This is a genomic window from Ruegeria lacuscaerulensis, assembly GCF_013034685.1.
Classification (GTDB): domain Bacteria; phylum Pseudomonadota; class Alphaproteobacteria; order Rhodobacterales; family Rhodobacteraceae; genus Ruegeria; species Ruegeria lacuscaerulensis_B.
In genome coordinates this window covers 1-188,005 of the sequence record NZ_WQGO01000007.1, presented here as the reverse complement: position 1 = coordinate 188,005, position 188,005 = coordinate 1, and the positions used below count along the sequence as shown (strand labels likewise).

Below are 188,005 nucleotides of genomic sequence, written 5' to 3'. Positions count from 1 at the left end.
GAGAATTGAATCAGCAGCTTGCCTCTCAATCAAGGAAGAGTTTTTCAACGACATCAGCTCGAAGCGGTCCTTCGCTGCACCAAAATCGAACGTCTGATAATTAGCGCCAATTTTCGAACTTCTCATTCTGAGCACAAAAGGAAAGAGGCTGAACTCTCAGCCTCTTTCAACATTTACCTATAGGGTCTTGCCCGGCGGGCCTCCTTTTTCGCGTTTACATACAAATTTGTGAACTTTACAAACAATCCGCCTAGGTTCGCTTAAACCCGACTGGACCCGATAGTTATTAATAACAAATGGTTAAACGACCCTAATCGAACGGCAGGTGCCTATAACCTGCCCTCCGAAGGCAGAGGCCAGAGGTTCGAATCCTCTCAGGTGCGCCATTTTCCTTTGAATTTTCCTGTTCGCGCTCTGGGTCGATTGAATCTGGATAGGGGACGCGCGCACAAAAAAACCGCCGGGTCTTGGGGGCCGGCGGTCGAGAATACGGGTTGGTTTTGTATGTTGGTGCTTACCCGCCCCAACTACGGATATCGCCGCAATCCATGTGCACGAAATTCGAGCGATAGTATTTGCCCACCCCGCCCGCACGGCAGGATATGGCGGCCTTGGCCATCTGCGAGACTGACCGGGACGACAAGCGCAGGTCAGCGGCCTGACCCTTCATATGAAGTGAGTTCTTGGCCACGCGGCGCGACCGGGACCGAAGCATCGCGTTGGTCTGAGGTGAGCGGTAGCCAGACAGCAGCGTGTAGGGTTCGTCAACGTCCAGCAGATTATGTGAGGCAGCCATGATGTCGATGGTGCGCAGGTCCATGTCCTTGACTTGGTCCGTCCGCCAGTCACGCATGAAGTGGTTCACTTCTTTGACAGCGTCCTTGATGTATTTTCCATCGACCCAATATATCATATCGATACGCTCGCCGGTGCGCCCGGAATACATCCGGATACGGCGAATGTCGCCGCCGCCGCGGAGGAAACCTGCTGCGTTGGAATATGTTGGTGCTGCAACCACTGCCGTTGCCGCAAATGCGCCCAATAGGGCCCGCCGGGTCATACCCGAGGAACTGCTCGTCGTCATTTTATGTTCGTCCCGTACTGTTCCTGCCTGCACACGATGTTACGTGCGCGTTCTTAATTTTTTCCCATCCCAAGTACGGGTTTTATGGCACAGACGCAAAATCCAGCCAAGAAGTCTTTCATATTCATCTTTTCAAGCGGGAATTTTCGGCAGTTTTTTGCGCAGATGACACAAATGCGTATAATTTTCAGGCGCCAAGGGTGAGCGGGACTGTGGTCGATGCAAACGCGCATCAGGCGGGTAAAGAAGCATCGATGTGATGTATTTGTGAATGGACAAGCTCGTCGACCGGCCAGCATATTTGTTCGGCGTGGATACAGGCGCGCGTAGAGTGTTGAAGAATAAAGGTTATCCCATGCGAGCATTTTTTCGTGCATCCAGTGTTCTCGCTCTTGCTGCTTGCTTGGCGGCAACGACCGGCGTGGCCAACACTCCCGACAAACCTGCCACTGCCTTTCAGATGGCCGTGGCCGAATCTGCGCCGTCCGGGTCGGAGATTGCTGATTTTTACCGCGCGAACGGGTTTACACCGATTTGGGTGGGTGAGACGCCAGAACATGCGACGCGTCGTGCGAGCCTGATTCAGGCGTTGGCCACTGCCCATATGCACGGCCTGCCCGATGCCTATAACGTCGAGGCGCTGTTGACCAAGATGCAAGAGGCCCGTTCGGTCCGGGATCTGGGCGCTGTCGAAATGGCGCTGAGCCGGGCCTTTATCGCATATGCAAATGACCTTTATTCCGGAGCGCTCCGGCCTGCGGATATCGATGAGGGGTTGGTGCGCAAGGTACAGCGCCGCTCGACCGTGGATCATTTGCAAGGGGTCGTGTCCGAGAACGCGGCCTATTTTGATCAACTTGCGCCGCAGACCGCCCAGTATCGGGCATTGATGAAGCAGAAAGTGTCCTTGAAAGCTTTGATCGATCAGGGCGGATGGGGTGCGACTGTGCCTCAGGACAAGCTGGAACTTGGTGATACCGGTCCCAATGTGATCAAGCTGCGCAACCGGTTGGTTGCCATGGGTTATCTGAAACCCACCGCCAGCCCGCGCTTTGATGACGCGATGCTTGCCGCTGTGAAGGACTTTCAAACTGCGCACGGATTAGCCTCGGACGGGGTCGCGGGGCAGGGGACGATTACTGAACTGAACCGCTCAGCCTCAGACAGGCTGCGGGCGGTTTACGTGGCGCTGGAGCGGGAACGCTGGTTGCCGCGCGAGCGGGGCGAGCGGCATATTCTGGTCAATCAGGCTGATTTCTCGGCCAAGATCGTTGATGATGGCTTGGTGACGTTTGAAACGCGTGCGGTCATTGGAAAGAACGTTCACGATCGCCGCAGCCCGGAATTCTCGGATGAGATGGAGCATATGGTCATCAACCCTAGTTGGTATGTACCACGCTCGATCATCACAAAAGAATACCTGCCGCAGCTGCAATCGAACCCGAATGCGGTGAACCATATACATATCACTGACCGCAGTGGGCGGCAGATTGACCGGGGCGCAGTGGACTTTACCCAATTCACCGCGCGCAACTTCCCGTTTGCGATGCGTCAGCCGCCCAGCAAAAGCAATGCGTTGGGGTTGGTGAAGTTCATGTTCCCCAACCAGTACAATATCTATCTGCATGATACGCCCCAGAAATCTCTGTTCGCGCGCGAGTCGCGGGCGTTTTCGCATGGCTGTATCCGGCTGGCGCAACCCTTTGAGTTCGCCTTTGCGTTGCTGGCCAAGCAGGAGGAAGACCCAAGGGCGTTTTTCCAGCGGGTTCTGGCAACCGGCAAGGAAACCACGGTGCCTCTGAAACAGCACGTCCCGGTGCATTTGATCTATCGCACAGCCTATATCGGCCCCAAAGGCGAGGTTCAGTATCGCCGTGACGTCTACAGCCGAGATCAAAAAATCTGGGACGCTTTGCAGAAAGCGGGGGTGGTCCTGCCGGACGTTCAGGGGTAATCACCGGATTAGGCCTTAATCCGGGGAACCCGACATGCACTATACCATTCAGCAGATTGCCGATGCCCTTGGCGCGGAATGTCAGGGCGATGTCAGCCTGATCATCGCGCGCGCAGCGGAACCGGCGGATGCAGGTCCTGATGATCTGGCGATGGCAATGTCCCCCAAATATGCCGAGGCTTTGGGCAACGGCGCGGCCCGCGCGGCCGTGTTGTGGGAAGGTGCGGATTGGCAGGCCATGGGGTTGCAGGCCGCGATCTTTGTTCCGCGTCCACGGATGGCAATGGCGGGGATCACCACGATGCTGGACCGGGGGCAGGGGATTGCGCCCGGCATTCACCCGTCAGCCGTTGTCGACCCAACGGCAGAGATCAGCGAAGACGTCTCGATCGGCCCATTGGCGGTGATCGGCGCTCGGGCGAAAATCGGCGCGAGGTCGGTTATCGGGGCGCATTGTGTGGTCGGGATGGATGCAGTTCTGGGTCAGAACGCCGTGCTGCGCGAAATGGTTAGCATCGGTGCCCGCGCACAGATCGGAGACCGCTTTATTGCTCAACCCGGCGCGCGTATCGGCGGCGACGGATTCAGCTTTGTCACGCCCGAGGTGTCGGACGTCGAAAACGTGCGCAAGACCATGGGCGACAAGGGCGACGCACGGGCCCAAAGCTGGTTGCGCATCCACTCACTTGGCGCGGTCGAGATCGGTGATGATGTCGAAGTTGGCGCTAACTGCACTGTCGACAATGGTACGATCCGCAATACCCGGATCGGCGACGGCTCGAAATTGGATAATCTGGTCCATGTGGGCCACAACACACGCGTGGGGCGTGATTGCTTGCTGTGCGGACAAACCGGTGTGTCAGGCTCGGTCGAGATTGGAAACAACGTTGTTTTGGGCGGTCAGACCGGTGTGGTCGACAATATTTTTATTGGCGATGGCGTGATCTCGGGTGGCGGCACAAAGATTCTGTCCAATGTGCCGGCAGGCCGTGTCATCATGGGCTATCCGGGTATCAAAATGGAATCCCATACGGACATTTACAAAGCCCAACGCCGCCTGCCGCGCATGGCCCGTGACGTAGAGGCGTTGAAAAAGGCTGTTTTCAAACAGTCGTCGAGTGATTAAATCACCCTCAACGGGATAATCAGAGGATCGACATGAGCATCACCGATCGCGTCATCGCCATCATCGCCGAACAGGCCGTGCTGGACCCTTCGGATGTGACGCCCGAAAGTACGCTCGAAGATCTGGGGATCGACAGCCTTGGGTTGGTCGAAAGCATCTTCGCCATCGAGGAAGAGTTCGACATCTCGGTCCCGTTCAATGCCAACGAACCGACAGCCAGCGATTTTGACATCTCAAATGTTGCCGCGATCATCGCCGGTATCGAAAAGCTCGTGTCGGAAAAGGTCTGACGCAGGATCATGAAACGCGTTGTAATTACCGGTGCGGGCACGATCAACTCTTTGGGCCACTCCGTTCCGGCGACGCTTGAAGCGATGCGCGAAGGGCGCTGCGGAATCTCTGAACTTGATTTTCGAGATGTCGAGCGCCTTGCCATCAAGATCGGCGGTCAGGTGCGCGGGTTCGAGGCCGAGGGCCGCTTCAACCGCCAACAGATGACGCTGTATGACCGGTTTACGCAGTTCACCCTGACGGCGGCAAAGGAAGCAATCGAACAGTCTGGGATCGAATTTCATGGCGACCTAGCGGCGCGCTCAGGCGTTGTTTTGGGAACAGCCGGTGGCGGCGTGTCGACCTGGGATGACAATTACCGCTCAGTCTATGAGGGCGGCAAGAACCGGGTTCACCCCTTTGTCGTGCCCAAGCTGATGAACAACGCGGCCGCCAGCCACGTATCTATGGAACATAACCTCAAAGGGCCCAGCTTTACGGTCTCGACCGCCTGTGCCTCGTCAAATCACGCGATGGCGCTGGCGTTCCAGATGGTGCGCAGCGGCGCGGCCCCGGCGATGCTGACGGGTGGAGCGGAATCCATGCTGTGCTTTGGCGGCGTCAAGGCGTGGGAAGGGCTGCGGGTCATGTCCAAAGACGCCTGCCGTCCGTTCAGCGCAAACCGCAACGGTATGGTTCAGGGCGAAGGCGCAGGTGTTTTTGTCTTTGAAGAATACGAACACGCCCGCGCGCGTGGGGCCGAGATCCTGTGTGAAGTGGTGGGGTTTGCCATGACTTCGGACGCCGCAGATATCGTGATGCCCAGCAAACAAGGCGCGGCTCGGGCAATTTCGGGCGCTTTGGCGGATGGTGGGATCAATGCCGATCAGGTGGGCTATATCAACGCGCACGGAACCGGCACGGCGGCCAATGACAAGACCGAATGCGCGGCTGTGGCGGATGTCTTTGGTCCGCATGCGGATGATCTGATGATATCGTCCACCAAATCCATGCATGGACACCTGATCGGCGGTACCGGCGCGGTAGAACTGTTGGCCTGCATTATGGCACTGCGTGACGGCGTGATTGCGCCTACGATCGGCTATGAGGAACCTGACCCGGAATGCGCTTTGGATGTGGTTCCGAACGAAGCCCGCAAAGCCAAGGTAGAAGTCGCGCTGAGCAATGCGTTCGCCTTTGGTGGCCTGAATGCTGTTCTTGCTCTAAGGCAAGTCTAAAAGGAACGCGCTGTCTTTTGACAGCGCGCTCCGGCGGTTCGGTTAGTTTTGCGCTGGCTCAAGCGTATCAAAACCAGCGGTGAATCCGGCCAGCGACACTTCCATTTCCAACAACTGAGTCGGTGCCAACAAAGACACCAACGACAGCGTTGCCGTTGTTCCTGCTTTCATTGCGTCAATGTCACCTTGAGTGAACCCAAGCTGTGCGAGGCATCCGACCGGGTTGCAATGGTGATAGTTGTACCGCTTGCCAGGTGCGCCGTCGATGGACAGAGCAAGCTGTGCCTGCAACAGGATTTCAAGCGGAACTACAACCGTTGCTCGGGCGGCAGCGGGAGAGCCCTCGGGCAGATTCTGAATAGTGATGTCGGCAATGGGTTGCCCCTGGTCACCGGCCAGAATTTGGCGGAGGAAACAGGGATCTTCACCTGCTTCAGTCTTCACACACGAGATCATCCAATCACCGTGCTCTTCTTTGATGTAGCGGCTACCTACGCGTGGTCCTTCCTCGCCAAGATCCAAATCCGCACCAGCCTGAGTCTGCGGAGCAGTTGTAGTGTCGGCTTGATTTTCCTGCGCCGCGACCGCCCCGGCCCAAAGCATGGCGGCAACAACATTGAGAGTGAGAAGTTTCTTGATCATGAACGCCTCGGTTCTGTGGATACGCTTTTTGCACGGTCTAACATTGTTCCGGCAGGGTGTCAGGCACTATGCCAAGAAAATGCGTTGATGTGATCGGATTTTTGCCTGTCCACAGATGAAAACTATCGTTGGAGCAACAAAAAAAGGGAGCCGGTGGAGCGGCTCCCTTTTCTATAATTTTCTCCCCGTCGGACTGGCCGACTTAGTTATGGGCAGACGTTACGAAAGGGAATCGCGGCGGTCAACTGCTAACCTGAAAAATTGATCACTTCGGCGGTTTTCGTGAAAAAAGCCGCGCCCAAAGGCGCGGCCAGTCGACAGGGAGGAAGTCTGCCGCCTCCTTCCGGTTTGGTTACAGGCGGCGAATAGACTATCGCAGTTATTTGTTAAATTTGTATGCTGCCCTCAGACCGGTGGAAATTGGGGCAAATTTCATATGCAAAACAATATCTTTTTGGGCGGAGCCGGGGATGGCTACAGCGAACCGGAAAACCTGACGCTGAAATACGCCAACCGCCACGGGCTGATCGCAGGTGCGACCGGGACCGGAAAAACAGTGACTCTGCAAATTCTGGCAGAGGGTTTCTCGCAGGCCGGGGTGCCCGTATTTTTGTCGGATGTTAAGGGCGATCTTTCGGGGTTGGCCAAGGCGGGCAGCGCAGCGCACAAACTTCATCAGGCGTTTCAGGATCGCGCCCAGACAATCGGGTTTTCGGACTATAGCTATGGCGCTTGTCCGGTCACGTTCTGGGATTTGTTCGGAGAGCAGGGTCATCCCGTCCGCACCACTGTAACCGAGATGGGTCCGCTGCTGTTATCGCGCTTGATGGACCTCAGCGAGGCGCAGGAAGGTATCCTGAACATTGCCTTCCGTGTGGCTGATGACGAAGGGATGCCACTGCTTGACCTCAAGGACCTGCAATCGCTGCTGGTTTGGGTGGGAGAGAACCGAGGCCAGCTTTCATTACGGTTTGGCAATGTCTCGACATCTTCGATTGGTGCGATCCAACGGCGGCTGCTGGTGCTAGAAAATCAGGGCGGCGCGAACCTGTTTGGTGAACCCGCACTGGAACTGGCTGATCTTATGCACACCGACGCGCAAGGGCAGGGAGTCGTGAACATCCTCGCCTCGGACAAGCTGATGGGGTCGCCCCGGCTTTATGCGACGTTCCTGCTGTGGCTGCTCAGCGAATTGTTCGAAGAACTGCCCGAGGTGGGCGACCCCGACAAGCCTAAACTGGTATTCTTTTTCGACGAAGCGCATCTTCTGTTCGAAGATGCACCCAAGGTTTTGGTGGACAAGGTGGAACAAGTCGCACGCCTGATCCGGTCCAAGGGCGTGGGGGTGTATTTCATTTCCCAGAACCCCGCCGACATACCCGAAGATATTCTGGGCCAATTGGGCAACCGGGTTCAACATGCGCTGCGGGCCTTCACCGCGCGCGACCGCAAGAACTTGCGTCTGGCGGCGGAGACCTACCGAGAGAACCCCGCTTTCGATACCGAAGCCGCGATCCGCGAGGTCGGCGTAGGCGAGGCGGTCACTTCGATGCTGGAGAAAAAGGGCGTACCTGGCGTGGTCGAGCGGACTTTGATTCGTCCGCCGGGGTCTCAGTTGGGGCCAATCACGAAGGCTGAGCGTCAAGCCATTGTTGCCGCTTCGTCGATGGAGGCGAAGTACCGAGAGCTGAAGGACAGAAAATCGGCCTTTGAAATCCTTCAGACCCGCGCAGATGCGGCCGCTCAGGCGGCAGAAAAGGCCGAGGAAGAAATCGAAACCCAATCCGTGGCCGAGCGGGAATTCGCAACGGCACGCAGATATTCCGGCAGCCGGGTTGGGCGGTCATCCTCACGCGTGATGCGCAAGAAGGACAGCTTTGCCTCCGCCATGAGCGAGGCGGTCATCAAAGAACTCAAAGGAACAACAGGCCGCCGCATCGTGCGCGGCATTCTGGGCGGGTTGTTCAAAAGCAGGTAGGGCCGGGGACAGTCGCGGACCGCTCCGGCGACGGGCTTATCCCTTAAGGCGGCGCTGGCCTTCTTGCTTGCAATAGGCGTCCGCCTCGGGGACCGTCATTTTGGTGGCCGGGAAATCAATCGCGCGGTCCCAAATGACGCGATCAGGGCGGTACAGTTGGCACGTAACTTCACCCTTCGGAGTTTGGACTTTGACCGGTGTGGTTTCAAAATCTTCCGGGCTTGGAACGCAAGCTGCCAATCCGGCGATCAGAGGAAGCAGCAGCAGTGATTTGGTCAGCGTCGAAGTCATGTGAACTCTTTTATACTCAACAGGGTGGTCGCATCATTCTACGGATTTTCTAAATTCCCGTAAACGCGTGGGATTTCGGCCAATGCCAAACTGGTTGTACCCCGTCTAGACGGACAGTGCGCTTAGATCAAGAAACCGCGCCTGAAAAGAGGCACGGTTTCGTCGCTTTTGAGATAACTGTTACTTTTCTGGTATCAATCCGCGTGGGCTGAACCTGAGGACGATCAACAGTATCAAACCCATGGTGAACAGGCGCATATGGGCAGCGCTGTCGATCAGATGCGCCTTCAATGCGCTGCCTTCGGGCATGGTTGAAGTAATCAGGTTCATCAGCCAAAGGCCCATCGGCTCGACCTGGACCCACAGGAACCAGATCAGGAACGCGCCCAGAACCGCGCCGAAATTGTTGCCTGAGCCGCCGACGATCACCATCACCCAGACGAGGAAGGTAAAGCGCAGCGGATTGTAGGTGCCCGGCGTCAGCTGCCCGTCCAGTGTGGTCATCATCGCGCCCGCAATACCGCAGATCGCGGAACCCAAAACGAAGATCTGCAAATGGCGGCGGGTGACGTCCTTGCCCATCGCCTCGGCCGCAACTTCATTGTCGCGAATGGCGCGCATCATCCGTCCCCATGGGCTTTTCAATGCCATCTGTGCCATCCAAAGCAGGACCAGCAGCACTATGGTGAACAGCAGCGAATAGCCCAGCTTGACCGAAAGCGTCGAGGCCGTGACGGGATCAAGACCCAGCCATTCGGCGCGGGCGATGAATCCGGGATCTGCTTGCAACTCGACCTCATAGCCGACCACAGGCGCAGGGCGCGGGATGCCGTAGACATTCTTGACGCCGCGGGCCAGCCAGTCTTCGTTTTTCATGATGGCGATGATGATTTCGGCAATACCCAGCGTCGCAATCGCCAGATAATCCGAACGCAGACCCAGCGCGGTTTTCCCGATCAGCCACGCCGCACCAGCAGCCAGCAGACCTCCGGCGGGCCAAGCAAGCAGAACGGGCAGGTTCAGGCCTCCGATATTACCCGCGACCGCAGGGTCAATGGCCTCTATCGCGGCGACGTTGGGGTCGAAAATGGCTCGGTAGACAAAGAATCCGACGATCAGAATGCCGATGATCGCCAAGGTTTGCACCCGCCCTTTGGGCATCTTCTGCGCGGTGATCACAGCGGCTACAACCGTCGCGGCGCCCAGAAGCAGCGCGAGGATGACGCCAAAGCCCCCGCCGGTCCACGCGCCCGGCGTCGGCGGCGTCGAGACCAGTACAACCGCCAGCCCGCCTAGCGCGACAAAGCCCATGACGCCGACGTTGAAAAGGCCCGCAAAGCCCCATTGCAGGTTCACCCCGATGGACATGATGGCCGAGATCAGCCCCATGTTCAGGATCAGGATCGCCGCGTTCCAGCTTTGCGTGAACCCGGTCAGCAGGATTAGGCTGCCGACGGCAACGAAAAGCAGCGTATTCTTGACAGTCTCGGTCATACCGCTTTCCCCTTGAACAGGCCCGTGGGTTTAAACAGAAGCACAATCAGCAGGATCACGAAGCTGACGGCGAATTTGTAATCAGTGGACAGAAATTGGACCAGGCCAGAGGGCTCAAGGTTTTCAGGGGCCAGATAGGTCAGTACCTTTTTCCACGCGTAGGTGATGGTCACCTCGGAAAAGGCGATGATGAAGCCACCCGCAATGGCCCCCAGCGGATTGCCAAGCCCGCCCACGATGGCCGAGGCAAAGATCGGCAGCAGAAGCTGGAAATAGACGAAGGGCTTGAAGCTTTTGTCGAGGCCATAGAGCACGCCCGCCGTGGTCGCCAGCGCGGCAACGATGATCCATGTGATCATCACCACGCGTTCCGGGTTGATGCCGGACAGTAGGGCCAGATCCTCGTTATCAGAGTAGGCCCGCATCGACTTGCCGGTGCGCGTTTTGTTCAGGAACCAGAACAGCAGCGCAACGGCGACAACGGCCACAATTACGGTGATGCCCTGAGAGGTCTTGATCGCCAACCCCTCACGCAAGCCGGTCATCGCTTTGAAGTCGCGCGCCGAGACGATGAAACGCTCTCCGTCCGAGAAGCGCTGGTCATCCGGGCCGATGATGAACCGTACGATCCCGTTCATAATGAACATCACACCCATCGACACGATCACCAGAATGACCGGCTTGGCCTTTTGTTCGCGGTAGAACCTGTAAACCAGTCTGTCCGTGACCAGCACCAGAACGATACAGCCCAGAATAGCAAAGGGCAGGGCCAGCAGAGCGGTGGGCAGCGGCCCGAAACTGACCCCTGCGGCTTGCAGACCCCACGTGACCAGAACGGCGATCATCGCGCCAAAGGCCATCGTGTCGCCATGGGCAAAGTTCGAGAACCGCAGGATGCCATAGATCAGTGTCACCCCCAGAGCACCCAGCGCCAACTGGCTGCCATAGGCGATTGCGGGAACAAGAACGAAGTTGGAGAGCGCCACAAGGGCGTTGAGGAAGTCCATTAGTTTATCACCGTGCAGGCGCCATCATGGCTATAGCAAGTGTAACGCGTTGGAAGATCATCCATGCGCCACATGGCACCGCCTCCTGAAGACATTGAATCGAAAACGAGCAGCTCCCCTATTTCGCCAAATTCTGCTTCTTGTTCGTGAGAATTTAGAGCGTCGAACAATTTATACTGATCCTCAGATTTGTAGTGTCTGACGATCATCCAGATATCGTATTTTTTGCAGTCCTGATTGTCTCTGGTACACTCAGGTCCGAACTTACAGGAAAACAGAGAAGATAGGTTTTGAGCCTGATCGGCAAAAGCGACTGTGTTTGCCGTAAACAGAATTGCTATCGGAGCAACCGGGTTGAACTTCAGAAACATCCTCACCCCCCCAAGAAACTCTTACGCACTTCTGGATCGGCCAGTAATTCCTTGCCCGTGCCGGTATAGGCATTCCGCCCTTGAACCAGCACGTATCCCTTGTCCGCGATCTCCAGTGCCTGACGGGCGTTCTGTTCGACCATCAGGATTGGCAATCCGGTGCGGGAAACCTCGATGATCCGGTCGAACAGCTCATCCATCACGATGGGCGAGACACCGGCGGTCGGCTCGTCCAGCATCAGCACCTTGGGCTGGGTCATCAGCGCGCGGCCCACGGCGACCTGTTGGCGTTGACCGCCCGATAGCTCTCCGGCCGCCTGATTGCGCTTGTCGCGCAGGATGGGGAAGAGGTCATAGACCTGCTCCATCGTTCCCGAAATATCGTCGCGTCGGATGAAGGCGCCCATCTCAAGGTTCTCTTCTACCGTCATTGACGTGAAGATGTTCGAGGTTTGAGGCACAAAGCCCATACCGCGCATCACGCGATCCTGCGGGGTGAGCGCGGTGATATCTTCTCCGTCCAGTCGCACCGCACCCGACCGCACGTCCAACATCCCGAACACGGCCTTCATTGCGGTCGACTTACCAGCACCATTCGGGCCGACGATCACCGCGATTTCACCCTTGTCGACGGCTATGGTGCAATCGTGCAGGATGTCGGGGCCCTTGCCGTAACCGCCTGTCATAGTGTCGCCGATCAGGAAGGGGCCGCCCTCGACTTTATGCGTTTCACCGCTTTTGCGACGGGCGGGGGTCATGGTGCCCATGCCCTTTGGGTTGGTGATCGAGGCGTCCTTGTTGCCCTTGTCGTCGTGATAAGGGTTATCACTCATGCCAGCGGTCATGTTTGGGCCTCCAGCTTGTCTTTGTTCTTGAGGCCGGTGCCCAGATAAGCTTCGATCACCTGCTCATTGGCCTTGATCTGCTCCAGAGTGCCTTCGGCCAGCACCTTGCCCTCGGCCATACAGATGACCGGATCACAGATCTTGCCGATGAAATCCATGTCATGCTCGATGACCACGAAAGTATAGCCGCGTTCCTTGTTCAGGCGCAGGATGGTGTCAGCGATGGTCATCAGCAAAGTGCGGTTCACACCCGCGCCAACCTCGTCCAGAAACACGATTTTGGCGTCGACCATCATGGTGCGGCCCAGTTCCAGCAGTTTCTTCTGCCCGCCCGAGACCTGACCGGCCTTGTGATCAGCCAGATGTTCGATGGTCAGGAACTCCAGTACTTCATCGGCCTTGGCCTTCAGTGCACGTTCTTCATCGGCAATCCGTTTGCGCCCGAACCACGTGTTCCAAAGCGATTCACCCGATTGCGCGCCGGGCACCATCATCAGGTTTTCGCGGCAGGACATCGAAGAGAACTCATGCGCGATCTGGAAAGTGCGCAGCAGACCCTTGTGAAACAGCTCATGCGGGGGCAGGCCGGTGATGTCTTCACCATCCATGAACACCTTGCCGCTGGTCGGCGGCAACACGCCCGCGATCACATTGAACAGAGTGGTTTTTCCGGCCCCGTTCGGTCCGATCAGACCGGTGATCGAGCCCTTTTGGATTTCCAGCGATGCCCCGTCCACCGCATGAAACCCGCCGAAATGCTTGTGCACGTCTTCGACGACGATCATCTTTTCCCCTAGCCGCCGTTTTCCGGCGTTATTGCCACATCCCTGTACGAATGGTGCGGGCTTTTGTCATTGAAACAGCCCGGACACAAGGCCCGGGCTGCTTGTTTTTATGACTGTTAACCTTGGATCAACGGAAGTTGACGGTTTTGTTCTCGCCGTCGGTCACTTCGATCTCGCGGTACGAACCCGCGCTTTCGCCGGGGCCGATCAGCTCAACGCCGGACGCGCCGACATAGTCGATGTCCTGACCTGCGGCCAGCAGTTCCAGACCCTTGGCCAGCTCACCTGGGTAGATCTTTTCACCCGGTGCGTTGGCGACGTCCATGATCTTGCTGCCGTAATCGGCGGGGCTGGTCGAGCCTGCGGCCTGCATGGCCAGCATGAACAGCGCAGCTGCGTCATAGGCTTCCGGCGAATAAGGCGACGAACCGTCGAAACCGGCGGCTTCAGCCATCGCAAAGTACTTCTCGGCGCCCTCGCCACCCGAACCGGCGATCTGACCGAACGAGCCGTTCAGGTCGGGGCCAACATTGTTGGGAAGCGAGTCACCGATCATGCCGCCGGGCAGACCGAACGTGTCAAACGCACCGCTGTCCAGTGCCGACTGGATGATACCCAGACCACCTTGGTCGAGATAACCCGCGACAACCAGAATGTCGCCACCGGCCGAGGCCAGCGCGCCCACTTCGGCCGAGTAGTCGGCCTTGCCGTCTTCGTGTGCGGCAACGATGGTCACTTCGCCACCTGACGCCTCAAACGAGGACTGGATCGCGTCTGCCAAACCCTTACCGTAATCGTTGTTGGTGTAGGTCAGTGCAATCGAGCTGATGCCACGGTCATTCAGGATGTCCGCCATCACCTGACCTTCACGCGCATCCGACGGCGCGGTGCGGAAGAACAGGCCGTTGTCTTCCATGGTCGACAGGCCGGGCGAAGTCGCCGATGGCGAAATCATCACCATGCCGTTTGGAATAGCGACGTTCTGCAGGATCGCGCCGGTCACACCCGAGCAGTCGCCGCCAATGATGCCAGCAACGCCATCTGCGATCATACGCTCTCCGTTCGAGGTCGCCAGGCCATTGTCGATACAACCAGTATCGGCGCGGGACGCGCTGACTTTGGTGCCGTCCAGCAGCTTGCCGGATTCGGTGACTTCGGCCATTGCCAGTTCCGCACCTGAACCCATCGCCGGGGCCAGTGATTCAATCGGGCCGGTGAAGCCGAACAGGACGCCCAGCGTGATATCTTCGGCCAGAGCCGGACCAGCCAGCAGAGCGGATGCCGCAGTTGCAGTAAGCAGCTTTTTCATATGGTTACTCCCTATTGTGAACGTATTCGTTCTGGTCACGACCCTAGGCAAGCTGCTCGGAAAAGAAAAGTCCTAACGCAAACGTGTTTTTGCGCAAAGGAAAGCTATTTGGTCTCATAGGGCTGACGCAGTGATTTTGAAGGGAAAAATGATGGTCCGAGCATTTGCGCTTCTTCTTTTGACGCTGCTAAGCGTCCCGCTGCGTGCTGAGGTCTTAAGCACCCCTTCGGGCTCAGTGCAGGTTGAGCCGATGGTTCAGGGGCTGGATACGCCGTGGGCCGTCGGAATTATGCCTGACGGATCGTTTCTTGTGACAGAACGGGATGGAGAGTTGCTGCATGTCTCGGATGGCAAGGCAAAGAAGGTGCGCGGTGTCCCAAAGGTTGCGGCAAACGGACAGGGTGGGTTGCTGGATGTGACAATCGCCCGTGATTTCACGCAAAGCCGGGAGATTTTTCTGACCTTCTCAAAGCCTCAACGGGGTGGGGCCGGTACCGCCCTAGCCGTGGCGCGGCTGTCTGAAAGCGGGGATCGGCTGACCAATCTGCGGGTCCTCTTCGAAGCCGTTCCCGGAGGGTCCGGTGGTCGGCATTTCGGTTCGCGTGTGGTCGAGGCCAACGACGGCACTTTATTTGTCACTATTGGGGATCGCGGCGACCGTCCCCAAGCGCAGGAAACGTCCAACCCTATAGGTTCAGTGATCCGCGTGAACCGTGACGGAACAGTTCCTGCGAATAACCCGTTTGTAGGGAAGCCGGATGTTCGGCCCGAAATCTGGTCCTATGGCCATCGCAACCCACAGGGGGCCGGTTTAGACGCCCAGGGCCGCTTGTGGACCGCAGAACACGGCGCGCGCGGCGGGGATGAGGTGAACCTGATCCAACCCGGACGGAATTACGGCTGGCCGATCATTTCGTACGGTCGTCACTATTCGGGTAAGAAGATTGGCGAGGGCACATTCAAAGATGGGCTTGAACAACCGAAATTCTATTGGGACCCGTCCATCGCACCCTCGGGTCTGTTGGTTTATTCCGGCAAGCTATGGCCGCAATGGGCCGGCGATATACTCGTTGGCTCCCTGAAGTTTGACTTTATTGCCCGTCTCGCAGGATCGCCCCTGACCGAGGTCGAAAAGATCGAGGGTTCAGCGACCGAACGAGTCCGCGATATTGTGGAAGCGCCGGACGGGGCGATCTGGTTTATCTCTGTCGGGCAGGGCGCGGTTTACCGGATGACACCGGGTTAAACAGACAGTTTCCCGCCTTGAGCGCCTCGCTCGCGATATGGCGTGGTGTTGTAATGGGCGCGGTAGCATTTCGAGAAATGCGACGGGCTGGCAAAGCCACAGGCCAGCGCCACGTTGATCACGCTCATATCGGTCTGCATCAGCAGGTTTCGCGCCTTGTGCAGCCGCAGCTCCATGTAATACCGCTTGGGTGAGCGGCTCAGGTAGCGCCGGAACAGCCGTTCCAGCTGGCGCGTGGACATGCCGACATCCTTGGCCAGAATCGAGGGCGAGATCGGCTCTTCGATGTTTTTTTCCATCATCAGGATGACCTGGCTGAGCTTTGGATGCCGAACCCCGATCCGGGTGGGGGTCGACAGGCGCTGCGTGTCCTGATCGGTGCGGATCGACGAATAGATCATCTGATCCGCTACTGCATTCGCCAGATCTTCACCATAGTCATCCGCGATGATCTTCAACATAAGGTCGATGGACGAAGTCCCGCCCGCCGTCGTCATCCGGTTACCGTCGATCTGAAACACGGATTTCGTCAGTTCGACCTCATCGAATTCCTCGATGAAGCTGTCCGAATTCTCCCAGTGGATTGTCGCGCGTTTGCCATCCATCAAACCAGCCTTGGCCAGAGTGAAGGCTGCTGTACACAACCCGCCAATTTTCAATCCCCGCCGCGCCTCGCGTCGTACCCAATTCAGCACCTTCTTGGTGGTGGCGTTCTGAACATCTACGCCGCCGCAAATCAGGATCACGGCATCGCGCTGAAGTTCAACGAGATCGGAATCAAGTTTGAAGTTGGCCCCAGCCGAACATGTAACGGTGTCACCGCCTTCACCGGCAAAGGTCCAGGTGTACAGCTCTTTATCGGCCATACGATTGGCGATGCGCAGGCTGTCCAGTGCCGACGCAAAAGACAGCAAAGAGAACTTGTCCAAAAGGACAAACACGAAATTCTTAGGGTTGGCCGCAGTGTCTTGCACCGTGACAACTTGGCGTTGCTCTTGCATGGCGAGGTGTCCTTGATTCGCCGCCAGGGGACGATAGGTCCGGCGGCACGTATTAAAACCACCATGATCAAAGCTTGTTTACGACGTCAAGGGGGCGCAATTGGGATATGGTCACTCTGTCACGCATTTTGTATAGAGACGACCTGAATACTTCAGCGGAGATCAAAGCTATGACCGAGTGGCAAAAAACGAACTGGCGCAACAAGCCCCGAGTTCAGATGCCAGATTATACCGACGCGGCCGCGCTGGCCAAGGTCGAGGCCCAGCTTGCCCAGTATCCCCCGCTGGTTTTTGCGGGCGAGGCACGGCGGTTGAAACAGCACCTGGCTGCGGCTGGACGGGGTGAGGCGTTCCTGCTTCAAGGCGGCGACTGTGCTGAAAGCTTTGAACAATTCAGCGCGGATGCGATCCGTGACACGTTCAAGGTAATGCTGCAGATGGCGATGGTTCTGACTTACGGTGCCAAGGTGCCGGTGGTCAAAGTTGGCCGTATGGCTGGTCAGTTCGCCAAACCGCGCAGTGCCCCGACCGAAGTGGTGGATGGTGTGGAACTGCCCAGCTACCGTGGTGATATCATCAACGAGTTGGCCTTCACTCCCGAGGCCCGCATTCCGAATCCGTCCAAGATGCTGCAAGCCTACACGCAGGCGGCGGCCACGCTGAACCTGCTGCGTGCGTTCTCGACCGGTGGTTTTGCGGATATGACCCGCGTGCATTCCTGGACGTTGGGCTTCACGGATGAGCAGGACGTTCAAAAATATTCCGAGATCGCCGACCGCATTCAGGACACGATCGACTTTATGGATGCTGCCGGAATCACCGCCGACACCACGCACGAGTTCTCGACCGTCGAATTCTACACCAGCCACGAAGGGCTGCTGCTGGAATACGAAGAGGCGCTGACCCGTCTGGATTCGACCTCTGGCAACTGGCTGGCTGGCTCGGGTCACATGATCTGGATCGGCGACCGTACCCGTCAGCCCGACGGCGCGCATGTTGAATTCTGCCGGGGCGTACAGAACCCGATCGGTCTGAAATGCGGTCCGACCACGACTGCCGAAGACCTCAAGGTTCTGATGTCCAAGCTGAACCCCGAAAACGAAGAGGGTCGCCTGACCCTAATTGCGCGGTTTGGTGCAGGCAAAGCGGGTGAGCATCTGCCGCGCTTGGTGAAGGCCGTCAAGGAAGAGGGTGCCAATGTGACCTGGGTCTGCGACCCGATGCACGGCAACACGATCAAGTCGGCCACGGGTTACAAGACCCGCCCATTCGATTCGGTCCTGCGCGAAGTCCGCGACTTCTTTGGCGTCCATCAGGCCGAGGGCACCGTCCCCGGCGGTGTGCATTTCGAGATGACCGGTCTGGACGTCACCGAATGCACTGGCGGCGTGCGCGCAGTGACGGAAGAGGACCTCTCGGACCGCTACCACACCGCTTGCGACCCGCGATTGAACGCGTCGCAATCGCTGGAACTGGCGTTCCTTGTGGCCGAAGAACTGACGAACCTGCGCCGTAACCGCACCAAACGCGCGGTTGGCTAAGGCGGCGCGCTTCTTTACGCGAACCCAAAAGGGGCCAAGTTGTTTGGGCTGAGCTTCCTTTGGGCACGTTTGCGCCGTCGGCATTCTCGTAAGGCGTCACAGAGTTTCTACTGCCTGACGCCTTACTTGCAGTATCTCGACCCGATCGAGAATCCAAGAACCCGTATGCGCGCCGATGGCCGGTTCGAGCGCGAGGTTGGGCGAGACAAAAAAACCGGCAAGACGATCTGGTTGCCGGTTTTAAAATAACATCGGGTTCCGAACTCAGTCGTCGCGCGACACGACCAGTCGCAGATGCGATCCCGGACGTTTGAAATCTGTCTGATCCTCGGCAAAACCAACCTCAGACGGCCGTGCCGGTTTTTGAGGGGCCTGAACATCTGAGACGGGGCGCAGTTTCTGATCCGAGACGTCAAAGCGCCGTGGGGTTGCACCGATCACACCGTCGCTGACCATCACGCCCAGAATGCGGCTGACATCACCCAGATCGCTTTTCAAAGGCAGCAGGATCATCCGTGCCTGCATTCGGGTGCGACCCAGTGCGCCGGACGAGATCAACCCAAGCTCCGCAATCGCGGGCTTGGCAAAGACTTCTTCCAATACGTCGGTGATTTGAGTCCGCGCACCGGGTTCGAAAAACGCTGTCAGAGGCATTCCGCGTACCTCCATACCTGCCAGGTTGTTCAGATGGCTGCCCGCAAGGCGAAACCTTGCCAGACCGGGTGCGATGCGTTCCAGGATGAAGGTGTATTCCAGAATATTCTCGAGTCCGCGCGGATCAATCTGCGACCGCATGGGCACACCGTCGCCCGTCAGCAACGCTGTCCAATATGCCTCAGCCTGCCGGATGGGGGACAGGCTGCGCCCACTGTCAAAACGATCCATTGCGACGATCTTTCCAAAGTTTGACCCGGAACTGTTCCCGAAAAACGTCTTCATTTTCATCACCCTAGCGTCAATCGACCGTCATTTTCATAAAATGCCACATATCGGGGACATCACCGGCTGACCACCCCCGACAGCGACCAGATTGACACGGGTCAATACAATTTTGGAGGAATTCTTTAATGAATGGTTAACCGGGTGCTGGATGCGACAAACTCAGCAAACTCTTGCCCTGCGCTGGTGGTTGGCTTTAGGTGCTGACGGAACAGGGCCACGGGCTAAAAGGAAAGGTCGGCTATGATCAGATCCATGACTGGGTTTGCCTCGGGCAAAGGCACTTTGGGGCCACATAGCTGGACGTGGGAGCTGCGCAGCGTCAACGGCAAGGGGTTGGACATGCGCATTCGCGTCCCCGATTGGCTGACCGGGCTGGAGGCGGCACTGCGGGGGCAGATGTCCAAGGCGCTGAGCCGGGGGAATGTCACCTTGTCGCTGCGCTTGAACCGGGACGAATCCGCGCCTGAGATCGTGTTGAACGAAACGGCCATGGCCGCAGCCCTGGCGGCGGTGAAGCGCACCCAGCAGATGGCGGAGGAAGCTAGCGTAGCACTTGCAACGCCAAGCGCTGCCGATTTGGTGGCGCTAAAAGGCATGCTGGATGCAGGGGCCGATGTGGATGATCCGACCGCTCTGGTAAAGCAACTCAGCACCGAATTTGCGACCGTTCTGGCCGAGTTCATCGCCATGCGCGAGGCCGAGGGGCAAGCGCTGGCCAAGGTTCTAGACAGCCAGCTGGATCAGGTGGCAGCTTTCACCGATCAGGCCGCCGCGCTGGCCGAACAGCGCAAGGACAAGATGGCCGATGCCTTACGCGAAAATCTGGCCCGCGTGCTGGAAAACGCACAAAGCGCAGATCCGGACCGGGTCGCGCAAGAACTGGCGCTGATCGCGGTCAAAGCGGATGTGACCGAGGAAATCGACCGCCTCAGAACCCATGTCACGGCCGCGCGTGACTTGCTGGCACAGGATGTGGCCGTGGGGCGCAAGCTGGATTTTCTGATGCAGGAATTCAATCGCGAGACAAATACCTTATGCTCCAAGGCGCAAAGCGCCGAACTGACCTCGGTAGGGCTTGAGTTGAAAGCCGTAATTGATCAGATGCGAGAGCAAGTGCAGAACGTGGAATAACGACAGGAACACCCTTATGGCGGATCGACGCGGCCTACTCATCATTTTGTCTTCACCTTCGGGGGCGGGCAAATCAACTTTGGCCCGGCGGCTGATGCAGTGGGACAGCGACCTTGAATTCTCGGTCTCGGCCACAACGCGCGCCCCACGTCCGGGTGAGGAACATGGCCGTGAATACTACTTCCTCAGCGAGGATGCGTTCAAACAGCAGGTCGCCGACGGTCAGATGCTGGAGCACGCGCATGTATTCGGGAATTTCTATGGCTCACCCGCGGGGCCGGTGCGCGAGTCGATCAACAGCGGCAAAGACGTGCTGTTTGATGTGGACTGGCAGGGCGAGGTGCAGATTCGCAACTCAGATCTAGGCAAGCACGCTTTGTCGATTTTCATCCTGCCGCCCTCGATCCCCGAACTGCGTCGTCGGCTGGAAAGCCGGGGTCAGGACGCCGCCGACGTGATCGCCAAGCGGATGCTGAAAAGCTGGGATGAGATCAGCCACTGGGGCTATTACGACTACGTTCTGGTGAATGACGATCTGGACGCGACCGAGGAAAAGCTAAAGACCATCGTCAGCGCCGAACGCATGCGGCGTATTCAGCAACCGGTGCTGCAAAACCACGTTCGCACTCTGCAAAACGAATTTGAGGAGTTGTCATGACGGTCTACGCCCTCGGCCCGCACACGCCGCAAATCCACGAGGACACATGGGTCGCGCCCGATGCGAACCTGATTGGGAAGGTGGTGCTGGAGCAGGGGGCCTCGGTCTGGTTTGGCTGCACCATACGCGCCGATCATGAAGAGATCCGGGTAGGCGAAGGCAGCAACGTGCAGGAAAACTGCGTGATGCATATTGATGCGGGCTATCCGCTGACGATCGGCAAGAACTGCACCATTGGGCATAAGGTCATGCTGCATGGATGCACGATCGGGGAAAATACTCTAATCGGGATGGGCGCAATTGTCCTGAACGGTGCGAAGATCGGCAAGAATTGCCTGATCGGGGCAGGGGCCTTGATCACAGAAGGTAAAGAAATCCCGGATAATTCGCTGGTGATGGGTGCACCGGGCAAGGTGGTGCGAGAATTGGATGCGGCTGCGGCGCAAAAGATCACGTTCAGCGCGCTGCATTATCAGGAAAACATGCGCAAGTTTCGTGAAACTTTGACACCCGTGCCCTAGAACGCCCTCGAATATCACCGAGTACCAACGATGTCAGACGATCTGCTTGCCGAAATTGTGTCGGCCATTCCCCTACCTGCCCTGATGGTCGATCAGACCGAGCGGATCATAGCGGCCAATACAGATGCACGGACGTTGCTTGGGCAAAATATAGTCACCCGTCATTTTGCCACCATCCTGCGCCAGCCGCAGGTGATTGAGGCTATGGAGCAGAGCCTGCGCGACAAGGGGCGGGCGAAGACGCGTCACCTAGCAAATGACGGCGCTCAGGACACCACGTTCGAGGTCGAGTGCCGCTATATGAACGGTGTCGGCGCTGTCTCAGGCGGGGCTGTTCTGGCTGTTTTTCAGGATGTGACCCATCTTGAACAGGCCAGTCAGATGCGGCGCGATTTTGTCGCCAATGTCAGTCACGAACTGCGCACGCCGCTGACCGCGTTGATGGGCTTTATAGAAACCCTGCGCGGCCCCGCCCGCGAAGATGCTGCCGCGCGCGCGCGCTTTCTTCAGATCATGACGGATGAGGCCAACCGCATGAACCGGCTGGTAGGGGATTTGCTGTCGCTGAACCGGGTCGAAAGCGAAGAACGGGTGCGGCCACGAGAGGAGCTGGACCTGTCGGGCTTGCTCCAATCCACGATAAATTCACTGCGGCCACTGGCCGAGGATGCGGAAGTAGAACTTCGCCTTACCGATGATCCCCAGGGACCGGTGTCCTTGATCGGTGACAGCGATCAGTTGCGGCAGGTTTTTACCAACCTGATCGAGAACGGAATCAAATACGGCGGTAGCGGCGGCTTGGTTGAAGTACGAATTCAGTCTTTCGAACGGGACACCGCCATGCGCGGCCCGGCTGTGCGGGTTCAGATTTCGGATAAGGGGCCGGGTATCGACCCGACTCACCTGCCGCGTTTGACCGAGCGATTCTACCGGGCGGACAATCACAGGTCCCGGCAATTGGGTGGAACCGGTTTGGGGCTGGCGATCGTAAAACATATCGTCAATCGGCATCGCGGGCGCTTGCGGGTGGAAAGCGAGTTGGGCAAAGGGTCTGTTTTCACAGTGATTTTGCCGCAGCAAAAACCGGAAGAGGCTCAGGTTTGACGCCCGACATACCGGGATTGTCACAAAGTCATAGCTGAATCTGCCGGTTTGTCATGAAACCGTTACAAACCTGTCACAAAAGGCTTACGCACGGCTCTTAGGGGTGCCGGCAAGATCATCATGGGGGTGATCAAAAACAACCATTCTCAAGGAGACTGAGATGTCCTTTGTAAAACTGTCGGCTTCTGCTCTGGCGATTGCTGCCGTTTCGGCCACTACCGCTGCTGCACGTGATCAGGTTCAGGTTGCCGGTTCCTCGACCGTTCTGCCTTACGCTTCGATCGTTGCCGAAGCCTTCGGTGAAAACTTCGACTTCCCGACCCCTGTTGTTGAATCGGGCGGTTCCTCGGCTGGCCTGAAGCGTTTCTGCGAAGGTGTTGGCGAAAACACCATCGACGTTGCCAATGCTTCGCGCGCCATCCGTGAAAAAGAAGTAAAAGCCTGTGCCGAAAACGGCGTGACCGACATCATCGAAGTTCAGATCGGTTATGATGGCATCGTTTTCGCCTCCGACATCAACGGCAACTCGTTCGAGTTCACGCCGGAAGATTGGTACAAAGCCCTGTCCGCACAGATCGTTGTTGACGGTCAGCTGGTCGATAACCCGAACAAAACCTGGGCCGACGTGAACCCTGCTTTCCCGGCGCAGCCGATCGCAGCTTTCATCCCGGGCACCAAGCACGGCACCCGTGAAGTGTTTGAAGACAAGGTGATCCTGGCCGGTTGTGAGCACCTGGGCGACTTTGACGTTTACAAAGCAGCCAACGGCGACGACAAGAAAGCCGCCGAGAAAGCCTGTATCGCCCTGCGTACGGACGGCGTTTCGGTCGACATCGACGGCGACTACACCGAAACTCTGGCGCGTATCGACAGCAACAAAGACGGCATCGGCGTCTTTGGTCTGGCCTTCTACGAAAACAACACCGACAAGCTGCAAGTTGCAACCATGTCCGGCATTGTTCCGACCACCGAGTCGATCGCAACCGGCGAATACCCGGTCTCGCGTCCGCTGTTCTTCTACGTGAAGAAAGCGCATATTGGCGTGATCCCCGGCCTGAAAGAATATGCTGAGTTCTTCGTCGCCGACGAGATCGCAGGCCCCGATGGTCCGTTGGCTGAATACGGCCTGGTTTCGGATCCCGAGCTGGTCAAAGTTCAGGAAGCTGTTGCGAACGAAACAGTTCTGGGCGGCGGCTCCTAATCACCCTTGCTTATGGAACCGGGGCGGTTTATGCGCGCCCCGGTTCTTTTTGACTCTTCTCCAGCCATTCCGACGGAGTTCCCATGGCACTATCCTGGCTGTTGCTCATCTTGCTTGCATTCGCAGTGATCGGATATTTCGCAGGGCGGTCCCGTGCCCTTGCAAGCGCAGGAGGAGACGCGCGGGATCTGCACTCTCTGCCGTCCTATTATGGCTACAATGTTGCGCTGACGGCGCTTGTGCCGGCGCTTGGCATTCTGGTCGTCTGGTTGCTGGCGCAGCCGATGATCGTAAACAGCACAGTCGCCGGCATGATCCCCGACCACGCGATCCCTGAAGGCGCTGACCGCGGCCTGATCATGAGCGAGGTTCGGCGCGTTTCGAACGGGTTGGCCGGGGCCGTTGCGACCGGCGCGCTGAGCGAAGCGCAGGCTGGGAATGCCGATGCCGATATTGCCGAGCTGACCCAGACGTTGAAAGACTCAGGTCAGGTCCTGACTCAGGAGATTACCAAACCTATTCTGGTCGCGGCCCAGAAATACCGCAGCATGACGTCGACCGGAACGATAGCCATGCAGGTGATCGTTGTGATCGTCGCGCTGTTTGGTGCAGCCTTTGCCTATATCCGAACGCACAAGGAATTCCGCGCCCGCAACGTAGTGGAACAAGGCGTTCTGGCGCTGTTGCTGCTGGCGGCCTCGATTGCGATCCTGACAACGGTGGGCATCGTTTTGTCCATGTTCTTCGAGACGCTGAACTTCTTCCAACTGCACTCGTGGAAAGACTTCTTCTTCGGCAGCACATGGGCCCCGAACTTCCGTGGCGGCTCGGAACTGTCGATCCTGCCGCTTCTGTGGGGCACGCTCTATATCTCGGTGATCGCGTTGTTGGTGGCGGTGCCGATTGGCCTATTCGCCGCGATTTACCTGTCGGAATATGCCTCAGGCGCGACCCGCTCCATTGCCAAGCCATTGCTAGAGATCCTCGCCGGTATCCCGACCATCGTTTATGGTCTTTTTGCCTTGCTGACGGTTGGTCCTGCGCTGGTATCGATGTTCGGCGAAGGCGGGGCGCTGGGAGTGGGCTGGATGGCCAGCTCGAACGCGGTGCTAACGGCGGGTTTGGTTATGGGCATCATGCTGATCCCGTTCGTGTCGTCGCTGTCCGATGACATCATCAACGCGGTGCCGCAGTCGATGCGCGATGGCTCTCTGGGGCTGGGCGCTACGCATTCCGAGACTGTCCGTCAGGTGGTGCTGCCGGCCGCGCTGCCGGGGATCGTCGGAGCGATCTTGCTGGCCGCCAGCCGCGCCATCGGTGAGACGATGATCGTGGTGATGGCTGCCGGTGCAATCGCCAAATTCTCGGGCAACCCGTTCGAGGCAATGACCACGATCACCACTCGGATCGTCAGCCAGTTGACCGGCGATACCGACTTTGCCAGCCCTGAAACGTTGGTTGCGTTCGCGCTGGGTCTGACCCTGTTCATCATTACGCTGGGGCTGAACATCTTCGCCCTCTACATCGTACGCAAATACCGGGAGCAGTACGAATGACCGATATTTCCCAAACGCCCGCTGCTGCTCCGGCTGCGAAACCCAAAAAGGGGTCCTTGTTCGAGCAAGACGCACGGACCAAAAAGCGCAATGCAGCCGAATCCCGGTTTAAGATGTATGGGATTGCTGCCATCGGTATCGGCCTGCTGATGCTGATCGTGCTGGTCACAAACATAGTGACCGCAGGCACCGGCGCGTTCCAGCAGACGTTCCTTGAACTGAATGTTGAGCTGAAAGAAGACAAGCTGGACAAGAAGGGCAACCGCAATATCGAGGATATCAAGAAGGTCTCGACCTTTGGCTACGCGCCGCTGATCGCCTCGGCGATTGAGACGGAAGTGCAAGAGCTGGGTATCCAGACCGATCTTTCGCCCAAGGAGATGGGCAAAATCCTGTCCAAAGCCGCACAGGCCGAGCTGAGGAACTATGTGATCGCCAACCCCGATGAGATCGGCAAGACGGTCAGCTTCCGCTTTTTGGTCAACAGCCGTGTCGATGGCTATATGAAGGGTCGCGTGACCCGCGAATCCATCGCCAATGACAAAAGCATCACGGTTGCCCAGCTGGATTTCGTAGATCAACTACGGGACGCGGGTGTTCTGTACAAGGCATTCAACCCCGATTTCATCTTCGGCTCGGACGCGTCCGACCAACGGCCCGAGGCTGCGGGGATCGGTGTTTCGATGCTGGGCTCGCTGTTCATGATGTTCGTGGTGCTGGCTTTGGCGCTGCCGATTGGTGTGGCCGCCTCGATCTATCTTGAGGAGTTTGCGCCGCAGAACCGGCTGACCGATATCATCGAGGTGAATATCTCGAACCTGGCCGCCGTGCCGTCGATCGTGTTCGGTATTCTGGGTTTGGCCGTGTTCATCAACTACATGCATCTGCCGACCTCGGCACCGCTGGTGGGTGGTCTGGTTCTGACGCTGATGACTCTGCCGACGATCATCATCTCGACGCGTGCGTCGTTGAAGGCGGTTCCGCCGTCGATCCGCGATGCCGCACTTGGGGTAGGGGCCTCGAAAATGCAGGCGGTGTTCCACCATGTCTTGCCGCTGGCCGCGCCCGGTATTCTGACCGGCACCATCATCGGTCTGGCGCAGGCGCTGGGGGAAACCGCGCCGCTGCTGCTGATCGGGATGGTGGGCTTTATCGCCTCGAACCCGCCCGACGGGCTGGTGGCGGGCTTCCTGTCACCGAACTCGGCCATGCCGGCGCAGATCTACGAATGGTCCAAACGCGCTGACCCGGCCTTTTACGAACGCGCATGGGGAGGGATCATCATCCTGTTGATCTTCCTTGTGACAATGAACACCATCGCGGTCATCCTGCGCCGCCGCTTTGAACGCCGCTGGTAAGGGGCTTATTATGAACGATATGACACGAGTGGAGAGAGCCGTGGACTCCAAAGCCATCAAGATCGCCGCGAATAATGTGCAGGTCTACTACGGTGAGACGCACGCTATCAAAGACGTCAACGTCGAGATTGAAGACAAGACCGTGACCGCCTTTATCGGCCCGTCGGGCTGCGGCAAGTCTACCTTCCTGCGCTGCTTGAACCGGATGAATGACACGATCGACATCTGCCGGGTTCAGGGCGATATTCTGCTGGATGGCGAGGACATCTACGACAAACGCGTCGACCCGGTGCAGCTGCGCGCCAAGGTGGGCATGGTGTTCCAGAAGCCGAACCCGTTCCCTAAGTCGATCTATGACAACGTAGCCTACGGCCCTCGCATCCACGGCCTTGCCAAGAACAAGGCGGAACTGGATGAGATCGTTGAGAAATCCCTGCGTCGCGGTGCGATCTGGGATGAGGTTAAGGATCGTCTTGACGCCCCCGGCACCGGCCTGTCGGGCGGTCAGCAGCAGCGCCTGTGCATCGCCCGCGCCGTAGCGACCGAGCCCGAGGTTCTGCTGATGGACGAGCCTTGCTCGGCCCTGGACCCGATTGCAACTGCGCAGGTCGAAGAACTGATTGACGAGTTGCGCTCGCGTTATTCGGTGGTGATTGTGACCCACTCGATGCAGCAGGCCGCGCGAGTCAGCCAGAAAACCGCATTCTTCCATCTGGGCAACCTCGTCGAGTTCGGCGAGACGGGTCAGATCTTCACCAACCCCGAAGATCCCCGCACCGAAAGCTATATCACCGGCCGGATCGGCTGAGGACAGGTATCTGATCATGACCGAACAACATATTGCATCCGCCTTCGACCGCGATCTAGAAGCCATTCAGGCCCACATCATGAAGATGGGCGGGCTGGTCGAAGCCGCCATCATGGGTGCGGCCCGGTCGCTGGAAACGCGCGACGAGGAACTGGCGCAACAGGTCCGCGCAGGCGACAAGGCCATCGACGCGCTTGAGGAACTGATCGACGAGGAAACCGCCCGCCTGATCGCGCTGCGTGCGCCAACAGCCAGCGATCTGCGTCTGGTTTTGTCGGTTCTTAAAGTCTCTGGCAACCTTGAACGCATTGGCGATTATTCCAAGAACATCGCCAAACGTACCACGGTTCTGGTTAATGCGGGTGAAATCAACGGTAGCGCCGCAGCCTTGCGTCGCATGGCGCGTGAAGTCGAGCATATGCTGCGCGACGCGCTGGACGCGTACATCCAGCGTGACGCAGAATTGGCGACCGACGTGATCAACCGCGATGAAGAAGTGGACCAGATGTATAATGGTCTGTTCCGCGAATTTCTGACTTTCATGGCAGAAGATCCGCGCAACATCTCGTCCTGTATGCATCTGCATTTCATCGCCAAGAATATCGAGCGTATGGGCGATCACGTCACCGCAATCGCCGAGCAGGTCGTGTATCTGGTGACCGGCGAACGCCCCGCCGAAGCGCGGCCAAAGGCCGATGTAACCTCGCAATCCGTCTGAGGAGATTTCTGAGATGTCTGCCGATCAACCCACAGTGCTGGTGGTCGAGGATGAACTGGCCCAGCGTGAAGTGCTGGCTTATAATCTTGAAGCGGAAGGGTTCCGCGTATCCAAGGCGGCTAGTGGCGACGAAGCCATGTTACTGGTGGACGAAGACAGCCCGGACATCATTGTCTTGGATTGGATGATGCCCAACCTGAGCGGGATCGAAGTCTGCCGCCGCCTCAAATCACGCCCTGACACACGCTCGATTCCGATCATCATGCTATCGGCCCGCACTGAAGAGGTCGATAAGGTGCGCGGTCTGGAAACCGGTGCTGATGACTATGTAGTCAAACCCTATTCGGTGGTTGAACTAATGGCACGGGTGCGGACGCAACTGCGCCGCGTGCGCCCGGCGACGGTTGGTATCCGATTGGAATTCGACGATATCATTCTGGACTCTGAAACTCACAAGGTCAGCCGAGGCAGCAAGCCTTTGAAACTGGGCCCGACTGAATTTCGGCTGCTGAGCACGTTTATGGAGAAACCGGGCCGTGTCTGGAGCCGTGAGCAATTGCTCGATCGGGTTTGGGGTCGCGATATCTATGTCGACACCCGAACGGTGGACGTCCATATCGGTCGCTTGCGTAAAGCTTTGACGCAACATGGCGGCGACGACCCAGTTCGAACCGTTCGCGGCGCGGGATACGCGTTGGGGTAGGGCGCGCGCTACCCTATGAGTTTTACTCATGAGGAAATGCAAAACTCTTTCTGTCCTTTGGCGCATCACCGGGTTAGGTTGCGCCGAAGCTGACAGAGCGGAGAAGCCCCATGAACGCCCCAGATACCAAACCGACCTTGCGTGCCAAAGATGCGCCGGACCTTGGGCGATTTGCGTGGGAGGACCCATTTCGCCTGTCTGATCAGTTGACTGAAGACGAACGGATGATCGCCGACAGCGCGCGGGCCTATGCGCAGGAGAAACTGCAAACGCGGGTTCTGGAAGCGTTTCAGAACGAGGAAACCGATCCCGGGATTTTCCGCGAGATGGGCGAAATGGGCCTGCTGGGCACCACGATTCCCGAAGAATATGGGGGTATCGAGGCAGGGTATGTCGCCTACGGTCTTGTCGCGCGCGAGGTTGAGCGTGTGGATTCCGGCTATCGCTCGATGATGTCGGTGCAAAGTTCATTGGTGATGTACCCGATCTATGCCTATGGCAGTGAAGAACAGCGCCGCAAATACCTGCCGAAACTGGCCAGTGGTGAATGGATCGGTTGCTTTGGCCTGACAGAGCCCGATGCGGGCTCTGACCCGGCGGGTATGAAAACTCGAGCGGAAAAGATCGACGGCGGCTACCGTTTGACCGGTAGCAAGATGTGGATTTCAAACTCTCCGATCGCTGATGTTTTTGTCGTTTGGGCCAAGTCCGACGCGCATGACGGGAAGATCCGGGGCTTTGTGCTTGAAAAAGGCCTGAAGGGCCTGAGCGCGCCGAAGATCCAGAACAAGATGAGCCTGCGCGCCTCGATTACCGGCGAAATCGTGCTGGACGGCGTTGAGGTTGACGAGGGCGCTTTGCTGCCGCACGTACAGGGGTTGAAAGGACCGTTTGGCTGCCTCAATCGCGCCCGATATGGTATCAGTTGGGGCGCCATGGGGGCCGCGGAATGCTGCTGGCATGCGGCACGTCAATACGGTCTGGATCGCAAGCAATTCGACAAACCCTTGGCGCAGACGCAACTGTTCCAACGCAAACTGGCGGACATGCAGACCGAAATCGCGCTTGGTTTGCAAGCCAGCCTGCGTGTTGGTCGTTTGATGGATGACGCTGCTGCCGCGCCCGAGATGATCTCGATCGTTAAACGCAACAATTGCGGAAAGGCGTTGGACATCGCGCGGATGGCACGGGACATGCATGGGGGCAACGGTATCTCGCTGGAATTCCAGGTGATCCGCCATATGGTCAATCTGGAAACCGTGAACACCTACGAGGGGACGCATGACGTGCATGCGTTGATCCTGGGGCGTGCGCAAACGGGCCTGCAAGCCTTCTATTGAATTTCGCGTAATTGGTATTATGGTAAAATAATGCCTGCGCGTGATTTGAACTTTGCACAGTTCCTCAAAGCCTTACGATGCACTCCTGATAACCACTTCAGGAGCGCAAAATGCAATTGAACGGAAAAACCATCGTCATAACCGGCGCCGCTGGTGGTATTGGTAAAGGTCTCGCCGAACGGTTTGCGCAGCTTGGTGCAACGGTCATCTGCTCGGATGTTGACCTGGACGCAGCGGAACGCGTTGCGCGTTCTATCGGTGGTCACTCTCTGCACTGCGATGTGTCCAGCGAAGATCATGTGAAGGCTTTGATCGATACCGTTGAAGATCAGATCGCGCCAATTGATCTGTTTTGCGCGAATGCCGGGATTTTGACGCTTGGCGGTTTTGATACACCCGATGCGGATTGGGATCGGACGTGGAAGATCAATGTCATGTCCCATGTCTGGGCCGCGCGACATCTGGTTCCAAAGATGCTGGCACGCGGCGGCGGTTATTTTTTGATGACCGCATCGGCTGCCGGGCTGTTGAATCAACCCGGTGCTGCGCCGTATGGCGTCACAAAACACGCAGCCGTTGGTTTTGCCGAGTGGCTGGCGCTGACATATGGGCGCAAGGGTTTGAAAGTTTCGGTTCTGTGCCCACAGGCGGTGCGTTCAGACATGACCAAGGGACATGAAGTGTCTGTCGCGTCGATCGACGGTATGTTGGAGCCGTCCGAGGTCGCGGAAGCCTGTGTTCAAGCCATTGAAGCAGAGCAGTTTCTGATCCTGCCGCATCCGCAGGTTCTGGACTATATGCGCCATAAAGCGACGGACTATGACCGGTGGCTGGGCGGAATGCAGAAGTTAAATCAAATGTTTATCGAGGATAGTTGATCGGTCTACCGCGCCCGTCGCATCAACCCTTCCTGTGCGACAGATGCCACCAATGTGCCGTCCTGAGTATAGATTGAGCCACGATTGAAACTGCGGCCGCGGCCGCCCCAAGGCGAATCCATTGAATACAGATGCCACTTGTCGAAATGCACTGGCGCGTGGAACCACAGGGCGTGATCCAGGCTGGCTCCGTTTACCTCACCGGTGAACCAGCTCAGTCCGTGGGGCCTTAGTCCCGAGCTGAGCAGGTACATATCCGAGGCATAGGTCAGCAGCAATTGCTGGGTGATCTGGTCCCTGCCCTGTGCGGCGTTCATTCGAAACCAAATGGCGTTTCGATCGTCGGACTTGTCAGGCGCGAACAGGTCCAGATGGTGGACTTCGCGTACATCGATCGGACGGTCGCGCATCAGCTCGGATCGCAGACGTTCGGGAACACGATCCAGATATTGTCGTCTGACCTCGGACCGCGCGGGCAATCCCTCGGGGCCGGAGATGTCGGGCATTGGATGCTGGTGGTCCCAGCCGTCATCTGCAATATGGAAGGACGCCGACATGTTGAGGATTTGTTTCCCGTGTTGGATCGCAATGACTCGGCGGGTGGTGAAAGAACCTCCATCTCGGGCCCGATCCACTTGATAAATAACGGGAATAGACGGATCACCGGGGCGAATGAAATAGGCGTGCAAAGAATGGCACAGACGGTCTTCCACAGTTCGGTATGCAGCAGACAGGGCTTGGGCGACGACTTGTCCGCCAAATATCCGCGTGGGCGTTTCACCGCCGGATCCTGTGCCACGAAACAGATCAACCTCAAGCCGTTCCAGAGATAGCAAATCCAGCAGAATGCGCTCGGCTTCGGTCATGTGGGGCTCTCCGATTGATCTGCGCCATGACGTAACAGGCTGCTGAAGGTCATTCAATCATTGCCCCGAGGACAAGCGCCTTGAGTTCCGACCGCGACGGATAGGAACTGGAGGGTGAGAGTTGGGTAAAGAAGACGGCTGTCACGTCATTGCTGCGGTCGACCCAGAAAAAGGTCGAGGCCATGCCGCCCCAACTGAAATCGCCCAAAGAGCCCGGAGTGGCCGTTCGACCCGGATCAATCACCACCGAACCGCCAAGACCAAAGCCGGTACCTTCCATCGGTTGTTCCGCAAAACTACTTGGACCCATCGAGGCAATGTCGCCCGCTAAGTGATTGCGCATCATGAATTCTACCGTTCTGCTGCTGAGCAGACGGTGTCCATTCCCCTGCCCTTTATTTCGCAATATCTGGACGAATTTAGCATAGTCGTCGATTGTGCCGACCAAACCGCCGCCCCCAGAGCACATGGTGGTGTCGAGAAAGGCGGAATCTTCGTAGCTATCTGTCAAACGCAGGCTGTCACCACCGGTCTCAGCCGAATTCAGATCCATCGCATTGCCAGCTAAGGGCGTGTAGAGTGATGCAAAACGGTCCCCGGCATCTTTGGGAACAGTAAATCCGGTCTCAGACATACCCAGCGGGTCAAAAATCTCTTCCTGAAAGAACTGATCCAGCGTTTTGCCAGACACGATTTCCACGACCCGGCCGATCACGTCGATGCCCACCGAATATTCCCAACGACTGCCGGGGTGGAATGCCAGCGGCAGGTCAGCGAGCGAAGTCACTCGGTTCGCTAAAGGACCCTCACGCGGGCCAAAGACGATGGATTGATCTTCCATCGCACTCGGCAGCAACCCAGGGTTAAACGGATAGCTCAAGCCACTGGTATGGGTCAGCAATTGATGCAAGGTCGGGGTTGTTGAGGGTTCGGTTTGGTCAATCCGACTTGCGCCCGGCACAAGGGCATGCATATTCGAAAACTCTGGAATAAAGTCAGATACCTGCGCGTCGAGGTGAAAGTTTCCGCGCTCGGCAAGCATCATCAATGCCACAGACGTCACTGGCTTGGTCATTGAATAAATTCGGGCAATCGTGTCGCGCTGGAAAGGCAAGCTCTGCTCCACATTCCGAAGCCCGCAGGCGTGGAAGAACGCCTCTTGACCCTGATGGTGGATCAGGACGGAACTTCCTGCATACTTCCGCTCATCCACATAGCGTTGCATCCACATCGGAATGCGCCCGAGGCGGGAAGGGTCGAGCGTGGTCTGACTGCACATGTAGACGTCCTGACATTGCCTATCAATTCCCCGGATTTTGCCGGGCGTGGTCACCTAACGCAATGGGGATGCAGCTATTTCCATATGGCTGTTACACTCAACGGGTTAAAGAATCGACGAGTCGGGATGGAAGGATCAAAATCATGTCACAAACTCTGGATTTTATATATGATTTTTGCAGCCCGAACGCATTTCTGGCTCATAAGGTGATGCCAAAGCTGGTGGCGGATCATGGGGTGCAGATCAACTATGTGCCAGTTCTTCTGTCGACAATTTTCAAAGCGACCAACAACCAAAGCCCGTTTCAGGCATTCTCGGAAAACCGTCAGAAAACTGCTTATCTGACCCATGATCTCCATCGCTATGCCCGTCGGCGCGGCGTAAGTTTTCATATGAGCCCCCATTTTCCGATCAATACCAAATTCGCCATGCGCGGAGCGGTCTTTGCCTCTGGAAAACAATGGGAAGCCAAATACATAGACGCGATCTTTGATGCTATCTGGGTGCATGGTCAAAAAGCAGATGAGATTACGGTGCTGATGGATATTCTGCAAGACAACGAACTGCCTGTCCGAAAACTGCGCGAAGCGATGACAGAGCCGGACGTTAAGCAGCAACTAAAGGATCAGTCCAAAAATGCGGCCAAGCGCGGTGTTTTTGGTGTTCCCACATTTTTTGCAAGCTCCGAGATGTTTTTTGGCAAAAACAGCTTGCCCAATCTGGAACTTGAATTGTCACGTAGTGTGTGAGTTTGCGCCCTCAAGCGCTTTCAAGCCATACTGGGCAAACATCGGAACATAACCACCTAATTTTCTAGCTCTTTCCGGGTCCGAGGCATTACCGTCCAAGGCGCGTTTGTAGACACCTTGCAGGATACCGGCCATGCGGAAAAAATTGAAAGCAATGTAGAATCCGAAGTTGTCGATGCCGGGCAGTCCGCGGCGCTTGCAATAGGCTGCAATGAACTCGGCATCCGATGGAAGACCGAGGCTTGATCTGTCTACACCTGCCAGCCCCCGCCCCTCTTTTCCCGGTGGCATTTGCCACTGCATGATCACCGCCGCCAGATCGGCATAGGGGTGGCCGATCGTAGAAAGTTCCCAGTCCAGAACGCCAATACAACGGGTGCCGTTCTTTTCGAATAGCATGTTGTCGATGCGATAGTCCCCATGAACCAGCGTTCTCTGGCCGTCATCAGCAGGCATTGACGCGTCGAGTAAAGAAATCAGTTGGTCCATCTGAGCAATGGTTTTGGTCTCGGACGCGCGGTATTGCTTGGTCCAGCGTGAGATCTGCCGTTCGAAATAATTTCCCGGCGGTCCAAAGTCGGAGAGGCCCACGGCCTGGATATCGACCATGTGGAGCTCGGCCAATACGCGGTTCATCTCGTCAAAAACACCGGCGCGCGTTTCCGTGGTTTCGCTTGTCATAGTCGGCTCAAGGAAGTTACGGCCGTCCAGGCGCTCCATTACGTAAAAGGCCGATCCAATGACGGTGTCGTCCTCGCACAAAAGGAACATTTCGGGCACCGGCACTCGACTGTTCGACAGGGCTTTTTGAACCCGAAATTCCCGGTCCACGGCATGAGCGGATTTTAGGAGTATGCCAGGAGGTTTACGCCGCAAAACATAGACTTGCGTCGGTGTCTTCAATTCAAATGTTGGGTTGGACTGACCGACGGCGAATTTAGTGGCCTCCAACGGGCCTCGATAGCCGTCGAGATGCGCGCTGAGATAGGCATCAACGGCCTTCAGGTCCAATTGCGTGTCCGTGGACATATCAGTCTCCTTACCGCTCACAGGGCCTCTGCGAAGATATTTCCCGCGGTCACCACATTAATCCCACCCGAAACCGGGATGACGGCTCCGGTGACATAGCTGCCGCCGCGACCGCACAGAAACAGCATGCAGCCCGCAATATCCTCATCCGCGCCGACCCGACCCAGCGGAACCGACTTTCCGACTTTGTCGCGGGTGGTTTCATCGGCAGTGGCAAAGGCGGTCATACGCGACACAAACGGCCCCGGTGCCAAGGCGTTGACTGTGATGTGGTAGGGCGAGAATTCCTTGGCCATGATCTTGGTCAGGTGCAAAACCGCTGCTTTAGAGGCTGAATAGCTGTAGGCGCCGTCGCCCATCGGTACCTCACCCATGACCGATCCCACATTGACAACACGGGCCGGATCATCGGCCGAACCTGATTTCATAAGCGTTGGCAACAGTTTCTGGGTCAATTCGAATATACCTGTTACATTCACCGACATGACCTTATCCCAGGCCTCATAAGGGAACTGCCCCATTGGCGCACCCCAAGACACGCCTGCGTTATTCATAAGGATATCAAGCTTGTCCGTGCGGTTGTGAACCTCGTCCACCAGCGCGTCCACGCCCTCTTTGCTACCAACGTCACCGGCAAACCCCTCTGCGCTCCCCGGCGCGTCTAGCGCATTGAGTTCGGCAGCTACGGCCTCGCACGCGTCCTGCTTGCGCGAGGCGATGAGAACCCTTGCGCCGGCCCGCACCAGGGCTTCGGCGGCCATGCGGCCAATTCCCGTGGCGCCGCCAGTTACCAGGGCTGTTTTTCCCTCTACCGAGAATAGGGATTCGGGTGTCATCGGGTGCTCCTCGTGTTTGTTCATTTGGCGCTGGCATGGTGTCTGCATACCCGGGCCGCTGCACCGTCATATCCTTGACAACGTATCGGGCTGCGCCAAACTTCCTCCTGTAGGAATAACAGGGATAAAGGGGTCAACATGCAAGCTTTACTCAGCGTCGCTCCGGGTGGACCAGAAACTTTGGAACTGACCACCCTGCCCGATCCGCAGCCGGGCAAGGGCGAGTTGTTGGTGCGCATCAAAGCCGCCGGGGTGAATTTTCCTGATACGCTGATGATCCGGGACCTCTACCAGATCAAACCGCCGCGCCCTTATGCTCCGGGTGGCGAGATTGCGGGTCAGGTGCTGGCGGTAGGTGAAGGTGTCGCTGGGTTCGAAGTCGGCGACCGTGTGTTGGCGCTGACCGGTCATGGCGGCTTCGCAACACATCTGACGATTCAGGCTTCGACTGCGGTGAAGTTCCCGGATTCCATGCCCTTTGAGGATGCCGCGTGTTTCATCTTTACTTACGGCACCTCTTATCATGCTCTGAAGGATCGCGCGGCGCTGAAGGCTGGCGAAACCCTGTTGATTCTGGGGGCTGCGGGTGGAGTAGGAACCGCTGCCATCGAATTGGGCAAGGCAATGGGCGCGCGTGTCATCGCCGCCGTGTCATCGGAAGAAAAAGCCGCGTTCTGTCGACAAGTTGGGGCGGATGATACAATCGTTTACGCGACCGAAATGGATCGGGACACGCAAAAGGCTTTTTCATCCGATATCAAGGCGTTGGCTGGGCCAGTTGGTGTCGATGTTGTCTATGACGCGGTCGGCGGAGACTATGCGGAACCCGCATTGCGTGCGATGGCGTGGGGTGGTCGTTTTCTGGTGGTGGGATTCCCGGCTGGGATTCCCAAAATTCCGCTGAACCTGCCACTGTTGAAAGGCTGTCAGATTGTCGGAGTGTTTTGGGGCGCTTCGGTCTTCAGAGACCCTGCAGGACACGCGGAGAATGTGCAGGAACTGTTCCAGTTCTACGACGCTGCCAGGATCAAGCCGCAAATCAGCACGACGTTTCCACTGGAAAAAGCCGCTGAGGCTTTGTCCTTACTATCCGGGCGCGGTGCCTTGGGTAAAATTGTCGTGACGATGCTCTGACAACCCTACAATAAGAGCGGGCCGGTGTTGCGTTGCAGCACTGCGTTCGGGCAACCAGGAAAGTGACGCAGCGCTGGCGGTGGACAAGGGGACCCATTGGCGTTTAAGAACCAAAAAAACGGGAACAGTGAAAAAAATGCGTAAAGCTCTGATTTTAAACGGCCCGAACCTGAATCTGCTGGGCACGCGTCAGCCAGAGGTATATGGTAAAACAACCCTGAAAATGGTTGAGGAAATGTGCGTAACGCACGGAGAAACAATCGGTTTCGAAGTCGCGCATATGCAGTCGAACCATGAAGGTGCCTTGCTGGACGCGATCCACGCAGCCAAAGGGACGCAGGACGGCATCATCCTGAACGCCGGTGCCTATACCCATACGTCTATTGCGCTGATGGACGCTATCGCCTCGGTCGAGCTTCCCACCATCGAGGTGCATCTGTCAAACATCCATGCACGCGAGAGCTTTCGCCATACCTCGTATATCTCGAAAGTCGTCGTCGGCCAGATTTGTGGCTTTGGTGCGCAAAGCTACATCCTGGCGTTGGACGCGCTGGCTGGGTTCCTTGACCGTGAGGGCGCTTAATGAGGCTGAGTGAGTATCTTTATTTCCTGAGCTACACCAAAACGCTTGAGGAATTGTGGGATGCCCACTGCCGCCAAATGGCTGAATACGGCTTCGACCGGCTGTTGTACGGGTATACGCGCTACAAGACCCCGACCTCGTTGGGCGACCCGGAAGATTTTGTCATTCTCACCAACCATACCAAACCCTATCTGGATGGGTTCCTGCGCAGTGGGCTGTATTTTCATGCGCCGATGCTGAAATGGGCGCTGGAAAATGAAGGTGCGGCCAGTTGGCAGATGACGCAGGATATGATGATGTCCGGCGCTTTGACTGCGCAGGAGTTGGAAGTGCTTGAGTTCAACCGCTCGAAGGGTGTTGTTGCCGGGTATACGGTTAGCTTTACGTCAGTGTCGGCGCGGTCGAAAGGTGCGATTTCTCTATCTGCCTGTGGCGCACGGTCTCAGCAAGATGTGGATGCAATCTGGGCAGAGCACGGCGAAGATATTTTGCTGATGAACAATATGGCACATCTCAAGATCCTGACCCTGCCTTACAACGCTCCAAACAGAGCTCTGACAAAGCGCCAAAGAGAGGCGCTGGAGTGGGTCGGAGATGGAAAAACCACGCAGGATATCGCGCTGCTGATGGGCCTGACAGCAGCCACTGTTGAGAAACATTTGCGTCTGGCGCGTGAGTCGCTGGCGGTCGAAACCACAGCCCAGGCGGTTCTGAAGGCATCTTTTCAAAATCAGATGTTCGTGATGGAGGCCTAAGCCCCAATTTTTTGACGCTCACCTGCGTCAATTTACCTAGGGTAAGGAAAACATTACTTTTCGATTCTGACCCGTAGTTGCAAAATGAGAGCGTTCCGTGAGTGGTGGCTTTAGCCTGGGAACATTTGGTCGGATCTTTGTGATTTCAGGGCTCTCCGGCCGCTCTGACACAGGGGCGTCTATTCGTCCACGTACCTATGTCGGAAATCCGGGGGGCCTCGACCATCCCCATCATGCGGGGCCCCCCAACCCTATCCTTCAATGCCAGGCGCTTCGGCGTCTTTTTTTGTGCGCGCAAGAAAAAACCGGCCACGCCTTGCGCGACCGGTTCTTAAAGTGTCCCGGACCCCAAGAGGTCCGGAAAATCGCTTAACCCTGGGCTGCTTTTGCAACTTCGGCGGCGAAGTCTTCTTTTTCCACCACGATGCCTTCGCCAACTTCCAGACGGATAAAGCCGGTGATGGTTGCGCCTGCTTCTTTGGCGGCTGCTTCAACGGTCAGGTCAGGGTTCACAACGAACGACTGGTTCAACAGAGTCGATTCAGCCACGAATTTCTTCATACGGCCTTCGATCATCTTCTCGATCACCTGCTCCGGTTTGCCGGATTCGCGGGCGATGTCCATCTGAACCTGCTTTTCCTTCTCGACGACCGCCGGGTCCATGTCGGCCTCGGACAGAGCTGCCGGGTTCACAGCTGCGATGTGCATCGCAACCTGCTTGCCGATCGCTTCGTCACCACCGGTCAGAGCAACCAGAACGCCGATTTTGCCCATGCCGTTGGTGGCTGCGTTGTGGACGTAGGACACAACGGTGTCGCCCGACAGTTTCGCCATACGGCGTACCGACATGTTCTCACCAATGGTGGCGATCTTGTCGGTCAGAGTGTCGGCAACGGATTTGCCACCCAAGTCAGCCGCCAGCAGAGCGTCAACGTCTGCAACACCTTCGGCTGCAAACGCGATCTTGCCGACCATTTCCTGGAACTCAGCGTTCTTCGCAACGAAGTCGGTTTCCGAGTTCACTTCGACAGCAACACCGTTGCCACCGTTGACGTGAACAGCAACCAGACCTTCTGCTGCGGTACGGCCCGATTTCTTGGCCGCTTTCGCCAGGCCTTTGGTGCGCAGCCAGTCAACGGCCTCGTCCATGTTGCCGCCGGTTTCGGTCAGGGCTTTTTTCGCGTCCATCATGCCTGCGCCTGTGCTGTCGCGCAGTTCTTTAACCATTGCTGCTGTGATTGCCATCTTTTGGCTCTCCTCAATTCAAACGGAATTGGGGCAGGTCATACCCTGCCCCATGTGTCAATTACGTGACGGGCAGCTTACGCTTCAGCCGGAGCTTCAGCGGCTTCTTCTGCAACGACTTCTTCAACCGGTGCTTCTTCGAATGCACCCAGGTCTACGCCAGCAGCACCCATCTGAGCGGTCATGCCGTCCAGAGCGGCGCGAGCGGCCAGGTCACAATACAGACCGATGGCGCGGGCTGCGTCGTCGTTGCCGGGGATGATGTAGTCAACACCGTCGGGCGAGCAGTTGGTGTCGACAACAGCCACAACCGGGATACCCAGCTTGTTGGCTTCGGCGATGGCCAGTGCTTCTTTTTTGACGTCGATGACGAACAGCAAGTCAGGAACGCCGCCCATCTCGCGGATACCGCCCAGCGAAGCCTGCAGCTTCTGTTGGTCACGCTCCATGCCCAGACGCTCTTTCTTGGTCAGGCCTTCTGCGCCGGCTTCCATTGCTTCGTCGATCTGGTTCAGACGGTTGATCGACTGGGAAACGGTTTTCCAGTTGGTCAGCGTACCGCCCAGCCAGCGGTGGTTCATGTAGTACTGAGCCGACTTTTCAGCCGCTTCGGCGATCGGGCCAGCGGCCTGACGCTTGGTACCAACGAACAGAACGCGGCCACCTTTTGCAACGGTGTCACGAACAGCCTGCAGAGCCTGATCCAGCATCGGAACGGTCTGGGTCAGGTCCATGATGTGGATGCCATTGCGCGAGCCGTAGATGAACGGGCCCATGCGGGGATTCCAACGCTGTGTCTGGTGACCAAAGTGAACGCCAGCTTCCAGCAGCTGACGCATGGTGAACTCGGGAAGAGCCATGCTATTTTCCTTTTCCGGTTTACGCCTTGGCGGGGGTGAAAGAAGCGGATGCTCCAACCGGCGGGCCTGATGAGGATGTCTCCCTGCAAAAGACCCAAACCCCGCCTGCGGGTTTGAATGGCGCGCGTATACGGCAGGTTTTGGTGCAACGCAAGAGGCTTTCGCCCCTATTTTTCAAGCCGCGCCAAGCTATGGGCATGACGCACGGCTTCTTCGCAATGAGCAGCCAACGCTTTACGGTTTTCAAAGTCGCTGACCTTGGCGGGTATGTGGTAGATCAACTCGACCCAGCCTTGCCGACGGGCGCCCAGCGTTTTCAGCAAATGCGGACCGAAATCCATATCTCCCCACCACCCATAGAACCTGTTGGGTTGCCCAGCAGGAGCGTGATAGATCACCGAGACCGGCTGCACATACATGAATTCGCGCAGTTCATCGGTAAAGAATGCAGCAAAGAGTGTTGTTTTAAAGGGCAAAACCCTGATTCCATCGGTTGAGGTGCCTTCCGGAAAAAACACCAACTTATGACCTGCGGACAAGCGTTCCTGAAACAACAAGGTTTGCTCGCGCGCCTTTTTACGGTTGCGTTCGATGAAGACCGTACCCGTGGCCCGGGCAAGCCAGCCGATACCGGGCCATTTCGCCACTTCGGCTTTCGAGACGAAATAGACCCTTTTGCGGGCGTTTAGCGCGAAAATATCCAACCACGAGGAGTGATTGGCCACCACTGCTCCACGTTGGGTCATTAACTCTCCGGAACTGCGGAATCCCATTCCTAGAATGCGAAAAGCGTTGCGACAGACAAACTGTGTGATGAAGGGCGTGATTGGGCGGCGGACGCCGTAAATCGGTCTCTCGATCAGGCGGAGGGTCAGCAGGACGATCAGCCCGCCGAAGACTAATACCGCCAGAGGCAGACCTCGCAAAACGACCAGAATCCAGCCGACCAGGCCCAGTTCAATGGGATCAGGCGCGTCTTCGCTGTGCCAGGATGCGTCGCTCAAGGGTTACGCTCCGCTATAGATGCGCCGTTGGCGCTCGTTCATGCGCGCTGTGTCTAGGATCAGGCACACGTCCGTTGTGTTGAAGGCATGGTCGATGAAAGCGCCCTCGCCCACAAACCCGCCCAGCCGAAGATAGGCCTTGATCAGCGCCGGAACCTGCACCATAGCTGCGCGGCGGTCCAGCGCATCCACGCCCACCAAATCCATCGACTGAAACACATCGGGTTGCGCCCGGACCCTCAGGTCTGGCGGCGCGAGGTGGTTGTGATGCAACATAGACAAAGGCTGCACTAGCGCCTGAACATCGGTGCCGTGAAAGCTGGCGACGCCGAATAGAACTTCAATCTGGCGCGCGTTCACATAGGCGGCCAGACCGTTCCACAGATGATACATTGCCGTGCCGCCGCGATAGTCAGGGTGGAGGCAGGATCGCCCCAATTCCAACAGCTTGCGACCGCTGTCTTTCAGAACGCTCACATCATATTCGTCTTCGGAATAAAACTGCCCCAGATCTGCTGCACGTTCACCCGGTAACAGCCTGTAAACGCCGACAGTTTCGCCGGTCTGATCGTCGATGGCCAGCATATGGTCAAAATACGGGTCGAACCGGTCCTGCTCTAGCCCTGCGTCGTGGTCCACCATCTCTCCGCCACCGCCCAGTTCGCGCACGAAAACGTCATAGCGCAGCCGCTGCGCGGCACGCAGTTCGGCCTCGGTCTCGGCGAGTTTGACGGTGAAGGATGGGCCTGTACCCGACATCAGAAAGTCCCTGTGGTTTCAGGGCTGATACCGCAGGTGTCGGGGGAATGGCAACATCGCCTGAACCGGTTGGATGTTAACCTTTCCTAAACCAGTTTCACGGATCAAAGACGGGCATCAGGGCGATGCGCGATCCGTCAATCACCACTTTCCCCTGCTCGCGGAAGTTCACGGTGATTTTGCCGCCGATATTGGACTGCACCTGTCCAATGCCCCAATCGGGGAAATCGGGGTGGCGGACAAACATGCCCGGTGCAAGAATGGCATTGAGTTCTGACATGACTGGGCTCCGGGTCCGGCGGCAGATACAGCAGGAGGTACGCATGAGCGCAACAGACGTCAACCTGGCCGAGCTGATCGGCTCGCGGATCTGTCATGATCTGATCAGCCCGATCGGCGCGATCACCAACGGGTTGGAGCTGCTGGAAATGGTTGGCGGCACCCAAGGCCCGGAGATGGAGCTGATCTCGGGCAGTGTCGGCAGCGCAGGCGCGCGTATCCGCTTTTTCCGGGTGGCGTTTGGATCGGCCAGCGATCAACCTCTGGGCCGCGCCGAAGTCAGTGCCTTGCTGAAAGATGTCGAAGCCGCAGGTCGCGTTCGTGTGAGCTGGAACCTGACCGAGGCGGTGCCGCGCAATCAGGTCAAACTGGCGTTTCTGGCGCTGATGTGCTGCGAAAGCGCGATGCCCTTTGGGGGTGCGGTGACGATCCGCAACGATGTTGATCAATGGACCGTGACAGGCGTGGCAGACAAGCTGAACATAGAAAACGATCTGTGGAATAACCTGCCCAAAGGCCGGTTTGCCGATAAGGTCACCCCCGCCAAGGTGCAATTCGCCCTTCTGCCGGAAACGGCGCATGCGATGCGGCGGCGGATTACGGCGGAAACCACCGCAACCCGCGTCGAGATCATGTTTTAGGCGCGGACCGTCCCGTTGCCCCGCACAAGGTATTGAAAACTGGTCAGTTGGGCGGCCCCAACCGGCCCACGGGCATGCATTTTGCCCGTGGCAATCCCGATCTCGGCCCCCATTCCAAACTCGCCGCCATCGGCGAACTGGGTTGAGGCGTTGTGCATCAGGATCGCGCTGTCCAGCCGTTCAAAGAACCGGGCCGCAGCTTGCGCGTCCTCGGTCATGATACAGTCGGTGTGGTTCGAGCCGAATTGACGGATATGCGCGATGGCCTCATCGATATCTGCTACGGGCTTAGCGGCGATGATACTGTCGAGGAATTCTTTACCCCAATCCTCATCCGTCGCTTTCAACACACCGTCGAGAGCCAAGGAGCCCTCGGCGTGAACCTCAACTCCGGCGGCCAGCAGCGCGGTGATGACATCCCGCCCCAGCGTTTCAGCAATGTCCTGATGGATCAGCAGGCACTCGGCGGCACCGCATATCCCCGTCCGCCGGGTCTTGGCGTTCAGCACGACCTCAAGGGTTTTCGCGGGGTCTGCCGCCTTGTCGATATAGATATGAACAATGCCTTCGAGATGAGCAAAGACAGGAACGCGGGCTTCGCGCTGAACCAATCCGACCAGCCCCTTGCCACCACGAGGCACGATCACGTCTACAAAGTCCGTCATGGTGAGCAATTCCTGAACGGCTGCTCGGTCGCGCGTCGGCACCAGTTGGATTGAGTCTTCAGGCAGGTTAGCGGCCTTTAGACCCTCGACCAAACAAGCATGGATCGCGCCAGACGAATGGAAGCTTTCCGAGCCCCCTCGCAGGATCACCGCATTGCCCGATTTCAAGCACAGCGCACCCGCATCCGCTGTCACATTCGGGCGGCTTTCATAGATCACTCCGATAACCCCCAGCGGCGTGCGCACGCGCTGGATATGCAGCCCCGAGGGCATGTCCCATTCGGTCAGAATCTCGCCCACCGGGTCGGTCTGATCGGCCACCGTGCGCAGCCCATCGACCATCCCCTGAATTCGGGATTCGTCCAGCATCAGGCGGTCCATCATCGCCGGGCTAAGGCCCTTGTCGCGCCCAAATTCCAGGTCCTTCTTGTTGGCTTCGATAATCTCAGCGCGGCGAGCCCAGACGGCCTCGGCCGCGGCGATCAGAGCGGCGTGTTTGCGTTCTGCACTGGCAAAGGCCAACTCAGCAGCAGCAGCCTTGGCGCGCGCGCCCAAATCGGCCATCAGGGCGGGAATGCTGTCGAAATCCTTCATCTTGGGTGCCTTTCCTGTTGTCCTATAGCGCCAGATCGTCCCGGTGGATCAACACGGCGCGACCAGGATAGCCCAGCGTTGCCTCGATCTCGGATGATTTACGCCCTTTTATCGCGTCTGCTTCCTGCGCGGTATAACGGCTGAGACCCTGCGCCAAACGCCGCGCCTGCGGGTCGATGATGGCCACTGGATCGCCGCGCTGAAAATCGCCGGTCACTTCGACAATACCAGCAGGCAGCAGGCTTTTGCCATTTCCAAGCGCACGCGCCGCGCCGGCATCCACCACAATCTCGCCACGTGGCTTCATCGCCGAGATCCAGCGTTTGCGCGCCGCGTGCGGATCGACGGTGGCCGTGAACCACGTGCAGTTCGCACCATTCTCAAGCGTATTCAACGGGTTCAAGGGCGATCCTTCGGTAATCGCCATATCGCAACCCGCTGCCGTCGCCATCTTGGCCGCCAGCAATTTAGTCTTCATCCCACCCTTGGAAAGGCCCGAACCAGCGTCACCGGCCATCGCCTCGATCTCGGGCGTGATGTCCTTAATCACATCATAGCGCGTGGCCGAGGCGTCCTCGGTCGGGTTCCCGGTATAGAACCCGTCCACATCCGACAGCAGGATCAGTTGATCGGCGCCGACTGTAACAGCGATTTGGGCCGCGAGGCGGTCATTGTCGCCATATCGGATCTCATCTGTGGCGACTGTATCGTTTTCGTTGACAATCGGGACAACACCCAGTCCCAACAGGGTCTCAAGCGTCGCGCGCGAGTTCAGATAGCGGCGGCGATCAGAACTGTCCTCTAGCGTGACAAGAACTTGCGCCGTGGTGATATTGTGCGGCGCAAGAGCCTCCTCATAAGCGCGGGCCAGCCGGATTTGACCGACGGCGGCAGCGGCCTGAGATTGTTCCAGCGGTAAGGTAGCCATCGGCAGGCCTAGAACCCCACGCCCCAGAGCAATCGACCCAGAGGACACCAGAATAACATCCGTCCCCTGCCCCTTTAGCCATGCCACGTCCTGCGCCAGCGAATGCAGCCAGTCGGACCGCAACAACCCAGTATCCCGATCCACTAGCAAGGCAGATCCGATCTTCACCACCAGACGTTTGGCCGAGGTCAGGGTTGCCAAGGCGCGGCCTCCTCGGCGGGTTTGTGGCGGAGGCGATTGTCGTCAATTTCCGAGCGCAGGGCGCGCAGAACCTCGGTCACGCCCAAATGTGCGACGCCAGACATAGTCATGACGGGTCCGCCTACGGCCTCTTCCAACTCGGCCTTAGCCAATTCGCGTTCCTCATCATCCATTGCGTCGACCTTGTTCAGCACGGTGATCCGGGGTTTCTCGGCCAACTCACCGCCGTAAGCCTCAAGCTCGTGAATGATGGTGCGGTAATCCTCGGCCACGGTTTCCGAGGTGCCATCGACCAGATGCAGCAAAACCGCGCAGCGTTCCACATGGCCCAGAAAGCGGTCGCCGATACCGCGCCCTTCATGGGCGCCTTCGATCAGGCCGGGGATGTCGGCCACAACGAATTCGACGCTATCCACGCCCACAACACCCAGATTGGGGTGCAGCGTGGTAAACGGATAATCGGCAATCTTGGGCCGTGCGTTCGAGGTGGCTGCCAGAAAGGTTGACTTGCCCGCATTGGGCATCCCCAGCAGCCCCACATCGGCGATCAGTTTCAGCCGCAGCCAGATGGTGCGGTCGATCCCCGCCTGACCCGGATTGGCCCGGCGCGGGGCCTGGTTGGTGGCCGATTTAAAGTGCAGGTTGCCGAAGCCGCCATTGCCGCCCTTGGCCAGCAGCACGCGCTGCCCGACCTCGGTCAGGTCGCAGATGACGGTTTCTTCGTCCTCGTCCAGAATCTCGGTCCCAACAGGTACGCGGAGGACAATGTCATCGCCATCCTTACCGGTGCGCTGCTGCCCGCGGCCGGGCTGGCCGTTTTTGGCAAAGAAATGTTGCTGATAACGGAAGTCGATCAGCGTGTTCAGACTGTCTACAACCTCAACCCAGACGGAGCCGCCCTTGCCGCCATCGCCGCCATCCGGACCGCCATATTCGATGTATTTTTCGCGCCGAAAGCTGACGCAGCCGCCACCTCCGGCCCCGGACCGGATGTAGACCTTTGCAAGATCGAGAAATTTCATAGCTGTCCCCTACTGCAAAGGCCCCATCGGCCACAAGTCAGAGTTTCTTTGTATATGTCCAGGTGGACACGTTCGCGTCACGCGCCACCGAGTATGTTTCGGCGTCGCCCAGATATTCGAACCCGCAATGGGTCAAGACCCGCGCCGAGGCCGGGTTGTCCTGAAACACGCTGGCGAACATCGTGGCGTTTTCCAGCGGGTTCGCAGCAACCAGTGTTTCCACCGCCATCGAGGCGATCCCGGTATTCCAATAGACCGGCGCAACCCAATAGCCCACCTCGGACTGGTTGCGATCCAGCCGTGTCAGCGAGATCAAACCGATCAGTTCCGGCCCGCCGTCCTTGGTGGCATCCATCGCCCAGACGTCTTCGTCCCTGTCCTCGGACATGGCGCGGTTAACAAATGCCTCGATCGAGCCAGGCGGCAATGGATGCGGAATAGACGACGTCATCCGCGCCACGCGCTCATCACCTGCATAATGTTCAATGAGACCCATATCCGACCGGCGCAACGGGCGCAGGTCGAACCGCTCGGTTTCAATCACCGGCTGGTTTATTATTGTCTCAAGCTTCATGAGTGCGGTCCTCCTCCGAACAACACGTAAATTGCGGACGCAATAGTAAAACCAATTACAGTCCACATCAGATATTTGCGGCCCAGACGATCTTCAACCGCGTGGGCAATCCGTCCCTGAAACAGGGGCGGTATTGTGCTTGCTGCGTGTGTCATCGGGCTCATAGGTCAAAACTGTGTTAAAAACGAGAAAAGGGACCGGCATTTTCTGCCGGTCCCCCATTTATTTCTAAACCTTTAGGGTTTCGGCTTACTCTGCGGCCTCCGCCACTGGCAGGACCGAAATAAAGGTGCGGTTCTTGAGTCCCTTGTGGAACTTCACGGCGCCATCAACAGTTGCAAAAATGGTGTGATCTTTGCCCATGCCCACGCCTTCGCCCGGCCAGAACTTGGTGCCGCGCTGACGTACGATGATGTTGCCTGCGATGGCCGCCTGGCCACCATAGAGTTTCACGCCAAGGCGGCGACCCGCTGAGTCGCGACCGTTACGGGAGGAACCGCCAGCTTTTTTATGTGCCATTCTCTCTCTCCTTAGCCTTGAGCCAGCTCTTTGGCTTGCTCAACCCATTCGGGCTTCACTTTGATGGTGTCGATAGCAGCAATCTGCTCGTCCGACAAGGCGGCCAGAGCGGCAAAGCTCTCGATACCTGCGTCGTTCAGCTTTTTGGCAGCGGCGGGGCCGACACCGTTCAGCTTGGTCAGATCGTCAGCAGCAGCCGCAGCGGCGGCGGGTGCTTCTGCCTTGGCTTCAGCTTTCTTGGCAGGCTTTGCAGCAGGTGCCGCTACGCCAGCCGGTGCAGAACCGGTAGCTGCTTTGATGCCCGACTTGTCAGCGCCCGACGACAGGATGTCGGTGATTTTGACCAGGGTCAGTTTCTGACGGTGGCCAACAGTACGCTTCGAGCTGTGCTTACGACGGCGCTTGACGAATTTGATGACCTTGTCACCTTTGATCTGTTCGATCACTTCGGCCTGTACGCCTGCGCCTTCAACGAAAGGTGCGCCAACAACCGGAGCGTCACCGCCCAGCATCAGAACATCGTTGAATTGAACTTTTTCACCTGCGTCGGCAGCCAGCTTTTCAACGCGGAGGATATCACCCGCCTGAACCTTGTACTGCTTGCCGCCAGTCTTGAGGACCGCAAACATGCGTCTTTCCTTTGTCTAACCGCGTTCTGTGGTCCCCTGCTGGGTGTTGCTGGCGTTCGCCACCTCGAACAGCGCGCCCTTTTCGGGCTGTGTGACGACCCGTGGGATCAGCCCCTTGGGTCAATAATAACGATACCCGGCGCGGAAGAACCGGCCGGGATGCGCGCTTATCCATAGAATGCGAGGGAAAGTCAACATCAAAAGCAACTCAAAGATCCGAGCCGCGCAGTACCTGTGAAACGGCAAGACCCAACCGGTAATAGATCTTGTCATAGGTGCGGTCGAAACTGTCGAAAAAGGCCTCGTTCACAGCGCGGCCGGTCTGGGTCCGTGAAAAGGCGATGTTCTCGCGCAGTTGCGCCTCGTCCAGCGGTTGATAAGCCATCAGAAGGAAAGAATACAGCCACGTACGCGTTTCTTGCGTGATGGCGTCTTTTTCAGCGAGAAGCTGGGCCAGAACCTCGCCATCATCGCCGCCAATTTCGGAATTCAAGCCTCGGAAAAAGTTATAATCTGCGCTCACGGCGCTTTTAACATTCTTCTCGATCAACTCGTTGACCTCGATATACTCATCCACAAGTTGGAAGAATGTGCTGTCCTGATCCTGTGCGGAATACGCGTCTTGCGCCATCTCTTCTATGGTTTCGTCCTGAAAAGCCTGACGGGCAGAGTTTTCAAGCAGCACAACGGTCTGTCCCAGATCGCTTTCGAAAAACAGCACGGCGCGTTCCATTTGGCTGTCTGACAGCGTTTCCACAAAGGCAGTGGAAAACTGGTCGCGCATCCAGTCGGGGTCGTAGATCATGTCGACCTGTGTTGCGAAATAGGCTCCGCCTGCCCCGTCCAGCATCGTTGTGTTTATCTCTTGCGCCTGCATCTGCCCTTCGTGGCGCAGCAGTTCGATCACCTCGTCCATGTGCAGGGCCGTCATCAAACGGTCAATCTGCTCGGCGACCGCTGGGGTCACACTCAGGGCAAGTGAAAGGACGGCCGCCAGCAGTCGCATCAGATGTCCTGTGCTGGGTGAAGATCGGCCATCCGCGCGGCCAGAACCTCGAATTTCATCGCCATGATTTCATATTGGATGGCATTGAGCAGCTCATAGACCTCTTGCATCAAGGGTTGTTCTAATGCGTCAGCATAGGCGGTCACGTCGGCATCCGAGAAATCCTGATACGTGTAGGCCGCGCCAGCCAGTGCCGAAAGCTGAATGGCTTGCCGCATGGCGCCTTCGTTCTGTTTCATCAACTCACGCAGATCGCCCGCATCCATTTGCAGGTCGATCACACCGGACGCGCTTGCGGCCAGCAGAAACCGGATCTGGATTTCCTGCAGCGCCCGCAGCGCGGTGCCGCTGGAATCGATCGCATTGTTCATGCGCTTCAACTCTTCGACCCGCTGTGACCCTTGCTGAATCAGGTCGGCGACAATCTTCTGGCCCTCCAACTGCTTGGCATCTTCGTCTTCGTGGATATGAGCGGCGTTTTCCGCCACGACCAGCCGCTGCCCCAGATCCGAGGCATAGAATTCGACCGCGTGTGTCAGCGCCTCATTGCTGAGCGTTTGTTCCAGAATAGCCACTGCGGTTTCATGCATATCATCAGTGTCGAACACCTCTTCGGTCAGACGCGCCCAGTCCGACCCGAACCCTTCGGGATCAATCCCCAACATCTGCGGAGCCGAGGCCGAGGCCAGCGCGATACTTTGCAGCGCGACGTCAAAGCCTGTGGTGGTCAGAAACGCTTCGATCCGGTCGCGATCCGCTGTGGCCGCATGGGACGGCAACGCGGCCAGCGCGAATAGAAGCAGTGAAACGGGCAATGCGAAGAAGCGAGCGATATGTGTCATGGACATAGACCCTAGGTGATTTACGCCATCAGGCAATGGAAAATCCCAGAAGAGTGAATTTGGGGAATTTTCTGCTTGCACCCCTGCGCGTTCCTCACTAAATCCCCCCCTCACAGACCCCCGCGGAGAGGTGCCGGAGTGGTCGAACGGGGCGGTCTCGAAAACCGTTGTGGGTGCAAGCCCACCCAGGGTTCGAATCCCTGTCTCTCCGCCACTTTCCCTAGTGACGCCCAATTCCGAGACACCCGCCGGACGGCGTGTTCTTGCCTGCTGGTTGGGCCGTATCGGCACAAGGTAGCCCAATTCGCTTGGGTGACGCTTGGCGCACGTATTTCCCCTTGGGCAATGCATATATTCAAATCATCTTAAGTTTATAAAACTAAAGGAGATTCGTAAGATGCAGAAACTAATTCCAGCCATCCTTGTGGCAGCGATCGTGGCGGGCGGTTATTATTACCTCAATACGTCAGAGGCGCCCGAACCGGCAACGGCGACGGCCCCGGATGAGACACCATCTCAGACCATTGGGGAAACAACCAGCCAGCTTGTTGATCAGGCTGGTCAGGAAGTCGCCGCTCTGGCCAATCAGGGGCAGGACTTGATGAACCAATGGATCGAAGAAGGAATGCTGACCGTTCAGAATTTCGACTACGATACCCTTATGGCCTCGGTTCAGGACAGCGATCTGGCGCAGGACATCAAAACACAGGCCACAGCTATCTTGGAGGAGATCAAGGCCTCGCCCGAAACGCTTGCCGCGAAAATTCAGGAACTGCGAGAGTTGTTGAACGCAAATTGAGTTCTGCAATTGCCTGCGCCGTTGCGCGACGTAAGCTTTGCCCTGCGTTGACCCTTGCCGGATCACGTGATTGGCTGGCCTGAGGGTTACAATGCCAACAGACGTTTTTGTATCAAACCATACACGGGATGCTTCAAGCTGTTGTTTTCAGGGGATTGAAATGAACACACCGCCATCAACCATGTTTGCCGTTGTTCAGACACAGGACGGGTATTCGGGAACGGCCACCGGCCCAGTATTGGAAGACGCCGCAGAATGGTTGAGTGAAGCGGAGTTGCCGGTGCCCGCTCCGGGCCCCGGTCAGGTGTTGATCAGGCTGCGCGCGGCCTCGGTAAATCCGTCGGATATTCACTTTATCAAAGGCGAATACGGCCAGCCCCGCGTTAAGGGAGCTGCCGCAGGGTTTGAGGGATGCGGCGATGTGGTTGCGACAGGTGCCGGGGCCGAAGTCCTGAACGGTCAGCGTGTGGCCTTCGTTGCGGCGGGCGCCGGGGCGTGGGCTGAATATGTGGTGACACAGGCGATGATGTGCATCCCCCTGAGGCCCGAGATTTCGGATGAGGACGGCTCGGCCCAGATCGTGAACCCGATGACGGCCATGGCGATGGTGGATATCGCGCGAAATGCCGGCGAGGCTTTCATAGTCTCTGCCGCGACAAGCCAGTTGGGCAAGCTGATGTGCCGTCTGGGTCGCGATCTGGGCCTGAAACCCATTGCCATCGTGCGCCGGGCGGACGCGGTAGACAGTCTGAAGGATCTTGGCGCGCATGAGGTTCTGGTGACGTCTAACCCGGACATGCCGAAAAAACTAACCGACTTGTGTCACGCGCTGAAACCGCGCGTTTTCCTGGATGCGGTGGCCGACCAGATATCCGAGCAGGTGTTTTGTGCAATGCCAAATGGCGCGCGCTGGGTGTGCTATGGCAAGCTCAGCCCCGATCTGCCCAAACTGACCCAGATGGGCCAGATGATTTTCATGGGTAAGCAGATCGAAGGCTTCTGGCTAACCAAGTGGATGACCACCACCCCGCCCGCCGATCAGATGCGGGTTGTGGCCGAGGTTCAGGCGCGTTTCGCCGATGGTCGGTGGAAAACGGATGTTGCAGACCGCCTATCGCTCAGAAACGTGGTGTCAGATCTGGCCCATGCGCTAAAAAAGAGTGACGGAAAGGTGATTATCACCCCATAGTAGAACAAAGCCCTTTGGCCATCGTGGCCGAGGGGGACGAAGAATGCCGGGCGAACCGGTATTGGGAGGTGAAGTTGGATAACGCGCAGCTGCTGATTAGCGGGCTGGCGAATGGCTGTGTCTACGGCCTGATCGCACTTGGTTTTGTTCTGATCTACAAAGCGACCGAGGCGGTGAATTTCGCGCAGGGCGATTTCATGATGCTGGGCGCGTTCGTCACCATCGGCCTGACCAATACCGAATATATGGGGCTGCCATTCTGGTTGGCGCTACCAATCTCATTGGGGATCATGGGAGCGTTGGGTTATCTGCTTGATCGGTTGATCATCCGACGGCTGTTCGGAGAAAGTCAGACGGCTGTGGTAATCCTGACCATCGCCTTGGGCTTTGTGATCCGGTTTGTGGCCGGGTTGATCTGGGGGCACGAGCCGCAGACGCTTCAGAACCCGCTGGCTGGGAAAGAGGTGCGGTTCGGCGGGCTGGTGCTGGGGATGGAGGATGTGGCCGTCATCATCGTCACCATCCTGCTGACATGGGCGCTGTATGTTTTCTTCAGCCGGACCAAGTTAGGGCTGGCAATGCAAGGCGCCTCTCAAAACCAGTTGGCCGCTTACTACATGGGCGTTCCGGTCAAGCGGGTGCAAGGGTTCATCTGGGGTCTTGCGGGCGTGGTCGCCGGGATCGCAGGTATCCTGTTTGCCGCCAAGGGATCGGTCGATCCGACCACGGGTCTGCTGGGGATCAAGGCGTTTGCCGCCGCCGTGATCGGCGGGTTCGGCAGCCTCCCCGGCGCACTGGCCGGAGGGTTGATCGTCGGTGTCATCGAACCCTTTGCCAGTCGCTATATCGCAGCAGGCTACAGCCAGATTGCGCCGTATGCGCTGTTGCTGGCTGTGCTGATCTTCCGCCCCAACGGGCTGTTTAGTCAGGTTCGGGTCAAGAAGGTTTAGGCAGATGCGGATTGTATTCAAAACCGACTACATGCAGGATATCCGACCATGGAAAGATGGCCATCAATTGGTCCTTTATCTGATCCTACTGGCGGTGGTGGCTGCGGCCCCGTGGTGGTTGGACGATTTCTATCTGGGTGAACTGACAAACGTCCTGATCTGGGCCATCGCAGGTCTGGGCCTGATGGTTCTGACAGGCTACACGGGGCAAGTCAGTCTGGGTCACGCGGCTTTCCTGGCCTTTGGGTGCTATGCTAACGTCATCCTGCTTGAGGCGGGCGTGCCCTTCCTGATCGCCTTTCCGCTGGCTGGTATCCTGACCGGTATTGCGGGCGTGACTGTCGCGATCCCTGCCCTGCGGTTGCATGGCATTTATCTGGCAATCTTTACCATGGCCCTGTCCATCCTGATGGATGATGTCATCGTCTTGGCCGAGCCGATCACTGGCGGCGTTGGTGGCAAGTTCATCGGAGGCGTCGACATCTTTGGCCTGACGATCGACCGCTGGGGCACTCCGGTACATTTCTTCTGGCTGGTGCTGGTGGTCGCCGTTCTGGTGACGCTGGGCTTTATTAACTTGCTGCGCGCGCCTTTGGGACGCAGTTTCATCGCCGTGCGCGATTCCGAGGTTTCGGCGCAGGCGATGGGTGTCGATATCGCGCGCACCAAGATGATATCTTTCGCTTTGTCCTGTGCCGTCACCGGATGGGCGGGTGCGCTGATGGGCATGTTCTCGGGCGCGTTCAACAACGAGACGTTCAGTGTCGTGATCTCGATCCAGTTGCTGATGATGATCGTGATCGGCGGGCTCGGGTCGATCCACGGTGCGTTTCTGGGCGCGATCATCGTGGGGTTCCTGCCGCAATTCTTGTCGATTTCAAAGGAATATGTGGGTGCCCTGTTCGGCGGCAACACCGTTGCCATTCCGGGGCTGGAGTTTGGCATTTTCGGCATGATCCTAATTGCCTTCATCCTGTTTGAACCGATGGGCATGTATGGCCGCTGGCTGAAAATACGCACGTGGTTCGAGCTGTTCCCGTTCTACCGCAAGGACATGTTCAAGCGTCAGAAATCCTACCTCAAGACGGAGCGCCTGAGATGAGCTTGCTCGCGTTCCAGAACGTCACCCTGAAATTCGGCGGCCTGACGGCGGTGAATGACCTGTCCTTTTCGGTCGAAGAAGGCGAGGTCTTTGCCATTGTCGGCCCCAATGGCGCGGGTAAGTCGACGGTATTCAACCTGATCTCACGCTTCTACGACCCGATTGCGGGCTCTATTCGGTTTGACGGACATGATTTGCTACAGGTCAAACCCTCTGGCGTGGCAGCCTATGGCGTGGCGCGGACGTTCCAGAATATCGAACTGTTCGAACATGCCACCGTGTTGCAGAACCTGCTGGTCGGACGGCACCGCCATCGAAAAACAAACCTGATATCAGAGGTTCTGTTCCTGCCCTCGGCCCGGCGGCAAGAGCTGGAAAACCGCGAAAAGGTCGAAGAGATCATAGATTTCCTCGACCTGCAGGCCTACCGCGACAAGATGATCTCTGGCCTGCCTTACGGCGTCCGCAAAGTGGTCGAGGTTGCCCGTGCACTGGCCACGGAACCTAAACTGTTGTTGCTGGACGAACCTGCATCCGGCCTGTCGGTCGAGGAGACGTCGGATCTGCGCTGGTGGATCGACGATATCCGCAGGCAGATGGGGATTACGGTGCTGATGGTCGAACATGACATGGGGCTGGTCTCGGGCGTGTCTGACCGCGTGTTGGCGATGGCTGATGGTGCGATGCTGGCGCTGGGAACACCGGCCGAGGTGCAATCACACCCGGCTGTGGTCGAGGCCTATCTGGGGAAGGCCTCATGAGCGCGCCGATCCTGACCATCCGCAATGTCGAAAGCTTCTACGGCCCGATCATGGCCATTCGCGGCGTGTCGCTGGATGTGCATCCGGGGCAGATCGTCTCGATCCTGGGCGCGAACGGCGCCGGCAAGACGACGCTGATGAAAACCGTGTCCGGCGTGATGGACCCCGAAAAGGGCAAGATCACCTTTGATGGTGAAGAAATCCAAGGGTCCGAGCCGCATAAGGTCGTACAAAAAGGCATCGTCCATGTCCCGGAGGGGCGCGAGGTGTTTCCTCTGCTGACGGTCGATGAAAACCTCAGCCTTGGGGCCTATACCGCAACGGACAAGGGGCAGATCGATCACGACCGCGAGCTGGTGTTCTCCTACTTCCCGATCCTGAAAGAGCGTCGCACCCAAGAGGCCGGAACCCTTTCGGGCGGACAGCAGCAAATGCTGGCCATCGGGCGCGGGCTGATGGCGAACCCCAAGATCATGCTGTTGGACGAACCCTCGCTGGGTCTGTCACCGCTGCTGGTGCAGGAGATTTTCGGCATCCTCAAACGCCTGAATGACGAACAGAACATGACCATGATGCTGGTCGAACAGAACGCCAATGCCGCGCTGGAACTGGCCCATCATGGCTATGTGATGGAAGTCGGCCGTATCGTCATGGACGGGACGGCAGATGTGTTGATGCAATCCGAGGACATCCAGAATTTTTATCTGGGCGTGCAGGAAGACGGCGCGCGGGAAAACCGCCGCTGGAAACGCAAGAAAACCTGGAGGTAAGCGGCATGAATATCAGCACCCTGCCCCCTCAGACCAAGATCAACGGCATCCAGTTCAACGCAACCCCCGGCCAACGCCCCGTGCTGGTGGATGAATGCATGACGATCTGCGGGTTGTTTCAGAAACGCTGCGCCGATTTGGGCGACCGCACTGCACATCGGGAAAAGGATTTCGGCATATGGAAGTCCTATTCCTGGGCCGATTACTGGCAACATGCCAAGTGGATCGGGCTGGCCTTACGGAAGCTGGGGCTGCAACGGGGCGAGGTTGTCTCAATCCTGTCCGAGGACCGCAAGGAATGGGCGTGGTTCGATATGGGCATCCAATGTGTGGGCGGCATTGCTTCGGGCATCTACACCACCGATTCTGCCAAACAATTGAAATACCTTGTGAATGACAGCGACAGCCGCTTTCTTGTGGTCGAGAACGAAGAACAGTTGGACAAGTTCTTCGAGGTCGAAACCGAGCTTCCCGGTCTGCTGAACGTCATCATCCTCGAGGATGAGGGCCTGCATGATCTGAGCCACGACCGCTGCTTGATGATTGGCGATCTGTATGACATCGGACGACGGGCTGAAGCCGAAGAGCCTGACCAGTTCGAAGCCGAGATCGCCCTGGCCTCGCCGCAGGACACGGCTCTGTTGGTCTACACCTCGGGCACCACTGGGGCGCCTAAGGGCGCGATGCTGAGTCACGAGAACATCCTGGCCGCGATTGAATGCGGTGCGCACGCCCTGCCCTCGCTGGAAACGGATGAGCAGCTTTGCTTTCTGCCGCTGTGCCATATCCTCGAGCGTGATGTATCGGTTTACCTGCCGCTTGCGTCGAAATGCGTGGTGAATTTCGCCGAAAGCCCCGAAACCGTGTTTGCGAACCTGCAAGAGGTCTCGCCCAGCACCTTTACCGCTGTCCCGCGGGTGTGGGAGAAGATCTATTCTCAGGTTCAGATTCTGGCGCAGGACGCCACCCCCGCAGGGCGCGCTGCCTTTGGGATGGCCGTGAAAGCGGGTATGGCGCGGGCCGAGTATATCCTGGCCGGAAAGCCGGTGCCCGCCGCTGTGAGCGCGCAGTTCTGGCTGTGGGACCGGTTGGTTCTGCGCAATCTGCGGCGGATGCTGGGGCTAGACCGGATGCGGCGCGGCGGCACCGGAGCGGCGCCCATCTCGGCAGACCTTCTGAAATGGTACTGGTCCATCGGGGTGCCCATTGTCGAAGGGTTCGGGATGACCGAAACCTCGGGTCTGGCGACGCTGAACACGACCGAGCACAACAAAATCGGCACCATTGGCCGCGCGGTGCCGGGCAATGATGTGCGTATTGCAGTTGACGGAGAAATTCAGATCAAGGGTTTGAATGTTTTTCAGGGCTATTGGCGCAACAACGCCAAAACCGCCGAGACCTTCACCGCGGATGGCTGGCTTCGCACAGGCGATATGGGGCAGATCGACGGAGACGGCTATGTGACAATAACCGGGCGACTGAAAGACATCATTATCACGGCCGGCGGCAAGAACATCACCCCGGCCGAGATCGAAAGCCGCCTGAAATTCAGCCCCTATATCTCGGACGCTGTCATAATCGGCGACCAACGCAAGTTTCTGACGGCGCTGATAATGATCGACCAGGAGAACGTCGAGAAGTTTGCGCAGGACCGCAAAGTTCCGTTTTCGAACTTCGCGTCACTCTGTGCCGCGCCTGAGGTACGCGATCAGATCGGGGCAGAAGTCGACGCGGTAAACAAGGAATTTGCGCGGGTCGAACAGATCAAGGATTTCCGCCTGATTAACGTGTTGCTGACCGCCGATGACGAAGAGCTGACGGCCACTATGAAGCTGAAACGCAGCTTTGTGGAAAAGAAACACGCAGATCTCATTGAAGATATGTACAATTAGATAAGGGTTTACCCAAAGGGAGGAGAAACATGAGGAACGTGATCAAACGGCTGGCCACCGCCACCGCTTTGACGGCTGCGGCAACTGTTGCAGGTGCTGAGACACAAGGTGTGAGCGATGATGAGATCGTCATCGGCTCGGTCAACGATCTGAGCGGTATTTTCGCTGCCGTCGGAGTTCCGGCCACCAAGGGCGCAAATGTAGTGTTTGACCGCGTGAATGCCGAAGGCGGCGTGCACGGGCGCAAAATCCGTTTCGTGGTTGAGGATAACGGCTATCAGATGCCGCGCGCGATGCAGGGCTATAACAAGCTGCTGAACCGCGACAAGGTGTTTGCCATGCTGCAGTCACTGGGCACGCCGATGAACGTGGCCGGATTCAAACTGCTGGACCCGAAAGGTATTCCCAACGTTGCGCCTCTGACAGCCGCACGGCAAATGCTGCAAGAGCCGATGAAGAATAAGTTTACCTCGTTCTCGACTTATTTTGATCAGGCCCGGATAGGGGTGAAATATCTGAACGGCGAATTCGGATCACAATCCGTGTGCACCATGTACCTGCCCACCGATTTCGGCGAAGAAATTCTGGAAGGCAGCAAAGCAGGGGCGGAAGAGGCTGGTATCGCATTTGTCGCTGAAACCACGCACAAACCGGATGAGACGGATTTCGTCGGCTCTCTAAGCAAGCTCAAGGAGGAAGGCTGCGATATCGTCACAATGGCTTTGGGAGTGCGGCAGGCCATCACCGTGGTTGGCACGGCCAAAAAGATGGGGTTAGCGGATATGAAATTCCTTGGTACTTCGGCCAGTTTCCTGACCGTGGTTGCGCAAGTACCCGGTGGCGTAACCGATGGGTTCTATGCAGCGGCCTCCTGGCTGGACCTCTGGGCTCGCGCGGAAGAGCCTGCCCCGGCCGCATTCATCGCCGAATACAAGGAGGCCACGGGCGAAGACCCTGTCGGTTTCTCGATGCTAGGCTATTCGGCCGCCGAGATGATGGTCAAAGCGCTAGAGGCCGCAGGCCCTGACCTGACCCATGACAGCTTTATCGCGGCGATGGAGACCCTGAACTACAAGGATGATCTGGTCGGAAACCAGATCACCTATGGTCCAGACGACCATCAAGGCGCGGATACTGTCTTTGTCAGCGTTGTCGAAGATGGGGCCTGGAAACTGGTCTACGAAGAATAAACCAAAGAAAAAGGGCTCGCCGAGGCGAGCCCTTTCCAATTCGGAGTCCGTCTCGATTAACGCTTCGAGAACTGGAACGAACGACGCGCTTTGCGCTTCCCGTATTTCTTACGTTCCACAACGCGGCTGTCGCGGGTCAGGAAGCCAGCGGCTTTCAGCGCGCCACGCAGAGAGGGATCATAGAGCTGCAGCGCTTTCGAGATGCCGTGCTTGACCGCACCGGCCTGACCGGTCAGGCCACCGCCTTTGACGGTTGCAACAACGTCGAACTCACCTTCTACACCGGCAACCTGGAACGGCTGGCGCAGGATCAGCTGCAGAACGGGACGAGCGAAATACTTGTCCTGGTCCTTGCCGTTCACGGTGACTTTGCCGGAACCCGGCTTGATCCAAACGCGTGCAACAGCGTCTTTACGCTTGCCGGTGGCGTAGGAACGGCCCAGCTCGTCGCGCACGGGTTCACGCACGATGACTTCTTCGGCCACGGTTTCAACGCCTGCGACGGCGCTCAGCTCTTCGAGAGTATTGATCTGATCAGCCATCGGTCATTAGCTCCGGGTGTTTTTCTTGTTCATGGACTTAACGTCCAGAACTTCGGGCGCTTGCGCCTCATGGGGATGATCGCCACCGGCGTAAACGCGCAGGTTGGTCATCTGCTTGCGCGCCAGACGGTTGCCCGGCAGCATGCGCTTGACGGCCTGAACGACAACGCGCTCAGGATGTGCACCTTCCAGGATCTGCTGTTTGGTGCGCGACTTGATGCCGCCCGGGTGGCCAGTGTGCCAGTAGAAGTTCTCTTCGCGCTTCTTGCCGGTCATCTGGATTTTGTCAGCGTTGATCACAATAACATTGTCGCCCATGTCCATGTTCGGGGTGAACGACGCTTTGTGCTTGCCACGCAGGCGCATGGCGACGATCGAAGCAAGACGACCCAGAACAACGCCCTCGGCGTCGATCAGGATCCATTTCTTGTCGATGTCTGCAGGTGTTGCAGAAAAGGTTTTCATGGCAGGATAGTCCTGTTTGATGTGAAAGACCGCCCCCGTGTGGAGCGGCCCGAATTCGATGGAGCGTATTTAGAGGGGAGCGTTGCGCAGGTCAACTGCAGTAATCTCTTTTAAATGTTGTAAAAACAGTAACTTATAAAATAGGTATTATTTTACCCCAATTTAAACGCTGATTTGCTCGGGCGGGTTGTCCAACAGATTGCGCAGGCGCTGCATTGCATCTTCGAACCGTTCAAGCGAGACATGTCCATTCATCGCAATGCGCACTGCATTCGGCGCGCGTCCATCGCGCAAAGCGAACTCATCGGCGGATCGCAGTTGGATTCCTTCCCGCTCAGCCGCCCGGCTAAATGCAGCAGCACGCCAGCCCGAGGGCAAGTTAAGCCAGACAAACGGCACATCAGGCGCCCAGTTCAGGTCAAACCCACCCAAAGAATTTACAGCCACGCGCACATATTCCCCCATCTTCTCGCGTACATCGCGGGCAATTCGCCGGGTGCGCGGGTCGGACAGCATGAGCCGGGTCAGTTCCGCCAGCGGTTGCGCCAATCCGAAATACCCGTATTCCGCCGACCTCCGCAGATCGACACTGCGCTCACGCGGGGCAATCGCAAAGCCCACCCGCAGCGCAGGCGTCAAAGTTTTGGAAATGGACGACACGTGCCATCCACGCTCGGGGGCCAGGGCGCGGTAGCTGGGCTCGCGTGCGTCGCCCATTCGGTAGCAATCATCCTCGATGATTTGCAGGTCAAAGCGACGGGCGACCTCGACAACTTCTTTGCGTCGCTCCAGGGGGGTATGCGCGCCAGTCGGGTTCTGAACTTCCGGAGAAACGCAGACAGCCTGCGCAGGGTTTTGACGTAGGACGTGCTCCATCGCGTCGGGGTCAATGCCCCATTTGTCCATCTTCACACCGACCACCTCGGCCCGCATCAGCTCTCCGGCGCGGCGGAACCCGGCATAGGACAGGTCCTCGACCAGGACCAAAGGTTTGGGACAACGCAGAATGGTTTGAAACACAAGGCACAATCCGTTCTGCCCGCCATGTGTCAGTACAATATCGTTTTGCGACAACGGCCCCAATGGAAGATCGGATAGCCAGTCAACTACGGCCTGGCGCATCGGTATATACGCGTCGCGGGTAGGATAATTCAGAAACAGCCCCGGATCGGATTGCGACACCTTTTGCAAGCACTCCCGGATCAGAGCCACCTGCCCTACATCCGCCAGTCGCGGGCTAAACAGGCTGACGCTGGCATTGTACTTGTCGTCGCGCAGATGCAACTGCCGCGCCCAGACATCATCCAGAATCGGCGATTTCGGCGGGGCCACGAATGTACCACGCCCCACCTCGGCTTGTAACAATCCCTCATCCGTCAGAATCGTATACGCACGCGCAACGGTGCCCGGCGTAATTTGTAACCGATACGCCAGTTCTCGTACCGGAGGCAGCTTAGTTCCGACCTCCAATAATTTGTTATCAATAGCTTTTCGAATTGTATCGGCCACAAGCGTATACTTGGGCCCCTTGGATTTCGGCAGAGACTCCGGCCAAATTGTATCCATTACAATTCTTCCTTTGATTTTGATACAATGTCGAATGTATCAATCATATATACCGAACATATTTCGTTTGTGTCAATACAATTTGAAAGGATACCCAAGATGACACGCGCAATGCACACCCCCGCCCTTTTGCTGCTGAACGACAGCCCTCGGCTGCCGCTGATCGCATCGCTGGCCGTGCGGTTTGCGGCGACTGTCACAAAGTGGGAGCGACAGCGCCGCAGCAGAGTCAATTTGTCGAAACTGGATGATCGGTTGCTGCGTGATGTCGGGTTGACCCGAGATCAGGCCAACCGCGAAATCGAACGCCCGTTCTGGCACGGGTAAGATATCCCCAGTCCCTTTATTGGGACCTCTTCCTTGGCCGGGCTCGTCCCGGCCATTTTTTATCCGAATGCCGCGGCGGCAGACCCCTCGGGCGGCAGCGAATAGGTCATCGTGGCACGTGCAACGGGTTTGTCAGAGCCTTCCGAATACATCAGCACATCGCCTACGGCTAAAGCCTTTCCCAGCTTCAACAGGGTGCAGCGTGCGATCATGTCCTGGTCTCCATCGGGTTTGCGCATGAAGTCCATCGAACAACCCGTTGTAACGGCCAGAGATTGACGACCTTTGCGCGCCAGAATGATTGCATAGACACAGACATCGGCCAGACCGAACATGGACGGCCCTGAAACCGTACCACCCGGCCGCAAGTGCCGGTCTTCGACCACCAACCGCATGGTGATCGTGTCCTCGGTCAGGTCCTCAACCACGAAGTCCCGATGCACCTGCGGAAAGACCTGTTTCATATAGGCAGTCAATTCTTCCCGGTCTAAGGCCAATGACATGCTTCCCCTCCTCGATTTGCCGACCTAGAGTTGGCCTCACATCAGATCGGAGGGCAAGATGGGAATTCTGGAACGCAGCGACACCGGAGCGGTCGCAAGGTTGACGATGAATGCGCCGGAACGCCTGAATGCTCTCAGCGACGAAATGCTTGCGGCGCTGCAAACCGAGTTTGATGCCCTGCGCGACGACCGGACTATCCGCGCGGTGGTCTTGTCGGGCTCGGGCAAAGCCTTTTGCGCGGGCCACGATCTGAAGCAGATGACAGCGGGGCGTCAAAGCGAAGATGGCGGTAAGGCCTATTTCCAGGACTTGTTCAGCAGATGCGCACAGATGATGCTGACAATTCAGTCCTTACCTCAACCTGTCATCGCTCAGGTTCATGGCATCGCGACGGCCGCTGGATGCCAGCTGGTTGCCACTTGCGATCTGGCCGTGGCGGCAGAGACGACGCGGTTCGGCGTCAATGGCGTGAATATCGGCCTGTTTTGTTCGACACCCATGGTTGCGCTCAGCCGCAATATTCCCCGAAAACAAGCGTTTGAAATGCTGACCACAGGTGATTTCATAACGGCAGAACGTGCGGCAGAACTGGGGCTAATCAACCGGGCCGTGCCGGAAATGCTGCTGGAGCATGAGGCACAAGCCCTTGCGGAACAACTGGCGGAAAAGTTGGGATCGGCAGTGAAAATCGGTAAGGAAGCGTTCTATCAGCAGCTCGATATGCCCATTGAACAAGCCTACGCACATACCGGCGAAGTGATGGCGCAGAACATGATGCACCGGGATACCGAGGAAGGAATCTCTGCATTTATCGAAAAAAGAACGCCAAATTGGGAACAATAACGCAATTGTTTCTTGGGAATTCTGCCCGATTCCGCATTTTGGGACTTTTCAAAACGGCGACACTGTGGCAATGCTGAGACAAGGCTATGGCCTGAAAACCGATTTTGGGTCGCCGTAGGCGGAAGGTCCCTCCAGCTGGTCTCTCTCACCGGCGTTGACATTCCCGCAGCGGCGACCCCAAAATTTCCCTTCTTCAGACAATCTGACCCAACAGGTGTTTGCGTTGGCGCGCGCTCTGCCCTATGTGGCTGCGCATGACACAGAAACTGCATATCGTGGGCGGCGGCATGGCCGGGTCCGAGGCTGCCTGGCAGGCGGCGGAAATGGGCGTGGATGTTGTGATCCACGAAATGCGGCCCAAAGTGGGCACCTTTGCGCACCAGACCGGTAACCTGGCCGAGATGGTTTGCTCGAACTCCTTCCGTTCGGATGACGATGAACAGAACGCCGTTGGCTTGCTGCATTGGGAGATGCGCGCCGCGAACGGGTTGATTATGACAACCGCTGATGCCCATCGGCTGCCGGCAGGCGGCGCCCTGGCGGTGGATCGTGATCCCTTTGCCGAATCCGTGACAACCAAGCTACGGGCCCATCCACGAGTCGAGGTGTCCGAGGAGGAAGTAACCACCCTGCCCGATGACGGCCTATGGATTTTTGCAACCGGGCCACTGACTTCGGCTGCGCTGGGTGAGGCGATCCGGGCGGAAACCGGCACCGACTCGCTCGCCTTTTTCGATGCAATTGCACCCATCGTCTATGCCGACAGCATCGACATGAGCCAGGCCTGGATGCAGTCGCGCTATGACAAGGGCGAGACCGAGGAAGAGCGCACCGCTTATTTGAACTGCCCGATGGACCGCGACCAGTACGAGGCATTCATTGATGCCTTGTTGGCTGCTGACAAGACCGAGTTCCACGAAGGCGAAACCGCCGGGTATTTCGATGGCTGCCTCCCGATCGAGGTGATGTCGGAACGCGGTCGTGAAACCCTGCGCCATGGTCCGATGAAACCCGTTGGCCTCACCAATCCGCACCAGCCCGATGTGAAGCCTCATGCCGTTGTGCAACTGCGCCGCGACAATGCATTGGGCACGCTATTCAATATCGTGGGCTTTCAGACCAAGATGAAATACGGCGCGCAAACGGATGTTTTCCGTATGATTCCGGGGCTGGAGAAAGCAAGTTTCGCGCGGCTGGGCGGGATTCACCGCAATACGTTCATTAACTCTCCAACCCTTCTGGACGCACAGATGCGGTTGAAGTCCAGACCCAACATTCGTTTTGCCGGGCAAATCACCGGGGTCGAGGGCTATGTCGAAAGCGCCGCTATGGGCCTGCTGGCCGGGCGGCTGGCTGCGGCGCAGATTCTGGGGAAAGAGTTGCCAAATGTGCCGCAAGACAGCGCCATGGGCGCACTGATCCATCACATCACAGGCGGTGCTGAGGCCAAGACCTTTCAGCCGATGAATGTGAATTTCGGCCTGTTCCGCCCGGTCGATGGGCTGAAAGGTGGCAGACGTGGCCGCAAGGACCGCTACAAGGCCTATACAGATCGGGCCAAGGCGGCGTGGTCAGACTGGCTGGCGCATTGCTGACTGGACGCAACGCGCTCTACCGGCCTAACATGGGGGCATGAGCGACGAATACATGAAAGACGTCTACGGGCTGGACACTCCCGAGGCGACCCGCGACCACTATCAGAAATGGGCATCCTCATACGATAGCGAGGTCGCATCGCACGGCTATATTACCCCAACCCGTGTGGCCGAGGCGCTGTGGTCGAAACTCCCCGAACCTCAGACGCCGATCCTTGACTATGGCTGCGGCACCGGGCTGTCTGGTCAGGCGTTGCGGACCGCCGGGTTCGAGGTTATCGACGGCATAGATCCCACACCCAGAATGCTGGAAGAGGCCGAATCCAAAGGCGTTTACCGGCAGTTGTCCTCATTCGAGATTTCCAATCCCAATCCGGTGAACGCAGGGGCCTATAAGGCGATTGCAGCCATCGGTGTTATCAGCGTCGGAGCGGCACCTCCTGAGACTTTCGACATGCTGATGAAGGCGCTGCCCAAGGGTGGATTGTTGGCGTTTTCATTTAATGATCACACGCTTAAGGATTACAGCTACACCTGTCGATTGAACGATTGGCTTGATATCGGGGCCGCCCGGCTGCTTTTTCGGGAATACGGTCCGCACCTGCCGGGTATGGACCTGAAATCTGACGTCTACATTGTTGAAAAAGCGTGATTTTCACCACTCGGTTTGCGCCATCCCCAACCGGCCCTCTTCATCTTGGTCACGCTTATTCGGCTTTGCTGGCCAGCGACTTGGCGCGGCAGCACGAAGGTCAGTTCTTGCTGAGGATCGAAGACATTGACCGCACCCGCGCTCGTTTACATTGGGAAGAGCAGATTTACGACGACCTCTCATGGTTGGGTTTGACATGGCCCGAACCCGTCCTTCGGCAGTCGACGCGGATGGAGGTATATGAGATCGCGTTGCAGCAATTGTGGTCACGCGGCCTTCTGTATCCCTGCACCTGCAACCGGCGCGATATTGCCGCGGCGGCCAGCGCACCACAAGAAGGCGCGTCTTTGCTGGGACCAGACGGTATCGTTTATCCCGGTACGTGCCGCGAGAAAGCAGATCGCTCAGGTCCGGTGCCACGCGATACTCCGCTGCGTCTGGACATGCAGAAAGCCGCCCAAACTGTTAAGGTCACAAATGAATTTCAGTTCTTTGAAACCGGTTGCGGACCATGTGGAAGCACGGGCTGTGTCTTCTTCTCGGATCGGGAACTGACCGACACAATCGGAGATGTCGTGCTGTCCCGGCGAGATATGGGCACGTCGTACCACCTGTCGGTAGTGCTGGACGATGCCGCTCAGAATGTGACGCATGTGGTCCGTGGGCAGGATTTGTTCGACGCCACCCGCATTCATGTGGTTCTGCAGGCGCTTCTGGATCTTCCCCAGCCCATCTACCACCACCACAAACTGATCCGCGATGATGCTGGCAAGAGATTGGCCAAACGCGACGATGCGCGCGCCATCTCGAAATACCGCGACGAGGGCGTTTCGCCCGCCGATATCCGCGCTATGATCGGGTTAGACCATCGGTGACATCAGTTCTGTTTCGTCACCGTCGCGCACAGCGGTGTAGAAACAGCTACGCCGGTTCGTATGGCAGGCCGGTCCTGTTTGCCGAACAATTACCAACAGGCAATCTCGGTCGCAATCCACGCGGAAGTCGACCAACTCTTGTACGTGGCCCGAGCTTTCGCCCTTTGTCCAAAAGGATTGTCGGGACCGGGACCAATACGTCACCCGACCGGTCTGCAACGTTTTGCGGATGGCATCTGCGTTCATCCACGCCATCATCAGCACTTCGTTGCTGTCTGCGTCCTGCGCGATGGCCGGGATCAGCCCAGCCTCGTTGAACGTCAGGGTCAATGGGTCAAAAGTCGCAGGGGTCGTCATCGTAAAAACCTTTTGCATCCGGGTGGATGCTTACTATGTATGGGGAACACGAACCGAGGGAAAGCCATGTCCGGCGACAATGATCTGATCAAGCTGTATTCCGGCCGTATTCTGGCGCTGGCGGCGGATATTCCGCATCTGGACCGCCTGAGCGATCCCGACGCGACGGTGAAGAAACGCTCGCCCTTGTGTGGGTCGACGGTGACTGTGGATGTCAAGCTGACGGACGGTCGGATTTCAGAGTTTGGGCAGGATGTGAAAGCCTGTGCTTTGGGTCAGGCCTCGGCCGCTGTTGTTGGCGGAGCGGTGATCGGTGCCACCCGTGCTCAGGTCGAAGCCGCGCGGGATCAACTGGCGGCCATGCTTAAGAAGGACGGCCCTGCCCCCGATGCACCATTTGACGGGCTTGAGGTGCTGATGCCTGCGCGTGACTACAAAAACCGGCACGCGTCGATCCTGTTGGCTTTGGATGCGACCGCCGAAGCAATGGAACAGGCCGAGCAAGCCAACTGCGCCTGAACATGGCGTTTTTCGCGCATCCGGTCTAACCTTTTGGAAATGCAGGGGGCGCGGTGAACAATCTGCTTGAACATTTTGTAACGCTGTGGGTCGTCATTGATCCCATCGGCACCATTCCGGTCTTCATAGCGGTGACAGCTGGACTGGGCGCTGCAGCACGACGAAAAATGGCGCTGTTAGCCTCGGTGATCAGTGCCGGAGTTTTGTTGTTCTTCCTCGTCTTCGGTCAATTGTTGATCGAGGCGTTGGATATCGGTCTCAATTCCTTTCAGGTCGCAGGTGGGATCATCCTGTTTCTTTTTGCGCTGACTATGATCTTTGGCGAAAGCAAACAGGATGTGGAACAACGCGCCGCTGAAGATGACGAGAAAGATACGTCGCACCAGCACAATCCGGCGATCTTCCCACTGGCGGTGCCGTCTCTGGCCTCGCCCGGCGCCATGCTGGCCATCGTGATTCTGACCGACAACAACCGATATAGCATTGCGGATCAGGGGATTACGGCCCTGGTTATGATCTCGGTCATCGCCATTGCGTTTGTATTGATGCTGCTGGCTGAGCCGATCATTCGCCTAATTGGCCACTCGGGCGCTGCGATTATCAGCCGGGTCATGGGGATGATCTTGGCTTCGGTCGCTGTGAACTCGGTCTTGTCGGCAGTGCTCGAGATTATTCGCACTGGACAGCTCTAAGAAAAAAACCGCCGCACCTTCCGGGCGGAAAGGGCGGCGGCAGGTTGTGCGTGTCTCATGTGGGGTCCGGTATACCGCACGGGGCCGAGGCATGGCCCCTTCAAGGGAATTGGGACAGGCAGGTCACCCTTGACTGAGATGGGGATGACAGCGCGGCGTTGTCGGCATGAGATCGCAGGCAGAAAGGGTCAGAACGTTCCGGGCACGTGCAGGGCAACCATCAGGATAACCACCAAAGACACAGCACCGGCAGCATCTTGCAGCAAAGTGGCGTGCGAGCGGCTGATAGCGGTTTTGATCTGGGTCAGCATGAGGTCACCTCCGGTCAGAGCTTTAATCCTTTGTTGACCTTTTGTTCTCATATTTTACCGAGTCGGTAAAGAACTTTTTAAGAACATTTGTGAACTTGCGCGAACTTTCCGACTAACCCACTGAAATTAAACGGATCGCCTGATCCTGCCGCATCATCCACAAAAGAACACGAACTGCCCGGCCCCGATCCGAGGTCAGCTTGGGGTCTTTGGCCAGCAGCGCGCGCGCATCCGTCTGGGCCGTTGCCATCAACCCGGCTTGTCGCTCGATATCCGCAATTCTGAATTTTGGCAGGCCTGATTGGGCGGTCCCGATCAAATCGCCCGCACCGCGCATCTCAAGATCGGTTTCCGAGATGCGAAATCCATCTTCGGTTTCGCGTAGAATCTCCAGCCGTTTCCGACCGCCGTCCGTTAGCGGAGGTTGATACATCAGCAGACAAGTCGAATCCGCTTCACCCCGCCCGACCCGACCGCGCAGCTGATGCAACTGCGCCAGCCCAAAAATCTCGGCGCGTTCGATCACCATGATCGACGCGTTAGGTACGTTTACACCAACCTCGATCACCGTGGTCGCGACCAAAACCTTTGTCTGACCTTCCTGAAAGGCTTTCATCGCGGCGTCCTTGTCGGCTGGGGGCATCTGGCCATGGACCAGCCCCACGACTCCTTCCCCCAGAACCGCGCGCAACCGTTTGAACCGTTCTTCCGCGGCGGTCAGATCCGACACTTCGGATTCGTCGACCAGCGGGCAAACCCAATAGCACTGCCGTCCCTCGTCGATGGCCCGCTGCAGATGGGCGATGACCTCTTGCATCCGTTCCGTGCTGATCACCGCCGTTTTCACAGGCTTTCGCCCCGGTGGTTTTTCGTCCAGAACCGAAACGTCCATGTCTCCATACTGCGCCAGCGCGAGACTGCGTGGGATCGGTGTCGCCGTCATCACCAACACATCCGCGCCCTGCCCCTTTTCCGACAACTCCATCCGTTGCCGCACACCGAACCGGTGTTGTTCATCCACGATGGCAAGGCGCAAATCGCGGAAGGCGACATCAGATTGGAACACCGCATGAGTGCCGACGAGGATATGGATATTGCCCTGTTGCAGCGCTTCAAGCTTTGCGCGCCGCTCTGCGCCTTTGTCGCGCCCGGTCAGGATCTCCAGCACGATCCCCGCGCTTTCCGCCAAGGGGCGCAACCCTTCCAGATGCTGGCGCGCCAGAATCTCGGTTGGGGCCATCATGACCCCCTGCCCGCCCGCCTCGACCGAGACCAACAGTGCCATGAAAGCCACCAGCGTTTTACCAGCGCCGACATCGCCCTGAAGCAAGCGGTTCATCCGCGCGTCCGAGGCCATATCCTCGGTGATCTGATCAATCGCCCGCATCTGCGCGCCGGTGGGTTTGTAGGGCAAATCTGCCAGAACCCTGGATTGCAACCGCCCGGTCGCCACACTGACAATCCCCCGCGCCTTGCGTTCCCGTTGACGCGCGAGGGCCAAAGTCACCTGATGCGCAAAGAACTCATCATAAGCCAATCGCGCCCGCGCCGGGGCATGAGGTGACACGTCATCCGCCCCCAAAGGGTTGTGCGCCGCAGTAACCGCATCGAACCAGTTAGGCCACTGCTCTCTGCCGATCTGTGACGGATCTATCCACTCTGCCAGTTTCGGTGCCCGCGCAAGCGCACTGCGCGCGGCCTTATAGGCCGTTTTCTGGGTCACGCCCTGCGTCAGATGATAGACAGGTTCGAATTCCGGGATATCCCCCGCGCTTTCGACCGGCAGCATGTGGTCGGGGTGTACCATCTGCGCCATTCCGTCGAACAGCTCCAACTTTCCCGAAACCACGCGACGAGCGCCCTGCGGCAATACCTTTTTCAGGTAGTCCCCGCGGGCATGGAAAAACACCAGTTGAAATTCTGTCTGCGCATCTTCGACATGAACGCGATAGGCTCCGCCCTTGTTTCGTGCGGGCCGATGCGCGCCGACCGTAACCTCTACCGTCAGGGTCGAGGGTAAATCTGCCCCTTGGATCGTGTCCCGCCGTCGCCGGTCGATCACAGCGTAAGGCAGACCGAACAAGACATCACGCGGCGCTTCGGTTCCGCTTTGGGTCAAAAGCTGCGCCGTCTTGGGACCAACCCCATCAAGCGTTTCCAACCCGGCAAACAGGGGAAACAGGATTTCTGGTCGTCCGGTCATGCCGAGCCTATCAGCCGCAGCCAGCCATCCTCATCCAACGTTTCGATGCCAAGCTCGGCGGCCTTTATGGCCTTCGACCCCGCGCCGGGCCCCGCCACCAGCAGGTCGGTCTTTTTGCTGACCGAACCTGACACCTTCGCCCCTAGCGCCTCGGCACGTGCTTTCGCCTCGGCCCGCGTCATTTTTTCAAGCGTGCCGGTGAAAACCACGGTCTTTCCGGCCACCGGACTGCCATCGGTGTCGGGCCGTTTGGCTGGTTGAACCTCAAGCTGCGCGACCAGAGCGTCAATGCTCGCCCGCTCGGCCTCTTGTGCGAAGGCGGACACAAGCGCGCGCGCCATCACCTCGCCGACGCCGTCAATGCTCAGCAATTCATCCCATTCCGGCCCTTCGAACCCGGAGGCGGCCGTCACCGCCCGCTCAAATTCAGACCATTCTCCGTAATGGGTCGCCACCAGGTTCGAGGCCGCCTCGCCCATGTGGCGAATCCCAAGGGCAAACAGCAGCCGCCCAAACGGGATAAGGCGTTTTTCGTCAATCGCAGCCCAAAGGTTGCCCGCGCTTTGCGAACCCCATCCCTTGCGATTGGCCAGCTTATTCAGATTTGCCGCGTCGCGCGTTTGCAGTGTGAAAATATCGACGGGCGTTTTGACGGGCAGATCAGGGTCGTCATAGAACATCTCGATCTGCTTAGCCCCCAAGCCTTCAATGTCGAAGGCCTTACGTGAGACGAAATGTTTCAGTTTTTCAATGGCCTGTGCGGGGCAAATGATGCCGCCCGTGCACCGCCGAACGGCATCGCCTTCCTCGCGGATTGCCTGGCTTTGGCATTCCGGACAGGTTTTCGGAAAGATGAATTCGACCGCATCGTCAGGGCGTTTTGAGATATCAACATCTGCAATTTTTGGGATCACATCCCCTGCGCGATAGACCTGCACCCAGTCGCCGACGCGAATATCTTTGCCGTCCCGGATGGTCCCGCCTTTGGCGTCGCGCCCGGCAATGTAGTCTTCATTGTGCAGGGTTGCGTTCGAGACGACCACACCGCCGACCGTCACCGGATGTAGCCGAGCCACAGGACTGAGCGCTCCGGTACGACCGACCTGGATGTCGATGGCCTCCAACCGGGTCCAGGCCAGTTCAGCGGGGAATTTATGAGCGATCGCCCAACGTGGCGTGGTCGACCGGAACCCCAATCGCGCTTGCAACGCAAGATCATTGACCTTGTAGACGACACCATCAATGTCATAGCCAAGCGTTGCCCTCTGCGCTTCGATCCCACGATAGTGGTCCAGCATATGATGCGTCGTCTCACACAGGGCCGTCAGGGGGTTGGTCGAAAAGCCGTACTGCTTAAGCCGTTCAATGGCGCCCATTTGCGTCTCGGCCAAGGGCGCGGACAACTCTCCCCAGGCGTAAGCGAAAAAGCGCAATGGTCGTGCCCGAGTAATCGCCGAATCCAGTTGCCGTAGCGATCCTGCAGCCGCGTTTCGTGGGTTGGCGAATGTCTTCTCGCCTGCCTCCGCTTGCCGCGCGTTCAACTGATCGAAATCCGCGTGCGACATGTAAACCTCGCCCCGCACTTCGAGCACCGCCGGAGCATTCTCCAATCGGTGCGGAATGTCCGAGATGGTGCGTGCATTGGCGGTGACGTTTTCGCCAACCTCGCCATCTCCACGCGTTGCGGCTTGCACCAAGTGGCCGTCTTCATACCGCAAGGACAGGGACAGGCCGTCAATCTTGGGTTCAGCCGTAAACGCTAGCGTAGCATCGTCGCCAAGGCCCAGATATTTTCGGATTGAACGGGTGAAGTCGCCGACATCTTCATCATCGAACGCATTGCCCAGCGACATCATGCGTACGGCGTGGGTCACTTTTGAAAACCCATCACCCGGCTTGGCGCCGACCTGGTCGGATGGGCTGTCTGCGCGTTTCAGATGGGGAAAGCGCTGTTCGATCTCGGTATTGCGACGTTTGAGATCATCATATTCCGCGTCCGAAATCTCGGGCGCGTCCTGCGTGTGATACTGCGTATTGGCCCGCGCCAGCAGTTCGGCCAACCGCGCAAGTTCTGCGCGCGCGCTGTCTTCTGTCAGCTCTGAAACCGGAAGTGAATCGCCCATAGCCCCGCCCTGTCACGTCTTCTTGGACCTCAGTGATAGGGCGAGGCCATGGTCAGGTCCAGATGTGCTGTTCAGTGAGTGAGGGAGCCGCCCCGGACCAAAGCGGCAGATCTGTTTTAGGCCCCGACGGCCATGCGACGTTCATCGACGCTGTTGCTTTGCGGGTCGCGCAGCACATAGCCCCGGCCCCAGACGGTTTCGATGTAGTTGTCACCACCCGTTGCATTGCTGAGTTTCTTACGCAGTTTGCAGATGAATACGTCGATAATCTTCAGCTCGGGCTCATCCATTCCACCATAGAGATGGTTCAGGAACATCTCTTTGGTCAGCGTTGTGCCTTTTCGCAGGCTCAGAAGTTCGAGCATCTGGTATTCCTTGCCGGTCAGATGCACGGTCTTTCCTTCGACCTCGACGGTCTTGGCATCAAGGTTCACAGCGACCTGACCGGTGTGAATGACCGATTGCGAATGCCCCTTGGAGCGTCGGATGATTGCGTGAATGCGGGCCACCAGCTCTTCGCGGTGGAAAGGCTTGGTCATATAGTCATCTGCGCCAAACCCGAAGCCCTTGATCTTGCTTTCGGTATCATCTGCACCTGACAGGATTAGAATCGGCGTTTCAACCCGCGCAACGCGCAGTTGGCGCAAAACCTCATGGCCGTTCATGTCCGGCAGGTTCAGGTCCAGCAGGATCAGATCGTAGTCATAGAGTTTTGCCAGATCGATCCCTTCCTCACCCAGATCCGTCGCATAGACGTTCAGGTTGGCGTGCGTCAGCATCAGCTCGATGCTTTTCGACGTGGTGGGGTCATCCTCGACAAGAAGTATACGCATTTACTGCTCCAATTCGGTTCAATTTACCAATTCAAACTGAGCCTGATCAAAAATGGTTAATCTGACGTTACCGTTGAATCATTTATTTACGTTCTACTTTAGGTTGTCGATATTTTTTTATTGAAGTTGCCTTCAGAGCGTCCGTTCCATGCTCTGCCACGGCTGAAACCCACGAGTTGAACTCCTCATCGCTTAGCCCATAGCGTTTCTTGGCATCCGACAGGGTGATCAAACCATATATTACCCCGCGCACCACAATTGCCTTGCGGGACGCCACCCACCGTGTCGTGTCGTCCGGTGGCAGGTCTGCACGCGATAAAACCGTTCCATCCGGCAGGGTTACGGACCGTGGCCCTTCAACTTTGTGCAAATACATCTTTCGAACCTTTTCTGCTGCGACAAAGCTGACACCAGCCTACTTAATGTGCGGTGAAACCGCCTCTTGAGAGTGTGTAGAATTTTCCTATATTCTGCCGGTCTTTCTTAACCCGCACTGGAATCGTCATGGCCCTCGATACCGAGACCCCGCTGAACTCGCTTGGCTTTGCCAAACCGCCCTCGGAAACGCGGGTGGTTGTCGCTATGTCAGGTGGCGTGGACAGTTCCGTTGTGGCAGCGCATCTGGCCGATCAGGGCTATGACGTGGTCGGCGTGACCTTGCAGCTCTATGACCATGGCGCGGCCTTGGCCAAGAAAGGCGCCTGCTGTGCGGGTATCGACATCCACGATGCGCGGCGTGTGGCGGAAGAACGTGGCTTTCCCCACTATGTCCTGGACTATGAGAACATCTTCAAGGACGCAGTGATTGACGAATTCGCCGACAGTTACTTGGCCGGTGCCACCCCGGTGCCCTGCATCCGTTGCAATGAGCGGGTGAAGTTCAAGGACCTGCTGGAAACCGCCAAGGACCTTGAAGCCGACTGCATGGCCACCGGTCACTATATTCAGCGCAAGATGGGCCCCAACGGTCCCGAGTTGCACAGCGCCGAGGATGCGAACCGCGATCAGTCCTATTTCCTGTTCTCCACCACGCCTGAACAGTTGAACTACCTGCGCTTTCCTCTGGGCCACCTGCCCTCGAAGGATGCGACGCGCGAGATGGCAGCACAGTATGGCTTGGCTGTGGCCGACAAGCCGGACAGTCAGGACATCTGCTTTGTGCCTAACGGCAACTATGCCAGCGTTATCGAGAAACTGCGCCCCGGCGCAGCTGAACCGGGTGAGATCGTGCATGCCGATGGCCGTGTATTGGCGCAGCATGACGGAGTGATCCACTACACAATCGGTCAACGCCGCGGCCTGGGCATCGGCGGGCTGACCGAGCCGCTTTATGTGGTCAAGTTGGATGTGGACAAGAAACAGGTCGTCGTCGGCCCCAAAGACATGTTGGCCACCCGCACGATCCCGGTGCGCGAAATTAACTGGTTGGGTGATGAACCATTTACGTCTCGTGATGAATGGCATCTGAAGGTCAAAGTCCGCTCGACCCGCCCCCCGCGCGAGGCAATCATTCGTCCCCTGTCCGACACCACCGCCGAGGTTGAACTGCTGACGCCCGAGGAAGGCGTCTCACCCGGTCAGGCCTGCGTGTTCTATGCATCTAAGGGCAGCCGCATCTTTGGCGGCGGCTGGATCTGGCGCGGCTACTAGGCCGAAACGGGCGTGACCTCGGTCTCGATCTCGACTTGCAGCGCATCGTTGAAGCGGTTGAACGCGCCGGTCAGGGCAATGCGCCATGTCAGCTCCACGATCTGAGAATCGTTGAACCATGCGCGCAGGTCCGAGACTTCGGCATCGCGCATCCGGCCTGACCGCGTCGTGACCGCCTCGGCATAGCGAACGACCGCTTTGTCGCAATCGTCCAGTTCGGGGTGATTTTCGACATCCGGCAGACGCGCCGCGCCTTCAGGGCTTAGCCCGGTCACGGTCAGTTGTGGTGTATGATGCGATACGCAATAGTCGCAGGCGTTCAATTTGGACACCGTAACCATCGCCAGTTCCAATGCACGGCGCGGCAGGTTTTCTTGCGCCTTGAATGCCGTCAGCATCTCAGCCACATGTTCCAACACCGTAGGGCTATGGGCAGCAATGCGCGCCCAATTGTCGAATGGCCCATACGCCCCAAGCTGGGCCCGAGACGCGCGCGCGGCCTCGGTCATGTCGTCGTCGACGAGGGGCGGAATTCGGGACATCAAATTTCTCCTTCACCGGAAATGGCTGGTCTTGGCGGTGGGCCATAAAGACCTGATGAGACCGATTTGGTCAACGCATCACAACAGATCGGTGGGCGAGTTGAACAGGATATAGAGCCCGACGCACACCATGACATAGGGCGCGATCCGGTCCAGGCGCGCCACTTGCGGCCCGAGGCTTTTAGCCCGAGGCGCCCCCCAAGCCGCCACCGCGACCAATAGGAACGCGGCCACTGCAGCACCCAGCAGGGCGGCCAGTCGGAAAGAAGGTGTGGAATCCGCCAGTAGCGGGGTCATGACGGCAAAGCTGTCGACCGACAGGCTGAGAAACAGGGTTACAACCGAACTGACAGCACCTTTCGCGCTTATGTCCTCGCCCGCGTCCCCGCGATATTGCTGCCAGATGCCGCGCAAGCCGAACACCAAGGGGATGACGCCCAGGTATCCAATCCACTCGGGGATGCCGCTTTGATCCAACCCGATTGCCACGATCATTGCGAGGGACAAGACCATGGCCTTTGCAACCGCAAATCCTGCGATGGCGCGGCGTTGCTCGATAATCAGGATCAGGCCCAGCAGCACCGCCAGATTGTCCAGATTGGTCGAGATCATGGCCAATCCGGCCGAGGCCGCAAAAAGAACGTGGTCGAGCATCAGCCTGCCATCCGCTCCAGCACGGCGCGGGCAGCGCGCAGGCCCGGCGCTTCGCCACCCCGGCCCAGTCGCTGCATTGTCTCGGCCATCGCCTGCTGTTGAAGATCGGGCGTTGCCGCCACTTGCCCCAACGCCTCGGCGATCTTATCCGGCTGGCAATCATCCAGCAGGCATTCGGGCACGGTGCGGGTCTCGGACACCAGATTGACCAGTGTGACGGTATCGAGTTTGACCATCCGCTCGGCCATCTTTTGCGTCAGCCAGCTCAGACGATAGGCGATGACCATCGGCGTCGCCTGCGCTGCCAGTTCCAATGACACGGTTCCAGAGGCAGCCAGAGCCAGATCGGCGGCTGCAAAACCCGCGCGTTTTTGTGCGGTTGCCTCATCAGCGGGCAAGTTGCGGGGATCCACAACAACTGGATGACCGGGCCAGTTTTCCAGATGCGCCTGAACCGTCTCGACCATATGAGCTACGGCAGGTACCACTATGCGCGTATCGGGGTGATCGCGCAGATAAAGGTCAAGTGCCTGGCCAAAGACCGGGGCCAAGCGATCAACCTCGCCCCGGCGCGAACCAGGCAAGGCCAAGAGGATCGGCGCATCCCCCAGATCATAAGCGTTGCGGAACGCGGCAATATCGTCCTCGGTTGCTATGGGTTCACTTGCGACGGGATGGCCGACGAAATCACATTCCATCCCCGCGCGTTCCATATAGGGCGGCTCGAACGGCAATAGCGCCAGAACGTGGTCGATGACCTTGGCCATCTTGTCCGCCCGCCCCGGTCGCCAAGCCCAGACGCTGGGGGCCACGTAATGCACCGTACGAATGTTGCTTTGCGCTTTTACCAGCTTGGCGACGCGAAGCGAGAAATCGGGGCTGTCGATGGTGATCAGAACATCAGGTTGCATGTCCAGAACTGCCTGAGCAGTCTCGGCTATGCGACGTTTGAGATGAAAGAACTTAGGCAGGACCTCGACCAGCCCCATCACCGAAAGCTCGGACATGGGAAAGCGGCTGTTTAATCCTTGCGCCTGCATCAGAGGGCCGCCGACCCCGTCGAACTGCACATAGGGTTGAAGACTGCGCAGCCCTTCCATCAGTGCGCCACCCAAGCGGTCGCCTGACGGTTCACCGGCGACCACGAAAACGCGCATCAGTTCGTCCGCTCGCGCACGTAAAGAAACAGTCCCAGCCGGTCACATTCGGCGATGACTTGCGGCCGTTGCAGCACCATCACCCCACCCTTTTCAATGACGATACCAGACAGCCCGGCGGCCACTGCATCCGCGACGGTATCCGGGCCAATCGCAGGCAAATCGGCACGTCGATCCTGATCGGGTTTGGGGGCCTTGAACAGGACGCCTCCGCCCGCATCGGGCCGTTGTGTCAGCGATTTCAGCATCCAGGCGGTCCCGAAAATCCCCTCGACCGCCAGCGCTTGCCCCTTCGAGACGACGCAAGCTTGCCCGATATCCGCAGCACCCATGGCGCGAACGATCCCAGCTGCTCGATTGGCGTCAGACAGGTCCGCGTCCGATGGCTGAGCCTCGGTCAGCGGTCCAAGAGCTGGCAAAAGGGCTGGCACGATTTCATGGGCGGCACGGACCTGTAGGCCCGCATCTTCAAAAATCCCGATCACCGCTCGCAAGGCCCCATCGTCGCCGGACATGATGGCCTGTTGCAAGATGGGCACCAAAGGCATGGTCGCGGCATCAATCCGGCTTGGATCAATTGCAGGGCGCCGCACCGCGCCTGCCATGCAAATCTGCGTTACGCCGCGTGCTTTCAAATCCGCGATGAATGTCCCCAACTGCTCAAGCGGGAAGGTCATATCCACGTCCAGAGTGTCGGGCGCGAACCCTTCCATCGCGCAGATCACCGGGCGGTTAGCCAGTTGGTCGACCACCTCGGTTGGCAAAGCGCCGGTTCCCGCAATCACGGCCAGCATGGGCTTACTTCCTCGGTGTCAGGAAAGAGCGGTCGGTCTGCCCGGTTACGAAGTCCACGATCCGCTGGACATATTCGCTTTCATTCTTGGCTCCGACGCGATGGGCGCGCTCCATGAATGTACCGTCGCCGGTCGAAAGTTCCTTGAACGCCGCCCGCAGGGCCGAGATGTCTTCGCGCGACACACCTTTGCGTTTCAAGCCGACCAGATTCAGCCCGTCCAGTTCTCCGCGCGGAGCCTGAACAAGGCCATAAGGGATCACATCATTGGGGACCATGGTCAAAGCACCGATGATTGCGCCACGACCGACACGCACCCATTGGTGCAGACCCGAGATACCGCCAACGATCACGTCATCCTCGATGATGCAATGCCCAGCGGCACCCGCATGGTTTACCATGATCACACGATTACCGATCTGAACGTCATGAGCCACATGGACGCCTGCCATCAGCAGACAGTCATCGCCGATCCGGGTCACGCCACCACCGCCTTCGGTGCCGGTGTTTACCGTTACATGCTCGCGAATGCGGTTGCGTTTGCCGATCTCCAGCCGCGTGTTTTCGCCACCGAATTTCAGGTCCTGTGGGATTTCACCGATGACCGAGAAATTGAAAACGACGGTTTCATCGCCGATCACCGTATCGCCGGTGACCACAACATGCGACTTCAACTCGACCCGGTCGCCCAGCTTGACCTGAGAACCGACATAGCAAAACGGTCCGATGACACAGCCTTCACCGACTTGCGCACCGTCTTCGATGATCGCGCTTGGGTGAATGCCGCTCATGTCGTTTTTTCCATGTCCCAGTCCACATAGGCAGAGAATTCGGCCTCGGCCGCAACTTCGCCATCAACGGTCGCGCGGCCGGCGAATTTGAAGATCTTGCCGCCCTTCTTACCGCGCACGGTTTCCACATGCATTTCCAGCACATCACCGGGTACGACCTTGCGGCGGAATTTGCACTTGTCGATATTCATGAAGTAGATCAACAGCTCGCTGTCGATCACGTCCATGCCGACACCAAGCATCACACCTGCGGTTTGCGCCATCGCTTCGACGATGGTGACACCGGGCATGATTGGGGTGCCGGGAAAGTGGCCCTGAAAATGGGGCTCGTTCATGGTGACATTCTTGATGCCTACGGCGGATTGATAGCCCGAGATATCGACAACCTTGTCAACCAGCAAGAACGGATAGCGGTGCGGCAAAATCCGTTGGATCAGCTGAATATCTGCGCTTTTTGTTTCCGAGGTCATCTTTTGCTCGTCCCGTTCTGGATTTCTCTTGGACGCGTGGTTAGCAACACAGCGCCGCAAGGGCAAGCGAACCTATTCTTCGCCATTTTTTTCAAGGGCGCTACCATCGCCAATGGCCGCGTTGATCCGTCCAATCGCGATCTCGGTCACATCCGTCCTGTCCGAGCTTAGAAAGACGCTGGAGCGTTCAATAATCACGGTCGCGCCAGAGTCGCGCAACAGTTCGATGAGAACCGGCTGGATCATTTCAAAAAACAACTGTTGCGCCTCATCGCTGCGGCGCGCCAAGGCATCCAACTTGGCCCGTTGGCCTTCTCTGTGGGACTGAACCTTGCTGTCGAATGCCTCGGCCAAGGGACGGAACTCATCTGCTGGCATTTCAGCCCGCTTTTCGGTCAATTCTTTTTCTTCGCGGCTTAACTCTGCCACGATGCGCTCGTTTTCATCTGCCAGCAAAGTTCCTTCAGCCTCAATCTCGCGCAATATGCGCTGACCGAAGGCGGAATCCGAATACAAACGGTCGCTAGAAATCGTTAGCACGGTCGTTTCCGGCACACCCAGTTGCTGTGCCTCAAGCGGTAGCGCTAAGGCATGGATGAAAATGAAATACAGGGCCCAGATAGGGCCCTGTAGATACGACTTGCAGAAGCTCAGCATGAACGGATCAGAACCGTGCCTGAATGGTCAGGTCAAAGTTCTGTTCCTGGTCAAAATCTTCTTTCACGATCGCTTTGGAGAAGTTGAAGCGCAGCGGGCCAAAGGGTGTCGTCCAAAGCACGGATACACCAACAACGTGCCGGACCGACCCGTCCTCGCCCACGATATCCGCGCCCGCTGTGTTCACATCGTCCAGATTGTAGAGGTTGCCGACATCATAGAACACACCGCCCCGCAGGCCCAGTTCTTCAGGCAGGCCCAAAGGAAAGTCCGATTCGAACCGAGCGACCCAGTAATAGTTGCCACCAATGGCGTCATCCTGACCATTCGACAGGTCACGCGGACCCAGACCGGCAGGTTCAAAACCGCGGAATGTGCTGGGGCCAAGAACAAAACGGTCAACTGTGCGGCTGAAATCATCACCCGTCCAGTGCAATGCGCCCAGTTCGAAAGAGGCACGCAGAACCACCTCTTCGCTCAGGACGCGGGTTTGGGCGATCGCGCGGGCCGTCGTCTGGAAGAACTCATTGTCACCCCCCAGACCTGCGGCATCAACGCCAACCTCAAACAGCACACCGGCATTGGGATTCAGGCCACCGCGACGGCTGTCATACACATACGAGACACCAAGAGCGCTTGTTGTCCGTTTGCCCTGCGCAATCTCAGACGCGACGACAACACCGTTAACTTCGTCGTCCTGCTGAGTCATCTCACTGCGATCCCACTCATAACGCAGACGCAGAGAAGACAGTTCGCCAATGGCGTAGCTCAGCTGAGGGCGGAAGAACAGGCTGTCGGTGTCAAAGCTGGCAAAGCTCGAGTTTGTGGTCGCCAGGCCCAGACCCACATCGAATTGCAGTCGGCGTCCCAGAAGGAAGGGTTCGGTGAAATTCAACGAATACTGTTCAGAATCCTGCGCCGTCGACAGGTTCAGCCCTAGGGTTTGTCCGCGACCCAGAAAGTTCGTCTCGGTCAGGCCAACCGCGATACCGAAACCATCCGAGGCGGAGAAGCTACCGCCGAGGCTCAACGAGCCAGTAGGCTGTTCCTCGACATCCACATCGACGATGACTTGACTGGGGGTTGAGCCTTCGCGCGGTTCGACTTCAGCGTTGGCAAAGAAACCCAGAGCCCGAATTCGCTCAGCGGCCTGACGGATCTCGCGTGGATTGAACGGATCACCCTCGACTGTATCGAATTGGCGGCGAATGACACGGTCAAGCGTGGTTGTGTTGCCCTCGATATCGATCCGTTCAACAAAGATGCGCGGACCACGGGTCAGGACAAACTCGACGTCCAGGGTCAATTCGCGCGCATTGCGCGTCACCCGTGGCTCAACCCGCAGGAAATCGACGCCTTGTTTAAGGCCCAACCGCTCTTGCCGGGCGATCGAATTTTCCACCAAAGACGGGGTGTAGGTCACCCCAGGTTTGATTTTGAGCGCCGCTTGGTACTCCGCCGCGTTCACCCCTGGGATTTCACTGACTGTTGTGATGTTCCCGAACGAGAATTTCTGCCCCTCGGTAATGTTCATAACCAGGAAAAAGGCGTCGCGCTCCTGAGTGAATTCAACATTAGTGCTGTTGACGCGGAAATCGACATAGCCACGGGATAGGTAGAAATCCCGAATGACCTGTTTGTCGAACTCAATCCGGTCCGCGATGAACGTATCGCTGCGAATGAAAGTCCGAAGGATGTTTGCCTGCTTGGACTCCAGCACGCGGCGCAAGCGACGGTCGGTGAAGGCGCGGTTACCCACAAAGCTGACGCGCTCCACCTCGATCGTGGTGCCTTCGGACACTTCAAACACAAGGTCGACGCGGTTGTCACTGCGTCGGATAATGCGCGGAATAACCGTCGCTGACACCCGGCCCTGCGCCGAGTAGACTTGTGCGATCAAATCTGCATCGGCTTCGGCAGCCTGAGGGGTAAAGACACGTCGGGGTTCTGACGAAATCGCCTCGAGCAAGACATCATCTTTGACCCGGCGATTCCCTTCAACGCTGATCTGGTTGATCGTCGGATATTCCTGAACCTCGATCACCAATGTATTGCCGCGCGGCGTCAGTTCGACTGTTTCAAAAACACCACTGTCAAGCAAACGCTGAAACGCGTCATTCAGTTCACCCGCGGTGACAGTCTGCCCCGGTTCGATCCCTGTTCGGGTGATAATCGTGGACGTTTCGATCCGTCGGTTACCCTCAACCTCGAAGGAGTTGATGATGAAACTTTGCGCCTTTGCCGATTGTGGCAGGGCAACTAAACCCACCAGAACAATAAAGGAAAAAACGGATAGCGCCCGCCACAAAATCTTGTTTGCCAGCGTCTGCCCTCCGCAGGATGTGCCTGCGCCTCGCCGATCAGTCATATTTTTCTCTACCCAAAATTATAGGACTTAGAAGCTGAGTAACGGGATTAATTATTCTTGTCAAAAGCCCAAAACAGAAAGCGGCCCAATGGGCCGCCAAACACTTTTCAATTTCGGTGCTTACAGAATCACATGCTGATCAAATAGGCCCAGCCTGCCATCGCAATTGCCGTCGCCGCAAAGAACAGGATCGAGTCCCAGTTCAGCATGAACAGGAAGCTGAAGCTTCGATAGGATTTTTTCAGCGCCTTTGCCATTGTAGCCTCTGACTCAGTTTGGATTTGGTCACAAACCTACAGATTGAATGCGGCGGAAATACGGCTTTTCTGGGCGGCTAAGGCCACATTCAACAGAAGAGATCGTTTGTTACAGAAAATACCATAAGACCAAGTATCAACGAGACCCCGATCCCCATCAATATCCGCAACGCGCCGTCGCTGGGCGGCTTGCCTGTCACGGCTTCATAAGCGTAAAACACCAAATGCCCACCATCCAGTGCAGGGATCGGGAACAGGTTCAGCAACCCGACTGCTGTGGACAAGACGGCAATAAAGAAGATGAAACTTTGCGCGCCCTGACTGGCCATAGCGCCTGACGTTTCCGCAATTCCGATGGGGCCCGAGATGTTGCACGTGCTAATTGCACCCGTCACCATGTGCCACATGCCCGACAGGGACGCGTCGATTATACGCAGGGTCTGACGCGTGCCCCCTGTAACAGAGGCCCACAGGCCGGCCGGTTCAGTCGCCGGTTCCAGCATCATGCCGCCCACAATGCCGATCCGCCAATGTGTGACGTACCCGCCATCAGGCTGCGGCTCATCCGTCCGACGCGGGGCTAGTGCAAAATCCAGCTCGGCCCCTTCACGCCACACGTTCAGCAACAGGACTTTTCCATTCGAGCCTTCGACATGCTCTTTAAGTTGTTCAAACGCAAAGATCGGATCGCCATCGACTGCAGTGATTACGTCACCCGGCTTCAGATCGATGTCATAGGCTGCGCTGCGTGGGGCAAGTTGTTGGATCAGAGGCGGGAACAACCAAGGGCCGGTTACGTCCTGCGTCTGGCCGTCCCGCAGGACAGTATAGTCCAAAACGGGCTGCACGGGTAGCGCATCGGTGAACTGCGTCCAGGCGTCCTGTTCGTCGAATTCGGGCACCTGAATACCGGCGATCGACAAGATCTCATCGCCTTCCCGCAATTGCTGTTCGGTGCCCGGTAGCGGGTGCAGGCTGCCGACGGTTAAAGGTTGCTTGGTCACGCCTTGCGATAGGAAAATTGTGCCAAAAACGATGATCGACATGACGAAATTGAACACCGGTCCAGCCGCAACTGTTGCCGAGCGTGCCCACAAAGGCGCGCCATGCATGGTGCGGCGTAGTTCTTCGGGGCTTTTCTGGGTGATTTCGTCCATCGCCGCCTCATCCTTGCCGGATGCCGCATTAGAATCGCCCAGAAACCGCACGTAGCCGCCAAAAGGCAGCGCAGCGATTTGCCACCGCGTTCCGCGCTTGTCCACGCGGCTCAGCAGCACGGGTCCGAACCCAATCGAGAAAACCTCGGCATGGATGCCTGACCAGCGGCCGACGATGTAGTGTCCATACTCATGCACCGCGACGATCACCGACAAGGCGATGACAAAAGCCACAATCGTATACAGCAAGTTTCCAAACTGAGGGATCAGCGAGAGTATGTCCAAAATTCTATCCTGCTCTTTGGCCTATGGCTTCATCGACCCACTTACGTGCCAGATGGTCCGTTTGCAGCACGTTATCAAGGGTCAAAGGGGCATCAATAAGGCTGCTTTGGGCATCAAATCGGTCCAAAACAGCGGCAACGCAATCGGCCATCGACAAAAATCCGATCCTACGCGCGATGAAGTGATCAAGCGCGCGTTCCTTGGCGGCGTTGAATACGGCACCAGACAAGCCGCCACGTTGCATCACGTGCCGGGCCAGTTTCAGCGCAGGATAGCGTGCATTGTCGGGCTCGCTGAACCGCAACTGACCAAGCTTGGCCAGATTGAGCCGTTCGACCGGCAAGTCCTGCCGCGCGGGCCAATGCAGCGCGTATCCGATGGCGTGGCGCATGTCGGGCGCACCCATATGTGCCATCAACGCCCCGTCGTTGAACCCGACTAGCGCGTGGACGATGGACTCGGGGTGAACCAGAACCTCAACCTGCTCAGGTGAAACCCCGAAATATTCCTTGGTTTCAATTACCTCCAACGCCTTGTTGAACATCGAGGCGCTGTCGATAGTAATTCGTTGACCCATGTTCCAGTTCGGATGGTTGGACGCCTGCTCGACCGTTGCGTTGGCCAGATCACCTAACGGCCAATCGCGGAATGCCCCACCACTGGCTGTGATGATGATCCGCTCGACGGCGCTCATATCCTCTCCGGCCAGGGCCTGAAACACAGCGGAGTGCTCGCTGTCAACCGGCAAAAGGGTAGCATTGTGTTTCCGCGCCGTATCAAGGACCAGGGGACCAGCGCAGACCAAAGTCTCTTTATTTGCCAGGGCAAGCGTCGCGCCCTGCTTCAAAGCTTCTAGCCCCGGTGGAAGTCCGGCAGCCCCAACTATGGCCGACATCACCCAATCCGCTGGCCGCGCGGCCGCTTCGGTCAGGGCCATAGAGCCAGCCGCTGCCTGTACGTCGGAACCCGCCAAAGCAGCCCGCAGATCCTCCAGCCGGTCCTGATGGGCGGTTACAGCCACACTGGCGCGCAGGCGTTTGGCATCCTCCGCCAGTTTGTGGATATTCGCCCCACCCGTCAGTGCCACCACGTCATACGCATCAGGGTTCCGGTCGATCAGGTCGATCGTGTTCTGCCCAATCGACCCGGTGGCGCCAAAAATCGAAACCCTGCGCATCACATCGGTCCCGGTGCGTATAGCAGCCCAGCAATCAGAACGAACAAAGCCGCACCCATCATCCCGTCAAACCGGTCCAGAAAGCCGCCATGGCCCGGGATCAGGTTCGAGCTGTCCTTGACGCCAAACTTCCGTTTTGTCGCGCTTTCCACTATGTCGCCGGCTTGACTGGCCATCGAGGCTGCGACGGACACCAACACGAACAAAAATCCGAACCCAGCGAAAGCCGCAAAAACCCCGCCGACGATCGCGGCCGCGACCCACCCTCCGGCGGTGCCCGACCATGTTTTCTTTGGGCTGACGCGCGGCCAGAATTTCGGCCCACCCAGCGCCTTGCCCACGAAATATCCCGCAACATCCGTCGCCACAACTACCGAGATCAGCCAGACCATCCAGCCAAACCCCATGTTTTCACGTATCGAGATAAACCCAAGCCCCGCCGCTGCAATCCACACTGCAAACAGCAGATAGGTACCCTTGGCCCGGCTTACCTGCCCCGCCCCAACCAGTGCCGGAGCCAGCAGGAAGGGCAATTTATAAAGCGGCGGAAGATGATAGCTGAGGACAACAGCAACCCCGGTCAAAACTGCAAGCTGGATAGCGACCCCAGTCCGGTCCGGGTCGATCATCCGAACCAACTCCCAGGTCATCAGGCCGCAGGCGATAGCGATGAAGGCTTCGAACCACAGCCCGCCCAGCCAAACCTCAACCGAGCCGACGGCCACAAGCACCGCAGCCGACAGAACCCGCGCTGTCAGATCAGACCATCGGCTGTCGCTCATGCTGGGACAGCCCCAAACCGACGTTCGCGAGACCCGAAATTCCGGCACAAGTGCGCCAGTTCATCGGCAGTGAAATCCGGCCAGAGCGTGTCAATGAATTCATATTCCGAATAGGCCGATTGCCACAAAAGAAAGTTCGAGATCCGCGCTTCACCGCTGGTGCGGATGACCAGATCAGGATCGGGAAGAACGTGCGTATCCAGATACTTGGGCAGCGTTTCTTCATCCACATCCTCAGGTCGCAACCGACCTTCGGCCACGTCACGCGCCAGCCGCTTGGTGGCACGCGCAACCTCGTCCCGACCGCCATAGTTGATAGCAATGGTCAGATGCACCAGATCGTTATCCTTGGTGGCATTTTCCAGCGTGTCCATCAGGTCGATCAGCTTAGCGTCCAGACGCACCCGATCGCCAATGAACCGAACCCGAACCCCGTTTTTTGTCAGGTTCGCTGTTTCCTTAATGATGTAGCGCCGGAACAAGCTCATCAGCCCGGCCACTTCGGCCTGTGTCCGCTTCCAGTTCTCGGTCGAGAAGGCAAAGACAGTCAGATACTTGATGCCAAGCCCCGGGCAGGCCTCGACCACATCCCGCACGCGCCGCGCACCGGCCTGATGGCCAAACAGGCGCGGCCGTCCACGCGCCTGAGCCCAGCGACCGTTGCCATCCATGATGATCGCAACATGCCGAGGCCCATCCTGAGGCGCCGTCTGTGGGGTGTCAGGCATATCCGGTCTCAGACCTGCATGATCTCGGCCTGCTTGGTCTCAAGCGCGGCATCCACGGTTTTGATCATCTGATCGGTCAGGTCCTGAACTTCGCTTTCCCAGAACTTCTGATCGTCCTCGGACATCCCGTCTGCCTTGGCCTTTTTGATCTGGTCCATCCCATCCCGACGCACGTTACGAATCGAGACGCGCGCATGTTCAGCATACTGACCGGCAACCTTGCCCAGCTCGCGGCGACGTTCTTCGTTCAGCTCCGGGATCGGCAGCATGATGATCGTCCCGTTTAGTTGCGGATTGATCCCCAACCCGCTTTCGCGAATGGCTTTTTCGACCTTGCCGACCAGACCTTTGTCCCAGACATTGACCGTCACCATACGCGGCTCGGGTACATTGACCGTGCCAACCTGATTGATGGGCGTCATGGAACCATAGGCATCAACCATCACCGGCTCCAGCATCGAGGCCGAAGCCCGCCCGGTCCGCAACGATGCGAATTCGGTTCTGAGGTTGGACATCGCGCCTTCCATGCGGCGCTTCAGATCATCGGTATCCAGTTCGAAATCGTCAGCCATTCTGCTCACTCCCCGTCTTCAGGTGCTGTTGGGATGGCTCATAAGCCATCACAATTGGGATGTATAGCGATGATGATCTGGAATTGCGCCAATGACCAGAGCTGTTTGCGGCATTTTCACGGTCGTTCAAGGGCGCAGGAACCGGTCCGGGCAGCGCCGGACCGGTGCGGTGTTCTGACATGGGTTCAGGCGTTTACGTCCACAACCACCCGGCCTTTGACCTGCCCCTTTAGGATATCAGCGCCCAATTGTGGCAGATCACTCAGTGTGGCCGGGTGAACCATGGCCTCCAACTTGTCCATGGGCAGATCGGTCCCAACGCGTTTCCACGCCCGAACGCGGTTCTCGTAGGGCTGCATCACGCTATCGATCCCCAACAGGTTTACACCACGCAGCAGGAACGGAATGACGGTTGCCGGAAGTCCGGCGCCACCTGCCAAACCAACAGCCGAGATCGACGCACCGTATTTCATCTGCCCCAGAACACGGGCCAGCATGTCACCACCAACGGCATCGATACAGCCTGCCCATGTCTCGCTTTCCAGCGGACGCTTGGTCGTCTCGTTCAACTCATCACGAGGAACAATGGTCGTAGCCCCCAAAGACTTGAGGTAATCGCCCGCTTCGGCCCGGCCCGTCACTGCTGCGACCTCGTAGCCCAAGTTTGCCAGAATCGCTGTCGCAACCGAACCAACACCGCCCGCAGCACCGGTTACAAGCACCGGCCCGTTGCCAGGCTTGAGGCCGTGATCCTCAAGCGCCATGACGGCCAGCATGGCGGTAAACCCAGCGGTTCCTACAGCCATCGCCTGACGCGTGTCCAACCCATCGGGCAGCGGTACCAGCCAGTCGGCTCTTGCGTTGGCCTTCTGACTATAACCACCCCAATGGGCCTCACCCACACGCCAGCCAGTTAGCACAACCTTGTCGCCGGGCTTGTAACGATCATCCGCGGACGCCTCGACCGTACCAGCATAATCAATGCCCGGCACATGCGGGTAGCTGCGCACCAGACCGCCACCTTTGGGCGACATGCAAAGACCATCTTTGTAATTGACCGTCGAATACTCGACCGCAACTGTAACCTCACCCGTAGGCAGGTCATCGGTTGACAGCTGTTTGACCACGGGGCTGGCCAGACCGCTCTCGTCGTCTCTCTCCATCACCAACGCATTAAACATCTGAACGTTCCTTTCATCTCATGGTGCCAGGCCCCGTCCTTCACCTGGCAAAAAATATCCCGGGGGAGTCGCGCAGCGACGGGGGCAGAGCCCCAACCACGCCTAAGTCCAAAAATGCGCCTGTACGATTGCGCTACGCATCCCATCAGGTGTTTCAACCTCTACCTGAGTGCCGGCTTCCCAATGGCTCAACCGCAACATCCCGATGGAAACATTGGTGCCAAAATCCGGAGACCAAGCAGCAGACGTCACCTGCCCCACCCGTCTCCCATCAACATAGACTGGCCAAGGCCGATCGCAGGGCGGTACCGCCGCGCCGTCAATCGCAATCGGCCGGATTTGCTGAACCGGCCCTTCCTTGGCCACGCGCAACAGCGCATCCCGACCGATACATCCAATTGCTGTGTGCGTATTACAGAACTTGCCCAACCCACATTCATGCGGCGTGTTGTCGTCGGTCATATCGTTGCCATAAGACAGCAAACCACCTTCGATCCTCTCGATCAGGTTCGGGCATCCCGCCCGCACATTCAAATCCTCCCCCGCCGCAAACAGCGCGTTCCACAGCGGCATGCCGATATCCGAGCCCTCGACATAGATCTCAAACCCGCCCTGTTTGGAATAGCCCGAGCGTGCAACGGCCAAGTCGCGGCCTTCGAACGCGAACATGTCGAACTTGAAAAACCGGATATCGCGCACGCGGTCGCCGAATACACGCGACATCAGCTCATCGGCTTTGGGACCCTGCACTGCCAGAGGGGACACGTCCGGTTCATCCACCAGAACATCCAACCGATAGCCATTGGCGATACCCTTTACCCACAACAATAGGTCGCTATCGGCAATCGAAATCCACCAGCGGTCCTCGGAAAGCTTCACGGCCACCGGGTCGTTCAGCATCCCGCCGGTTTCGTCCACGATGGGCACATAGAAACACTGACCTGGCAACATGCCGCGCAGGTCACGTGGGGTCAGCATCTGCATCAAACGCGCTGCATCCGGGCCGCGCAACTCGACCTGACGTTCGCACGACACATCCCATACCTGCACATGTTCCTTGAGGTGTCGGTAGTCGGCCTCTACCGACTCGAAAACGGTGGGTAGCAACATCCGGTTATAGACTGTGTAGGCCTTGACCCCCGCCGCCTCGACGCCCTCAGAGAAAGGGGTCCGGCGCAACCGACGTGAAAACGAAACCTGAGCCATTCATCCCTCCTGCGGTAAGAAGACCAGATCGCTGACCGGCGCTGCCGATCCGGTCTCGGTCAACATTTTATGAATTTGACCCCGGTGGTGTGTCTGATGGTTGAAGAAATGCATTACACATTGCGCGTAGGGCTTCGTGACATCGGCTTGTTTTGCCGCTGAAAACCATGTGAAGGGCCCTGACAACGCCTCATCCTTCAGGCTGGCGACCCAACCTTCTATCCGGGCATCAACAACGTCACGCAACACCACCCACTCATCGTCATCAGCACAGATCGCTGTGCTTTCCGGAATGCCACCGTCGGGTCCTTCGCCTCCGTCGAAACGTGACATCCATATCCAGTCACCCCAAAGCAGATGATTGGCCGTCCCAAGAATCGACCCAAAAAACGCTCCGCGCTCACGGTTCAATTCCTCGGTGGTGAGTGCGCTAAAGAACTCTTTCAACTGACAGTTCTGCCAGCGATTATAGCGCGCCATCTCCTGCGCATAAGCCGCGGTGATCATCACTTGGGTCCATGCCAGTCGATTGGGCAAATCTCGGCCGATTTACCACCAAAATCCCACACCCGGCCATAGTCCCGCACCTTGGATTTGGTGCCACGCGCCACAATGATGTCCGGCCCCATCCAGTATTTCGAGTTCGAGACCATCACTGGGTGATCCGGATCCTTGCCCGCCATCATTTCAATTTCGCCCTGAATTTTTCGGCCGATCACGATACGCCGCTTGGTGCCGTCGCGTTCGATGACGACCGGAGCGCGCTCTGCCCCGATGATCTCACTGACCAGCATGGTGAACAGCCCGGTGGTGCCGCCCGCCTGCCCGCTGAAGATTTGCAGCAAACCGTTATAGGCTTTCCCGCTGGCGCGTTCATCCACATAAGCCGCGACCTTCCACTGGCCCTCACCCATACGGCCCGGGATATCCACCAGAAGGCCTACATTCAGTCCCGACAGGTCCTCGCCCTCGAAATGACCTTCGTCGATGATGACGCCCATCCATGCATGACAGTGCCCCTCAGTCGGAGGATGCGCGCCCAGCGAGACCACACAGGGACAGAACACGTCACAGGAACAATTCAGGATCAGTTCACCTTTGATGGCCCAGTTGGTTGGGCTCATCTCGCGCCGTTTGGGGTTGGGCATACGGCTGTCGATTCGTTGACTGATCGGCAAGCGGTCCGAATCTGTTTTTCTGTTTTTAGCCATCAGCTTATCCTCCGTAAGCAAAGGGATAGATGAGCAGCAGAGCGCCGCCCGCGATCAAAGCAAACCCCAGCGGACGCGTGATCGCGTGCCCGATCTGAGGCAGTTTTTCGAGAACCATGAAGAAAGTCGCAATACCCATCCACAACAAGCTCATGACGCCACCAACAAAACCAAGCGCCATGAACCCCCAGCAACAGCCGACGCAGAATGCGCCAAGTCCAAGCCCCATCCGCAGTCCGCCAGTAAATCCGGTTTTCCAATGGCCCAGAAAATAACTCATTGGCGCATGGCAGACGCCGTGGCAGACCTCTTTAGCTCGGGTGAATTGAAATGCGCCCACTGCGATCATCAAAGCGCCGGATAAGAACGTCGATTTGGGGATGCCCAGCATGTCAACCACGCCACCGAACAACAGCGCCAGTTGGACAGCCGTGATAAGTGCAGCAAACCCGACCCAAACAGCGAAGTAACCGGACAGCACGCCCAGCCACCCTGCCCGCGTGCCATTGGCGCTGCGGATCAGGTCGTCATAGCTGCGCAGGGTCGGAACCAATGTCGGCAGCATCATCGCAGCCATCATGATTGCCCACATCCAGAACAAGGGGCCGAACTCGGCCATCGGCATATACATGTCCATCCGCGGATCCATCGCGGCCATGGCCTGTCCCATCGGACCCGGACGGCCGATCCAGTCCAGGTCCATTGCGCGGCTCATGGTGAACATCATCCACCACGCCCACAGGATCAGAGCGTAAAACCCCAGCCAAAACCCGTTACGGAGAACTGCGCGACTCACTTGTCCCTCCCGACTCAGTCCTTGCAATTCAAATGTCAGACTTTTAAATGTCAGACAAATAAAAACGTACCAATAGGTGCCGGAATATGAAAATCGATCCTCAGAAGCCTGCCGACCTGTCCGCGCAGATTGCGCAGGCGATCCGCGATGCCATCGTTTCGGGTCAGTTGATCGTTGATGAGCGTTTGCCGTCCGAGGCAGAGTTGGCCGACCAATTTCAGGTGTCGCGCCCGACGGTGCGCGAGGCCTTGAAGCGGCTAGCTGCGCAGTCTCTGATCCGCACGCAACGGGGCGCGACCGGCGGTGCTTTTGTCAATCGGTTAAGCTTTGAGGACGCCTATTCCCAGCAAATCACTACGTCGACACTGTTGTTGTCCATGAACACGGTCAGTTTCGACACCGCCTGCGAGGCGCGCTACGCCTTGGAACGCGCCTGCGCCCGGTTGTCGGCCCAACGGCGCACGGCCGATCAACTGGCCACCATGCGGGCCGAGATCTTTCGTCAAGCGCAGCCGGGCCTGACCGATGAAGCTTTCTGCGCGTCAGATGTGGCCTTCCACCGTGCCCTGGTCGACGGCGCAGGAAACCCTGTGTTGTCCTACCAGTTGGCGGGTGCGGTCGAAGCGATGCAGCCACTGATGAACATGATCACCTTCACCGCCCGGTCCCGCGAGGAAATCATTTCGCTGCACAGCCAGATTGCCGACGGCCTGGAAAACGGCGATGCAGACGTGGTTGAAGAGAGCCTCGTAAAGCTTGAAAAATACACACGAAAACTGGCCCATGATGTCGCGGAACAGCGACGCAAACCAGCTTAGAGAGGATCTGATGGTATCCGTCCTGAATATCATTGCGGCCGTGCTGACCATCGGCTTTGGATTGTTCGGCTTTCTGGCTCCGGCCTATACCGCCAACGCGCTGGATCTGGCCCCGACCAACAGCACCATGGGGCTGAGCGAGATGCGCGCCTCGGTTGGCGGATTGTTTGTTGTGACGGGAATAGCGGTCATATGGCTTAATGCGCCAATGGCCTATGCGATGCTGGGCGTGGTCTATGCGGGCGCAGCACTTGGTCGGTTCTTGTCGGTCATTCTGGACAATCCGCCTTTGGTCAAGGCCCTGACTTTTGGCGGAATCGAAGCGGTACTTGCGCTGTGGTTGATAGTGGCGAACTTGAATAAAGCACCGTAAGCAACTGTAATTATGTAATACACGCTCTAAAACTGAACAATTGCATCCCCGACGTCCCTCACCTATATAAGATGTGTCCCTCGGGACTATGGACATAAACGCGCTCGTAATAAGCGGATCGGACCCGGGGGCGGTACCCGGCGGCTCCACCAATCATCCTTCGTTTGAGGATTTCGGGGCCGAAATAGGATCGACGAACGTCTAAAGGGGTTAGCTTTGTCTCGGCTGTCTGCCACCGTTATCGGCGAAACTAGTACAATTGCAAACGACAATCGTGCTCCGGTTGCAGTTGCTGCGTAAGCAGTAACAAGACCGAAACTTAAGTCCTTGCGCCTAGCCGCGTAAGGCGGGGTTCGCAGGTACCTGGCAACAGAAACCTGCATTTCTCCACCTCATTTTATCTGCAGTGTTCAGAGTTTGTTCACTCCTTTTGCTCATCTTTGTTCCAGCAAGACAGGAGAGCTGAGATGTCACATGCAGAGATCCTACGTGAGTGGTATTCCGAAGTTTGGGAAAACGGCAACACCGATGCGATTGATCGGTATTTTACGCCTGACACAGCAGCCGAGGGATTAATCCCCGAGATGCAGGTCGGTGCCGACGACTTTCGTGATTTAGTCATGGCTTTTCGCCATATCTTGGGAGAAATCTCAATTGATGTACGTAAGACCATCGAGAACGGCGATTGGGTGTCCAGTATTTTGCACGTTCAAACCTCTCGGGCTGACAATGGTGCCCCGGTTGAGGTGACGGGTCAGGTCGTCGCGCGCTTTCGCGGCGACAAAATGGTTGAGGCATATAACCAATTCGACTTCATCTCGCTTTTCGAGCAATTAGGACAGTTCCCAAAGGATACATTGCCTGTTTGCATGACCGGGCAGCGGTTGGATTGGGTATAGTTTTGCAGGGCGCTTGACCCGTTTGTCTGATGCGCGTTAGCAACAGGCAGAGGGTCAGGTCGCGAACACCCGTGATGGGGCAACCCCAAGCTTCGCGTGGTCGTACCTGAGGCAAGTGACATGCCGTGCCCTATTCAACCTATTCTGAATGTATTCCAAAGACAAAAACGCAATATTCCCGCCGTAACTCTTCGTTGCTTGGACCAAACTTCGCGCACTGAAAGTGGAATTGCTCGCAGCAGCTGTCGTTTGACGTCAGCGCAATACCTAGCCGTTTTCATGGACAGAACCAGATGACGCCCCCTTCGGTCCCCGAGTTGATCCGTGTTTTTGGACGTATTGGCCTGCTATCTTTTGGCGGACCCGCGGCGCAAATCTCATTGATGCACGAAGAACTGGTCGAAAAACGCCCTTGGTTGGATGAACACACCTACCTGCAGGCGCTGTCACTATGCATGTTGCTTCCCGGCCCCGAGGCAATGCAGTTGGCCACCTATGCCGGCTGGCGTTTGCGCGGCGTGCCCGGCGGTTTGATTGCCGGCACCCTATTTGTACTGCCGGGTGCCATAGTGATTGGCGCTTTGGTTTGGCTTTATGCTCGGTTTGGTGACCTTCCTTTCGTCCAAGCGGGCTTTCTAGGAGTGAAGGCAACAGTCATCGTCATTGTCATTCAAGCATTGCGCAATCTGTCACGCCGCGCGTTGACCAGTGGCGAAAGCAAACTTATCGCCCTGTTCGGTTTTCTGACCATCTTCGCACTGCAACTGCCCTTTCCTGTCATTATTCTGAGTGCCGCGGTTTGGGGGTATCTACGGCTTGATGGGGGCCAGTCTTCCGTATCGGGCATTTCCTCGCCCCAAACTAACCCTGTGCGCACCTGTCTGATTTGGATCACTCTGTGGCTGACACCTTTGTTTCTCCTCAGCATTGCGGGCGCTAAACTGTTAAGCGATCTGGGTTGGTTTTTCGCCCGTTTGGCAGTAGTCACATTTGGTGGCGCATATGCCGTTCTTGCGTATATGACGCAAACCGTCGTCCAAAGATACGAGTGGATCACAACCAACCAGATGATCGACGCATTGGGTTTGGCTGAAACGACCCCGGGCCCGCTTATCCTTGTTACCCAATTCGTCGCCATGCTGACCGGACAAACAACGGCAGGATTGCCGTTGGCGTTGGCCGCGGGAATCGTTGCACTTTGGGCTACATTCGTGCCGTGTTTCCTGTGGATATTCCTGACCGCACCATACTTGGACCAGCTGGCCGCCAGACCCGGCCTTTCAGCCGCATTGCATGGCACAACGGCGGCAGTTGTGGGTGTGATTCTCAACCTTTCTCTTTGGTTTGCCTTGCATGTTTTTTTCACGGACGTGACAGAGATAGCGTGGGGGCTTGTTCGTTTGCCCTGGCCCGCTTCAAATACGCTCAATATCTCCGCCCTGATATTAACTGTGTTCGCTGGAGTGTTGATATTTCGATTCAAATTCGGCATGGGAAAGACATTGGCCCTGATGGCCATAGCCGGTGTCGGAACGTATTTTCTTTGAACAATCCCGCGACTCTCGGTCTTTCGTTTCCAATGGAATCCCTTATGCTGAAGGGCACCATATTTGAGGATGACACATGTCGCAGGACATTGATTACGGGAACCTGATGCACACCGCCATGCGCGGGCTGATCAAAACGGTTCTGACCAGCGTTTCTGAAAACGGTCTTCCCGGAGCGCATCATTTCTTTATTACTTTCGACACGCGCCAGAACGGCGTTGAAATGGCCGATTGGCTGCGCGAGCGATATCCAGAAGAGATGACGATCGTCATGCAGCACTGGTTCGAAAATCTCGAAGTCGGAGACTCGGGTTTTGCAATTACGCTGAACTTCGGTGATGCTCCGGAACCGCTGTATATTCCGTATGTTGCGATCAAAACTTTCGTCGATCCTTCTGTCGAATTCGGACTGCGTTTTGAAAGCGCCGAAGATGAGGACGATGAGGTACCGATAGCAGAGGCGCCGATTGAAATCGAGGCCGAGCAGGACGAGCATCATGACGCTGATGTCGTGTCGCTAGACAGTTTCCGGAAGTAACCCTGTCGGGATTATTGTTTTTTCAGGAAGGTCTCGACCGAGCGAGACTTGATCCCGTTGCGAAACCGGGAAAAGGATAGATCAAGCCCACCCTCCGCCAGGGTGCGGTCGAACTGCTGCAGCTCGTATCCACCGTTTTCATCAATAAACAACGAAAACACGGTCAGGGTGTCGCCCATGATGCGGCCCCAGACGAATGGCTCGCCTTGCATCGGGTCCAACGGCACTTCGTGCCCGAAAACGTTTCGGCGCATCGCGGCCGAGAAAACATCAGATCGCTCAGAGGGGTTGAAGTCGATCGAGAAGGCCTGCTCTTTCACGCGCCCGTCATGCTTGTAGGTCGTCGTTTTCCAACTGACATTGAATCCGTTTTTGTTCTCTTGGATCGAAACGCTCATGTCCCTTGGGGTTTCGGTGCCATCCTGATCAACCATATTGGCCGAACCTACATAGTCACCGACAAAGGGCGTGATCTCAGCAGCATGCGATGGCAATGCGACGACCGAAAAAAACGCCACCCAACCTGCAATAAGGCCAATAAGTCTAAAGGAATGAACCGGAACTTGTAGGAGCACGTGAGCCTCCAAAATGATGATGTACTATTCTAGCTCACCTACCGGCGCGTACAATGGTCCGTTTGAAGTTTAACAGAAGAAAATGACACCCGGCACGATCTATACCTTTGCCCACCTTAAGTTTATGGTGCGCGCAACTGGCCGATTGCATGATGCAAAAGTTGTGCGTAAACGGCATGCAACGGCATACAAGACGGAGTGACCGATGTCCCAGACCCGCACCGAATCCGACAGCTTTGGCCCGTTGGAGGTTCCCTCAGACAAGTATTGGGGCGCGCAGACGCAACGCTCGATCATGAATTTTCCCATCGGCTGGGAAAAACAGCCCGTCGCCATCGTGCGCGCGCTAGGGGTGATCAAGAAAGCCTGCGCCATGCAGAACAAGGCAACCGGCAAACTGGACGCAACGATTGCGGATGCGGTAATTCAGGCGGCTGGCGAGGTGTTTGAAGGGAAGTTCGACGACAACTTCCCGCTAGTAGTGTGGCAAACCGGCTCCGGCACCCAATCGAACATGAACTCGAACGAGGTGATTGCAAACCGCGCCATCGAGATTCTCGGCGGCGTAATCGGATCGAAGGACCCGGTGCATCCCAATGATCACTGCAATATGGGGCAATCGTCAAACGACACCTTCCCAACCGCCATGCATATCGCAACCGCGATGAGCGTTCGGGATGTCCTCTTGCCCGGCCTGGAAAAGCTGGCCAGTGGACTGGAACAGAAAGCGGATGAGTTCAAAGATATCATCAAGATCGGCCGTACCCATACGCAAGACGCGACCCCGCTGACGCTTGGCCAGGAATTTGGCGGCTATGCCCATCAAATCCGACAGGGAATCGCACGTGTAAACGCTGCAATGCCCGGCATTTATGAGTTGGCCCAAGGCGGTACAGCTGTAGGTACCGGTTTGAACACGCAGCACGGATGGGGCGAGGCTGTGGCAGCCAATATGGCAGAAATCACTGGCCTGCCCTTTGTCACCGCGCCAAACAAGTTCGAGGCGCTGGCCGCACATGATGCCATGGTATTCCTGTCTGGCGCCTTGGCGACAATTGCCGGTAGCTGCTACAAGATCGCCAATGATATCAGGCTTTTGGGGTCCGGTCCTCGTTCAGGCCTTGGTGAACTGATCCTGCCCGAGAATGAGCCCGGCTCGTCCATCATGCCCGGTAAAGTGAACCCGACTCAGGCCGAAGCACTGACCCAGGTGGCAGCCCATGTGATGGGCAATGACGCCGCGATAAAATTCGCAGGTAGTCAGGGTCATTTTGAACTGAACGTCTACAACCCGATGATGTCCTACAACCTGCTGCAATCCATCCAGTTGCTGGGCGATGCTGCGGACAGCTTTACGGAACGGATGCTACTAGGCATCCAAGCCAACGAACCACGCATCGACAAGCTGATGAAGGAATCGCTGATGCTGGTGACAGCGCTGGCCCCCACCATTGGCTATGACAACGCCACTAAGGTTGCCAAAACCGCGCACAAGAATAGCACGACTTTGAAAGAAGAGGCCATCGCGCTGGGTTTCGTGGACGAGGCGACCTTTGACGCGGTTGTCCGCCCCGAACAGATGATTGGTCCAAAGGACTGATGGGCAAACCGGTCAATCTGAACCGGTACCGCAAGGAAAAAGCGCGGGCCAACAAAAAGGCCCGCGCTGACCAGAACGCCGTCGCTTTCGGGCGCAGTAAAGCTCAGAAAGAGGCGGACCGGCTGGATCGAGAAAAACAGACACGCGATCTGGACAATCACGAGTTAGATGAATGAGCGGGCGCCCTGTCAAACGCTCTGTGACCCTCAAAGGGCACCGAACTTCGGTCTCGCTTGAGGATGAATTTTGGTCCGCATTTCGGGATATTGCAAAGCAAAAACAGATGCCTATCAATGCGTTGGCTGCGCAGATTGATGTGGAGCGTGACCCTGATATCGGGTTAGCGTCGGCAATTCGGGTCTATGTACTGAACTGGTACCGCAACCGTCCGTGAGCGATTGCTTTTTGGCCTGAGGCGCAGTAGCGTCAATGGAACAAAAAGGGTACAAACATGTTGAAGACCGTACAAGGCCCGGACGGCCAACCCAGATGCGCCTGGTGTCAGGCCGCACCTGAGTTCTTTGCGTATCACGATGCTGAATGGGGATATCCAGTCGCGGATGATCAACGGTTATTCGAAAAGCTCTGCCTCGAAAGTTTTCAATCCGGCTTAAGCTGGCGCACAATCCTGTCCAAACGCGAAAATTTCCGTAAAGCGTTTAAACATTTCAATATCAAAGAGGTGGCGCAATTTGATGACGCGGATGTGGAACGGTTGTTGCAGGATGCAGGTATCATCCGGCATCGCGGCAAGATCGAGGCCGTGATCAACAACGCCCAACGGGCGCAGGAATTGATTGCGGCCGAGGGGTCGCTGGCAGCCTATGTGTGGCGGTATGAGACGACAATGCCCCCGGTTCCGCAAACGGCCTCAACCTCGGCCGAGTCCATTGCGATGTCGAAGGATTTGAAGAAACGGGGCTGGAAATTCGTGGGCCCCACCACGGTTTTTGCTTTCATGCAGGCGATGGGGCTTGTGAATGATCACGCGGAAGGGTGCGTGATGCGTGAAAAAGCGGCGCGTTTGCGCCGCGAATTCACAAAACCGGTTTAGGTCAGATCAGACCGAAGCCTGGAAGATTTTGTCGATATTGCCACCCAGCGCCGCGTTGAACTCGGCATCTGATTGCTGTTTCGACAAACCCTCGGTCAGCGCCCGCGAGAAAGATGCGATCATCTTGCCGTTCTCGGACAGCAGCGCACAGGCCTGATCAGTCGAATACCCACCCGAAAGCGCCACAACGCGCAGAACACGCGGGTGATCGGCCACAGCATCGTAAAGATTGGCGGTGCTGGGGATGGTCAGCTTCAGCATTACATCCTGCCCGTCCTCCAACAGGTTGAGATTCTTCAAGATTTCCGCTTTCAGGATGTCCTCAGCCTCGGCCTTGGTGGAAGAGTTGATGTTTACCTCAGGCTCGACAATCGGCACCATACCAGCTGCAACAACCTCGCGTGCGACGTCGAACTGCTGCGCGACCACAGCGGCGATGCCCTCTGCATTCGCCTCATGGATGACAGAACGTTCCTTGGTGCCGAAAACACCGTCGGCCTTGGCCAACGTATCCGCCAAGCCAGGGATCGGCTTCATCATCTGTACGCCGTTCGCTTCATCCTCTAGCCCCTTGTCGATCTTGAGGAACGGCACGATCCCTTTTTGCGACCACAGGTAATCGGCAACTTTCCTGCCGTCGATCTCTTCGCCCAGGGTACGTTCGAACAGGATGGCGCCGATCACTTTATCCTTGGTGAAGTCATCGGCCAGAATGATACGCGCGCGCATCTTCTGGATTTCGCCGAACATCTCAGCATCCGAGCTGTAATCCGATGCCTCAACACCATAAAGCGCCAGCGCCTTGGGGGTCGAACCACCGCTTTGATCCAGAGCGGCGATAAACCCCGCCCCATTGGCCATTTGCGCGCGCTGTTCTGATTTGGACATAAGGTTTTCCCGTTCGAAATGATTCCGCTGTTTTCAACCGCATACAGCAACGTGATTGGTGATGGTAGTTTGTTAGCGCTCAACCACACGCAACCGAATGCCATCTTTTGAGCGAACGGTCAGATGAGCCACGGGAACCGGTGTTTGGCCTTCGACCAGTTCGAAGCGATAGCGGCGCAGCAGCGTAGACAGGATCAAAGGCCCTTCGACCATCGCGAACCCTGCCCCGCTACAGACCCGTGCGCCTGCCGAAAACGGAACAAACGCGGTGCGCTGGCAGGTTTTGCCATTCTCAGTGTGCCATCTGCCGGGGTCGAACCCGTCGGGATTGTCCCACAGGCGTTCATGACGATGCAGGTGCCAGGGGCTGATAACCATTTGAGCACCGGGTTGTATCTGCCGGTTCCGAAAGACTTCGGGGCATGTGGCCTGCCGCACCATCATCGGGACCGGCGGGTATAGGCGCAGGGTTTCGCGGAACACATCGCGGCTGATCTTCAAGCCAGCAACGGCGGTCATGCCGGGGGTGTCCAACGCTGCGGCCTCTTCAGCCACCTTGTCCTGCCAGTCCGGATACAGTGCCAGTAGGTACAGGGCCCACGCTAATGCGGATGCGCTGGTCTCGTGGCCAGCCAGAAAGAAGATGGCCACCTGATCCACCATCTCGTCTGTGTCGAAACACTTGCCAGTCTGGGGGTCCGGGGTCGTCATGATCTTGGTCGCCAGATCGTTTGGCGCCATACCTTGGGCGATCAGCGCCGCGCGCGCTGAAACAAGATGTTCAATCAGCTCTCTGATTTCTCGGGCATTTTGTTTTGTTTGGCGTGAATGGAACCGAGGCATCCAGCTAGGCAGCGGTAGGAACGCGGCTAGGTTCAACAAGGGCTGTCTGCGTTGATAGGCGCGGAATTTAGTGAACACCTGCGCGGCAACTTCATGCTCGATGGGCACTGAAAACAGGGTCCGAAAGATCACATCCGCCGCCGCGTGGCTGGTGAATTTCTCACATTCGAGGATATGGTTCAGGTTTTGCTGCAACCGATCGCTGGCGGCTTTCGCGGCATCCTGCATCGCCGGAAAGGTATCTTTCAGGCGGCCGCCTTTAAAGGCAGGGTCAATGATCCGCCGCTGGCGCTTCCACGTATCGCCATTGGTCAGAAACACCGAATTGCCCAGCAAAGGGCGCAGACCTTCGGCGATGCGGTTGGACTTGGGGAAGTCGTCGGGCCTGTTTTTCAATACGGTTTCAACAAGTTCCGGCTGGTTGATCATGTAGGAGCGAAAGAAAACAGTCCGAAACTCAGCCATCCATGCCCGGTAGAGCCGTTGTGGCTGGGCCGACAAAAGATCCTGCCGAAACAGTTTGAGGTACCGCCAAAGCGAGACCTTGTCTGGCCGCGGGGTCGGCTTGGGCGGTTTCATCCAACCACCGAACGGTATTTCGACACAGGCGTATCAATGCGCGATTTGGAAGGTGCGCGATCCCCGAAACGTGCACCCAAGGTCAAAGGTCCAGCGGTCACACGGAAATAATCATAGGCGCCCACCCGGTCGAAAGCGCAAAGATACTGAAAATGCAGCCGAAAGAACCGCCAGCGCAACTTCCCCCACCGCTCTGGTGAAAGTGTCTGCGTAAAGGCGGCCGATAGCACCAAAGGCCACTTTTTCGTCTCGGTTCCAACGCCTGTCACAGCCACGGGATCACAAAGCGCAAAGGCGCATCCGTCGCCTGGGGCCGAGACATCGACCCACGTCACCCCCTCTTGCTGCGAGAGGAATTGCAGATCAGCGCGTAGGTCGGTCGCGTCCGGCAGAAAAGAGACCATAGGAACCACTTGACCAAGCGACAGAAAAGACAGTGTTGGACCGTCTCTGTAAGGGAGTGCAGACCGGATAAGCTCGGCCAGGACGGCGACACCAAGATGCGCGCCCGAACTGTGACCTACGACCAGAACTTCATCCACATCGTCCTTCAGCGCGGCGTCGACCAACGACGCGAATTCAGAAAGGCGTTGCTGCAACGCATTTGGTGTTCGCCCCCGTAGTGCAGCGGAATAGGCGTAGTCATGCATCAGGTAATAGGCGAACAGGTGGTTGTCGATTTTGCGGAACCATCGCAGCACGGCATAGCCCAATGCGGTGGCAAGAATGCAGGTCACCCAGCCCAGTATCGACGACAGAAGCGCCCATATTCCCAACGCGGCGCCGACAGCGACACCCAATTGGATCAGCAACATCGCAACCGGATAAATTGCTGCGATTACAGGACCTTTGCGGAGCTTCATCAACCGCCACAAAGCCCCAGTCGAGATATAGACCCACGCAGTTCTGATCAGTTGCCCATAGGTTGCCGCTATCGAGTTCGACATGCTGTCGCGCACGATATCCGACCACACGAGCACCTGAAACTCGGCCTCTACCGCCGTCCCGTCCTGCACGGATCGCACGTGCCAACCATAAGGCCCATCGCCAGTTCTGGGCGATAGTGTGATTTCATACCCTGATATGGCCGCCTGAGCCGCGCTTTCGGTCCGGTAAAGCTCTCGGTACCGGCGGGGATGAATGGGGTCATAGCCGGGAATATAGAACACCCGACGTCGTTTGACCTGCCTGTGATTGTCGTGACTGCGCATGCCCTTACCTTCTGCGGCGCAGGTTAGCGCAGCGTTACCGGCAAGGTAAGAGGGGTCCGGTTATTAACCGAAATTTGCCAACGCAGGGAAGGTTTCCAGCAGCCACCAGCTGAACTGAGTGAACAGGCCGGTGATCAGCATGATACCTACGAACAGCAGCAGGCCACCCATGACTTTCTCGATCGTCGCCATGTGCGGTTTGATCTTGTTCATTACAGTCATCGAGCGGTTCAGGAACATCGCTGCCAGCAGGAACGGAATACCCAGCCCGGCCGCATAAACGCCCAGCAACAAAGTTCCCCGAGCGACCGAGGCCTCGGACGCGGCCAGAGACAGAATCGCCCCCAGTTGCGGCCCGATGCAGGGCGTCCAGCCGAAGGCGAATGCAAGGCCCAGAATATAGGCTCCAAACACGGAACCACCCGAGTCGCCCGTTTCAATCCGCGCTTCCCGGTCCAGAAAAGGAATGCGGAACACGTTCAGAAAGTGCAGGCCGAATACGATAACAACCGCGCCCGACAGCTTTGCGAACAGCACTTGATTTTGCAGCACAAAGGCCCCGAAGGCCGAAGCGGTAAAGCCCAGCAACAGGAAGACAGTCGACAGGCCAAGCACAAAGAACAGCGCCGTCAGAGTTGCCTTGCGTCTAGCGGCCGCCTGATCCTGCATTTCGTTGATCGACACGCCGCTCATATACGCCAGATAGGGCGGAACGATGGGCAAAACGCAAGGCGACAGAAAGCTGATCAGCCCGCCCAGCATCGCGATGAACATGGCAGGCAGCAGGCCCGCGTCTATGATATCAATTCCGAACATGTTTCAGCACATATGGTATGAAGCCGTGAACGTCACGGGGCCATTCGGTCACATCCTCGTGGTTGCACGCTGGACACCCAGCCAAGTTGGAAATATCTCAGGCCTATGTCAAACCCATCTGATACACTTGATGCGTTGGGGCTGCTATGCCCCCTACCCGTCCTCAAGGCACGTAAGCGCCTGAAATCTATGCCGGAAGGCGCATTATTGCGTGTCTTGGCCGACGATCCGGCAGCCGTTGTCGACGTTCCCCATTTTTGCGCGGAAAGCGGTCATCGCCTCGTTTCACAGGAGGAGGCAGACGGGCATCAGATCTATATCATCCAGAAAATAGGCTAGAATTGTTTCAATACTGAACAAAAAAGGCGGGCCATTGGCCCGCCCTTTGGTCACTGTCCCAATGACCACCACCCACGCCTTTTCGGCTTAGCGGGCTTTTCAGGTTCGTCCGACACAACCTCAAGAACCGGTTCTTCGACCAAAGGCTCTTGCGGAGCCTCAGCGATGGGTTCCGCTGCAGGTTCTTCCGTGGCTTCAGCGACGGGTTCCGCTGCAGGTTCTTCCCTGGCTTCGGCAACGGGTTCAGCGGTTGGCTCGGCGCTAAGCTCTTCAACAGGTTCTGCTGCAGCCCCTTCTTCGGAAACTTCTTCGGCTTCGGGTTCTGCCACAGGTCCATCCGCTGCGACTGCAGGCTCCGCTTCTTGGGAATCCTCTGACGCCTCGGCCGCAGGTTCTTCGGCAGCTTCGACACGCGGTTCTTCAACCGCTGCCGCTTCAAGGGGTTCCGAAGGTGTCTCGGCCTCATCAGACGCCTCGGCGCTGACTTCATCTTCAACCGGTGCTTCTTCTTTCTTTTTGCGGCGCGGTGCACGACGGCGCTTTGGTTTGACCTCTGCTTCCTCGTCGCTTTTCTCGGCTGCATCCGCTTCGGCAGGCGCATCTTCCGCAGAGGGTTCGTCCTGGCTTTCAGCCTCGTCCGCCGTCCCTTCGGCCTGATCGCCATTCCCATTGCCTTTCTTGCGACGCCGACGACGACGTTTGCGTTTGGGTTTGACCTCTTCGTCGGTCACAGGCGTTTCTTCCTCGACCTTTTCCTCTTCATCTGCATCCACGAGATCCATTAGGGACGCGTCCACCGACACAACAGGCGCGGAGGCTTCGGGCACAATTCGGCTGGCAGTCTTGAACTTCTCCATCGAGAAATCGGGGCTGACCAGATGAATATCGCCTTCGATCCGAACCGACAGGCCATAGCGTGCCTCGATCTGCGCGATATGCTCGCGCTTCTGGTTCATCAGGAAGTTCGCAATGCTGACAGGGCAGCGTACCAACACCTCGCGTGAGCGGCGGCGGGTACCCTCTTCTTCGATCTGGCGCAGAATGGTCAGCGCCATATTATCATCCGAGCGGATCAGCCCTGTGCCATGGCACGATGGACAAGGCTGTGTCGTCGCCTCAAGCATGCCGGGGCGCAGACGTTGACGGCTCATCTCGAGCAGGCCAAAGCCGGAAATCCGACCCACCTGAATGCGGGCACGGTCGGTTTTCAACTTGTCCTTCAGGCGCTTTTCGACAGCCGAGTTGTTCTTACGCTCGTCCATATCGATAAAGTCGATGACGATCAGACCAGCCAGATCGCGCAGGCGCAGCTGGCGCGCGACTTCCTCAGCCGCCTCAAGGTTGGTCTTGAGCGCGGTTTCCTCGATCGAGCCTTCCTTGGTCGCCCGCCCCGAGTTCACGTCGATCGCCACAAGCGCTTCAGTCACGCCGATCACGATATAGCCGCCGGATTTCAGCTGTACGGTCGGGTTGAACATCCCAGCCAGATAGCTTTCCACCTGATAACGCGCAAACAGAGGCAACGAATCCTCATACCGCTTCACGTTCTTGGCGTGTGACGGCATGATCATTTTCATGAAGTCCTTGGCGATGCGATAGCCGCCCTCGCCTTCGACCAGAACCTCGTCGATCTCGCGATTGTAAAGGTCGCGGATCGACCGTTTGATCAGGTCGCCTTCCTCATAGATCTTAGCTGGCGCGATGGATTTCAGCGTCAGTTCGCGGATCTGTTCCCACATGCGCTGCAGGTATTCGTAGTCGCGCTTGATCTCGGACTTGGTACGCTTGGCGCCAGCGGTCCGAATGATCAGACCTGCGCCCGTGGGAACGTCAATCTCGGCAGCGATTTCCTTCAGCTTCTTACGATCCGGAGCGTTGGTGATCTTGCGACTGATCCCACCGCCACGCGCGGTATTCGGCATCAACACGCAATAACGCCCTGCAAGCGAGAGATAGGTGGTCAGTGCGGCACCTTTATTGCCCCGCTCTTCCTTGACGACCTGCACCAGCAGAACCTGGCGGACCTTGATGACCTCTTGAATCTTGTACCGACGCGGGCGCGGTTTGCGCGGAGGACGAATGTCTTCGCTGTCATCCTCATCCGCCACTGATTCAATCGTGTCATCCTTGGCCGTCGCGTCTGCACGCGCCTCGCCCTCGTCCTCAGGTTTTCCTTCTGCCTCTTCGGTCTCCGCAGCTTCTTCTGCCACCGCGTCATCCGCAATAGCAGCATCAGGCTCAGATTCCTCTGCGAGCTCTGGCTCCACCGATACATCCGGCTGGTCATCTTCCGATGCAACCTCAGTATCCGCTTCTTCAGTCTCAGCCGGAGTATCCTCGGAAGCCGCATCCTCTTCGGGTTCCTCAACCGGCGTTTCCGTAACGCGATCGACCGGAGACGAACCTTCGGGAACGGCCATATCGGCGTTCTCATCCCCGTCATCCAGGTCAATGGTTTCCATGCCCGACGGTTCCGACGACACCTCCAGCGTTTCCACTGCATCATCGGTTTTCACATCCGCTGCCTTGCTCCGCGACCGCGACCGGCGCTTCTTGGGCTTCGCTTCCTCAGCCTCGTCGCGCGCTTTCATCGCCTCGGCATAGGCGCGCTCTTCCTCCATCAGCGCCTCGCGGTCGGCGACGGGGATCTGGTAATAGTCCGGATGAATCTCGGAAAACGCAAGGAACCCATGCCGGTTCCCGCCATAGTCCACAAAAGCCGCCTGCAGCGACGGCTCGACCCGTGTTACTTTTGCAAGATAGATGTTACCAGCGAGCTGGCGTTTGTTTTCAGATTCAAAATCGAATTCCTCGACCTTGTTTCCATCGACCACCACAACCCGAGTTTCCTCGGCGTGGGTGGCATCGATAAGCATTTTCTTAGCCATTTGTCCTTGGTGCACCGCGCCAAACGCGTTGTCCTGACCCGTCCAGGCGGACAGGCACTTTTGGGGAGGTGTCTTGTACGGGCGATTTCGGAAGGCGCGCGGCAGGGTCTGGCGCTGTGGCCCCCTGCCCGTATAGTCAATCGTTGCGCGCGCGTCATCGCGGTTCTTCTCCGACAGACGCGCCTTGACGCTGTCTGCCCATTATATTCCTTTCACCCGCATCCACGGGTTCAGGCGTTCAACTGCCCCGGTTCGGGGCACAATCGGTCTGCGCGGCCTGTGTGGGATCAGGTCACCACCTGCGGCGTTGCAGCGAAACTCAAAGATTCGGGACTTTTGGGCACCAAAAACGGCCCGGCCCGTTCAAGCACAATAAAAGCAGTCCTGTGGAAAAGACAATGGGCAAACTGCACAACGCCGCATTCTGACCCGCCGCCATACTTCTTCTGTTCAAAAATACCTCGGGGGTGAATTGAGCCAAAGGCTCAAGAGGGGGCTGGCCCCCTCCTCCATTTTACAAATAATCTGATCGCTGCAGGCCGTACTTGGCCATTTTCTCATTCAACGTCCGACGCGGCAGACACAGCTCATCCATCACCGAAGCGATCGAGCCTTTGTGTCGGCGCATGGTATTGTCGATTAGCATCCGCTCGAACGCCTCAACATATTCTTTCAGCGGCTTGCCCTCTGTGGTCATAACCGGTTGCATCTCTTCATGATCCGACATCAACAACGATGCGATCGTTCCAGACCCGCGCCGTGATTGCAGAACCGCACGTTCCGCAATGTTAATAAGCTGCCGCACATTACCCGGCCACGGTGCCTGCAACAGCTGCGCGGCCTCCTGCGCACTGACCTGCGGTGCATCACAGCCATATTCCTCGGCAAATTGCTCGCTAAGGCGTGTGAATAGCGTCAGGATATCTTCGCCGCGCTGGCGCAGCGGCGGCATGGTGATGCGCAGCGCAGCCAGCCGATAGAACAAGTCCGGCCGCAGAACATCTTCCGAGGTCTTTCCCGCCTCCTGCAAATTCGAAATTGCGATAATGCGCGTTTCGGCAGGTGTGCCCTGATCATTCATCACGCTCAGCAATCGCGCCTGCAACGTGTCGCTCAACGCTTCGACATCTTCCAAGACCAACGTGCCGCCACGCGCCTCTTCAATGGCAGGCAATTGCGCATCCTCGGGCATCATAGGCCCGAACAACCGTTTGGACAGCGCCTCTTCCTCCAAGGCTGCGCATGAGATCAGCACGAATTTCTTGCCTGCCCGACTGCCCACGGCGTGCAGAGCGTGCGCCACCAAAGTCTTGCCAGTTCCGGTTTCACCGTCGATCAGAACATGCCCATCGGCCTGTCCCAGATCCAGAATATCTTCGCGTAGGCGCTCCATGACCGGACTGGCCCCGATCAGTTTGCTCATGATCTGGGTGCCATCGGACAACTCACGCCGCAAAGCCCGGTTGTCGAGCGTCAGACGACGGGCGTTGCTGGCGCGTTTGGCCAGTTCGGACATCCGGTCGGGGTTGAAGGGCTTTTCCAGAAAGTCGAACGCGCCCACGCGCATCGCCTCAACCGCCATAGGCACGTCCCCATGCCCGGTGATCATGATCACCGGCAGTGTACTGTCCGCGCCCATGAGTTTCTTCAGCAACTGAATGCCGTCCATACCGGGCATCTTGATGTCCGAGATCACGATGCCGGGGTAGTCCGGCCCTAATACCTTGAGCGCATCCTCGGCGCTGGCAAAGGTTTCGGTGTCATATCCCGACAGTGCCAGCCATTGACTGATCGACTGGCGCATATCCTGTTCGTCGTCCACAATGGCGATCTTCATGGCTTGTGCCATTTTCTTACCCCGTTATTCCGCGGCCTCTAGGCCATCGCTTCCAAGTATTGGCAACTGCATCTCGAACACCGCGCCCCCGTTGGGACTGTTGCGGGCGGTCAGCCGTCCTCCATGGTCGTTCACGATCCCAGAGGAGATGGCAAGCCCCAGCCCAACCCCGTCGCCCGGCTGCTTGGTGGTATAGAACGGCTCGAACAGGTTCTCGATATCTTCGATACCATGCCCATTGTCGCGCACCGTCAACACCGCCATATCGCCTGCTGCCAAAATGATTTCAACGTCGGGCTCAGATACTGACTTGGTGGCGTCCAGCGCGTTGCGCAAGAGGTTTACCATAACCTGCTCGATCCGCATCCGGTCGCCCATGGCCAATACCGGTTCTTCGGGCAGAATCTGAGTGATCTTAACATGGCGTTGCCGCAACTGTGGTTCCATCATTGACAAGGCCGAGGCCAGCGCTTCGCCAAGATTTACAGGGGAAAACGCGTCCGCCCCCTTTCTTGCGTAAGACTTGAGCTGGCGGGTGATCGCCCCCATCCGCTCAATCAGCCCGTCTATGCGACCAAAGCTGGCCAATGCCTCTTCGGGACGGTTGCGGCGCAGCAAAAGGCGTGCCCCGGCCAGATAGGTTTTCATTGCAGCCAGAGGTTGATTAAGCTCATGACTGACGGCTGCCGACATCTCACCCAACGCCGCAAGTTTCGAGCTTTGTGCCAGCGTCTGCTCAGCCACTTCCAGCGTCTTTTCTACCCGTTCACGTTCAGCAATTTCCCGCTGCAAGCGGGCGTTCAATGCGCGAAGCTCTGCCGACTCGCGCTGAAACAGCGTCATGCGGAACGTGGCTCGGCGGCTGAGCGCATAGAAGGCCAGCGCCAGAAGAATCGCAAAGCCCATAATCTCCAACGCGATGACGCTGTTCACTTTTTCCCGGATCGAGGAATAGGTCGTGAATGATGTCATCTTCCATCCACGAAATGGAATGCGGGTTTCCATGCGCATCACGGCCTCACCCTGCACATAGGCGTCGGCAGGCAGGGCTGTCCAATCTGCGGTGGCACGTATGGCGCGTTCGATGGCAGAATCCGGCGATTGGCGTTGAATGGCGGTGTTTTCGTCCAGCCCTCGCCATTTGGGTTCTGTGGAAAGGATCACGGTCCCGGTGCTGTCCGCCACCATAACGGCATCCGAGATTCCGGCCCAAGCGCGTTCGAACTTTTGCAGATCGACCTCGACCACGATGACACCGAGGACTTCGGCATTCGCCTCAATCCGGCGCGAATAGACAAAGCTGTATCCACCGGACTCTGTCTGTATCACTGTGAAGATCGTCGCGTTGGAGCGAACCGCATCAATGAAATAAGGCGAGTTTCTGTGCCCTTCGCCAAGACGGTTCCTGTCCGTCGCCGCCCGTGTCAGACCATCACCGTCCAATAGCATCAGTGAGGCTGCACCGATTTCCTCGACAAATGAAATCAAGCGTTGGCTGGAGAGCGTATAGTCACTAGACTGCAAGGCCGAGATCAGGCTGGGATCGCGTGCCAAAAGCTGCGGAACAATAGCATTGCGGCGTAGTTCGCTCAGTAAATTTCCGGAGTACAAAGCCAGCCGCAGTTCAGCGCGGTTGCGTGTGGATTCAGTAAAGCGGTCGGTCAGCAACCGGTTCGTGACCCAAATCGTCGCCACGGTTGCCAGAAGAAGAACCGTGACCGCAACGCGCAAACGCCACCCCAAAGGGGCGCCTTGAAACGGGGTCTTGAAAGAAGACCAGCCTGAACGATTGTCGGAACTCATGCCCCGGAAACTACGCGGGCTGAATCGGTTCCTCAAGTCACGCCGGAGCAAGAACGCCTGATAATGCGCGGAACAATGCCGTTCCGTCTGTGCCGCCATGGCCCTGATCCGCCGCCCGTTCAGGGTGCGGCATCATCCCGAGAACCCTGCGGTTTTCCGACAAGATGCCTGCGATGTCCCCGACCGAGCCATTCGGATTCTCGGTATAGGTGAATGCGATGCGATCTTGATCACGAAGCGTGGACAATGTTGCGTCGTCAGCAAAATAGTTTCCATCATGATGGGCAATCGGCACGCCGATCTCGTCACCTGCGTTGTAGCCCTGCGTAAAGGCGCTGTCGCTGGTTTGAACTTTCAGGCCGACGGTCTTGCAGATGTACTTCAGGCCCGCGTTGCGCAGCAGCGCCCCCGGCAGGATCCCGGTTTCGGTCAGGATCTGGAAGCCGTTGCAAATGCCGACGGCATAGCCGCCACGCTCGGTATGATCGATTACCGCCTTGCAGATGGGCGACTGCGCGGCAATCGCACCGCAGCGCAGGTAATCGCCGTACGAGAACCCGCCGGGCACGCCCACAATGTCCACGCCCTCGGGCAGAGCGGCATCCTTGTGCCAGACCATGTCGACCTGAAAACCGGCCTGTTCAAAGGCCACGGCCAGGTCCCGGTCACAGTTGGAGCCGGGGAATACGATGACTGCTGCGCGCATGGCGGGGCCTCCTAATGCGTGAAATCGGTGACAACCGCGACGCCGGGCGGCGTCGGGTGGTCAAAGGCGGCAAGTTCTTGGCTTACCTGGGACAGAGAAATATGCCGCGTCACCAGCGGGCTCAGATCAACACTGCCCCCTGCAATCAACGACAAAAGTGAGGGGTAGCGCCAGCTGGGCATACCGCGGGTTCCGAATACGGCAAGTTGACCGGAATAAAGCGCATCCATCGGCAAGGTCATGTTGCTGTGCGGTCCGGCAGGCATTCCAATCTGAACCATGCGACCCAGCTTGCGCAGAGATTTCATGGCGGCGACTGTCGTGGTTTCGATCCCCAGCGCCTCGATCGCGACTTGAGCACCACCGCCGGTGATCTCCTTGATAGACTCGGGCGCATTGCTGGTCGCCGCGTTGACCACCGCATCTGCACCCAGAGTTTTGGCGTAGTTCAACTTGTCGTCGGCGATATCCACAACGATCACGCGCGCACCCAGCGCCTTGCCCAGCAACAGGGTCGATATCCCTACTCCACCGCCGCCGAAAACCGCTAGCCATTCACCGCCTTGCAACTGCGCACGCCCCACCAGGGCCTGCCAGGCCGTCGTGACACGACAGCCCAAGGCAGCAGCAATTTCAGGAGCCATTGTGTCAGGCAACACCGAAAGATTGGCATCTGCATGCGCCACCGAGACATATTCAGCAAATGCGCCATCGCAGGTAAAGCCAGGCACCACCTGATCGGCGCAGATTGTCTGATGGCCTTGCGCGCAATCCGGGCAATGGCCGCAAGCCAGAATGAAGGGCGCGATCACCCGATCCCCTGCCTTCCAACGGCTGACACGCGCGCCAACCGCAACCACCTCGCCACAGAATTCGTGTCCGGGAATCATGGGAAGGACAACATCGGGGTCCGCACCGGACCATGCATGCCAGTCGGAACGGCACACGCCGCAGGCCAGCACGCGCAGAACCACACCGTCCTCTCCCGGTTCCGGATCGGAAACCGAGGCCAGCTCGAGCGGCTGGCGATAGGTGATTAGACGCGCCGCCCGCATCCGCTTAGACCAGTTCGATCTCGTAGCGTTCGATGACTGTGTTTGCCAACAGTTTTTCGCACATCTGGGTCACGTCGGCTTCGGTCGCGCCGTCGGCCAGCTCAAGGTCGATCACCTTGCCCTGACGCACGCCTTCGACCTGATCAAAGCCCATGGCACCCAATGCGTGGCGCACGGCCTCGCCCTGCGGGTCGAGAACCCCATTCTTGAGCATCACATGCACACGTGCTTTCATTCCTGCAACTCCAGCTAAGGGCCAAAAGTCGCGGCCCGTTCCGTTGCGCGGGGGATAGCGCGCCTTTTGCCATTCGACAACCCTTGTCCGCACGCAGTTTGCCGCAGGAACCGGCGCAAAAGCAAAAACGCCGCGCAAGGGCACGGCGTTTCCAGTATTCCACGCAAGCGAGGCAGATCAGTTGATCAGCGTAGGCTTGGTCACATTGCTTTTGGGCAGAACGCCCAGACGGCGCGCGACCTCGGAATAGGCATCCGTCAGGCTGCCCAGATCGCGACGGAATACGTCCTTGTCCAGCTTCTGACCGCTTTCGATGTCCCACAGACGGCAACTGTCGGGGCTGATCTCATCGGCGATAATCAGGCGCTGGAAATCGCCTTCGTACACGCGCCCGATTTCGATCTTGAAATCGACCAGACGAATACCCACCGCCAGCATCATGCCGCTGAGGAAATCATTCACCCGCAGCGCAAGGCTGAGAATATCATCCATGTCCTGCTGGCTGGCCCAGCCAAAGGCGGCGATATGTTCCTCGGTCACCAGTGGATCACCCAGGGCGTCATCCTTGTAGCAATACTCGACGATCGGACGCGGCAATTGCGTGCCTTCGGCAATGCCCAGACGTTTGGACATCGACCCGGCAGCATAGTTGCGCACGATCACTTCCAACGGCACAATCTCGCAGCTACGCACCAGTTGTTCACGCATGTTCAGGCGGCGGATGAAGTGCGTCGGAACGCCAATCTGATTCAGACCGGTCATGAAAAACTCGCTCAGGCGGTTGTTCAGAACGCCCTTGCCGTCGATCACGTCTTTCTTTTCCGCGTTAAAGGCAGTGGCATCATCCTTGAAGTACTGGACGATCGTACCCGGCTCGGGGCCTTCATACAGAATTTTTGCCTTGCCTTCGTAGATTTTCTTGCGACGCGCCATAAGCGACCCTTCCAGACTGACGAGCGGGAATATTCCCGCTTCTTGGCGCTCTCATAGTCCAACCCCCCTTTCCCCGCAAGCGCAGTAAACCGAGAGGCTTTGACGCAGCGCAAATCCCTTGCGTCCGGGCGCGGCTATCGTCATATCATCAATCAAGAAGATATAACCGAAGAGGTCCCCAACCCATGACCACGTTTGACGAACGCGAAAACGCATTTGAAGCCAAATTCGCCCATGATGAGGAAATGCAGTTCAAGGCGCAGGCGCGTTGCAACAAGCTGCTGGGCCTGTGGGCCGCGGAAAAGCTGGGCAAGTCCGGTGCCGACGCTGAGGAATACGCCAAAACTGTTGTGATCGCCGATTTCGAGGAGGCCGGACACGAAGATGTCGTGCGCAAGGTCTCTGGCGATCTGGGCTCGCTGTCGTCGGATGACGAAATTCGTGCCAAGATGGCCGAGCTGCTGCCCCAAGCCAAGGCGCAGGTTCTCAGCGAAACCGACTGAGGGAATTCGCCCCGCCTCATGATCTTCATGAGATTTATGAATTTGCTTTGAAGTCCCGGTCATGAGACATGGGACTTCTTAGTTTTATCGGCTTCGCCGACTTTTTGGGATAGCCCAATGACAAACGCACTGACGAAACTTCTGGAAACCAAAGATGCGATTCTGGCCGATGGGGCCACCGGAACAAACCTGTTCAACATGGGCTTGCAATCCGGTGACGCGCCTGAGCTGTGGAATTTAGACGCGCCTGACAAGATCAAGGCTTTGTATCAGGGCTCGGTCGATGCGGGCAGCGATCTGTTCCTGACCAACACCTTTGGCGGTACATCCGCCCGTTTGAAACTCCACGACGCGCAGAACCGCGTGGCTGAGTTGAACCGCATCGGGGCCGAGCTGGGCCGTGAGGTGGCCGACAAGGCCGGCCGCACCGTGATCGTCGCGGGCTCGGTCGGGCCGACCGGTGAGATTATGGAGCCCGTGGGCAGCCTTTCTCATGAAGGTGCCGTCGAGATGTTCCACGAGCAGGCCGAAGCGTTGAAAGCAGGCGGTGCCGATGTGCTGTGGCTTGAAACCATCAGCGCACCTGAGGAATTCCGCGCTGCCGCCGAAGCCTTTGCGCTGGCCGACATGCCCTGGTGCGGGACTATGAGCTTCGACACCGCAGGGCGCACCATGATGGGTGTGACTTCGGCCGACCTGGCGCAACTGGTTGAAACGCTACCGAACACGCCCGTGGCCTTTGGCGCTAATTGCGGCACCGGAGCATCGGACATTTTGCGTACAGTTCTGGGCTTTGCGGCACAGGGCACTGAACGTCCTGTGATCTCGAAAGGCAATGCGGGTATCCCCAAATATGTGAACGGCCATATCCACTATGACGGCACGCCCGAGTTGATGGGCCAGTATGCGGCCATGGCCCGCGATGCAGGCGCAACAATCATCGGTGGCTGCTGCGGCACGATGCCCGATCACCTGCGCAAGATGCGCGAAGCGCTGGACAGCGCGCCGCGTGGTGTGCGCCCTACTCTGGATCAGATCACGGATGCGCTGGGGCCGTTCTCATCGGCCTCGGACGGCACGGGTGAGGATGCCGTGCCCGAGCGACGGACACGCCGCCGCCGCCGCGCCTGACGATCAGCGCCCCTCGAATTTCGGGGGGCGTTTTTCCATGAAGGCCACGACACCTTCGGCAAAATCACGCGAACGTCCGCATTCGCCCTGCAAATGGGCCTCGATCGTCAGTTGTTCGTCCAGCGTTTTTTCGTAAGTACCACGGATCGCTTTCTTGATCGCGCTGAACCCTGCGGTCGGACCATTTGCCAGATAAGTCGCCCGTTTGCGCCAATGTGCGTCGAATTCCGTGTCTGGGACGGCCTCCCAAATCATGCCCCACTCATCTGCTTGCCGGGCGCTGATCTTGTCCGCGAAAAGTGCGGCGCCCATCGCCTTGGCAAACCCCATCTGGCGCGGCGTGAACCAAGTGCCGCCCGCATCCGGCAACAGCCCGATCCGCGCGAAGGCTTGCAGGAAATAGGCGCTTTCCGTGGCAATCACTACATCGGCACATAGCGCCATATTGCACCCTGCCCCCGCCGCTGGACCGTTCACCGCGGCGATGGTCGGCACGGGGCAGTTGTAGATCGTTTCCAGCATCGGTTCGTATTCATCGCGCAAGGTTCGCTCAAGGTCGATCTTGCCGGTGCTGGACGCATCCCCCAGATCCTGCCCGGAACAAAAGGCAGCGCCCGCGCCAGTCAGCACCACCGCACGCGCATCAGTCGCTGCCTGTTTCATCGCATGAGCGATCTCGGCCCGCATCTGCGCTGTCATCGCGTTCATCTTGTCGGGCCGGTTCAATGTCAGCACCGCCAGATTGTCCGAGATGTCCAGCAACACGGTTTCGTAATTCATCAGGATCCCCCCAAACAACAGTCTTGGGCAAACCCTGACGCAATTACATCACAAGGGAAAGACCGACCAAGGGTTAGTCCTTGAGAATTTGTTCCAATCGCTTCTTTTCCGCCTCGCTGAGCGTATCCGAGCCCGCGGCCTGAACGTCCGAACGTTTTCTCAGGAAATTCCACCCCATCGCAGCGGCGATCAATAGCATGATCGGACCGGCCAGCCACAACATCAGGTTCGACCCCGTAACTGTTGGCTTCAGCAAGACATACTCGCCGTAACGATCTACAATGAACCGGATCGCCTCGTCATCCGTGTCCCCGGCAACCAGACGCTCGCGCAACAATAGGCGCAGGTCACGGGCCAGATCAGCGTTGCTTTCGTCGATACTTTCGTTGCGGCAAACAAGGCACCGCAGCCCGGTGCTCAGATCGCGGGCGCGTTGTTCAAGAACCGGATCGTCCAGCACTTCATCAGGCTGCACCGCAAACAGGGGTGAGGCGATTAGGGCGAAGATCAGGAAAAGGCGCTTCATTCCGCAGGTACTCCGCCACTTGGGGCCTTGCGCGCGCCCGCTGCGACCCGGAACCGCCGGTCCGACAGGCTGAGGAAACCACCCAGCGCCATCAGGATACACCCGCCCCAAATCCAGTTGGCCAGCGGTTTGATATAGGTCCGCATGACCCAGCCGCCATCGGCCTGCTGATCGCCGATCACAACATAAAGATCGCCTAAAAAGCGATAGTCGATCGCGGCCTCTGTTGTGGGCATGCGCGCAACTGGATAGTCGCGCTTTTCGGGATGCAGGCTGCCCATCGGACGACCATTCTTTTCGACCCGAACATCAGCAGTTGTCGAGAAATAGTTGGGACCTTCAACCCGTCTGACATCTTCCAGTGTCAGCGTAAATTGCCCAACCTCGAAAGGTTGGCCAGGTTGTGCGACGCGGATATCCTCGACTTCCCAAGCGGTCAAACCCGCAATGGCAAAGATAGTGACGCCAAGCCCAGTATGAGCGACTGCTTTGCCCCAATCCGCACCAGGCAGTCGGAACAGACGTTGGATGCTGCCTTTACGGCCCGTGCGACTCCACAGGTCCACCGCGGCCCCGAAGGTGATCCATGCGCCAAGAAACAGCCCAACCGGGCCCATGGCGCTGCGGTCGGTCTGCATCGCCCAAACCAGAATGGCCAATGCAACAGCCAGCACAAACGCATAGCGTAGCGAATATGCCGCTTTGCCGATCTTACCCCGCTTCCACGGCAGGATCGCCCCAATGGGCAGCACAAGGCCCAAAGCAATCATGAAGGGCGTGAAGGCGGCATTGAAGAACGGAGGCCCAACGGACAGTTTCCGATCAAACGCCATCTCGGCCACCATGGGCCACATGGTTCCGAAAAAGACCACGAAACAGCTAACGGCCAGCAAGATATTGTTCAGCACCAGCGCGCTTTCTCGGCTGACCATTCCAAAGACACCCTTGGCCTCCATCGCCTGCGCGCGTGCGGCAAACAACGTCAGCGCGCCGCCAATGAAGATCACAAGAATGAACAGGATGAACACGCCGCGTTCCGGGTCGTTTGCGAAGGCATGGACCGAGGTCAGCAACCCCGAGCGCACGATGAACGTGCCGATCAGCGAGAACCCAAATGCGATGATCGCTAGCAGGATGGTCCAGCTTTTCAGCGCTTCGCGTTTCTCGACCACAATGGCCGAGTGCAGCAACGCCGCCGCCAAAAGCCATGGCATGAACGAGGCATTCTCAACCGGGTCCCAGAACCAGAAGCCGCCCCAGCCAAGCTCGTAATAAGCCCACCACGAACCCAGCGCGATGCCAATGGTCAGAAATACCCAGGCGGCCAGTGTCCAAGGCCGCACCCACCGACCCCAGGCTGCGTCCACGCGGCCCTCGATCAGGGCGGCGACGGCAAAGCTGAAGGCCATGCTCAGACCCACATAGCCCAGATACAGGAAAGGCGGATGGAAGGCCAAACCGGGGTCTTGCAGCAGAGGATTCAAGTCCCGCCCATCAAACGGAGCGACGATCAGGCGATCAAACGGGTTCGATGTGAACAGGATAAAGGCATAGAACGCGACACCAATCGCCGCCTGCACTGCCAAGACGCGTGCTTTCAGCGTTGGCGGCAGCCCCGCGCCGAAAATCGCTGCCATACCGCCGAATATCGCCACGATAAAGACCCACAGCAACATGGACCCTTCGTGATTTCCCCATGTGCCGCTGATCTTATAAAGCATCGGCTTTGCGGAATGGCTGTTCTCTACCACGATACGCAGCGAGAAGTCCGAAGTTGTAAAGGCCCAGACCAATGCACAGAAAGAGAACCCGACCAAAATGAACTGAGCGATGGCCGCCGTCTCGCCGAATGTCATCCACCCGGTCCACCTTTTGGCCGCGCCGATCAAGGGAACGATTGTCTGCACAATCGCAACGAGGAACGCGAGGATAAGCGCGTAGTGACCGAGTTCTGTAATCATGGCCCCGGATATAATCCTGTTGCGCCGCAAGCACCAATAACTTTCGCTTAAACAGCACGCACATAGTGTCGCGGGTCAGGCTGTTTTCGCGCGGCGCCACTCTTCAAGTGCCGGGTTCTGGTCCGGGGTCAAGATCGTCTCGGACAGTTCTGCGTCAGGGCCAGGATCCGCCCGACCCATGCTGGTGTGACGTAGCGCATTCAGGGTCTCGATGTTTTCGGCAACCTGGGGTGCGCGCAGGACTGTGGCTGAGATTTCCCGCTGCAAATCCTGTGCCTTGGCCTGATGTCGCGCACCGAAATAAAACGACACGATGACCCCCAAAAGCCACCAAAGCGGCTCGGGCACCAAGGCGATTCCCTGCATTCGGGCGGCAAACCACAGCGGGTCGATCATGGCAGCCACAAACAACCCCATCGTTCCCAGCGCCAGCGCGGGGCGCGGCAGGCGGTTTAACCCGTCGATGAACCGGTCATAGGCGCCTTTCTGCGGCATCTGAAACTCGGCCCCAAACTGCGCAAGCGTTTGGCTTTGAACCGTCGCATCCCGGACAGCGCGGTTTTCGGCATTCTCGCGGAATACCTCAGCGGTTTCACGCACCACGTTGCGCCCTCCTCCGAACAGAAACGTCAAGACATCCGAGATCAATCCCATTGCGCAACCCTTTGCTGAAATTCGCGTTCGTTCAGGTGATAGCGGGCCGAAATGAACTCTTCCGCCCGGCGTATCCACCCGCCCTTCCTTCCGGCCCGCGTTCGCGCGTATTTTCGGGACGCAGGGCGGCGGTCGGCCAGTCGAAAGTAATAGTTCCGGCGCGCAATCCCGTATGCATCAGCCAAGGCTGTTGGGCTCCTTTCGGCCGCCTTGTGGCTGGCCTGCGCGGTTTGCGGCCCGATGGCCCCATCAACCACCACCGCAAACCCCATATCGCGCAGCAAGTGTTGCAGGAGTTTCACGGCCTGCGCGCCGGCATTCACATACATGTCGAAAACTGGGGCCTGAAGACCCTCGGGCAGCAAGGCCAGACGGGGGCGGTCGAAATAATGCGTGACGAAAATCTCGACGGCTCGCGATAGGCTGAGCAGCCTGACATCCTCTGACGTCACCTGACCGTCCGCGTTCAGATCCAGCCCCAGACGCCGCATCGTATGGATTGTGACGCCGTATTTGGTCGCGCCGCCGGGGTCGTCCGGGTCGTCCACGAACCCACCTTCGCGCGCCACGATCTGCTTTGCGATATCCCGAACCGTTTGCATGGCATCCTCCGCATCTGATTGCCGAGAACGCTGGCAGAGAACGGTTAATTCAGAACAATGACAAAGGGCGCTGCAAGGTTCATCCTCGCAACGCCCGTTTACTCAAATCTGAGCGGAGTTCAGCTATCGCTGCCTTCTTTGTAGACTCCTTGTTCCTTGAGCGCATCCACCACCTCTTTTGGCATGTATGTCTCATCGTGCTTCGCAAGGATTTCAGTGGCTTCAAACACGCCATTCACGTAGCTGCCTGTGCCAACCATACCCTGATTTTCGGTAAACAAATCAGGCAGGACACCGGTAAAGGCCACCGGTACACTTTCACCGCCATCTGTGACGACAAAGGTCACAGTCTCACCCTGCCCCCGCACGATTGAGCCTTCTTCGACCAACCCGCCGATGCGAAAAACCTCCGTCGGTTTGGGTGGCTCGGCGATTACTTCGCTGGGGGACCGGAAAAAGTTGATTCCATCCTGCAAAGCCCACCCAATCAACGCCGTCGATGACACCAGGGCCACCACAGCCAGCAGAATGATTTGTACGCGACGACGTTTCTTGAGTGACTTCATGATATCCTCACGGGAACAGAGGGGCCATCATCAGGCCAGAGGTTTCAGTTTCACCTAACATCAGGTTCGCATTCTGCAAGGCTTGGCCACTGCTACCTTTTGTCAGGTTATCCAACGCGCCGATCACAATGGCGCGACGTTCGATCCGGTCGCCCACCACGCCGATATGGCAAAAGTTCGAGCCCCGCACATGATGGGTCGACGGGGTCTCACCGAAGGGCAGCATCTGAATGAAAGGTTCGTGTTCGTAGGTTTTGGCCAGCGTTTCATACACGCTTTCTGGATCGCCTTTCACGTAAGTGGTCGCCAGGATGCCCCGGTTAGCCGGAACCAGATGCGGCGTGAACTGCACATGGACCGGACGTCCTGCCAGGGCCGAGAACTCCTGATCGAACTCACCCAGATGCCGGTGCGTGCCACCCACGGCATAGGCGTTGTACCCTTCGCTGAGTTCGGCATGCAGCAGATTTTCCTTGAGCGACCGCCCCGCGCCGGACACCGCGCATTTGAGGTCCAGAATGATGTCATCCAGATCAATCACCCCGGCCGAGATCAGCGGGCGCAGCACATATTGCCCTGTAGCCGCGTTGCAGCCGGTACCCGCCACCAGACGCGCATCGCGGATATCATCGCGATAAAACTCGGTCAGGCCATAGACGGCTTCGTCCTGCTGCGCCAAAGCGGCATGCGGGTTGCCGTACCATTTCTCATATTCTCCTGGGTCGCGCAGACGGAAATCGGCGGACAGGTCAATAATTTTCAGATCTTTGGGCAGATCGCGGATGACCTCTTGGCTGGTTTTGTGCGGCAAGGCGCAGAAACACAGGTCGATCTGCGAAAAGTCGATTTCAGCTATCTTACACAAGTCCGGCAGATCCATATGGCGCAGATGCGGAAAGACCTGCGCCATGGACTGGCCCGCCTTACGCTCGGCGGCCAGCGCGGTGATCTCCATATTCGGATGCTCGGCGATCAGGCGCACGAGTTCGGCACCGGTGTAACCGGAAGCGCCCAGAATTGCGATTTTATGGGTCATGTCAGACCTCTTCTATTCATATGTCACATATCACGACCGCCGATGCGACGGCCTTGGTTTACGGATTCGTCCGCTTGGCGTCCTTGACCTAAGTCAGACAGCCTCGAATGAGATTTGTCGTCGCAGGAACTGCGTTGCCCGGTCACTGACGAATGCGGGTTTACCGGTGGTCAGAAACCCAGCCTCGCCCTTGCCCAGCATATTTGGATGTCGTTCCAGATAATCTGCAAGGCTTTCGGCCACCAGATCACCTTGGCTAAACACCTGCACATCCGGACCAAGAGCCGCCTGAAAGGTCTCGGCCATAAGCGGGTAGTGGGTGCAGCCCAAAATCGCGGCCTGCGGATCAGGCATCTTGCGTTTGAGCGCATCGACATGGCTGCGTACCAGGGCTTCGGCCAGGATCATGTCGCCGTCCTCGATGGCGTCGACCACGCCGCCACAGGCCTGCGCCTCGACATCCACGCCAATGGCGCGAAAGGCCAGTTCGCGCTGAAATGCACGGCTAGAGACAGTCGCGGGCGTCGCAAACAGCGCCACATGTTTTACGGCAACCTCACGCGGAGGGCTGTTGTCGCCCCATTGCCGTTCGGTCAATGCCTCGATCAGCGGTACAAAGACACCCAGCACGCGCTTGCCCTCGGGCACGCCTTCTTCCTGCATCCGGCGCAGCGCAGCGGCGCTGGCGGTGTTGCAGGCCAGAATCACCAGATCACAGCCGCGGTTCCACAACGCGTTCACCGCCCCGCGGGTCAGGTCATAGATGTTTTCCGCATCCCGCACGCCATAAGGCGCGTGCGCACTATCTGCGTAGTATAGGAAATCCACCTCCGGCAGACGTTTCTGCGCGGCGTCCAGAACGGTCAGCCCGCCCAAACCAGAATCAAAAATACCTACTGCCATTTGCCCCTTCAGGCGCGATGCCGTTCCTCAAACTCATAGCCGTAGTCATAAGACTTCAACGGCTTCGGGGACAGCTCATACGTGGCTTTGCGCAGGAAATCCATCATCTTGCGTGTGTCACTGGCCAGAGGGTCCAGAACGTCGCGGCTGATCGGCTCCCCGATCGCCACTTTGACCGGAGTGTCGACGCGTTTTTTGAACTCTTTGATCAGCAAACCCATGCGCAAAGTGCTGTGCAGATGGCTGGCGATCTGAAACAGACGCGAGGTGTGGCCGTCAAAGAAGACCGGCACCACTGTTGCGTTCGATTTAGCGACCATACGTGCGGTAAAGCCGCGCCAGCCCGGATCCATCGGGTATGAGAACGGCTTAACCCCGGTGCTGACCGTACCGCCGGGGAAAATCCCAATCGCGCCACCGTCACCCAGATAGTTCAGGGCCGTTTTGCGAGTTTGCAAGTTCAGCTTCATCGCTTCTTTGGTATCGTCAAACGACACAGGCAAAACGACCCGGTTCAAGTCCTCGGCCTTGCGGAACACGCTGTTGGCCAGAATGCGGAAATCGCCGCGCGTTTGCGACAGAATATGTCCCATCATCATCCCATCAAGAATGCCATAGGGGTGGTTGGCAATCAGGATCAGTGGGCCGGTATTGGGGATATTCGCGAGCGATCCGCCCACCACATCCAGAGAAAGGCCATAACGGTCCACCATGACCGTCCAAAAATCGCGGCCCTGCGCGACCTCTTGCTCATAGCCGTCCGCGCGTTTGATCAGGCGCATCCGACCCGTCGTGTTTTCCATCAACTTGATGACCATGCGACCGCCTTTGGTTTCGGCGGAATAAGCATAAGAAATGTCACGAGCGACATGGCGGGGCGAAGGCATTGCGGTCTCCGAGGTTCTGTGGCCTGCAACTTAGGTGCAGCCCACAGGTTTGCCTAGAGATCGTGACAGGGATGTGACGATCTATTCCGCTGCTGCGCGCAAATCGGGCCCACCGCTGCGAATGACAGACAACAGTTCCTCGCGCCTTTTGGCGGCCTTGGCTTCGCTTTCCTTCAAGACCGGACCAAAGCCACGAATGTCCAGCGGCAGACGCGCCAGTGCGATCACCGCGTCCCGTGTCTGAGTGTTGATCAGCGGAGTGATCTCTTTGAGATCACGCTCATATTGTTTGATCAGGGCGCGCTCCATCCGACGTTCGGAGCTGTAGCTAAAAATGTCCAGAGGCGTCGCTCGCAAGACTTTCAACTTGGACAAGAGCTTGAGCGGACCCAGCATCCATTCGCCATAGGTTCGTTTTTTCGGGCGACCATTCGGCCCCTTGCTGCCAAGAATGGGCGGGGCCAGATGCAGGGTCATTTGAAAATCGCCATCAAACTCGGCTGTGGCTTTTTCGCGACTGGTCAGCAGCAGACGCGCGACCTCGTATTCATCCTTGTAGGACAGAAGTTTGTGATAGCCCCGCGCCACGGCCTCGCGGATATCGGTATCCTCGAAGGCATCGACCATTTTGCGATACTTTTTGGCCAGACGCGCGCTTTGGTAATCGGTCAGGTGGTTAGCACGGAAATCAATGATCTGATCCAGCGTTTTGGGCAGTTCAGCGACGTTCGGTTTCAGGATATCGGCGACCTGCTGCGGGTGCAGAACCGCCCAGCGGCCGATATCAAAGGCGCGCTTATTGCGTTCCACTGCAGTGCCATTCAATTCGATAGCCTGTTCTATGGCCGAATGGCTGACCGGGAGTAATCCACGCTGCCACGCGGCCCCAAAGATCATCATGTTGGAATAGATCGAATCCCCCATCACGGCGCGCGCCAATGCGGTCGCGTCGAACAGGGAGACATCCTCTTTCAGCCGCGCTTCCAGTGCCAGTTCCAAACGTTCGCCAGGGATACGGAAGGCGGTGTCACGCGTAAAATCACCTGTCACCGTTTCATGGTTGTTGACCACGGCACCGGTCTGGCCTGCACGGGTCAGGCCCAGGGTCTTTGCCCCTGCGGACACGACAAGATCGCCACCAATCAGCGCATGTGCCTCGCCGGTGGCCACGCGGATGGCGCTGATATCTTCGGGGCGATTGGCCAGACGACAGTGGATATGCACCGCACCGCCTTTTTGCGCCAGGCCAGCCATTTCCATCACGCCCGCACCTTTGCCGTCGATCTGCGCCGCCTGCGCCAATACCGCGCCCAGCGTCACCACGCCGGTCCCGCCAATTCCGGTAATCACCACGTTGTGCGTGCCATTGATCTCTGGCAGATCGGGCATTGGCAAATCCGGCAAGTCGATTTCGGTGGTGGCCTCCTTACGGATCTTCGCACCTTCCAACGTGATGAAAGACGGGCAGAACCCGTTCACACAGGAAAAATCCTTGTTGCAACTGGACTGATCAATCGCGCGCTTCCGACCCAGCTCGGTCTCTTTCGGAACGATCGAGACGCAGTTGGATTGAACCCCACAATCGCCGCAGCCTTCACAGATGTCAGTGTTGATGAAGACACGTTTATCCGGGTCCGGGAACGTGCCGCGCTTGCGACGGCGGCGTTTTTCCGCAGCGCAGGTCTGCACGTAAACAATGACCGAGACGCCCTCGATCTCGCGGAATTTTTCCTGAACCTGCATCAGTTCGGCGCGTTCGAACGTATCTACCCCCGATGGCAGCGCCTTGAAATTCACATCTTCCTTTTCGTCATAGACCAAAGCCACGTGCTGTACGCCCATCGCCTTGACCTCGGCCACGATGCGTTCGGCGGTCAAATCGCCCTCATTGCCCTGTCCACCTGTCATGGCAACGGCATCATTGAACAGGATCTTGAAGGTAATGTTCGTCCCCGCCGAAAGCGCCGCCCGGATGGCCTGCACGCCCGAGTGGTTATAGGTCCCGTCGCCGAGGTTCTGAAAGACGTGCGGTGTGGTCGAGAATGGAGCCTCGCCAATCCAGTTCGCGCCTTCACCCCCCATCTGGGTAAAGCCCGAGGTATTTCGGTCCATCCATTGAACCATGTAGTGACACCCTATGCCTGCATAAGCACGGCTGCCGTCGGGCACCTTGGTCGAGCTGTTATGCGGACATCCCGAGCAGAAATAGGGCAAACGCGTCGCGATCTCTTCGGCGTTGTCGGCACGGCGCGACTCGGCCAGTTTGGTAAGCCCCGCACGCACACCGTCGGTTTCACGTCCCTCTTCGATCAGGATATCGCCTAGCTTTTCCGCGATCATAATCGGATCAAGGGCACCGCGGGTCGGGAACAGCTCTTCCCGATGTAGGGTCCCTGCACCGCCTTTGTACCAGCCATACACGCGCCGCCCGCGCCGGTCGTCGAAGATGGCTTCCTTGACCTGAACCTCGATCAGTTTGCGCTTTTCTTCGACGATGACGATCAGGTCCAGCCCTTCGGCCCAATCATGAAAACCCGCCATATCCAGCGGGAAGGTCTGGCCCACTTTGTAGGTTGTGATCCCCAGCCGTTCGGCCTCAGCCTCGTCGATATTGAGCAGCGACAGAGCATGGACCAGATCCAGCCAGTTCTTGCCCGCCGCGACGAAACCGATCTTGGCACCGGGTTTGCCCCAGACGCGCTTGTCCATCTTGTTGGCGTGCGAGAACGTCTCGGCCGCGAAACGTTTGACATCGATGATCCGGGCCTCTTGCAGGTGCGGTGTGTCGCCAAGACGGATGTTCAACCCGCCATCAGGCATGTTAAATTGCGGCGTGACGACTTTGATCCGATCCGGGCTGCCATCGACGACCGAGGTCACTTCGATCGTGTCCTTCATCGTCTTCAACCCGACCCACACGCCCGCAAACCGGCTGAGCGCATATCCGTAGATGCCGTAATCGAGGATTTCCTGAACACCCGCCGGGCTGACAATAGGCATATACATGTCCACCAACGCCCACTCAGACTGGTGCAAAACGGTGGAGCTTTCGCCGGTGTGATCGTCGCCCATCGCAACAAGGACACCGCCATGTTCCGCCGTTCCCGCCATGTTGGCGTGGCGCATCACGTCGCCCGAACGGTCAACGCCGGGGCCTTTGCCGTACCACAAGCCGAACACGCCATCGAACTTGCCGTCGCCCCGCAGACCCGCCTGCTGACTGCCCCAGAGCGCGGTGGCAGCAAGATCTTCATTCAGGCCGAATTGGAAGGTGACATCGCTTTCAGCAAGATGCTTTTGCGCCCGCATCATCTGCTGATCGACCGCACCCAACGGAGAGCCCCGATACCCTGTGACCAAACCTGCAGTATTCAAACCTGCCTGTCGGTCACGTTCCTTCTGCAACAGCATCAACCGTACAAGCGCCTGCGTGCCGTTCAAAAGGACGGGGTTCTTCTCAATATCAAACCGGTCGTTCAGCGATATCTGTGGCTGGCTCATCAGACGTCTCCCCTCGTCAGATCAGTGTGCGTATTTCCCTCGCATTTTAGGTCACAATTTCTGACCTGTATAGGGTTTACCCTCTGTAATCCTGCCAAAATCACAGTTTGAATGTAGAACTTGTTACCTATTTCATATAGGGCTTCCAAAAGATAACGAAAGTTGCGGCGATGGATTGGGACAAGCTTAGGATATTTCACGCGGTGGCCGATGCAGGCAGCCTGACTCATGCGGGCGACAAGCTGAATTTGTCGCAATCCGCCGTCAGCCGCCAAATTCGGGCGCTGGAGGAATCGCTTGATTCGACCCTTTTCCACCGCCACGCACGCGGACTGATCCTGACCGAACAGGGCGAGTTGCTGTTCGACGCCACCTCGGCCATGTCCAAACGTCTGGATGCCGCCGCCGCGCGTATCCGTGACAGTGAAGAAGAAGTGTTCGGCGTTCTGCGCGTCACCACAACGTTCGGCTTTGGCACGCTCTGGCTCGCACCGCGCCTACCGAAGCTTTACGAACAATACCCGGACCTTAACATTGACTTGATGCTAGAGGAGCGGGTTCTGGACTTGCCCATGCGTGAAGCAGACGTCGCCATACGCATGAAAGAGCCCAGCCAGGCTGATCTAGTACGCAAACGCCTGATGACCGTTCAGATGCAACTTTACGCCACGCAAGAATATCTAGAGGAAAACGGCGCCCCTGAGGAGTTGGAGGAAATCGCGAACCATCGGCTGATCAGCCAGACGCCATCTGCGCCACAAGTTGGGGCAAGTGCTGCCATGGTACGGCACCTGATGACCTATAACCCCAGGTCCCTGTTGTCAGTGAACAACTATTTCGGCGTGCTGCAAGGCGTGCTTCACAACCTTGGCATCGGCGTCTTGCCGGACTACGTAACCCAGGATTTTCCGCATCTGGTACCCCTGCTCACCGATATCGAAACTGCAGATGTCCCCGTTTATCTGGCCTACCCCGAAGAACTGCGCCATTCCAAGCGTGTCGCCGCTTTCCGCGACTTCGTGCAGGACGAAATCATCGCGCAGCGCAAACAGTTGAAGCAGATGGGAAAACTCTAGCTATGCACCAAGGTCATAGCGGACATGACCTTTGATCAGTCTGAAACATCTTGATCGTTCATAAAGTGATCCCTAAATGAGCACATGAAGGCGATGATGCTGCAACGCTCATCATCTTCATACCTCCCTGTTGGACTATGGCCGAGCTTAGTGCTCGGCCTTTTTTTTGGCTTCCACCCTTGTCGCCCCCGCAAAACTACTGGGAAAAATTCCTCCAACCGCATATGATCCCGAAAAAGCTAAATAATTCGTGTTCGAGGGCTCATTCATGCTTCACCCACTTCGCCTGGCGCTGGCGATGGTCGCCGCGCTTTCTCTGGCGGTTCCCGTTTTTGCGCAGGATACCAGCGCGTCATCGGTCACAATTCCCGAGGATCTGACACCTGAACAGGTCGACGATCTTGTTGCGCGTATGTCTGACGATCAGGTGCGCGCGATTCTTCTGGAGCGGCTGGATGCCGTGGCCGAACAAAAAGCCGCTGAAAAAGCCAATGTCGAAGACCCACTGACCGAAATCAACGAAATCTGGGCCGAGATGGTTTCGTCCTGGACTCATGTTCTTACAACACTTCCCAGGATTGTAACGGCGCAGATCACAGCGTTCGGCAATTTCGCTGATACGTTCGGCACGACCGGGGTTTTCACTCTTTTAGGGCTCGTCCTGTCCGTCCTTCTGGTTGGGTATGTCGCCGAAAAACTGTTTATTTTCCTGACCCGTCATTGGCACGAAGCGACAGAGGTCGCGGACGAGGCCGATCTATGGGGCGCTGCCCGATACCTGTTTCGACGGTTTTGTAGGGAAATCGCGGGGCTAATCGTATTTTATGTGGTCGTCCGTGCATTCGGTCGCGGCGTGTTGACGCCCGAGCAGATCATCTATGCCGGACCCTTTGTGTTCTACCTGATCTGGGTGCCCCGTCTTGGGGCCGCTGTCTCGCGCTTTGTTCTGGCTCCGCAAAAACCGCAGTTCCGGCTCGTCAACATTGATGATCACTGGGCAAAATACCTACATCGCAATCTGATTGGCCTGCTCATCTTGATCGGCTTTACCCTGTTCATCCTGCGCTTCAATGGCTTGAATGACATAACATCAGACGATACGCGCATCGGATTCTGGCTGAACGCCGCGATCCACATCTATATCGGCCTGATCGCTTGGACTGCGCGCGAGGGCCTATCCCAGATGATGTTGGGTACAGACCCCGATCACACCAAATTCGACGAAGAAGTTTCGCACTATTACCCCTATTTCGCAATTGGGGTCTCGGTAGCGATCTGGTTGCTGGTCGAATTCCTTGTGGCGCAGCGTGACCCCGCTGTCATGCGTGTTCTGGTCAACGGGGCGCATTTCACCACTATGTTCTGGCTGCTGATCGCGCCCGCACTTGATACATTGATTCGGGGCTTGGTACGGCATCTTCAACCGCCGATGTCGGGTGAAGGACCGCTAGCCGAACGGGCGCATCGCTCGGCCAAGCGCAGCTATATTCGCATCGGTCGCGTTATTGCGGGCCTTTTCGTCGTCTTCATGATCGCGAACGCCTGGCATCTGGACCTGCGCGATGTGGCCTCGGCCGGCGTCAGTGCCGAAGTGGGCGGCGCCGTGATCGAGTTCCTGCTGATCATCGCCATTGGCTATATCTTGAACGAGGTCGTTTCTCTTTGGATCAACCGTCGCTTGGCTAAGGAACAGACCGCAGCCGAGGCGCTGGACGAAGAAGCCGGTGGCGAAGGCGGCGGCGCGGGTGGTTCGCGTCTTGCGACTGTCCTGCCGCTGCTGCGCATCACAGCGCAGATCACCATCGCGGTAATCTTCGGCCTGCTTGCCCTTGGGGCGCTGGGCATCAACATCACGCCCTTGCTGGCTGGTGCCGGTGTTCTGGGTCTGGCCATCGGCTTTGGCGCACAGAAACTGGTGGCTGACATCGTCGGCGGCATCTTCTTCCTGATCGACGATGCCTTCCGCGTGGGTGAATATGTCGATGTGGGCGGCACCATGGGTACTGTCGAAAAGATCTCGATCCGCTCCATGCAGTTGCGCCACCACCGCGGACCCGTTCACACGATCCCTTATGGTGAGATACAAAAGCTGACCAATTTCAGCCGCGACTGGGTCATCATGAAGCTGAAATTTACCGTGCCGTTTGATACTGATCCCAACAAGGTCAAGAAAATCTTCAAGAAGATCGGGGCCGAGATGATGCAGGACGAGACCCACAAGGATGGCTTCCTGCAACCGTTCAAATCTCAAGGTGTATTCGACTTCGACGATGTCGGCATGATTATCCGGGGCAAGTTCATGGCCAAACCGGGCAAACAGTTCACGCTCCGCAAAGAGATTTTCAATCGCGTGAAGGCGGAATTCAATGCCAACGGCATCGATTTTGCGCGCCGGGAAGTTCGGGTTGCCATTCCGGGATTGGAAGAGAACGAGAACCTCTCGGAAGAGCAAAAAGCAGCCGTCGGTGCCGCCGCCGCCGATGCAGTCAACAAGGGAGAAGCCCCGGCCTGAGCCCACGCTTTTTGAACCAATACGCGGGCCCTGCACCTTTGCAGGGCCCGTTTTTCTTCATCCAGACCACCCTGCGGTGACTTGACCCTTCCCACGGGCGCGCCCTTGCCCTAAAAGGCGCGCAATCTCGGCCCCTTTGGACACAGGACATAAGATGCAAGAGCCCGCCATCACCCCGGATCTGATTGCCGCACACGGGCTTAAGCCCGACGAATATGACATGATCCTCGAAATCATCGGGCGCGAGCCGACCTTTACCGAGCTGGGTATTTTCTCGGCCATGTGGAACGAGCATTGTTCCTACAAGTCCTCCAAGAAATGGCTGCGCACCCTGCCCACCTCTGGCCCGCAAGTGATTTGCGGACCCGGTGAGAACGCGGGCGTGGTCGATATTGGCGACGGTCAGGCCGTGGTGTTCAAAATGGAAAGCCACAACCATCCCTCGTATATCGAACCCTACCAAGGCGCTGCGACCGGCGTGGGCGGCATCCTGCGCGACGTCTTTACCATGGGGGCGCGTCCCATTGCGTCGATGAATGCGCTGTCCTTTGGCGAACCCGGCCACCACAAAACCCGCCAGCTTGTGAATGGTGTGGTCGAAGGCATCGGCGGGTACGGCAACTGCTTCGGTGTGCCCTGCGTGGGTGGCGAGGTGCGGTTCCACCCGGCCTATAACGGCAACTGCCTTGTGAACGCCTTTGCCGCTGGTCTGGCGGATAGCGACAAGATATTCTACTCGGCCGCCTCGGGCGTCGGCATGCCTGTCGTCTATCTTGGCGCCAAAACCGGCCGTGATGGCGTTGGCGGTGCGACCATGGCCTCGGCCGAGTTCGATGACACCATCGAAGAAAAGCGCCCCACCGTTCAGGTTGGCGACCCCTTCACTGAAAAGCGCCTGATGGAGGCAACGCTGGAACTGATGCAGACCGGCGCCGTGATCTCGATCCAGGATATGGGTGCAGCTGGCCTGACCTGTTCCGCAGTTGAAATGGGCGACAAGGGTGGCCTTGGCGTACGTCTAGATCTCGAGAACGTCCCCCAGCGCGAAGAAAACATGACCGCCTATGAGATGATGCTGTCGGAATCTCAGGAACGGATGCTGATGGTCCTCAAGCCCGAGCTTGAGGCTGAGGCCCGCGCCGTGTTCGAGAAATGGGATCTGGACTTTGCCATTGTTGGCGAAACAATCGCTGAAGACCGTTTCCTGATCGTTCACAATGGCGAGGTCAAAGCTGATCTGGTTCTGTCGAAACTGTCTTCGACCGCGCCCGAGTACGACCGCCCTTGGGTCGAAACACCCGCAGCCGAGGAATTGGCCGAGGTCCCTCAGATTGATCCAATCGATGGTCTGCGTGCCCTGCTCTCTTCGCCCAATTACGCAGGCAAGCAATGGGTGTACGAGCAATATGACACGATGGTCATGGCCGACACCGCCCGCACGCCGGGTCTGGGCGCGGGTATGGTCCGCGTGCATGGCACCGAAAAGGCTCTGGCATTCACCAGCGACGTGACCCCGCGTTACGTGCGCGCCAACCCGATTGAGGGCGGCAAGCAGGCGGTGGCCGAAGCCTATCGCAACCTGACCGCCGTGGGGGCAACCCCGCTGGCAACCACCGATAACCTGAATTTCGGCAACCCCGAAAAGCCCGAGATCATGGGACAGTTTGTCGGCGCGATCAAAGGTATTGGCGAGGCTGTCGCCGCTCTGGATATGCCGATCGTATCGGGCAACGTCTCGCTGTACAACGAGACCGACGGTCAGGCGATCCTGCCCACCCCGACCATCGGCGCGGTTGGTCTACTGGCCCATACCGACGACATCATCGGCGACGAGGTCCGCGAAGGCCATGTCGCTCTTGTCATCGGCGAAACCAACGGCCATCTGGGGCAATCCGCCCTGCTAGCCGAGGTGTTCAACCGCGAAGATGGCGACGCGCCCCATGTCGATCTGGAGGCCGAAAAGCGCAACGGCGAATTCATCCGCGCCAACCGCGAGATGATCAAAGCCTGTACCGATCTGGGCGACGGCGGCCTTGCGCTGGCGGCGTTCGAACTGGCCGAGGCGGCTGGCGTCGGTGTGCATCTGGACGACGCCCCAACCGAGTTCCTGTTCGGTGAGGATCAGGCGCGCTATCTGATCGCCTGCAACTTTGATCAGGCCGAGGCTCTGATGATCGCCGCCGGTCAGGCCGGAGTGCCGCTGGAGTCGGTCGGCCGCTTTACCGGTGAGACGGTGAAGATCGGAGGCTCTGAGGCTGCGCTGGATGAACTGACCGCCACCTTCCGCAGCAGCTTTGCCGAAGCTGTCGCCTAATATAGCCTAAGTAAACGATACCGAAACCCGCGCTTGAACCGGCGCGGGTTTTGTCATCTCAGGACCACTTGCGCGCCCCGCTTTGGCGCTCTACATCTTGGGAAAGACCTTCAGGAGTAACCTACATGCCGATGAGCGCCCACGAAATCGAACACCTGCTGCGCGAAGCCTTTCCCGATGCGGAAATTCAAGTCGGCGGCAGTGATGGCGTGCATATGTCCGCCATGGTCGTGGACGAGAGCTTTCGCGGCAAAAACCGGGTTCAACAACAGCGCGCGGTCTATGCGGCCTTGAAAGGCAAGATGGACGGCCCAGATGGAGAGTTGCACGCGCTGGCGTTGACGACGAAAGTGCCGGAGTAAAATGGATCTTGGATTTGGCGTTATAGTTGGCATTGCAGCCGTCATAATCTTGACGACTCTGTTGGCGCGAAGCAGATCCAAAAATGACGCTCAATCAAAAAGAGGAACTCTTCCCGGATTAGGATACCGCACGATTTTCACCATCTATGATTCCGGCGGGTCCGGAGGTGGACATTCCACCCAATATCGTGTCCCGAAAGATCCTCAAGACTATGCCAAAGCGATGATGCCGAAGAGCAAAGGAAACGCGAAATGACTGACGTGAAAACCCAGATTGACGAAACCGTCAAAGCCAACGATGTGGTGCTGTATATGAAAGGCACCAAGGAAATGCCGCAATGCGGATTCTCGTCCCGCGTGGCTGGTGTGCTGAACTATATGGGCGTCGACTATGCCGACGTGAACGTTCTAGCTGATGAAGAGGTCCGTCAGGGCATCAAGGATTATTCCGACTGGCCGACCGTGCCGCAGCTTTACGTCAAAGGTGAATTCGTCGGCGGTTGCGACATCATCACCGAGATGACCCTGTCCGGCGAACTGGACACGCTGTTTGACGACAATGGCGTCGGCTACAACAAAGATGCCGCCGACAAGATCCGCGAAGCTAACGCCTGATTAGCGGCTACTACAATCGCTTAGAACAACCTGCTCGCTGGCGGCATCCCCTGCCGCCAGATAGCTGACAGTTGCGTCCCAGCCTTTCGAGCGCAGGACATAGCTGCCGCCCGGTCCGCTTGAGCGGTATTGGATACCCGACCCGCTGATGGTCTGTTCCAATGCAATCAACCGGTTATCCACCAACATTGCCGCAGCACTAGCCCCGTCCGTGGCGTTGAAAAAGATCACCTCCAGCGGCGTGCCGTTCTCGCATGTGAAGGTCACAGGCAGGACGTCTATCTGGGCCGACGCGACGCTGCCCCACATGCCCAGCATGGAAGCTAGCGCAGTAGCAGGGAAAAATTTCATCCCGCTTTCTCTTCCACCACCGACGCCAATGCCTCGGCCCGTGCGGCCAGTTCCGCCAGCGTATCCGTGACCGAGGGCGGCACGACCGCCACTTCGACACGCTCTGGTTCAGGCTGCGGGGCGTTGCGCAGGGTCTGCACCTCGGCCTCGACCTCAGCCAGCTTGCCTTCCAGCATCTTGATACGATCATCCGTAGCGGCGGCCTTATCGGCCAGCATCAGCCCAGCCATCAGCAACATCCGCGATTCCGGCATCCGGCCAATCTGATCCGACAGCACTTGAGCCTCGTCGTCCAACATCTTGGCAGCGGCCTGCAAGAACACCTCTTCCCCCTGCTGGCACGAGACTTCAAAGCCACGACCGCCGATTTGAATGGTCACTTCGGGCATTATTCCACCTCGCCTTCCGCCAGTTTCGCGCGCGACAACAACGGCTCTAGCCGGGCCAGAACTGCGTGGGCTTCGGCTGCGTCTGTGGCTTGTGCGGCGCGGGTCGCCTCAAGCTCGGCCACCGTGGCGCGGTTCAACAATTCGGCATCCGGCATTCCGTTTTGCGAAGCAGACCGCAGCTCATCTACCGTTTCGCGCAGCTGTTCATTTGCCTTGCGCATCCGTTGCAGGTCATCATCCAGACGCGACATCGCGGCCCCGTGGCTACTGCGTTCGGCGCGCAGCATCTCCAACTCGGCCGAAAGTTCAGCAACCCGCTCGCTATCAGCTAATTCGGACCGCAGACGCGCGTTTTCTTCTTCCAGAGCCAGAGCCCCGTTGATCGCGGCCTTCAGCTCTTCGTTTTCGGATTTCAGCGCGTCCAGTTCATCCTGATTTTCCAAAGCCGCCTTGGCTTCGGCCAACTCGGCCCGCGCCGCTTCGACAGAAGCCAGTTTCGCGGTCGCCTCTGCTAATTGCTGACGCAATTGAGGCGCCTCAGGGTCTTCGACCGGGGCTGCACGCAAGTTTTCCATGTCGGCGCGCATCGCGTCGACCTCTTGCTCGTGGCGCTGTTTCAGCGATTTCAAACGCTCTTCAAGCTGCGCGTTGGCAACTTTTTCGTCATCCAATGCAGCTTTCAGTACATCGTCTTGTCCGGAGGGATCTGCTGGTTTGGTGCCCAAGGCATCGACGCCGGCCCCAATCCGTTCCATCGCGGCGACAATGCGACGTTGTAGTTCTTCGATCTGGCTCATACCTGTGCCACCTGTTTACCAAGGTTCCTTGAAATGTGATTTGTGCGAATCAACATTGTCTTCGTCTTGGCCTAGTCTAACCGAATGGCGCGGAAAATACCCACTGTTTGCTTTCAATCACTTGGACCGCATTCTTGAACCACTGCGACCGCGTAACCCCCGGTTCTGCTTGCACTTTGAGGGCTGAGTGGTATTCAGCGCGCAATCTGCCCGTAATCCAAAGGAATAACGCCCGTGGACCTGACTGCGCTGCGCAATGCAAACCCCGAACATTGGGACAAAGCTGCGGCCATCCGCACCCTGACCCTGGACGCCGTCGCCGCCGCCAATTCCGGCCATTCTGGCATGCCGATGGGCATGGCCGATGTTGCGACCGTGCTGTTCGAAAAGCACCTGAAATTTGACGCCTCGGCCCCGAACTGGCCCGACCGCGACCGGTTCATCCTGTCGGCCGGCCATGGCTCGATGCTGATCTATTCGCTGCTGTATCTGACCGGCCACGCTGACGTCACGCTGGACGAGATCAAGAACTTCCGCCAGTTGGGCGCAAAAACCGCAGGCCATCCGGAAAACTTTCTGGTCGATGGGATTGAGACCACCACCGGCCCGCTGGGTCAGGGCATCTCGAATGCCGTCGGCTTTGCCATGGCCGAGGAAATCCAGCGCGCGCATTACGGCAAGAAGGTTGTTGATCACTACACCTATGTGATCGCGGGCGACGGCTGCCTGATGGAAGGCGTCAGCCAAGAGGCGATCACCCTCGCCGGACGTCATGAGCTGAGCAAGCTGATCGTCTTCTGGGACAATAACAACATCACCATCGACGGCACTGTTGATATCGCTGACCGCACCGATCAGGTTCGCCGTTTTGCGGCTTCGGGCTGGCATGTGATCGAGATCGACGGCCATGACCCGCAAGCCATCGACACAGCCATCGTGCAAGCGAAAAAGTCGAACAAACCGACCATGATCGCGTGCGAAAGCCACATTGCTCTGGGTCACGCGGCTCAGGATACATCAAAAGGCCATGGCGCGCTGACCGATCAGGATCAACTAAAAGCCGCCAAAGAAGGCTATGGCTGGCCGCATGGCGCGTTTGAAATCCCTGCCGACGTGAAATCGGCTTGGGAAGCCATCGGTGCCCGTGGTGCCGCCGAGCGCACCGCATGGGAGGCCCGCTTTGCCGAGCTGTCCGAGCGTAAGCAGGCCGAGTTCAACCGCGCCTATGCGTTTGAAGCGCCCAAGAAACTGGCCGGCGCGATCCGCGCGTTCAAGAAACAAGCCTCGGAAGACCAACCGAAACTGGCCACCCGCGCCTCGTCGGAAAAAGTTCTGAACGTCGTTAACCCGATCATGACCGAAACCGTTGGCGGTTCGGCTGACCTGACAGGGTCGAACAACACCAAATCTGCGGATATGGGCGTGTTCCTGCCGGAAAACCGCAAGGGCCGTTATATCCACTACGGTATCCGCGAACACGGGATGGCCGCTGCGATGAACGGCATGGCGCTGCATGGTGGCATCCGCCCTTATGGCGGCACGTTCATGGCCTTCACAGACTATGCGCGTCCGTCGATGCGCCTGGCCGCGTTGATGAAAATCCCGTCTGTCTTCGTGATGACCCACGATTCTATCGGTCTGGGCGAAGACGGCCCGACCCACCAGCCGGTCGAACATCTGGCCATCAGCCGTGCGACGCCCAACACCTATGTGTTCCGCCCCGCCGACACGGTTGAAACAGCAGAAGCCTGGGAACTGGCGCTGACCTTCAAGGAAAGCCCCTCGGTCCTGTCGCTGACCCGTCAGGGCGTGCCGACCGTGCGCAAGGATCACAAAACCAAGAACCTGACCGCACAAGGCGCTTATGTTCTGGCCGAGGCCGACGGCAAACGTCAGGCCATCCTGATTGCCACCGGCTCGGAAGTGTCACTGGCGATGGAAGCCAAAGCGATGCTTGAGGCCGAAGGCATCGGCACCCGCGTCGTCTCCATGCCCTGTATGGAGCTGTTCGCCGAGCAGGACGAAGCCTATCGCAAGCGCGTGCTGCCCGCTGGTGCCGTCCGCGTCGGCATCGAGGCCGCCGTCCGCGCCGGTGGCTGGGATCGCTGGCTGCTGGGCGAGCGTGGCCGTGAAGCCAAGGCTGGGTTCATCGGCATGTCGGGTTTTGGTGCGTCGGCCCCCGCGGGTGAGCTGTATAAGCATTTCGGCATCACTGCCGAGGCCACCGTTGCAAAGGTCAAGGACCTGCTGGGCTAACCCGCAACGCATATCAAATCAAAAAAAAGGCGACCACAGTGGTCGCCTTTTTTCATACCTGTTTCCTGTCACAGGTTGGTGAGTCATTGTGACCCCGCCTGCCCTATCCTCACGACTGAAACGCATTACCTGCGGCAAAACCAACCAGTCACAGGGAAGACCAAATATGAAACTCCACGCCGTCCTCTGCGCCGTTGTCATAGCCACCGCCGCCCCAGCCTTTGCGGCTGAATTTGCCAGCAAGGAAGAGATCCAGAAAACCATGGCGGGCCACACCTATGCCGGAGGTATGCTGTCGGGCGCGTTTACCGAATATTACGCCGCTGATGGCACCATCAAGGGCGAGGGCTACACGGGCAAGTGGGAAGCAACGGATAGTGGCATGTGTTTTCAATACGGCACAGACCCCAAGAATTGCTGGGAATTGAAAATTGACGGGGTCGCCGTGACCTTGTTCAAAGACGGCAAGATCGACGGGTCCGGAGTTGTGGTCAAAGGCAATACCAACGGTTTCTGACACGATGCCGCGCCGCTCATTATGGCGGCGCGGATTGGCCAGATCAGTGCGATTTGAGCAGCTTTGTCGCCACCGGGATTAACGCCAGCCCCCAGGCTAATCCGAACACACCGTCCATAGTTGCCTTGGCGATCCACTCAGCCGCGCCTTCATATTGCGCTGAAACCATATGGCCCACCGCATAGGCCCAGTCGTGAATGTGGTGGCCCAGCCAGCCAAAGCCCAAAACCTCGAGCCCGTGGATGATGATCGACCCGCCGACCCACAGCATTGCGGCGGTCCCAACGATTGAAAGCAGCTTCATCACAATCGGCATGGCTTTGACCAAGCCTCGCCCGGTTCCGCGCCCAATCGGCGTTGGTGCGTTCTGCGCCAGACACAGGCCCACATCGTCCATTTTCACGATCAACGCGACCGAGCCATAGACCGCAACCGTCACGCCGATCCCGACAACAGCCAGCGTCGCCGCCTGCATCCAGATGTTCGGCGCCTCAATGGCGGCCAGCGCGATGGTCATGATCTCGGCCGACAAGATGAAATCGGTCTTTATTGCACCTTTGACTTTCTGCTCTTCCAGATGGCCTGGATCTCGGATTTTCATATCCTCGTCGATGGCATGGCTACCATGGGGGAAAAGGACATGGAAAATCTTCTCGGCCCCCTCGAAACATAGATAAGACCCGCCCAGCATCAGCAAAGGCGTGATCAGCCAAGGCGCGAAATTAGCCAGCAACAGCGCAACGGGCAGCAGCAGCACGATCTTGTTGAAAACCGACCCGCGCGCGATGCGCCAGATGATCGGCAACTCGCGCGCCGGGGCGAAACCTTGCACGTATTTTGGCGTCACGGCTGCATCGTCGATGATCACACCCGCCGTTTTGGCCCCCGCCTTGCCAGCCGCTGCAACAACATCATCAACCGACGATGCCGCAACTTTTGCAATTCCGGCAACATCGTCCAGCAATGCCAAAAGACCGCTCATGCCTAGTTCCTTCCTGTAACCAGCCGCAGGTGGACCCTACCTGATCTTTCAGCTAGCGCAAGCGTTAGCGATACCGGCCAAGGTTTGCGCTAACACGTTAAAAATATGTCACTTTTACTCTTTTGAGAACGCGTTAGGGCCGCTATATCGCCTGCAACGCAAGCGCATTTTGGAGACGTCAGATGACCATCAAGGTCGGCATCAATGGTTTTGGCCGTATTGGCCGCTGCACCCTGTCGCATATCGCGGCATCGGCCCGCAACGACATCGAAGTGATCAAAGTCAACGCAACCGGCCCGCTGGAAACCACGGCGCATCTGCTGAAATATGACAGCGTCCACGGGCGCTTCCCCCGCGACGTCTCGATCGAGGGCAACACCATGGATCTGGGCCGCGGCCCCATGGAGATGTTCTCGACATACGACATGAGCGAGCTGGACTGGGAAGGCTGCGACGTCGTTCTGGAGTGCACCGGCAAGTTCAATGACGGCCTGAAAGCCAAGACGCATCTTGAGCGTGGCGCGCAAAAGGTTCTGCTGTCTGCTCCGGGCAAGAATGTCGATAAAACCATCGTCTATGGCGTGAACCACAACAGCCTGGCTGCTGATGACAAAATGGTCTCAAACGGTTCCTGCACCACAAACTGCCTTGCTCCGCTTGCCAAGGTTCTGGACGAAGGCATCGGGATTGAGCATGGCATCATGACCACGATCCACGCCTATACCGGCGACCAGCCCACGCTGGACCGCCGCCACAGCGACCTGTACCGCGCTCGCGCTGCCGCTATGTCGATGATCCCAACCTCGACAGGTGCTGCCAAGGCGCTGGGTGAGGTTCTGCCGAACCTCAAAGGTCGTCTGGATGGCTCCGCAATCCGGGTTCCGACTCCGAATGTCTCGGCCGTGGACCTGACCTTCCGCGCCGGCCGCGAGGTGACCGTAGACGAGGTCAACGCTATCGTGCGTGAAGCTTCGCAGGGTCATATGCAGCGCGTTCTGGGCTATGAGCCCGCGCCGCTGGTTTCGACCGATTTCAACCACACCGAAGAAAGCTCGATCTTCGCACCGGATCAAACCCGCGTGGTCGGTGACCGCATGGTGCGCGTGTTGGCATGGTATGACAATGAATGGGCCTTCTCGGTCCGCATGGCGGATGTCGCAGTTGCGATGGGCCGTCTTAACTAAGACGCCATTGAATTCTTGAACATATTTGCCCGCTCAGGTTATCTGGGCGGGCATTTTCGTTCGGGGCCTCGATGACCAATCAAATAGCTATCTGGCTGGGTCTTTTGATTCTGGGGGCCGCCTGCCTAGACTATGCCCTGTTCGGGCCCGAGCATTTCGTGTTCCTTGGCAAGAAACTTTTTACCTTCCTGGATTGGGTCGCCGTCTGGCGCTGACAGAGGTTTTGCTTGACTTTTTCTTCGTTCTGGCTTTGTTAGCGCTAACTCGAACGCAAGCCGAAAGACGGACGGAGCAGACCATGACACTCAAACTGGCAATCAACGGATTTGGACGCATCGGACGCAACGTATTGCGCGCTGTTATGGAGACTGGCCGAACCGATGTTGAAATCGTCGCCATCAACGACCTGGCCATGCCCGAGATGAACGCGCATCTGTTCGAGTTTGACAGTGTCCATGGCAGGTACTCCAAGCCAGTAACGCTGTCTGAAGCCGGAATGGATGTTGGCGCCGGTCCCATACGTTTGACCAGCGAGCGTGACCCGGAAAACCTGAACTGGTCCGATGTGGACGTCGTACTGGAATGCACCGGCGTGTTCCGCACGCGCGAGGCTGCTGCCCGTCATCTGGAAAATGGGTCTAAGAAGGTTCTGATCTCGGCCCCTGCCCGTGGGGATGGTGGCGTGAAAACGATCGTATTCGGCGTCAACGATCACGAGTTGACCGCTCAGGATACCATTGTGTCGAACGCGTCTTGCACCACGAACTGCCTATCACCCGTTGCTGCCGCCCTTGATGCGGGCCTTGGCATTGTTCATGGCAACATGACGACGGTGCATGCCTATACGGCCAGCCAACCGGTGCACGATTCCGCTGGCAAAGACCCCTACCTGTCCCGCGCCGCGGCTCTGTCGATGATTCCGACAACAACCGGAGCGGCCTCTGCCGTGGGTCTTGTACTGCCGCAACTGCAAGGCAAACTGACCGGACAGGCCATTCGAGTGCCGACGCCCAACGTGTCGGTTGTCGATCTGGTCGTCGAAGTCTCACGCTCTACTACCGAGGAAGAGGTCAACGCCCTGTTCGTAGAAGCGGCAGCCAAGATCCCCGGCGTACTTGCGGCGGAACAGCGCCCACTGATCTCGGTCGATTTTAACCACGATTCCCACAGCTCGACCGTGTCCCTGCCCGAGACGAAGGTAACCGACGGCACTCTGGTCCGGGTGCTGGCCTGGTATGATAACGAATGGGGCTTCTCGAACCGGATGCTGGATACAGCAGCGGCTATGGGCGCGTTAACCTAAACGCTCTTTCAACGCCGCATCGACACGGGGCGTGACGAATTTCGACACGTCCCCATCCAGACGGGCAATCTCTTTAACCAGTTTCGAGGCGATCGCCTGATGGCGGGCCTCGGCCATCAGAAAGACCGTCTCAATCGAATTGTCCAGTGCGCGGTTCATCCCGACCATCTGGAATTCATACTCGAAATCCGCCACGGCCCGAAGGCCGCGCACGATGATCTGAGCCCCAACATCGCGGGCACAATCAATCAGCAGGTTTTCAAAGGGATGCGCAACGATTTCCGTGCCGGTCTGCTCGGTCAGATGCGCGCATTCGGCCTCGATCATGGCAACGCGTTCTTCCAAAGTGAACAAAGGTCCCTTGTCGCGGTTGATCGCAACCCCAATCACCAGCTTGTCCACAAGTGCGGATGCGCGACGAATGATATCGATATGACCCAAGGTGATCGGATCAAAAGTTCCGGGATATAATCCAACCCTCATCGCCGCCTCCTGCGCAACAAAATTTCTGCGCAAGCAAACACAACTCTGCCGCAGGTGCAATAGGTTGGCGTGGATATCGGGGCGATTAGTGCCCCATTATCATGGTTTCCAGCGCCTCTTTCTCCATTGCCAGTTCGGACAATTGCGCTTTGACCACATCCCCAAGTGTAACGATGCCGATCAATTTGCCATCTTCGACAATAGGCATGTGACGGAACCGTCCTTCGGTCATGCGGCTCAGGACGTCTTGGACCGAATCCTGACGCGTCGCCGTTACCAGATCGCTGGTCATGTAGGCGCTGACCGGTTTGCTGAGGCATCCGCTGCCGCTGGCCGCAAGTTCACGGACGATATCGCGTTCCGACAGAATGCCTGCTGCGGATTTCCCGCCATCCTCGGACACCACAACCGTACCGATCCGCTTTTCTGCCAGAATTTTCGACGCATCGGACACGGTCACGTCCGGGGCAACCGTCATGACCCCTTCGGTGGCCTTGGATTTCAGAATGGCCTGAACAAGCATAGGCGAAACCTCCGAAATAACTTGCTGTTTTCCAAAGCGTTGCCGGAATGTTTGAATGTGTCAAGATGAAGCTGCCGCTTCCAGCCGCGCCACTTCGTCACGAATTCCAGCGGTCAGCGCAGTTGCAAACCGGTTCAGGCGCTCGTTTCGCTGATCCCCTTGATGTCGGACCAGATGAAAACTCCGGGTCAGACTGACATGATCCGTCAGGATTTTCCGCAGATTTGGATGGAATGGCAGCGTGAAATCGTGGGCCACACAAACCCCAGAGCCCAAGGCAACCTGGCGCAACTGGACCGATACGGAATTCGATGCAAGTGCGACACGGTCAACCCCAAGATCGACCAGGTAATCGAGTTCGCGGTCGAAGATCATGTCCGGGATATAACCGATCATTCGATGCCCTTTCAGTGCTTCGGGCGTAGGGATCGCGGGCCGCGCGGAAAGGTATTTGTCACTGGCTACCAGATGCAATCGGTAGTCGGTGATCTTCTGAACCAGCACCCGGCCTGCCGTCGGCGCGCTGACGGTTACAGCCATATCCGCCTCGCGTCGGGACAGGTTGATGACGCGGGGCAAGGCGAGGATCTGGATATCCAGATCGGGATTGGCATCGCAGATTTGCGCGCAAACCTGTGGCAACAGGTAGTTTGCGCAACCATCCGGGGCCCCGATCCTGATCTGACCACTTAGCGTTTTGGACGAACCGGCCATGGCCCCGGCAGCAGCGCGCATCGCCTCTTCCGCTTTCAGCCCGTGATCCAGCAGGCGTTCTCCGGCTGAAGTCAGAACATAGCCCTGCTGGGATTTGGTGAACAAAGGCGCGTTCAGCGAAGCCTCGAGCCGAGCAATCCGTCTGCCCACTGTCGCTGGATCGATCTTAAGTTGCCGACCTGCGGCAGACAGGCTTTCTTCGCGCGCAACCGCCAGAAACACCCGCATATCATCCCAATTCGGTGTCACCGCAAACTCTTTGCATTTTTGCAAAACATATTTGAGACATTGCCTCTGTTCACGCGATTTTTGCAAGCCTATTGTGCGCGCAAAGATAACGGAGGAATTCGCAATGTCCGAACTGTCCCATTTCATCAACGGCGAGAACGTGCCCGGCACGTCTGGTCGCTTTGACGACGTCTTCAACCCGGCTACGGGTGAAGTTCAGTACAAATGCCCGATGGCCAGCGCGGCCGAGACCACGGCTGCCATAGAAAGCGCCGCCGCTGCGCAACCCGCGTGGGGAGCCACTAACCCGCAGAAACGCGCGCGGGTGATGATGGCCATGGTTGGCCTGATGAACCGCGATATGGACAAGCTGGCCGAGGCGCTCAGCCGCGAGCACGGTAAGACCATCCCTGACGCCAAAGGCGACCTTCAGCGTGGTTTGGAAGTGATCGAATATTGCATCGGCGCACCACAGATGCTGAAGGGCGAATACACCGACAGCGCAGGCCCCGGCATCGACATGTATTCCATGCGCCAACCGCTGGGCGTTGTGGCCTCGATCATGCCGTTCAATTTCCCCGCCATGATGCCGCTGTGGCACGTGGGCCCGGCGCTGGCCTGCGGCAATGCCGTGGTTCTGAAACCGTCCGAACGTGACCCCTCGGTCCCGCTAATGCTGGCGGAACTGTTTGTCGAGGCTGGTCTGCCCAAGGGCGTGTTCCAAGTAGTCAATGGCGATAAAGAGGCCGTGGATACCCTGCTGGACAGCGAGATCATTCAGGGCGTCTCTTTCGTGGGTTCGACCCCGATTGCGCAGTACATCTATTCCCGCGCCACGGCGAATGGCAAACGTGCACAGTGCTTTGGCGGCGCCAAGAACCACATGATCGTCATGCCCGACGCGGATTTGGATCAGGCCGCCGACGCACTGGTCGGTGCCGGGTTTGGCGCGGCTGGCGAACGCTGCATGGCAGTTTCGGTCGCCGTTCCTGTGGGTGAGGAAACCGCCGATGCGCTGATCGAAAAGCTGGTGCCGCGCATCGAAAAGCTGAAGGTCGGCCCCTATACAGCAGGCGATGACGTGGACATGGGCCCCGTCGTCACCGGAGCCGCGAAAGAGCGTATCCTTGGCCTGATCAACTCGGGCATCGAACAAGGCGCAGAACTGGTCGTCGACAACCGCGACTTCAGCCTACAGGGCTATGAGGACGGCTTCTTTGTCGGCCCACACCTGTTCGACCGCGTGACCCCGGATATGGACATCTACAAGCAAGAGATCTTTGGTCCGGTCCTGTCGACTGTCCGCGCGGGATCTTATGAAGAAGCGCTGAAACTGGCGATGGACCATGAATATGGCAACGGCACCGCGATCTTCACCCGTGACGGCGACACCGCGCGTGACTTTGCCAGCCGTGTGAACATCGGTATGGTGGGCGTTAACGTTCCGATCCCGGTTCCGCTGGCCTATCACACCTTTGGCGGTTGGAAGAAATCCATGTTTGGCGATCTGAACCAGCACGGCCCGGACAGTTTCAAATTCTACACCCGGACAAAAACGGTCACGGCGCGCTGGCCATCGGGCATCAAAGAAGGCGGCGAATTTAACTTCAAAGCCATGGACTAAATGCCACGTAGTTTTTGAATCGGCCCCTTCGGGGGCCGGTTTTTTTCGGCAACGGTCTGCCGAATTCAGGCCGAAGCGCCGATTTCACGATAAATTCAGGCCAAGATGTCTGGAAATGTGCATCGATCGCCAATATTTTATCGACAAAATACAGACCGAGCAGTTCCTGAACCGGAGGCCAAATTGTCCAATTCCCGCTTGACCCGTCGCTCTGCCTTGTTGGGGGCAGCGTCCCTGTTGGCCACCCCTGCCCTTGTGCGCGCCCAAAGCTCTGACGCATTCCCGCAGAACGAAGACGCGATCAGCACGCAGCTTCCGGTGCGCCGTAACGTTTCGTCCTTCTCGCAGCAGAACTGGCAGGACCATTTTGATGAGCTGGGTGTTGGTGCTCTGTTGGCCGACATCACCAGCCGCGCGGTGCATTATTGGGGCCCGGACGGGACCTACAAACTGTATCCCAGCTCAGTCCCCATGAGTGAAGAGCTGACAAAGCGCGGCTATACCGAGGTTGTACGCAAACGCGAAAACCCAAGCTGGACACCGACCGCGTCGATGCGCGAGCGTGATCCTGATCTGCCGATCCGCATGGAAGGCGGTGAACCGGGCAATCCGCTGGGCACGCGGGCTATGTATCTTGGCTGGCCTGCCTATCTGGTGCATGGCACCCATGATACCCGCAAGATTGGACGTCAAAGTTCGTCCGGCTGTATCGGGCTCTACAATCAGCATGTCGAGGAGCTCTATCCCCTCGTCCAGGTTGGAACCCAAGTTCGACTGGTTTAAAACACAAAACCCCGGCCGCAAGGACCGGGGTTTTTTTCATGACTTTGAAGAGCGTTATTCCGGCAGAATGACTGCGTCGACAACGTGGATCACACCGTTGCTGGTTTCAATGTCCGCCTGAATGACTTCGGCGTCGTTGACTTTAACCCCGCGCTTGGCGTTGACGCTCAATCGATCACCTTGGACCGTCAGAACCTTTGCACGCTTACCAGCAATGTCACCGGACATAACCTTGGCTGGGACCACGTGATAGGTCAGAATTTCGACCAGTTGATCCTTATTCTCGGGCAGCAGAAGCGTTTCTACTGTGCCTTCGGGCAAGGCGGCAAATGCCTCATCTGTGGGGGCGAATACAGTGAACGGGCCGTCACCTTTCAACGTGTCGACCAGACCGGCAGCCTGAACAGCGGCAACAAGCGTTTCGAACGACCCGGCCGAAACGGCGGTGTCCACGATGTCGGCGGCTTGCGCCTTGACCGGCAGTGTCAGGGCAAGTGCGGCTGCGGCACCCATCAGTGTTTGGCGGAACATGGCTGTATCTCCTCTCCAGCGTGTTATGGAAAGGGGTACGGGGCCTCAGCCGCAGCGGATCACTTTGAGTTCAATTTTCTTTGATCTGCACCCAGATACTTTGCGCACGACCATCGCCCAGGAACGGCAAAGCCTCGACCGCATCAGGACGATCCTGTTGCAGGTAATACCCCGGCCAAAGCATTGAAAACGCGCCAGATTGCAGCAAAGCGTGCAGCATGTACTGCTCGCCCCAACCGGGGCAGTCATAGAAGAATCGCTTGGGATACTCGTAGGGCAAAAAAACATCGTGCACATGGATCACGACACCGGGTTTCAGTGCAGGAATGATGCGACAGAACAGGTGTGCGACGTCATTGCTTATGCGTACGACGTGGCTGGAATCGATGAACAGGATGTCGCCCGCCTCTAACTGATCGAACAGCGCGGGGTCGACCTCTTCCAGCCGTTTCTGTTCGAAATGATCCACCACATGGGCGATGTCTGCACGCGGGTAGGGGTCAATCGCGGTGATCTGCGTCTTGAGCCCGCCGTCGATGAGCGCTTGCCGGGTCACGCGCGTTGAGTTGCCGCAGCCGACCTCAATCACCCTTCGAGGTTTGAACCGACGGATCATCAGGTACAAGGCATCGGCATCGGGGCTATCATAATAGCCATTGCCAATCCGATAGCCGGTTTGACTGCGCGCCGGGTCCTTCAACGCGGCCAGCGCATCAGCATGTTCGGCATATTCGGCCGCCAGCGGCGCGATATCGAACTCCTCCATCCCCGGCGACAAGGCATAGGCGGGTCGAGTCAAGCCTCCTGCCCTCTCAAACGCTTCAAGGCGAGCGCGTTCGTCATTTTCGGGGGCTTTGTCGATCAGTTTAACCCCAAGTTCCTCAAGGGCGTCGTTGATTTTTCGGAATTTCCTGGGTTTCACGCGAACGCTCCGGGTTTGGACTGTTGACTGAAGGGTTCTTATCGCCGGCGCCGGGGGCTTCGCAAGCCAAACACTTGGCAAGACGATCATTTCCGTATTCACTGTTTGGAATAACCGACGAGGGCGACCATGCAGCAAGAATACACGCTGGGTATCGAGGAAGAGTATCTTCTGGTCAACCGCGACACATGCGAACTTGCCGAAGCGCCCGAGGCGTTGATGGAGGCTTGCCAGACCGACTTCCAAGGCCAGGTCAGCCCCGAATTCCTGCAATGTCAGATCGAAGTCGGCACCCGCCCCCATGCCACTATCGCCGCCGCACGAGAGGACCTGAAACGCCTACGGTCCTGCGTGGCCAAACGCGCGGCAGACTACAACCTCGCACCAATTGCGGTGTCGTGCCATCCGTTTGCCGACTGGAAGAAGCAGCACCACACGCGCAAAGAACGCTATGACGCGCTGCAACATGCCTTGGGCGGCGTGGCGCGGCGAATGCTGATCTGTGGGATGCATGTCCATATCGGGGTTCAAGACCCTGCCCTGCGTGCTGATCTGATGCCGCAACTGGCCTATTTCCTACCTCATCTGCTGGCCTTGTCCACCTCATCCCCCTATTGGAACGGCGAGGATACGGGGCTGTCCTCGTACCGTTTGACAGTCTTTGACAACCTGCCCCGCACCGGGTTGCCCCCAGCCTTGGCCAGTTGGGACGAATATGAGCGCACAACGGGTATTCTGGTTGAACTGGGCGTGATCGAGGACACGTCAAAAATCTGGTGGGACCTGCGACCGTCGCACCGCTTCCCTACGCTTGAGACGCGGATCATGGACGTGCAGCCGCGGCTGGAACATGCGCTGTCCCTGGCGGCGATGGTACAGTCCCTGACCCGAATGCTGTGCCGCCTGAAAGCCCGAAACCTGCGCTGGCGGAACTATGACCAATTCCTGATCGGCGAAAACCGCTGGCGCGCGCAGCGCTATGGAGTTGGTGAGGGCATGATCGACTTTGGCGACCGATCCATCAAACCTATGCCCGAATTGATGGGTGAACTGATGGGCATGCTGGCCGAAGATACCGAAGCGCTGGGCACCATGACCGAACTGGCGCGCCTGCAACAAATCGCGCAGAACGGAACCTCGGCCACGCGGCAGCGACGCGTGTATGCCGAGGCCGCAGCCCGTGGCGAGGACCCCGGAAAAGCGGTCGTCAAACACCTGATCGAGGAATTTCACCACGACCTTTGACCCCTGCACCGGATAAAGACTGGGAATTGCTGGCCGTGAAAAATTTCTGTAAGGATTAAGAAATAAACACTCGTTCAATTCATCCGTCGGCGTGGGAGGGAAGCCATGGATTTCGCTTTGACCGAAGAGCAGACTGCGATCTTCGACATGGCCTATGAGTTCGGGCAGGAGAACATAGCCCCCTATGCTCGACAGTGGGAGGCTGAAGGGACCATCCCCAAAGACCTGTGGCCACGTGTCGGAGAGCTTGGATTCGGCGGCCTCTACGTCTCTGAAGACAGTGGAGGTGCGGGCCTGTCGCGTCTGGATGCCACAATGGTGTTCGAGGCGTTGTCGATGGCCTGCCCGTCCGTCGCGGCGTTTCTTTCGATTCACAACATGTGCGCGAAGATGTTGGACAGTTTCGCCGGGGATGCGCTTAAAGCACGTATCATGCCCGATGTTCTCAGCCTGAATACCGTTCTCAGCTATTGCCTGACCGAACCGGGCTCGGGCTCGGATGCTGCTGCGCTGAAAACCCGCGCGGACCGCAGCAATGAAGGATACCTGCTGAACGGGACCAAGGCGTTCATCTCAGGAGGTGGTTATTCCGACGCCTATGTATGCATGGTGCGCACGGGACAGGACGGTCCCAAGGGGATTTCAACGGTCTATGTCGAGGACGGCGCCCCCGGCCTGTCCTTCGGCGCTTTGGAGCAGAAAATGGGATGGAAAAGCCAACCCACGGCGCAGGTGCAGTTCGATGATTGCAAAATCCCGGCCGAAAACCTTGTTGGTGTCGAAGGCGACGGGTTCAAATACGCGATGAAGGGCCTAGATGGCGGACGGCTTAACATCGCCTCATGCTCGTTAGGGGCCGCGCAAGCGGGGCTGAATATGACGTTGCAATATATGTCCGAACGGCAGGCGTTCGGTCAGTCCATCGACCAGTTTCAGGCGCTGCAATTCCGTCTGGCCGATATGGAGATCGATTTGCAGGCCGCGCGCACATTCCTGCGCCAAGCCGCGTGGAAATTGGATCAGGGCGCGCCCGATGCGACCAAGTTCTGCGCCATGGCCAAGAAATTCGTGACCGAGACCGGATCGAAAGTGGTGGATCAGTGCCTGCAACTGCATGGCGGATATGGCTACCTTGCAGACTACGGGATCGAGAAGCTGGTCCGCGACCTGCGCGTGCATCAGATCCTTGAAGGCACGAATGAAATCATGCGCGTGATCGTGTCGCGCCAGATGCTGGCCAATCGTTGAGGGCGCCATGGCTGATATCGACATTCGAACAGCGGGCCGCGCCGGACGGATCACTCTGACCAGGCCCAAGGCCCTGAACGCGCTCAGCTATGACATGTGCATGGCCATCGACGCGGCGCTCCGCATCTGGCGCGAGGATGATGCGGTGGATCTGATCATCTTTGACGCCGAGGGCGACAAAGCCTTTTGCGCCGGGGGCGACATTGCCGAGCTTTACGAGACCGGCACCAAGGGCGATTTCGCATATGGTCAGACGTTCTGGCGGGATGAATACCGCCTGAATGCGCTGATCTTCGAATACCCCAAACCGGTCGTCAGTTTCCTGCAAGGATTTACCATGGGCGGCGGCGTTGGGATCGGATGTCACGGCAGTCATCGCGTCGTGGGCGAAAGCAGCCAGATCGCCCTGCCCGAATGCGGCATCGGTCTGGTGCCGGATGTGGGCAGTTCGCTGATGCTTGCGCTGGCCCCCGGTCGGGTGGGCGAATATCTGGGCATAACCGGCCACCGTATGGGCCCCGCCGACGCGATTTTCTCCGGATTCGCCGATCACTACATCCCGACAGCGCAATGGGCTGACCTGATCGACATGCTCGAAGCCTCTGGCGACGCAAGCCTGCTGGCCGCCCATGCCCAAGACGCCCCTGACGGCAAACTCGCCGCACAACAGGACCAGATCAACATGCTTTTTGATGGTGAAGGGTTGCAGGACATCCTCAACACCCTGACCGCGTCAGACACGGATTTTGCGGCGAGCGCATTGAAAATGGTGAACCGAGGTTCGCCCCTTTCCATGGCCTGCTGTATCGAAATGCTGCACCGGCTGCGCGGGCCTAACCTGACCATTCGGAAAGCGCTGGAACATGAATTCCGCTTTACCTACCGCGCAAGCGAGCACGGAGATTTTCTGGAAGGTATCCGTGCACAGATTATCGACAAGGACCGCACACCCCGCTGGAAGCACCAAGACCGGACTGTACCCATTGTCGAAGTGTCGCGGATGCTACAACCGCTGGGCAACAATACGCTGACATTCGAGGAGGATTGAGGAATGAAGATCGGGTTTATCGGCCTTGGGAATATGGGCAATCCGATGGCTGCCAATTTGTCCAAGGCCGGGCACGAGGTTGCAGGCTTTGACATGGTAGACGTAGACGTTCCAGGCGTAGTTATGGCCGCTTCGGGGGCTGAAGCCGCCGTCGGTGCCGAGATCGTCATCACCATGCTGCCCAACGGCCAGATACTGCGTGCTGTCGCTGACCAGATCTTGCCCGCAATGGATTCGGGCGCGGTCTGGGTGGATTGCTCGACCGTAGATGTGGACAGTGCCCGCGCAGTCGCAGACCAAGCCGCTCAAGTTGGCGTCTTGGCCGTGGATGCACCCGTGTCCGGAGGGATTGGCGGTGCCGCCGCCGGAACCCTGACTTTTATGGCAGGTGGCATTGAGGAGGCCTTCGCCAAGGCCGCCCCACTGTTCGACATCATGGGGCAAAAGGCCGTGCATTGCGGTGGCTCTGGTGCCGGTCAGGCCGCCAAGATCTGCAACAACATGATCCTCGGCGTCACTATGATCGCCACCTGCGAGGCGTTTGCGCTGGCTGACAAGCTGGGTCTGGACCGGCAAAAGATGTTCGACGTGGTCAGCACGTCCTCGGGCTATAGCTGGACGATGAACGCTTATTGCCCCGCGCCCGGTGTAGGACCTGCCAGCCCGGCGGACAACGATTACCAACCGGGCTTTGCGGCGGAACTGATGCTCAAGGACCTGCGTCTCAGCCAGCAAGCGGCCGAAAGCTCGGATGCCGATACTCCAATGGGACAGGCGGCCACTGCGCTTTATGAGCAGTTTGTCGAGGCCGAGAACGGGCTGGGCAAGGACTTTTCTGCCATGCTGCCCCGGTTCGAAAAACGCGGACGCGGATGATATTATCCCGTGGGCGGGTATCTGCCCGCGGGGTTGACCGCCGACCTTCGGACCGCCATCTATCGAGTCAGAGCAGTTTTGTGTCGGAGATCACGATGTCACGCGTTTTGGCAGTTTTGTTAACAGTTTCCACTCTGGTGGCCGCTCCTGCGGCGGTGATGGCTGGCAATGGTAAAGGCAACCGCAAGACTACGGACAACGTTTTTCGCATCCCTTCGCAACCTGTGATTCAGGTCAAGAACAAGGGTGGCCATTGCCCACCGGGTCTGGCCAAGAAAAACGTACCTTGCGTTCCGCCTGGCCAGGCCAAAAAACTGTATCGCAACGGCGAGTTCATCAATAGCGACTACCGCTGGATCAATGACCCTTACCGTTATGGTCTAGATCGCGGTTCGTATATCCGAGCTGGCGATTACGTTTACCGGGTCGACCCCGAAACGCGCAAAGTGCTGAACTTGATCGGCGCGGTCGTCGACATTTTGAACTAGGTCACACAACCTCAACGATAGCACCCAATTTTTGACGCAATTCTGCGTCATCACGATTCTCGTTATTGCGAGGATTGAATATGTATAGTGACGGTGCGATTTTTGAGTTCCGCGGCCCGTGGAACGTACCCATTCAATTGAACCAGAGCCTGATTTTACTGGTTCTGATCATCGTCGGATTCAGCTTCGACCCCGGGACCCTGCCCTATGCGCTTGGATTCGTAAGTATTTTGCTGGGCTCGATCCTGCTGCACGAACTCGGGCACGCTTGGGGTTGTTTGATCCAGGGCGTCCCCGTCAACCGCGTCGTCCTTTATTGCGGTGGCGGATTTTGCGAACATCGCCGCTCGACCTCGTCATACGAGGATGAGTTGATCGTGGCTATGGGGCCAATAGTGAACCTGACCCTTTGGGCGGTGTGTTCACTGGTCGAGCCCTTCGTTTCCTCTCCCGCGCTGGGGTGGGTTTTGGTCGTGACCGCACAATTGAACCTGTGGCTGGCGATTTTCAACATGCTGCCATTGATGCCGCTGGATGGTGGACGGCTGTTCCACGCAATGCTGAACCGCATGGTGAAACCCGTAACAGCGACCCGCATTGCCGGATTTGTCGGACTGATTGGCGTCGCCATGTGGCTGCCGATGATGGTGTTTGCCTATGTGAATTTCGGCTTTATGTTTCTTTTCTTCCCACCATTACTGCGCCACTGGCATATGCTGCGATACGCGCAGTATTGACGCTATTCCGCCGCGACCTGTTCAGAGTTCAGCATCTGATTCAGGTATCGCCCAGTATGGCTGCGCTCGACGGCGGCCACATCTTCAGGCGTGCCGGTGGCGACGATCTCACCACCGCCATCGCCACCTTCGGGGCCGATGTCGATGATATGGTCAGCGGTTTTTACCACATCCAGATTGTGCTCGATCACAACGACCGTATTGCCCTGATCGACCAATTCATGGAGCACTTCCAACAACTTGCGCACGTCTTCGAAATGCAGACCCGTCGTTGGTTCATCCAGAATATACAGCGTCCGCCCAGTCGAGCGTTTGGACAATTCCTTAGACAATTTCACCCGCTGCGCCTCGCCCCCGGACAAGGTCGTGGCCTGCTGCCCAACCTTGATATAGCCCAGCCCAACACGCGCCAGCGCATCCATCTTATCGCGGATTGAAGGCACGGCCTTAAAGAACTCCTGCGCGTCTTCTACAGTCATATCAAGGACATCGGCGATGGACTTGCCCTTGAATTTGATCTCCAATGTTTCGCGATTGTAGCGCGCACCCTTGCAGGTTTCGCAGGTGACATAGACGTCAGGCAGAAAGTGCATCTCGATCTTGATGACGCCGTCACCCTGACACGCCTCGCACCGGCCGCCCTTGACATTAAAGCTAAACCGCCCCGGCTTGTACCCTCGCGCCTTGGCTTCCGGCAGACCGGCAAACCAGTCGCGGATCGGAGTGAAAGCTCCGGTGTAAGTTGCTGGATTCGAACGCGGAGTCCTCCCAATTGGGCGTTGGTCAATGTCGATCACCTTGTCCAGATGCTCCAGACCCTTGATCGTCTCACAGGGCGCAGGCGTCTGCCGCGCGCCGTTCAATCGCATCGAGGCGGTTTTGAACAGTGTCTCAATCGTCAAAGTCGACTTGCCGCCACCCGATACACCGGTCACACAAACGAACTTACCCAGCGGAAATTCTGCCGTGACGTTTTTCAGGTTATTCCCGGTGGCTTTGACGACCTTCAGCTTTTTCTTGTTCCCTTTGCGCCGGTCAGTCGGCACAGCAATCTCGCGCGTGCCCGACAGGTATTGCCCGGTCATCGAGGCCGCATCCGCCGCGATATGCTCTGGCGTTCCATGGCTGACCACCTGCCCGCCATGCACACCGGCACCGGGGCCAATATCGAACACGTAATCAGCCTCGCGGATCGCTTCTTCGTCATGTTCGACCACGATCACCGTATTGCCCTGATCGCGCAGATTCTTGAGCGTCCCCAGCAGCCGGTCATTATCCCGCTGATGCAACCCGATCGAAGGCTCGTCCAACACATATAACACGCCCGTCAGGCCCGACCCAATCTGGCTGGCCAACCGGATACGCTGGCTTTCGCCACCGGACAACGTGCCACTAGAACGAGACAGCGTAAGATATTCCAAACCCACATTATTCAGGAATCCGAGGCGCTCGCGAATCTCTTTCAGAATCGCCCGAGCAATCTCATTCTTCTGTACGCTCAGATGGTTCGGGGCGTCCTCAACCCAGGCCAAGGCCTCACGGATCGACATCTGAACCACCTGCCCCACATGCAAACCCGCGATCTTGACGGCCAAAGCTTCGGGTCGCAGACGGTAGCCTTCGCAGGCCCCGCAAGGACGGTTGTTCTGATAACGCTCGAATTCTTCCCGAATCCAGGCACTGTCAGTTTCGCGATAGCGGCGTTCCATATTCGGAATAACGCCCTCAAAGCTGCGTGTCACCTGATAGACTCGCCCGCCCTCATCATAGCGGAACTGGATTTCCTCATCACCAGAGCCGCGCAGGAATACCTGTTGCACCTTGGCGGGAAGGTCTTTCCACGGGGTGTTCTTGTCGAACTCAAAATGCCGCGCAATGGCTTCGATGGTTTGCAAAAAATATGGCGACTTACCCTTGCGCCACGGGGCCAAGGCACCGTCATACAGCTTGAGCGTCTGGTCCGGCACCACGAGGCGTTCGTCAAAGAACAGCTCGACCCCTAACCCGTCGCAATCCGGGCACGCCCCAAATGGCGCGTTGAAAGAAAACAGGCGCGGTTCGATCTCGGGGATGGTGAAGCCGCTGACTGGGCAGGCAAAATTCTCGCTGAAGGTGATACGTTCCGGGTCGCCCTCCTTCGGGGCGGTTTCCAGAATCGCAATGCCATCCGCCAGATCCAAAGCGGTGCGCAGGCTGTCGGCCAGCCGAGTCTCCATCCCTTCACGCACAACAAGGCGGTCTACGACCACGTCGATGTCATGGCGGAATTTCTTGTCCAAAGTGGGCGGGGTATCGAGCTCATAGAACTCGCCATCCACTTTGACACGCTGAAAACCTTGTTTGCGCAGTTCAAGGAACTCTTTCTTATATTCCCCCTTCCGGTCGCGCACGATGGGGGCCAGCAAGTAGCCGCGCGTGCCCTCCTCCATCGTCATGATCCGGTCGACCATGTCCTGCACCTGTTGCGCCTCAATCGGCTGGCCGGTGGCGGGGCTAAAGGGCGTACCTGCGCGGGCAAACAAAAGGCGTAGATAGTCGTAGATCTCGGTCACGGTCCCCACGGTCGAGCGCGGGTTTTTCGACGTCGTCTTCTGTTCAATCGAGATTGCCGGGGAAAGCCCGCTGATGTGATCCACATCGGGCTTTTCCATCATGTCCAGAAATTGCCGCGCATAGGCCGACAGGCTTTCGACATAGCGGCGCTGCCCCTCGGCATAGATCGTATCGAAAGCCAGCGAAGACTTGCCCGAACCCGACAATCCGGTGATCACCACCAGCTGATCGCGCGGAATATCCACGTCGATGCTTTTGAGGTTATGTTCGCGCGCGCCGCGCACCTCGATATTCTTCAGCTCAGCCATTCTTGGCCCCCTACACGCAAGTGACCTAGAAATAGGCGAGCAGCACTGAGTCTCCAACAGAAAAATTAGAACAAAGTGTGAACTTACAGATTATTGCCGATCACTCCTGACAAAACATGTGCGTCGGCGCGCAATGTGCTGAATGTTCAAAGTTCTGACTGAGATTTGAGAAATAAATGGCGCGGTTGACGGGGCTCGAACCCGCGACCCCCGGCGTGACAGGCCGGTACTCTAACCAACTGAGCTACAACCGCGCATCTATTTTCACGGCCTTTAACCTGGACCAAGGAGTGCAGCGATGGCGCGGTTGACGGGGCTCGAACCCGCGACCCCCGGCGTGACAGGCCGGTACTCTAACCAACTGAGCTACAACCGCCCGCTGCACGTTCGTTGCTGAACGTTGGGGTGTATTATGGCTCCGCTCGGGCAGCGTCAAGCGGCGTTTTGAAGTTTTTTCCGAATTCGGAAATTTTACCTTCGCCGAAGATCTCGGATCAACGTCTCATCACCGGTCTTGACAGTAGATCAGCCAACAACGCGAGTGGATCAAGCAGCAGGTGTTTTCGCCACAACCAAAAACTGTGTCAGCTTCGCCACATCGCACCTAATTCAACTGTGCCAGATACACTTTCCACTCTAGCCCGATTAAGTCCGCAATTGCTCAGAGGGTCTCAAGAAGACCCTATTGCACAACGAAAAGAAAACGGAGCATAAACGTGAAAAAATTTTTTATTAGCAGTGCTTTGTCAGCAGCAACCCTGACTGGTGCAGCACAAGCTGTCGAATTTTCCGGCGGATATTTGAATCTGGATTATTCTACGTTCACAGACACCGACTTCGGTGACGCCTACAACCTGAACGGTTCTGGAGAATTGGCATTTAACCGCGCATTCAGCACACAGCTAGATCTTGGCGTCCAGCGATTTCAGGACCTAAGCGAGACCGCAACGAACTGGACCTTGCACGGCAACTGGCACACCGCCAACAACGCGTCTTTCGGCCTGTTTTACGGCCAGGAAGACCTGGACGATGCCGATTTCGAATTCTACGGTCTGGAAGCCGGATTTGATGCCGGACCCGCAGAGATCGAAGGTTATCTTGGGCGGCAAGATCTGACAAATGCCTCGGATCTGGATGGCACGCTATTTGGTATTTCGGCAAAAACCGAATTGGCTGATGCATGGGAACTGAACGCGAGCTTTGAAATCGTTGACAACTTTGCAGGTGCACTGGACTACAACCTGTTTGCCATTGGCGCCTCTTATGCGGCTGCGGACAATGCCGAAGTCTACGGCAATGTCGGTGTTGCCCATATTTCGTCCCCATTGGTGTCCGGTAGCGAAAACGAAGCATATGTCAGCTTCGGCGTCCGTGTGAACTTTGGCAACGAGCGCGGCACCACCTTCGGTCTGCGCGGCGTTCTGTCCAGACTGCCAGGTTTGCCGGGTCTATGAGGACATTTTCCCCTCGGGGGGCGCCTCCGGGGGGACTTTAGTGCCGGGGTTAGAAAAACGAATCCCGGCTCTTGCGGCGGGCCAAGACTCACTGTAAGACGCCGCCTTACGGGTGATTAGCTCAGTGGTAGAGCGCTTCGTTCACATCGAAGATGTCAGGAGTTCAAATCTCTTATCACCCACCATTTTCCCCTAAAACTTGGTGGTTCCTTGCGTCCCAATTCTTTGGGTAGTCACATGAAAAAGGGCGAGGTTGAAACCCCGCCCATTTTGATCATTCAAGCCGAACTCAGTGCGTTCTGGCAGACGCTGCCGAACTTTCCGCGGCTTTCGCAGCCGCTGCTGCGGCCTCCTCGGCTGCTTCGTCCCATTCGATGGGTTCAGGCTCGCTAATCAGCGCCTGCTTCAGAACCTCGGACACATGCGTGACCGGGATGATCTCCAGCCCTTCCTTCACGTTATCCGGGATGTCGGCCAGATCCTTTTCATTTTCCTCGGGGATCAGGACAGTCTTGATGCCACCACGCAGGGCCGCCAGCAGTTTTTCCTTGAGCCCACCGATCGGCATCGCGTTGCCGCGCAGCGAAACCTCGCCCGTCATGGCGATATCCTTGCGAACCGGAATACCGGTCAGCACCGACACGATCGATGTCACCATCGCCAGACCGGCCGAAGGGCCATCCTTTGGCGTTGCGCCATCCGGAACGTGGACGTGAATGTCCAGCGTGTCGAATTTCGTCGGCTTCACCCCGATCTGAGGCGAGATTGACCGCACATAGGACGATGCCGCGTCGATGGATTCCTTCATCACATCGCCCAGCTTACCGGTGGTCTTCATCCGCCCCTTGCCGGGCAGTTTCAGCGCTTCGATATGCAGCAGATCGCCCCCGACCGAGGTATAAGCCAGACCAGTCACAACACCGACCTGATCGTCCTGTTCGGCCAGACCATAGCGGTATTTGGGCACGCCCAGGAAATCATCCAGATTGTCAGGCGTCACCGTGACCGACTCGGCCTCTTTCTTGATGATCTTGGTCAGCGATTTCCGGGCAACCTTGGCGATCTCACGTTCCAGATTTCGCACGCCCGCTTCCCGGGTATAGGTGCGGATGATGGATTGCAGCGCATCATCGGTCAGCTCAAATTCCTTGGCCTTGAGGCCATGGTTTTTAACCTGCTTGCCGATCAGGTGCTGCTTGGCGATCTCGGATTTCTCTTCCTCGGTATAGCCAGCCAGCGGGATGATCTCCATCCGGTCCAGCAAAGGCCCGGGCATATTATAGCTGTTCGACGTGGTCAGGAACATCACGTTGGACAGGTCATATTCGACCTCCAAGTAGTGGTCCATGAACGTACTGTTCTGTTCAGGGTCCAGCACTTCAAGCATGGCCGAAGCCGGGTCGCCACGGAAATCCTGCCCCATCTTGTCGATCTCATCGAGCAAAATCAGCGGGTTCGTGGTTTTTGCCTTTTTCAGCGACTGGATGATCTTGCCGGGCATCGAACCGATATAGGTCCGACGGTGGCCGCGGATCTCGGATTCATCACGCACACCGCCCAGCGAGATGCGAATGAACTCGCGCCCCGTGGCTTTGGCAACCGACTTACCCAGCGAGGTTTTACCCACACCCGGAGGGCCGACAAGGCACAGGATCGGGCCTTTCAGCTTTTTCGAGCGCTGTTGAACCGCCAGATACTCGACGATCCGTTCCTTGACCTTCTCAAGCCCATAGTGATCGGCATCCAAAATGTCCTGGGCACGGCCCAGATCCTTTTTGACGCGGGATTTGGTGCCCCACGGCAGCGACAGAATCCAGTCCAGATAGTTGCGCACAACGGTGGCCTCGGCCGACATGGGTGACATATTCTTGAGCTTCTTCAGCTCACCCTCGGCCTTTTCGCGCGCTTCTTTCGACAGCTTGGTCTCGGCGATTTTCTCTTCCAGTTCAGCAACTTCGTTGCCGCCGTCCTCGCCATCGCCAAGTTCCTTCTGAATGGCCTTCATTTGCTCATTCAGGTAGTACTCGCGCTGCGTCTTCTCCATCTGGGATTTGACGCGGGTCTTGATCTTTTTCTCGACCTGCAGAACCGACATCTCGCCCTGCATGAGGCCATAGACCTTTTCCAGCCGCTCACTAACCGAGAGCGTCTCAAGCAGTTCCTGCTTTTGCTCAACCTCGATGCCAAGATGGCCCGAAACCAGGTCGGCCAGCTTGGCAGGTTCGGTGGTTTCACCAACGGCGGTCAGCGCTTCTTCGGGGATGTTCTTGCGGACTTTGGCGTAACGCTCGAACTCATCTGCGACGGTGCGCAGCAGCGCCTCGGTCGTCGTCACGTCGCCCGGAATTTCGGTCAGATATTCAGCGCGGGCCTCGAAAAAATCGTCATTTTCCAGAAAATCGGTGATCTGCACGCGCGCCTGCCCTTCGACCAGCACTTTGACAGTGCCATCGGGCAGTTTCAGCAGTTGCAGCACATTTGCCAGTACGCCCGACCGGTAAATCCCGTCGATGGCGGGATCGTCCTCACCCGGATCAATCTGGCTGGACAGCAGAATCTGCTTGTCGTCCTGCATCACTTCTTCCAGCGCGCGGACGGATTTTTCCCGTCCCACGAACAGCGGCACGATCATATGTGGAAACACCACGATGTCGCGCAACGGCAGTACTGGGTACGAGGAATTCAGAGGCTCTTGCATGCTCTATCCTTATCATTGGCAAGACGGCTCCGGTCCCTATCAAGGCAACGCTCGGCCATCTCCTGTTTGGACGATAAAGGTGGGGCTTTTACACCCGTTTTCAACCTCACCGCCTGTTATGCGGATCAGAATGACCCGAGGTTTTTCGGACTGCAAGGCGTCGCGATCACATATCCACCGTTTTTGCTGGGCAGAACTGAATTCCGCCGCCTAAAGCGGCTCGATATCGCCCTGTGCGCGTTGGGCATGGAATTGATTTTGCCATGCCTCAAAGGTTCCCGCCGCAATCGCGTCGCGCATACCCTGCATGATTTCCTGAAAATAATGCAGGTTGTGCCAAGTCAGCAGCATCCCCGAGATCATCTCGTTCGCGCGGAATACATGGTGCAAATAAGCGCGGGAGTAGTTTGAACAGGCCGGACAGGTACACTGCTCATCCAGCGGGCGCGGGTCATCCGCGTGGCGGGCGTTTTTAATATTGACCACGCCATAGCGGGTGAAAACCTGCCCTGTGCGCCCTGAACGCGAAGGCAAAACACAATCCATCATGTCGATGCCGCGCGCAACGGCGCCTACGATATCGTCGGGCTTGCCCACTCCCATCAGATAGCGTGGCTTGTCGGTGGGCAGCATATCAGGCGCGAAATCCAGAACGCTGAACATGGCCTCTTGGCCTTCGCCGACGGCTAGTCCGCCGACCGCATAGCCTTCGAACCCGATCTCTTTTAAGGCTTCGGCGGATTCTTCGCGGAAATCGTGTTCTAGTCCACCTTGCTGAATACCAAACAAAGCGTGGCCCGGACGGTCGCCGAACGCATCGCGCGACCTGTGCGCCCATCGCATCGACAGTCGCATCGATTCAGCAATCCGGTCCCGGTCCGCGGGTAAGGCCGGGCATTCGTCGAAACACATAACGATATCCGAACCCAGCAGGCGCTGGATTTCCATTGACCGCTCTGGCGTCAGCTCATGCTTGGAGCCGTCGATATGCGATTTGAAGGTCACGCCCTTTTCGGTCAGTTTTCGAAGCCCGGCCAGGGACATAACCTGAAACCCACCCGAGTCTGTCAGGATCGGACGTTCCCAGTTCATGAACTTGTGCAAACCACCCAGACGGTCAATCCGCTCTGCCGTCGGGCGCAGCATCAAGTGATAGGTGTTGCCCAACAGGATATCGGCCCCGGTTGCGCGCACGCTTTCGGGCATCATCGCCTTGACCGTTGCCGCTGTTCCAACAGGCATGAAGGCGGGCGTCCGAACCTCGCCGCGCGGTGTGTGGATCACGCCGGTTCTCGCCTTGCCGTCGGTGGCTTTAAGGTCAAAAGAAAAACGTTCGGTCATAGGGGGCCTCGGGGTCGCTGAACCGGGCAGGATTTGCCCGATCTGCCCGCCCTTTGCAACCCGTCAGGGCAATGAAGAAACCCGTTGGGTAAAGAGATCGACTACCCCTGCCCCGTCGACATCGCAGCACACGTGCACGACGGGACGCGAAGGATCGGGGCGGGTCAGGCCAATCTCGGGGCCGTCCGCAACCACCTGCAACCCGGTTTTCACCATTGTGAACATGTCCGCATGGGTACAGGCGATCACAGCTGTCGAATCGTGCAGCCCGCAGCCCTCAAGCCCGCCAACATCCTTGTAGAACTTCAGGTAAAACTTCGAGATATCGCGAAGGAACCCGCCCATATCTGCGGATTGTTCCGCGAGACCGTCAAAATCGGCCCCTTCGTAGAGGGTCCTGAGCGTCACATCCAAACCAACAACCACCGTCGTGGGAGGGTTGGCAAAAACCTCATCGGCGGCAAGAGGGTCATGGTAGATATTCGCCTCGGCATGCGGGGTAATGTTACCAGGGCAATAAACAGCACCGCCCATGATGACCAACCGGGCGATGTTCTGGGCAAATTCCGGGTCCAGACGCAGAGCAGCGGCGATATTAGTTAAGGGACCGACGGCGCAGACCACCAGCTCGCCCTTATGCACGCGGGCCATTTCAACCAGATATTCGGCAGCGGACAGGCTGTGATTGCTCCCGATCTGAGGGATGTCGGTGACATCTCCAAACCCCTCAGGCCCATGAACATGCTCAGACGGCGCATGTGTGCCCGCCCCCTGCGCCACGGGTGCGCCTTCTGCGACCGGGGCGTTTATGCCCAGTTTATCCAACAAAAACCGCGCGTTCCGGCTGGATTGATGCACATGGGTGTTGCCGAAAACCGTGGTCAGGCCAATCAGCTCAATCTCGGGGGCGGCAGCCGCATAGGCGATGGCCATTGCGTCATCAATGCCGGGGTCAGTGTCTATAATCAGTTTCATGTCTGCCCGATAGCGCAATCGGCAAGGGATGCAAAGTGGTCACAGACCGGCCTCCGCCCCCCGTATCAGCTTATTCAATGATTTGATTCCGCGCCCCTTCTCGGGATAGCTGAGTTGAAATTGGGCGAGTCAATCCCCAAATGTATACTATAGTACACAATACCGAGAGGACAGTTATATGGAAGAACAGATTATTGGATTGATTTCATCCAACATCATTTTCCTGCTGGGCGCGGCGCTGATCGTCGTCGTCATTTTCAAGGGCATAAAGATTGTGCCTCAATCCGAGAAGTTCGTGATTGAACGGTTCGGGCGCCTTCACTCGGTCCTTGGACCGGGGATCAACTTTATCGTTCCGTTTCTGGACGTTGCACGCCACAAAATATCCATTCTGGAGCGTCAGTTGCCCAACGCGACTCAGGACGCGATCACTAAAGACAACGTGCTGGTGCAGATCGACACCTCGGTCTTTTACCGCATTCTTGAACCGGAAAAGACGGTCTATCGTATCCGTGACGTAGATGGCGCGATTGCCACCACCGTGGCCGGTATCGTCCGCGCCGAGATCGGCAAAATGGACCTGGATGAGGTACAGTCGAACCGTGCGCAGCTGATTACCCGTATTCAGGAAAGCGTGGAAACCGCCGTGGATGACTGGGGTATCGAGGTGACTCGGGCCGAGATTTTAGACGTTAACCTGGATCAGGCCACCCGCGACGCAATGTTGCAGCAGTTGAACGCCGAACGCGCCCGTCGCGCGCAGGTGACTGAGGCCGAGGGTCAGAAACGCGCCGTCGAACTGAACGCCGATGCCGAGCTTTACGCGGCTGAACAAACCGCCAAAGCCCGCCGTATTCAGGCCGAGGCCGAAGCCTATGCAACGGGCGTGGTCGCCAAGGCCATTCAGGATAACGGGATCGAGGCCGCTCAGTATCAGGTCGCATTGAAACAGGTCGAGGCCCTGAACGCACTTGGCGCAGGCAATGGCTCGCAAACCATCGTGGTGCCCGCAAATGCGCTCGAGGCGTTTGGCGATGCCTTCAAAATGTTGAAAGGAGGCCGGTAATGGCCGATCCGTTCTGGTTGACATGGTGGATTTGGTTGGCAGGGGCTTTGGCCCTCGGCATCCTCGAGATTGTGCTGCCGGGATTCATCTTTCTGGGCTTCGCAATCGGCGCGGCGATCACTGGGCTGTTGCTGGTCATTCCCGGGGTCGCACCGTCCCTGCCCGTTTTGCTACTGATCTTTGCAGCTTTGTCCTTGGTGGCGTGGCTGGTGTTGCGGCGGATGTTCGCCCTGCCCCATGGTCAGGTGAAGACCTTCCGGCATGATATAAACGAATGAATCGCTCGGCGCCCGATAAGGGCGCCACGGCACCACTGGACGCTGCCCGTGGCTTTCCCTATATAAAAGCTCAGGAAACAGACCCGAGGCACGAATGACCCACCCGAGTGAACAGTTCGAAGGCACCCCGTTGATTGCGCCTTCCACGATTGAGCACCCCCTGTATGAAGCGGTGGTCGAGGCGTGCCGTTCCGTCTATGACCCTGAGATTCCGGTCAATATTTATGATCTGGGTCTGATCTACACCATCGACATCACGCCCGAAAACGCCGTTAAGGTCATCATGACCCTGACCGCGCCAGGCTGCCCTGTCGCGGGCGAAATGCCGGGCTGGATTGTCGAAGCTGTCGAACCGGTGGCCGGCGTCAAGGAAGTGGACGTAGAACTGACATGGGAACCGCCCTGGGGCATGGAGATGATGTCTGACGAGGCCCGTCTGGAACTGGGCTTCATGTAAGCAAACCAGCTGTCGATGACTAAACCGCCCTCAATCACCGGGGCGGTTTTTTATTTGATACCGCAGGTGGATTTAATTTCTTCCGCCCGCGCGTCCAGCGCTTTGACGTAATCACCAGAGAGCATCGACAAATGTTTCTTCTCGGTCCCGGTGATAAGGCCCAGCAGCGCACCGGCTGGAAGGATTGAAACAACGCTTGCAACCTGTTGATCTTGAGCGTGTTTTTTCTCAGCCGCGATGGCGCGCAAATCCCCTGGCGCAGTGGCGCAATTCACCGGATGCCGCTTTTCATCGGTTTGTGCCGCAGCAGCACCAGCAAGCGCCACGAGTGCAATCAACGGCACCGCTTTTAATCCACTAAGTTTTAGCGAAGAATTCATCCTGTTATCCTACCTGCAATGTTCTCTGCCCAACTGCGTGCAAGGCTAGGACGAAGGTGCAGCGTTAGGCAAGCGTAGGTTGCATGTGTGCCTACCTGAGTGGAAAACTTAGGTAAGCACGTCTGCTATGTCTTGAGACTGCCCCACCAGAGGACTAAGTTATAAACAACGCGCGACGACGGAGACGAAAATGTTTGGCATTCCCGGCAAACAGGCCGTGACCATGACCCCAAAAGCTGCGGCCCAGATTGTACGCCTGATGGAATCGGGCGGGCACGCGGGACTGCGCATTGGCGTCAAGAAAGGCGGCTGCGCAGGCATGGAATACACCATGGATTACGTGGATGAGGCCGACACCAATGATGAGGTGGTCGAACAGGATGGCGCACGGGTGATGATCGCCCCGATGGCGCAGATGTTCTTGTTCGGGACCGAGATCGACTATGAAGTCTCGCTACTGGAATCCGGTTTCAAATTCCGCAACCCCAACGTGGTCGATGCCTGCGGCTGCGGCGAGTCGATCAAGTTCGACGAAACCCTGTCAGCGCAGAATTAGGACGCCGTTTTCAGGTGGACGTACGTCTCGTTGAACCGCCGGGTCAGGTGTTCTCCGGCTGAAATCACTTGGTCCGACTCAGGTGGCGCAACGTTGGTGTCATAGGACGGGTTAAAAAACAGCGGCACCGAAACCCGTTCATCCGCTCCTCCGACGACCCTGTGCATGGTCGCTTTGACCTGCCCTGCGGTCCAGAACTCCAGCATTTCCCCGAAGTTGATCACGAAGGTGCCGGGGTCGGCTTGGACCTCGGCCCAACTTCCATCCGGCAATTGTGCCTCAAGTCCCGGAGTGCCGTCGGTCGCCAGCAAGGTCAGGCAGCCATAATCCGTGTGCGCGCCGATCCCAAAATCACGCGCCCCCGCCCAAACGGGACGCTGAGGGTAGAAGTTGCCGCGCAGCAAAGCCATCGGCGTGTCAAACGCCGCATCAAAGCTGCCCGCGTCGCGGCCCAAAGCAACGGCAATCGCTCGCAAGATACGCATCGCAACGGCACAAGCGTCACCATAGTAGCCTTGAATCATGTGCTGAAAACCAGACGGCGCGTCGGGCCATTGGTTCGGGGCGTAAACGCTCAGGCCCCGGTCTGCATAGGCGCTGTCCTCGGGCAGATCGAAACCGCAATCGAACACCTCTTTGTAGTCCGGGTTTGCATCGGGATCGACTTGTTCGGATTGCGGCGCACCCCAGCCCCGATTTGCCCCGGTCTTTGCCATGTCGACGCGGCTTTTCTGGACATCGGGCAGGTGGAAAAACGCTTTGTAGGTGGTCAGAACGGATTCGATCCTTGCCTTGTCCAATCCGGTGTTGGAGACGCGCAGAAACCCAACGTCGCTAACGGCGCGCCGCAATCTGGCCAGTTCCGCCACATCACGGGCGTCCAATTTCGCAAGATCCAGTGTGTCGATCATCTCTGCCTCATTCGCTCGCGCGAGTTCTGTCGATTTCTGCGATCGTCTGCAACCGGAATTGTCACGATCCCCGGCGGGTGTTATCCGAAACACAAACAACAATTCTTGTGGGAGTGTGTGCGATGCGGCGTAAGCTGGCGGCTGGTAACTGGAAAATGAATGGGATGTCGGCTGAGCTAGAGGAGTTGAGCACCCTCGCCCGCATGTATCCGTCCCCCACGGTCGATGTGCTGATCTGCCCGCCCGCAACCTTGCTGTACCGCGCGGCCAGCACCGTGCAGGCCACAGATATTCAGGTTGGCGGTCAGGATTGCCATGCAAACACCTCTGGCGCCCATACCGGTGATATCAGCGCCGGAATGCTGCTCGATGCCGGGGCGTCCGCGGTCATTCTGGGCCACTCTGAACGGCGAGAGGATCACGGCGAGCAAAATGAAGACATCCGTGCCAAGGCCCGTGCTGCCATGGACGCTGGGTTGAAAGCCATCATCTGTGTCGGTGAAAGCCTGGAACAGCGCGAAGCAGCCAACACGCTGGATATCATCGGTGGTCAGATGTCGGGCTCGATCCCTGATCAGTCAACCGGTGAGAACTTGATCGTAGCCTATGAACCCATCTGGGCCATCGGCACGGGCAAGGTCCCCACCCTCGACGAAATCGGAGAGGTCCACGACTTTATCCGAACCCGTCTGGAACGTCGCTTTGGCGAGGGCGTGGGCCGCTCGGTCAGGCTACTTTATGGCGGGTCGGTCAAACCCGGCAATGCCGCAGACATCTTTGCCGTGTCCAACGTGGACGGGGCATTAGTCGGCGGGGCCAGCCTGAAAGCGCAGGATTTCGCGGGCATCATCGACGCGCTGCAAAACGCCTGAGCGTCACGCCAGTTTCATAGTTACCAAACCGGCCACAATCAGGGCCGCTGCAATCAAGCGCGGGGTTGTCAGGGCCTCGCCTAGAAACATGACGCTGATCATGAACGCTCCGACCGCACCGATCCCGGTCCAGATCGTATAGGCCGTGCCGAGTGGCAAATCCCGCATAGCCAGTGCCAGCAAGCCAAAAGACCCGATCATCGACACGCCCATCAGCGCGGTCGGCCAAAGCCGGGTGAAACCAACCGATTGCTTCATCGCAACGGCCCAGACGATTTCCAACAAACCGGCGAATAGCAGAAAAATCCAGGGCATAGAGGCACCTCATATCCGTTCGGGCCGTCCCGAATGATCAACCAAGTTGGTGAGGTCGTCCTCTGCCCTCCAGATGGGCATGACCCGCAATTCGTCAAGAGGGGCGCAAAGGAAAAAGCCGGGCCTCTGGGGCCCGGCTTTCATGTGGTTCACGGCTAGTTCGTTATGATCTCTGGCCCCATGAAAGTGTTGGGCAAGAAGGTTGATATCCATGGGATATACGTGACCATGATCAGGAAGACGAACAGAACCGCCAGGAAGGGCAGCGCCGCCTTCACGACGCTCATCATCGGCATTCCGGCCACGCCCGAGGTCACGAACAGGTTCAGCCCGACCGGAGGTGTAATCATCCCAATCTCCATGTTGACCACCATGATGATGCCCAGATGGATCGGGTCGATGCCCAGTTCAATCGCAATCGGGAACACCAACGGCGCGACGATGACCAGCAAGCCCGAGGGCTCCATGAACTGACCGCCGATCAGCAGGATCACGTTCACCACGATCAAGAAGGTCACAGGTCCCAGACCCGCCGACAGCATGGCACTGGCGATGTGTTGCGGCACCTGCTCGTCGGTCAGCACATGTTTCAGGATCAGCGCGTTGGCGATCACGAACAGCAGCGTGACGGTCAGCTTGCCTGCCTCGAACAGCGTATGCTTGGTATCGGGGTGGAAAAAGGCCGTCACCAGCGCATAGGGCTTTTTGATCAGTGGCAGATTGGGTTGCCCTTCTTCCGTGCTGAGCGGGCCCATGTCCTTATAGACAAAGCTGGCAATCAGGAAGGCATAGACGGCGGCCACGGCCGCAGCTTCGGTTGGGGTGAAGATACCGCCATAAATACCACCCAGAATGATGACGATCAGGAACAGCCCCCATCCGGCCTCGCGCGCCGAGGCAAAGATCTCGCCCCATCCTTTCCACTCACCTTTGGGCAGGTTCTTGACCTTGGCCATGACATAGATGGTGATCATCAGCATCAGACCTGCCATCAGGCCCGGAATAACGCCGGCCAGGAACATGCGCCCGACCGAGACCTCAACGGCGGCAGCATAGACCACCATCACGATAGAGGGCGGGATCAGGATGCCAAGCGTACCGGCGTTACAGATCACACCGGCGGCGAATTCCTTGGAATACCCCACCTGACGCATCCCTGCGATCACGATGGAACCGATGGCCACAACGGTCGCAGGAGATGATCCCGACAAAGCGGCAAACAGCATACAGGCAAACACGCCCGCAATCGCCAGACCGCCCGGCAGGTGGCCGACGCAAGCAATCGAGAACCGAATGATCCGACGCGCCACACCGCCCGTCGTCATGAAAGACGACGCCAGAATGAAGAACGGGATTGCTAGCAGGGTGAAATGCCCCTCGAATGCCTCGAACAGCGTGCCTGCGACCGAGGCCAAAGAACTGTCAGAATAGATCAGCAGGAACAGGGTCGAGCTAAGGCCAAGCGCCACCGCAATCGGAACACCGATCAACAGCAGGCCAATGACCATTGAGAAAAGAAGAACGACGTCCATCAGTCATGCACCCCTTGTTGTGCGCGGACTTCTTCGATCTCGTCCTCGACTTCGTGGCTGGCGACAAGGCGGTCGGTTTCGCCGCGCCAGATTTGTACTGCAACCTGAGAAAAGCGGATCACCAGCAGGATCATCGACACCGGCAACACCAGATACGGGATCACCTTGGGCAGCTTTTCATAGCCCTCGCCATAGTTGATCATGTCTTCCAAAAACCGCAGCGGCGCGACCATTGGGATGTCGTCAACCTCGTAAAAGCTCTGGCTGCGCGCACCGGTATCGAAACCGGTCGGGAACCACCGGCCTGAGGTCGGCGGCAGATCCGCGAAGACGGCCCAATAGTCATAGGACCCCTTCAGCAGCAGCAACGAGAAGACCAGACAGCACGCCACCGCAATCAGCGCCAGGATGCGTCGCGGCGCCGGGGCCAGCATGTTCAGGATCGCATCCACGCCCAGATGCGCGTGTTTCTTCACTGCATAGGACGCCCCCAACAGCACCAACCAGCCAAAGGTGAACACTGTCAGTTCCAGCGCCCACAGGATGTTAGAATTAAAGACGAACCGCGCGATGACGTTGGCGAAGGTGACGACGGTCATCACCCCCAACAACAGCGCGATCATCGTCTCTTCGATATGGTCGATCAGCCCGCCAGAGCCGGGTTTCGCACCAGACATCTCATTGTCCCCGCATTTTGTGTGATGAGAATAATTGGGGCGGGCCTGTTTCAGCCCGCCCGGCCCGCGCGTCGATAACTCCCCAGTCCCCCGGCGCGCGGACTGCTCGGATTAAAATCCGGCGTTGATCGCCTGTGCAGCGTCGATCTTGTCCTGACCCACATCGCCAGCGAACTTGTCCCAGACAGGCTTCATCGCATCGACCCAAGCCTGACGCTGGTCGGCGTTCAGCTCACGAATGGTGCCGCCGGCGTCGATCACCGACTGCTTGGCCGCTTCGTTCACCGCAAAGGCTTCTTTGTTCCGCGTCTCGGTGACTTCACTCAGGATCGTCAGGAACTGATCGCGCACTTCGGGGTCCAAGCTGTCCAGCCAGTCAACCGAAGTCACAACCAAGTAGTCGATGATGCCGTGGTTGGTCTCGGTAATACCGTCCTGAACTTCGAAGAACTTCTTGCCGTAGATGTTCGACCAGGTGTTCTCCTGCCCGTCCACAACGCCCTGCTGCAACGCGCCATAGACTTCCGAGAACGCCATTTTCTGCGGGCTGCCACCAATGGCTTCCATCTGCGCGACCAGCACGTCCGAAGACTGAACACGGAACTTCAGACCATCCGCATCGGAAGGATCAACCAAAGGTTTGTTCGCCGACATTTGCTTCATGCCGTTGTGCCAAAATGCCAGCCCCTGCAGGCCACGGCGCTGCATGCTGTCCTTCATCGCTTGACCGTCAGCCGAGGCTTGGAATGCGTCCACCGCATCAATGTTCTTGAACATGAACGGCAGGTCGAACAGACGGAACTGCTTGGTGAACTTTTCAAACTTCGACAGCGACGGCGCGGCCAGTTGGACGTCACCCTGCAGCATCGCCTCCAGCACCTTGTCGTCATTATAGAGGGTCGAGTTCGGGAACACCTCCATGCACATAACGCCGTTCATCTCGTCATTGACACGCTGCTCCAGCAACGATGCAGCAATCCCCTTGGGGTGCTTGTCGGTGTTGGTCACATGCGCGAACTTCACCACGATCTCGCCGTCGTCACACGCCGCCATCCCAGCGGTCGCGGTCACGGTCAGCGCCAGTGCGGTTGCGGCTGTTGTCAGGAATTTCATCTGTCCTATCCTCCCAGACTTCACAAAACTTCTCCCAGACGCTCGACGAGCGCCTCATGCCGGGCAGTGAACCGAATCGCCTCTTACCGCTCAACTTTTTGTTCTGAATGCCGGGTGATTGTATTTTTTTGTTAACTAACAGTGCATTACAAGCCGCGCGAACAGATCTTTGGCTGCTATCCTTGAGCGACGTGCGAAATTTCGCACAAGCCCAAACCCCTTCTGTGCGGTTTTCCGCACAACTTGATTCGCCCATCGAGAATCACCACCCAATCAAGCGCAACCACAGTTCGCGTCAGCGAACTGCCCGGCCCAACCGCCTGACCTGCAAGAAATGCAGAGAAAGCGGGCGGGAGCACCTACCTGCGATAATCCTCGGGCCGAATGCCATAGCGAGCCAGCTTGTCGTAAAATGTCTTGCGCGGCAGTTTCAGCGCCTTGGCCGCGTCCGATGCTTTGCCGTTATGGCGCCCCAGCGCCGCGATCAAAAGTGACCGCTCAACTTGGGCCATCTGCTCGCTCAGACCCAACTCAGTGGCGGCGCCCACCTCATCCGGCATCCCAAGCACAAAGCGCATGGCTGCTGACATCAAGGATCGGGCATTCCCTGGCCAATCCTGCGACATCAAAGCCGCCAAATGTTCGGAAGAGATGTCAGGCACCGCAATGCCCGCCTGTTCCGCAGCCTGCGCGACATAGTGGCGAAAGATCACCGGTATATCCTCGGGCCGCTCGGACAGGGATGGGATGCGCACGCGCATCACATCCAACCGATAGAACAGGTCCGCATGAAACTGCCCTGTTGCGGACAGATCCGCCAGATCCGCGGTGGTGCCGGCGATGATCCGTGCCCCAACCCCCTTCTCGATGATTTCAAGCGCCGCATATTGGGTGTCTTTCGGCATCACCGAAACCTCGTCAAGGAACAGTGACCCACCAGCCGCGTCCTCACACACCTGCTGCAAAGACTGAACCGACATGCCCGAAGCGGGCCGCTTGACGAATGGGCCCTGCGATTGCGGTGACATCAAATGAACCACCTCAGCAACCTTTGATATCCCACTGCCCGCAGGTCCTGTCACCAGAACCTCGGCCCCAGTCGGCGCAACTGAACGCACCCTGTCTCGCAACGCCTCCGACCGCGCAGACAGGCCAAACAGAAGCCGCGCCGCCGGGTCGCCCTTTTCCAATTCTTGTTTCAGAGCGCGCTGCTCCAGCACTTGCCGCCGCGCCAGATGTGCTCGTTCCAGCACCTCAAGCAGATCAGAGGCCGCACAGGGCTTTTCCAGAAAATCGAACGCACCCTTGCCCATCGCCCGAACGGCCATTGGAATATCGCCTTCGCCTGTCAGCAGGATCACCGGCAGCTCGGGATCAATCTCCAACGCGTAGTTCAAAAGGTAAAACCCATCCCGTCCGGGCATGCGGATATCCGAGACGATGACCCCCGCAAAGTCTGCGCGAATATGATCCTTGGCTGCTACAAAAGAGCCTGCCGTGACCGGCGCGTAGTCCGCCAGTTCCAGCGTTTGCGCCAATGCCTCGCGGACCGCCGCGTCATCATCGACCAGAAGAACCTTGCGTGTCATACCACTTCATCTTCCCGAAAATACTCCAGTTCAACCGTAAAGGTCGCCCCTGGATTCGAGTTTACACCGCGAATATTGCCGCCAAAGCTTTGCACCAGCCCGTACGAGATCGAAAGACCCAGCCCCATCCCCTCTGAGGAGCCGACCTCTTTGGTCGTATAAAACGGCTCGAACAGTTTTTCCGTATTCTCAATCCCCGGACCGATATCGCGGACTGTCACCGACAGCTTCTCGTCATCATGTATTTCAATGTCGATCCGCCGCTCGGGTTGCTGGCTCATGGCGTCGGCGGCGTTGTTGATCAGGTTGACGAAAACCTGCCCCAGACGCACCTCACCGCCCCAAGCAAACACAGGCCGCGTCGGAGGGGTCCAGTCCAGAACGATCCCATCCGCGCGCAACCGCGCCTCGGTCAGTTCGATCGCGGTTTCGATAACCTGCACCAGATCAACCTTGCCCATCGGCTCGCTTTCATTGCGTGCAAAGGCCCGCAGGTTCTTGATGATCCGGGCCATACGTGCGGCCATGTCGGAAATGCGGGTCAGGTTTTCGGCAGCCTTTTGCTCGCGCCCGCGGGTCAGAAACGCCGCTCCATTGTCGGCGAATTGCCGGATCGCCATGAGTGGCTGGTTCAACTCGTGACTGATCCCAGCAGACATCTGTCCCAAGGCGCTGAGTTTTCCAGCCTGCACCAATTCCTCCTGCGCATGTTTCAGGGCGGTTTCCGCCTCCTGTCGCTCATGCACTTCGCGGCGCAGGGCGGTGTTGGCATCCGTCAGTTCATGGGTGCGTTGCGCCACGCGGCTTTCCAACTCGACATTGGCCAAGGCCAAAGTACGCCTGCGCTCGGTGGCCAGATACAACAAGGCCCCAAAGGCCAGACAGATTGCCGCCACCGTCGCCGCCTGCAACCCGGCCAAGCGCAGGGCCGGAGCAACATCGACCAGCACTTCGGCCGTCATGTCGATCACTGGCAGATCCAGCGTCAGATGCAAGGCACGTTGCGGTAAATACCGACCCCAATCGACCTCCCACAACTCATGCTGTCCCACTTGGACCGAGGCGAAGGCCACGGACTCACCGGTTGGCGGAGTTAGCCCCAGCTGGCCGTCGTCACGGCGCCAGAACAACAGGTCCGAACGATTGGAGATGAACACGACCCCCTCGGCATCGACAAAGAAAACAGCCTCGGTACTGCCGCGCCATGTCTGCTCGACATCCTGCACGTCGGCGATGACCATCAATGCCCCGTCCACCTGCCCTTCGGGGCCAAACGCGGGGGCGGCGTAAGAATAGATCCGGTCCCCGGTCGCGTCTAACACCCCATGCGCACTGCCCATCGCGCCCTGCAAGGCACGCTCAAAGGCAGGGTGATCGGCCATATTGGTCTGCGCCGCCGGTTGCGCCGAGGCCAGAACCTGACCGTCACGGTCCAGATAGATCATATCGACCGCCGCTGTCTTGTCGGCCACATCCAACAGCACGAAGCGCGCATCGCGCCGTTGGGCTTCGGTCTCCAGCGTGTCGAAAGCAGGATGTGTGGCCATCAGTACGGCAAGTTCCTGATAGACCTGCATCTGAGTGCTCAGCCGGTCGGCAGCGAGTTCCAGATCAGCCTCGGCCTTGTCACTAAGTTGCAGCAGCGCCTGCCGGTAGCCGTATGACCACACCCCTGCCGCCAACAGCGCGACAGACAAGATAAATCCCAAAACAACCCAAACCCTTTGCATGAAATAGGGTCTTGCATTCACCGGGCCTCATGGCAAGTGTCCTTGGAATGAAGACGCTTACCCAATCCCCGGTTGCACCGGACTTCGTCCAAAACCCCTACCCTTTCTATCACCATGCCCGCGCATCCGGCGATCTGATTTATTGGGACGACTATCAGATTGTGGCCGCCGTTTCGCACAAGGCCGTGCAAACGTTGCTGAAAGACCGCCGCTTTGGCCGTGAAGCCCCAGCCGAGATGCAAAAGCCGGGTCCAAGGCACCTCGCCCCATGGTCGGCGATCGAGGCGCATTCCCTGCTTGAGCTGGAACCACCCCGCCATACTAGATTGCGGGCCTTGGTGATGCGCGCCTTCACCTCGCGCGCGATTACTGCGCTGGAGCCCGCAATACGGGACCTGACCCACGCATTGATCGACGATTTCCCTGATTCCCCGTTCGATCTGCTGGACCGGTTTTGCACCCAAGTGCCCGTGATCACCATCTGCCGCCTGCTGGGCGTACCCGAGGAGATGTCGCCGGACCTGCTGCGTTGGTCCCATTCCATGGTCGCCATGTATCAGGCCAGCCGAACGGCACAGACCGAACAAGATGCCGCCGCAGCCTCGCAAGAATTCACTGATTTCCTGAACAGCTATATCGACCGCCGTCGCACGGATTCGCGTGATGACCTGATCACCCGGCTGATTGCAGCCGAGGAAGATGGCGAGAAACTGACGCGCGATGAATTGGTCGCCACTTGCGTCCTGCTGCTGAACGCCGGACATGAGGCAACCGTGCATTCGCTGGGCAACGGCGTGAAGACAGCGTTGGAGCTGGGCCTTGATCGCAGCGTCTTTCAGCCGGGTGTCATAGACGGAACGGTCGAGGAAATCCTGCGCTACGATCCGCCGCTGCACATGTTCACGCGCTATGCTTACGAAGACGTCACTCTGTTCGACCACCATTTCAGACGCGGCGACGAGGTGGCCTTGCTTTTAGGGGCGGCAAACCGAGACCCGGCAGTGTGGACCAACCCCGATCAGTTTGACCCAACCCGCCCGGTTGTCACCAACACCAGTTTTGGCGGCGGCTTGCATTTCTGTGTCGGGGCGCCGTTGGCACGGCTGGAAATGCGAGTCGCGCTGTCAATCCTGTTCAATCGGTGCCCCTCTCTACGCCTGAGCGAAGCACCGGCCTATGACAACACCTATCACTTCCACGGCTTGCAGCGCTTGATAGTGGAAACCTGAAACTATCCGTCGACCAAAGCACCCAAGGGCAACATCGTGGTGGACTTGATTTCCTCCATCGATAGCAGCGCGGTCACGTTGTGGACCCGCACTTCCGAGATCAGGGTCTGGTAGAACTCATCATAGGCACGCGCGTTCTTGACACGCACTTTCAGAATATAGTCGATATCTCCCGCCAGCCTGTGCGCCTCTTGCACTTCGGGCCGATCCCGCAAGGCCTTAAGGAACCTGCGCTGCCAATCAGCCTCGTGCTCTGAGGTTCTGATCAGCACAAAAAACGTAGCCTCGAACCCCAGCGCCTCGGCGTCCAGCAAAACGGTCTGCTGACCGATGACTCCGGCCCCTTTTAGCTTGCGGATCCGATTCCAGACCGGGGTCTTGGAGCTGCCGACCCGCGCTGCTATTTCGTCCAGCGATTGACTGGCATCGCGCTGAAGCTCAACCAGAATTTTCCGATCCGTGTCGTCTATTCGCACCGACATTCCAATTTATCCCTCGTTTCGAAACCCACGTTCCACATTCCAATTTAAAAGGAACGTATGTTCTTATTTAAGCGCCCATATGGCGCAATACTGGGAATATTTCCTATATTGCAGGTCAAGTCAAACCAACCGGAATCAACTATGCAAGACGCACGTTCATATGATGGCACAGGGCATGTCGACTTTGTCGGCGCGGGCCCCGGCGATCCTGAATTGCTGACGCTCAAGGCGCTGCGTGCGTTCGAGCGCGCGGATGTCATACTGCATGACCGCCTGATTAGTGCCGAGGTTTTGGCGATGGCGGGAAAAACGGCTGCTCTGGTTGATGTGGGTAAAGCCGGTTTTGGTCCTTCGTGGAAACAGGCGGATATCGACGCCCTATTGGTGGAACATGCGTTAAAAGGTCAGCGGATCGTACGCCTCAAATCCGGTGATCCTACCGTGTTTGGTCGTCTGGACGAAGAGATCGAGGCCGTTGAAGCCTCAGGCATCTCTTGGACCATCATCCCCGGTATTACGGCTGCCTCGGGCGCTGTGGCGGGTATCGGCCAAAGCCTTACCCGGCGCGGCCGCAATTCCTCGGTCCGGTTCTTGACCGGCCACGACATGAAGGGCTTTGCCGATCACGACTGGGCAGCACTGGCGCGTCCGGGCTCTGTCGCGGCAATCTATATGGGCAAAAAATCGGCTCGGTTCATCCAGGGCCGCCTGATCATGCACGGCGCCGACCGCGCCACGCCCATCACATTGGTGGAAAACGCCTCGCGCCCTGATCAGCGCATCGTGTCAACCAATCTGGACCAGTTGCCCGCTGATCTGAACGCCGCCGAAATGGACGGCCCCACCCTGACTTTTTACGGCCTTGCCCCGCGCCAAGCGGCCAAGACCCTGACCGAATTCAAGAAGGAGCACGCCTGATGGCCCGCGCTTTTACCCCCAAAGTCGTCACTGCGAATGACCTGCTAGAAGGCGACGTGATCTACCTGACCGCCGATGACCGTTGGTCGCGCGACCTGGCCGAGGCCGAGCTGATCACCGACGAGGCCCACGCTCAGGTCCGCCTGCTGGATGCCGCGCGTCAAGCCAATAAGATCGTCGGCGCATATCTGGCCGATGCAGTGGCCGGTGAAAACGGCCCCGAACCCACCCATTTCCGCGAGGACTTCCGCCGCACCGGCCCGTCCAACTATGCCCACGGCAAGCAGGAAACAACAACGCAGCCCCGGGCCTGATCTCTGGCCCTCTCTCTCCCCCAAAAGGCCCCAAGGTATCGGGGCTGCAACTAAGGACAGCTAATCATGTATCGCTACTCCGAGTTCGACACAGCATTTTTGGCAGAACGTAACAAGCAGTTCCGCGCCCAGGTTGAGCGTCGCATCGACGGCTCGCTGACCGAGGATGAGTTCAAACCCTTCCGTCTGATGAACGGCCTGTATCTGCAACTGCACGCGTACATGCTGCGCGTCGCCATTCCCTATGGCACGCTGTCCAGTGCACAGATGCGCCAATTGGCCCTGCTGGCCGAGAAGTGGGACAAGGGCTATGGGCATTTCACCACCCGCCAGAACATCCAGTATAACTGGCCCAAGCTGAACGACGTTCCCGATATGCTGGACGCGCTGGCCGAGGTCGGCATGCACGCCATCCAGACCTCGGGCAACACCATCCGCAACGTGACTGCGGACCATTTCGCCGGTGCCGCCGCGGATGAGATCGCCGATCCCCGCCCCTATGCCGAGCTGCTGCGCCAGTGGTCCACTGATCACCCGGAATTCCAGTTCATGCCGCGCAAGTTCAAGATCGCCATCACCGGTTCGGAAAACGACCGTGCTGTAATCAAAGCGCACGACATCGGCCTGCAACTGGTTGAACGCGACGGCGTTCTGGGCGCCCGCGTGATCGTGGGCGGTGGTCTGGGCCGTACGCCGATGATCGGCAAGGAACTGTCAGACTTCGTCGCCTTTGACGATCTGCTGGCATACCTGGAGGCCACCGTTTCGGTGTGGAACCAGATTGGTCGCCGCGACAACAAATACAAAGCGCGTATCAAGATCACCGTTCATGAAAACGGCATCGACACCATCCGCGCCAAGGTCAACGAGCGCTTCCTTCAGGTCCGCCCCCAATTCAAAGGCGCCGATATGGCGTTGTTGGAAGAGATCAAGGGCCACTTTGCAGCGCCTGATTTCCGTCAGGGCTCGGTCGCGTCCTTTGAGAGCGCCTATACCAACGATCCGGTATTCCGCTCGTGGGTCGATACCAACATCGCGCCGCATAAGAACGCGGACCACGCGATTGTCACGATCTCGATCAAAAAGCACGGCGCGACACCGGGTGATGCTACCGCAGAACAGATGCGCGTGATGGCCGATTTGGCTGAAGATTTCGCTTATGATGAGCTGCGCATCAGCCACGAGCAGAACGTGATCCTGCCGCATGTCCACAAATCGGACCTGCCCGCGATCCACGCCAAGCTGAAGGAATACGAGCTGGCCACCGCAAATATCGGCCTGATCAGCGACATCATCGCCTGCCCCGGCATGGATTACTGCGCGCTGGCCACGGCACGTTCGATCCCGGTTGCACAGGAAATCGCAACCCGCTTTGACGATCTTAAGCTGGAGCATGATATCGGCCACCTGAAGATCAAGATCTCGGGCTGCATCAACGCTTGTGGTCACCACCATGTGGGTCACATCGGCATTCTGGGTCTGGATCGTGCAGGCGTCGAGAACTACCAGATCACTCTGGGCGGCGACGGCACTGAAACGGCAGCCATCGGCGACCGTACCGGTCCAGGCTTTGCTTATGATGAGATCGTCCCGGCGGTCGAGCGGATCGTGAACACCTATTTGGAACAGCGCGACAGCCCCGAAGAAGAGTTCCTGCAGACCTATCGCCGTGTCGGCATGGCTCCGTTCAAGGCAGCTCTGTACCCCGAGGCTCGGGCGAATGCCGCTTGATCTGATCCAGACGGAACTGGGCAAAGACCGCAGCGAACTGACCGAAAAAGTCGAGGCGCTGAACGCCCGGTTCCGGCACCACAGCGCGCATGACGTGATGCACGGTGCCATTGACCAGATTGAAGATCTTGCCCTGGTGTCCAGCTTTGGGGCCGAGTCGGTGGTGTTGCTGCACATGGCGGCGGTGGTCGACAAGATGACCCCGGTGCTGTTTGTGGACACTCAGATGCTGTTTACCGAAACGCTGGAATACCAGCAGGAGGTCAGCGAACGTCTGGGGCTTAAAAACGTGCAGATCATCCGCGCCGAGGATGAGGATGTGAAGCGCGACGACCCCTATGGTGCCCTGCGTCTGCGGGATACGGATGCGTGCTGCAACCTGCGCAAGACCTTCCCGCTGCAAAAGGCCCTTACGGGCTACTGCGGCTGGATCACCGGGCGCAAACGGTTTCAGTCCGGCACCCGCGCCGCGCTGGAGTTCTTCGAGGTCGAAGACGGCACTGGCCGGATCAAGGTCAACCCGTTGGCCCATTGGGCGCCCGTGGATGTGCGCGCCTATATGGAAGAAAACAACCTGCCCCGGCATCCACTGGTGGCCAAAGGATACCCCTCGATCGGTTGTGCGCCCTGCACCTCGCCGGTCAAAGAAGGCGAAGACCCTCGCGCCGGACGTTGGCGCGATCAGAACAAGGAAGAATGCGGCATCCATTTTGTCGATGGCAAGATGGTGCGCGCCGGAGAGACAACATGAACGTAATCGTAAATGATGAGGGCTTTGCCCCCGACGACTGGACCGATGGGTTTGTTACGCTGGAAGACGCCGCCAATGACGTGGTTGCGTTGGATGTGGCCTCGGACACCGATCCGGATGAGCTGTTTGAACGTCTGGGCAGCGCCAAAATGGTGCGCGTGGACTTTCCGTCGTCGGCTGATGGGCGCGGCTTTACCATTGCCCGCATTTTGCGCCTGAAAGGCTATACCGGCCGTCTGCGCGCCCGCGGCCATGTGCTGGCGGATCAATTCGCCATGGCTCGCCGTAGCGGCTTTGACGAGGTCGAGATCGACCAGGCACTGGCCCAGCGTCAGCCCGAGGATCAGTGGCTGGCCCGGTCGAACTGGGAAGACAACAACTATCAGGCCCGCCTGCGCGGTTAAGACCGCCATCGGTCAGCTTGAGGACAGGACGTGGGGGCAACTGCCCCCTTTTCCTGACGTGGATCAAAGATTAAACGGAGATGCCGGTTTACCCAACTGGCGGATATAACGATGACAGAGATGAAACCAGTGAGTGAAGCAACCGCCGTGAAGGCCCCCGTTCTGCCCGACGCCCAGACCGTCACCGACGTCAAGCATTGGACCGACAGCCTGTTTTCCTTCAAAGTGTCGCGCCCGGCCTCGCTGCGGTTCCGCTCGGGCGAGTTTGTGATGATCGGTTTGATGGGCGATCCCGACCCCAAGACCGGCCGCCAAAAACCGCTTCTGCGCGCTTATTCGATCGCGTCGCCCTCCTGGGACGAAGAGCTGGAGTTCTACTCGATCAAGGTGCAGGACGGTCCGCTGACGTCAAAGTTGCAACATATCAAACCCGGCGATCAGATTATCCTGCGGCCCAAGCCCGTTGGCACGCTGGTACATGACGCCCTGCTGCCCGGCAAACGCCTGTGGTTCTTCGCCACCGGCACCGGCTTTGCGCCCTTCGCCTCGCTGCTGCGCGAGCCGCAGACCTATGAAGATTATGATGAGGTCATCATCACGCATACCTGCCGCGAAGTGGCCGAACTGGAATACGGTCGTCAGTTGATCGAAGACATCCGTCAGGACGAGATGCTGGCCGAGCTGATGGGCGAAGGTTTCGCAGACAAGATCCGCTACTACCCGACCACCACGCGGGAAGAGAGCCCCAAGATGGGCCGCATCACCAACCTGCTGCAAGACGGCACTGTCTTTGCCGATCTGGGTATCGAAGGTGGCATCAAGCCGGAAACCGACCGTGCTATGGTCTGTGGCTCACTGGCCTTTAACCTCGATATCAAAGCCATTTTGGAAGAGTTCGGCCTGCGTGAAGGCGCGAATTCCGAACCCAAGGAATTCGTCATCGAAAAGGCCTTTGTAGGCTAATCAGGCCGCGCCGGTCACCGGGTTACCCCTGACCGGCGCATAAACCTGCTGTGAAACCACCGAAATTCCATCGTTTTGGCGTGGATCACGCTTGAATCAGGCACCGGAGCGGTCTAAATTTCGGGCTCGAATTTCTGCAATCATCAAAGGAATGAACCCATAGCCCGCAGACCTCACAACGCGCCGCCTCAGAGAGATACCGGCCCGCGCGTCAATGAAAGAATCCGTGCCCCCGAAATCCGCCTGATCGGCGCTGATGGAGATAACGTCGGGGTGGTTCATCCCGCCAAAGCCATGCAACTTGCCGCAGATGCGGGCTTAGACCTGGTCGAGATTTCGCCAAACGCGAACCCGCCGGTCTGCAAGATCATGGACTTTGGCAAGTTCAAGTACGAACAGCAGAAACGCGAGAGCGAAGCGCGTAAGAAGCAAAAAGTCATCGAGGTGAAAGAGGTCAAGTTCCGACCCAACACCGACACGCATGACTATGACGTCAAGATGAAGAACGTCTTCAAGTTTCTGGAAAAGGGCGACAAGGTCAAAGTCACTCTGCGCTTCCGGGGCCGTGAGATGGCACACCAGAATCTTGGGCGTGAACTGCTGGAGCGCGTGGCAGAGGACATCAAGGATCTGGGCAAGGTCGAAAACATGCCCAAAATGGAAGGCCGTCAGATGATCATGATGATCGGGCCGCTTCCTCAGAAGTAATCAGAATTACCGGATGTTATTCAAAGCCCCCCGCCGTGGGGGCTTTTTTCTGTTCATCCTGCCGTTCACGCAGCCACACGATTGAGTCGTTTAAGTCAAATCCCAATGAGATCAGATCGACGATCAAAAGCAGAACCAGAAACCGAACAAATCCGGTGGTCAGCGGAGTTCCATCCGTTAGCAGGATTATGATGATCGCCACCATCGGCACCCAGCAGATCAGATGAGGCAGAGCCATGGCCTTGGACATACCGCGTGCGGCCCTCATAATCGGAATATTCAACGCCATTCCTGTCACGGCCAAGGCTGCAATCAATGCACCCTGCGGTTGATCAACAAAAGCCAGAGTGCCGAGATTCACAGGCACAAGGATGAACGTCATCCATAACTGTACCCATAGTGGCAGTGCCCGAAAACTTGACCAAATGTCTGCGATCATTACTCACACCCATTCACAATAAAATAATGAATAAGTGTATTAATTACACAGTAGTTGTCAGTACACAAACACGTTATACGACTGCGGCCAAAGAATTACTCAACTTTGTGACCATTTCGCCAACCTGAGTCTCCTTTAGAATGAAAGGAGGAGCCAAAAGAACGTGGTCTCCGAATCGCCCATCGCGTGTGCCTGACATCGGGTAGCAGATCAAACCTTCCGCTAAAGCGGCCTTTTTGATCTTGGCAGCTACGCCCTGAGACGGATCGAAGGGTGCTTTGGTTGCACGGTTCGCGACCAGCTCGATTCCACGAAAAAGCCCCCGCCCCCGAATATCCCCGACATTGGGGTGCTGACCGAACTCGGCAAGCAAAGCGTCCTGAACCGTCGAACCCATCTGCATCACGCGATGCGGCAGATCCCGCTCGATCATCTGTGTCACAACGGCAAGTGCCGCTGCTGTTGCAACGGGGTGGCCAATATAGGTGTGACCGTGCTGAAAAAAGCCGGAGCCGTCTCGGACTGCGTCATAAATCTTCCCGGTGCACATCATGGCCCCGATCGGCTGATATCCCGCCCCCAGACCTTTGGCAATGCACAGGATATCGGGGGCGACACCCTCATGATCGCAAGCGAACAGATGCCCTGTGCGCCCCATACCGCACATTACTTCGTCCAGGATCAGTAACACACCGTACTGGTCACAAATCTCGCGGATTCGTCTGAAATACCCCTCGACCGCCGGTACCGCACCCAATGTTGCCCCAACTACGGGTTCGGCCATGAACGCCATCACGCTGTCCGGTCCCAACCGCAGGATTTCTGCCTCAAGCGCGTTTGCGACCCTCTGGCCATAGTCAAAGCTACTCTCATCCTCGGGTTTCTCGCCGTATTCGTAGCAGGCCGGGATATGAGACATCTCGATCAGCATCGGCGCAAACTGCGCGCGCCGCCATGCGTTCCCGCCGGCCGATAAGGCCCCCAAGGTGTTCCCGTGATAGCTTTGACGACGCGCAATCACATGACACCGGTCTGGTTGCCCGATCTCAAGAAAATACTGTCGCGCCAGTTTTATCGCCGCCTCGGTCGCCTCGGATCCGCCCGATACAAAATAAACGCGGTCCAGATCACCCGGCGCGTGTTTGATCAGCAGATCCGCCAACGCCTCGGCCGGTTCCGAAGTCATGAACCCCGAATGGGCAAACGCGATCTTTCCAACCTGCTCTTGAACAGCGGCAATCACCGCAGGATCCGAGTGGCCAAGGCAAGACACAGCCGCATCGCCACAATCCAAATACCGACGCCCCCGAGAGTCGATCAGATAGCATCCGTCGCCTCCAACAGCAGTTGGCAGATCAGCCTTGGTATGGCGTGGAAAAACGTGGCTCATGATCTGATACCTTTCAAAGTTTCTACCAAAGCGGCAACAGATGCCGCGTTGTCGGCCCAAGGGGTTCCGGCGTGGTCCGTCAGACTGTTTTCAAACCCGACACGCACGTCTCCACCCTTTTTCGCAGCCATCGCAAGGCACGCATGTTCCCGCGGCCCAAAAGCACAGACCATCCAGGGCCCATCGACCGGCGGCAACCTGTCCAAATCCTCGGGCGATGAATTCATCCCTGCCGAATACCGCCCCAGAACCAACAGATGCTCCGACTGTTCCATTCGCACTATGCCCGACGCGCGCCATTGCGCCAACAAAGCAACGTCTGCTGCATTATAAAGAATATGCTGAACCCGCGTCCCCTGTTCGGCACATAGCCCATAAACCCGATCTGCGAGGTCCGGCGCACGCGCAATCTCGCGCACAGAAACCGAGGCCCAACCCGGCCTCACCCCGGCCAGACAGTCGTACTGTGCTTGCACGTCATACAGACCGACCGCTTCGGTTGTGATCTGGATGTCCAGCGTCGGGACTTGTCTACGCAGCTCGGCAATCGTTTCCAGATATTGCCCCGCGTCCAAACTATGCCGTCCCTGCGTATCGCGTATATGTAGGTGAAGACCCTGCGCCCCGGCCCCATGACATTCCTGCGCCGTCGCCGTGATCTCATCCAGCGTCACTGGTAGATGGGCATGATCCTTAAGCCCGCGCCGCGCCCCGTTTGGCGCAACCAGAACATAGGGTTTGTTGGGCGTCTTCTGGGCAGACATTGGCACATCCTTTTGAACACCTCGGACATGACGGTTCGCTTCAATGTTTTCAATTTGCCTTTTTCAAAACATTTGTTTTTATGGGGAACATGACACTCAATTCCCTAACCCGACGCTTGCGCAGTACAATCGATCAGTTGCCCCCAGCCCTGCAAGCGGCCGCAAAATATGTACTCGACCATCCCGGCAATATAGCGCTGGACCCAATCCGAGTGTCTGCCGACAAGATCGGCGTAAGCACCAATGTGTTGGTCCGGCTGTCCGAAAGACTTGGGTATGACAGCTACGAGGCCTTCCGCGCACCCTTTCGCCATGCTCTGCTAACTGATCGGGAGCGACACCTGAACCAAAGCTGGGTAGCGGAATTGCGCGAAGGCACGCCCGCCGATCAGGCACAGGCCAAATTCGCCGAAACCACACTGAATGTAACAACCCGATCCCTTCGGTTGATGACGCCCGAAAAAACGGCGCTGGCGCTGGATGTCATCACGTCCTCTCGGCGCTGCTTTGTCACCGCCACCCGCGCCAGCTATGCGCTATCCTACTATTTCTCGTATGTGGGCCGAATGGCACATCCCGGAATACAGTTGATCCCACGACATGTTGGCGCAGCCAGCGATGACCTCGTGGACGCGACACAGCAAGACTGCCTGCTGGCCATCACCGTTCACCCCTATTCCGCAGATACAATCCAATCGATGCGCTCTGCGCTAGCCCGCCGGATGCGCCTCATCCTGATCACCGACAGCGAGGTGGTCGCACCAGGCATTCAACCCGACGTCCTGTTCCCGGTCAGCACAAGATCCCTGCATCACTTTTCTACATATTCCGGCGCAATGGCTGTCCTTGAATGCCTTCTTGGGCACTTGTTCGACGCAGGCGGAGCGGACGCCCTGAACCAAGTTCAGGCCTACGAAAAGGCCAGGGAACAAAACGGCGCGTATTGGGCTCCCTCCAAAACGCCACGTATCCGGCGATAAAAAAAGCCCCGCTTTTGTTGCGGGGCTTTTGGGTTCGTTTTTCTAGGCGGTTACGCGCAGGCTTGTACGGCGCGTTTGGTCATGACGCTGACCAGATGCGCGCGGTAGTCTTTGCTGCCATGCAGATCGCCGATCATGTTCATCGGGTTAACCTTGAGACCCATCAGCGCGTCGGCGCGGAACTCTTTTGTCAGGGCTTCCTCAGCCTCGGACCAGCGGAACACGCCGTCCTCGCTGGCACCGGTCACGGCCACGCGGACACTATCCGCAAACCGCGCCAGATAGACACCCACCAACGCAAAGCGCGAGGCCGGCTGCAGGAACTTCTGATAGCTCGCCGCCTGCGGCACCGGGAAGCGGATGGATGTGATGATCTCACCCTCGTCCAGTGCCGTGGTGAACATGCCCTGAAAGAAATCATCCGCCGCGATCTGCCGCGCATTGGTCACAATAGTTGCGCCCGAGCCCAACACACCCGCCGGATAACAGGCCGCCGGATCGTTATTGGCCACCGAGCCACCAATGGTGCCGCGATTGCGCACTGCCGGATCCCCGATTTGCCCCGCCAATGCTGCCAGCGCCGGATAGCTTGCCACCGCCTCGCGCGCCACCGTGGCGTGGGTCGTCGCCCCACCGATAGCGACCGAGCCATCATCCTCGATGCAAACCCCTTGCATCTCGGCAATCCCGCTCAGCGACACCAGCGCCGAGGGCGCCGCCAACCGCTGCTTCAACGTCGGGATCAGCGTCTGACCACCCCCCAACGCCTGCGCATCCTCAGCCCCCAACGCAGTCACCGCATCGGCGATGGTCGAGGGCTTCTCAAACTCGAAATTATACATTCCGCTTTTCCTTTCCAAAATCAGGACACGGCACGCCCCGCCCTTCTTCTGTTCAAAAATACCTCGGGGGTCCGGGGGCTGGCCCCCGGTCCACCCTCTCAACTCAGCTGTTCATCGCCGCCCAGACGCGCGACGGGCTGACCGGCATGTCGATGTGATCCACCGCTTTGCCGCCCGAGTTCATCGCATCCAGAACCGCATTGACCACAGCCGGCGGCGAGCCAATGGCCCCAGCCTCACCACAGCCCTTCACACCCAGCGGGTTATGCGTGCATGGCGTCTGGCTGGAATGATCCACGCCGTAGAAGGGCACATCATCGGCGCGCGGCATGGCGTAATCCATGAAGGACGCGCTCAGCAGCTGGCCATTCTCGTCATAGGCGCAGTTCTCCAGCAGAGCCTGACCGATACCCTGACCGATACCGCCATGCACCTGACCATCCACGATCATCGGGTTGACGATATTGCCAAAGTCATCGGCGGCGGTGAAGGCCTCGATGCTGACCTTGCCGGTCTCGGGGTCCAGTTCGACCTCGCAGGCATAGGCGCCCGAGGGGAAGGTAAAGTTGGCCGGGTCGTAAAACGCGGTCTCCTCCAGCCCCGGCTCGACCTCCAGCGGGTAGTTATGCGGCACATAGGCCGTCAGGGTCACATCGCCCCAGGCCACCGATTTATCGGTGCCCGCCACGCTGAACTGACCATCCTTCAGCTCAATATCAGCCTCCGACGCCTCCAGCAGGTGAGCGGCGATCTTCTTGGCCTTGTCGATCACCTTCTCGGTGGCCTTGACCATGGCCGAGCCGCAAACCGCCAGCGAGCGCGAGCCATAGGTGCCCATGCCAAACGGGATCTTCGAGGTGTCGCCATGCACGATCTCGACCATCGATTCATCGATGCCGATCATGTCGGCCACAACCTGCGGGAAGGCGGTCTCATGCCCTTGCCCATGGCTGTGTGCCCCCACCATGACACTGATCGAGCCGGTGGCATTCACCCGCACGGTCGCGGCGTCATAAAGACCCGCGCGCGCGCCCAGCATGCCAACGATGTTCGAGGGTGCAATGCCGCACGCCTCGATATAGCAGTTGATGCCCAGGCCCCGCAGCTTGCCCTTGGCCTCGCTTTCCGCACGCCGCGCGGCAAAGCCTGCCAGATCGGCGGCGGCCTCAAGCTTGTCCATGGTCCCGTTGTAATCCCCGGTGTCATAGGTCAGCGCCACCGGCGTATCATAGGGGAACTGAGTGATGAAGTTCTGACGGCGCAGCGCAATCGGATCGACCCCCAGCTCGCGCGCGGCTTTGTCGACGACGCGCTCCAGCTGATAGGTCGCCTCGGGCCGGCCTGCACCGCGATAGGCATCCACCGGCACCGTGTTGGTGAACATCGCCTTCACGTTCACCTGAATGACCGGCGTCTTGTAATTGCCCGCCATCAGCGTGCCGTGCAGCCATGTGGGCACGGAACTTGAAAAAGTCGACAGATAGGCGCCAAGGTTCGCAAAGGTGTTGGTGCGCAGACCGACAAAGTTATTGTCCGCATCCAGCGCCAACTCGATCGTGCTGACATGGTCGCGGCCATGAGCATCGGACATGAACGCCTCGGACCGGCTGGCCGACCACTTCACAGGCCGGTTGCAGGCCTTGGCGGCAAAGGTCACAAAGGCCTCTTCCGCATAATGGAAGATCTTGGTGCCAAAACCGCCACCCACATCCGGGGCCACCACGCGGACCTTATGCTCGGGCAGGCCCAGAACAAAGGCGCACATCAGCAGACGGATCACATGCGGGTTCTGCGAGGTGGTATAGAGCGTATACTCCTCGGTCCCGCGGCTGTATTCCGCCACCGCCACGCGCGGCTCCATCGGGTTGGCAACCAGACGGTTGTTCACCAGATCCAGCGTGGTCACATGGGCCGCATTGGCAAAGACCTCATTAACCTTGGCATCATCGGTCTCACCCAGCTGCCAGTCATAGCAGATGTTGTTCTTCAGATCGTCATGGACCAGCGTTGCACCATCCTGCGCGGCGGCCTTCATGTCGATCACGGCGGGCAGTTCTTCGATATCGAGATCGATCGCCTCGGCCGCGTCGCGCGCCTGTTCCAGGCTGTCAGCCACCACGGCCGCGATGGGATCGCCCACATGACGCACTTTACCTTGCGCCAGAATGGGGTGCGCCGGTTCCTGCATGGGCGCACCGTGCTTGTCGGTCACCTCCCAGCCGCAGGGGATGCCGCCCACCCCTTCGAAATCCTTGCCGGTGAATACCCGGACCACACCGGGCATGGCCTCGGCCGCCGAAGTGTCGATGCTGGTGATCCGACCATGCGCGATATCCGAGCGCAGGAAATACACATAGGCCTGTCCGGCCACGTTGATGTCGTCGGTGTAATTGCCTGCTCCGGTCAGAAAGCGCACGTCCTCGCGCCGCTTGGAACTGGCTCCGATGCCACTGTCTTTGGGCATTGCTTGATCTCCTCCCTGGAAAAGAATTTTCGACGAAAATTCTTGCCCGCCGCCTTATTCGGCAGCGATGTTGCTCACGTCCTGACCCGATGCGGCCATGATCGCCTTGACGATGTTATGATAGCCCGTGCACCGGCACAGGTTGCCTTCCAGATAATGCCGGATCTCGGCCTCGGTCGGACGCGGATTGTCCTTCAGCAAGGCCGCCGCACTCATCACCATCCCCGGCGTGCAGAACCCGCACTGAAGACCGTGATGATCCTGAAAGGCCTGCTGGATCACGTTCAAAGACCCATCCGCAGTCGCCTGACCTTCAATCGTGCCAACCTCAGACCCGTCCGCCTCAAGCGCAAGCATGTTGCATGACTTCACAGCCTGACCATCAACATGCACAACACACGCACCACATTGCGCCGTGTCACACCCAACATGCGTACCAGTCATCCCCAAATGTTCACGCAAAAATCCAGACAATAACGTCCGACCCTCAACATCACCGCTCACAGCTACGCCGTTCACAGTCATCGAAATCT

General features: G+C 57.8%; 192 protein-coding genes, 4 tRNA genes and 1 other RNA gene. 88 read left to right on the top strand and 109 right to left on the bottom strand.

Annotation, left to right across the window (positions count from 1 at the left end):
• Positions 1-514 precede the first annotated feature (514 nt).
• The gene (mepK, locus tag GOV80_RS18105; protein WP_170786808.1) at positions 515-1,084 is read right to left on the bottom strand and encodes a peptidoglycan L,D-endopeptidase MepK; all 570 of its coding nucleotides are present in this window, start codon (positions 1,082-1,084) and stop codon (positions 515-517) included.
• A 355-nt stretch (positions 1,085-1,439) separates the two neighbouring features.
• Here mepK and GOV80_RS18100 point away from each other — a divergent pair, with 355 nt between their 5' ends.
• The 4 genes from GOV80_RS18100 to GOV80_RS18085 are packed head-to-tail and all read left to right on the top strand — an operon-like array spanning position 1,440 to position 5,672.
• Positions 1,440-3,038, top strand: coding sequence for a L,D-transpeptidase family protein (locus GOV80_RS18100; protein WP_170786806.1), 1,599 nt, complete (start codon positions 1,440-1,442; stop codon positions 3,036-3,038).
• 34 nt (positions 3,039-3,072) lie between these two features.
• On the top strand, positions 3,073-4,164 hold the full coding sequence (lpxD, locus tag GOV80_RS18095) for a UDP-3-O-(3-hydroxymyristoyl)glucosamine N-acyltransferase (protein WP_170786804.1): 1,092 nt from the start codon (positions 3,073-3,075) through the stop codon (positions 4,162-4,164).
• A 32-nt stretch (positions 4,165-4,196) separates the two neighbouring features.
• Complete coding sequence (locus tag GOV80_RS18090; RefSeq protein ID WP_170786803.1) at positions 4,197-4,454, top strand: acyl carrier protein; 258 nt, start codon at positions 4,197-4,199, stop codon at positions 4,452-4,454.
• A 9-nt stretch (positions 4,455-4,463) separates the two neighbouring features.
• On the top strand, positions 4,464-5,672 hold the full coding sequence (locus tag GOV80_RS18085) for a beta-ketoacyl-[acyl-carrier-protein] synthase family protein (protein WP_170786800.1): 1,209 nt from the start codon (positions 4,464-4,466) through the stop codon (positions 5,670-5,672).
• Positions 5,673-5,714: 42 nt separating this feature from the next.
• On the opposite strand, the gene GOV80_RS18080 is transcribed toward GOV80_RS18085, so the two are convergent.
• The gene (locus GOV80_RS18080; protein WP_170769775.1) at positions 5,715-6,314 is read right to left on the bottom strand and encodes an invasion associated locus B family protein; all 600 of its coding nucleotides are present in this window, start codon (positions 6,312-6,314) and stop codon (positions 5,715-5,717) included.
• Between the two features lie 436 nt (positions 6,315-6,750).
• Here GOV80_RS18080 and GOV80_RS18075 point away from each other — a divergent pair, with 436 nt between their 5' ends.
• Positions 6,751-8,292 carry a helicase HerA-like domain-containing protein gene (locus tag GOV80_RS18075; RefSeq protein WP_170769774.1) on the top strand — a complete coding sequence of 514 codons (1,542 nt, stop codon included), beginning with the start codon at positions 6,751-6,753 and terminating at the stop codon, positions 8,290-8,292.
• A 36-nt stretch (positions 8,293-8,328) separates the two neighbouring features.
• On the opposite strand, the gene GOV80_RS18070 is transcribed toward GOV80_RS18075, so the two are convergent.
• From GOV80_RS18070 to GOV80_RS18040, 7 genes are all read right to left on the bottom strand, one after another.
• On the bottom strand, positions 8,329-8,583 hold the full coding sequence (locus tag GOV80_RS18070; RefSeq protein ID WP_170769773.1) for a hypothetical protein: 255 nt from the start codon (positions 8,581-8,583) through the stop codon (positions 8,329-8,331).
• Between the two features lie 180 nt (positions 8,584-8,763).
• Positions 8,764-10,077, bottom strand: a complete 1,314-nt coding sequence (locus GOV80_RS18065) for a branched-chain amino acid ABC transporter permease (RefSeq protein WP_170786798.1) — start codon at positions 10,075-10,077, stop codon at positions 8,764-8,766.
• Positions 10,074-11,084: a branched-chain amino acid ABC transporter permease gene (locus GOV80_RS18060; RefSeq protein ID WP_170786795.1), complete on the bottom strand. Its 1,011-nt coding sequence runs from the start codon at positions 11,082-11,084 to the stop codon at positions 10,074-10,076. Before GOV80_RS18060 ends, GOV80_RS18065 begins: the two co-directional genes overlap by 4 nt.
• Positions 11,084-11,455, bottom strand: a complete 372-nt coding sequence (locus GOV80_RS18055) for a hypothetical protein (protein ID WP_170786793.1) — start codon at positions 11,453-11,455, stop codon at positions 11,084-11,086. Before GOV80_RS18055 ends, GOV80_RS18060 begins: the two co-directional genes overlap by 1 nt.
• Before the next feature lie 2 nt (positions 11,456-11,457).
• Complete coding sequence (locus tag GOV80_RS18050; protein WP_170786816.1) at positions 11,458-12,288, bottom strand: ABC transporter ATP-binding protein; 831 nt, start codon at positions 12,286-12,288, stop codon at positions 11,458-11,460.
• 8 nt (positions 12,289-12,296) lie between these two features.
• Entirely contained in the window at positions 12,297-13,085 is a 789-nt protein-coding gene (locus GOV80_RS18045) for an ABC transporter ATP-binding protein (protein WP_170786791.1), read from the bottom strand.
• Between the two features lie 127 nt (positions 13,086-13,212).
• Positions 13,213-14,394: an ABC transporter substrate-binding protein gene (locus GOV80_RS18040; RefSeq protein WP_170769768.1), complete on the bottom strand. Its 1,182-nt coding sequence runs from the start codon at positions 14,392-14,394 to the stop codon at positions 13,213-13,215.
• Between the two features lie 151 nt (positions 14,395-14,545).
• Here GOV80_RS18040 and GOV80_RS18035 point away from each other — a divergent pair, with 151 nt between their 5' ends.
• Positions 14,546-15,640 carry a PQQ-dependent sugar dehydrogenase gene (locus tag GOV80_RS18035; RefSeq protein ID WP_170786815.1) on the top strand — a complete coding sequence of 365 codons (1,095 nt, stop codon included), beginning with the start codon at positions 14,546-14,548 and terminating at the stop codon, positions 15,638-15,640.
• On the opposite strand, the gene GOV80_RS18030 is transcribed toward GOV80_RS18035, so the two are convergent.
• Positions 15,637-16,641 (bottom strand): GlxA family transcriptional regulator, encoded by a 1,005-nt coding sequence (locus GOV80_RS18030; RefSeq protein WP_170786786.1) that lies wholly within the window; start codon positions 16,639-16,641, stop codon positions 15,637-15,639. The two genes, GOV80_RS18035 and GOV80_RS18030, sit on opposite strands and share 4 nt — an antisense overlap.
• A 170-nt stretch (positions 16,642-16,811) precedes the next feature.
• Between GOV80_RS18030 and GOV80_RS18025 the strand changes: the two genes are divergently transcribed.
• Entirely contained in the window at positions 16,812-18,182 is a 1,371-nt protein-coding gene (locus tag GOV80_RS18025; protein ID WP_170786784.1) for a class II 3-deoxy-7-phosphoheptulonate synthase, read from the top strand.
• 264 nt (positions 18,183-18,446) lie between these two features.
• On the opposite strand, the gene GOV80_RS18020 is transcribed toward GOV80_RS18025, so the two are convergent.
• On the bottom strand, positions 18,447-19,121 hold the full coding sequence (locus GOV80_RS18020) for a PAS domain-containing protein (protein ID WP_170786782.1): 675 nt from the start codon (positions 19,119-19,121) through the stop codon (positions 18,447-18,449).
• Between the two features lie 243 nt (positions 19,122-19,364).
• On the opposite strand from GOV80_RS18020, the gene GOV80_RS18015 reads away from it, so the two are divergent.
• From GOV80_RS18015 to GOV80_RS17960, 12 genes are all read left to right on the top strand, one after another.
• Positions 19,365-20,255, top strand: coding sequence for a YicC/YloC family endoribonuclease (locus GOV80_RS18015; protein WP_170786779.1), 891 nt, complete (start codon positions 19,365-19,367; stop codon positions 20,253-20,255).
• 16 nt (positions 20,256-20,271) lie between these two features.
• On the top strand, positions 20,272-20,913 hold the full coding sequence (gene gmk, locus GOV80_RS18010; RefSeq protein ID WP_170769762.1) for a guanylate kinase: 642 nt from the start codon (positions 20,272-20,274) through the stop codon (positions 20,911-20,913).
• Complete coding sequence (locus tag GOV80_RS18005; protein ID WP_170786778.1) at positions 20,910-21,434, top strand: gamma carbonic anhydrase family protein; 525 nt, start codon at positions 20,910-20,912, stop codon at positions 21,432-21,434. Before gmk ends, GOV80_RS18005 begins: the two co-directional genes overlap by 4 nt.
• 30 nt (positions 21,435-21,464) lie before the next feature.
• Positions 21,465-22,538, top strand: a complete 1,074-nt coding sequence (locus tag GOV80_RS18000) for a sensor histidine kinase (RefSeq protein WP_170786777.1) — start codon at positions 21,465-21,467, stop codon at positions 22,536-22,538.
• Between the two features lie 160 nt (positions 22,539-22,698).
• On the top strand, positions 22,699-23,739 hold the full coding sequence (locus GOV80_RS17995) for a substrate-binding domain-containing protein (RefSeq protein ID WP_170769759.1): 1,041 nt from the start codon (positions 22,699-22,701) through the stop codon (positions 23,737-23,739).
• Positions 23,740-23,822: 83 nt separating this feature from the next.
• Positions 23,823-25,295: a phosphate ABC transporter permease subunit PstC gene (gene pstC / locus GOV80_RS17990; protein WP_170786776.1), complete on the top strand. Its 1,473-nt coding sequence runs from the start codon at positions 23,823-23,825 to the stop codon at positions 25,293-25,295.
• A complete protein-coding gene (gene pstA / locus GOV80_RS17985; RefSeq protein WP_170769757.1) occupies positions 25,292-26,653 on the top strand; it encodes a phosphate ABC transporter permease PstA in 1,362 nt (453 codons plus the stop codon). Before pstC ends, pstA begins: the two co-directional genes overlap by 4 nt.
• A 10-nt stretch (positions 26,654-26,663) precedes the next feature.
• On the top strand, positions 26,664-27,461 hold the full coding sequence (gene pstB / locus GOV80_RS17980; protein WP_170769756.1) for a phosphate ABC transporter ATP-binding protein PstB: 798 nt from the start codon (positions 26,664-26,666) through the stop codon (positions 27,459-27,461).
• 16 nt (positions 27,462-27,477) lie between these two features.
• A complete protein-coding gene (phoU, locus tag GOV80_RS17975) occupies positions 27,478-28,179 on the top strand; it encodes a phosphate signaling complex protein PhoU (RefSeq protein WP_170769755.1) in 702 nt (233 codons plus the stop codon).
• 13 nt (positions 28,180-28,192) lie between these two features.
• Entirely contained in the window at positions 28,193-28,882 is a 690-nt protein-coding gene (phoB, locus tag GOV80_RS17970; protein ID WP_170786774.1) for a phosphate regulon transcriptional regulator PhoB, read from the top strand.
• A gap of 110 nt (positions 28,883-28,992) precedes the next feature.
• Entirely contained in the window at positions 28,993-30,222 is a 1,230-nt protein-coding gene (locus GOV80_RS17965) for an acyl-CoA dehydrogenase (RefSeq protein WP_170786765.1), read from the top strand.
• A gap of 110 nt (positions 30,223-30,332) precedes the next feature.
• Complete coding sequence (locus GOV80_RS17960; RefSeq protein WP_170786762.1) at positions 30,333-31,100, top strand: SDR family oxidoreductase; 768 nt, start codon at positions 30,333-30,335, stop codon at positions 31,098-31,100.
• 5 nt (positions 31,101-31,105) lie between these two features.
• On the opposite strand, the gene GOV80_RS17955 is transcribed toward GOV80_RS17960, so the two are convergent.
• Both GOV80_RS17955 and GOV80_RS17950 read right to left on the bottom strand, forming a co-directional pair.
• Positions 31,106-31,966, bottom strand: a complete 861-nt coding sequence (locus tag GOV80_RS17955) for an acyl-CoA thioesterase (protein ID WP_170786760.1) — start codon at positions 31,964-31,966, stop codon at positions 31,106-31,108.
• Between the two features lie 49 nt (positions 31,967-32,015).
• Positions 32,016-33,245 carry a serine hydrolase domain-containing protein gene (locus GOV80_RS17950; protein WP_170786759.1) on the bottom strand — a complete coding sequence of 410 codons (1,230 nt, stop codon included), beginning with the start codon at positions 33,243-33,245 and terminating at the stop codon, positions 32,016-32,018.
• Positions 33,246-33,388: 143 nt separating this feature from the next.
• Here GOV80_RS17950 and GOV80_RS17945 point away from each other — a divergent pair, with 143 nt between their 5' ends.
• Positions 33,389-33,994, top strand: a complete 606-nt coding sequence (locus GOV80_RS17945) for a 2-hydroxychromene-2-carboxylate isomerase (RefSeq protein WP_170786756.1) — start codon at positions 33,389-33,391, stop codon at positions 33,992-33,994.
• On the opposite strand, the gene GOV80_RS17940 is transcribed toward GOV80_RS17945, so the two are convergent.
• Complete coding sequence (locus GOV80_RS17940; protein WP_170786754.1) at positions 33,980-35,023, bottom strand: phosphotransferase; 1,044 nt, start codon at positions 35,021-35,023, stop codon at positions 33,980-33,982. The genes GOV80_RS17945 and GOV80_RS17940 overlap by 15 nt on opposite strands.
• Before the next feature lie 17 nt (positions 35,024-35,040).
• Positions 35,041-35,859 (bottom strand): SDR family oxidoreductase, encoded by an 819-nt coding sequence (locus GOV80_RS17935; protein WP_170786753.1) that lies wholly within the window; start codon positions 35,857-35,859, stop codon positions 35,041-35,043.
• A gap of 138 nt (positions 35,860-35,997) precedes the next feature.
• Between GOV80_RS17935 and GOV80_RS17930 the strand changes: the two genes are divergently transcribed.
• From GOV80_RS17930 to GOV80_RS17920, 3 genes are all read left to right on the top strand, one after another.
• Positions 35,998-36,993, top strand: coding sequence for an NADPH:quinone oxidoreductase family protein (locus tag GOV80_RS17930; RefSeq protein WP_170786752.1), 996 nt, complete (start codon positions 35,998-36,000; stop codon positions 36,991-36,993).
• A 136-nt stretch (positions 36,994-37,129) separates the two neighbouring features.
• Positions 37,130-37,576 carry a type II 3-dehydroquinate dehydratase gene (aroQ, locus tag GOV80_RS17925; RefSeq protein WP_170769745.1) on the top strand — a complete coding sequence of 149 codons (447 nt, stop codon included), beginning with the start codon at positions 37,130-37,132 and terminating at the stop codon, positions 37,574-37,576.
• Positions 37,576-38,331, top strand: coding sequence for a helix-turn-helix transcriptional regulator (locus GOV80_RS17920; protein ID WP_170786751.1), 756 nt, complete (start codon positions 37,576-37,578; stop codon positions 38,329-38,331). The genes aroQ and GOV80_RS17920 overlap by 1 nt, the downstream gene beginning before the upstream one ends.
• 369 nt (positions 38,332-38,700) lie before the next feature.
• On the opposite strand, the gene tsf is transcribed toward GOV80_RS17920, so the two are convergent.
• The 5 genes from tsf to GOV80_RS17895 all read right to left on the bottom strand — a co-directional run bounded on the left by tsf (position 38,701) and on the right by GOV80_RS17895 (position 42,479).
• Complete coding sequence (gene tsf, locus GOV80_RS17915) at positions 38,701-39,576, bottom strand: translation elongation factor Ts (protein WP_170354186.1); 876 nt, start codon at positions 39,574-39,576, stop codon at positions 38,701-38,703.
• 77 nt (positions 39,577-39,653) lie between these two features.
• Positions 39,654-40,436 carry a 30S ribosomal protein S2 gene (gene rpsB, locus GOV80_RS17910; protein ID WP_170769743.1) on the bottom strand — a complete coding sequence of 261 codons (783 nt, stop codon included), beginning with the start codon at positions 40,434-40,436 and terminating at the stop codon, positions 39,654-39,656.
• Between the two features lie 167 nt (positions 40,437-40,603).
• Positions 40,604-41,440 (bottom strand): lyso-ornithine lipid O-acyltransferase, encoded by an 837-nt coding sequence (gene olsA, locus GOV80_RS17905; RefSeq protein ID WP_170786750.1) that lies wholly within the window; start codon positions 41,438-41,440, stop codon positions 40,604-40,606.
• A 3-nt stretch (positions 41,441-41,443) separates the two neighbouring features.
• Entirely contained in the window at positions 41,444-42,199 is a 756-nt protein-coding gene (gene olsB, locus GOV80_RS17900; protein WP_170786747.1) for an L-ornithine N(alpha)-acyltransferase, read from the bottom strand.
• A 97-nt stretch (positions 42,200-42,296) separates the two neighbouring features.
• Positions 42,297-42,479 (bottom strand): DUF3553 domain-containing protein, encoded by a 183-nt coding sequence (locus GOV80_RS17895; RefSeq protein WP_170786746.1) that lies wholly within the window; start codon positions 42,477-42,479, stop codon positions 42,297-42,299.
• 43 nt (positions 42,480-42,522) lie between these two features.
• On the opposite strand from GOV80_RS17895, the gene GOV80_RS17890 reads away from it, so the two are divergent.
• Positions 42,523-43,119, top strand: a complete 597-nt coding sequence (locus tag GOV80_RS17890; RefSeq protein WP_170786745.1) for a histidine phosphotransferase family protein — start codon at positions 42,523-42,525, stop codon at positions 43,117-43,119.
• Here the strand turns inward: GOV80_RS17890 and GOV80_RS17885 are convergent.
• The 8 genes from GOV80_RS17885 to GOV80_RS17850 all read right to left on the bottom strand — a co-directional run bounded on the left by GOV80_RS17885 (position 43,116) and on the right by GOV80_RS17850 (position 50,099).
• A complete protein-coding gene (locus GOV80_RS17885) occupies positions 43,116-44,378 on the bottom strand; it encodes a glutamate-5-semialdehyde dehydrogenase (protein ID WP_170786743.1) in 1,263 nt (420 codons plus the stop codon). The two genes, GOV80_RS17890 and GOV80_RS17885, sit on opposite strands and share 4 nt — an antisense overlap.
• Before the next feature lie 22 nt (positions 44,379-44,400).
• Complete coding sequence (gene proB / locus GOV80_RS17880) at positions 44,401-45,507, bottom strand: glutamate 5-kinase (protein WP_170786742.1); 1,107 nt, start codon at positions 45,505-45,507, stop codon at positions 44,401-44,403.
• The gene (gene obgE, locus GOV80_RS17875) at positions 45,495-46,529 is read right to left on the bottom strand and encodes a GTPase ObgE (protein WP_170786740.1); all 1,035 of its coding nucleotides are present in this window, start codon (positions 46,527-46,529) and stop codon (positions 45,495-45,497) included. The genes proB and obgE overlap by 13 nt, the downstream gene beginning before the upstream one ends.
• A gap of 37 nt (positions 46,530-46,566) precedes the next feature.
• Positions 46,567-47,103, bottom strand: coding sequence for a GNAT family N-acetyltransferase (locus tag GOV80_RS17870; protein ID WP_170769735.1), 537 nt, complete (start codon positions 47,101-47,103; stop codon positions 46,567-46,569).
• Between the two features lie 249 nt (positions 47,104-47,352).
• Complete coding sequence (gene rpmA, locus GOV80_RS17865; protein ID WP_010440093.1) at positions 47,353-47,622, bottom strand: 50S ribosomal protein L27; 270 nt, start codon at positions 47,620-47,622, stop codon at positions 47,353-47,355.
• An 11-nt stretch (positions 47,623-47,633) separates the two neighbouring features.
• Complete coding sequence (locus GOV80_RS17860) at positions 47,634-48,251, bottom strand: 50S ribosomal protein L21 (protein WP_170786738.1); 618 nt, start codon at positions 48,249-48,251, stop codon at positions 47,634-47,636.
• 208 nt (positions 48,252-48,459) lie between these two features.
• Positions 48,460-49,257 carry a DUF2059 domain-containing protein gene (locus GOV80_RS17855; protein WP_170786736.1) on the bottom strand — a complete coding sequence of 266 codons (798 nt, stop codon included), beginning with the start codon at positions 49,255-49,257 and terminating at the stop codon, positions 48,460-48,462.
• Positions 49,257-50,099, bottom strand: a complete 843-nt coding sequence (locus tag GOV80_RS17850) for a DUF2059 domain-containing protein (RefSeq protein WP_170769732.1) — start codon at positions 50,097-50,099, stop codon at positions 49,257-49,259. Before GOV80_RS17850 ends, GOV80_RS17855 begins: the two co-directional genes overlap by 1 nt.
• A gap of 124 nt (positions 50,100-50,223) precedes the next feature.
• Between GOV80_RS17850 and GOV80_RS17845 the strand changes: the two genes are divergently transcribed.
• The 9 genes from GOV80_RS17845 to GOV80_RS17805 all read left to right on the top strand — a co-directional run bounded on the left by GOV80_RS17845 (position 50,224) and on the right by GOV80_RS17805 (position 58,752).
• Positions 50,224-50,313, top strand: a tRNA-Ser gene (locus GOV80_RS17845).
• A gap of 183 nt (positions 50,314-50,496) precedes the next feature.
• A complete protein-coding gene (locus GOV80_RS17840) occupies positions 50,497-50,898 on the top strand; it encodes a hypothetical protein (RefSeq protein WP_170786734.1) in 402 nt (133 codons plus the stop codon).
• A gap of 160 nt (positions 50,899-51,058) precedes the next feature.
• A complete protein-coding gene (locus tag GOV80_RS17835; RefSeq protein WP_170786732.1) occupies positions 51,059-52,087 on the top strand; it encodes an alcohol dehydrogenase catalytic domain-containing protein in 1,029 nt (342 codons plus the stop codon).
• 74 nt (positions 52,088-52,161) lie between these two features.
• Complete coding sequence (locus tag GOV80_RS17830) at positions 52,162-53,037, top strand: branched-chain amino acid ABC transporter permease (RefSeq protein ID WP_170786729.1); 876 nt, start codon at positions 52,162-52,164, stop codon at positions 53,035-53,037.
• 4 nt (positions 53,038-53,041) lie between these two features.
• Positions 53,042-54,139: a branched-chain amino acid ABC transporter permease gene (locus GOV80_RS17825; RefSeq protein ID WP_170786727.1), complete on the top strand. Its 1,098-nt coding sequence runs from the start codon at positions 53,042-53,044 to the stop codon at positions 54,137-54,139.
• The gene (locus GOV80_RS17820; RefSeq protein ID WP_170786725.1) at positions 54,136-54,900 is read left to right on the top strand and encodes an ABC transporter ATP-binding protein; all 765 of its coding nucleotides are present in this window, start codon (positions 54,136-54,138) and stop codon (positions 54,898-54,900) included. The genes GOV80_RS17825 and GOV80_RS17820 overlap by 4 nt, the downstream gene beginning before the upstream one ends.
• Complete coding sequence (locus GOV80_RS17815; RefSeq protein WP_170786723.1) at positions 54,897-55,670, top strand: ABC transporter ATP-binding protein; 774 nt, start codon at positions 54,897-54,899, stop codon at positions 55,668-55,670. The genes GOV80_RS17820 and GOV80_RS17815 overlap by 4 nt, the downstream gene beginning before the upstream one ends.
• Before the next feature lie 5 nt (positions 55,671-55,675).
• On the top strand, positions 55,676-57,562 hold the full coding sequence (locus GOV80_RS17810) for an AMP-dependent synthetase/ligase (protein WP_170786721.1): 1,887 nt from the start codon (positions 55,676-55,678) through the stop codon (positions 57,560-57,562).
• Positions 57,563-57,591: 29 nt separating this feature from the next.
• Positions 57,592-58,752, top strand: a complete 1,161-nt coding sequence (locus GOV80_RS17805) for an ABC transporter substrate-binding protein (RefSeq protein WP_170786719.1) — start codon at positions 57,592-57,594, stop codon at positions 58,750-58,752.
• Between the two features lie 56 nt (positions 58,753-58,808).
• Here the strand turns inward: GOV80_RS17805 and rpsI are convergent, their stop codons facing one another.
• From rpsI to GOV80_RS17790, 3 genes are all read right to left on the bottom strand, one after another.
• Positions 58,809-59,294, bottom strand: coding sequence for a 30S ribosomal protein S9 (gene rpsI, locus GOV80_RS17800; RefSeq protein WP_039535473.1), 486 nt, complete (start codon positions 59,292-59,294; stop codon positions 58,809-58,811).
• 6 nt (positions 59,295-59,300) lie between these two features.
• Positions 59,301-59,759 (bottom strand): 50S ribosomal protein L13, encoded by a 459-nt coding sequence (gene rplM / locus GOV80_RS17795; protein ID WP_170711488.1) that lies wholly within the window; start codon positions 59,757-59,759, stop codon positions 59,301-59,303.
• Positions 59,760-59,921: 162 nt separating this feature from the next.
• Complete coding sequence (locus GOV80_RS17790) at positions 59,922-61,325, bottom strand: aminotransferase-like domain-containing protein (RefSeq protein ID WP_170786716.1); 1,404 nt, start codon at positions 61,323-61,325, stop codon at positions 59,922-59,924.
• A gap of 99 nt (positions 61,326-61,424) precedes the next feature.
• Here GOV80_RS17790 and GOV80_RS17785 point away from each other — a divergent pair, with 99 nt between their 5' ends.
• Positions 61,425-61,652 carry a DUF1127 domain-containing protein gene (locus GOV80_RS17785; protein WP_170769722.1) on the top strand — a complete coding sequence of 76 codons (228 nt, stop codon included), beginning with the start codon at positions 61,425-61,427 and terminating at the stop codon, positions 61,650-61,652.
• 59 nt (positions 61,653-61,711) lie between these two features.
• On the opposite strand, the gene GOV80_RS17780 is transcribed toward GOV80_RS17785, so the two are convergent.
• On the bottom strand, positions 61,712-62,155 hold the full coding sequence (locus GOV80_RS17780; RefSeq protein ID WP_170769721.1) for a PaaI family thioesterase: 444 nt from the start codon (positions 62,153-62,155) through the stop codon (positions 61,712-61,714).
• A 58-nt stretch (positions 62,156-62,213) separates the two neighbouring features.
• On the opposite strand from GOV80_RS17780, the gene GOV80_RS17775 reads away from it, so the two are divergent.
• From GOV80_RS17775 to gluQRS, 4 genes are all read left to right on the top strand, one after another.
• Entirely contained in the window at positions 62,214-62,999 is a 786-nt protein-coding gene (locus GOV80_RS17775) for an enoyl-CoA hydratase (protein WP_170786714.1), read from the top strand.
• A 254-nt stretch (positions 63,000-63,253) separates the two neighbouring features.
• Entirely contained in the window at positions 63,254-64,594 is a 1,341-nt protein-coding gene (gene trmFO, locus GOV80_RS17770; protein ID WP_170786713.1) for a methylenetetrahydrofolate--tRNA-(uracil(54)-C(5))-methyltransferase (FADH(2)-oxidizing) TrmFO, read from the top strand.
• Between the two features lie 37 nt (positions 64,595-64,631).
• Positions 64,632-65,246 (top strand): class I SAM-dependent DNA methyltransferase, encoded by a 615-nt coding sequence (locus GOV80_RS17765; RefSeq protein WP_170769718.1) that lies wholly within the window; start codon positions 64,632-64,634, stop codon positions 65,244-65,246.
• Positions 65,243-66,121: a tRNA glutamyl-Q(34) synthetase GluQRS gene (gene gluQRS, locus GOV80_RS17760; RefSeq protein WP_170786711.1), complete on the top strand. Its 879-nt coding sequence runs from the start codon at positions 65,243-65,245 to the stop codon at positions 66,119-66,121. Before GOV80_RS17765 ends, gluQRS begins: the two co-directional genes overlap by 4 nt.
• Here the strand turns inward: gluQRS and hisI are convergent.
• Positions 66,107-66,496 carry a phosphoribosyl-AMP cyclohydrolase gene (gene hisI, locus GOV80_RS17755; RefSeq protein ID WP_170786709.1) on the bottom strand — a complete coding sequence of 130 codons (390 nt, stop codon included), beginning with the start codon at positions 66,494-66,496 and terminating at the stop codon, positions 66,107-66,109. The genes gluQRS and hisI overlap by 15 nt on opposite strands.
• A gap of 48 nt (positions 66,497-66,544) precedes the next feature.
• Here hisI and GOV80_RS17750 point away from each other — a divergent pair, with 48 nt between their 5' ends.
• The gene (locus GOV80_RS17750; RefSeq protein WP_170769715.1) at positions 66,545-66,997 is read left to right on the top strand and encodes an iron-sulfur cluster assembly scaffold protein; all 453 of its coding nucleotides are present in this window, start codon (positions 66,545-66,547) and stop codon (positions 66,995-66,997) included.
• A gap of 53 nt (positions 66,998-67,050) precedes the next feature.
• Entirely contained in the window at positions 67,051-67,689 is a 639-nt protein-coding gene (locus tag GOV80_RS17745; protein WP_170769714.1) for a MarC family protein, read from the top strand.
• Between the two features lie 188 nt (positions 67,690-67,877).
• On the opposite strand, the gene GOV80_RS22580 is transcribed toward GOV80_RS17745, so the two are convergent.
• The 5 genes from GOV80_RS22580 to sciP form a co-directional block, all read right to left on the bottom strand.
• Positions 67,878-68,000, bottom strand: a complete 123-nt coding sequence (locus GOV80_RS22580; protein ID WP_272871073.1) for a hypothetical protein — start codon at positions 67,998-68,000, stop codon at positions 67,878-67,880.
• A gap of 112 nt (positions 68,001-68,112) precedes the next feature.
• Complete coding sequence (recG, locus tag GOV80_RS17740; RefSeq protein ID WP_170786707.1) at positions 68,113-70,203, bottom strand: ATP-dependent DNA helicase RecG; 2,091 nt, start codon at positions 70,201-70,203, stop codon at positions 68,113-68,115.
• Complete coding sequence (ligA, locus tag GOV80_RS17735; protein WP_170786705.1) at positions 70,200-72,326, bottom strand: NAD-dependent DNA ligase LigA; 2,127 nt, start codon at positions 72,324-72,326, stop codon at positions 70,200-70,202. The genes recG and ligA overlap by 4 nt, the downstream gene beginning before the upstream one ends.
• A gap of 116 nt (positions 72,327-72,442) precedes the next feature.
• Positions 72,443-73,159 (bottom strand): response regulator transcription factor CtrA, encoded by a 717-nt coding sequence (ctrA, locus tag GOV80_RS17730; protein ID WP_170769711.1) that lies wholly within the window; start codon positions 73,157-73,159, stop codon positions 72,443-72,445.
• Positions 73,160-73,241: 82 nt separating this feature from the next.
• Positions 73,242-73,535 (bottom strand): CtrA inhibitor SciP, encoded by a 294-nt coding sequence (gene sciP, locus GOV80_RS17725; RefSeq protein ID WP_170769710.1) that lies wholly within the window; start codon positions 73,533-73,535, stop codon positions 73,242-73,244.
• 128 nt (positions 73,536-73,663) lie between these two features.
• On the opposite strand from sciP, the gene mnmA reads away from it, so the two are divergent.
• Complete coding sequence (gene mnmA / locus GOV80_RS17720) at positions 73,664-74,809, top strand: tRNA 2-thiouridine(34) synthase MnmA (protein WP_170786703.1); 1,146 nt, start codon at positions 73,664-73,666, stop codon at positions 74,807-74,809.
• On the opposite strand, the gene GOV80_RS17715 is transcribed toward mnmA, so the two are convergent.
• The 19 genes from GOV80_RS17715 to GOV80_RS17630 form a co-directional block, all read right to left on the bottom strand.
• Positions 74,806-75,351 (bottom strand): carboxymuconolactone decarboxylase family protein, encoded by a 546-nt coding sequence (locus GOV80_RS17715; protein WP_170786701.1) that lies wholly within the window; start codon positions 75,349-75,351, stop codon positions 74,806-74,808. The genes mnmA and GOV80_RS17715 overlap by 4 nt on opposite strands.
• A 78-nt stretch (positions 75,352-75,429) precedes the next feature.
• Positions 75,430-76,005 carry a hypothetical protein gene (locus GOV80_RS17710; protein ID WP_237215914.1) on the bottom strand — a complete coding sequence of 192 codons (576 nt, stop codon included), beginning with the start codon at positions 76,003-76,005 and terminating at the stop codon, positions 75,430-75,432.
• On the bottom strand, positions 76,005-77,162 hold the full coding sequence (gene lpxB, locus GOV80_RS17705; protein ID WP_170786699.1) for a lipid-A-disaccharide synthase: 1,158 nt from the start codon (positions 77,160-77,162) through the stop codon (positions 76,005-76,007). The genes GOV80_RS17710 and lpxB overlap by 1 nt, the downstream gene beginning before the upstream one ends.
• On the bottom strand, positions 77,162-77,956 hold the full coding sequence (locus tag GOV80_RS17700; RefSeq protein WP_170786697.1) for an LpxI family protein: 795 nt from the start codon (positions 77,954-77,956) through the stop codon (positions 77,162-77,164). The genes lpxB and GOV80_RS17700 overlap by 1 nt, the downstream gene beginning before the upstream one ends.
• Before the next feature lie 4 nt (positions 77,957-77,960).
• A complete protein-coding gene (gene lpxA / locus GOV80_RS17695) occupies positions 77,961-78,746 on the bottom strand; it encodes an acyl-ACP--UDP-N-acetylglucosamine O-acyltransferase (RefSeq protein WP_170786696.1) in 786 nt (261 codons plus the stop codon).
• Positions 78,743-79,216: a 3-hydroxyacyl-ACP dehydratase FabZ gene (fabZ, locus tag GOV80_RS17690; RefSeq protein WP_170769704.1), complete on the bottom strand. Its 474-nt coding sequence runs from the start codon at positions 79,214-79,216 to the stop codon at positions 78,743-78,745. The genes lpxA and fabZ overlap by 4 nt, the downstream gene beginning before the upstream one ends.
• A 72-nt stretch (positions 79,217-79,288) precedes the next feature.
• Positions 79,289-79,873 carry an OmpH family outer membrane protein gene (locus GOV80_RS17685; RefSeq protein WP_170786695.1) on the bottom strand — a complete coding sequence of 195 codons (585 nt, stop codon included), beginning with the start codon at positions 79,871-79,873 and terminating at the stop codon, positions 79,289-79,291.
• 7 nt (positions 79,874-79,880) lie between these two features.
• On the bottom strand, positions 79,881-82,241 hold the full coding sequence (gene bamA, locus GOV80_RS17680; protein ID WP_170786694.1) for an outer membrane protein assembly factor BamA: 2,361 nt from the start codon (positions 82,239-82,241) through the stop codon (positions 79,881-79,883).
• Between the two features lie 128 nt (positions 82,242-82,369).
• On the bottom strand, positions 82,370-82,498 hold the full coding sequence (locus tag GOV80_RS22575) for a hypothetical protein (protein WP_269149762.1): 129 nt from the start codon (positions 82,496-82,498) through the stop codon (positions 82,370-82,372).
• Between the two features lie 89 nt (positions 82,499-82,587).
• Positions 82,588-83,940: an RIP metalloprotease RseP gene (rseP, locus tag GOV80_RS17675; RefSeq protein ID WP_170786693.1), complete on the bottom strand. Its 1,353-nt coding sequence runs from the start codon at positions 83,938-83,940 to the stop codon at positions 82,588-82,590.
• Between the two features lie 4 nt (positions 83,941-83,944).
• Positions 83,945-85,117 (bottom strand): 1-deoxy-D-xylulose-5-phosphate reductoisomerase, encoded by a 1,173-nt coding sequence (gene dxr / locus GOV80_RS17670; protein WP_170786692.1) that lies wholly within the window; start codon positions 85,115-85,117, stop codon positions 83,945-83,947.
• On the bottom strand, positions 85,117-85,899 hold the full coding sequence (locus tag GOV80_RS17665) for a phosphatidate cytidylyltransferase (RefSeq protein WP_170769699.1): 783 nt from the start codon (positions 85,897-85,899) through the stop codon (positions 85,117-85,119). Before GOV80_RS17665 ends, dxr begins: the two co-directional genes overlap by 1 nt.
• On the bottom strand, positions 85,896-86,627 hold the full coding sequence (locus GOV80_RS17660; protein WP_170786691.1) for an isoprenyl transferase: 732 nt from the start codon (positions 86,625-86,627) through the stop codon (positions 85,896-85,898). The genes GOV80_RS17665 and GOV80_RS17660 overlap by 4 nt, the downstream gene beginning before the upstream one ends.
• A gap of 8 nt (positions 86,628-86,635) precedes the next feature.
• Positions 86,636-87,199 carry a ribosome recycling factor gene (gene frr / locus GOV80_RS17655; protein ID WP_170769697.1) on the bottom strand — a complete coding sequence of 188 codons (564 nt, stop codon included), beginning with the start codon at positions 87,197-87,199 and terminating at the stop codon, positions 86,636-86,638.
• Between the two features lie 185 nt (positions 87,200-87,384).
• A complete protein-coding gene (acuI, locus tag GOV80_RS17650) occupies positions 87,385-88,380 on the bottom strand; it encodes an acryloyl-CoA reductase (protein WP_170786690.1) in 996 nt (331 codons plus the stop codon).
• 102 nt (positions 88,381-88,482) lie between these two features.
• A complete protein-coding gene (locus GOV80_RS17645; RefSeq protein WP_170786689.1) occupies positions 88,483-89,586 on the bottom strand; it encodes a dimethylsulfoniopropionate demethylase in 1,104 nt (367 codons plus the stop codon).
• Entirely contained in the window at positions 89,587-90,093 is a 507-nt protein-coding gene (locus GOV80_RS17640; protein WP_170786688.1) for a DinB family protein, read from the bottom strand.
• The gene (locus GOV80_RS17635) at positions 90,093-90,797 is read right to left on the bottom strand and encodes a DUF1326 domain-containing protein (RefSeq protein ID WP_170769693.1); all 705 of its coding nucleotides are present in this window, start codon (positions 90,795-90,797) and stop codon (positions 90,093-90,095) included. Before GOV80_RS17635 ends, GOV80_RS17640 begins: the two co-directional genes overlap by 1 nt.
• A gap of 4 nt (positions 90,798-90,801) precedes the next feature.
• A complete protein-coding gene (locus tag GOV80_RS17630) occupies positions 90,802-91,593 on the bottom strand; it encodes a DUF2182 domain-containing protein (protein ID WP_336510174.1) in 792 nt (263 codons plus the stop codon).
• An 86-nt stretch (positions 91,594-91,679) separates the two neighbouring features.
• On the opposite strand from GOV80_RS17630, the gene GOV80_RS17625 reads away from it, so the two are divergent.
• From GOV80_RS17625 to GOV80_RS17600, 6 genes are all read left to right on the top strand, one after another.
• Positions 91,680-92,411 carry a FadR/GntR family transcriptional regulator gene (locus tag GOV80_RS17625; RefSeq protein WP_170786687.1) on the top strand — a complete coding sequence of 244 codons (732 nt, stop codon included), beginning with the start codon at positions 91,680-91,682 and terminating at the stop codon, positions 92,409-92,411.
• A gap of 10 nt (positions 92,412-92,421) precedes the next feature.
• The gene (locus GOV80_RS17620) at positions 92,422-92,784 is read left to right on the top strand and encodes a DUF4345 family protein (RefSeq protein WP_170786686.1); all 363 of its coding nucleotides are present in this window, start codon (positions 92,422-92,424) and stop codon (positions 92,782-92,784) included.
• Between the two features lie 36 nt (positions 92,785-92,820).
• Positions 92,821-93,168, top strand: a transfer-messenger RNA (tmRNA) gene (ssrA, locus tag GOV80_RS17615).
• Positions 93,169-93,251: 83 nt separating this feature from the next.
• The gene (locus GOV80_RS17610; RefSeq protein ID WP_170769690.1) at positions 93,252-93,683 is read left to right on the top strand and encodes an ester cyclase; all 432 of its coding nucleotides are present in this window, start codon (positions 93,252-93,254) and stop codon (positions 93,681-93,683) included.
• 293 nt (positions 93,684-93,976) lie between these two features.
• A complete protein-coding gene (gene chrA, locus GOV80_RS17605; protein ID WP_170786685.1) occupies positions 93,977-95,230 on the top strand; it encodes a chromate efflux transporter in 1,254 nt (417 codons plus the stop codon).
• Between the two features lie 76 nt (positions 95,231-95,306).
• Complete coding sequence (locus GOV80_RS17600) at positions 95,307-95,768, top strand: SspB family protein (protein ID WP_170786684.1); 462 nt, start codon at positions 95,307-95,309, stop codon at positions 95,766-95,768.
• 11 nt (positions 95,769-95,779) lie between these two features.
• Here the strand turns inward: GOV80_RS17600 and GOV80_RS17595 are convergent, their stop codons facing one another.
• Positions 95,780-96,343 (bottom strand): hypothetical protein, encoded by a 564-nt coding sequence (locus GOV80_RS17595; RefSeq protein WP_237215913.1) that lies wholly within the window; start codon positions 96,341-96,343, stop codon positions 95,780-95,782.
• A 205-nt stretch (positions 96,344-96,548) separates the two neighbouring features.
• Between GOV80_RS17595 and fumC the strand changes: the two genes are divergently transcribed.
• From fumC to GOV80_RS17575, 4 genes are read left to right on the top strand one after another with little or no spacing between them, the layout of a single operon-like run.
• Positions 96,549-97,943, top strand: a complete 1,395-nt coding sequence (fumC, locus tag GOV80_RS17590) for a class II fumarate hydratase (RefSeq protein WP_170786683.1) — start codon at positions 96,549-96,551, stop codon at positions 97,941-97,943.
• Complete coding sequence (locus GOV80_RS17585) at positions 97,943-98,119, top strand: DUF4169 family protein (RefSeq protein WP_170769686.1); 177 nt, start codon at positions 97,943-97,945, stop codon at positions 98,117-98,119. The genes fumC and GOV80_RS17585 overlap by 1 nt, the downstream gene beginning before the upstream one ends.
• Positions 98,116-98,337: a ribbon-helix-helix domain-containing protein gene (locus GOV80_RS17580; RefSeq protein ID WP_170769685.1), complete on the top strand. Its 222-nt coding sequence runs from the start codon at positions 98,116-98,118 to the stop codon at positions 98,335-98,337. The genes GOV80_RS17585 and GOV80_RS17580 overlap by 4 nt, the downstream gene beginning before the upstream one ends.
• Before the next feature lie 57 nt (positions 98,338-98,394).
• Positions 98,395-98,997, top strand: coding sequence for a DNA-3-methyladenine glycosylase I (locus GOV80_RS17575; RefSeq protein ID WP_170769684.1), 603 nt, complete (start codon positions 98,395-98,397; stop codon positions 98,995-98,997).
• Between the two features lie 6 nt (positions 98,998-99,003).
• On the opposite strand, the gene GOV80_RS17570 is transcribed toward GOV80_RS17575, so the two are convergent.
• The 4 genes from GOV80_RS17570 to GOV80_RS17555 all read right to left on the bottom strand — a co-directional run bounded on the left by GOV80_RS17570 (position 99,004) and on the right by GOV80_RS17555 (position 103,334).
• Positions 99,004-99,885, bottom strand: a complete 882-nt coding sequence (locus GOV80_RS17570; protein WP_170786682.1) for a fructose bisphosphate aldolase — start codon at positions 99,883-99,885, stop codon at positions 99,004-99,006.
• 72 nt (positions 99,886-99,957) lie between these two features.
• On the bottom strand, positions 99,958-101,307 hold the full coding sequence (locus GOV80_RS17565) for a cytochrome P450 (protein WP_170786681.1): 1,350 nt from the start codon (positions 101,305-101,307) through the stop codon (positions 99,958-99,960).
• Positions 101,304-102,518 (bottom strand): hypothetical protein, encoded by a 1,215-nt coding sequence (locus GOV80_RS17560; RefSeq protein WP_170786680.1) that lies wholly within the window; start codon positions 102,516-102,518, stop codon positions 101,304-101,306. Before GOV80_RS17560 ends, GOV80_RS17565 begins: the two co-directional genes overlap by 4 nt.
• A 63-nt stretch (positions 102,519-102,581) precedes the next feature.
• Entirely contained in the window at positions 102,582-103,334 is a 753-nt protein-coding gene (locus tag GOV80_RS17555; RefSeq protein WP_170769680.1) for a cytochrome c biogenesis CcdA family protein, read from the bottom strand.
• Between the two features lie 105 nt (positions 103,335-103,439).
• Between GOV80_RS17555 and GOV80_RS17550 the strand changes: the two genes are divergently transcribed.
• Positions 103,440-103,673 carry a sulfurtransferase TusA family protein gene (locus tag GOV80_RS17550; protein WP_170786678.1) on the top strand — a complete coding sequence of 78 codons (234 nt, stop codon included), beginning with the start codon at positions 103,440-103,442 and terminating at the stop codon, positions 103,671-103,673.
• A 50-nt stretch (positions 103,674-103,723) separates the two neighbouring features.
• Here GOV80_RS17550 and GOV80_RS17545 read toward each other — a convergent pair whose 3' ends face one another.
• From GOV80_RS17545 to purC, 7 genes are all read right to left on the bottom strand, one after another.
• Complete coding sequence (locus GOV80_RS17545) at positions 103,724-106,561, bottom strand: Rne/Rng family ribonuclease (RefSeq protein WP_170786676.1); 2,838 nt, start codon at positions 106,559-106,561, stop codon at positions 103,724-103,726.
• Positions 106,562-107,075: 514 nt separating this feature from the next.
• Positions 107,076-108,410, bottom strand: coding sequence for a sigma-54-dependent transcriptional regulator (locus tag GOV80_RS17540; protein ID WP_170769677.1), 1,335 nt, complete (start codon positions 108,408-108,410; stop codon positions 107,076-107,078).
• Positions 108,411-108,422: 12 nt separating this feature from the next.
• A complete protein-coding gene (locus tag GOV80_RS17535; RefSeq protein ID WP_170769676.1) occupies positions 108,423-110,201 on the bottom strand; it encodes a sensor histidine kinase in 1,779 nt (592 codons plus the stop codon).
• A 37-nt stretch (positions 110,202-110,238) separates the two neighbouring features.
• Positions 110,239-110,907, bottom strand: a complete 669-nt coding sequence (gene purQ, locus GOV80_RS17530) for a phosphoribosylformylglycinamidine synthase subunit PurQ (protein WP_170786674.1) — start codon at positions 110,905-110,907, stop codon at positions 110,239-110,241.
• A gap of 11 nt (positions 110,908-110,918) precedes the next feature.
• Positions 110,919-111,962 carry a zinc-dependent alcohol dehydrogenase family protein gene (locus tag GOV80_RS17525; protein ID WP_170786672.1) on the bottom strand — a complete coding sequence of 348 codons (1,044 nt, stop codon included), beginning with the start codon at positions 111,960-111,962 and terminating at the stop codon, positions 110,919-110,921.
• A gap of 4 nt (positions 111,963-111,966) precedes the next feature.
• Positions 111,967-112,197: a phosphoribosylformylglycinamidine synthase subunit PurS gene (purS, locus tag GOV80_RS17520; protein ID WP_170769673.1), complete on the bottom strand. Its 231-nt coding sequence runs from the start codon at positions 112,195-112,197 to the stop codon at positions 111,967-111,969.
• 177 nt (positions 112,198-112,374) lie between these two features.
• Positions 112,375-113,130, bottom strand: a complete 756-nt coding sequence (purC, locus tag GOV80_RS17515; protein ID WP_170769672.1) for a phosphoribosylaminoimidazolesuccinocarboxamide synthase — start codon at positions 113,128-113,130, stop codon at positions 112,375-112,377.
• A gap of 185 nt (positions 113,131-113,315) precedes the next feature.
• Between purC and GOV80_RS17510 the strand changes: the two genes are divergently transcribed.
• Together GOV80_RS17510 and bmt are read left to right on the top strand one after the other, a co-directional pair.
• Positions 113,316-113,633: a DUF1476 domain-containing protein gene (locus GOV80_RS17510; protein WP_170769671.1), complete on the top strand. Its 318-nt coding sequence runs from the start codon at positions 113,316-113,318 to the stop codon at positions 113,631-113,633.
• A gap of 117 nt (positions 113,634-113,750) precedes the next feature.
• The gene (gene bmt / locus GOV80_RS17505) at positions 113,751-114,764 is read left to right on the top strand and encodes a betaine--homocysteine S-methyltransferase (protein ID WP_170786670.1); all 1,014 of its coding nucleotides are present in this window, start codon (positions 113,751-113,753) and stop codon (positions 114,762-114,764) included.
• Positions 114,765-114,767: 3 nt separating this feature from the next.
• On the opposite strand, the gene GOV80_RS17500 is transcribed toward bmt, so the two are convergent.
• The 10 genes from GOV80_RS17500 to GOV80_RS17455 all read right to left on the bottom strand — a co-directional run bounded on the left by GOV80_RS17500 (position 114,768) and on the right by GOV80_RS17455 (position 126,180).
• The gene (locus tag GOV80_RS17500) at positions 114,768-115,544 is read right to left on the bottom strand and encodes an enoyl-CoA hydratase-related protein (protein WP_170786668.1); all 777 of its coding nucleotides are present in this window, start codon (positions 115,542-115,544) and stop codon (positions 114,768-114,770) included.
• A gap of 73 nt (positions 115,545-115,617) precedes the next feature.
• Entirely contained in the window at positions 115,618-116,070 is a 453-nt protein-coding gene (locus tag GOV80_RS17495) for a cytochrome c-type biogenesis protein (RefSeq protein WP_170769668.1), read from the bottom strand.
• On the bottom strand, positions 116,067-118,031 hold the full coding sequence (locus GOV80_RS17490; protein WP_170786666.1) for a heme lyase CcmF/NrfE family subunit: 1,965 nt from the start codon (positions 118,029-118,031) through the stop codon (positions 116,067-116,069). Before GOV80_RS17490 ends, GOV80_RS17495 begins: the two co-directional genes overlap by 4 nt.
• 75 nt (positions 118,032-118,106) lie before the next feature.
• Entirely contained in the window at positions 118,107-118,685 is a 579-nt protein-coding gene (locus GOV80_RS17485) for a holin family protein (RefSeq protein WP_170786664.1), read from the bottom strand.
• A complete protein-coding gene (locus GOV80_RS17480) occupies positions 118,676-119,287 on the bottom strand; it encodes a holin-associated N-acetylmuramidase (RefSeq protein ID WP_170786662.1) in 612 nt (203 codons plus the stop codon). The genes GOV80_RS17485 and GOV80_RS17480 overlap by 10 nt, the downstream gene beginning before the upstream one ends.
• Before the next feature lie 119 nt (positions 119,288-119,406).
• Positions 119,407-119,853 (bottom strand): cytochrome c maturation protein CcmE, encoded by a 447-nt coding sequence (gene ccmE / locus GOV80_RS17475; RefSeq protein WP_170769664.1) that lies wholly within the window; start codon positions 119,851-119,853, stop codon positions 119,407-119,409.
• Positions 119,854-119,860: 7 nt separating this feature from the next.
• Positions 119,861-120,889: an N-acetyl-gamma-glutamyl-phosphate reductase gene (gene argC / locus GOV80_RS17470; RefSeq protein ID WP_170786660.1), complete on the bottom strand. Its 1,029-nt coding sequence runs from the start codon at positions 120,887-120,889 to the stop codon at positions 119,861-119,863.
• Between the two features lie 93 nt (positions 120,890-120,982).
• Positions 120,983-121,792 (bottom strand): glutamate racemase, encoded by an 810-nt coding sequence (gene murI, locus GOV80_RS17465; protein ID WP_170786657.1) that lies wholly within the window; start codon positions 121,790-121,792, stop codon positions 120,983-120,985.
• An 8-nt stretch (positions 121,793-121,800) separates the two neighbouring features.
• Positions 121,801-122,679 (bottom strand): lysophospholipid acyltransferase family protein, encoded by an 879-nt coding sequence (locus GOV80_RS17460; RefSeq protein ID WP_170786655.1) that lies wholly within the window; start codon positions 122,677-122,679, stop codon positions 121,801-121,803.
• 81 nt (positions 122,680-122,760) lie between these two features.
• On the bottom strand, positions 122,761-126,180 hold the full coding sequence (locus tag GOV80_RS17455) for an indolepyruvate ferredoxin oxidoreductase family protein (RefSeq protein ID WP_170786653.1): 3,420 nt from the start codon (positions 126,178-126,180) through the stop codon (positions 122,761-122,763).
• A 170-nt stretch (positions 126,181-126,350) separates the two neighbouring features.
• Here GOV80_RS17455 and GOV80_RS17450 point away from each other — a divergent pair, with 170 nt between their 5' ends.
• From GOV80_RS17450 to grxD, 5 genes are all read left to right on the top strand, one after another.
• Entirely contained in the window at positions 126,351-127,256 is a 906-nt protein-coding gene (locus GOV80_RS17450; protein WP_170786651.1) for a LysR family transcriptional regulator, read from the top strand.
• 268 nt (positions 127,257-127,524) lie between these two features.
• Positions 127,525-129,768, top strand: coding sequence for a mechanosensitive ion channel family protein (locus GOV80_RS17445; protein ID WP_170769658.1), 2,244 nt, complete (start codon positions 127,525-127,527; stop codon positions 129,766-129,768).
• Between the two features lie 154 nt (positions 129,769-129,922).
• Positions 129,923-132,082 (top strand): phosphoribosylformylglycinamidine synthase subunit PurL, encoded by a 2,160-nt coding sequence (gene purL / locus GOV80_RS17440; RefSeq protein WP_170786649.1) that lies wholly within the window; start codon positions 129,923-129,925, stop codon positions 132,080-132,082.
• 125 nt (positions 132,083-132,207) lie between these two features.
• The gene (locus GOV80_RS17435; protein ID WP_170354080.1) at positions 132,208-132,444 is read left to right on the top strand and encodes a BolA/IbaG family iron-sulfur metabolism protein; all 237 of its coding nucleotides are present in this window, start codon (positions 132,208-132,210) and stop codon (positions 132,442-132,444) included.
• 252 nt (positions 132,445-132,696) lie between these two features.
• On the top strand, positions 132,697-133,059 hold the full coding sequence (gene grxD / locus GOV80_RS17430; protein ID WP_170769656.1) for a Grx4 family monothiol glutaredoxin: 363 nt from the start codon (positions 132,697-132,699) through the stop codon (positions 133,057-133,059).
• Here grxD and GOV80_RS17425 read toward each other — a convergent pair whose 3' ends face one another.
• Genes GOV80_RS17425 through GOV80_RS17415 form a run of 3 tightly spaced genes read right to left on the bottom strand, consistent with a single transcriptional unit; the run spans position 133,060 to position 134,596 of the window.
• Positions 133,060-133,410, bottom strand: a complete 351-nt coding sequence (locus GOV80_RS17425) for an MliC family protein (protein ID WP_170769655.1) — start codon at positions 133,408-133,410, stop codon at positions 133,060-133,062. It lies immediately after the preceding gene.
• Positions 133,407-133,799 carry a cell division protein ZapA gene (locus GOV80_RS17420; protein ID WP_170786647.1) on the bottom strand — a complete coding sequence of 131 codons (393 nt, stop codon included), beginning with the start codon at positions 133,797-133,799 and terminating at the stop codon, positions 133,407-133,409. Before GOV80_RS17420 ends, GOV80_RS17425 begins: the two co-directional genes overlap by 4 nt.
• Positions 133,799-134,596: a hypothetical protein gene (locus GOV80_RS17415; protein WP_170786645.1), complete on the bottom strand. Its 798-nt coding sequence runs from the start codon at positions 134,594-134,596 to the stop codon at positions 133,799-133,801. Before GOV80_RS17415 ends, GOV80_RS17420 begins: the two co-directional genes overlap by 1 nt.
• A 234-nt stretch (positions 134,597-134,830) precedes the next feature.
• On the opposite strand from GOV80_RS17415, the gene tkt reads away from it, so the two are divergent.
• The gene (tkt, locus tag GOV80_RS17410) at positions 134,831-136,852 is read left to right on the top strand and encodes a transketolase (protein WP_170786643.1); all 2,022 of its coding nucleotides are present in this window, start codon (positions 134,831-134,833) and stop codon (positions 136,850-136,852) included.
• Between the two features lie 166 nt (positions 136,853-137,018).
• Complete coding sequence (locus GOV80_RS17405) at positions 137,019-137,369, top strand: hypothetical protein (RefSeq protein WP_170786641.1); 351 nt, start codon at positions 137,019-137,021, stop codon at positions 137,367-137,369.
• Positions 137,370-137,412: 43 nt separating this feature from the next.
• Here the strand turns inward: GOV80_RS17405 and GOV80_RS17400 are convergent, their stop codons facing one another.
• A complete protein-coding gene (locus GOV80_RS17400; RefSeq protein ID WP_170786639.1) occupies positions 137,413-138,351 on the bottom strand; it encodes a DUF808 domain-containing protein in 939 nt (312 codons plus the stop codon).
• A gap of 182 nt (positions 138,352-138,533) precedes the next feature.
• On the opposite strand from GOV80_RS17400, the gene gap (GOV80_RS17395) reads away from it, so the two are divergent.
• The 3 genes from gap (GOV80_RS17395) (at position 138,534) to gap (GOV80_RS17385) (ending at position 140,838) form a co-directional block, all read left to right on the top strand.
• Positions 138,534-139,535, top strand: coding sequence for a type I glyceraldehyde-3-phosphate dehydrogenase (gene gap, locus GOV80_RS17395; RefSeq protein ID WP_170786637.1), 1,002 nt, complete (start codon positions 138,534-138,536; stop codon positions 139,533-139,535).
• Between the two features lie 71 nt (positions 139,536-139,606).
• Positions 139,607-139,750 carry a hypothetical protein gene (locus GOV80_RS17390; protein WP_170769648.1) on the top strand — a complete coding sequence of 48 codons (144 nt, stop codon included), beginning with the start codon at positions 139,607-139,609 and terminating at the stop codon, positions 139,748-139,750.
• A gap of 83 nt (positions 139,751-139,833) precedes the next feature.
• Entirely contained in the window at positions 139,834-140,838 is a 1,005-nt protein-coding gene (gap, locus tag GOV80_RS17385; RefSeq protein ID WP_170786635.1) for a type I glyceraldehyde-3-phosphate dehydrogenase, read from the top strand.
• Here gap (GOV80_RS17385) and coaD read toward each other — a convergent pair.
• The 3 genes from coaD to GOV80_RS17370 form a co-directional block, all read right to left on the bottom strand.
• On the bottom strand, positions 140,830-141,321 hold the full coding sequence (coaD, locus tag GOV80_RS17380; protein WP_170769646.1) for a pantetheine-phosphate adenylyltransferase: 492 nt from the start codon (positions 141,319-141,321) through the stop codon (positions 140,830-140,832). The genes gap (GOV80_RS17385) and coaD overlap by 9 nt on opposite strands.
• Before the next feature lie 85 nt (positions 141,322-141,406).
• Positions 141,407-141,844, bottom strand: a complete 438-nt coding sequence (locus GOV80_RS17375) for a CBS domain-containing protein (protein ID WP_170786633.1) — start codon at positions 141,842-141,844, stop codon at positions 141,407-141,409.
• A 60-nt stretch (positions 141,845-141,904) separates the two neighbouring features.
• Complete coding sequence (locus tag GOV80_RS17370; RefSeq protein ID WP_170786631.1) at positions 141,905-142,807, bottom strand: LysR substrate-binding domain-containing protein; 903 nt, start codon at positions 142,805-142,807, stop codon at positions 141,905-141,907.
• A 103-nt stretch (positions 142,808-142,910) separates the two neighbouring features.
• On the opposite strand from GOV80_RS17370, the gene GOV80_RS17365 reads away from it, so the two are divergent.
• Both GOV80_RS17365 and GOV80_RS17360 read left to right on the top strand, forming a co-directional pair.
• Positions 142,911-144,410, top strand: coding sequence for a CoA-acylating methylmalonate-semialdehyde dehydrogenase (locus GOV80_RS17365; protein WP_170786629.1), 1,500 nt, complete (start codon positions 142,911-142,913; stop codon positions 144,408-144,410).
• 183 nt (positions 144,411-144,593) lie between these two features.
• Positions 144,594-145,193: a L,D-transpeptidase gene (locus tag GOV80_RS17360; protein WP_170769642.1), complete on the top strand. Its 600-nt coding sequence runs from the start codon at positions 144,594-144,596 to the stop codon at positions 145,191-145,193.
• Between the two features lie 54 nt (positions 145,194-145,247).
• Here GOV80_RS17360 and GOV80_RS17355 read toward each other — a convergent pair whose 3' ends face one another.
• On the bottom strand, positions 145,248-145,724 hold the full coding sequence (locus GOV80_RS17355) for a fasciclin domain-containing protein (RefSeq protein WP_170786627.1): 477 nt from the start codon (positions 145,722-145,724) through the stop codon (positions 145,248-145,250).
• Positions 145,725-145,794: 70 nt separating this feature from the next.
• Positions 145,795-146,646, bottom strand: coding sequence for a class I SAM-dependent methyltransferase (locus tag GOV80_RS17350; RefSeq protein WP_170786625.1), 852 nt, complete (start codon positions 146,644-146,646; stop codon positions 145,795-145,797).
• 129 nt (positions 146,647-146,775) lie between these two features.
• Between GOV80_RS17350 and GOV80_RS17345 the strand changes: the two genes are divergently transcribed.
• From GOV80_RS17345 to GOV80_RS17320, 6 genes are all read left to right on the top strand, one after another.
• Positions 146,776-147,891: a carboxylate-amine ligase gene (locus tag GOV80_RS17345; RefSeq protein ID WP_170786623.1), complete on the top strand. Its 1,116-nt coding sequence runs from the start codon at positions 146,776-146,778 to the stop codon at positions 147,889-147,891.
• Between the two features lie 105 nt (positions 147,892-147,996).
• Positions 147,997-149,139 carry an acyl-CoA dehydrogenase family protein gene (locus tag GOV80_RS17340; RefSeq protein ID WP_170786620.1) on the top strand — a complete coding sequence of 381 codons (1,143 nt, stop codon included), beginning with the start codon at positions 147,997-147,999 and terminating at the stop codon, positions 149,137-149,139.
• A gap of 7 nt (positions 149,140-149,146) precedes the next feature.
• On the top strand, positions 149,147-150,187 hold the full coding sequence (locus tag GOV80_RS17335; RefSeq protein WP_170786618.1) for an enoyl-CoA hydratase/isomerase family protein: 1,041 nt from the start codon (positions 149,147-149,149) through the stop codon (positions 150,185-150,187).
• 3 nt (positions 150,188-150,190) lie between these two features.
• Entirely contained in the window at positions 150,191-151,063 is an 873-nt protein-coding gene (gene mmsB, locus GOV80_RS17330; RefSeq protein ID WP_170786616.1) for a 3-hydroxyisobutyrate dehydrogenase, read from the top strand.
• 95 nt (positions 151,064-151,158) lie between these two features.
• Positions 151,159-151,551 carry a hypothetical protein gene (locus tag GOV80_RS17325; protein ID WP_170786614.1) on the top strand — a complete coding sequence of 131 codons (393 nt, stop codon included), beginning with the start codon at positions 151,159-151,161 and terminating at the stop codon, positions 151,549-151,551.
• 80 nt (positions 151,552-151,631) lie between these two features.
• Positions 151,632-152,288 carry a site-2 protease family protein gene (locus GOV80_RS17320; protein ID WP_170786612.1) on the top strand — a complete coding sequence of 219 codons (657 nt, stop codon included), beginning with the start codon at positions 151,632-151,634 and terminating at the stop codon, positions 152,286-152,288.
• 2 nt (positions 152,289-152,290) lie between these two features.
• On the opposite strand, the gene uvrA is transcribed toward GOV80_RS17320, so the two are convergent.
• The 3 genes from uvrA to GOV80_RS17305 form a co-directional block, all read right to left on the bottom strand.
• The gene (gene uvrA, locus GOV80_RS17315) at positions 152,291-155,149 is read right to left on the bottom strand and encodes an excinuclease ABC subunit UvrA (protein ID WP_170786610.1); all 2,859 of its coding nucleotides are present in this window, start codon (positions 155,147-155,149) and stop codon (positions 152,291-152,293) included.
• 177 nt (positions 155,150-155,326) lie between these two features.
• A tRNA-Asp gene (locus tag GOV80_RS17310) sits at positions 155,327-155,403 on the bottom strand.
• Between the two features lie 45 nt (positions 155,404-155,448).
• Positions 155,449-155,525 (bottom strand) — tRNA-Asp (locus GOV80_RS17305).
• A gap of 340 nt (positions 155,526-155,865) precedes the next feature.
• Between GOV80_RS17305 and GOV80_RS17300 the strand changes: the two genes are divergently transcribed.
• Both GOV80_RS17300 and GOV80_RS17295 read left to right on the top strand, forming a co-directional pair.
• Positions 155,866-156,603, top strand: coding sequence for a porin (locus GOV80_RS17300; protein ID WP_170786608.1), 738 nt, complete (start codon positions 155,866-155,868; stop codon positions 156,601-156,603).
• Between the two features lie 110 nt (positions 156,604-156,713).
• Positions 156,714-156,788: transfer RNA gene (locus GOV80_RS17295), tRNA-Val, on the top strand.
• Between the two features lie 104 nt (positions 156,789-156,892).
• Here GOV80_RS17295 and lon read toward each other — a convergent pair.
• From lon to GOV80_RS17280, 3 genes are all read right to left on the bottom strand, one after another.
• A complete protein-coding gene (lon, locus tag GOV80_RS17290) occupies positions 156,893-159,301 on the bottom strand; it encodes an endopeptidase La (RefSeq protein ID WP_170786606.1) in 2,409 nt (802 codons plus the stop codon).
• A gap of 210 nt (positions 159,302-159,511) precedes the next feature.
• Entirely contained in the window at positions 159,512-160,642 is a 1,131-nt protein-coding gene (gene tgt / locus GOV80_RS17285) for a tRNA guanosine(34) transglycosylase Tgt (RefSeq protein ID WP_170786604.1), read from the bottom strand.
• A 63-nt stretch (positions 160,643-160,705) separates the two neighbouring features.
• On the bottom strand, positions 160,706-161,617 hold the full coding sequence (locus GOV80_RS17280; RefSeq protein WP_170786602.1) for a nucleoside hydrolase: 912 nt from the start codon (positions 161,615-161,617) through the stop codon (positions 160,706-160,708).
• A 178-nt stretch (positions 161,618-161,795) separates the two neighbouring features.
• Here GOV80_RS17280 and GOV80_RS17275 point away from each other — a divergent pair, with 178 nt between their 5' ends.
• The 3 genes from GOV80_RS17275 to GOV80_RS17265 all read left to right on the top strand — a co-directional run bounded on the left by GOV80_RS17275 (position 161,796) and on the right by GOV80_RS17265 (position 163,418).
• Positions 161,796-162,683 (top strand): SPFH domain-containing protein, encoded by an 888-nt coding sequence (locus GOV80_RS17275; protein WP_170786600.1) that lies wholly within the window; start codon positions 161,796-161,798, stop codon positions 162,681-162,683.
• Positions 162,683-162,961 carry an NfeD family protein gene (locus GOV80_RS17270; protein ID WP_170769626.1) on the top strand — a complete coding sequence of 93 codons (279 nt, stop codon included), beginning with the start codon at positions 162,683-162,685 and terminating at the stop codon, positions 162,959-162,961. Before GOV80_RS17275 ends, GOV80_RS17270 begins: the two co-directional genes overlap by 1 nt.
• A gap of 94 nt (positions 162,962-163,055) precedes the next feature.
• Positions 163,056-163,418, top strand: coding sequence for an SUF system Fe-S cluster assembly protein (locus tag GOV80_RS17265; protein ID WP_170769625.1), 363 nt, complete (start codon positions 163,056-163,058; stop codon positions 163,416-163,418).
• 50 nt (positions 163,419-163,468) lie between these two features.
• Here the strand turns inward: GOV80_RS17265 and GOV80_RS17260 are convergent, their stop codons facing one another.
• Entirely contained in the window at positions 163,469-163,798 is a 330-nt protein-coding gene (locus GOV80_RS17260) for a hypothetical protein (protein ID WP_237215912.1), read from the bottom strand.
• A 190-nt stretch (positions 163,799-163,988) separates the two neighbouring features.
• Between GOV80_RS17260 and GOV80_RS17255 the strand changes: the two genes are divergently transcribed.
• Complete coding sequence (locus GOV80_RS17255) at positions 163,989-164,354, top strand: HesB/IscA family protein (protein ID WP_170786598.1); 366 nt, start codon at positions 163,989-163,991, stop codon at positions 164,352-164,354.
• Here the strand turns inward: GOV80_RS17255 and GOV80_RS17250 are convergent.
• Positions 164,351-165,265, bottom strand: coding sequence for an isopenicillin N synthase family dioxygenase (locus GOV80_RS17250; protein ID WP_170786596.1), 915 nt, complete (start codon positions 165,263-165,265; stop codon positions 164,351-164,353). The two genes, GOV80_RS17255 and GOV80_RS17250, sit on opposite strands and share 4 nt — an antisense overlap.
• A gap of 122 nt (positions 165,266-165,387) precedes the next feature.
• On the opposite strand from GOV80_RS17250, the gene tpiA reads away from it, so the two are divergent.
• Positions 165,388-166,137, top strand: coding sequence for a triose-phosphate isomerase (gene tpiA / locus GOV80_RS17245; RefSeq protein ID WP_170786594.1), 750 nt, complete (start codon positions 165,388-165,390; stop codon positions 166,135-166,137).
• A 3-nt stretch (positions 166,138-166,140) separates the two neighbouring features.
• On the opposite strand, the gene GOV80_RS17240 is transcribed toward tpiA, so the two are convergent.
• The 6 genes from GOV80_RS17240 to GOV80_RS17215 all read right to left on the bottom strand — a co-directional run bounded on the left by GOV80_RS17240 (position 166,141) and on the right by GOV80_RS17215 (position 173,093).
• The gene (locus GOV80_RS17240; RefSeq protein ID WP_170786592.1) at positions 166,141-166,452 is read right to left on the bottom strand and encodes a DMT family transporter; all 312 of its coding nucleotides are present in this window, start codon (positions 166,450-166,452) and stop codon (positions 166,141-166,143) included.
• A gap of 155 nt (positions 166,453-166,607) precedes the next feature.
• On the bottom strand, positions 166,608-167,984 hold the full coding sequence (locus tag GOV80_RS17235; protein WP_170786590.1) for a TRAP transporter large permease: 1,377 nt from the start codon (positions 167,982-167,984) through the stop codon (positions 166,608-166,610).
• Positions 167,984-168,661 (bottom strand): TRAP transporter small permease, encoded by a 678-nt coding sequence (locus tag GOV80_RS17230; RefSeq protein WP_170769619.1) that lies wholly within the window; start codon positions 168,659-168,661, stop codon positions 167,984-167,986. The genes GOV80_RS17235 and GOV80_RS17230 overlap by 1 nt, the downstream gene beginning before the upstream one ends.
• A 111-nt stretch (positions 168,662-168,772) precedes the next feature.
• Complete coding sequence (locus GOV80_RS17225) at positions 168,773-169,774, bottom strand: DctP family TRAP transporter solute-binding subunit (RefSeq protein ID WP_170769618.1); 1,002 nt, start codon at positions 169,772-169,774, stop codon at positions 168,773-168,775.
• A 359-nt stretch (positions 169,775-170,133) separates the two neighbouring features.
• Entirely contained in the window at positions 170,134-171,363 is a 1,230-nt protein-coding gene (locus tag GOV80_RS17220) for a sigma-54-dependent transcriptional regulator (RefSeq protein ID WP_170786587.1), read from the bottom strand.
• Positions 171,360-173,093, bottom strand: coding sequence for a sensor histidine kinase (locus GOV80_RS17215; RefSeq protein ID WP_170786586.1), 1,734 nt, complete (start codon positions 173,091-173,093; stop codon positions 171,360-171,362). The genes GOV80_RS17220 and GOV80_RS17215 overlap by 4 nt, the downstream gene beginning before the upstream one ends.
• Positions 173,094-173,140: 47 nt before the next feature.
• Between GOV80_RS17215 and GOV80_RS17210 the strand changes: the two genes are divergently transcribed.
• Positions 173,141-174,322 carry a cytochrome P450 gene (locus tag GOV80_RS17210; RefSeq protein WP_170786585.1) on the top strand — a complete coding sequence of 394 codons (1,182 nt, stop codon included), beginning with the start codon at positions 173,141-173,143 and terminating at the stop codon, positions 174,320-174,322.
• A 2-nt stretch (positions 174,323-174,324) separates the two neighbouring features.
• Here the strand turns inward: GOV80_RS17210 and GOV80_RS17205 are convergent, their stop codons facing one another.
• Positions 174,325-174,804: an Lrp/AsnC family transcriptional regulator gene (locus tag GOV80_RS17205; RefSeq protein WP_170786584.1), complete on the bottom strand. Its 480-nt coding sequence runs from the start codon at positions 174,802-174,804 to the stop codon at positions 174,325-174,327.
• 141 nt (positions 174,805-174,945) lie between these two features.
• On the opposite strand from GOV80_RS17205, the gene cobA reads away from it, so the two are divergent.
• The 7 genes from cobA (at position 174,946) to infC (ending at position 180,593) form a co-directional block, all read left to right on the top strand.
• Positions 174,946-175,722: a uroporphyrinogen-III C-methyltransferase gene (gene cobA, locus GOV80_RS17200; RefSeq protein ID WP_170786583.1), complete on the top strand. Its 777-nt coding sequence runs from the start codon at positions 174,946-174,948 to the stop codon at positions 175,720-175,722.
• A complete protein-coding gene (locus GOV80_RS17195) occupies positions 175,722-176,036 on the top strand; it encodes a DUF2849 domain-containing protein (protein WP_170786582.1) in 315 nt (104 codons plus the stop codon). The genes cobA and GOV80_RS17195 overlap by 1 nt, the downstream gene beginning before the upstream one ends.
• A 66-nt stretch (positions 176,037-176,102) precedes the next feature.
• The gene (locus GOV80_RS17190) at positions 176,103-177,767 is read left to right on the top strand and encodes a nitrite/sulfite reductase (RefSeq protein WP_170786580.1); all 1,665 of its coding nucleotides are present in this window, start codon (positions 176,103-176,105) and stop codon (positions 177,765-177,767) included.
• Positions 177,757-178,518 (top strand): phosphoadenylyl-sulfate reductase, encoded by a 762-nt coding sequence (locus GOV80_RS17185; protein ID WP_170786577.1) that lies wholly within the window; start codon positions 177,757-177,759, stop codon positions 178,516-178,518. The genes GOV80_RS17190 and GOV80_RS17185 overlap by 11 nt, the downstream gene beginning before the upstream one ends.
• Positions 178,515-178,922, top strand: a complete 408-nt coding sequence (locus GOV80_RS17180; protein WP_170786575.1) for a DUF934 domain-containing protein — start codon at positions 178,515-178,517, stop codon at positions 178,920-178,922. The genes GOV80_RS17185 and GOV80_RS17180 overlap by 4 nt, the downstream gene beginning before the upstream one ends.
• 111 nt (positions 178,923-179,033) lie before the next feature.
• Positions 179,034-179,885, top strand: coding sequence for a ferredoxin--NADP reductase (locus GOV80_RS17175; RefSeq protein WP_170786574.1), 852 nt, complete (start codon positions 179,034-179,036; stop codon positions 179,883-179,885).
• A 117-nt stretch (positions 179,886-180,002) separates the two neighbouring features.
• Complete coding sequence (infC, locus tag GOV80_RS17170; protein ID WP_456239037.1) at positions 180,003-180,593, top strand: translation initiation factor IF-3; 591 nt, start codon at positions 180,003-180,005, stop codon at positions 180,591-180,593.
• 16 nt (positions 180,594-180,609) lie between these two features.
• Here infC and GOV80_RS17165 read toward each other — a convergent pair whose 3' ends face one another.
• The 3 genes from GOV80_RS17165 to GOV80_RS17155 all read right to left on the bottom strand — a co-directional run bounded on the left by GOV80_RS17165 (position 180,610) and on the right by GOV80_RS17155 (position 183,186).
• Positions 180,610-180,975: a hypothetical protein gene (locus GOV80_RS17165; RefSeq protein WP_237215911.1), complete on the bottom strand. Its 366-nt coding sequence runs from the start codon at positions 180,973-180,975 to the stop codon at positions 180,610-180,612.
• Between the two features lie 130 nt (positions 180,976-181,105).
• Positions 181,106-182,422, bottom strand: a complete 1,317-nt coding sequence (locus tag GOV80_RS17160) for an aspartate aminotransferase family protein (RefSeq protein WP_170786571.1) — start codon at positions 182,420-182,422, stop codon at positions 181,106-181,108.
• Positions 182,419-183,186, bottom strand: coding sequence for a beta-keto acid cleavage family enzyme (locus GOV80_RS17155; RefSeq protein WP_170786569.1), 768 nt, complete (start codon positions 183,184-183,186; stop codon positions 182,419-182,421). The genes GOV80_RS17160 and GOV80_RS17155 overlap by 4 nt, the downstream gene beginning before the upstream one ends.
• Before the next feature lie 89 nt (positions 183,187-183,275).
• Between GOV80_RS17155 and GOV80_RS17150 the strand changes: the two genes are divergently transcribed.
• On the top strand, positions 183,276-184,166 hold the full coding sequence (locus GOV80_RS17150; RefSeq protein ID WP_237215909.1) for a MurR/RpiR family transcriptional regulator: 891 nt from the start codon (positions 183,276-183,278) through the stop codon (positions 184,164-184,166).
• Positions 184,167-184,216: 50 nt separating this feature from the next.
• Here the strand turns inward: GOV80_RS17150 and GOV80_RS17145 are convergent, their stop codons facing one another.
• From GOV80_RS17145 to GOV80_RS17135, 3 genes are all read right to left on the bottom strand, one after another.
• Positions 184,217-185,008: an FAD binding domain-containing protein gene (locus GOV80_RS17145; protein ID WP_170786566.1), complete on the bottom strand. Its 792-nt coding sequence runs from the start codon at positions 185,006-185,008 to the stop codon at positions 184,217-184,219.
• 103 nt (positions 185,009-185,111) lie between these two features.
• Complete coding sequence (locus GOV80_RS17140) at positions 185,112-187,472, bottom strand: xanthine dehydrogenase family protein molybdopterin-binding subunit (protein ID WP_170786564.1); 2,361 nt, start codon at positions 187,470-187,472, stop codon at positions 185,112-185,114.
• A 54-nt stretch (positions 187,473-187,526) separates the two neighbouring features.
• Positions 187,527-188,003 (bottom strand): (2Fe-2S)-binding protein, encoded by a 477-nt coding sequence (locus GOV80_RS17135; protein WP_336510173.1) that lies wholly within the window; start codon positions 188,001-188,003, stop codon positions 187,527-187,529.
• Between the last annotated feature and the right edge of the window lie 2 nt (positions 188,004-188,005).

Bases quoted from the DNA above. Each gene is read 5' to 3' on its own strand.
- mnmA (WP_170786703.1), top strand. From the start codon at position 73,664: ATGGCCCTCGATACCGAGACCCCGCTGAACTCGCTTGGCTTTGCCAAA.
- GOV80_RS18045 (WP_170786791.1), bottom strand. From the start codon at position 13,085: ATGATCGTCGTCGAAGACGTGCACAAGCATTTCGGCGGGTTTCATGCG.
- gap (WP_170786635.1), top strand. From the start codon at position 139,834: ATGACACTCAAACTGGCAATCAACGGATTTGGACGCATCGGACGCAAC.
- GOV80_RS18090 (WP_170786803.1), top strand. From the start codon at position 4,197: ATGAGCATCACCGATCGCGTCATCGCCATCATCGCCGAACAGGCCGTG.
- lon (WP_170786606.1), bottom strand. From the start codon at position 159,301: ATGCAAGAGCCTCTGAATTCCTCGTACCCAGTACTGCCGTTGCGCGAC.
- mmsB (WP_170786616.1), top strand. From the start codon at position 150,191: ATGAAGATCGGGTTTATCGGCCTTGGGAATATGGGCAATCCGATGGCT.
- GOV80_RS17340 (WP_170786620.1), top strand. From the start codon at position 147,997: ATGGATTTCGCTTTGACCGAAGAGCAGACTGCGATCTTCGACATGGCC.
- lpxD (WP_170786804.1), top strand. From the start codon at position 3,073: ATGCACTATACCATTCAGCAGATTGCCGATGCCCTTGGCGCGGAATGT.
- GOV80_RS18050 (WP_170786816.1), bottom strand. From the start codon at position 12,288: ATGAGTGATAACCCTTATCACGACGACAAGGGCAACAAGGACGCCTCG.
- GOV80_RS17230 (WP_170769619.1), bottom strand. From the start codon at position 168,661: ATGTCTGGTGCGAAACCCGGCTCTGGCGGGCTGATCGACCATATCGAA.
- GOV80_RS17790 (WP_170786716.1), bottom strand. From the start codon at position 61,325: ATGGATACAATTTGGCCGGAGTCTCTGCCGAAATCCAAGGGGCCCAAG.
- GOV80_RS17260 (WP_237215912.1), bottom strand. From the start codon at position 163,798: ATGAATTCTTCGCTAAAACTTAGTGGATTAAAAGCGGTGCCGTTGATT.
- GOV80_RS17540 (WP_170769677.1), bottom strand. From the start codon at position 108,410: ATGGCACAAGCCATGAAGATCGCCATTGTGGACGACGAACAGGATATG.
- recG (WP_170786707.1), bottom strand. From the start codon at position 70,203: ATGACCGGACGACCAGAAATCCTGTTTCCCCTGTTTGCCGGGTTGGAA.
- rpmA (WP_010440093.1), bottom strand. From the start codon at position 47,622: ATGGCACATAAAAAAGCTGGCGGTTCCTCCCGTAACGGTCGCGACTCA.
- purC (WP_170769672.1), bottom strand. From the start codon at position 113,130: ATGGCGCGTCGCAAGAAAATCTACGAAGGCAAGGCAAAAATTCTGTAT.
- GOV80_RS17250 (WP_170786596.1), bottom strand. From the start codon at position 165,265: ATGATCGACACACTGGATCTTGCGAAATTGGACGCCCGTGATGTGGCG.
- GOV80_RS18070 (WP_170769773.1), bottom strand. From the start codon at position 8,583: ATGACTTCGACGCTGACCAAATCACTGCTGCTGCTTCCTCTGATCGCC.
- GOV80_RS17815 (WP_170786723.1), top strand. From the start codon at position 54,897: ATGAGCGCGCCGATCCTGACCATCCGCAATGTCGAAAGCTTCTACGGC.
- GOV80_RS18085 (WP_170786800.1), top strand. From the start codon at position 4,464: ATGAAACGCGTTGTAATTACCGGTGCGGGCACGATCAACTCTTTGGGC.
- lpxB (WP_170786699.1), bottom strand. From the start codon at position 77,162: ATGCGCGTTTTCGTGGTCGCCGGTGAACCGTCAGGCGACCGCTTGGGT.
- trmFO (WP_170786713.1), top strand. From the start codon at position 63,254: ATGACACAGAAACTGCATATCGTGGGCGGCGGCATGGCCGGGTCCGAG.
- GOV80_RS17890 (WP_170786745.1), top strand. From the start codon at position 42,523: ATGAGCGCAACAGACGTCAACCTGGCCGAGCTGATCGGCTCGCGGATC.
- GOV80_RS17565 (WP_170786681.1), bottom strand. From the start codon at position 101,307: ATGAAACCGCCCAAGCCGACCCCGCGGCCAGACAAGGTCTCGCTTTGG.
- aroQ (WP_170769745.1), top strand. From the start codon at position 37,130: ATGCGTAAAGCTCTGATTTTAAACGGCCCGAACCTGAATCTGCTGGGC.
- tgt (WP_170786604.1), bottom strand. From the start codon at position 160,642: ATGACCGAACGTTTTTCTTTTGACCTTAAAGCCACCGACGGCAAGGCG.
- GOV80_RS17510 (WP_170769671.1), top strand. From the start codon at position 113,316: ATGACCACGTTTGACGAACGCGAAAACGCATTTGAAGCCAAATTCGCC.
- GOV80_RS18020 (WP_170786782.1), bottom strand. From the start codon at position 19,121: ATGAAGACGTTTTTCGGGAACAGTTCCGGGTCAAACTTTGGAAAGATC.
- GOV80_RS17835 (WP_170786732.1), top strand. From the start codon at position 51,059: ATGAACACACCGCCATCAACCATGTTTGCCGTTGTTCAGACACAGGAC.
- argC (WP_170786660.1), bottom strand. From the start codon at position 120,889: ATGACCCATAAAATCGCAATTCTGGGCGCTTCCGGTTACACCGGTGCC.
- GOV80_RS17320 (WP_170786612.1), top strand. From the start codon at position 151,632: ATGTATAGTGACGGTGCGATTTTTGAGTTCCGCGGCCCGTGGAACGTA.
- pstB (WP_170769756.1), top strand. From the start codon at position 26,664: ATGAACGATATGACACGAGTGGAGAGAGCCGTGGACTCCAAAGCCATC.
- tsf (WP_170354186.1), bottom strand. From the start codon at position 39,576: ATGGCAATCACAGCAGCAATGGTTAAAGAACTGCGCGACAGCACAGGC.
- GOV80_RS17640 (WP_170786688.1), bottom strand. From the start codon at position 90,093: ATGATCACCGCGGCTTATGCGCAGGAGATGGCGCGCTATAATCGCTGG.
- GOV80_RS18035 (WP_170786815.1), top strand. From the start codon at position 14,546: ATGGTCCGAGCATTTGCGCTTCTTCTTTTGACGCTGCTAAGCGTCCCG.
- GOV80_RS17895 (WP_170786746.1), bottom strand. From the start codon at position 42,479: ATGTCAGAACTCAATGCCATTCTTGCACCGGGCATGTTTGTCCGCCAC.
- purQ (WP_170786674.1), bottom strand. From the start codon at position 110,907: ATGCGCGCAGCAGTCATCGTATTCCCCGGCTCCAACTGTGACCGGGAC.
- sciP (WP_170769710.1), bottom strand. From the start codon at position 73,535: ATGTATTTGCACAAAGTTGAAGGGCCACGGTCCGTAACCCTGCCGGAT.
- ctrA (WP_170769711.1), bottom strand. From the start codon at position 73,159: ATGCGTATACTTCTTGTCGAGGATGACCCCACCACGTCGAAAAGCATC.
- bamA (WP_170786694.1), bottom strand. From the start codon at position 82,241: ATGACTGATCGGCGAGGCGCAGGCACATCCTGCGGAGGGCAGACGCTG.
- GOV80_RS17195 (WP_170786582.1), top strand. From the start codon at position 175,722: ATGGCCCGCGCTTTTACCCCCAAAGTCGTCACTGCGAATGACCTGCTA.
- GOV80_RS17600 (WP_170786684.1), top strand. From the start codon at position 95,307: ATGTCGCAGGACATTGATTACGGGAACCTGATGCACACCGCCATGCGC.
- GOV80_RS17145 (WP_170786566.1), bottom strand. From the start codon at position 185,008: ATGTATAATTTCGAGTTTGAGAAGCCCTCGACCATCGCCGATGCGGTG.
- grxD (WP_170769656.1), top strand. From the start codon at position 132,697: ATGACTGACGTGAAAACCCAGATTGACGAAACCGTCAAAGCCAACGAT.
- GOV80_RS17840 (WP_170786734.1), top strand. From the start codon at position 50,497: ATGCAGAAACTAATTCCAGCCATCCTTGTGGCAGCGATCGTGGCGGGC.
- GOV80_RS17215 (WP_170786586.1), bottom strand. From the start codon at position 173,093: ATGCAAAGGGTTTGGGTTGTTTTGGGATTTATCTTGTCTGTCGCGCTG.
- GOV80_RS17545 (WP_170786676.1), bottom strand. From the start codon at position 106,561: ATGGCTAAGAAAATGCTTATCGATGCCACCCACGCCGAGGAAACTCGG.
- GOV80_RS17180 (WP_170786575.1), top strand. From the start codon at position 178,515: ATGAACGTAATCGTAAATGATGAGGGCTTTGCCCCCGACGACTGGACC.
- GOV80_RS17585 (WP_170769686.1), top strand. From the start codon at position 97,943: ATGGGCAAACCGGTCAATCTGAACCGGTACCGCAAGGAAAAAGCGCGG.
- GOV80_RS17850 (WP_170769732.1), bottom strand. From the start codon at position 50,099: ATGACACATATCGCTCGCTTCTTCGCATTGCCCGTTTCACTGCTTCTA.
- ccmE (WP_170769664.1), bottom strand. From the start codon at position 119,853: ATGAAGTCACTCAAGAAACGTCGTCGCGTACAAATCATTCTGCTGGCT.
- phoB (WP_170786774.1), top strand. From the start codon at position 28,193: ATGTCTGCCGATCAACCCACAGTGCTGGTGGTCGAGGATGAACTGGCC.
- GOV80_RS17580 (WP_170769685.1), top strand. From the start codon at position 98,116: ATGAGCGGGCGCCCTGTCAAACGCTCTGTGACCCTCAAAGGGCACCGA.
- GOV80_RS17610 (WP_170769690.1), top strand. From the start codon at position 93,252: ATGTCACATGCAGAGATCCTACGTGAGTGGTATTCCGAAGTTTGGGAA.
- GOV80_RS17930 (WP_170786752.1), top strand. From the start codon at position 35,998: ATGCAAGCTTTACTCAGCGTCGCTCCGGGTGGACCAGAAACTTTGGAA.
- GOV80_RS17415 (WP_170786645.1), bottom strand. From the start codon at position 134,596: ATGAGCCAGATCGAAGAACTACAACGTCGCATTGTCGCCGCGATGGAA.
- GOV80_RS17265 (WP_170769625.1), top strand. From the start codon at position 163,056: ATGACCCACCCGAGTGAACAGTTCGAAGGCACCCCGTTGATTGCGCCT.
- GOV80_RS17775 (WP_170786714.1), top strand. From the start codon at position 62,214: ATGGGAATTCTGGAACGCAGCGACACCGGAGCGGTCGCAAGGTTGACG.
- chrA (WP_170786685.1), top strand. From the start codon at position 93,977: ATGACGCCCCCTTCGGTCCCCGAGTTGATCCGTGTTTTTGGACGTATT.
- GOV80_RS17960 (WP_170786762.1), top strand. From the start codon at position 30,333: ATGCAATTGAACGGAAAAACCATCGTCATAACCGGCGCCGCTGGTGGT.
- GOV80_RS17460 (WP_170786655.1), bottom strand. From the start codon at position 122,679: ATGCCTTCGCCCCGCCATGTCGCTCGTGACATTTCTTATGCTTATTCC.
- GOV80_RS17935 (WP_170786753.1), bottom strand. From the start codon at position 35,859: ATGACACCCGAATCCCTATTCTCGGTAGAGGGAAAAACAGCCCTGGTA.
- GOV80_RS17160 (WP_170786571.1), bottom strand. From the start codon at position 182,422: ATGAGCCACGTTTTTCCACGCCATACCAAGGCTGATCTGCCAACTGCT.
- GOV80_RS17570 (WP_170786682.1), bottom strand. From the start codon at position 99,885: ATGTCCAAATCAGAACAGCGCGCGCAAATGGCCAATGGGGCGGGGTTT.
- GOV80_RS17485 (WP_170786664.1), bottom strand. From the start codon at position 118,685: ATGGGATTGATCTCGGATGTCTTGACGTTTCTGTTCGGAGGAGGGCGC.
- GOV80_RS17635 (WP_170769693.1), bottom strand. From the start codon at position 90,797: ATGGCTAAAAACAGAAAAACAGATTCGGACCGCTTGCCGATCAGTCAA.
- GOV80_RS17150 (WP_237215909.1), top strand. From the start codon at position 183,276: ATGACACTCAATTCCCTAACCCGACGCTTGCGCAGTACAATCGATCAG.
- GOV80_RS17940 (WP_170786754.1), bottom strand. From the start codon at position 35,023: ATGTCCACGGACACGCAATTGGACCTGAAGGCCGTTGATGCCTATCTC.
- GOV80_RS17140 (WP_170786564.1), bottom strand. From the start codon at position 187,472: ATGCCCAAAGACAGTGGCATCGGAGCCAGTTCCAAGCGGCGCGAGGAC.
- GOV80_RS17765 (WP_170769718.1), top strand. From the start codon at position 64,632: ATGAGCGACGAATACATGAAAGACGTCTACGGGCTGGACACTCCCGAG.
- hisI (WP_170786709.1), bottom strand. From the start codon at position 66,496: ATGCAAAAGGTTTTTACGATGACGACCCCTGCGACTTTTGACCCATTG.
- GOV80_RS17355 (WP_170786627.1), bottom strand. From the start codon at position 145,724: ATGTTCCGCCAAACACTGATGGGTGCCGCAGCCGCACTTGCCCTGACA.
- GOV80_RS17620 (WP_170786686.1), top strand. From the start codon at position 92,422: ATGGTATCCGTCCTGAATATCATTGCGGCCGTGCTGACCATCGGCTTT.
- GOV80_RS18000 (WP_170786777.1), top strand. From the start codon at position 21,465: ATGTCAGACGATCTGCTTGCCGAAATTGTGTCGGCCATTCCCCTACCT.
- GOV80_RS17715 (WP_170786701.1), bottom strand. From the start codon at position 75,351: ATGTCCCGAATTCCGCCCCTCGTCGACGACGACATGACCGAGGCCGCG.
- GOV80_RS17235 (WP_170786590.1), bottom strand. From the start codon at position 167,984: ATGGACGTCGTTCTTCTTTTCTCAATGGTCATTGGCCTGCTGTTGATC.
- GOV80_RS18065 (WP_170786798.1), bottom strand. From the start codon at position 10,077: ATGACCGAGACTGTCAAGAATACGCTGCTTTTCGTTGCCGTCGGCAGC.
- GOV80_RS17210 (WP_170786585.1), top strand. From the start codon at position 173,141: ATGAAGACGCTTACCCAATCCCCGGTTGCACCGGACTTCGTCCAAAAC.
- GOV80_RS17270 (WP_170769626.1), top strand. From the start codon at position 162,683: ATGGCCGATCCGTTCTGGTTGACATGGTGGATTTGGTTGGCAGGGGCT.
- rpsI (WP_039535473.1), bottom strand. From the start codon at position 59,294: ATGGCTGATCAGATCAATACTCTCGAAGAGCTGAGCGCCGTCGCAGGC.
- GOV80_RS17335 (WP_170786618.1), top strand. From the start codon at position 149,147: ATGGCTGATATCGACATTCGAACAGCGGGCCGCGCCGGACGGATCACT.
- GOV80_RS17365 (WP_170786629.1), top strand. From the start codon at position 142,911: ATGTCCGAACTGTCCCATTTCATCAACGGCGAGAACGTGCCCGGCACG.
- GOV80_RS18030 (WP_170786786.1), bottom strand. From the start codon at position 16,641: ATGCAAGAGCAACGCCAAGTTGTCACGGTGCAAGACACTGCGGCCAAC.
- GOV80_RS17220 (WP_170786587.1), bottom strand. From the start codon at position 171,363: ATGACACGCAAGGTTCTTCTGGTCGATGATGACGCGGCGGTCCGCGAG.
- GOV80_RS17750 (WP_170769715.1), top strand. From the start codon at position 66,545: ATGTCCGGCGACAATGATCTGATCAAGCTGTATTCCGGCCGTATTCTG.
- GOV80_RS17805 (WP_170786719.1), top strand. From the start codon at position 57,592: ATGAGGAACGTGATCAAACGGCTGGCCACCGCCACCGCTTTGACGGCT.
- lpxA (WP_170786696.1), bottom strand. From the start codon at position 78,746: ATGAGCGGCATTCACCCAAGCGCGATCATCGAAGACGGTGCGCAAGTC.
- GOV80_RS17225 (WP_170769618.1), bottom strand. From the start codon at position 169,774: ATGAAATTCCTGACAACAGCCGCAACCGCACTGGCGCTGACCGTGACC.
- GOV80_RS17325 (WP_170786614.1), top strand. From the start codon at position 151,159: ATGTCACGCGTTTTGGCAGTTTTGTTAACAGTTTCCACTCTGGTGGCC.
- GOV80_RS17400 (WP_170786639.1), bottom strand. From the start codon at position 138,351: ATGAGCGGTCTTTTGGCATTGCTGGACGATGTTGCCGGAATTGCAAAA.
- GOV80_RS17255 (WP_170786598.1), top strand. From the start codon at position 163,989: ATGTTTGGCATTCCCGGCAAACAGGCCGTGACCATGACCCCAAAAGCT.
- GOV80_RS18040 (WP_170769768.1), bottom strand. From the start codon at position 14,394: ATGAAAAAGCTGCTTACTGCAACTGCGGCATCCGCTCTGCTGGCTGGT.
- GOV80_RS17390 (WP_170769648.1), top strand. From the start codon at position 139,607: ATGACCAATCAAATAGCTATCTGGCTGGGTCTTTTGATTCTGGGGGCC.
- GOV80_RS17660 (WP_170786691.1), bottom strand. From the start codon at position 86,627: ATGCCTGACACCCCACAGACGGCGCCTCAGGATGGGCCTCGGCATGTT.
- GOV80_RS17700 (WP_170786697.1), bottom strand. From the start codon at position 77,956: ATGCTGGCCGTGATTGCGGGAACCGGCGCTTTGCCAACCGAGGTGGTC.
- GOV80_RS17955 (WP_170786760.1), bottom strand. From the start codon at position 31,966: ATGACCGAAGCCGAGCGCATTCTGCTGGATTTGCTATCTCTGGAACGG.
- GOV80_RS17995 (WP_170769759.1), top strand. From the start codon at position 22,699: ATGTCCTTTGTAAAACTGTCGGCTTCTGCTCTGGCGATTGCTGCCGTT.
- gmk (WP_170769762.1), top strand. From the start codon at position 20,272: ATGGCGGATCGACGCGGCCTACTCATCATTTTGTCTTCACCTTCGGGG.
- GOV80_RS17455 (WP_170786653.1), bottom strand. From the start codon at position 126,180: ATGAGCCAGCCACAGATATCGCTGAACGACCGGTTTGATATTGAGAAG.
- GOV80_RS17555 (WP_170769680.1), bottom strand. From the start codon at position 103,334: ATGTTCGGAATTGATATCATAGACGCGGGCCTGCTGCCTGCCATGTTC.
- GOV80_RS18060 (WP_170786795.1), bottom strand. From the start codon at position 11,084: ATGGACTTCCTCAACGCCCTTGTGGCGCTCTCCAACTTCGTTCTTGTT.
- GOV80_RS17435 (WP_170354080.1), top strand. From the start codon at position 132,208: ATGCCGATGAGCGCCCACGAAATCGAACACCTGCTGCGCGAAGCCTTT.
- GOV80_RS17445 (WP_170769658.1), top strand. From the start codon at position 127,525: ATGCTTCACCCACTTCGCCTGGCGCTGGCGATGGTCGCCGCGCTTTCT.
- GOV80_RS18005 (WP_170786778.1), top strand. From the start codon at position 20,910: ATGACGGTCTACGCCCTCGGCCCGCACACGCCGCAAATCCACGAGGAC.
- uvrA (WP_170786610.1), bottom strand. From the start codon at position 155,149: ATGGCTGAGCTGAAGAATATCGAGGTGCGCGGCGCGCGCGAACATAAC.
- GOV80_RS17550 (WP_170786678.1), top strand. From the start codon at position 103,440: ATGTCAAACCCATCTGATACACTTGATGCGTTGGGGCTGCTATGCCCC.
- GOV80_RS17420 (WP_170786647.1), bottom strand. From the start codon at position 133,799: ATGCCCGAAGTGACCATTCAAATCGGCGGTCGTGGCTTTGAAGTCTCG.
- GOV80_RS17500 (WP_170786668.1), bottom strand. From the start codon at position 115,544: ATGAATTACGAAACCGTGTTGCTGGACATCTCGGACAATCTGGCGGTG.
- GOV80_RS22575 (WP_269149762.1), bottom strand. From the start codon at position 82,498: ATGGCAAAGGCGCTGAAAAAATCCTATCGAAGCTTCAGCTTCCTGTTC.
- GOV80_RS17575 (WP_170769684.1), top strand. From the start codon at position 98,395: ATGTTGAAGACCGTACAAGGCCCGGACGGCCAACCCAGATGCGCCTGG.
- mepK (WP_170786808.1), bottom strand. From the start codon at position 1,084: ATGACGACGAGCAGTTCCTCGGGTATGACCCGGCGGGCCCTATTGGGC.
- GOV80_RS17175 (WP_170786574.1), top strand. From the start codon at position 179,034: ATGACAGAGATGAAACCAGTGAGTGAAGCAACCGCCGTGAAGGCCCCC.
- GOV80_RS18080 (WP_170769775.1), bottom strand. From the start codon at position 6,314: ATGATCAAGAAACTTCTCACTCTCAATGTTGTTGCCGCCATGCTTTGG.
- GOV80_RS18055 (WP_170786793.1), bottom strand. From the start codon at position 11,455: ATGTTTCTGAAGTTCAACCCGGTTGCTCCGATAGCAATTCTGTTTACG.
- dxr (WP_170786692.1), bottom strand. From the start codon at position 85,117: ATGCGCAGGGTTTCGATTTTTGGCGCCACCGGGTCGATTGGGCAGAAC.
- GOV80_RS17785 (WP_170769722.1), top strand. From the start codon at position 61,425: ATGACACGCGCAATGCACACCCCCGCCCTTTTGCTGCTGAACGACAGC.
- GOV80_RS17525 (WP_170786672.1), bottom strand. From the start codon at position 111,962: ATGCGGGCGGCGCGTCTAATCACCTATCGCCAGCCGCTCGAGCTGGCC.
- GOV80_RS17495 (WP_170769668.1), bottom strand. From the start codon at position 116,070: ATGAAGCGCCTTTTCCTGATCTTCGCCCTAATCGCCTCACCCCTGTTT.
- GOV80_RS17560 (WP_170786680.1), bottom strand. From the start codon at position 102,518: ATGCGCAGTCACGACAATCACAGGCAGGTCAAACGACGTCGGGTGTTC.
- GOV80_RS17920 (WP_170786751.1), top strand. From the start codon at position 37,576: ATGAGGCTGAGTGAGTATCTTTATTTCCTGAGCTACACCAAAACGCTT.
- GOV80_RS17375 (WP_170786633.1), bottom strand. From the start codon at position 141,844: ATGCTTGTTCAGGCCATTCTGAAATCCAAGGCCACCGAAGGGGTCATG.
- pstC (WP_170786776.1), top strand. From the start codon at position 23,823: ATGGCACTATCCTGGCTGTTGCTCATCTTGCTTGCATTCGCAGTGATC.
- GOV80_RS17625 (WP_170786687.1), top strand. From the start codon at position 91,680: ATGAAAATCGATCCTCAGAAGCCTGCCGACCTGTCCGCGCAGATTGCG.
- GOV80_RS17710 (WP_237215914.1), bottom strand. From the start codon at position 76,005: ATGCTCGACCACGTTCTTTTTGCGGCCTCGGCCGGATTGGCCATGATC.
- GOV80_RS17885 (WP_170786743.1), bottom strand. From the start codon at position 44,378: ATGAAGGATTTCGACAGCATTCCCGCCCTGATGGCCGATTTGGGCGCG.
- GOV80_RS17185 (WP_170786577.1), top strand. From the start codon at position 177,757: ATGCCGCTTGATCTGATCCAGACGGAACTGGGCAAAGACCGCAGCGAA.
- obgE (WP_170786740.1), bottom strand. From the start codon at position 46,529: ATGAAATTTCTCGATCTTGCAAAGGTCTACATCCGGTCCGGGGCCGGA.
- GOV80_RS17345 (WP_170786623.1), top strand. From the start codon at position 146,776: ATGCAGCAAGAATACACGCTGGGTATCGAGGAAGAGTATCTTCTGGTC.
- GOV80_RS22580 (WP_272871073.1), bottom strand. From the start codon at position 68,000: ATGCTGACCCAGATCAAAACCGCTATCAGCCGCTCGCACGCCACTTTG.
- GOV80_RS17155 (WP_170786569.1), bottom strand. From the start codon at position 183,186: ATGTCTGCCCAGAAGACGCCCAACAAACCCTATGTTCTGGTTGCGCCA.
- GOV80_RS17860 (WP_170786738.1), bottom strand. From the start codon at position 48,251: ATGTTTGCGGTCCTCAAGACTGGCGGCAAGCAGTACAAGGTTCAGGCG.
- GOV80_RS17190 (WP_170786580.1), top strand. From the start codon at position 176,103: ATGTATCGCTACTCCGAGTTCGACACAGCATTTTTGGCAGAACGTAAC.
- gap (WP_170786637.1), top strand. From the start codon at position 138,534: ATGACCATCAAGGTCGGCATCAATGGTTTTGGCCGTATTGGCCGCTGC.
- olsB (WP_170786747.1), bottom strand. From the start codon at position 42,199: ATGTCGGGTACAGGCCCATCCTTCACCGTCAAACTCGCCGAGACCGAG.
- GOV80_RS17780 (WP_170769721.1), bottom strand. From the start codon at position 62,155: ATGTCATTGGCCTTAGACCGGGAAGAATTGACTGCCTATATGAAACAG.
- GOV80_RS17870 (WP_170769735.1), bottom strand. From the start codon at position 47,103: ATGAAGCTTGAGACAATAATAAACCAGCCGGTGATTGAAACCGAGCGG.
- phoU (WP_170769755.1), top strand. From the start codon at position 27,478: ATGACCGAACAACATATTGCATCCGCCTTCGACCGCGATCTAGAAGCC.
- GOV80_RS17280 (WP_170786602.1), bottom strand. From the start codon at position 161,617: ATGAAACTGATTATAGACACTGACCCCGGCATTGATGACGCAATGGCC.
- purS (WP_170769673.1), bottom strand. From the start codon at position 112,197: ATGAAAGCACGTGTGCATGTGATGCTCAAGAATGGGGTTCTCGACCCG.
- GOV80_RS18025 (WP_170786784.1), top strand. From the start codon at position 16,812: ATGACCGAGTGGCAAAAAACGAACTGGCGCAACAAGCCCCGAGTTCAG.
- GOV80_RS17425 (WP_170769655.1), bottom strand. From the start codon at position 133,410: ATGAAATTTTTCCCTGCTACTGCGCTAGCTTCCATGCTGGGCATGTGG.
- bmt (WP_170786670.1), top strand. From the start codon at position 113,751: ATGACAAACGCACTGACGAAACTTCTGGAAACCAAAGATGCGATTCTG.
- pstA (WP_170769757.1), top strand. From the start codon at position 25,292: ATGACCGATATTTCCCAAACGCCCGCTGCTGCTCCGGCTGCGAAACCC.
- GOV80_RS17275 (WP_170786600.1), top strand. From the start codon at position 161,796: ATGGAAGAACAGATTATTGGATTGATTTCATCCAACATCATTTTCCTG.
- GOV80_RS17450 (WP_170786651.1), top strand. From the start codon at position 126,351: ATGGATTGGGACAAGCTTAGGATATTTCACGCGGTGGCCGATGCAGGC.
- GOV80_RS17405 (WP_170786641.1), top strand. From the start codon at position 137,019: ATGAAACTCCACGCCGTCCTCTGCGCCGTTGTCATAGCCACCGCCGCC.
- rpsB (WP_170769743.1), bottom strand. From the start codon at position 40,436: ATGGCTCTTCCCGAGTTCACCATGCGTCAGCTGCTGGAAGCTGGCGTT.
- cobA (WP_170786583.1), top strand. From the start codon at position 174,946: ATGCAAGACGCACGTTCATATGATGGCACAGGGCATGTCGACTTTGTC.
- purL (WP_170786649.1), top strand. From the start codon at position 129,923: ATGCAAGAGCCCGCCATCACCCCGGATCTGATTGCCGCACACGGGCTT.
- GOV80_RS18015 (WP_170786779.1), top strand. From the start codon at position 19,365: ATGATCAGATCCATGACTGGGTTTGCCTCGGGCAAAGGCACTTTGGGG.
- GOV80_RS17240 (WP_170786592.1), bottom strand. From the start codon at position 166,452: ATGCCCTGGATTTTTCTGCTATTCGCCGGTTTGTTGGAAATCGTCTGG.
- GOV80_RS17205 (WP_170786584.1), bottom strand. From the start codon at position 174,804: ATGTCGGTGCGAATAGACGACACGGATCGGAAAATTCTGGTTGAGCTT.
- GOV80_RS17645 (WP_170786689.1), bottom strand. From the start codon at position 89,586: ATGGCTCAGGTTTCGTTTTCACGTCGGTTGCGCCGGACCCCTTTCTCT.
- GOV80_RS17685 (WP_170786695.1), bottom strand. From the start codon at position 79,873: ATGCTGAGCTTCTGCAAGTCGTATCTACAGGGCCCTATCTGGGCCCTG.
- ligA (WP_170786705.1), bottom strand. From the start codon at position 72,326: ATGGGCGATTCACTTCCGGTTTCAGAGCTGACAGAAGACAGCGCGCGC.
- GOV80_RS17490 (WP_170786666.1), bottom strand. From the start codon at position 118,031: ATGATTACAGAACTCGGTCACTACGCGCTTATCCTCGCGTTCCTCGTT.
- GOV80_RS17950 (WP_170786759.1), bottom strand. From the start codon at position 33,245: ATGTGCAGTCAGACCACGCTCGACCCTTCCCGCCTCGGGCGCATTCCG.
- GOV80_RS18075 (WP_170769774.1), top strand. From the start codon at position 6,751: ATGCAAAACAATATCTTTTTGGGCGGAGCCGGGGATGGCTACAGCGAA.
- GOV80_RS17965 (WP_170786765.1), top strand. From the start codon at position 28,993: ATGAACGCCCCAGATACCAAACCGACCTTGCGTGCCAAAGATGCGCCG.
- fabZ (WP_170769704.1), bottom strand. From the start codon at position 79,216: ATGACCTCGGAAACAAAAAGCGCAGATATTCAGCTGATCCAACGGATT.
- tpiA (WP_170786594.1), top strand. From the start codon at position 165,388: ATGCGGCGTAAGCTGGCGGCTGGTAACTGGAAAATGAATGGGATGTCG.
- GOV80_RS17535 (WP_170769676.1), bottom strand. From the start codon at position 110,201: ATGAGTTCCGACAATCGTTCAGGCTGGTCTTCTTTCAAGACCCCGTTT.
- fumC (WP_170786683.1), top strand. From the start codon at position 96,549: ATGTCCCAGACCCGCACCGAATCCGACAGCTTTGGCCCGTTGGAGGTT.
- GOV80_RS17945 (WP_170786756.1), top strand. From the start codon at position 33,389: ATGTCACAAACTCTGGATTTTATATATGATTTTTGCAGCCCGAACGCA.
- murI (WP_170786657.1), bottom strand. From the start codon at position 121,792: ATGGCAGTAGGTATTTTTGATTCTGGTTTGGGCGGGCTGACCGTTCTG.
- GOV80_RS17855 (WP_170786736.1), bottom strand. From the start codon at position 49,257: ATGCGACTGCTGGCGGCCGTCCTTTCACTTGCCCTGAGTGTGACCCCA.
- GOV80_RS17825 (WP_170786727.1), top strand. From the start codon at position 53,042: ATGCGGATTGTATTCAAAACCGACTACATGCAGGATATCCGACCATGG.
- rplM (WP_170711488.1), bottom strand. From the start codon at position 59,759: ATGAAAACCTTTTCTGCAACACCTGCAGACATCGACAAGAAATGGATC.
- GOV80_RS17480 (WP_170786662.1), bottom strand. From the start codon at position 119,287: ATGCAAACGGTTCGGGATATCGCAAAGCAGATCGTGGCGCGCGAAGGT.
- GOV80_RS17820 (WP_170786725.1), top strand. From the start codon at position 54,136: ATGAGCTTGCTCGCGTTCCAGAACGTCACCCTGAAATTCGGCGGCCTG.
- GOV80_RS17665 (WP_170769699.1), bottom strand. From the start codon at position 85,899: ATGAGCGACAGCCGATGGTCTGATCTGACAGCGCGGGTTCTGTCGGCT.
- coaD (WP_170769646.1), bottom strand. From the start codon at position 141,321: ATGAGGGTTGGATTATATCCCGGAACTTTTGATCCGATCACCTTGGGT.
- acuI (WP_170786690.1), bottom strand. From the start codon at position 88,380: ATGTTTAATGCGTTGGTGATGGAGAGAGACGACGAGAGCGGTCTGGCC.
- GOV80_RS18100 (WP_170786806.1), top strand. From the start codon at position 1,440: ATGCGAGCATTTTTTCGTGCATCCAGTGTTCTCGCTCTTGCTGCTTGC.
- GOV80_RS17810 (WP_170786721.1), top strand. From the start codon at position 55,676: ATGAATATCAGCACCCTGCCCCCTCAGACCAAGATCAACGGCATCCAG.
- frr (WP_170769697.1), bottom strand. From the start codon at position 87,199: ATGGCTGACGATTTCGAACTGGATACCGATGATCTGAAGCGCCGCATG.
- GOV80_RS17165 (WP_237215911.1), bottom strand. From the start codon at position 180,975: ATGACGTTCATCCTTGTGCCTGTGAATCTCGGCACTCTGGCTTTTGTT.